This is a genomic window from Actinopolymorpha singaporensis, from assembly GCF_900104745.1.
In the GTDB taxonomy this organism is placed as follows: domain Bacteria; phylum Actinomycetota; class Actinomycetes; order Propionibacteriales; family Actinopolymorphaceae; genus Actinopolymorpha; species Actinopolymorpha singaporensis.
Genome location: NZ_LT629732.1, coordinates 2,853,065 through 3,080,877 on the forward strand (window position 1 = coordinate 2,853,065; position 227,813 = coordinate 3,080,877).

Consider the following 227,813-nt stretch of genomic DNA (forward strand, 5'->3'; position numbering starts at 1 on the left):
GAGCTCGGCGTCCACGTCGTACCGGTCCAGACGGACCTTGTGGTAGCCGGGTTCGGCGACCTCGGTCGTGTCGTGTTCCACATGCGACTGCCAGCCGGTGTCACCCTCGGTCTTCGGCACGCTCGCACCCGAGGTCGGCATCACCTGGACACCGGAGAACTGCCAGTCGTGGATGTGGCTGAAGCCCTTGACCTCGTGCTCGGTGGTTCGGTAGCCGGTGCCGCCGCTGCTGTTCGTGCTGGTGTCCGGGCGCAGCTTCACGAAGCCGAACGGGTTGCTCGCGGACTGGAAGAAGAAGTAGCGGGCGATGTCGGCCTCGACCCACGGGTCGACCAGGCTCACGTAGTCGCGTTGGCCCGGCGCGGTCCGGGCGGCCGCCGCCTCGGTGGCGGGGACGCGGCTGGTCGCGGCGTGCGCGGACGTGGCGCCGGTGGGCGCGAGGTGCGCGGTCGCGGCCGTCGCGGTCGGGACGTGTGCGGCCGCGGAGCCGGCGATGGTGCCGAAGAGGAGGGCGAGCACGGTGCACACGGCGAGCAGGTGCCGACGCGGGGGAGTCGGCGTGAGGATCGAGGCGAGTGAGCGCGGCATGGGCGGGCCCTCTTTGGATGTCGGCCGAGGATGCGGACAGGCATGTCCTGGGCGGCGCCGAACGTACGGCGCGCCGACCCGGACCAGGCGAAGCGTGGTGGCGGCGATGCGGCGATGCGGCGAGATGCGGCGTGGCGGCGGGGCTACTTCGGGAACACGGTGCGAGCAAGACGTGCCGCGTTGGTCGCCGAACGTACAAGAGTGATCGCGGAACGCGTAGTACCCGTGACCATCTCGACCGGGACCGGCCGCGGGGTGCGAGGACGTGGCGACACTCGGATGCGGCCCGGTGGAAGAACCGCAGCCGCCAGGTGGTTGGCTCGATCAGTACGCCACCGACGTGGTGTTTCCCCGAGGGAAGGAGTTGCCGTGCCGAAGCCGCCCGTGCCCGCCGACGTCGAAGAGATCCTGAAGAGGCCCAACCCGGCCGTGATGGCCACGGTGCGCCCGGACGGTACGCCGGTGTCGGTGGCCACCTGGTACATCTGGGAAGACGGACGGGTCCTGCTCAACCTGGACGCGACCCGCAAGCGCCTCGAGCACCTGCGCGCCGACCCGCGGGTCTCGCTGACCGTCCTGGACGGCGACTCGTGGTACCGCCACGTGAGCCTGCAGGGCACGGTGACGCTGGAGCCGGACCCGGAGCTGGCCGTCATCGACCGGCTGTCCAGGCACTACACGGGCAACCAGTATCCCAACCGCGACCACCCTCGCGTGACCGCCTTGATGGACGTCGAGCAGTACCACGTCTGGGGCTTCTGACCGGCATCGACAGCCCTGAACTCGATGCCCTGAAGAACAGAGCCCACACAGCAGAACGCCCGGCGGTCACCTGACCGCCGGGCGTTCTGCGTACGCCGGCCCGGGTAACCGGACTCAGCGCAGTGACAGCGACGTCAGTGCGGTGTCGATCTCGGCCATCTGCTCCGCGGACAGCGGACCGTGGCGGAGCGCACCGGCGTTGTCCTGCGCCTGGGCCACCGTGCGGATACCGGGGATCGGGACGAACGCCTCGCTGCGAGCGAGCAGCCAGCCGAGGGCGCCCTGGGCGAGCGTACGGCCGCCGGAGGTGAGCACGTCGCGGATGTGCTCCAGCGCGTCCAGCGTGCGCCCCTCCTTGCCGGCGAAGTCGAACCGCCGGCGTACGTCGTCGTCGGCGAACTTCGTGTCCCGGTTGAACTTCCCGGTCAGCGCGCCCATCGCCAGCGGCCCGCGGTTGATGCCGGCGAGGTTCTCAGACTCGATCAGCTTCACCATCTCGGGGTTGTCGTCGATGACGTTCGCGTGCAGCTGGATCGCGGCGCAGTGCTCGCTGCGGGCGAACACCGCCGCCCGCCGCGGGTCGTCGGTGCTCCACCCGAACGACCGGATCTTGCCGAGCTGGACCAGCTCCTCCAGTGTGGCCACGACGTCCTCGGCCTGCTCGGGGTCGTAGTCACCGATGTGGAACTGGTAGAGGTCGATCACGTCGGTGTCCAGGCGGGCAAGGCTCTCGTCGCACTGCGCGCGGATCGAGGCGGGGGAGGCGTCCCGGCCGACGGCCTGCTGAGCCCCCTCGTCGATCAGGTTGCCGAACTTCGTGGCGATCACCACGCGGTCCCGCTTGCCGGCCAGCGCCCGGGCGAGGACGCGTTCGCTGTGGCCCGCGCCATAGACGTTCGCGGTGTCGAAGAACGTGATCCCGGCGTCCAGGGCGGCCTCGATCGCCGCCACCGACTCGTTGTCGTCGACCTTCCCCCAGCCGATCGGGTTGCCGTCGCGGAACGCCGGCCCGCCGATCGCCCAGCAGCCGAAGCCGATCGGGCTCACGGAGATGCCGGAGCGTCCGAGGGTACGTGTGGGGATCGTCATGTCGTCTCCATCGGTGCGGTGGTGGTTCGGTGGTGCTTCGGTGGCGCTTCGTGGTACGTCGCCTGCCTACCAGGTCCTTACCAGAACCGGCGCCGGCTCGAACCCGTGACGGCGTCCGTTCCCGGCCGCGGTGCGCCCTCACTGCGCTGACCGGCACCGGCCCGCTGTCCTCATCCGGCCGGACAGTCCGGCGCCCAGGGCTCGCGCCAGTTGGTCGGTCCGGCGCTAGCCTCGCCTACGCCCGGGGGTGGGAATCCGGAGTCCGACGTACCTCGACCAACCCGAGGAGTCGCAGTGGAACCACGACAGGCGCGCGGTGAGCACCAGGACGGTCACCACAACCAGCACCAGAACCAGCGCCGGAACGAGCGCCCGCGCGAGCAGGAGCGCGGCGAGCAGGCCGACGGGGCCGTCAGCCGCCAGCAGTGGACCTGGTCGGTCCTGGCCGGGATGGCGTCCTATCTCGACGCAGGCTCGATCGTTGCCCTCGGCGCCGGGCTCGCGTTGTTCCAGAGTTACCTGCACCTGAGCAGCGGTGCGGTGGGAGCGCTGGCCGCGATCGGTCCGAACGCCATCGGCTGCGCGATCGGCGCCTTCATCGGCGGACGGCTCGGTGACAAGCTCGGCCGCAAACGCATCTACAAGTACGACCTGCTGGTGTACGCCCTCGGCATCCTGTGCATCGCGCTGGCGTTCAACGCACCGATGTTGTTCGTCGGGACCCTGGTGGTCGGCATCGCTGTCGGCGCCGACGTGCCGACCTCGCTCGCCCTGGTGGCGGAGTTCTCCCCGGCGAAGGCCCGCGGGAAGCTGCTCGGCTTCACCCAGGTCGCCTGGGGCGCCGGGCCGCTGATCGTGCTGATCCTCGCTTACCTGCTCGCGCCGCTGGACCTGCTGGGCATCCGGATCGTCTTCCTGCACCTGTTCGTCGTCGCGCTGGTCACCTGGGCGCTGCGCCGGCGGCTCACCGAGTCGCCGCGCTGGCAGTCGGCCTCCGACGGCGGTAAGCAGGTGCCGCCACACCACCGGGTGCGGGCGCTGTTCGGCGGTGCCAACCTGCGGGCGCTGGTGTGGACCGCGACGATCTACGTGTTCTGGAACATCGCCGCCGGCACCGGCGGGATCTTCACTCCGTACATCATCAAGACGTTGCACGCGGGCAGCCAGGCGGCCAGCGTCGCGTTGTCAGCCGTGGGTTTCGCCATCGGGATGATCGCCACGCCGTTGCTGTTCATGAAGTACGCCGACCACTCCCACCGGGTGCGGCGCATCATGTGGGGTGCCGGCGGTGTCATGCAGGTGGTGGCGTACGGCGCATACCTGGTGTTCCCGTTCACCGTGCCGGTGATCATCCTCAACATCGTGCTCTTCGCCGTGGGCGGTGCGTTGGCCGGCGAGGCGTTCTACAAGGTGTTCAGCCAGGAGCTGTTCCCGACCATGTTGCGGGGTACGGCGCAGGGCATCACGTTCGGTGTCGCGCGTACCTGTCTGGGCGTGTGGAGCCTGTTCGTCCCCACGCTCGCGACCGCGGGGATCCGGCCGGTCGCGGCGTTGCTGTCGCTGTTCTTGTTGGTCAGCGCAGTCGTGGGGTACTTCTTCATGCCCAACACGTCCGGTAAGTCGCTGGAGCAGATCGAGTCCGAACGCTCGACCGCGCCGGGCTAGCGGCTGCTCGACCTCTCCGGCTTCGCGTCAAGGCGCGATTGCGCAAGGGCTGCGGTTTTTTACAATCGCCGCGCCGGGCCGGCGGGCGATGATGGAGCCATGACCTACCAGAACCTGTTGCCCAGACTGATCGTTTCCGACGCGAACGCGGCCATCGACTTCTACCGCAAGGCGTTCGGCGCAGAGGAGGTCGCTCGGTTCGCCGACGACGACGGGAAGATCGTGCACGCCGAACTCCGGTTCGGGTCGGTGGCGATCACCCTGAAGGACGAGGATCCCGGCTCTCCCGACATGGGGCCGGCCGGGCTGGAAGGCTCGCCGGTGATCCTCACGCTGTATGTCTCCGACGCCGACACGGCGTCGGCACAACTGGAGGGTGCCGGCGCCACTGTGGTCTTCCCGGTCGGCGACTCGCCCTACGGACGGATGGGCCGCCTGCGGGATCCATTCGGCCACGTGTGGATGCTCCACCAGGACCCACCCGACTTCGCCGGCTGAGAGGGCCCGGGCCCGCTGAACGGTTAGCGGATCGGCCCTCCGGTCCCGCTCACACCCGCGGCGGGCCCGCCAGGATCGCGTCCTCGATCCTGGCGGGGTCGCCGGGCGCCAGCCAGCGTCCCCACCAGGTGGCGCCGGCGTCGGCGAGCGCGGCGATCCCGTCCGGATCGTCGATGCCGCTGACCTTCACGTCGAAGTCTTCGCAGTGCCCGCGTTCGCGGGCGACGAACGCCAGGAGGTCCCGGACGTCGGCGGGAGTGATCGGGCCTTCGCTCGCCTGCGGCGGCCCCTTGTAGGCGCAACACCCGTCCCAGCGGGCGATCCGCCGGCGAACGCCCGGCGCCAGCAGGTCGCCACCGATCCACACCGGGATGCGCGGCCGCTGGACCGGCCTGGCGGCGTAGCGCAGCCCGTCGACGCGGTAGTGCGCTCCCTCGTGGCGAACGGCCCGGCCGGTCCACAACCCCGTGATGATCGCCAGCCCCTCGTCGACCCGCTCGGCTCGCTCGCGCGGGTGCACCGGCTCGCCGACAGCACCGAAGCCGGGTTCGTTCCCGTCGCCGCTGCCGACTCCGAGGATCAGCCGGCCACCGGACAACACGTCCACCGACACCGCCTCACTCGCGAGCTTCCACGGACGGCGACGGGGGAGTGGGGTGACGGTCGTGCCGAGCCGGATCCGGGTCGTGGCCACCGCCATCGCGGCCAGGCAGATCCACGGATCGTAGGTCGGCACGTCCGTTCGCCCCTGGTATACGAGGTAGTCCTCGAGGAAGAACCCGTCCCAGCCTGATCGCTCGGCCTGCGCCGCCAGCCGGGCGAGTCCGGCCGGGTCGAGTCCGGGCCCGGCAGCTCCGGTCGTCACCGAGAATCGCATGCGCGGAAGATAGCGGCCACCATCGACACCGACATCGGCAGCCAGTCCTGCTCGGCCACCTGTTGCCGCCGCCGGTCCAGCTACGGCCAGCACCCTGGACAGGGTGAGAGCAGCCAACGAACAGTGGCACCGTGACAGCTGACCGCATCGTCGACGTCCGTACGTCGTTCGTCCGCGCCGAGAAGTCCGAGTCCGCTCGCCACGACGGTGGTGACCGGGAGCCGGTCCGGCGAGATCACTGGCTGGGCGGCAAGGTCGCCAACCCGATGACGAAGTACGCGGAGTTCCGCGACAACCGCGACGCGGGCATCGGCGCCGCCGACGGTGGCACGGTCGTGGTGGAGGTGGAGTCGGAGTCCGGGGCGGTCGGTGTCTCCACGACGGCGGGGCTGGCGACGGCCGCGGTCATCCAGCAGCATCTCGCCCGGCTGGTCGTCGGCGAACGTGCGAGCGCCCACTCGCGTACCTGGGACCGGATGTTCTCCAGCACCCTGCGCTACGGCCGCAAGGGCCTTGTGCTGCACGCGATCTCGGCCGTCGACCTGGCCATCTGGGACCTGCACGGCAAGGTCGTAGGCGAACCCGTGCACGCATTGCTGGGCGGCCGGATCCGGGGCGCCGTCCAGGTCTACGCGACCGGCCCGCGGCCGGAAACCGCCGCCCGGTTGGGGTTCGCGGGTGCCAAGCTGCCGCTGGTGTGGGGCCCGTCGGAGGGTGAGGCGGGGTTCCGGAACAACGTCGCGCTGGCCCGCGAGGCCCGCGACGCGGTGCCCGCCGACTTCCCGTTGATGTACGACTGCTGGATGGCGCTGGACGTCGACTACGCCGTCCGCCTCGCGCACGCCGTCGAACCGCTGGGCTTCACCTGGATCGAGGAGCCGCTGCCACCCGACGACTACGCGGGCCTGCGCCGGATCCGGGACAGGATGCCGCCGACGATGACGTTGAACACCGGCGAGCACGAGTACACCGCGAACGGGTTCCGGCTGCTCTGCGAGGCAGGGGTGGACGTCATCCAGCCCGACCTCGGCTGGTGCGGCGGGATGACGGAGGTGCTGCGGATCGCCGCGGTCGCCCGCGTGTACGGCGTACGGGTGATCCCGCACACGTGCGGCATGCCCAACTACCACTTCGTGGTGACCCAGCCCGGCGGCGACCTGGCGGAGTTCCCGGTGTTGTCCGCCGACGGTGAGCACCTGGCGCCCCAGCACGCCCCGCTGCTGCTCGGTGAGGACGTTCCTGACAAGGGCTGGTTGACAGTGGGCGAGAAACCCGGCTTCGGGCTGGCGCTCAACCCCGACGTCGAGCTCGTGCCGGCCGTACCCGAGCTGCCGGGATTGGCGCGATGACGAAGCCGCGCGTGGGTGTGGTGGGCACGGGCTGGTGGGCCAGCACGGCACACCTTCCCGCACTGGCCGCCCACCAGGGATCGCAGCTGACCGCGATCTGCGAGCCGAAACCCGAACGGGCACGGGAGGTCGCCGCGCGGTTCGGCGTACGCCATGTCTTCGTCGACCTCGCCGACCTGCTCGCCGCGGATGTCGTCGACGGCCTGGTGATCGCCACCCCGCACACCACCCACCACGCCCTCGCACGCGCCGCGCTGGAGGCAGGCGTACACGTGCTGGTGGAGAAGCCGCTCACCACCAGCGCGGCCGAGGCGTTCGAGCTCGTCGACCTCGCGGAGTCCCGCGGACTGCAGCTGACCGTCGGCTACACCTACCACCACACCCCGGCCGCCGCGTTCGTGCGCGACGCGGTGCGCGAGGAGATCGGCGAGCTCGTCTGTGTCGCCGCCCAGTTCAACTCCGCCACTCAGTCGCTGTTCGGAGGCGGCGAGGACCCCGCTGACGCGGACGTGCCGCACCCGACGACGTACGCCGACCCGGCCAGTTCCGGCGGCGGACAGGGCCACACCCAGGTGACGCACCTGATGGGTGCGGTGATCTGGGCGACCGGCCGGGAGGTCGAGGAGGTGTTCTGCTACCAGGACGACCGCGGGCTGCCCGTCGACCTGGTGGACGTGATGGCGTTCCGGTTCGCCGGCGGCGGCCTCGGCACCGTCACCTCGACGGGGACCGCCGTGGACGGCCAGCCGCCCCGGCACCGCATCCACTACGACGGCACCCGGGGCACGGCGTTCCACGATCTCGCGACCGGGGCGGCCACTCTGGTGCGCGCCGGCGGGCAACGGGTCGAGTGCCCGGCGCCCAGCGAGGGCCCGGCGTACCCGACAGGCGCGCCGGCTCGCGCGTTCGCCGAGCTGCTCGCCGGCCGTGGCGCCAACCGTGCGCCCGGTGACCTCGCGGCCGCCACCGTGGCGTTCCTGGATGCGGCGTACCGTTCGGCGGCGACAGGGCGGGCCGAACGCGTGCCACGCCGAGGTGAGGCCTGCAGGTCTCTCGCGCAGCGCACCGACCGTTGACCGCGCCGTTCACGGCTGCCGGCCTGGCCGGCGCACCCGAGTCCGGGCCGGCGAGGCGCTGCCCGGCGACGGACCTGCCCACCACGTCTGGCGGACCGAGACGTAGGTGAACGCAGGGCCTGATGCTGACTGATGCTGTGCCGAACGGCTGAGGTGGCGGACGTTCACGGGCACTGGGTTCTGCCCTTCGGCCGATCCGGGCACCTGCGCGTGCGGCCACGATCGACCGTATGAGTCCTTTTGCAGAGCAAGTGACGGTTGACGCTCGGCCGTCGCTGTGGGCGCGGTGGCCCGCGTGGGCGGGATGGGCCGCGGCCGGATGGTCGCTGGCGTACGGCTTGCTGGGAGTGTTCTGGGCGCTCGGCGGCGCGGGCTTTCCGTTCGGGGCCGACCCGTACAGCGTGGGCGTCTCGCCGTTGGAGAACGCCAGTGCCGGAAGCCTGGCACCGGTGATCGCCGTCGTCTGCCTGTCCGGTGTGGTCGTCGCCGCGGCGATGGCCCGGACCTGGCCGCGCGGCAGGGCGGGTATCCCGTCGGTCTGGTTCGGCTGGGCGATGGCCGTGCCTCTCGCCGTCGGTGTACCGGACGTGCGCCCGTTGATGGGGGTGGCGAGGTTGCCCCTGCTCGCCGTGGGCGCGCCGTTCGGCTGGCCCAAGGGCGTCAGCGTGTTCGGGCCGGGCATGTTCACCTGGCCGGTGCTGAACCAGCTGCTGCTGATGCTCGGTGGTCTTTGCTGGGCGGCCGCCACGCTCGCGTACCAGCGCCGTCGGCGACACAACTGCGCACACTGCGGCCGTGGCCGGGGCGCGGCCTTCTGGACGACGCCGGCCGCCGCGGCCCGCTGGGGGCGCTGGGCCGTGGGTGCCGCGGTCATCATGCCGCTCTTCTACGCGGTGATCCGATGGTCGTGGTTCCTCGGCATCCCCTTCGGTGTGACAGCGGAGTTCCTGCGGGTGGAGGCCGAGGACACTCCGGACATCTGGCTGGCCGGGGCCATGGAGGGCACGCTGGCGTTCGGTGGAGCGGTGCTCACCCTCGGGCTGGTGCAGCGGTGGGGCGAGGTGTATCCCCGTTGGATTCCGTCCCTGCGGGGCAGGCCCGTCCGCCCGCGCACCGCCGTCATCCCCGCGGCCGTCGTCACCTTGCTGATCACCACCGCGGGACTGGGCAATCTGCGGGCGCTGACCGGCGGGGTGTACCCGGCCGACGTGGGGGAGAACTGGGGGACGATCGCACCCGGGTTGTTGTGGCCGCTGTGGGCGGTCGGTCTGGGCGCCGCCACGCTCGCCTACCACCTGCGCCGGCGAGGCCGCTGCCGATCCTGCGCCGCATGACAGTGCCGTACGGACAGGGCTGGGCGGCGCGCTGGTATGCCAGGCAGGCGGCCGCCGGACGGGCTTCGCGTTACTCCTGTTACGTCGACATCACCACCCCTGCTCGGGTGGACGAATGCGGAGTCCACCTGGTCGACCTGGACCTCGACGTCGTACGTACGTGGGACGGCGACGTGGAGGTCCTCGACGAGGAGGAGTTCGAGGAGCATCGCTTCGCGCTCGGCTACCCCGAGGCCATCGCCAAGGCGGCCTTGCGTTCGGCCAGGAACGTGCGGGAGGCAATGACGGCCGCGACGTGTCCCTTCGACGGGGAGGTCGCCGGCAGGAGAGTTTCGTCATTCACCGCGTACGAAGAAATCCGGCTGGGACACTCGGACGCACCTCTGTCATAACGACCTTGTTGAGGTTGAGATGCCCGGAATGCGGTCGGTCTCCCGGCGGGTGTGGGCGACGTCAATCGCGGCTTGCCTTCCCACGGTGATGGTCGGCGCGGCGGCGATCGCCACGCCGGCCGCGACACCCACACCGGCACTCACACCCGCCAGGGTGGCTGCGCCCAGCGACTTCAACGGCGATGGTTCCGTCGACCTCGCACTCGGCTCGCAGGCGACCGTCGCCGGGTTCCCGTTCGCGGGCATGGTTCCCACCGTCTACGGCACCGGCACCACCCTCAACCCGGCCAAGCGGCAGCGCATCGACGAGTCGCTGCCCTGGGTGCCGGGGACCCCGCAGCAGGACGAGGGTTTCGGATCCACACTCGCCTCGGCCGACTTCAACGCCGACGGTTTCGCCGACCTGGCGGTGTGTGCGCCCACCGAGACCGAGAACGGATTTGGGGGAGTCGGGGCCCTCTACATCCTGTTCGGCACCTCCAAGGGATTGACCCGCGCCTCCCGCGTGGTCTCCAACTGCGACGAGGTGGCGGCCGGAAGGTTCAACGGGGACGGCCTCCCCGACCTCGCGATTCTCGGCGACCAGCCCAAGGTGATGTACGGAAGTGCGACGCTGAGCAATCCCGGTGGCATCGTGCTGAAGAACTTCGGGGCCACCGGCGGAGCCCTGTTCGGGCGCGCCGCGCTCGCGTCCGGTGATCTCAACCACGACGGTTTCTCCGACGTCGTCTACACCGTCTCCCGTACGCGTGGGGTGGTCCTGCAGGTCTACTTCGGCGGCGCCGGCGGCCTCGGCAGCTCGCCGTCGCAGCTGATCGCCACGTCGCTGTCCACCGCTGCCTCTATCGGCGACATCAACGGCGACGGCTTCGGTGATCTGGCGGTGGGCAGCCCCACCGAACCGGTCGGCGGGCATATTCTCGCCGGGCAGGTACGCGTCTGGTACGGCAGCGCGTCCGGGCTCAACCTGACCCGCGGTGTCACGGTGATCAACCAGGACTCACCCGGGGTCCCGGGCGGCCCGGAAGCGGGCGACTACTTCGGCTACAGCGTCGCCCTCGGCGACGCCACCGGCGACCGCCGGGCCGACCTCGCCATCGGGGTGCCGTTCGAGGACATCGGCACGGTCGTCGACGCCGGGTACGCGACCGTGATCCTCGGTGCCGCCGGCGGCCTGAACCTCACCACGGCCAAGCCGTACCAGCAGGGCACCGGGGGCGTGCCGGGCACGGTGCGGGCCGGTAACGAGTTCGGGTGGGCCATGGTTTTCCGGGACTTCAACCGGGACAACCGCGCGGACCTCGTCGTAACGGCCGTGGGTACGAACGCCAACCAGGGCCTTGCCATGGTGCTGACGGGAACGACGACCGGTGTGGTCGGCCCCGGTGTGTTCCCGGTGCTGACGCCGCAGACGCTGGCTTTCCCGGCGCCGGCCCGGGCGTTCTTCGGCGTCTCGCTCTCCAGGTAGTGGAGCTCAGCCGGAGGGATGTGTGCGAAACCTCCTCCGGCGTCACCCGGCGGGCTCGAGGTGACCGACGCAGGTCTGCGGCTGGCCCGACGACCGCGAGCCGTCCGGGCACACCACGTCCGACCACACAGTGCCGGAGAGGTCGGCGTCCTCCAACCGGGCGCCGGTGAGGTCGGAGTCGACCATCCGGGCGCCGGACAGGTCCGCCTCGCGCAGGTCTGCACCCGTCGCATCCGCCCGGGTGAGCGTCACCTGACTCAGGTCCGCGGCGTTCAGCCGCGCCCGGATCAGTCCCACCGCGGACAGGTAGGCGCCGTGCAGGCCGGCCCGGCGCAGGTCCGCGCCGCCCAGGTCGACGCCCCGCAGCGTCGCGGTCTCGAGGACCGCGTCGGTGAGGTCGGCGCCGGAGAGGTCGACGTGGCTGAGCCTCGCCGCGGCCAGGCTCGCCCGGTGCAGGTTTGCCCGGCGCAGGGTGGCCCGGCTCACGTGCTGGCCGTCGAGGGTGGTCCCTTCGAGATTCGCGCAGCGCATCGTCCGGCGGGTGAGCGAGGAGCCGGACAGCGTTCTGTCGGACAGATCGGGGCCCGCCTGAGCCCGGGGACAGTTGCGCCCGTGGCTGCCGGACGCGCAGGCCGCGAGGCCCGCGGTCAGGGCGGCGAGAACGACCAAGGCGGCCACCGCGCGCCTTCCCCCGTACCGCACCTGACCAGTATCGACGCCACGCCCGGACCCGTCACAGCCTCGCCACGAAACCGTCCACCGTCGCCACCACCTCGCGAAGGATGTCGGCCGAATTGACCGGATCGGCCTTGGTTTCCAGACCGTGGTCGGCACCGGGGATCTCCAGCACCTGCGCCTTCGTGGAGCGGGCGAGGTCGCCGTTCCAGGTCGGGTCGCCGGTGCCGCCGACCAGCAGGGTCGGCGCCGTGGTCGCGGTCAGGGCTCCGGTCACGTGCCGCTCCCCGCACAAAGGGGTCAGCCAGATCGCCGGGAGGTTCCGTTCGACCGCGACCGGAGCGGCGAACGTACCGAGCGACTTGCCCACCAGCAGCAGGCGTTCGGCCTTCTCCTGGTCCAGCGCCGCGACCGCCTGGTCGCACACCCAGCCGGACGCCGCCGCGCGGTCGGACAGTGCGCGGGGCTCCCACCACACCTCCTGCACCGTCCACCCCCGGGCGAGCAGCACCGCGCGGGCGAAGTGCAGCAGCGGGCGGGCCGGCGTGTAGTACGCGCCGGGCAGAACGATCGCGACCCGGGCGGGGTCGGCCTCGAACCGGTTCTGATCAGCCATGCCCCATTGTCGCCATCGGCGGTGCGGGTGTGCTCGCCCTCGCACTGGAGAGCGTGGCGTATCCGAGTCCGGCCACTTGGCGGCGATGATCTTGTGGGCACACGCGGACCGCGCCTAGGTTCGCCGGGACTGTCCGAGTCCTGCACACAGGAGGCACTCGTGTCCGAAACACCGTCCCGGTCCTCGCACCTGCTGCCGCGGGTGCTGGCAGCGGCCGGCACGCTCGCGCTCGGGTTCGGTGTCCTGACCGGCACCGCGGCGGCGGCACCGCAGCCGGTCCGCGGCACACCCGCGCACCCGGCGGCGGTGGCGGCCAAGCCCGCCACAGCAGCGAAACCTGCCGAGCCCGCCACCGCGACCCTCGCCGCCCCGGTCTGCGGGACGCTGTGCGACGGTGCTCCGGTGAGCGACGCGCGCGAAGACCGGTTGGCCGACGGAGCGACCATCTACGGACGCTCGATCGAGCTGCACATGTCCGACCTGGACGCGATGGGCTGGGCGAGCATCAACAACGGCGACCCCACCGACGAGGTGTGGCTGGACCGGTCCTACGACGGCGGAAAGACGGTCGCCGACACCAAGCTCGGCGGCGCGACCATCCCCGCGGGCAAGCGCGGCACCACCACCGCGATGTTCAACGTGAACGACCCGGCCAACCAGCGCACCGGCGTACTCCGCGCCTGCGGCAAGGCCGGCAACCGCGACGACGTGCGGTGCACCGCCTGGACCGGCGTGGAACGCCCGAACCTCGAAGGGACACCCACCAAGCGTGCGGTGCAGGCACTGGTCAAGCTGTACAACCGGGACACCGGGCTGTGGAAGACCACCGGCTGGTGGAACTCCGCGAACGCGCTGACCGCCGTCCTCGACTACCAGCTGGCCACCGGCGACCGGTCCTACGACTGGATCATCGCCAACACCTACGACAAGAACCTGCACGCCCAGGGCGGCAACTTCACCAACGACTACGTCGACGACACCGGCTGGTGGGCACTTGCCTGGATCAGGGCGTACGACCTGACCGGACAGGAGCGCTACCTGCAGACGGCGAAGTACGACGTCGACTACATGTGGAGCACCCGCGACGACGTCTGCGGCGGCGGCGTGGTGTGGAACGTCAACCAGCGTTACAAGAACGCCGTCACCAACGAACTGTTCATCAAGGCCGCGGCGAGTCTGCACAACCGCATCCCCGGGGACAGCGAGTACCTCGACCGGGCGCTGAACATCTGGCAGTGGTTCCGGGCCAGCGGGATGATCAACGCGGACAACCTGATCAACGACGGCCTGAACGGTACGACCTGCCAGAACAACGGCCAGACGACCTGGACCTACAACCAGGGCATCGTCCTCGGGGCGCTGACCGAGCTGGCCGCGGCGACGAAGGACAACTCCTACCTCACCCAGGCGCGTGAGCTGGCCGACGCCTCGACCGGCAGCGAGTACCTCAACCCGAACGGCGTGCTGACCGAGCCGTGCGAGCCGAACGGTTGCGGCGCGGACGGGCCGACGTTCAAGGGCGTCTACGTCCGCAACCTCGGCGAGCTGAACGCGGTGCTGCGCGAGCGGCCGTACCAGCGTTACCTGCAACGGCAGGCGACCGTGTCGTACCTGCGTGACCGGAACCGCTTCGACCAGTACGGCGTGCACTGGGCCGGGCCGATCGAGGCGATCAGCGCGGCCACCCAGCAGAGCGCGACGGAGGCGCAGATCGCGCCGCTGTGGGGCCGCGGTCCCAGCCGGGGCTGACGCGGGATCCAGTCGGTCTGCCAGGCCCTCAGCGCCTCAGCCCCTCAGTCGTCGAGGGCCTGGTAGACCGAGGTCCAGAAGTCGAGGTAGATCTCCGACAGTTGCGGGAAGCCCGACCGCTGGGTCATCAGGATCGCGGTGAGGTCCTCGCGCGGGTCGGAGTACCACGACGTGCCGAGGCCGCCGTCCCAGCCGAACTGCCCGGGCACGGCCGACGGTGAGTCGCGGCGGGTCACCACGGCCAGACCGAGTCCCCAGCTCCTGCTGTCGAAGTAGCCCGGGAAGAAGCCCGACTCCTCCTTCACCCGCGGCGTGAGGTGGTCGGTGACCATCGCCTGGACAGTGGTGCGGGACAGGATCCGCTCGTCGCCGTACCGCCCGCCGGCCAGCATCATCTGGCCGAACGCCGCGAAGTCGTCGACGGTGGAGACGAGCCCGCCGCTGCCGGACTGGAACGCCGGCGGGCTCGACCACTGGCCACCGACGGCCGGGTCGTACACCCGCAGCGCGCCGGTCTGCGGATCGGGTTCGTAACTGGTGGCGAACCGGTCCAGCTTGACCGCGGGAACGCTGAAGGCGGTGTCCTTCATGCCGAGGGGCTCGAAGATCCGGCGGCGGCAGAACGTCTCCAGCGACTGACCGGAGGCGCGCTCGATCAGCACGCCGAGGATGTCCGAACCCGTGTTGTACATCCACCGCTCGCCGGGCTGGTGCATCAGCGGCAGGGTGCCGAACCGGCGGATCCACTCGTTCGGCCCGGGCAGCTCGGCCGGCCGCGGAGGTCCGTCACCGATGCCCGCCTCGGCGATCGCGTCCTGGATCGGGAAGGTGCCCGGTGGTGCGAAGAACACCCCGAATCCGAGCTGGAAGGTGAGCAGGTCGCGCACGCTGATCGGCCGGTTGGCCGGCACCGTGTCGGTGACCGACCCGTCCAGCCGCCTCATCACCTGGCGGTCGGCGAGCTCGGGCAGCAACGGGTCGACCGGGTCGTCAAGACGGAGTTGGCACTCCTCGACCAGGATCATCGCCGCCACCGCGGTCACCGGCTTGGTCATGGAGGAGATCCGGAAGATCGTGTCCCGCGCCATCGGGGTGCGGCCGTCCACCTCGGTGAGCCCGATCGCGTCGACGTGGGTCTCGCCGCGCCTGCTGACCAACGTCACCACACCGGGTGCGGCGCCGCGCGCGACGTGGCCGGCCATCGTCTCGTGCATCCGGGCCAGACGCGCCTTGGACAGGTTTCCCGTACTCATGTGCGGCCTCCTCGTGCCATCTGCCGGACCATTGTGGTGCGTACGGCACCGATGTGGCTACCGAGGCGCACCACTCCCTCACCGTGCGGCCGACCCGCTGAACGGCCGGATCCTGCCAGCTCGTCCGGCCGGCCAGGTGCGTGGCCACTGTGATGTGACATGGTACTGCGGTGGCTGATCTTGGACCGCCCGCCGACGTGGTGATCGTCGGTGCCGGCGTGGTGGGCGCTGCCTGTGCCTACTACGCCGCACGGGCGGGACTGTACGTCGCGGTGGTCGAGGCCGGCACGATCGCGGGCGGCACCACCGGGTCGGGGGAGGGCAACCTGCTGGTCTCGGACAAGGAGCCCGGCCCCGAACTCGACCTCGCGCTCGCGTCGTTGCGGTTGTGGGCCGAGCTGGCCGAGGACATCGAGGCCGACGTCGAGTACGAACCCAAGGGTGGGGTCGTCGTGGCCGAGACGCCGGACGGCCTTGCGGCGTTGACGAAACTGGCCGACTCGCAACGGTCGTACGGCGTCCTCGCCGAGCCGGCGGACGGCGCGGACCTGGCCGAGTTGGAGCCGCATCTCGCACCCGGCCTCGCCGGTGGCGTGCACTACCCGCAGGACGCCCAGGTGCAGCCGATGCTGGCGGCGGCGTGGCTGCTGCGCCGGGCACGCGAAGAAGGCGCACAGGTGCACACCGGGGTACGGGTCGTCGGCATCGACCGGGGTGCGGGCGGCCGGGTGATCGGGGTCACCACCTCGGCCGGACGACTGGCCGCCGACGCCGTCGTCAACGCGGCCGGCACGTGGAGCGGCGAGGTGGCCGCCCTCGCCGGTGTCGCGTTGCCGATCCAGCCCCGCCGGGGCTTCATCCTGGTCACCGAGCCGTTGCCGCCGCTGGTTCGCCACAAGGTCTACGACGCCGACTACGTGGCCAACGTCGCCAGCAGTTCGGCCGGTCTGGAGACGTCCACAGTCGTCGAGGGAACGCGCGGCGGCACCATCCTGATCGGAGCCAGCCGCGAGCGCGTCGGGTTCGACCGCACCCTGTCCGTACCGGTGCTGGCCCGGCTCGCCGCCCAGGCGGTGCGGCTTTTCCCTTTCCTGGAGAGGGTTTCCGCCATCCGGGCGTACCGCGGGTTCCGGCCCTACCTGCCCGACCACCTGCCGGTCATCGGCCCGGATCCGCGGGTGGAGGGCCTGTTCCACGCCTGCGGGCACGAGGGCGCGGGCGTGGGCCTGGCGCCGGTCACCGGGTCGCTGGTCGCGGCGGCGCTCACCGGGACCGAACCCGCGGTGGACCTCCGGGCTTTCCGCGCGGACAGGTTCGACGACGACTCGCCGCCGCGCGGCTCACTCTCGTACGAAGAACAGCAGGGGCGGTAGGCCCATGACCAGAGAAGCCGGTACGCCGGGTGCGCCGGTACCCGACGGGCTCTCCGAGCACCTCGTCGTGGACGGGCAGCCGGTGGCGTTCGCTCCCGGGCAGACCATCGCCGCTGCGCTGCTCGCGGCCGACCGGACGTCGTGGCGCACGACCCGCGCAGGCCGCTCGCGCGGGATCTTCTGCGGCATCGGGGTGTGCTTCGACTGCCTGGTCACCTCGAACGGCCGCCGGGTGCGCGCCTGCCTGGAACCCGCCCGCGCCGGGGACGTGGTGACCACCGGGCCGGTGAGCCCCGACGTCGCCGGGGTGTGGCAGGAGACCCCGCACAGGGCCGGGCGCAGGGCCCCGCGCCGGGCCTGGCTCGCAGCGAGCGGCCCACCCGGGCCGGCACGGCTCACGAGGTGCGACGCCGTGGTGGTCGGCGCGGGACCGGCCGGCCTCACCGCCGCGAACGCGATGGCCGAGCACGGGCTGTCTGTCGTCCTGATGGACGCCGGGGAGCGGCCCGGCGGGCAGTACTACCGCCATTCCGTCCGTGGCGGGTCGCCCGAGGCCGCGAGCCACCGCTTCCGTACGCTGCGGGCTGACCTGGACCGGCACGTGGTCGCCGGGCGAATCGACTACCGCCCCCGCCACCAGGTGTGGACGCTGGAACGAACGCCGGCACCGATTCCCGCGACTGCGGCGGTGCGGCCGGCCGACCCGACCTGGACGGTGCATGCACTGGCGGAGGGTCCCGAGCCCACCGCATGCCGGGTGGTCGCGCCCGCCGTGGTGGTGGCGACCGGCGCGTACGACCGCCAGCTTCCATTCCCTGGTTGGGATCTGCCCGGTGTCGTCGCGGCCGGCGGGGCCCAGGCACTGCTCAAGGGAAGCGGCGTCGCGCTCGGCGGGGTCGACGGCCGGGCGGTGGTCGCGGGCAGCGGTCCGTTCCTGTTGCCGGTGGCCACCGGGCTGGCGCGGGCCGGCGTACGAGTCGCCGGGGTGTACGAGGCGAGCCGGGCGCGCGACTACCTGCGTCATGCGCGGACCCTGGCGTGGCAGCCCGGCCGGTTCGCCGAGGCCGCAGGATATGCCCGCAAGCTTGCCTTGCACCGTGTGCCGTACCGCACCGGCCACGCCGTGGTCGCCGCACACGGGGACGAACGGCTCACCGGTGTCACGGTCGCCCGGCTGGACGCGCGGCGCCGCCCGGTCGCCGGCGGCGAACGCCACGTCGCCTGCGACACGCTCGCGGTCGGGTACGGCTTCACCCCGCAGCTCGACCTGCTGGTGGAGGCCGGCTGCGACGTGCGAGCGGACGCGGGCGGCACGCCGGCGGTGCTGGTGGACGACGACCAGCGAACGACGTGCGCGGGGCTGTACTCCGCCGGTGAGACGACCGGTGTCGGCGGCGCTTCCCTGGCACTGGTGGAGGGCGAACTCGCCGGGCTCACGGTGGTGGCTGCGGTCGGCCGGCCGGTCGAGGAGCCGCGCAAGGCCCGGTTGCGGCAGCGCAAGGACAGGTTGCGCGCCTTCGCCGACGTGCTCGACGCCGTACATCCGTTGCCTGCGGACTGGTTGCGCGACGTACCCGACGAGACGGTGCTGTGCCGGTGCGAGGAGGTGCCGGTCGGCGCGGTACGGGAGGCGGTCCGCGACCTCGGGTCCGGCGATCCACGCTCGGCGAAGCTGCTCACCCGAGCCGGGATGGGCTGGTGCCAGGGGCGCACCTGCGCGGCGGCCACCGCGGCATTGGTCGGCCGGCTGACCGGTTCGCCGCCGGACGTCACCGACGTGGCGGCGCTGGCCCGCCGCCCGGTCGCCCAGCCCGTGCCGCTCGGCGTACTCGCCTCCCTCCCCGACTCCGAGCCCACTGACGCCACGCCCGCCGACGAAACCTCGCGAGGAGAAGTCCGATGACGACGCAGATCCAGCCCAGCCCGCCGACCGAGCCCTGGCACGGGGTCCTGGTGGCGACCGCGCTGCCCTACCACGACGACCTGACCGTGGACCACGACCGGTACGCCGAGCACGTGCGCTGGCTGGTCGACAACGGCTGTGCCGGGGTGATCCCGAACGGCTCGCTGGGGGAGTACGCCTCGCTCACCGACGAGGAGCGGTCCGCGGTCCTGCGGACCGCGCTCAGGGCCGTGCCCGACGCGGCGGTCGTCCCCGGGGTGTCCGCCTACAGTGCACAGGCTGCCCGGCGCTGGACCGAGGACGCCGCGGAGGCCGGAGCGCCGGCCGTACTGTGCCTGCCACCGAACGCCTACCGCGCGGACGAGCGGATCGTGCTGGCGCACTTCGCCGAGGTGGCCAAGGTGGGCCTGCCGGTCGTGGCGTACAACAACCCCTACGACACCAGGGTCGACCTCACCCCGGAACTCCTTGCCCGCTTGCACGGTGAGGGCCACATCGTCGCGGTGAAGGAGTTCAGCGGCGACGTGCGGCGGGCCTACCAGATCGCCGAGCTCGCGCCCGACCTGGACCTGATCATCGGCGCCGACGACGTGGCGCTCGAACTCGCGGTAGCCGGCGCGGTCGGCTGGATCGCGGGCTTCCCGAACGCCTTCCCCCGCGAGTGTGTACGGATGTACGACGCCGCACGAGCCGGTGACCTGGGCACCGCTCTGCCGCTCTACCGAACGCTGCATCCCTTGCTGCGCTGGGATTCGAAGACGGAGTTCGTGCAGGCGATCAAGCTGTCCATGGACATCGCCGGCCGTTACGGCGGCCCGTGCCGGCACCCGCGACTGGCGCTGACCTCCGAGCACGAGGCGGTCGTAGGGGCGGCGACCGAGCGGGTGCTCGCCGACTTCGAGGTGGCGTCCGGGCGGGCCGGCCGATGAGGACCCGGCACGTCTTCCACGCCGTCGACTCCCACACCGAGGGGATGCCGACGCGGGTGATCACCGGCGGTGTGGGGGTGATCCCCGGGACGACGATGTTCGAACGCCGGCAGCACTTCGTGGAGCACCTCGACCACCTGCGCACGTTGCTGATGTACGAGCCGCGCGGGCACAGTGCGATGAGCGGGGCGATCCTGCAGCCGTCCACGCGCCCGGACGCCGACTTCGGCGTGCTCTTCATCGAGGTGTCGGGCTGCCTGCCGATGTGCGGGCACGGAAGCATCGGGGTGGCCACCGTCCTGGTGGAGACCGGCATGGTCGCGGTGGTGGAGCCGGTGACGCAGGTTCGGCTTGACACCCCGGCCGGCCTGGTGGTGGCCGAGGTAGCGGTGGCCGACGGGGTGGCCCGCGGCGTGACGTTGCGCAACGTGCCCGCCTTCTCGGCGGGACTGGACCTGTCGGTCAAGGTGCCCGGGCTGGGGGAGGTGTCCTACGACCTGGCGTACGGCGGCAACTTCTACGCCATCGTGGAGACCGAACGCATCGGGCTCACCTTCGACCGCTCGAACAAGCAAGCACTGCTTGACGCCGGGCTCGCGATCATGGCGGCCATCAACGAGGCGGCGCCGCCCCGCCACCCGGAGAACCCCGACATCGCCGGATGCCACCACGTCTACCTCGCCGCGCCCGGCTCGAACGCCAACCGCTCCCGGCACGCGATGGCGATCCACCCGGGCTGGTTCGACCGTTCGCCCTGCGGCACCGGGACGTGTGCCCGGATGGCGCAACTGCACGCCCGCGGGCTGCTCGGGCTGGACCGCGACTTCGTCAACGAGTCCTTCATCGGTACGACGTTCACCGGCCGGCTGCTGGCCGAGACGAGCGTCGGTGGCCTTCTCGCCGTGGTCCCGACGGTGACCGGGCGGGCCTGGCTCACCGGCACCGCGCAGTACTTCCTCGATCCGGAGGATCCGTTCCCGCACGGGTTCTCGTTGTGAACGCGGGGAACGCCGCGAACACCGGAAACGGTGGGAACGCGAACCAGGAGGGCGCCCCGGATCTGCCGTCCCTGCGTGGGTTTCGCAGCCTGCGGGACGAGGTGTCCGCTGCGCTGCGGGCTGCCCTGGTGTCCGGTCAGATGCGCCCGGGCGTGGTGTACTCCGCGCCCGCACTGGCCGCGCGGTTCGGGGTGTCCGCGACGCCGGTACGGGAGGCGATGCTCGACCTGGCCCGGACCGGCCTGGTGGAAGTCGTACGAAACAAGGGGTTTCGGGTCACCGAGGTATCCGAGGCCGAGCTGGACGACATCACCGAACTCCGTCGGCTGATCGAGGTGCCGACCATGAGCGGGCTCGCGGGCGAGGTCCCGCCCGGGGCGTACGCCGAGCTCCGGCCGCTCGCCCGGGCGATCGTGGACGCCGCGCGGGCCGGTGATCTGATCGGCTACGTCGAGGCGGACCGGCGGTTCCACCTCGACCTGTTGCGGCTGGCCGGGAACGCCACCCTGGTGGACACAGTGGCCGACCTACGGGAACGCACCCGACTCTTCGGTCTGGAAAACCTGGCCGAACGCGGTGTGCTGGAGGCCTCGGCCCGCGAACACCTCGCCCTGCTGGATCTACTGGAAGCCGGAGACGGCGAGGCCGTGCGGGTATTGATGCACCGGCACCTCGGCCATGTCCGCGGCACCTGGGCCGGCCGCGCCGAGTAGCGTCGCCACGAAGGTGGGGCGGTCGCCGCGAGACTCGTCGCAACGGCTACTTGCGCGGCGTGGTGGCAGTGCCGTTAACCGCTCGCGCGCGGGCGTCGGCCGCTGTCATCATCGGGGGATGACAGCCGCGCAGGACCAGCCGCACGTCGACACGTTGCACGTCGACACCTTGCACGGGCGAGGCGGCAACCGCCTGGTGTGGGCGGACCTTCCGGACGCGCTTCGCGCCGAGATCGAAAGCCGGCTCGGGAGTTCGGTGGTCGCCGCGGCCAGCAAGGCGGGCGGATTCTCGCCGGGGCTGGCCTCGGTGCTCCGGCTCGCCGACGGGTCGCAGGTCTTCGTCAAGGCGGTCAGTTCCGCACAGAACCCGGTGTCGCCGGGCATGTACCGGCGCGAGGCCGCGATCGCGGCACAGCTGCCCGCGTCCGCCCCCGTCCCGAAGCTGCTGTGGTCACACGACCACGGCGACTGGGCGGTACTGGTGTTCGAGGCGCTGACCGGCGATCCGCCCGTGCTGCCGTGGATCCCGGCCGAGCGCGACCGCGTACTCGCGGCTCTCACCGATCTCGGTTCCGCGATGACCCCGGCGCCGCCCGGGTTGGACGTACCCGCGATCGACCTCCTGGACGAGGAGTTCTCCGGCTGGCGCGGCCTGGCCGAGCGGCCCGATCCGCGGCTGGCCGACGTCGACTCGTGGGCCGCGGAGCGCCTCACCGACCTGGCGGCCTTGGAGACGCACTGGCTGACCGCCGCCCGAGGGGAGACCCTCCTGCACGGAGACATTCGCGCGGACAACGTTCTCCTCACCGACGACCGGGTGTACTTCGTCGACTGGCCGGCCGCGACGGTGGGCGCCGCCTGGGTCGACCTGGTGCTGATGCTGCCGAGCATGGCCATGCAGGGCGCGGGCGAACCCGAGGAGTTGCTGGCTACTCATCCGCTGGCCCGAGCCGCGGACAAGGATGCGGTCACCGCCGTGATCGTGGCGTTGGCGGGCTACTTCGTGTCGAAGTCCCTGCAGCCACCCCCGCCGGGCATCCCGACGGTGCGGGCGTTCCAGCGCGCTCAGGGCATCGCATGTCTGCGCTGGCTGCGTCAGCGCGGGCTGTGATCCTGCGCGCCCAGGAGGCGGACCAGGCTGACCCGCAGCGCGGCGGTGGCGGCCCGCGCTGACATGCGCCCGCTCCGCACCTCCTCCCCGGCCGCGTGGCCCAGCGCGATCACCGCCGTGACCAGCCAGGCCGGGCGCAGACCGCGATCGATCTCACCGGCCCGTTGTCCACGGCGGATCAGGCGCAGCAGTCGGTCGGCGACCGGCTCGTGCCGTTCGTGGTCGGCGCTCGGGTCGAGTTCACCGGGTGCGATCCGCAGGAGCAGGGGATACCGCTCGAAGGTCTGCCAGCTTGCCTCCACCAGGCGCAGCAACGCGTCGACGGCCGGCCCCTCGTCCAGCCCCACCGCGTCGATGGCGGCCAATGCCTCGGCGCTGATCCGGTCGACGACGGCTGCCAGCAGCACTTCCCGCGACGGGTAGTGCGCGTAGACCGTCTGACGCGTCACGCCGGCCGCCGCGGCGATCGCGTCCATGCTGGCGTCCGGTCGCTCGCCGAGAAGCTTCGTGGCGGCGTCCAGGACGGCGGTGCGGCTGCGTTCGGCGTCGGCCCGGCGGCGTCGCCCGGCCGACGCCGGCTCCCCCGGCGAGGATCTGATCTCGGACATCCTTGTCAAGACTAGTGCCTCCGCATATCTTTGACGTCACTGTAAGAGTTGTTCTTGGGTCCGAGAGCAGGCGCAGACCTGGGGATCGTGGAACTCCGACCAGAGAAGGCGGAACGAAGATGACCGTACGTACGAACCGTGGCGAACGCCGGCCGTCGGGACCGCCCGGGCCGCCCGATCCGGCCGTCGGCACCCCCGAGCAGTTCGTCGCCGACTTCTTCGCCTCGTTCACCCGTGACGTCCTCGGCGAGGAGGATGTCGAGACGGTGCACGATCGCTACCACACCGAGGACGTTGTCGAGGTCGTGGACGGAAACCGGCTGGATCGGGACAGACTGGTCGCCCACCTGCGACCGGTGCGCCGCAATCTCGGAGACTTCTCCTTCGACGTGCACGAGGCGGTGCGGTCGGGCAACCGGGTCGCGGCGAGGTTCACGGTCCATGGTGTGGTGCGCGGAAACCCGATCGACACCGAGATCGCCATGTTCGGTGAGTTCACCGAGGACGGCCGGCTACGCCGCTCCCACCAGTTCACGCGGACGCTGACGGCCGCTCAGGACTGACGGCCGAGGAAGGGATCTGTCGTGTACGAGTCGACGTTCACCGTGAGCGGCATGGTGTGCCGCAACTGCGAGGTCATGGTCAGCTCGGCGATCGAGCGGATCGAGGGCGTCACCGGCGTAACCGCGTCGCCGGGGTCCGGACTGGTCGTCGTGACCAGCGAGCGCCCCGTGGATCGTGCGCGCGTTCGCGCCGCGGTGGCCGACGCCGGCTACGAGGTCGCCACCGGTCCGGACTGACGACGACCAGGCGGGACGTTCTTGCCGCGTGCGGCGAGCGCCGTCAACCGTTCGTTGCGCAGTTTGTCGTGCCAGGTGTCGTCCAACGGTTCGAGGGAGTCCCGGCCGGTCGCCCACCGCAGCACCAGGTCGGCGAGCGCCGGGTTGCGGGAGAGCGCCGGTCCGTGGGCGTACGTCCCGATGAAGCCCTTCGTCCAGGCCCCTTCGGTCTGGCCGTCGTTGCCGACCCCGACCGAGACGGTGGCCAGCGGGCGCACGCCCGGCCCGAGGTGGGTGCGGCCGCCGTGGTTCTCGAAGCCGGTGAGGAGCGGCAGCGCCAGCTCTGGGTCGACCGGCCCGGCGAGTTCGCCGACGGCCCGGCTCGGCCCGCGGTCCGAGCTCAGGTCGTACAGATCCAGTCCGGCGTACTGCCGGCCGCGTGCCGCGAACGTCGAACCCACCAGCTGGTAGCCGGCGCACACCGCGAAGACGATCGCGCCGTGCTCGACCGCCCGCCGCAGCCCGCCGTCGGCGAGCATGCGTTCGGCGGCCAGCGTCTGCGGCGCGTCCTCCCCGCCCGCGAGCAGGTAGACGTCGGCGCCGGTCGGGATCGCCTGGTCGGTACGAACTTCCTCGGTCTGCACGGGAACTCCGCGCAGGCGGGCCCGCTGGGCGAGGATCAGCAGGTTGCCCCGGTCACCGTACGTCGACAGCAGATCGGGGTACACCCACACGATGCGCAGTGCACTCTCAGTCGACACGATTCAGCTCCGCTCTGATCTGCTGGAAGGCGGTGTAGTTGGCGATCACCTCCGCCCGCCCGTCCGGCATCGTCGCCAGTGCGTCGGTGAAGGAGCGGACGTGGACGAAGTCGATGTCGTTCACTGCCAGCCGGACGCCCAGGTCGTACGCGCGTTCGCCGCTGATCAGCACCCGGCAGCCGCGCAGGGGCGCGAAGTCCACGTCGAACAGCCAGGACGTGTCCAGGCCGTCGGGGTCGCGGGCGTTGATGCACAGCAGTGTCGGTGCCTGCTCGGCCATGTCGAATGCCTCCAGCCAGCCGGCCGGGTTCTTCGCCAGCAGCAGCCGGATGGCCTTGCCGTCGCGTTCCACCACGGCGTAACGCCCGGCGACCGAGGTGACCTCGGCCAGCCGCGGCAGTGCTTCGTTCGGGCGTACGCCGAACCGCGCCGCGACCGCCAGCGCCATCATCGCGTTGGCCCGGTTGACCCGGCCGGGCAAGCTCAGCTTGACATCGTGGCGGTTCCCGTCCGGATCGATCACGGCCTCGTCGTCAAGTGTCCATTGCGGGTTGGGCCGGGCCAGCGCACAGCCGGTGCACCGCCAGTGGATCGCCGTACCGTTCGCGTGAGGGACGCGTTCGATGGCGCTGCCGCACTCCGGGCAGACCTCGGAGTCGTCGTGCCAGCGTTGACCGGCAGCCACCCAGCTGACCTCCTCGGCCGCGTCCGCCGCCCACACCACCAGCGGGTCGTCGGCGTTGGCCACGACGTGCAGGTGGCGACCGCGCACCGTGTCCCGCCACAGCCTCGCGATCATCGCCACTTCCATGGCCCGGTCCAACTGGTCGCGAGTGAGGTTGAGCATCGCGATCACCCGTGGCCGGGCGGCGTCGCAGGCGTGCGGGAGGTAGTGCTCGTCCACTTCCAGGGCGGCGTACGAGGTGTGAGGGGCCAGCGCCAGCGCGGAGACGTGACCGTTCGGCAGGTTGGCGCCGAACGGATTGCTGGCCACCTGGCCGAGTACGCCGATCGCCGCCGCGGTGAGCCGGGTGGTGGTGGTCTTGCCGTTGGTGCCGGACACCAACGCGACCTGGCGGCCGGCCGCGAGCCGGCGAAGCAGGCGGGGATCGATGCCGAGTCCGACGCGGCCGCCGATCACCGATCCGTCACCGCGCCCGGTCGCCCGGGAGACGGCGGCCACGCCACGGGTGGCCGCGACCGCGAGCCTGGCTCGCACTGGCAACTGTGTGCTCACGACTGGTGACGCTAGTCGCACGCGGATGCACGGGAGGGCGGTTTTCCGTTGCACACAAAGCCCGAACCGCCCGCGAACACGTGTTAGGGATGACGAAACGTGAGCTGCCCGGATGCCTCCTTGTCCGGACTGGTCCGGTGGTGAATCCGGGGTGGAGACCGCGAACCGGACAAGGGGCAGGGCGAGGATTCTCGGCCTAGTCGAGGTCGTCGAACACGCTGGCCTGCCCACCGTCGTAGACGAGCAGGCCGTCGGAACGCACCCGCACGCCCGGGCCGAGCTGGTGCGCAGCAACCGAGCCGTCCGGGAACAGGTGCCGGACCTGCACTCCGCGCACCAGCTGGAGGAAGTCGGCGATCATCCGCCGGTGGCACCGCCACCACAGGCTCTCGCTGCACATGATCGCCGTCCCGCCGGAGCTGTCCTCGGCCACCTCGGCGAGCAGGTCGTCGATGCCGGCCAGGAACTCGGCTGTGCGCATGTGTCCGGCGTACCCCCGGAAGGCGTCGTTGCGCCAGGCCGAGTCCGGTGAGTCGGGTGCCACCTTGCGGAAGCCGCCGAGCCGGCGTTCCCATCGGTATCCGATCCCGTGTTCGGGCAGCCAGCGCTCGAGTTCGGCCCGGGAGAACTGCGGGTGGCGGCGGCTGCCAGGTGCGGTCCGGACGTCCACCACCGCGGTGATCCCGGCGCCCCGCAGCAGCTCGACGGTCGCGTCGGCGGTTGCGGTGCCGTGGCCGAAGGTCGTTGTCCGGGTGGTCGGTGTCATCGGGCTCACCGGGTTCGTGGGGTCGTCGGTGTCGTCGCGGTCATCGTCTCGTGGTCGGCCAAGGGGACTGGCGCGGTGGAGCTGCCCGTGTGTACGGTGTGGTCGCGCGTCGGGGCGCATCCGGTCCGCGGGAAGGGCACAGCCCACCTGAGTTGGTCTCCCAGCCGAGGTTCCTCCTTTTCGGCCTGATCATGCGGACATCGGGCGTGAGAGAAGGAGGCCGCCGTGCCGACTCGTCCGCTCCCCGACAATCCCAGCCTCGAGCATCTCAGGAACCAGGCCAGGTCGCTGCAGCGCAGGGCTCAGGCCGGTGAGGCCGAGGCGCTCGCGGAGTTCGAGGAGTTCGATCCCCGCCGTGACGTCTCCGGCGGATGTTCCCTCAGCGACGCGCAGTTCGTCGTCGCCCGAAGCTACGGATTCCCAAGCTGGCAACGGCTCCGTGCGCATCTCGACGTGGTCGCCGAGTACTCGTACTGGCCGCGGCCGGTGGACGCCGACGAGGCCGACCTCCCCGACGGCCAGGACCTGGCGGCCCTCGCCGACCGGTTCCTCGATCTCGCCTGTCTCAACTACACCCGCGACACCCCGCATCGGCCCGCCCGGGCCCGCGATCTTCTGCGCGCCCATCCGGAGGTTGCGAGGTTCTCCCTGCACACTATGGCGGCCGCAGGTGACGCGGCCGGACTCCGTGAGGCACTGGGACGGGATCGTTCCCAGGTCGACCAGGGCGGCGGCCCGTACGGCTGGCCACCGATCATGTACCTGACGTACGCACGACTCGACGTGGGCTCACCGGTCGAGGCGGCGGAGGCGCTGCTGACCGCGGGCGCCGACCCCAACGCCGGGCGGCTGTGGCAGGGGATGACCTCGGCGTTCACCGCGCTGACCGGGGCGTTCGGCGGGGGTGAGCAGGGGCAGCCGCCGCACCCGCAGGCGACGTCCCTGGCTCGGCTGCTGCTGGGGGCCGGCGCGGACCCGAACGACAACCAGGCCTTGTACAACAGGCAGTTCACCCCCGCGAACGACCACCTGGACGTGCTGTTCGAGTTCGGGCTGGGCCGCGACCACGACAGTCCGTGGCGCCGCCGGCTGAGCCACACCTATCCGTCGACGACCGCGATGGTGGAGGAGCAGCTTCGGTGGGCGGCCGACCACGGGATGACCGCCCGCGTCAGGTTGCTGCTCGACCACGGTGTCGCCCCCGACGGCCGCGGCTACCACCCGAACTACCGTGACCTCACCGCCTTGCAGCTGGCCACGCTGGCGGGCGAGCGCGAGATCGCCCGGATGCTCGTCGACGCCGGCGCCGACCGCGGCCGGGTGGACGCGGTGCAGGAGTTCGTCGGCGCGTGCGTGGCCGGTGACCGGGCCGAGGTGGAGCGACTGACCGCTGTCAACCCCGCCTTGCCCGCCCGCGCCCGGGAGCAGTTTCCGGACGCGGGAGTCCTGGTGGCCCGCACCGGCCGCGTCGAGGCCATGCGGCTCCTGCTGGAGCAGGGGTTCGACGTGAACGCCGGCGCACGCGGGGACGTGCTCGGCCCACCGCTGCGGCGCACAGCGCTGCACGAGGCCGCGCTGGCCGGAAACCTCCCGCTCGCACGGTTCCTGGTGGAGCAGGGCGCGGATCCCAGCCTGCGCGACGCTTCCTTCGACGCGACGCCGCTCGGCTGGGCCGAGCACTCCGGTGAGGCGGAGACCGCGGCGTACCTTCGCGGCCGGAGCTGACCCGCGGCCCACCGCTGACGTACCGATGACGGCTCTCAGGAACGCAAGGGGCGGCCGGGCCATCTCGGCCCGGCCGCCCCTCCCGACTCGCCTCAGCTACGCGGTCAGTCCACCTCGGCCACTGCCTGGGCGAACTGCGCCGCGTACAGCCGGGCGTACGCGCCGTCGGCAGCCAGCAGCTTCTCGTGGTTGCCCTGCTCGACGATCCGGCCGTTCTCCATCACCAGGATCACGTCGGCGTCGCGGATGGTGGACAGCCGGTGGGCGATGACGAAGCTGGTACGCCCGGCCCGCAGCGAGGTCATCGCGTGCTGGATGAGCACCTCGGTGCGGGTGTCCACCGAACTCGTCGCCTCGTCCAGCACCAGGATCGACGGCTCGGTGAGGAACGCGCGCGCAATGGTGATCAGCTGCTTCTCACCGGCGCTGACGTTCGCGCCCTCCTCGTCCATCACGGTGTCGTAGCCGTCCGGCAGGGTCCGGATGAACCGGTCGGCATGGGTTGCCTGCGCCGCCGCCACGATCTTCTCCCGCGGCACGTCGCCGGCGCCGTAGGCGATGTTCTCCGCGATCGTCCCGCCGAACAGCCAGGTGTCCTGCAGGACCATGCCGATCCGGGCGCGCAGGTCGTCCCGCGACATCTCGGTGACGTCCACGCCGTCGAGAGTGATCCGCCCGCCGGTCACCTCGTAGAAGCGCATGAGGAGGTTGACGAGCGTCGTCTTGCCCGCGCCGGTCGGGCCGACGATGGCCACCGTGTGGCCGGGTTCGACCACCAGCGAGAGGTCCTCGATCAGCGGCTTGTCCGGTTCGTACCGGAAGGAGACGTGCTCGAACGCCACCTTTCCGGTCACCTGCTGCGGCCGCCGCGACGGCGACGGGTCGGCCTGCTGCTCCTCGGCGTCGAGCAGGTCGAAGACCCGCTCGGCCGAGGCGACACCCGACTGCAGCAGGTTGGCCATCGAGGCCACCTGCGTGATCGGCTGGCTGAACTGCCGGGAGTACTGGATGAACGCCTGCACGTCGCCCAGCGACAGTGTCCCGGACGCGACCCGCAGCCCGCCGATCACCGCGACCAGGACGTAGTTGAGGTTGCCGATGAACATCATCGCGGGCTGGATGGTGCCGGAGATGAACTGCGCCCGGAAGCTGGAGACGAACAACGCCTCGTTCTGCTCGGCGAAGGTCCGCGCGGCCTCCCGCTGCCGGCCGAACACCTTGACCAGCGCGTGACCGGTGTACATCTCCTCGATGTGGGCGTTGAGCGTTCCCGTGGTCGCCCACTGCTTGATGAACTGCGGCTGGGCGCGCTTGCCGATCACCGCGACGACGAGCACCGACACCGGCACGGTCACCAGCGCGATGACCGCGAGGAGCGGTGAGATCCAGATCATCATCACCAGGACACCGACGATGGTGAGCACGGACGTGACGATCTGGCTCAGCGCCTGTTGCAGCGTCTGGGCGATGTTGTCGATGTCGTTCGTCGTACGCGAGAGCACCTCACCGCGCGGCTGCCGGTCGAAGTAGCCGAGCGGGAGCCTGGCGAGTTTGGTCTCGGCCTGCTCGCGCAGCCGGAACGCCAGCTTCTGTACGACCACCGCTGTCAACCTGCCCTGGACAAGGGCGAACAGCGACGCCACCACGAAGACGCCCAGCGCGGCCATCAGGACCATGGCCACCGCGTGGAAGTCGATGCCCTGTCCGGGTACGACGTCCACCGTGCGGAGCAGGTCGGCGATGTCGCCCTGCCCGCGCGCCCGCAGGCCCTCGATCGCCTGTTCCTTGGTGATCCCCGACGGGAGTTGGCGCCCGACCACTCCGGCGAAGATCAGGTTGGTGGCGTGGCCGAGGATCTTCGGCCCGAGCACCGACAGCCCGACACTGATCGCGCCGAGGACGAGAACGGTGAGGACCACGGGGCGCTCGGGACGCATCATGGCGAGCAGCCGCCTGCTGGAGCCGCGGAAGTTCATCGCCTTCTCGGTGGACATCCCGCCGCCCATCATCGGGCCGTGGCGGCGGTCCGGTCCCAGCCCGCGTTTGGGTGGACTGGCCGGCTTCACCTGCGTGCTCATGCGGCCTCCTGCTCGGTGAGCTGGGAGAGCACGATCTCCCGGTAGGTCTGGTTGGTGTCCATCAGCTCGGTGTGAGTCCCGGTCCCGACGACGCGGCCCTCGTCGAGTACGACGATCCGGTCGGCGTCGCGGATGGTGGACACCCGCTGGGCGACGATGACGATCGTGGCGTCACCGATCTCCCGGTGCAGCGCGGCGCGCAGGGCAGCGTCGGTGGCGTAGTCCAGAGCGGAGAACGAGTCGTCGAAGAGGTAGATCTCCGGGCGGGCCACCAGCAGCCGGGCGATCGCCAGACGCTGCCGCTGCCCGCCGGAGACGTTGCTGCCGCCCTGTCCGATCGGCGCCTCGAGCTGGTCCTCCATCGCCTCCACGAAGTCGCGCGCCTGCGCGATCTCCAGGGCGTTCCACAGCTCCTCGTCGGTCGCGTCGGGGTTTCCGTAGCGGAGGTTGGAGGCGACGGTGCCGGAGAAGAGGTACGGCTTCTGCGGCACCAGGCCGACGGTGCGCGACAGGACCGCCGGGTCGAGCTCGCGGACGTCCACGCCGTCGACGAGTACCTGACCGCCGTCGGCGTCGAACAGGCGCGGGACGAGGTTGAGCAAGGTGGTCTTGCCCGCGCCCGTACTCCCGATGATGGCGGTGGTCTGACCCGGGCGGGCGGTCAGGTCGACGCCGGAGAGCACGAGCGCCTCCGCACCCGGGTAGCGGAAGTCCACACCCCGCAGGTCGAGCTGACCGTGCCCACGAAGCCGGCGTACCGGCGAGGCGGCCGGCCGCACGCTGGTCTCGGTGTCCAGCACCTCGCTGATCCTCTCGGCGCACACCGACGCCCGCGGCACCATGACGAACATGAACGTCGCCATCATCACCGACATGAGGATCTGCATCAGGTAGCTGAGGAACGCGGTCAGCGCGCCGATCTGCATGGAGCCGCTGTCGATCCGGTGCGCGCCGAACCACATGACGGCCACGCTGGAGAGGTTCATCACGACCATGACGACCGGGAACATGCACGCCATCAGCCGGCCGACGCCGAGGGAGACGTCCATCAGGGAGTTGTTGGCGTCTGCGAACCGCGCCTGCTCGTGGGAGTCACGTACGAACGCACGAATCACCCGGATGCCGGTGATCTGCTCGCGCATCACGCGGTTCACGGTGTCAATGCGTTCTTGCATCTGGCGGAACAACGGGTGCATCCGGCGGATGATCGCGCTCACCGCGAGGATCAGCACCGGCACGATCACCAGCAGCAGCGCCGACAGCGGGACGTCCTGGTTCAGGGCCAGCAGCACGCCCCCCACGCACATGATGGGTGCCGACACCATCAGGGTGAGCGTCATCAGGACCAGCATCTGCACCTGCTGGACGTCGTTGGTCGTGCGGGTGATCAGTGACGGTGCCCCGAACTGCCCGACCTCGCGGACGGAGAACTCCTGCACCCGGTCGAAGATCGCGGCCCGCACGTCGCGGCCGAGCGCCATCGCCGTCCGCGCACCGAAGTAGACCGCGGCGGCGGCGCACAGGATCTGCACCAGGGTCACCGCGAGCATGACGCCACCGGTGGACATGATGTAGCCGGTGTCGCCCTTGACCACGCCGTTGTCGATGATGTCGGCGTTCAGGCTTGGGAGGTACAGGGTGGCGAGGGTCTGCACGAGCTGCAGCACCACGACCAGGGCGATCGGCCTGGTGTAGGGGCGCAGGTGAGCGCGCAGGAGAGGGATGAGCACGCGGGCCTTCCTGAGGTCGAGGGCGGGGTCGGGCGGTAGGAGCTCGGTCAGGTTCCGGGCCGGTTCCGGGCCCGGGCGGGATCGGCGGCGGGCGCGACCGGCTACGTTCGGTGTCGCCCACGGCAATCTAGGTGGTACCCGACCGCCCGTCGAGACGATTCCCGAGCGTTGGCACAGCGCGGCCCGCCGCCGTCCACCCCGGCGTCACCGAGGATGGCTCCGGCCGCTGAGAGAGCCCGCACAGATCGCTGTCAGCCCCGGTCAGCTCGGTCCGGTTCGCTGTCCCGGCCCGCGGTGAAGGCGGCCCGCCGGCCGGCCCGGCGCAGGGTCGCCAGCACCGGCCGCCCGGCGACCAGGACGAGCACTCCGCCCAGCAGCGCCCGCGCGGTGTCCCAGCCGAGGGAGGTGGTGGCGTAGAAGACGGCGTAGTGGTGCAGGTTGGTGCCGAGCGATGCGCCCGGGACGTACGCCGCCCCGTCCGGTAGGTACGCCGCGGCCGGCCAGAACCACAGGTTGAGCAGCGCGCCGTAGCCGAAGCCGCTCAGCCCGGCGTACACCGCGAGCAGCCCACGCTCGGCCCAGCCGGAGGCAGCGGGCAGGCAGCCGGCGAGCAGGCCCACCCAGGCCAGCCCGATCATCTGGAACGGCAGCCAGGGGCCCGCCCCGCCGGTGAGCAGGGAGGTGGCGAGCATGGTCACCACGCCGAGCGCGAAGCCGAACCCCGGACCGAACACCCGCCCGGCCATGACCAGCAGGAAGAACGCCGGGTCGAACCCGCCGGTGCCCGGGCTGAGGGTCTGCAGCCCGGCGCCCGCGGCGGCGAGCACACCGAGCATCGCCACCGCCTTGACGTCCATGCCTCCGCTGCCGAGTTCGGCCCAGACCAGGCCGAGCAGCAACGGCAGCAGAGCCACGAACAGGTAGCCAGCGTCCTGCCCGTGGCTCGCGCCGGTTCCTGCGGGCGTCACCACCAGGAACGGCCAGCCGAAGCCGACCAGGCCGACCGCTGAGGCCAGCAGCAGGACCAGGGTGCTCCTGGACCGCAGCCGGACCGGGGCGAAGGAGGTGCTGGCTGACATGTCGGCTCCCGAGTGTGGGCCCAGTGTTGATCGGCATGGCGTACGGCACTGTGGCCGGGGTGACTGTGGTCGGTGGTCCCTGGTCTGTGGTCCCTGATCTCAGCGCAGGAGTACGGCGGCGAGCAGTCCCGCGGCGGCGCCGAGTTCCACGACCGAGCCGAAGACGTCCCCGGTCACCCCGCCGAGCCGGCGGACGACGTGCCGACGCCACGCCACGGCGGTAGCGAGACCGGCGGCCAGCGTGCCCAGGAGCGCTCCGGTGAGCCGGGGCTCGTCCCAGCCGAGCGGGGCGAGGCACCCGGCGACGACGGCCGAGGTCAGCAGGAGGTGGGTGGGCCGGGTCGTCGTACCGGCCACCAGCGCTCCGAACCCACCGGGCCGAGCGGACGGCACTCCCGCGCCGGTGGCCCACACGACGCCCAGGCGCCCCACGCACTCGGCCGCCGCGAGCGCGAGCAGTGCGGCCACCGGTGCGTGGTTCGCCAGTGCCGCCAGGGCTGCCACCTTCACCAGCAGCAGGAGTACGACGGTCACCACCCCGAACGGCCCGATGTCCGGCTGCCGCATGATGGCCAGCGCGCGTTCGGCCGGCGCGGAACTCCCCAGTCCGTCCACGGTGTCGGCCAGGCCGTCCAGGTGCAGGCCCCGGGTGGCGAGCGCCAGCGTGGCGACGGCGAGCGCGGCGCCGAGCAGAGCGCCGGTGCCATCGGGTACGAGGGCGGTGGCGGCGAGCAGGGGGAGTCCGGCGACCGCGCCGAGGACAGCGCCGACGAACGGCAGCCAGCACACCGCCCGGCCCGCGGTGTCGCGGTCCACCGACGCCGCGGCCCAACGGCCCGGCACCGGCACGGCGGTGACCATCGTCACCGCCAGCGCCAGGCCGCGTCCTTTCGCCGCCTTCTCGCCGAGGGCGGCGCTCGTCGGGCCGCTCATCGCAGCCGCTGGGGGATGCCGGCGGTGAGCAGCCACACCTCGTCGGACGCGGCGGCGATCCGGGCGTTGAGTACGCCGAGTTCGTCGCGGAAGAGCCGCCCGGAGGTGGTCGCGGGCACGACCCCGCCGCCGACCTCGTTGCTGACCGCGACGACCGTACGGCTCGTCGACTCCCACGCTGCGACCAGCGCGTCGACCTCGGCCGCCAGCGCGGCGGCCGGGTCCTGTGCCGTGACCGGCTCCTGTGCGGGGGAGTGGTGCTCGGTGCCGAAGCAGCCCGCCTCGTCCATCATCCGGGTGAGCCAGGTGGACAGGCAGTCGATCAGCAACGGCTCCGTGCGTTCGGGCTCGTCGGCCTTCAGGTGGGTCACCAGGTCGGCGGTCTCCACGGTGGTCCAGTCCGGCGGGCGGCGTTCACGGTGCGTGCGTACGCGCTCGGCCCACTCGGGATCGTCGGCGGTGGGCCGCGGTCCCGTGGCGAGGTAGGTGACAGGACCCGTCCCGGCCTCTCCGGCAAGCCGTTCGGCGGTCGTGGACTTGCCCGACCGTGCACCTCCCAGTACCAGGATCCGCCGCGGTCGCCGGGCGCGCCGGCCGTCCGCTCCGCCGGCGGCAACGTCGTCCAGCGTGGCGACGTCGTCCAGCGTGGCGACGTCGTCCAGCGTGGCGACCTCGTCCAGCGTGGCGACCTCGGTCAGGACGGCGGCCGCGGCCCGTATCACCGGCAGCGCGAGGACGGCGCCGGACCCTTCGCCGAGCCGCAGGTCGAGGTCGAGGACGGGACGCAGTCCCAGCGCCGTCAGCGCCAGCCGCGCGGCCGGCTCCGCGGACACGTGCCCGGCGACGAACGCGCCCACCGCCTCGGGTGCGAGCGCCCGGGCCACCAGGGCGGCCGCGCCGGCCGCGATGCCGTCCAGTACCACCGGAATCCGGGCGGCGGCCGCCCCCAGCAGGAAGCCGACGGTCGCGGCGTGTTCGAGGCCGCCGAGCGCGGCGAGGACGCCGAGTGGGTCCGCCGCGTCGGGGCGGTGCAGGTCGAGGGCCCGGCCGACGACGGCGACCTTGCCGGCCCAGGTGGCGTCGTCGATTCCGGTGCCGCGGCCGGTCACCTGCTCCGGCTTACCTCCGGTGAACGCCGCGACCAGGGCCGCCGCGGGAGTGGTGTTGGCGATGCCCATGTCGCCGGTCAGCAGGCACCGGCAGCCGCGGGCCACCAGGTCGTCGGCGACCTCGATGCCGACCTCGACCGCCGCCACCGCCTCGCCCCGGCTCATCGCGGGCCGCTCGCTGAGGTCGTCGGTGCCCGCGCGCACCTTGCGGTCCAGCAGCCCCGGCGCCGGCGGAAGGTCGGCCGCGACCCCGACGTCGACCACCAGCACCCGGGCACCCGCCTGCCGGGCGAGGGCGTTGACGACCGCGCCGCCGGACAGGAAGGTCGACACCATCGCGGCGGTGATCTCCTGCGGCCACGGCGAGACCCCCTGCCGGTGGACGCCGTGGTCACCGGCGAAGACGGCCAGGCCGGCGGGTTCGGGCGCCGGCGGCGGGCAGGTTCCGGCGAGCCCGGCCAGCTGCGCGCCGAGGTCCTCCACGACACCGAGCGCGCCGCGCGGCTTGGCCAGCGCGTCGTGCCGGGCGCGGGCTCTGGCGACAGCTTCGGCGTCCGGCGGACCGACGGCGCGCAGCGTACGGTCCAGCACCGAGCCGGCGGTGTTCCCGGCAGAGTTCACGGCAGCCACGAGTTGTACCTCCACAGGAGTCCGCGCCCTGGATGGTCGTACCGGCGACCGGAGTGTCCTGGCTCCCAGATCGTCGCGTCCGCTCCGGCCTTCCCACCGCGCTCGCGCGGCAGTGGCGGCTACGCGGAGAGCCTCCTGTGCGGATGCTCCTGCGTGGAGAGGTCGCTTCCTGGTGACAGTGGCGGGACCGCCCCGGATTCGCACCGGGTTCCTCCCTGTCGCCGGCGACCAGAATGGCACATGATCACGAGCGGGCCGGTTCGACGGGTCGGCCGGACGGATCAGCCGGGGGAACCGGGACACCGAACGAGCGGACGGTAAGCGAGGCGGCGATGGAGTACACCACTCTCGGCGGGACCGGAGCGAAGGTCAGCCGGATCGGCTTCGGCGGGGCGACTCTCGGCCTGACGAACTACCTCGGGCGGTTCGACCCCGACGACGCGGGCGACCGGGCGGCGATGTTCGCGGCGATCGAGGTGGCGCTGGAGGGCGGCATCAACTACTACGACACCGCGCCGGGCTACGGCGCCGGAGCGAGCGAACGGGTGCTCGGCCAGGCTCTGCGCGGAGTCGAGTCCAGCGGCGGGTGCCCGTTGTTCGTGGCCACCAAGGTGCCGTACGGCGTGGACGTGCGTACGTCGCTGGAGGCCAGCCTGGAACGCCTCGGCCGGCCCCACGTCGACCTGCTGCAGATCCACGGCGACTCGTTCACCACCGAGCAGACCGACGCCATCCTCGCGCCCGGCGGCGTAGCCGAACGGTTACATTCCGTCAAGGCTGAGGGCTTGACCAGGCATGTCGGCTTCACCACCGAGGACAACAACGACTCGGTCTACCGGCTGATCCGCAGCGGTCGGTTCGACACCGTGCAGGTTTGTTACAACCTCCTCTTCCAGCACCCGTACGACCCCACCCGGCCGTTCGGCAGCCTGCTCGAGGCCCGCAGCCACGGGCTCGGCACGCTGACGATGCGCACCACCACGTCGGGGACGTTCCAGCGCTGGCTGGCGATGGTGAACCCGGCCGACACCTTCGACTACTCGAGCGCGCTGGTGCAGTTCGTGCTGTCGAACCCGCACGTCGACGTGGCGTTGGTCGGAATGCGGGACCCGGACGTCGTACGCGCCAACCTCGCCGTCGCCGACGACCTCGCGGGCCGGATCGACCTGGCCGCGCTGCACGAGCGGTACGTGTGATGGAGTGACGCCATGGCCGTCTCTGCGACCCTCGCCATCAACCAGCTCACCGCGGAAAGGCTGGCGGCCGGGCGGCCCGTCCTGCCCCTCGGGTTCGGCGAGGCGGGGCTGCCGGTGCATCCCGACCTCGTGGCGGCGCTGAGGGTGGCCGCGGCGAGCGGGTCCTCCGGTGGATACGGACCGGTCACCGGCCTTCCCGCGTTGCGCGAGGCCGCAGCCGGTTACTGGCGCCGGCGATGCCTGCCGACGACCGCCGGGCAGGTGATCGCGGGCCCGGGCAGCAAGCCGCTGCTGTACGCCGTGCTGCGGGCGAGCGTCGGCGGCGTCGCGCTGCCGCGGCCGAGCTGGGTGACCTACGCCGCACAGGCCCAGCTCCTCGGCCGCGAGGTGCACCATGTGCCCACGCTCGACGGGCAGGGTGGCGTACCCGATCCCGACCTGCTCGACGCGGCCGCCGCCTCCGCGAGCGCCGCCGGCCGTCCGATCGGGCTGGTCGTGCTCACCCTGCCCGACAACCCGACGGGGACGCTGGCGGGCAGCGGCACGATCCGGTCCGTCGCCGACGTGGCCCGCCGGCACGACCTGCTGATCGTGTCCGACGAGATCTACCGGGACCTCGTACACGACCCGGTGCGTGAGTTCCTCAGCCCGGCCGAGCTGGCACCCGAACGCACTGTCGTGACCACCGGCCTGAGCAAGAACCTCGCCCTCGGCGGCTGGCGGATCGGCGTCGCGCGGATGCCGGAGGGGCCGCTCGGCGACCGGCTCGGTGCCGAGGTCGCCGCTGTTGCCAGCGAGGTGTGGTCCAGCCCGGCGAACCCGGTGCAGCAGGCCGCCGCCTGGGCGTTCGAGGAGCCGGAGCAGCTGACCGAACGCATCGCCGCCAGTCGCTCGCTGCACGCGCGGGTGGCAGGCGCGGTCGCCGACCGGTTCGCCGCGGCGGGTGCGTCCGTGCACCCGCCGACCGCGGCGTTCTACCTCTACCCGGACTTCTCCGCGTACGCCGACCTGCTCGCCGAGCGGTGGTCGGTCCGTACCGGGACCGAGCTCGCGAACCTCCTGCTGGACTCCTTCGACGTGGCGACGCTGCCCGGCGCGGCGTTCGGCGACCCGGACGAGCGGCTGAGTCTGCGGATCGCGACGAGCATGCTGTACGGCGAGGGTGAGCAGCGGGAGAAGGCGCTGACCGCTGCCGATCCGGTGGAGCTGCCCTGGGTCGCGGACCGGCTCGACCAGTTGAGCGCCGCGCTGGGACGCCTGTTCGACCGCGGCTGATTCGTCCGGCTGATTCGTCCGGCAGATTCATCTGATGGGTGCCACCTCGGGGGTAGGCTGCGCCGACCGCGCGTGGCACGATGTCTTATGCGCTTCACGTACTCGGTGCGTACTCACGTCGGTCTGGTCCGCGGCAACAACGAGGACTCCGCGTTCGCGGGGCCGCACCTGCTGCTGGTCGCGGACGGGGTTGGTGGGCACGCCGCCGGCGAGGTCGCCTCGGCGAGTGTGGCGCATCTGTTCGGTTCGATGTCGCTGCTGCCCAAGCCGGCACCCGGCGAATCCACGACTCCCGGTGCCGACCTTCCCGACCTCTCCGAGGTCCTCCGCGGATGGATCGACCGCGCCCACCGGCTGCTGGTCGAGGGGGTGGCCGCCGACCCGGCCCGGGAGGGCATGGCCACGACCCTCACCGCGGTCCTGACCGACGGTCACACCTTCGCGATGGCGCATGCCGGCGACTCCCGGGCGTACGTGCTGCGGGACGGCACTATGCGGCAGGTGTCGGTCGACCACACGCTGGTCCAGTCGCTGCTCGACCAGGGAAGAATCACCCCGGCGCAGGCCAGGGTCCATCCGTACCGCTCGGCCGTCACCCGGTTCGTCGACGGGGGCGACCGCCCGGACGCCGACATCGTGCTGCTCGACCTGCAACCGGGTGACCGGCTGCTGCTGTGCAGCGACGGGCTCACCGACTTCGTGGACGAGGACGAGATCCGCTCATGTCTCGTCGATGCGACGCCGGAGGAAGCCACGGACAACCTCGTCCGGGCGGCACTGGTCGCCGGTGGCCGCGACAACGTCACCTGCGTGGTCGGCGACGTCCTCGACGGCGACCTGATGCCGTGGCACCGGCGTCCCTACTTCTGCCGCATGGAGGGCGCGGTCACCGACCTCGCCAACCTCATCGATCCGGCCGGCCACGGCCACGCGGCGTAGGGTTCGCACACACCCTGGGAGGCGGCGATGACGCTGCAGGTGATCGGTGCCGGCTGGGCACGTACGGGCACCACCTCCATGAAGCGTGCGCTGGAGATGCTCGGGCTGCCCTGCCACCACATGCACGAGGTGTTCGACCACCCCGAGCAGGCCGATCTCTTCCTCGAGGCGGCGAAGGCCGGACCGGACTTCGACTGGGAGCGGATCTACGCCGACTATGCGGCGACCGTCGACTGGCCGGGCAGCGTGTTCTGGCGGGAACTCCTCACCGCCTATCCCGACGCGAAAGTCCTGCTCACGGTGCGCGACCCGGAGCGGTGGTTCGCCAGTTACCACGCCACCGTCTACCGCCCGATCGCCCTCGGTTGGGACGACCCGAGGGCCGAGAGGTGGAACGCCATGGCGCAGGAGGTGGTCGTCCGGCGCCTTCTGGACGGCGAGCCGCACGACCGTGCGCGGCTGGTCGCGGCGTTCGAACGCCACAACGCCGAGGTGCGGGCGACGGTCCCGGCGGACCGGCTGCTCGTCCACCACGTCGGCGACGGCTGGGAGCCGTTGTGCGCCTTCCTGGACCGGCCGGTGCCCGCGGAGCCGTACCCGCATCTGAACGAAAGTGCCACCTGGGGGAACCGCCCCGCCGACTGAGGGTTCCTGCGAAGCGGTCTCGCCGGTGCTAGCGTCCGATGGCCGCACCGGCGCGGTCGCAGCTGGCTGTGCCCTGCCGGTGACCGAACGACGCACTCTCCTGCGGGCCGCTCGGCAACGGTGCGTGGGCAGATCGGGCCGAGTGCTCGAACACCGGAGGTCCAGATGGGCACAGGGATCGTCATCGCCGTGATCGTGGTGGTCGCGCTGATCGTCGTCGGCGTGGTGGTCGCGTTGCGACTGCGGGCGAAGAAGCAGGAGGAACGCCGGATCGCGGCGCAGGAAGCCCGCGACCGTGCGGTGGAGATCAGCCGCCAGGCGGCGGTGCACGACCGCGAGGCCGGACAGCTGGGCGACCGCGCGCAGGAGGTGCGCACCGCCGCGGAGCAGCAGCTGGCCGAGGCCAAGCGGCTGGAGGAGGAGGCCCGGGCACGTGGGGAACGCGCGCACTCCACCCGCGCCGAGGCGGAGGAGCACCTGCGCCGGGCCGACGAGCTCGACCCCGACCTGCGCGACAAGGACCGGGCGGACGACCGCGCCGACGGCCGCGAGGACGTAGCCACGGACGGCCGTGAGGACGTAGCCACGGACGGCCGTGAGGACGTAGCCACGGACGGCCGCGAGGACCTACGCGCAGACGACCGGACCCGCAACCTGGCCGACGACGGATCCGACGGTGGGCACCAGCCGCACGGTGAGCACGTGGCCGCGGTGCCGGTCGACGAGGGCGACCAGCACCTGACCGGCGGCGAGCGTCACCGGGGTCCACGGGGTTCCGTCGAGCACATGCGGGGCAGCGACCATCCGGGCGAGGAGCAGGCGTACGAGCAGGGTCGCGACGAGCGGGCCGGCTACGACCAGGCGGGTCAGGAGCAGGCGGGCTACGACGAGCGGGCGTACGACGAGGGCCGCGACGAGCGGGCGTACGACCAGGCAGGCGACGTCGACCCCGACGGCCGCCGTCGGGACCAGCGGGCACTGCACCCCGACCAACCCGCCTGAGGCAGCACGTGTCCTCGCGCCGCTTCGACGCGGCGCGAGGACGCGGCCGGATCGCTCGGTTACGGTGAGTCGTGAGCTGAGGTGATCCGGCCCGGCTCGCCACCCCGCCGGGTGAGGAGACCGGGATGAGCCGACCAGATCCCGATGTTCCGGGCGCCTCCGACGCCGGGAGTTCGGGCCACACCGTGCTGGTGGCCATGGTCGCCGCCCTCGGTGGTTTCCTCTTCGGTTACGACACCGCGGTCATCAACGGCGCGGTCGCGGCGGTTCGGGACACCTTCCACGCCTCGCCCGGAGTGCTCGGGTTCGCGGTCGCCGCCGCGCTGCTCGGATCGGCCCTCGGCGCGTGGTTCGCCGGGCCGCTGGCCGGTCGGATGGGCCGGATCCGGGTGATGGTCGTCGCCGCCGTGTTGTTCCTGGTGAGCGCGCTGGGGTCGGGGTTCTCGTTCTCGATCTGGGATCTCGCGGTCTGGCGGTTCATCGGCGGCATGGGCGTGGGTGCGGCGTCGGTGATCGCACCGGCGTACATCGCGGAGATCTCGCCCGCCCGGATACGCGGCCGGCTCGGTTCGCTGCAGCAGCTGGCGATCGTGACCGGCATCTTCATGGCACTGCTGATCGACTTCGGGCTGGTGGCGGCCGCCGGCGGTGCGACCAGGGAACTGTGGTTCGGGCTGGACGCCTGGCGCTGGATGTTCCTGTCCCTGGGAGTGCCCGCACTGGCGTACGGCATCCTGGCGCTGCAGATCCCGGAGTCGCCGCGCTACCTGGTCGCCCGCAGACGGCTGGTCGAGGCGCGGGACGTCCTGGCGCAGTACGTCGGCGGCGACGTCGACGCGAAGGTCGTGGACATCCAGCGCACTCTCGGCGCGGACCGGCGTTCCCGGTTGGGCGACCTGCGCGGTCCGCGGCTCGGCCTGCTGCCGATCGTGTGGGTCGGCATCCTGCTGTCGGTGTTCCAGCAGTTCGTCGGCATCAACGTGATCTTCTACTACTCGTCGGTGCTGTGGCAGGCCGTCGGCTTCAGCGAGAAGGACTCGCTCATCATCACGGTCATCACCTCGGTGACGAACATCATCACCACCCTGATCGCGATCGCCACCATCGACCGGATCGGCCGCAAGCCGCTGCTGCTGATCGGCTCGGTGGGCATGGTCATCACGCTGGGGACGCTGGCGTACGCGTTCGGGACCGCGCCCCTCGTGCACGGCAAGCCCGCCCTGGAAGGGATCATGTCGCCCCTGGCCCTGATCGCGGCGAACGTCTACGTCGTGTTCTTCGGCCTGAGCTGGGGGCCGGTGGTGTGGGTGCTGCTCGGCGAGATGTTCAACAACCGCATCCGCGCGCAGGCGCTGGCCGTCGCGGCCGCCGCGCAGTGGCTGGCGAACTTCACGGTGTCGACGACCTTCCCGGTACTGCAGCAGATCGGGCTGGGGTTCGCGTACGCGCTCTACACGTTGTTCGCCATCCTGTCGTTCCTGTTCGTCGCCCGCGCCGTGCGGGAGACCAAGGGCAGGGAGCTGGAGTCGATGTGACGTGCCGCCTCAGCTGCCCGCCGGGGTGGCGAGGCCGGCGTCGAAGAGCGCGTTCGCGACCTTCTCCAGCAGCCGCCAGTCCTCCTCGAGGGGGCGCCGCAGCGACGGATTCTCGAGAACGGTGTCCAGTACGACGTACTCCGCGCCGAGGTCCGCAAGATCCGCCACGTCGTCCAGGATCTGCGACATGGTGCCCTCGCCGGTCAGCCGTTCGGCGTCGTCGCGCCGGGTGGCGCCCGGGTTGGCCCTGATCCGTACGGCCAGCATCGGCACGTCACGTCCGGCGGCGTCGGCTTCCGCCCGCAGGCCGGGCATGCCCTTCGTACGCAGCCAGCCCGGGCGCGGGTTGATCGGGTGCCAGGCGTCGCCGTAGGTCACCGCCCGCCGCAGGCCGGCCCGGCTGGAGCCGCCCACCCAGATCGGCGGGTGCGGCCGGCGTACCGGCGGAGGGCCGGTGTACACGTCGCGGAAGGACACGAACTCGCCCTCGTACGTGGCGCGTTCGGATGTCCAGAGCGCCTTGACAGCGGCCAGGTACTCGTCGGTGACGTCGCCCCGGCGCTTGAACGGCGGCGCGTTCAGTGCGGCGAACTCCGGCGCCGACCAGCCCACGCCGACCCCGAGCACGACCCGCCCCCTGCTGAACTGGTCGATCGCGGTCGTCATCCGCGCTGTCAACAGCGGGTTGCGGTAGGGCGCGACGGCCACGGAGGTGCCGAGCTCCAGATGCTCGGTGACCCCGGCCAGCCAGGCCATCGCGGTGAACGGCTCGTAGAACGGCTCGGGGTACAGGTCGGCGACGTCCTGGGTGACCGCCGCGTGGTCGGAGATCATCGCCAGGGAGAAGCCTGCCCGCTCGGCGAACCGTGCCCAGCCGAGCAGGGCGTCCGGGCCCGCGCCCGCGCCGAAGTTGATGACGTTGACGCCGAGCTTCACCGGCCCTCACCTTTCGACGCGACCACTGCCAGGTAGCGCTCGAACGGTTCCCGCGCTCCCGGCGTCGGCTGGTGCTCGACTGTCTCCGGCGCGGCGTCGCGCAGGATTCCCTGCAGGCGGGTGAGGTCCGGGCGCGGCGTACCGTCGAAGTCGGGGACGTACTCCTTCGGTGCGGCGTACACGATCCGGGCCGCGCCGGCCACCAGCGCCGCCGTGTGGCACATCGCGCATGGCTCACAGCTGGACACGACGACCGCTCCGGCGAGGTTGCCGTCGCCGAGCTTTCGGCAGGCGTCGCGCACCGCCTCGACCTCGGCGTGCGCGATCGGGTCGGAGTCGCGGCCGGCGGTGTTGACGCCGGTGCCGAGCACCTGGCCGTCGCGGACCACCACGGCGGCGAACGGCAGTTGACCCGCTTCCGCGTTCGCCGTGGCCAGGTCGAGCGCCTGGCGCAGATAGGGGAGCAGGTCGTCGTCCGTGCCGTGCTGGGGTCGGCCGGGGTCGGGGGACTGGTTCGGGGAGGCCGGTGTCGTCGTCATGAGCCCAGACGCTAAACCGTGACGTCGGCGTGAGGGTCAAGGCTTGATCGGAGCTACGCTCTCCCGCATGCGCATCGGTGAGTTGTCCAGGCGAAGCGGGGTCAGCGTGCGCGCGCTGCGCTACTACGAGGAGCAGGGCCTGCTGGCGTCGCGGCGTTGCCCGAACGGCTACCGGGAGTACGACGAGTCGGCCGTCGCGCGGGTCGGCCAGATCCAGTTGCTGTACTCCGCGGGCCTGTGCAGTTCGAAGATCGTCGAGCTGCTGCCGTGCGTCCGGTCCGACGGTGAACGCGTGATCCCCTCCGCCGGCCTGGTGGGCGACCTGCAGGTGGAACGCGCCCGCATCCTGCGCCAGATAGAGGAGATGGCCGCGTCGCTGCACGTCCTGGACGGCGTGATCGCCGCGGCCGAGCCGAGCGAGTCCCCGGCTGTCCCGGCCTCCTCTGGCTGACTCCTCGGCGTGACACGATGGAAAGAGGCCGGTCGCCTGCCCGTGCCGCCGATCGGGTGATTCGCTCCGGATGCCGGGTCCGCGCCGGACGACGTACGACGACGTACACAGCGCGGCGAGGGGGAGTCATGGGAGCAAGCCACTGGATGTTCGAGCCGGGGCACACCGGTGCGGAGTTCACCGCGAGGCACATGATGGTCACCTATGTGCGGGGACAGTTCAAGGACGTGCACGGCTCGCTCGTCGTCGACCCGGAGCACCTCGACCGTACGCGGATCGAGGCGACGATCGACGCCACCAAGGTCTACACCGGTGAGCCGACGAGGGACGCGCACCTGCGCAGCGCGGACTTCTTCGACGTCGAGCACCACCCGACCTGGACGTTCGTCGGCGGGGAGGTCGAACGCATCGGCGCCTCGGCGTTCGAGGTGACCGGCGACCTCACGATCCGCGGTGTGACCCGGCCGGTCACCTTGCACGTCAGCTACCTCGGCCAGTGGGACACGCCGTGGTGGGAGGAAGGGCGTGACCTCGGACCGCGGCGCAGGGCCGGGTTCGTGGGGCGTACGAGCATCAACCGGCACGACTTCGGCGTCAGCTGGAACGACTCCGTCGACCGGGGCGGTGTGGTGGTGAGTGACCTGGTGGACGTCACCGTGGACGTCGAGGCGGTGCTCCAGCCCGAGCTCGCCGGCGTCTGAGTCCGTGGCGCCGCTCGTCGGCCGCCGGTTGGCGACCGGTTGGCGGCCCGGCGCCGAAACGCCAATGACCGTTGGTGTCCGAACGTCGTGCGACGCCGGCGGCATGCCGGCCTACGTGATCTCCGAGGTCGACATCGTCGACGATGCCGCCGCCGGCTGCCCTTCGTCGAGGGTGTGGAGAGGCCTGTGATCGACTAGCCTGCGGGCCATGCCGACATCGATGCCTTACGTCGTCGCGATCGACGCGGGCGGAACGCAGACCAGGGTCGGCTGTTTCGCCCTCGACGGAGCGCTGCTGGCCCGTCAGGTCGGAGCAGGTGGGTCGCCCTCCCACAACCACACCGCCGCCGCGAACGTCTGCTCGACGATCGCTGCCGCGGTGACCGGTGGCAGGCTCGCGGTCGAGGATGCTGTCGCGATGACGGCGGGCGTGGCCGGCTATCCCATCGACGGCGAGGTGAGCTGGATCGGCACGTTCTTCGAGGATGCCGCCCTGACCTGTCCGCAGCAGGTGGTCAACGACGCGGTGATCGCCCACCGAGGTGCACTCGCCGGAGCGCCGGGGATCATCGTCGTGGCCGGCACCGGTTCGATGATCGCGGCCGTCACCGTGGACGGCACGGTGATCGAGAGTGGGCGGTTCCAGCACTACGCGGGCGGAGCACGGCACCTGGTCTTCGACGTGATGCACCGCGTTCTGCTCGGCGACCACGCCGACGGCGATCGGAAGCTGATCGAGACGGTGCTGGCCTGGTGGGAAGCCTGCGATGTCGCGGACCTGCGGCGGATCGTCCTCGGTCTTGGCGGCCTGGACCACAACGACGTGAAGCGCCGCTACGGCGGTCTGGCGCCGGCGATCACCGCCGCCGCGGACGACTCTCCGCTCGCCGATGCGGCGGTGACGCGTCTGGCCGAGAAGACCGCGTCCGGCGTACGGCTGCTGGCTCCGTTGGTCAGCGATGTCGACGTGCCCTTGGCGTTGGCGGGCGCATTGGCGACCGCCCCCAAGTTCGTCGACCGGATCAGCTGCCTCCTGGCCGCCGGATCCGCGCCGACCGTCAGCATCGCCGGCGCGGCGCTCGATCCGCTCGGCGGTGCTGCACTGATGGCGTTGCAGTCCGTCGGCGTACCGGTCACATCCCAGCTCCTCAGCCGACTCCAGGCCTCGACCGTCCGCTGATCCGGGTGGGCTGTGCCCGACCGGCATGCGTGGGTGTGCCGAGCCGACGGCAGCTTCTCCGGTAGGCGTCACCGGGCCGGGAGTGGCTTCCTCCGAACGGTGTGGCGCCAGCTTTTTGTCCACAGGTGTCGGGCCGGCGTCGCATCGGGATCTCCTTGTGGACAACGATCATGATGGCGGCGCCGGCCGGTAGGCTTCGAACATGCATTCGACAGAGCAGGATCTTCCCGGTGCAGGCGGCGGTGGTGCGGTCGCCCGGTTGAGGGCTGCGTTGGCGGCGAGCGTGTCGGGTTGGACGAGGCCCTGGCGACGCCGACCACGTTCGTGGAGGGGGTGAGTTGGGGGAGCTGATCGGTGAGCTGGCGGTGGAGAAGGCCCGGGTCGATGCGCTCACTCTCTGCTGGGTTCGCCAGGCCGAGGCGCGCGAGGTGGGGAAGGCGACCGGTGCGGCGACCACGGCTGTGTGGCTGCGGACCGCGCAGCGGATGTCGAAGAACGATGCTTCCGCGGCGGTGGTGCTGGCGCGGGACCTGGACCGTACGGTGACGTTGACTGCCGCCGCTCTTGCGCGGGGTGAGGTGTCGTTTCGGCATGCGCAGGTGATCGCCGCCGCGATCAAGGACCTGCCCCGATGGATCGGCCTGGAACAGCGGGTGCAGGGTGAGGAGTACCTGATCGAGGAGTCGCGGCGGCGTAGCCCTGACGATGTGCGGCTGCTGGGGCGGCATCTGCTGCTGGTGCTCGCCCCGGAGGAGTGGGAACGGCGGCTGGGTGAGGAACTCGACGCCGCCGAACGCGCCGCCGAACGCAGACGCTCCCTGAAATACCTGGCGAACGGGATCCCGGGGTCCGAAACCATGATCGTCAAGCTGCCGGTGCTGGAGATGGAAGCTCTCCGCAAGATCATCGAGGCGCTGATCGCGGCCGACAACGGTCCCGAACCGGACGAGCGGCCGCTGGACCAAAAACGGGGGGACGCGTTCGCCGAACTCGTGGCCAGGATGGCCGAGTGGCAGGCGTCGCCGAACCGTGGCCGTGGACGCGACTGCGTGACCGTCACGATCGGCCTGGACCAGCTCCTACAAGGCACCGGGTTCGGCACCATCGACGACACCACCCCCGTCCGTCCATGCCCTGCGGCTGCCAGACCACCGACGCCACACGACAGGCCGAGCGCAGGAAGTGCAGGCCCGGCGAGGGTGCCGCTGGCAGTGGGGGCGGGAAGCCCACAGCGGGGTCCAAGGGGAGGCCCGTCGCGGCCGGGGCGGTCAGGTCCACGGACTCCATGCCCGGCCGGAACACTCAACTGGACAAGGAGAAACGACGAGCCGAGCCACCTGACCCGGCTGGGTTCGCGGAGCGGATACCCGGACCACGAGAACCCCGGCAGCACCCACAACCGAACACCGCAACCGGAACGGGTCCAAGCCCCGACGCCGAACCGGCAGCAGATCCCGAACCCGAAGATTGGGAGCTCGAGCCGGAAGACGACGCCGACACAGACGCTGGACCCGAATCAGAGAAGGGGGCGGCGGGGCCGGACGCTGCCAACGACTCCAACAACCAACTCGATCTCCACGACGGCTGCACCAAGTGCGGCGGCGGAGGGTCGGCCCGGATCCTCCGCCTGCGCGGAGAACCGCTCTCGGTGGCGACGATCCGGCGGATGGCGTGCGACGCGAACATCATCCCCGTCGTCCTCGGCGGCAACGGCGAAATCCTCGACATCGGCATGGCCGACCGGTTCTTCACCGAACCACAACGCCGCGCCCTCGCCATCCGCGACGGGTCCCACTGCCACTTCCCCGGCTGCCACGTCCCCGAACGCCGCTGCATCGCCCACCACATCACCGCCTGGGAAGACTTCGGCCCCACCGACCTCGCCAACGGAGTACTGCTCTGCAAAACCCACCACACCTACGTCCACCACAAAGGCTGGCAAGTGCGCATGGGCAACCACGGCCACCCCGAATACACCCCACCCGAATGGGTGGACCCGCAACAGAAAGTACGCCGACCGTGAGGCCCCGAAGACTGGTTCCAAACTGTCAAGGTTGCCTTGACGGTCGGGGAGCGATATGCCCTGTGGCCCTACGCCGAGCAGCGAGACGCCGTGCGGTCAGCCGCGTACAAGGCGAAGACCGCGTCGTCGTGAACGCCCTCGCGGCCTTCCTGCAGGCCCGGCGAGGTGAACTCGCGGACGAACCGCATGCCGATGCGTTCCATCACTGCGCGCGACCGCTGGTTGTGCCGTTCGGTGAATGCCACCACCTCGTCGGCGCCGAGCTGGTCGAACGCGAACGTCAGCCCGGCCCGGCCGATCTCGCTCGCGTACCCATGCCCCCAGAAACGGTCCCGGAGGTTCCAGCCCAGCTCGAGACACTCCGCGCCGTCGACGACCGCGCGGGACAACCCGCCCCGCCCGATCAGCTCGTCGCGGCGGGCAGGCCCACTGTCGGCCCGCGCGTAGGCGACCCACTTGTGCACTCCGTCGCGTTCCCACGCCGCGCCCCACTCGGCTGCGTTCGCCTGCGCGGTCTCCATGGTCCACCGGCCGGCGTGCCATTCCGCGAGCGCTGCGTCCTGGTGCATCGTCCACAGATCCCCGGCATGCTCGGGGCCGACGGGTTCGAGCCGCAGGCGGTCGGTGAACCTCGTACGAATGGCCTTGGCCACCACGTCGCGCAGCCGCCGGTCGCCGTCGGTGCGGTCGACCATCATGAGATCGAGGTCGGCTGGTCCCACCCAGGCATACGCGTCGTGCTTGCCCTCCTCCAGCCGGGGAGCGGTGAGGTCGCCGTCCACATCGACGAGGTAGTCGAGTTCTCGGCGTACTACACCCTCGTGGGACCACTCCCAGTCGGCGACCACCGCCTCGACACTGCGCAGGCGCCAGCCGGTCTCCTCCTCGACCTCCCGGGCCAGCGCCTCCTCGGGCGTCTCGCCGGCCTCGACGTGGCCGCCCACAACGTCCCAGATCCCGGGCAGCAGCCGGCGGTCGGGGCTCCGGCGCTGGGCGTAGACCCGGTGCTGGGAGTCGCGGATCAGGGCACCGACGCAGGCAGGTTCACGCATCCCGCAAGGCTATCCAGCCATCGGCCGGCGAACGCAAGTCACGACTTCGTCGGCGCGTGTCATCCGGGCGCCTACCGCGTGGGCAGGGGACGCGGCCGCAGCCCGCCGGCACACGACGCGGAGGGCGACTGGTCGCGGCCTACGACGACGGACTGCCCGAGGTCGTTGTAGCCGGTACGCGAGTTCCACACGCCGGTGTTGGCGAGCTGGATCGCGTACGCCGCGTGGTAGCTGGTGTCGGTGCCTGGGAGCAGCGCCTGCGACCGCAGCCGCGCTTCGGGTGCGGGCAGGTCGAGGGACAGGGCGTACCTGCCCGGCGGGAGGCCGGCGCAGACCCGGGCGTTCACCTCGATCGACGTGCCGGGCTCCCAGCGGCGCGGGTCGACCGCCAACGGCACCTCGTACGACCGGTGTTCGCCGGTGAGAATCAGCCGGACCGAGCGCGGGTTGTACGGCGCGGCGAAACCGTCGTTGCGCAAGCCGAGGTTGACAGTGAACGATCGGCCCGGGCGTACGCCGTCGGCGAAGCTGCCCGTGGCGAGCCGCAGCCGATAGCCGAGCCGCTGCCGGGCCTCCTCGAGGTTCGCGCCCCAGCTGCCCAGCACGTTCTTGTTGTAGTCGGAGTTGAGGTAGCTGTAGTGGTAGCGCGCCATCTCCGCCTCGGCGCTCGGCCACTCCGAACGCGGCGGGTCGACGTTGCAGGTCTCACCGCCGACCGGGACGAACCTCGATTCCTGGGCGAGGTACTCCTGGTCCAGCGTGATCGGGTCGGACAGGAAGGTGCCGAAGTCGTCCGGGCTGGCGAGGAAGCAGTCGTTGTGGTGCCCGATGCGCGCGACCGGCGTGCCCGAGTACGCCTCCGCAGGCGGGAGTGCACCCTCCTTGCCGGTGGGCCGATCGACGGTCTTCTGCTTCATCAGCATCGTGCGCACCTGGACGGTGCGGGTGGTCGGCAACGCGCGCAGCAGGGCGAGGAACACCTCGCGCCGGTTGGCCCAGTCCTGCGGCGTGACGTTCTCCGGGTGGAGCGGGTCCGCGACGAAGTGGTCGGTGTAGTAGCCCTCGCCCCACAGTCCGATGAAGCCGGCCTGCACGGTGGCGATCACGTCCGCGTTCGCCCGCAGGACCGGCGTGAGCTGCGCGACGTGGCGCAGGACACGTTCCTTCGGAGCGTCACCGTACGGCGGCTGGTAGGGCCAGTCGTCCTTCGGCTGCGCGTACGCGAACCGCACGATCACCTTCACGCCGGCGGAGCGGGCGGTGGCGAAGTCGGCGCCGACGCGGGACAGGTACGCCTGGTCGATCGTGTCGGTGCCGGCGAACTTCTCCAGGTAGAAGACCCGCAGGATCTGGGTGACGTGCTCGCGTTCCCGCCAGCCGCGCAGAGTGGCCGGGTCCAGCGCCTCGTACCCCGAACCGTCGGCGCGGAAATGCGTCTCGGTGTGGTGGTAGAAGCCGCGCTCGGGGTTCGCGATGTTCTGGGTGCTCGCCGCGTAGGTCCGCTCGGTGCGGTTCCCCTCGGCGGAGGTGGCGGCGCGCGTGGCCGTCGACGACCCTATGGCGGATGACCCGGTGGCGAAGGACCCGGCTGCGGATGACGCGAACGCGGGCAGCGCGGGTAGCAGAGCCAGGCCGCACACGAGCGCGACGGTTGCGGACAGTCTCCTCGGCACGTGTACCTCCTGCGAGGTGCTTGCCGTCGCCGGCAGGTTCCCGGCGGCGGCAACAGCGGGTTGGGTGGGTACGGCCGAAGTCGATCAACTGCGGCTGACTCCGCACGCTACCCACGCGCCTGGGGTGATGACGGCGAGCGCGTGCGCATTGGCCACAACCGGCTCCGCCACGCTTGCTCACCCGTACGAGGGGAAGGCCTTCGCGTCCGCGCTCTTTCCAAGATCACGGGTGGCGCGAGACGATCACGCGAGCGCCGCGGCGGGGGAGTGTGTCTGTCGCCGGTGCTTCGGCGCGGACGTACGTCGCCGGTCACGCGCCGTGCCGGTCGGTCGGCACGGCATGAGGAGGACAGCATGGGGTTCCCACCCGTTCGAACGCGAACGGCGGTGAGCGCGCTCGCGAGCATGGTCGTCGCCGGGTTGGTCGCCGCTGCCGGGCCGGCCACCGCCGCCGTCGCGCCGGCCACCGCGGCTGCGACGACCGGCACGGCGGCCACCGCGCCGGTCGCGTCCACCGAGGTCGCGCACGCGCGCTCTGCCCAGACAACGGCGGAGACCTCCGCGGACACCTCGCGGGGGACGCCGGTCGACCTGGGCGCGCTGTTCGTCGGCGCGCACCCCGACGACGAGGCCGGTGCCCTGTCCACGTTCGGTCAGTGGGGAGAGGACAACGACGTACGCACCGGGGTCATCACGGTCACCCGGGGCGAGGGCGGCGGCAACGCGGTCGGCCCGGAGGAGGGCCCCGCACTCGGGCTGATCCGGGAGGCCGAGGAACGCCGCGCGGTCGGCAAGGCCGGCATCGCCGACGTGTTCAACCTGGACAAGGTCGACTTCTTCTACACAGTGTCGGCGCCGCTGACCGAGCGGTTGTGGGACCAGCAGGACGCGCTGGCGAAGGTCGTCCGGATCGTCCGCCAGACCCGGCCGGAGATCCTGGTCACGATGGACCCCGCGCCCTCGCCCGGTAACCACGGCAACCACCAGGAGGCGGCCCGGCTGGCGATCGCCGCCTACTACGCCGCCGCCGACCCGAAGATGTTTCCCGACCAGATCACGAAGGAGAAGCTGCAGCCGTTCGCGCCGGCGAAGGTGCTGCTGAGCCGGGCGCGCGGCACCGGCCCGACAGGGCCGTCGTGTGTGAACACCTTCACTCCGGTCGACCCGTCCCAGGACATCTACGGCGTCTTCTCCGGCAACGTCTCGCGCGAGCAGGGTCGCACCTGGGCCGCGATCGAGCGCGACGCCCAGCGCGAGTACGCCTCGCAGGGCTGGGCGGGCTTCCCCGACGCCCCCTCCGACCCGGCGCAGCTGGGCTGCGACCGGTTCACCCAGGTGGCCTCGCGGGTTCCGTACCCGAAGATGGGTACGGAACCCGCGGCCGAGCCGGACGCGATCCTCGACGGTGCGCTGACCCGGCCCGACGGCACCGTCCCGCTGGGCACGCAGCTGAGGGTGGACAGCGACTTCGACGTACGCCCGGGCAAGCCCACAACCGTGCAGGTGCACGTGACGGCGCCGCGCGGTGCGGACCTCGGCCGGTCGTCGGTGACGCTGCACGCACCGGACGGCTGGCGGGTCGAGGGCGACGGTGCGCTCGGGCGGGTTCGGCCCGGCGGCTCGGCCACGGCGACCTTCACGGTGACCCCGCCGGCGACCCAGCCCGAGGGTGACCCGGTCAGCGAGCGATCCCGGATCGAGGCGTTCCTCACCACCGGGGCAGGCACCGGGTACTCCGCGACACGGGTCCAGCTGACCCCGGACGTCGCGACGCAGCAGCAGCTCCTGCCGCAGGTCTCCTCGTTCGAGGCGTGGGCCCGGCAGGTCGGCGTACCCCAACTGCGCGGATTCGTCGTCCCGGTCCTCACCATCCCGTCCGGTGGCGAGCGGGCGATCGACTACACGGTCACGAACAACTCCGACACCGCCCGGTCCGGCACCGTCAGGCTGAACCTGCCGGACGGGTTCGCCGCGGACTCGGCCGAGAAGCCGTTCACCGGCCTGGCCGCGGGCGCCACCGCGAAGGTGACGTTCACGGTTCGGAACACCGACGTGTCGCTGCCCACCTCCAACGCGGGCGGCACCAAGGGCGCGGCGCCCGGCGACTACGCCTACACCGTCACCACCAGAACCGACGACGGAGCCACCTCGGTGAGCAGTCCCGCGCTGGAGCTCGTGCCGGCGACCACGGTCGAACCGGCCGCGGCCGCGCCCACCGTGGACGGCAAGGTGAGCGACGGTGAATACCCCGGCGAGGCGCTGGACATCTCCCGGCTGTGGGAGGGCTCGCCGTGTGACTCCGCGGCCGACTGCTCGGGTACGGCGCACGTGACCCGTGCGGGCGACACGATCTACGTGGCTGTGGAAGTACGCGACGACACCGCTGGCACGCCGCTGGCGACCAGCGACTGCAAGCGGCACTGGCGTACCGACAGCGTCGAGATCGCGCTGGACCCCCGCGGCACCAGCGAGAACACCGCGTCGACGTTCAAGCTGGGCGTGCTGCCCTTCACCGCGGAAGGTCCGGCGTGCGCGCTGCGCGATGCCGACAACCATCAGGGCCCGATCGCGCAGACCGCCCCGGGCGTGAGGTTCGCGAGTACGGTCAGCTCGCCGTACACCGGATACACCGTGGAGGCCGCGATCCCGCTGGCCGAGCTCCCCGCCTCGGTCGACCCGGACAAGCTCGGGCTGAACATCCTCGTCTACGACTCCGACACCCAGGACAAGACCGGCCAGACGCGGATCGGCTGGTCCACCTGGGGTGGCGTGCAGGGCGACCCCTACCGCTGGGGCCTCGCCCGGCTGACCGGCTACCAGCCGCCCGCAGACCGGCCGACCGCAGACCCGGTGGTGCCCGACACCGCGCTGCGCAGCGTCGAATCGCCGCAGACGGTCGAGCAGTCGGTCCGGGTCAACGTGCCGCTGTCGGGCGGTACGGCCGCACCACTCGGTGACAGCGGTTGGCTGGTCGGTGCCCGGTGGAGCAGGGGTGTCCTGACCGCCGATCTGGACAGCGCCGGGGCCGGCGAGGCGCACGTGTTCGTCGTGGACGACAAGGGCACGGCCGGCAGCGCGGTCGTCTCCGTCGACGGCGCCGGGCGCACCGCGGTGAAGGTTCCGCTGGACCGGGCGTTGGCCGGGCACCCGCGGGTGCTGGCCGGCTGGGAGGCGACGTCGGGTGCCGGCACGCTCGCGTCGAGGATCCCGCTGCGGAAGTAGCTCGCAACTGATTCCGCCGACGGCGTAGCACGATCGCCGTCGGCGGAATCGGCTGGCGCACCCCCCGGGGGATCGGCCAGGCTTCCCAGATCCGCGGCTGTGCGGACCGGCGCTCGTGCCGGTCCGCCCGAACGACGCGGATCGACGAGGAGGAGGCCCGATGCGGATCCTGGTCCTGGGCGGAACGGTGTTCCTGTCCGCGGCGGTGGCCGCCGAGGCGGTGGCGCGTGGCCACGAGGTGACCTGCGCCGCCCGCGGCAGCAGCGGCGAGCCGCCGGCCGGAACGTCGTTCGTCCGCGTCGACCGCGACGACCCCGACGGGCTGGCCCCGCTGGCCGGCCGGGAGTTCGACGCGGTGGTCGACGTCGCCCGGCTGCCCAGCCAGGTTCGGCAGGCGGTGGCCGCGCTCGGCGGCGGCGTACGCCACTGGACGTTCGTCTCCTCGATCAGCGTCTACAGCGACAACTCCACGCCGGGGCAGAGTCCGCACACCGGGCCGTTGCACGACCCGCTGTCCGCCGACGCCGACGAGCGCGACGTGGAGAACTACGGCTCGGCGAAGGTCTCCTGCGAGCAGGCTGTGCTCGCCGCGCTCGGCGACCGGGCCAACGTGGTGCGTGCCGGGCTGATCGTCGGCCCGGGTGACCAGAGTGACCGGTTCACCTACTGGCCGCTCCGGCTGGCGCGCGGAGGTGAGGTGCTCGCGCCGGGTGCACCCGAGGAGCCGGTGCAGGTGATCGACGTACGCGACCTCGCGGCCTGGATCGTCCGGTCCGCGGAGACCGGTGTGGTGGGCGTCTTCGACGCCACCGGCCCGACGGTGGGGCGCGGCGAGTTCCTGGACCGGGTCGCGGCCGGAGTCGGCGACGCCGACGCGCGGATCGGTGCGGCTGCCGGAGGGGTCGCTGCGGTGGACCCCGCCGAAGCGGGTGCGAAGCCGAACCTGACGTGGGTGGACCAGGAGTTCCTCGCGGCGCAGAAGGTCAACCCGTGGGCGGGTCCGCGGTCGCTGCCGGTCTGGCTGCCGCTTCCGGAGTACGCCGGGATGCTCGACCACGACGTCAGCGCGACGCTGGCCGCCGGGCTGGCGGTGCGCGACCTCGCCCAGACCGCACGCGACACCCTGGTCTGGGCCCGGGAGACCGGCCGCGACCGGGCCGACCCGGCCGACCTGCATGCCGGACTGACCGCGGCGGAGGAGGCCGAGGTTCTCGCTGCCTGGCATCGGCGCTGAGGCAGCCCCACGTACCTGACCAGCCTGGCGTCCTACGCCCACACAACCTAGGCTTTCCCCATGAACTGGCCTCGTTGAGCTTCCAGCCGGTCCCGTCGCCGCGCGGCGGGCCACGCTGACCCGCCGGCCGACCGGGCTCGCAGGGTCGGCCGGTTGTTCGTCGCCTTCTCCGGGCTGGACGACGCGATCTTCCTGTACCCGCTGTACGCACTGCTGTTCGCCGACAGTGGGCTCTCCACCGGCGAGATCTCGGTCCTGCTCAGCCTGTGGGCAGGTGCGGCGTTCGTTCTCGAGGTGCCGTCCGGCGTGCTCGCGGACCGGTTGTCGCGACGCCACCTGCTCGCCGTCGGTGCGGTGCTGCGCGCCGCCGGGTTCGCCCTGTGGATCTGCCTGCCGTCGTTCCCGGCCTTCGCGGTCGGCTTCCTGCTGTGGTCCGCGCAGGGTGCGCTCAAGTCCGGCACCCTGCAGGCGCTGGTGTACGACGAACTCGCCGCGGTCGGCGCCGCGTGCACCTACGACCGGCTGCTCGGCCGGGCCGCGGCCGCGGAGGGCGCCGCCGGACTGGCCGCCACCGCGCTGGCGGCCCCGTTCTTCGCGTTCGGTGGCTACCAGGTGGTGGGGTGGGCCTCGGTGGCGATGGGGCTGGCGCAGGTGCCGGTGGCGCTGGCATTCCCCGGCGTACCCCGCACCGGCGTGGAGTCCGAGCCGACCGGGATACGCGTGTACGTCGCGACGTTGCGGGCGGGGGTGGCCGAGGCGGTCCGCGACAGGGCCGTACGACGGCTCACGTTGCTGACCGGGCTGTTGCCCGGGCTGGTCGCCTTCGACGAGTACCTCCCGCTGCTGGCCCGGGCGGTCGGCGTCCCCGACCTGTACGTGCCGCTGCTGATGGTCGTGCCCGGGCTGGCGATGGTGGCGGCGGCGGCGCTGGTCGCCGCCCGGCGGTGGCGGTACGCCGTCGCTCCGGTCGCGCTGGCCGTGGCCGGCTTCCTCGTCGGTGCCGGGGCGGCCGCCACGTCCACGATCGGAGTGGTCGCGATCGGGGTCGGCATCGGCGCCTTCCACCTGGCGAGGCTGCTGCTCGACGCACGTCTCCAGCACGCCATCAGCGGGCCGGCACGGGCCACTGTGACGTCGCTGTCCGGCGTGCTGTCCGAGGGGGCGGCGCTGGCGGTCTTCGCGGCGTTCGGAGCCGGCTCGGTGTGGCTGCCGATGGGCTGGCTGTTCGCCGCCGACGGTCTGCTGGTGGCGTTGGGTGCGGCGTACGTGACCGCGGATGTCGTACGCCGGAGGCGGGCGCGTGACCCGGCACCGGTCAGGCGGAACCCTCGCCGTACTCGCCCTCGTCGATCCCGCCGTCCCCTTGGCCGACTCCGGCGGCGCGCGGGCGAAGGTCCCACGCGGTGACGTCGACCACCTGATCCGCACGGGTGATCCCGGCGGCCACCAGGTCGGCGTTGCACTGGTCGGAGCCGGTGGCGAACGCCTGCGCCACCGCCGGGGACCTGCCGAACGCCTTGTGCCGGCGGATCAGCCGGTCCATCCGGACGTCGTGCTCGGTGACCACGAACCAGCACGCGTCCAGCAGCGCGCGCACCTGTCGCCACGGCTCGTCGGTGAGCAACAGGTAGTTGCCCTCGGTCACCACCAGCGGGGTGCCCGGATGCACCGGGATCGATCCCGCCACAGGCTCCTCCAGTACCCGGGAGAACGCCGGCGCGTAGACGGTGCCCTCGGCCGTATCCCGCAGCCGCCGGAGCAGGGCGAGGTAACCCGCGGCGTCGAAGGTGTCCGGTGCGCCCTTGCGGCCGGCCCGTCCGAGCCGGTCGAGTTCGGCCTGGGCAAGGTGGAAGCCGTCCATGGGTACGTAGACCGCGGCCGGCGCGAGGTCGGCGACCAGGCGTTCGGCCAGGGTGGACTTACCGGCGCCGGGCGCGCCGACGATGCCGAGGACGCGCCGCCGTCCGGTAGAGGCGAGTGTGCGTGCCTGCGCCAGGAGTTCGGCGTACGTCATCGCACCGACCTGCGCAACCGCCACACTGTGACGCGTCCGTCGACCGGACCGCCGGCACCGGGCGTGACCCGCAGGGTCCACGGTGGCGGCGACTGCGGGTAGAAGCGGAAGGTGAGCGTCTGGTCCGCCGCGAACAGCTCACCCACCGACCCGTCCACGAGAAGGCGGAACCGGACGCTCGCCCGCCCCTGGGCCCCGGTTTCCTCGGCGTCCTCGTCGCCGGCGGCCGCCACCGCGTCCGTGATCGTGAAGGTGCCCCGGTGCGACCTCGGGTCCCGGCTCGCCAGGTCCCGGTCGACGGCCACTGTGCCCGCCCGCCAGTCGACGAGCAGGTCCAGGTGCTCGGGCTCACCGGCGCCGTCGGCGCCGGAGGTCACCAGCCGCACGCGGGTGGCGTCGCGGTCGGTGCCGGACGCGGTGAGCGCGAGGTCCAGCTCGAACTGGGCGGGCACGTCCACCACGTCCACCACGTCCACCGAGGAGCCGTCCTCCAGCGGGCCCTCGACGCAGCCGACAGCGCCGTCGCGAAGCGCGGCCAGTTCGGCCGGCGGATGCCAGCGGGGCTCACCCGCGCCGGTCACGGTGAGGACGCGGGGCAGGGTGAGCATCCCGGACCAGTCGGCCTCCACCGAGGCGACGGTCTCACGCCCCTCGGTGACCCAGCCCCACACCAGCACCCGGCCACTCGGGTCGCGCATCACCGACGGGGCGTAGAAGTTCGGGCCCTGGTCGGCGCGCACCGCGGGCCCCGGGTCGGCGAGCCGGTCGGCCTGGTCGCGACCGCTGATCGCGAGCACGTGGGTGATGCCCTGGTGGCTGTCCCACGCGCCGACGAGGAGTACGCCCCACTCGCCGAGCGCGGCGTACTGCGGGCACTCCCACATCATCCCGGTGTCGTGGTCGGTGCCCTCGCCGGTACGCCGCCGGCTCGCGAACGGCCCGACGTAACTCCATCGCGTCAGATCGCTCGACTCGTACAGCCTGGCCTGCCCGAGTGCGCCGCCGTCGGCATCGTCTCCCGCGAGCCCGGCGCCGACGATCATGCACCAGCGGCCGTGGTGCCACCACACGAACGGATCCCGGAACTGCACCGGCGACTCCGAGGCGTCCGGCGGATCGACCATCGGGACCGATCCGGTGAACTCGAACCCGTCGGCCGACTCCGCCCTCCGCACGGGCTGGAAGGGGTTCGCCGGGTCGAACGCCGAGTAGAACGCGTACAGCCGGTCGTCGGCCGGCACAGTGTTGCCCGACCAGCAACCTCCCTCGTCCGGCGTACCGGGGGAGGGCGTGAGCGCGGGGCGGTGCAGCGTCCAGGTCACGAGGTCGGAGCTGGTCGCGTGGCCCCAGTGCACCGGCCCGGTGCGGGGGGTGTCGAAGACCTGCTGGAAGTAGAGGTGGAAGACGCCGCGGTAGTGGACCGGGCCGTTCGGGTCGTTGACGTAGCCATCCACCGACCGCACGTGGAAGTGCGGCGCGTGGTGGTCGTTGGGTAGTGCGGGCACCGCGCCAACGATGGTGCTGCGGGATCACCGCGGTCAACCGGCCGTCCGGCACGTGAGGTCCTGGCCGGGCTGCAACCGGACACTCCCCTCCCAGCGGGTCAGAGGCTCACGACCCGGCCGGAGGTGACGCTCTCGTGGACCGCGGCCACCACGGCGGTGACCGCAACGCCCTCGGCGACGGTGGGTACGCTCACCGGCTCGCCCCGCAGCAGGCAGGCGAAGTCGCGGGCGATCTCCGCGGCCACGCCGACCAGCCGGCCGTCGCGTTCCACCGTCGTGTGGTGCAGCCACTGCAGGGACGGCCCGGCGAAGTGGACGCCCTCGTCGGATCCGTCCACCCGCACCGCGGCCCGGCTGCCGACGAGTTCGTACCGGAAGTCGAACACGCTGGGATAGGACTCGGGCAGCACCCAGTGCGACTGCAGCGCGAGGGTGGTCCCGTCGTCGAAGGTCACCAGCGCGTGTACGCCGTCGTAGGTGTCGATGCCGTCCCGGGCCAGCTCCCGTCGCAGGCCGGTCGCGAAGACCGAGCGGGGAGTACGCCCGGACAGCCACAGCGCCAGGTCGACCGTGTGCGGCATGAGGAACCACGCCGGGGTGGTCCGTGCGGCCCACGACAGCATCCGTTCCGGCACGAACCTGGTGTCGTTGAGGTGCGCGCACTGGAAGAGCACGTCGCCGACGGCGCCCTCGCTGATCTGCTGCCGTACGGCGACGAAGCGCGGGTTCCAGCGGTTCTCGAACGCCACCATCGCCGGGCCGCCGCCGGCGTCCACCGCGGCCTCGATCTCGCGGGCCTGTCCGACGTCGGTCGCCAGCGGCTTCTCCACCAGCAGGCCGATCCCCGCCCGGGCGACGGCGACCGCCGCGTCCCGGTGGGCGAAGTCCGGGGTGGCCACCACGACGCCGGTGAGGTCGTGTTCGGAAAGCAGGTCCTCGTGGCCCTCATAGGCTGCGGCGCCGAACTCGGCCGCCAGCGCGGCTCCGGCCGGCGTCGGGTCGACGACCCCCACCACGCGCACGTCCTGGAGCTGGCCGAGCGCCCGGGTGAACATCCGGCCTCGAATGCCGGCACCCACCACCCCGATGTCAAGCACCACTTGCCTCCTCCGGTCGGTGCCGTCCTGCCAGCGGAGTCTGTCGGCGCCGTCCGTCAACGCCGCCTTGTCAGACAGGGCGGGACTCGATCAGTTCGCGAGCAGCGTCGTCCGCCCCAGTCGCCGGCCGCAACCCCGGCGACCTGGATCGACCCGCATCGACCCGGTCTTGGCCGCCCCCCTCGCTCACCGAGCCGACACTCACCGAGCCAGGGATCATCGGGCCAGGGATCATCGGGCCAGGGATCATCGGGCCAGGGATCATCGGGCCAGGGATCATCGGGCCAGGGATCATCGGGCCAGGGATCACGGGGTCAGCAACTGGTAGGTGACGGTGAACAGCACCACCGCGAGGACGACACAGAACAGCAGCGTCGGTACGGTCGGCACCTCGCGTGCCGAGCGGGGCCGGGAGTGCGGCTCGCCGGTCAGGAAACGCTCGAGGTCCCGGGCGAACTCCGCCGCGGTGGCCGGACGTTTCGCCGGGTCCCAGCTCAGCGAGCGGGTGAGGAGGCGGTCGAGCGCCGCGGGCTGACCAAGGCGTGCCGCCAGGGGAGGCGGCCTGCTGTCGGCCCCACGGTCCAGTACCGCCGCCGCGGTGCGGTCCGCGAAGGCCGGCTGCCCGTTGAGCAGGTGGTAGGTGACGGCGGCCACGGCATACACGTCGGCTCGGCCGTCGAAGCCGTCGGTCTGGTGGGCCTGCTCGGGAGCCATGTAGCTCGGGGTTCCGGTCGTGACGGTGAAGCCTGAGGCTTCCGCGAGCACCTTCGCGCTGCCCAGATCGGAGACCACGAGCCGAGGTGGCGTGCAGCGGTCGTCGATCAGCAGATTGCTCGGCTTCACGTCGCGGTGGACGATGCCGGCGTCGTGGAGCACCTGGACGGCCCCGGCGGCCGCCACGCCGTACGCCAGTGCCTCCCGGGTGCTCAGCGAACCGATCCTGTCGGCGAGCGTCCCGCCTGGGATGTACTCCATCACGAAGTAGGGGCGCGCTTCCTCGTCGTCGCTCACCCCGACGTCGAAGACCCGCACCAGCCGGGGGTCGTCGACGCGGCGCAGCAGCCGCGCCTCCGCCAGGAAGCGCTCCCGTACGTCCGCGTTGTTCGCCCAGTTCTCGGCGAGCACCTTGATCGCGACGTCCGATTCGAGGGCCGGATCATCGCCCAGCCACACCGTCGCGAACGCGCCGGAGCCGAGCACGCGCCGCATGCGGTATCGCCCGACCTGCCTCATGGGGACAAGATTGTCCTATGAGCTCCTTCGCAGACCCGGTGCCGCTCCCGGAGCTGGTGGCGCGCGCACGTTCGGGCGACCGCGACGCGCTCGAGGAACTGCTCGGCGTCATCCGACCGCTGCTCCTCCGGCGCTGCTCACGATTCCTGCCGTACCTCGACGATGCCGAGGAGGCCGCCCAGGACGCGCTGGTCGCGATCGCACGGAACATCGGCGACTTCACCGGCAGCGGCTCGTTCGAGGGCTGGATCACGGTGATCGCCTCGAACAGCGCCCGGATGACCTACCGGCGCCTGCGCCGACGGGCAGCCGAGAACGGCGTCGCCGAACTCCCCGAGACGGCGGATCCGCGCACCACGAGCGTGATGGCCGGGACCAGGCTCGACGTGATGGAGGCGCTTTCGGAACTGGAGCGGAGCAAGCCTCAGGTCGTGGAGCCCTTCGTGCTGCGCGATCTCGGATCGTTGCCGTACGAGGAGATCGCGGCGATCACCGGCACCTCGCTCGCCACGGTCCGCGACCGGATCCACGTCGCACGGAAGTTCATGCGGTCCGCACTGACGACCAGGCTGTGACCGTACGCGCACGTCTTCCTCACCTCCTTTTCACAACCGGCCACCAACGAACCATGCTGCGCGCGCATCGGAACGAGTGAACGGCGGAAACAGACCGCCCAACTCCTTTCGGGGGAACGACATGAAGCTCACTCATGCGGTTGTAGCCGTGCTCGCCGCTGTGGTCACCGGCGTCGGTGGAGGCGCCGGCGCCGCCCAGATCGCGAACGCCCACGACGAGGCCGGCGTCACGTCGCGGACCTCGACCGCGAAGGCGTCGACGACGCGCAAGCCGACCGCGAAGAAGCCGACCACGACGAAGCCGACCACGACGAAGCCGACCACGAAGGCGGCGCGCGACGCCCTTTCGGAGGAGAACGTCATCCGCGAACGCCTCTACTACGACGTGACCGGACACTCGTTCACCCGGGTCGACCCGGACCCGGCGGAGAAACTGGGGCCGTGCACGGGTGACCAGACGTTCGCCGACGTCCTGCCGAGCCGGGGCGTGACGAGGATCGGCTCGGAGCTGGTCGGAGAAGCCGGCAGCGGCCGGCGCGTCGTCGAGCAGGTGGCCCAGACGCGGACCGCGCGCGAGGCGAGGGCCACGGCGGACGAGATCGTGTCCCTGGTCGACGTGTGTGACGGGATCTCCGGGGGCGACTTCGGGTACGGAGCCGCGGTCACCGTGGAGTCGGACGCGAACGTCACTTACTTCCCCGCGTACGACTCCGACACGGCCGCCGGTGGCTACATCGTCTTCTCCGTGGGCACCCGGGTCGGCGTCGTCGACGTCACCGACCACGTGACCCCGGCCGAGGTCGACCACCTGGCGAAGGAGGCCGCGAACATCGCCAGGGACTAAGGCATTTCCTGGTGCACCAGGGGCACGCGCCTTCCACCCTCCGCCGCCGGACCGGCGTACTCCTCCTCCGGGGGGATGCGCCGGCCGGCCAGGCGGACCATCCTCGGGGAATTCACGAGGAGCAGGAGGAGGGGCCGCCGTGTTCGACTACGTCATCGTCGGTGCCGGGTCCGCGGGCTGCGTACTGGCCAACAGGCTGTCGGCCGACCCGGGCGTGCGGGTGCTGCTGGTCGAGGCGGGTGGGCCCGACCGCCATCCGCTGTTCCGGGTACCGAAGGGGTTCGGGAAGCTGATGGACGACCCTCGCAAGGCCTGGCACTACCAGACCCGGCCCTTCGGCCCGCGGGCGCGACCGGAGGTGTGGCCTCGGGGGAAGGTCCTCGGCGGGTCGAGCTCGATCAACGGCCTGGTCTACAACCGGGGCGGCCGCGACGACTGGGACGACCTCGTCCGGCTCGGCAACCCCGGCTGGGGATGGGACACGATCCTCCCGATCTTCAGAGGGTTCGAGGACAACATCTTCGGCTCCTCGGCCAGCCGGGGCGCGGGCGGCCCGCTCGGCATCTCACCACCACGGACGCCCGACCCGCTCTCGGTGGAGATGGTCGAGACCGGCCGTTCGGTCGGGCTCACGCCGGTGCGGGACGTCAACGACGCCGAGGAGTCCGAGGGTGAACGCATCGGGCACACCATGGCCACCATCCGCGACGGCCGCCGGGTCAGCGCGGCCACCGCGTTCCTTCGTCCCGTACGCCATCGGCCGAACCTCACTGTGCGCACCGGCACGACGGTCACCGGCCTGGTGTTCGGCGGCGACAAGGTGGTCGGGGTACGGGCCCGGGACGCCTCAGGGGCGACGGTCGAGTTCCCGGCCGCGCGCGAGGTGGTGCTGTCCCTGGGCAGCCTGGGTACGCCCAAGCTGCTGCAGCAGTCCGGCATCGGCCCGGCCGAGGTGCTGCGCGCCGCCGGTGTCGACGTACGACTGGACCGGGAGCTGGTCGGAGCGCGGATGCGCGAGCATCGGTGCCTGCCGCTGAAGTTCCGGCTCCGTGAGAACCTCGGCACCAACCGGATGCTGTCGTCACCGGCGCGGCAGGGACTCACCGCGCTGAGATACCTGGTCCGCCGGGACGGCCCGCTCGCCACACCGGCGTACGACGTGCTCGCGTTCATGAAGAGTCGGCCCGAACTCGATCGCCCGGACGCGCAGGTGCTGATGGGGCCGTGGTCGGTGGCGACCTACCAGGCGGGGGAGGCGGTCACCGTCGAGCGGGAGCCCGGGCTGTCCGCCGTGGCGGAGATCCTCCGGCCCACCGCGGAAGGGATCGTCCGGATCACCTCGGCCGACCCGGATGCGCCGCTGGACGTGGAGCCCAACTACCTGGGGTCGGAGCACGACCGCCGGATCGCCGTGGACGTCCTCGCCCGGATGCGGGAGTTCTTCGCGCACGAACCGATCGCGGCGCGGCTGGCGACCGAGACGTTCCCGGGCCCGGGCGTCCGCACCGACGAGGACGTCATCGACACCATGCTGGACTCCGGCTACTGCGGCTACCACGCCATCGGCACCTGCGCGATGGGCCCGGCCGACACGGACGTCGTCGACTCCCGCCTCCGGGTCCGTGGAGTGGACAACCTGCGGGTCATGGACGCCTCGGTGCTGCCGGCCATGGTCTCGGGCAACCTGAACGGCCCGGTGATGGCGATGGCCTGGCACGCGGCGGACCTCATCCTCCAGCGGGCATGAGCAGTCGGGGGCGGCCGATCCGCGGTCCGGCATGGCGCGGCGACAGAGTAGGGCGGCCCGGCCAGTCGGCCGGACCGCCCCGAGGGATCCGTGCGAAGTAGCCTGCGTCAGGCGCTGATCTTCTGGCGCTCGGAGGCGCCGCTGATCTGCACCTTGCGCGGCTTGGCCTGCTCGGCGACGGGCAGCTTCACGGTCAGTACGCCGGCTTCGTAGTCGGCTTCCATCCGATCGGTGTCCAGCGTGTCGCCGAGGAACAGCTGCCTGGTGAAGGTGCCCTGCGGACGCTCGGCCACCAGCATCTCCACCTCGTCGTCTCGCGGGGCGCGCCGCTCGGCACGCACGGTGAGGACGTTGCGTTCCACGGTGAGATCGACATCCTCGACGCGTACGCCGGGAAGATCGAAGTGGACGTAGAAGGTGTCGCCCTTGCGATAGGCGTCGATGGGTACGGCTGTCGGCCGGGCCGCGGAGGACAGCAGCTGCTGGCTGAGACGGTCGAACTCCCGGAACGGGTCGGTGCGCATCAACATCGTGACTCCCGGAAAACGCTCAGAAACCTACGATCCTGATCTTTCTGATCTGTCTCGCTACAACTACCTTGAGCCTGCTCGACTCAACTAGCTCCTTATTTAGCGCGCGCCCAGGGAGTCGTCAAGCACGCCCCGCGGAGACTTCGCTCATTCGAGCTCACCGCGTCCCCACTACACTGCTCGCTGAGTTGGAGGGGAGTACTCCCACGCGGTGGCGTCGTCATCACGGCTCGTCCACGACGGGCCCGGGGCCACCGGTCCGGACATGCCGTGCCCGGGCGGAGGAGACCTCCGGCGTAGACGTCCGTCCATCGCCGGAGGTGTTGCATGCACGTGCCGTTGTGGGTGTGGGTGGTCACGGTCCTCGCGATCACCGCGATCATCGTCGCAGACCTGATCTGGGCCGACCGCCGCCCGCACACGGTGAGCATGCGCGAGGCGACGCTCTGGGTCCTGCTCTACGTCGGTCTCGCCGGCGCGTTCTGCCTGGGCCTGCTGCTCACCGCCGGGTCCCGGCCGGCCGGTGAGTTCCTCGCCGGCTACATCACCGAATACAGCCTCAGCGTGGACAACCTGTTCGTCTTCGTCATCCTGCTGTCGCGGTTCGCCGTACCCGCCGTCAGCCAGCACAAGGTGCTGCTCATCGGCATCGCGATCTCCCTGGTCCTGCGCGCGGCGTTCATCGCCGCCGGCACCGCGGCCGTGCACGCGTTCGAGTGGGTGTTCTACATCTTCGGCGCGCTGCTCATCTACACCGCGATCAAGCTGGTCATGCAGGGCGACGACGAGGAGGAGGAGGACTTCCACAACGGCCGCATCGTCCGGCTGATGCGGCGGGTGGTACCCACGTCGGGGGAGTACGACGGGTCGAGGCTGACCACCCGCGTCGACGGCCGCCGGATGTTCACCCCGATGCTGGTGGTCGTCCTCGCCATCGGCGCCGCGAACGTCGTGTTCGCGCTCGACTCGATCCCCGCCATCTTCGGCCTGACCCAGGCAGGGTTCCTGGTCTTCACCGCCAACGCGTTCGCGCTGATGGGGCTGCGCCAGCTGTACTTCCTGCTCGGCGGCCTGCTCGACCGGCTGATCTACCTCAGTTACGGCCTGGCCGTGGTCCTCGGCTTCATCGGCGTGAAGCTCGTCCTGGAGGCGATGGAGAGCGAGGGGCTGAACGACATCGGCCCGGTCCACCTGCCGCACATCGGGATCGTGGCGTCGCTGGCGTTCATCGCCGCGACACTCACCGTGACCAGCGTCGCCAGCGTGGCCGGCTCCCGGGCGCGGACCCGCGAGCCCGAGCCCGCACGCTGGAACGACTGACCGCCGGCTGAGTTCCTGGTCCCGACCGCGGCGGCCAATCCGCGCCCGCGGCTGCCTCGAACCACCTGTGGCGGGGAAGCCGCCGGGGGCGACCGCGCGGCGCGCGGGCCGGTCGAGGGGTGCGGCCCGCGCGTGCGCGCGAGCGCACGAGCCGGATACTGCGTCCGAGCCGACGTGATCGGATCAGGCTAGGCTCCCTCCAGTGATCGAACGACCGCGTGGGGGCGCTGTGGACGAGGAGCACGGCCTGCGGCAACGACTCGACGCGTTCAGGATGCTGCATCGGGTCAGCCGGGAGCTCAGCTCGGCCCGCGACCTGTCGGCGACCCTGCAGTTCCTGGTGGACAGCGTGGTGAGCAGCCTCGGGTTCGGGGTGGCCGCCATCAACGTCGTCCACGGCGACAGCCTGCGGGTGGCGGCGGTGGCCGGCCCGCCCGACGTCCGCGCCGCGCTGGAGGGTCAGAGCGGCCCGCGCGACGCGTGGGAGGACCTGCTCGCCTCGGCCGTGCCGTGGGGCACCCTGCGGTTCGTCCCGCACGGCGTCGAGGTGCCGTCGGAGGTGCCGGTGTGGGTCTCCGACGAGGGCGGCGCGGCGGAGACGCCCGGTGCGTGGCACCCTGAGGACGCCCTGGTCGCCCCGCTGTACGCCCCGGACGGCGAGCTGGTCGGCGTCCTCAGCGTCGACCTGCCGCTGGACGGCCGGGTACCCGGCGAGCTGCAGCGGGAGCTGCTGGAGATGTTCGCCGCCCAGGCCGCCGTCGCCGTCGACAACGCCCGGCTGCACTCCGAGGTCCTGTCCACGATGGAGCGGCTGGAGCAGGAGCACCGGGCGCTGCAGGCCAGCGAGGAGAGCTTCCGGCAGGTCTTCGAGAGCGCACCGAGCGGGATGGCCGTGGTCAGCCTGGCCGCCGCGGACGAGGGAGAGCTGCGCCGGGTGAACGCCGCGCTGTGCCACATGCTCGACTACTCCGACCAGGAGCTGCGCAGGCGCGGGCTGGCCGAGGTCACCCATCCGAAGGACCGGCACCTGTGGTCGAACGCCCGCCGGACCTACCGCGGCGACCTGCGAATGGTGCGGCGCGACGGCCGGGTGGTGTGGGTGTCCACCAACTGTTCGGTGGTGGTCGACGCCACCGGCGTACCCGACTTCAAGCTCGTCCACCTTGAGGACGTCAGCGAGCGCCACGACCGTGAGGAGCAGCTGGCCCACCTCGCCGCCCACGACCCGCTGACCGGGTTGTCCAACCGTGTCGAGCTGCGGTCCCGGCTGCACCAGCTGGTCGCCGAGCGTCGCGACGTGTGCGTGCTGTTCTGCGACATCGACCGGTTCAAGCACATCAACGACCAGTACGGCCACGAGGTCGGTGACGTGGTGCTGGTCGAGGTGGCGAGGCGGCTGCGGGCACTGGTCCGCAAGCACGACGTGGTGGCGCGGATCGGCGGTGACGAGTTCGTCCTCGCCCTGCGCGACACGACCGAGGAGGAAGCGACCGTTCTCGCCCGCCGGCTGGCCGCCGACGTCCGCCGCCCGGTCCGGTTCGGGCAGCGCGAGGTCCAGGTCGCGGTCAGCATCGGGCTCGGCGCGTCCACAGCCGGGGCGGACAGCGTGGACGAGTTGCTGCGTACGGCCGACCAGGCGATGTACCGCGTGAAGCTGCTGCACACCTATGGCGGCGTGGACGCGCCCGGCACCGACTCCATCCAGGCTGTCGATGGCGACGCTCCGGACGGCGACGCTCCCGACGGCGACGGTCCGGCCGGCCACGAAGGCGCGGCTGTCCACGAGGGCGCGTCCGCCCGCGACGGCTCGGTCGCTCACGAGCCCGGTTCCGTGGTCGTCGGCGAGCACGACACCTCGTTGGTCCAGGCGCCAGCCGCACCAGCCGCACTCGCAGAGACCGCCGTGCCCGCGGACCAGCAGGTACCCGCCGCGGGCAAGGTCGTCGCGTTGGGTGGCCCCATGCACCGAGGCGGTGCGGGCAGCCCGCAGACGGTGGCTCCCGCGGCGGGCCCGGCGGTGGACTCCATGGATGATCTTCGACCTCGACCCAGTGCGGGTGCCTCGCTGCGGCAGTGAGATCGTTTCGGCGGTGATGGGACATACGCACGCCGTCTGTGGGATGGCCGTCGGTGCCGTGGCTCTGCCGCTGGTACCCCACGACCGGATGGCCGGTCAGCTCGCCTGGGTCGCCTGCTGCGGCGGCATGGCACTTCTTCCGGACCTGGACCACCACTCATCGACCGTGACCCGGATGTGGGGTCCGCTGTCCCGCGCCCTGGGTGTCGTCGTCTGCTGGCTCGGCCGCGGACATCGCGGCGGGACCCACGACTTCGTCGTCGCACCGCTGTTCTGGGCGCTGCTGGTCTTCCTGGCCGGGCTGAACCAGTGGACTCTGATGGCCGTACTCGCCCTCGCCGTCGGGTTGGCGCTGCGGGCGTGCCACTTCGTGATTCCCGGCCAGTACGAGAAGTCCTGGCCGATCAACCTGCTGGTCTCCGCCGGTGCCGGCTGGTGGCTGGTCCGCAACGGCGCGGCTGCCGACGCGAGTTGGCTGCCGTTCGCCGCGATGGTGGGTGTGCTGGTGCACATCGGTGCGGACGCGCTCACCGTCGGGTCGATTCCCAAGCCGTTCAGCTGGCTGGACGGGCGGCCCAACCGGATGGGGAGCGGCCCGCTGACCACGGGTCGGTGGTACGAACACGTGCTCGCGCTGGCGATGGTGGTGGTGACGTTCGCCGGGTTGTACGCCCACGTCCCGCGCGTCACCGCGCTCGTGGACCGCATCAGCGGTTCGGTCGCCACAACGATCGGCGCGGCCGGCCCGGTTGGAACTCGGGCGGCCGCGCCGGAAGTTTGGTGAGCCGAACTAAGGGCCCGGCTCGAAGATGATGCTAGCCCCATCGGGGCCTTACGTCGATGGGTAGTCGGCGACTTGCCGACAACCCGCGCGACCGGCGAGAGACCGCCCACCGTCAGGCGACGACGAGCTCGACACCGGCGTCGGTGCACTGCCGGGCGAGGTCGTCGTGGTGCCGGTCGGTGACGATCGCGTCGACCCGGTCCAGGTCGCAGACCTTGCGGAAGTCGTGCGCGCCGACCTTCGTGTGGTCCATCGCCACGATCACCCGGCGGGCCTGGTCCATCACCGCGTTCTTCAGCTCGGCCTCGGCGACGTCGGACACGGTGAACCCGGCCGTGGACAGCCCGGTCACCCCGATGAACGCGGTGTTGACGGTGAACTGCCGTACCGCCTCCAGGGCCAGCGGGCCGACGAAGCAGCCGCCGAGCGTGCGGTACTGCCCGCCGAGCACGGTGTGCCGGACGGTGGGTACGTCGGCCAGCACCTGCGCCACGCCGACGGCGTTGGTGAGCACGTTCACCTGCCGCGGGTGACGGCCCTCAGCGGGCTCGCCCCGACCGCCGGCCGGCCCGGTGAGCGCGAGCCGCAGTTCCTCGGTGAGTGCCAGGATCGTCGTCCCGCTGTCGAGGTAGACGGCGTCGCCGTCGGCGATCCGGGCCAGGCACGCCTTCGCGATGGCCCGCTTGCCCTCGACGTTGTGCCGGGCCCGGGTGGCCAGCTCGGGGTCGTACGTCGGGCGGACAGCGAGCGCACCGCCGTGCGTACGCCGCAGCAGGTGCTGGCGGTCCAGGTCGGCGATGTCCTTGCGGACGGTGGGCTCGGCGACCCCGAGTAGGTCGGCGAGCTCGGCCACCCGCACCCGGCCGCGGGACTCGACCAGCTCGAGGATGTGGGTACGGCGTTCCTCGGTGAACGCCCTGCTGCCGGGCCCGGTCATCGTGCAGGCTCGTGGGCGCGCAGGAAATCACGTACCCGCGGCACGTCGTCCTCGGTGGCGTCCTGAACGATGACCGGCACCCGGCGGGGGAGCGCCGCGTGCAGCGCGAGCACGAGGTCGTAGTCGAGCAGCCCTGTGCCCGCGGCCGCGTAGCCCGAGGTCACCACGTCCTTGGCGTGCAGGCCCACGACCGAGTCGCCGAGCGTGTCGAATGCCGCGGTGAGAATGCGTTTCTGGTGACCTGCGGTGGCCGGGTCCAGGAGGTTCGCCGGGTCGAGGACGATGCCGACGAGGTGGGCGTCGGAGCCGAGCTCGGTCAGCAGCCGCCGGGCCCGGGCGGCGTCGGTGACGACGTTGCCGGGTTCGGGTTCCACGCCGAGCCGGACGCCGGCCCCCTCCGCGGCGGGCAGCAGGACGTCGAGCGTCTCGCGCAGGTCCTGCCAGGCCGCCGGCTCGTCGTTGCCCGGGTGCCGGCGCCAGATGTCGTCCGGGTCGCGGGTGCCCGTGCACAGGGTCACGACCTCGGCGCCGAGCCGGGCGGCGTACGGGATGAACGCGGCCGCGGCGGCCGTCTGGCGCCGCCGGGTGGAGAGGTCGGGATGGATCGTGTTGTACGTCGCGGACACGCCCCAGATCCGTACGCCCGCGGCGGCGAAGTCGGCCGCGACCCGCGCGTAGTCGAGCGGGCCGTCGGGATGGCCTGCGCCGGTCGGCGGGTAGGGGATGGTCGGCCGGCCGAAGGCGGAGAGGTTCAGCTGGGTCGTGGTGAAGCCGTGCGCGGCGACGGCCGCGGCGACCTCGGCCGCGGTCGGCCGGGGGAAGGTACGCGCGAAGATGCCCAGCTCGGCAGGATCGTGTACGGCATCGCGCGCGGGGGTGGTCACGGTGTCACTCACGGGGCGACCTCCTTGCCGTCGGCGGCGGCGCTGTCCCGGACCGCCTCGATCAGCCGCAGGGCGGTCACGCCGTCCGCGCCGGAGGGGTTGGCCGGTTCGTCCGCCGCGATCGCCGCGGCGAACGCCTCCAGCTGCAGCTGGTACGGATCGGCGGCGCCGAACACGGGGCTACGGGTCTCGCCGTCGCGTTCCAGGTGCACCCGCACGGTGCTGGCCTGGCGGAAGAACGGGAACGTCGACCGGATGCTGACCTGGCCGTACTCGCCGTGGATGTCCATGCCTTCGGCGTAGTCCGCGTGGATGTCGGCAGTGATCTCGAACGACGCCAGCCCGCCGCCGGGCAGCCGTCCGGTCCCGTGCCAGCTGCAGTCGCGCCCGTGACCGGCGAACTGCGCCCGCACCGTGGACGGGACCCCGACGAGGTTGGCGAGGGCGTCGAAGACGTGCGCGCCGTGGGTGTTCAGCAGGTAGTGCGCCCGGTCGGCCTTGAACCCCGCCTCGGTCCGGCGAACGTCCTCGTCCACCACCATGGCGGGGAACAGCGCCGCCTCCGTCGGAGGACGCAACCGGGACTGGATGCGGTACCAGCTGCTGACGCTGAGCAGGGTGCCGAGCCGCGGCACGGCCGCGCGCGCGTACGCGATCCCCGGGTCGTGCCGCCGCATCGCACCGACCTGCAGCTTGAGGCCCTTCGCGTCCGCCAGGTCGGCGAGCTCCGCCGCCTGGGTACTCGTGGCCGCCGCGGGCTTCTCCACCAGGACGTGCGCGCCGGCGTTCAGGGCGGCGGTGACCACGGGGTGGTGGAACCGGTCGGGAACGGCGACCAGCACCGCGTCCGGGCGCGTCGCGCGGAGCAGATCCTCGACGGTGGCGAAGGCGGGAACGTCGTACTTCGCCGCCACTCCCTGCGCCAGTCGCGAGCTGGTGTCGCCGACGCCGACCAGCGTGAGCGCTCCGGTCTTTGCGATCGCGGGCAGGTGGACGGCCTGGCTGATCCGGCCGCAGCCGATCACCCCGAGCCGCAAGGCGGGAGCGGGCGTGGCTCCGGATTCGGGCGAAGGCGGCGGCGTGGGTGGAGGCGGCGGAGCGGCGGGACTCGTCATCCGGGTACCCTTCGTTTCGGGTCGCTTCGGTCAGTTTCGGTTTCCGACCTGAACCGAGTCTAAGCGAAAAGTCGTGCAGTCGGCGACCCGGCCGTCCGAGGTGAAACCGAACCTCTTCCCTCACCGAAGGAGACCTCCGTGGAGGCCTACGTATCGCTCTGGTCCGCCGACCTGCTCGACCTCCGGGCCGCCGTCGACGGGCTCGCCGAGGTCGCCGACGGGTTCCACTTGGACGTGTTCGACGGGCACGCCGTGCCGGACCTGCTCTTCGGCCCCGACCTGGTGGCCGCGCTGCGCGCCCGCACCGACGCGCTGCTGGACGTCCACCTGATGGTCGCCCACCCCGACGACTGGATCGACCGGTTCGCCGACGCGGGTGCGGAGCTGATCACCGTGCACGCCGGCGCCTGCCCCGACGTTCGTACGACCCTGCGGACCATCCGGTCCCGCGGCGTGCGGGCCGGGCTCGGCCTGGAGACGCACGAAGCCACCGGTCACGCCGTCGCGCACTTCGACGACGCCGACCGGGTCCTGGTGATGGGGACCGTGGTGGGGGTGAAGGGATGCGAGCAGGACCCGGCGACGGCGGCCCGGGTCGAGGACCTGGTCGCGGCCCGTTCGGACGGCGGCACCCGTTCGGGTTCGATCCCGCGGATCGTGGTGGACGGCGGCATCCGTACTCACACAGCCCCGGCCCTGGCCCGGGCCGGTGCCGACGGGGTGGTGCCCGGCTCCCTGGTGTTCGGCGCCGACGACCCGGTGGCGGCGGTGCGGTGGCTGCACGACCTACCGGCCGGCGATGGTGCCGGGACCGGTGGTCCGTCCGGTGACACGAAATATTCACCCTCGGCGGGGGATGTGCCGTCGATCGGGTAGAGGAACTCTCGGCCGAAGTCCACGGGTGTGCCGTGGTTTCTCGAAGAGAGGTGCACGATGGGGTCCAGGTCCCGGATGAAGGACATGCGCGGCGTTCGCCGTCCGCGTCGCGCCCTGAAGGCGATGGGCATGGTGGCCGGTCTGATCTGCGTTGCTGCCGCCACCGCGGCGATGGCCCGCCGCTCGAAGCACTGAACCCGGCGAGCCGCCGACCCACCGGATCCGCCTCGGCGCGCCGGGCCGAGCGGGTCCGGTGATCGGCCGGCGATCCGGTCGGCCGACGCGCGACTGCGTGAATCGCCGATGGCGGCAGTCGCCGACATGTGAGCATTCGACTGGACGTCGCCGGTGGTGTCGGACAATCTGATCACGAACGATCAGCAGATCGGCGCAATCAAAAGATCGGCAGCGATCACCAGAGACCAGCGGGCCAGGCTCGTCCGGGCCCGCTTCGCCATGTCCGGCCCCCGCGCCCGCCAGGAGGATTCGCTCGATGCGTACGCCCGTTCCTTCCCATGACGACCACTCCGACGCCGGCAGCGAGCACGAGACCCCACCGGTACTCGTCGTCGCCCACCGCGGCGCGTCGGGAGTGGCACCGGAGAACACCGTCGCGGCGATCCGGGCGGCCGCACGGGAGGGCGCGGACTTCGTCGAGGTGGACGTGGTGCTCACCCGGGACGGCGTGCCGGTCCTGTTCCACGACAACACGCTGGTACGCACGACCGACGTCACCACGGTCTTCCCCGACCGGGCGCCGTGGCAGCCCGGCGACTTCACCCTCGCCGAGCTACGCCAACTCGACGCGGGCTCGTGGTTCGCCGACAGCTTCGCCGGTGAACGCATCCCGACCCTCGCCGAGGCGCTCACGGCTCTCGACGAGTACGGCATGGGCCTGTGGGCCGAACTCAAGGGCGCCAACCGGCATCCGGACTTCGTGCCGGCGGTCACCGAGGTGCTCCGCACCACTCCTGGCGGCTGGCTGACCGCACCCGACCGGCACCGGCGGTTCGTCGCCACGTCGTTCTACTTCGACCCGCTGGCGAAGTTCGCCGCCGAGATCGACCACGCGGTTCCGCTGGGCGGCATCGTCGAGTCGGTGCCCGACGACGACACCCTGCGCCAGGTCGGCGGTTGGATGGACTTCTTCATCCCGAACTTCCGGCGGCTGCGTCCCGGTGACCTGGTGCGCATCCGGGCGGCCGGAATGAGGCCGGCGTTCTGGTGCCCGAACCACCCGGCGGCGGTGGCCTCGCTGGCAGCGCAGGGGGCGACCGCGGTGATCCAGAACTACCCCGGGCCGGCCCGGGCGGTGCTCGACGGCCGGCCGGCGTTCCCGGCGCAGACGGTGGTCGTCGAACGCGTGGAGGACGGCCCCGCCGATGGTGCTGGGGACACCGCCGACAGCGGCCGGTACGCCGTCCTGCGCAACCTGACCGGCGAGCCGGTGGATCTCGGTGGATGGTTCGTACGCGACGACCCGGGTGTGCGGCTGCCGATCGCGCCAGGCGTGACGATCCCGGCGCGCGGAATCCTCGAGGTGCACGCCGGGCCCGGCCCCGACAGTGGCCGTGACAGTGAGAGCGACGGTGGCGGTGACGGTGCGCGCGGGGGTCAGCAGGACGGGCGGCCGGGCGGAACTGCCCGCTACTTCGCCGAGCCGTCCGGGGCCGGTTTCGCCCGCGGCCGCAACAGCGTGGCCCTCCACCGACCCGACGGGGTGGTGGTCGACGTCGCGGCCGACGATCCGACCGCGTAAGGTATCCCCGGCTGCCGAGGGAGATCGAAGCCCGGCGGGCCGGTGACCTTTGTTGCCGGTTGCGCTGCGTGCGGTCTGAGCAGGATGTGACCGAGAGGTCGTGTCATGCCCGGATCGGGCGACTCGCACCAAGGACACCGCTTCGGCGGTATCCCGGTGTCGAGGGGGTTCGGGACTCTTGTATTCTCGGTTGTCGCTCGCCCCAATAGCTCAGTCGGTAGAGCGTCTCCATGGTAAGGAGAAGGTCTACGGTTCGATTCCGTATTGGGGCTCTGCGGCCGGAGCCGCCCACTCGGGCGGCCAACCGGTCCGGCGGCGGTGTAGCTCAGACGGTAGAGCAAGCGGCTCATAATCGCTGTGTCGCCGGTTCGAGTCCGGCCACCGCTACGACCGCGGCCAGCCGGTGGGAGACCACCGGCGTGGCCGTTCTCGCATGACTGCGTACCATTGCAGGACCGACTGTCCCGACGGATCACAAGAGGCATCCCGTGGCTAGCAAGAGTTCCGACGTCCGCCCCAAGATCACCTTGGCGTGCACTGAGTGCCGGGAGCGCAACTACATCACGCGCAAGAACCGTCGTAACGACCCCGACCGGCTCGAGATCAAGAAGTTCTGCCCGCGCTGCCGGACCCACCGGGCGCACCGCGAGACTCGATAGGTTCTCGACGCTCCGCGTCGAAGGGGCCGCCCCACCCAACTGGTGGGAGCGGCCCTTTTCGCGTGCCCGGAGTGAATCCGGAGTGTGTCCGGAGTGAACCGGGGGCCGCCGGGACACCCGGCCGGGCGAGCGGGCTCCGGCCGCTCGGCTCCGGTACGGTCGCGTACATGCCCGTCGACTCCACGCTGGTCGGCCGAACCTACGCGACGAAGACGCCGTACGAAGTCGGCCGCGAGAAGATCCGCGAGTTCGCCGATGCCGTCGGTGACCCCAGTCCCGTCTACCGCGACCCGGACGCTGCCCGCGCGCTCGGCCACCCCGACGTGGTGGCCCCACCCACGTTCCCGATCGTGGTGGCGTTCCAGCTGCTGAACGAACTGTTCGCCGACCCGACCACCGGGCTCGCGTTGCACCGGGTCGTGCACGCCGACCAGAAGTTCGCCGCGGACCGGCCCATCCACCCCGGTGACGAACTGGTGGCCACGCTCACGATCGAGAGCGTGCGTCAGGTCGCCGGCACCGACCTGATCCTCACCCGCACCGACATCCAGACCGCCGACGGCACGCCTGTCTGTACCGCGCGAGCGAGCGTGGTCCACCGCGAGGAGGCCGCATGAACGCCGAACGCCCGCAGACCGGCGAACCGCGTGCCCTCGGCGGCGTTCCGGCGTACGACGAGGTGGAGAAGGGCACCGAGCTGCCCTCGGTCACCATCCGGGTGCGCCGTGAGGACCTCGTCCGCTACGCCGGTGCCTCCGGAGACTTCAACCGCATCCACTGGAACGCCCGGGTGGCCCGCGAGGTCGGCCTGCCCGACGTGATCGCGCACGGCATGCTCACCATGGGCGCCGGCGCCCGGGTGCTCACCGAGTGGGCGGTCGACCCGGCCCGGGTGGTGGAGTACTCCGTCCGGTTCACCCGCCCGGTGACGGTTCCCGACGACGACGAGGGAGTGGCGGTGACGTTCGGCGGGAAGGTGGCCGACAAGCTGCCCGACCGCGTGGTGCGGGTCGACCTCACCGCTGTCGCGGGCGGCGAGAAGGTCTTCGGCGCTGCCCGAGCCATGGTCCGGCTGGACTGACCGTGCCCGACCATCTCTCCACTCCCGGCCGTCGGGCAGTGCCCGAACGCACCAACGTCCCGATCGCCGAGCTCACCACGCTTCGTCTCGGCGGCCCGGCCAAGCGGCTGGTCGAGGTCGACGACGAGGCCGCCCTGCTCGACGTGGTGCGCGGCGCCGACGCAGCCGGCGAACCGCTGCTGGTCCTCGGTGGCGGCAGCAACGTCGTGGTCGCCGACGAGGGATTCCCCGGGACTGTCCTGCACGTGTGCACCCGAGGTGTGCGAGTGGAGTCGCAGGACGGCTGCGGCGGTGCCGTCGTACGGGTCGCCGCGGGGGAGAACTGGGATGCCCTGGTCGCCCGCGCCGTCGCCGAGGGCTGGGTGGGTGTCGAGGCACTGTCGGGGATCCCCGGGCTGGTCGGCGCCGCGCCGATCCAGAACGTCGGCGCCTACGGCCAGGAAGTGGCCCAGACCCTCGCGCAGGTGCGGGTGTGGGACCGGGAGGACTCGGCCGTGCGGACGTTCGCCGCGGACGAGTGCGGCTTGGGCTACCGCACCAGCAGGTTCAAGCGCTCACCTCTGCGGTACGTCGTACTCGAGGTGATGTTCCAGTTCCGGCTGGGGGAGCTTGGCGCGACGGTGCAGTACGCCGAACTCGCCCGCACCCTCGGGGTCGAACTCGGCGCGCGGGCACCGTCCGCCGAGGTCCGGGCGGCGGTGCTCCGGCTGCGGGCGGGCAAGGGAATGGTGCTCGACGCCGCCGACCACGACACCTGGAGCGCCGGGTCGTTCTTCACCAACCCGGTGATCCCGGCGGAGGCGGCGGCCGGGCTGCCCGCGAAGGCGCCCCGCTGGCCGGCCGGCGACGGACTGGTCAAGACCAGTGCCGCCTGGCTGATCGAGCACGCCGGGTTCGGCAAGGGATACGGCACCGGACCGGCCCGCCTGTCGAGCAAGCACACGCTCGCGCTCACCAACACCGGCGGCGCCGCCACCGCGGACCTGCTGGCACTGGCCCGGGAGATCCGGGCCGGCGTCCTGGCACGGTTCGGTGTCGACCTCGTGAACGAGCCCGTCCTGGTCGGCTGCGAACTGTAGACCCGCTGACGGCCCCCCGGGTCACAGGCCGAGGGCAGCCCGCAGGTCCGGCCGGCGCAACTGGTCCGCGCACCAGGCGAAGTGGCCGTCGCCGCCCGTCGGGTCGTAGGCGTTCGCACCGACGATCGCGTAGCAGGCGCGGTAGAGGTGCAGCAGCGGCGGCGGGTAGCCGAACCTCGCGACGATCCGCCCGCTCAGCGTCTGGTCGATCTCCCGTGCCTTGGGGCCGTACATGTCGAAGAACCCCGCGGCCAGACTGGCGTCGAACGCCGGGTCGCCGGCCGTGGTCAGGAAGGCCCAGTCCAAGACGGCGGTCACCCGCAGGTCGCAGCCCTCGCTCTCCTGCTCGACCAGGATGTTCGGCGGGCACAGGTCGCCGTGGACGACCGCGGCCTCGCCGTCCGGCAGAGCCCGTAGGCCCGCCCGGACCCGCTCCAGCAGGGCGTCGAACCCCGGCACCGCCGACCGCAGCACGTCGCCGTACGCCTCGGCCCGGCGGTCGACCAGCGCGCGCAGCGCGGTCGGCCAGGACGAGCCCGCGTCGCGGTAGAACGCGTCCTCCTCGGCCATCACCGGCAACGCCCGGGCCGACGGCCCGCCCTTGGTCTCGCGCAGGGCCTCGAGTACGTCGACGAAAGTACGCAGCGCAGCTTCGGTCGGGCCGTTGGCGGAGACGAACTCCGACAGCGGCCGGCCGTGCAGCCGGCGTTCGATCGTGACCGGCGTACCGTCGGCGGCACGGACGGCGTGGATGCACGGCGTGGCGAACGGCAGGCCGGCGGCGTCCAGGTCGGCGTAGAAGTCCCGCAGCCGGTGCAGCGTCGCGGGCGAGTGACGGAACCACACCTTCGCCACCGTGTCGTCGTCCACGGCGTAGACGACCCCGTCCATTCCGGCGCCGAGGGGCTGCCCTACCGGGAGGCCGAGCGCCTCCAACCGGTCCTCCCACCGCTGCGGACCGTTCGCGGCGGACGTGGACGCGCCGCCCGCCCGGATCCGCTCGTGCTCGGGCGGCTGCGCCACCTTCGCCGGCTCTTCCGCCTCTGCCGGCTCGGCCAGCCAGCGGTCGACCCCGTCCAGCAGCCGGTCCCGCACCGACGAAGGCGCCGTGGAGGCACGCACCGACATCCGCGCCAGTTCGGCGAGTTCGGCGTCGGTGAAGCCGAGCCCTCTGGCCAGTTCGTACTGCCCGACCAGCCGTACCCCGAACAACAGCGGGTCGTCGGCGCCCAGCGCGATCCGCGCCCCGGCGTCGAACAGCTTGCGCAACGGCACGACCTCAGGCTCGGGGTAGACGCCCAGCGCGACGTTGGACGCCGGGCAGACCTCCAGCGGCACCCCGGCCTCGGCCACCCGGTCCAGCAGGGCGGGATCCTCCACGGTGCGCACGCCGTGGCCGACCCGGGTCGCGCCGAGCAGGTCCAGGCAGCCGCGCACGCTGTCCGGGCCGCACAGTTCGCCGCCGTGCGGCATCGAGCCGAGCCCTGCCGCGGTCGCGATGGAGAACGCCCGGGCGAACTCCTCCGGCCGCCCCCGGCGCTCGTCGTTGGACAGCCCGAACCCGACCACGCCGTGCCCGGCGTACTGCGTGGCCAGCCGGGCGAGGGTGCGCGCGTCCAGCGGATGCCGGGTCCGGTTGGCGGCGATCACCAGCCCGACGCCCACGCCGGTCCGGTCGGCGGCCTGGCGTACGGCGTCCAGGACGAGCTCGGTGAACGCGGTGATACCGCCGAACCGGCTCGCATAGCCGGAGGGGTCGACCTGGATCTCCAGCCAGCCCGACCCTTCGCGCGCCTCGTCCTCGACGGTCTCCCGCACCAGCCGGCGTACGTCGTCGGCGGTGACCAGCACCGACCGGGCGATGTCGTACAGCCGCTGGAAGCGGAACCAGCCCTTCTCGTCGGTGGCCAGCAGGTGCGGCGGCCACTCGTCCCGCAGGGCCTCGGGCAGGTGGAGGCCGTGCTGCCCGGCCAGCTCGACCAGCGTCTCGTGGCGCATCGACCCGGTGAAGTGCAGGTGCAGATGCGCCTTCGGCAGCGTGTCGAGCGGGCGCACCTCGGGCCGGGCTCCGTTCACCTCAGCTCTGCGCCTCGGACAGCAGCTTCTGGATCCGGGTGACGCCCTCCACCAGGTCGTCGTCGCCGAGGGCGTACGAGAACCGCAGGTAGCCCGGCGTGCCGAACGCCTCGCCCGGGACGGCCGCGACCTCGACCTCCTCCAGGATGAGCTCGGCCAGCTCGGCGGAGGTGGCCGGCCGGCGGCCGCGGATCAGCTTGCCCAGTGCGCCCTTCACCGACGGGTAGGCGTAGAACGCGCCCTTCGGCGTGGGGCAGGTGAATCCGGGCACGTCCGACAGCAGTTCGACGATCGTGCGCCGGCGCCGGTCGAACGCCTCCCGCATCGTCGCGGCCGCGGACAGGTCACCGGAGACTGCGGCCAGCGCGGCCCGCTGGGCGACGTTGCTGACGTTGCCGGTGGCGTGGGACTGCAGGTTGGTGCCGGCCTTCACCACGTCGGTGGGGCCGATCAGCCAGCCGACCCGCCAGCCGGTCATGGCGTACGTCTTGGCGACGCCGTTGACCACGATGCACCGGTCGGCGAGCTCGGGCACCAGCACCGGCAGCGACGCGGACTTCACGCCGTCGTAGGTGAGGTGCTCGTAGATCTCGTCGGTGATCACCCACAGGCCGTTGTCGGCGGCCCACTGGCCGATCTCGCGCAGCCGCTCCACGGGGTAGACCGCCCCGCTGGGGTTGGACGGCGAGCACATCAGCAGGACCTTGGTCCGCGGGGTGCGGGCGGCTTCCAGCTGCTCGACCGTGACGAGGTAGTCCTGGGTCTCGTCGGCGAGCACCGGGACCGTCACGCCGCCGGCCAGCCCGATCGACTCGGGGTACGTCGTCCAGTACGGCGCGGGGAGCAGTACCTCGTCGCCCGGGTCCAGCAGGAGCGCGAACGCCTCGTAGACCGCCTGCTTGCCGCCGTTGGTGACGAGTACCTGGGCCGGCGTCACCTCGTAGCCGGAGTCGCGCTCGGTCTTCGCGGCGATCGCCTTGCGCAGCTCGGGCAGCCCACCGGCCGGGGTGTAGCGGTGGTTGCGCGGGTCGCGGCAGGCCTGCGCGGCCGCGTCGACGATGTAGTCGGGGGTGGGGAAGTCGGGCTCGCCGGCGCCGAAGCCGATCACGGGTCGCCCGGCCGCCTTCAGCGCCTTCGCCTTCCCGTCGACCGCCAACGTGGCCGATTCGGCGATGGCGGCGACCCGGGCGGCGATCCTTGCCCGGTCGCTCGCGGGTGCTGCGAGGGACTCGTCTACGGCCGGCGTGGGCGGGCCGCTCTCAGGGCTGGTCATGACAGTTATCGTGGCACCTCGCGTGCGTGCGAGCGGTGGCGGGGCGAGAGTGTCGGCGAGTCGGCGGCGGTACAAACCGCCCGGGTCGGTTCGACCTTCCGCGCCGTGACCCCGTACACTCTTCCATCGGTGGTCTGAGGACCTCTCCGAAGCGTGCCCGGGCGACTCGGTCCCGAGCGCGCCACGTGGAGGCTTTCCGATCTCCGTAGGGCAGTGGCTCAATTGGTAGAGCACCGGTCTCCAAAACCGGCGGTTGGGGGTTCGAGTCCCTCCTGCCCTGCAGGCCTCGGCCGGCCGGCCGAAGTCGCGCGCGTCGCCCCCGGCGGACGATGCGTGGGTGGTAGCACTAACGGGGACGTTCGTTCGTTCCTCATGTAGTGCGACCTCCCAGCCCGGACGGAGTGTCCGGCCGGGCCAGAGGACCGGTGAGGACGAAAGTGACGGAGACCCGCGGATCCACCGCGACCCCGGAGCGTGCTCGCCCGGACAAGAAGGGCGAAAGCGGCGGGAGTCACGCCGCGCGCGTCGGCCTGTTCTACCGCCAGGTGGTGGCTGAGCTTCGCAAGGTCATCTGGCCCACCCGTGACCAGTTGACGACCTACTGGTCGGTGGTGCTGGTCTTCGTGCTCGTGGTGATCGCGATCGTCTCGCTGCTCGACCTGGGCATCGGCCAGCTGATGTTCAAGATCTTCGGCTGACGGCGCGGACGCCACCCTGGAGCCCCGCAACACCGCCGGACGATCAAGAAATCGCTGAAGAAGACGGAGTACCAAGAGTGTCCGACCTCGACGACGAGATCCGCGACCTGCAGCGCGCGGATTCGGAGCAGGCAGCTGCCGCCGCCGACGCCTCGGCCGGCCAGCCTGCCGACGAGGCCTCCGCCGACTCCGAGCAGCCCAGCCCCGAGACCAGCCCCGGGACCAGCTCAGAGACCAGCTCCGGGATCGGTTCCGAAACCACCCCCGAGGCGGGCGCCGAAGAGTCCGGCGACGCCGCGGCCGAGGAGTCCGACGAGGACGCCGAGCCCACCGCGGAGGACGCCCTGGCGGAGTTCCAGGCGGCCCTGCGGTCCAAGCCCGGCGACTGGTTCGTGATCCACACCTATTCGGGCATGGAGAACCGCGTCAAGACCAACCTCGAGAACCGCATCCAGTCCCTCAACATGGAGGACTACATCTACGAGGTGGTCGTCCCCCAGGAGGAGCGCGCGGAGATCAAGAACGGCCAGCGGCGAATGGTGCGTCGCACCGTGCTCCCCGGCTACGTGCTGGTCCGGATGGACCTCACCGACGAGTCGTGGGCAGCCGTCCGGCACACTCCTTCGGTGACCGGCTTCGTCGGCCACGCTCACCAGCCGGTGCCGCTCGGCCTCGACGAGGTTGAGAAGATGCTGGCCCCGGCGGTCGAGGAGACCAAGGAGCCCGACAAGAAGAAGAAGGCCGAGGTCGTCGACTTCGCCGTGGGCGACTCGGTCATGGTGGTCGACGGACCGTTCGCGACACTGCACGCGACGATCACAGAGCTCAACCCCGACGCACAGAGGGTGAAGGCCCTCGTCGAGATCTTCGGCCGGGAGACCCCGGTGGAGCTGTCCTTCACGCAGATCCAGAAGGTCTGACGGCCCCGGCCGGACTCTCGCCCCTTTCACCACCCAAGAGGACCCGAACACCATGCCTCCGAAGAAGAAGATCGCCTCCGTACTCAAGCTCCAGCTGCAGGCTGGCGCCGCAACCCCCGCCCCGCCGGTGGGTACGGTGCTCGGCCCGACCGGCATCAACATCATGGAGTTCACGAAGGCCTACAACGCCGCGACGGAGTCCCAGCGGGGCAACGTCATCCCCGCCGAGATCACGATCTACGAGGACCGGACGTTCACCTTCGTCACCCGGACCCCTCCGGCCGTGGAGCTGATCAAGAAGGCGATCAGCCTCGACAAGGGTTCCGCGACGCCGCACACCGCGAAGGTCGGCACCATCTCGCGCGCCCAGGTGCGGGAGATCGCCGAGACGAAGATGCCCGACCTGAACTCCAACGACATCGAGGCCGCGATGAAGGTCGTCGAGGGCACCGCGCGGTCGATGGGCGTCACGGTCTCCGAGTAGCCCGTACGCCTCCGTACGCACGTACAACCGGCCGGACTCCGGTCCGGCGTCCTGGTGGGAGGGCCCGCGCTGGCCCGCACCACGACTCCACCATCCGACTCCAGGAGTGTTCATGAAGCGCAGCAAGTCCTACCGCGCGGCGGCCGAGAAGGTCGACCAGGCCGTCCTGCACGACCCGCGCGAGGCGGTGGCCCTGGCCAAGCAGAACGCCGGCAAGAAGTTCGACGAGACCGTGGACGTCGCGATGCGTCTCGGCGTCGACCCCCGCAAGGCCGATCAGATGGTGCGCGGCACCGTCAACCTTCCGCACGGCACCGGCAAGACCGCTCGGGTCCTGGTCTTCGCCACCGGACAGAAGGCTGAGGACGCCACCGCCGCCGGCGCCGACTACGTGGGCTCCGACGACCTGATCGAGCGGATCCAGGGCGGTTGGCTCGACTTCGACGCCGTTGTCGCCACGCCGGACCTGATGGGCAAGGTCGGCCGGCTCGGCCGGGTGCTCGGCCCGCGCGGTCTGATGCCGAACCCGAAGACGGGCACCGTCACCCCCGACGTCACCAAGGCCGTGACCGACATCAAGGGCGGAAAGATCGAGTTCCGCGTCGACCGGCACGCCAACCTGCACTTCATCATCGGCAAGGCGTCCTTCAGCGAGGACCAGCTCGCGGAGAACTACGGCGCCGCCCTCGACGAGGTGCTCCGGCTGAAGCCGTCGGCTTCGAAGGGCCGCTACATCCGCAAGGTCACGCTGTCGACCACGATGGGCCCGGGCGTTCCGGTCGACCCGGCCAAGACCGTCTCGACCGCTGAGGCCTCGGCCTGACGCGATCCCGTCCAGGACGCCCTCGCACCTCTCGGTGCGGGGGCGTTCTGCCTTTTCGGTGGTTCTCCGTACGCCGGATGCCTGGTCGTCCGGCGAGCGGAAGTCGTCGCCGTGCCTGGGCAACGCCCGGTGACATTTGTGCGTCGGGCCATCGTCGACGCTTCCGGGCGCTGATCACTCGCTGTTAGGATATGAGCGCTTTGTCGCGGACGGGTGGCGAGGCGACGGGCACACACGGGGGTACGCGTGCGCTTCACAGCTGGACTGGCCAACAGACGATCGACGACCAGGGCGGTCGCGGTCGTCGCCGGTGTCGTTCTCGGGTTGTCGGCGTCGGCGTGCGGCGGGGACTCTCCGCAGCCGGCGACGATGGACACTCCGACCGCGAAGTCCACCCCCACGAAGTCGGCCACACCGACCCCGACTCCGAGCCCGTCGGCCAGCCCGACCAAGCCCGGCAGGATCGAGACGTTCGGTCCGGCGCCCACCGGACCGGAGGCCGCAGCGGTGAGGGCGTTCGTGACGAGGTACGTCACTACGGTCAACAAGGCGATCGAGAACGGCGATGTCTCCACGCTTCGCCCGATGTACACCAGCGGATGCCTTGACTGCGTACAGCTCGCCGCCAGCATCAGGTCCACCTACAGCGGTGGCGGGAAGTTCAGCGGCGGCCTCTACACGCAGAACCACGTCGAGGTGTTCTCCAAGTCCGGCGGGACCTACATGGTTCGCGTACGGTCACTGTCCACCGCCTGGAAGCAGTACAACTCCGCCGGCACGGTGATCAACCAGGGGCCCGCGGAACGAGTCACCTACACCTACGGCGTGCAGGAGATCAGCGGCAACTGGCAGTTGACAGCCGGGGGGAAGTCGCAATGAGGGCAACGAGGAGAGTCATCGGCATCGCGCTGGGCGGTTTTCTCCTGACGGCCTTCGGGCTGGTGGCGCCAGAGGCGTTCGCCGACATCCCGCGCGGGGACGTCGGCTGGCAGTACAGCGAGTCGGGCAGGGGCTACTACCAGCCGCCCAGGGGAACGCCCGCGCCCTCGCAGCCACCCGGTCCGAACGACTGGGTGCAGGAGGTCCTGATCAACCAGCCGGCGTGGGACTGCCAGGGCGCCGGGATCGGCGACTGCGACCCGCTGGCCATCTGGTGCAACCCTGACCTGTCACCGGATCCGCGTGAGCCGATCTACGTCCGTTCGGTCGTCCGCTATCAGTGGAAGGATCGCGGCGACCGCGCCAAGTGGCACGGGACGGCAGAGTGCTACCCCACGCCGGAGTGGGTCCCGATCGAGCAGCTCAGCTACGACTTCAAGTACGAGATCCAACGGAACCTGCCCAGGCCGAAGATCTCTCTGCACCCGGCTCCCAGGACGTTGGTCAACCTGCCGACGATCGTGTCGGTCGACGACCCGGGAACGCAGACCTTCGACATCACGGTGCCACCGTCGCAGGGACGCCACTTCGAGTTGCACGGGCAGATCACCGCCACTCCGGACTACACCTGGACCTTCTCCGACGCCAACGGAGGCGCCCACACCGTCAAGGGTGCAGGCCGGGAGTTCGACGGCACGCTTCCGGACGGCCACCCGGGCTACTACGTGACGAACACCTTCGGCGCCGCCGGTGAGGGCAAGGTCCACCTGCAGGTGCGTTGGACGGGAACGGTCGTCGTGGACTCCGTCCCACCGCAGCCGATCGTGCCGGTCACCTTCGACGTCGACGCCAACGTGCAGGTGGTCGAGTCCCACCCGGTTCTCAGACGATAACCGGGGGCGATTTGGTGGCTGGGGGAGCCGTCCCGTATTCTGGCGGCTGCCGAAGACCGCTGGTTGCCTCCCTCCGGGGTGGCTGAAGGTCCCGCACGTCGGGCGGCCCGCGCAGGCGTCACGTGGCAACGAAGTCAAGATCGGGTTTCCGGGTCGCGGTCCACCGCGAGCGGAGTCCTGGCCCTCGAGTTCGTGTTCGCCCCGTACGCGTGCGTACGGGGCTTTTCGCATTCTGCGGGTTTCCTCCCGGGCCGCGGTCGCAGGCCACCCCGAGGAAGGAGATCCATGGCGAAGCCGGACAAGGCAACCGCCGTCGCAGAGCTCACGGACCAGTTCCGCGACTCTGCCGGAGCGGTCCTGACCGAGTATCGCGGACTCACCGTGAAGCAGCTGCAGGAACTGCGGCGCTCCATCGGTGACAACGCCAACTACGCCGTGGTGAAGAACACGCTGACCAGGATCGCGGCGAAGGAGGCGGGAGTCGAGATCGCCGACGAGCTTCTCGTCGGCCCCTCGGCCATCGCGTTCATCAGCGGCGACCCGGTCGAGGTCGCCAAGGGTCTGCGTGACTTCGCCAAGGCCAACCCCAATCTCGTCATCAAGGGCGGCGTGCTCGAGGGCCGGTCCCTCGCCGTCGACGAGATCACCAAGCTCGCTGACCTCGAGTCCCGCGAGGTCCTGCTCGCGAAGCTCGCGGGCGCGATGCTGGCGTCGCTTTCGGGCGCCGCCTCGCTGTTCCAGGCCCCGCTGTCGCAGGCCGCCCGGCTCGCCGAGGCGCTGCGTCAGAAGGTCGAGGAGGAGGGCCCGGCCGCTGGCGCTGCCGACACCACCTCCGAGGCCGACGCCGAGGCCGCACCGGAAGCCAGCTCCGACGCGTCGGACGCCGGCGAGTCCAGCGAGTCCTGACCTGACCAGGACTGACCGTCACCACTGCACGACACACGGAAGGTACGCCACTCATGGCTAAGCTCAGCAACGACGAGCTGCTCGACGCGTTCAAGGAGATGACGCTTCTCGAGCTCAGCGAGTTCGTCAAGCAGTTCGAGGACACCTTCGGCGTGACCGCGGCCGCTCCGGTCGCCGTCGCGGCGGGCCCCGCGGCCGGCGGTGCCGCGCCCGAGGCCGAGGAGGAGAAGGACGAGTTCGACGTCATCCTCGAGGCTGCCGGCGACAAGAAGATCCAGGTCATCAAGGAGGTGCGCACGCTCACCAGCCTCGGCCTGAAGGAGGCCAAGGACCTGGTCGAGGGCGCGCCGAAGCCCGTCCTGGAGAAGGCCAACAAGGAGACCGCGGAGAAGGCCAAGGAGTCCCTCGAGGCTGTTGGCGCCAAGGTCACCCTGAAGTAAGGGACGTTCGCACGCGGTCCGCGCGACCGCGGTCGTCTGTCTGTGCAGAGGGCGGTCACCCACCTGGGTGACCGCCCTCTTCCCGTCCGCGGACCGCACATTCTGTCGTCCGCACGGCCGTAACCTCGCCGACTCCGGCTCGTTGAGGAGGCGTGTGTATCGGTCGCCGCCACCGGGGGGTCTGCGGCGGCCGGTACGCACGCAGACCGGCGGTGAGGAGTTCTGGTGGGCGTCGAGATCCGGGTGGACGGGCTCACCAAGTCCTTCGGGGGCGCGCCGGTCTGGCGCGACGTCAGCCTCACTCTTCCGTCCGGTGAGATCAGCGTTCTGCTGGGGCCTTCCGGCACGGGCAAGTCGGTCTTCCTGAAATGCCTGGTCGGCCTGCTCAAACCCGACCGGGGCCACATCCTCATCGAGGGCCACGACATCGCCACCTGCCGGGAGCGGGAGTTGTACCGCGTCCGCAGACTTTTCGGCGTCCTCTTCCAGGACGGCGCGTTGTTCGGCTCGATGAACCTCTACGACAACGTGGCGTTCCCGCTGCGCGAACACACCCGCAGGTCCGAGAACGAGATCCGTTCGATCGTGATGTCGAAGATCGAGATGGTCGGGCTGCTCGGCGCGGAGCGCAAGCTGCCCGGCGAGATCTCCGGCGGGATGCGCAAGCGGGCCGGGCTCGCCAGGGCGCTCGTACTCGACCCCGAGATCATCCTGTTCGACGAGCCGGACTCCGGCCTGGACCCGGTGCGGACGGCGTACCTCAACCAGTTGATCGTCGACCTCAACCAGCAGACCGGCGCGACGTTCCTCATCGTCACCCACGACATCAACACCGCCCGCACGGTGCCCGACAACATCGGCTTGCTCTACCACCGGCACCTCGCGATGTTCGGTCCGCGGGAGATGTGCCTGTGCTCGCAGGAACCCGTCGTACGGCAGTTCCTCAACGCGCAAAGGGTGGGCCCGATCGGCATGTCGGAGGAGAAGGACGCCGACGAGCTCGCGGCCGAGGCGGCGGCCGGGGTGGAGCTGGCGGCGCTCCCGCCGATCCCGCTCCAGCTCGGGCCTTCCAACGGTGAACCTCGGCCCAGCCAGCGCCCGCCCGGGCAGTGGTGTGCCGACAACGACGTGACCCCGCCGCCGGGTTCGTTCGAGCCGGACCCTTCGTCCGCGGCGTCGCCCGTGCCCGCCTCGGCCGGGGCGGCCGCGCCGGCTGGGGCCGGGCCCGGGGTTGCCGGGGGAGACGGACCGTGAGCCGGCATCCGACGGCACCGCTGCAGGCGAGCGGCCGGCTGTTCGCGTTCGGACTGGACGTCGTGCGCGGGCTGCCGCGACGACCTTTCCAGTGGCAGGAGTTCGTCCGCCAGGCGTGGTTCCTGGCCGGGGTCACGATCGTGCCGACGGCGCTGGTGGCGATCCCCTTCGGTGCCGTCATCGCCTTGCAGGTGGGCGGCCTGATCAGGCAGTTTGGTGCCCAGTCGTTCGCCGGGGCGGCGATGGTGCTCGCCGTGGTCCGGGAGGCGTCGCCGATCGCGACGGCGCTGCTGATCGCCGGGGCGGGAGGTTCGGCGATCTGTGCCGACCTCGGTTCGCGCACGATCCGGGAGGAGATCGACGCGATGCGGGTGCTCGGGATCGACCCGCTGCACCGGCTGGTCGTGCCCCGGGTGCTCGCCGCGATGTTCGTCGCCGTCTTCCTCAACGGCCTGGTGAGCGTCGTCGGCGTGATCGGCGGCTACGTCTTCAACGTCGTCCTGCAGGGAGGTACGCCGGGCGCCTACCTCGCGTCGTTCACCGCCCTGGCGCAGCTTCCGGACCTGTGGGCAGGTGAGGTCAAGGCGCTGGTGTTCGGCCTGCTCGCCGCGGTGGTCGCGTCGTACAAGGGCCTTTCCGCCGGCGGCGGGCCGAAGGGCGTCGGCGACGCGGTCAACCAGACCGTGGTGATCACCTTCATGCTGCTGTTCTTCGCGAACTTCGTGATGCAGGCGGTCTACTTCCAGCTCGTCCCGCCGAAGGGTGCCTGAGGTGAGCGCTCCGTTGCGTGCCCTGGACACCCTCGGTGACCAGCTCGCCTTCTACCTCCGGGCGGCCGGCTGGATCCCCGCGACCGTACGCCGCTACCGGCGGGAGGTACTACGCCTGCTGGCCGAGGTGAGCTTCGGCACCGGAGCGCTGGCGGTCGTCGGCGGCACGGTCGGGGTGATCGCGTTCCTGGCGTTCTTCACCGGCACCGAGGTCGGCCTGCAGGGGTACGCCGCGCTCAACCAACTGGGCACCTCCGCCTACGCGGGCTTCGTGTCGGCGTACTTCAACACCCGCGAGATCGCGCCGCTGATCGCCGGCATCGCGCTGGCGGCGACGGTTGGCTGCGGCTTCACCGCCCAGCTCGGCGCGATGCGGGTCAGCGAGGAGGTGGACGCCCTGGAGGTGATGGCCGTCCCGTCGCTGCCGTTCCTCGTCAGCACGCGGATCGTCGCCGGGCTGCTCGCGGTCGTTCCGTTGTACGTCGTCGGGCTGTTCTCGTCGTACTTCGCGACCCGGCTCGTCGTCACCGCGGGCTACGGCCAGAGCGCCGGGACCTACGACCACTACTTCCACCTGTTCCTGCCGCCGCACGACGTGCTCTGGTCGTTCGGAAAGGTGCTGGTATTCGCGGTGCTGATCATCTCGATCCACTGCTACCACGGCTACCACGCCACCGGCGGCCCCGCGGGAGTCGGCGTGGCGGTCGGCCGGGCGGTGCGTACGTCGATCGTGGTCATCAACGTCGTCGACTTGGCGCTGTCGATGGCGATCTGGGGCGCGAGCACGACCGTGCGGCTGGCGGGGTAGGCGATGGCCGGTCGTACACAGTTCGAGAAGGTGACCCGGCGGCCCGGGCGCTCGGGTCGGCCCGGGCAGCCCGGGCAGTCTCGGCAGCCTGGGCAGTCGAGGTGGCCCTGGCAGGCCGCGCGACCCGGGCGGCCGGGTCGGCTCGGGCCGCGGGCGCTGGGGATCGTCTTCCTCGCCCTGCTGGTGGGCTTCGGCGGCCTGACGTACGCGTTCTTCACCCAGGCGTTCACCGACACGGCCGAGGTGACCCTGGAGACCGACCACGTGGGGCTGGAGCTCAACCGGCAGGCGGACGTGAAGGTCCGCGGCCTGATCGTGGGCGAGGTACGCCACGTCGCGTCCGACGGCCGCCGGGCCCGGGTCGACCTCGCGCTGACGCCGGACAGCCTGGCCGCCATCCCGGCCAACGTGACCGCCCGGATCGTGCCGAAGACGTTGTTCGGGGAGAAGTACGTCGAACTCGTCCTGCCGGCCAGGCCGTCTCCGCGCAGGCTCGCGGCCGGCGACGTGATCGGGCCGGACCGGTCGAGTGTGGCGATCGAACTCGCCGCCGTCCTCGAGGACGTCTACCCGCTGCTGCGCACCCTTCGCCCGGCCCAACTGAACGCGACACTGGCCGCGCTCGCCACCGCGCTGGAGGGACGCGGTGACCGGATCGGCGGCAACCTCACCCGGCTGGACGCCTACCTGGGCCGGCTCGACCCGCACCTGCCGCAGCTCAACCACGACGTGTCCGCTCTCGCCGACGTCGCGGACATCTACGCCGACGCGACCCCCGACCTGGTGCGGCTGCTGCGCAACGCCACGAAGACCGGGAGCACCGTCGTGGTCAAGCAACGGGTGCTGGAGGACTTCCTCACCGACCTCGCCGGCACCAGCGCGTCCACCCGGAGGTTCCTGGCCGACAACGAGGCCGGCCTGATCCGGGTCGGCGAGGTGAGCCGGCCCACGCTGGACCTGCTGGCGACGTACTCCCCGGAGTACTCCTGCCTGCTGGAGGGCCTGGCGAACTGGGTGCCCCGCATCGACGACGCGTTCGGCGGCGGCGAGCACTATCCGGGCAGTGCGCCCGCGCTGCACATCACGCTGGAGGTCGTCGACCAGCACCGCGGTTACGGGCGGCAGGACCGGCCGGCGTACGACGACGACCGCGGGCCGGGCTGCCGTTCGCTGCCGGACCCGCCGTACTCCCAGGCCGACCCGGCGCCGGGCAGCGGCGTACGGGAGGGGGTCGGCGGGTCCGGATCGGGGTCAGGTCCCGGGGCCGGCTCCGGAGCGGGGGCGCGGGCTCCGGTGTTCGACCTGTCCAGCGGGTACGCCGGCACCGCCCGGGAACAGCGGGTGGTCGACGCCCTGGTGGCGCCGGTGCTGCGCATCCCGCCGGGCGACGTACCCGACGTGACCACCCTGCTGTACGGCCCGCTGGTCCGTGGGACGCAGGTGAGCGTCGGATGAGCCGTTCGTTCCTGCGTCTCCAGACGATCCGCCCGAGGATCCGCCCGAGGATCTCCGACCGTACGACGGCGGCCGCCGCGGCCAAGCTCGCCGTGTTCGTCGTGGTGACGACGCTGGCCACGGCACTGCTGGCGGTCACCATCGCCAACGTCGGGCTCGGCGCGTCCCGGGAGTACCACGCAGTCTTCACCGACGTGACCGGCGTCGAGAAGGGCGACGACGTACGCATCGCCGGTGTCCGGGTGGGCGAGGTGCGTGCGGTGGACGTGCTGCCCGAACGCGGCGGCGGCGCGCTGGCCCGGCTGACGTTCACCGTCGCCGCGGACCAGGTGCTCGCCCGCAGCGTCCTGGCGACGATCAGGTTCCGCAACCTCGTCGGGCAGCGCTACGTGGCGCTGTCGGAGGGGGCGGGCGGCGCCGCACCGTTGCCGGCCGGCGGCACCATCCCGGTCGCCCAGACCCGCCCGGCGCTCGACCTGACGGTGCTCTTCGACGGCTTCAAGCCGCTGTTCGCCGCGCTGTCGCCGCAGGACGTCAACCAGTTGGCGTACGAGATCATCCAGGTGCTGCAGGGCGAGGGCGGCACGGTGGAGAGCCTGCTCGCGCACACCGCGTCCCTCACCAGCACCCTCGCCGACCGGGACAAGGTGATCGGCGACCTGATCGACCACCTCGACACGGTGCTGGCCACCGTCGCGAAACGCGACCGGAAGCTGTCCGCCCTGGTGGTCCAGCTGCAGCGGTTCGTGTCCGGCCTGGCCGAGGACCGCAAGGCCATCGGCGATTCGCTGGACTCGATCGTCACCCTCAACCGGCAGACCGCGGGCCTTCTCCGTGACGCCCGCCCGGACCTGCGTACCGACGTCACCCAGCTCGGCAGGGTGGCGGGAACCCTGGACGACAACTCCGCCCTGGTGGAGCGGACGCTGCGGCGGATGCCCGGCAAGCTCGACCGGCTCACCAGAACCGCGACCTACGGCTCGTGGTTCAACTTCTACCTCTGCGACTTCGACGGTCGGATCGTGCTGCCCACCGGCAAGGAGCTGCCCCGTGCGGGCCTGCACGTCACCGACGCGAGGTGTCAACGATGAGGTGCCGGGCGAGGAGGGGCCGGACGATGAGGTGCCGACGACGAACGGGTCGGCGATGAGGGGCCGGACGCCGCGCTACTACACCACCGTCGGCGCGGTGGGCCTGGTGGTGCTCGCCGCGCTGGTCTACGGCGCGTTCCACGCTGCCGACCTGCCGCTGATCGGCGGCGGTACGACGTACGCCGCGCGGTTCGGCGAGGCGGGTGGGCTCCGGGCGGACGACGAGGTGCGGGTCGCGGGTGTGAAGGTCGGGCACGTCCGCGCGGTCGAGCTCGCCGGGTCGCACGTGCGGGTGGAGTTCCGGATCACCGACGACCGTGTCCGGCTCGGACGCGACACCGGCGCGGCGATCCGGATCCGCACGCTGCTCGGCCGCAAGTACCTCTCCCTGGTGCCGGCCGGGCCGGGCCGGCTGGACCCGGCCAGGGAGATCCCGCAGTCGCGTACGGTCTCGCCGTACGACGTGGTGGAGGCGTTCAGTGACCTGGCCACCACCACCGGCCGGATCGACACCGCCCAGCTCGCCACCGCGCTGGACACGCTGAGCGCGACGTTCGCGGGTACGCCAGCGGAGGTGCGCGGCTCCCTCGACGGCCTGTCCCGGCTGTCGCGCACCATCGCCTCACGTGACGAGGAACTGCACCGGCTGCTCGCGCACGCCAACCAGGTGTCCCGGGTCCTCGCCGACCGCGACACCGAGCTCGTCGCGCTGGTCCGCGACGGCGACCTGGTCCTGCGTGAGGTGCGCGCCCGGCGGGCGCTCATCCACCAGTTGCTGGTCACCGCGCAGGAGCTGTCGGCGCAGATCAGCGGCCTGGTGGCGGACAACCAGGCCCGGCTGGAACCGGCGTTGAAGCGGCTGGCCTCCGTGGTCGGCATGCTCCGGGCCAACCAGGACAGCCTGGACCGCAGCATCCGGCTGCTGGCGCCGTTCCTGCGGGTGTTCACGAACACCCTCGGCACCGGACCGTGGTTCGACACCTACATCCCGAACCTCGTGCCACTTCCGGCCGCACCCCGAGTCCCCGGAGGCGGCCGATGACCCGGGTGCTCACCAGGCTGCGCGCGAAGCTGCGATCGACGGCGCGTACGGCGCCTACGACGAAAGCGCCGGCGCGCAGCCGGCAGTGGGCTCGTGAGCGCGGGCCGGCCGTCGCCGTCGTGCTCGCCCTGGCCGCCGTGGCCGGGCTCACCTACGCGGTGTGGCCGGAGGCGCCGCGTAGGCACCTGGTCGCGCACTTCCCGCGCACGGTCGGCCTCTACGAAGGCTCCGACGTGCGCATCCTCGGCGTACCGGTGGGCCGGGTGGACCGGGTCCGGCCGGAGGGCACCGCGGTGCGGGTGGACATGTCGTACGACGCGAGGCAGAAGGTGCCCGCGAACGCCCGGGCGGTGGTGATCTCGCCCTCGGTGGTCAGCGACCGGTACGTCCAGCTCACCCCGGTCTACCGCGGCGGGCCCGTGCTCGCCGACGGAGCGGAGATCGCGCTGCCGCGCACCGCCGTACCTGTCGAGCTCGACCGCATCTACCAGAGCCTGGACGACCTGGTGGTGGCGCTCGGCCCGAACGGCGCCAACCGGCAGGGCTCGCTGTCCCGGCTGCTCACCGTGGGCGCGGACAACCTGCAGGGCCAGGGCGGGAAGCTGCACGCCACGATCGGCGACCTCGCCGACGCGACCCAGACGCTGTCCGGCGGCCGGCAGGACCTGTTCGCGACGGTACGCCAGCTGCAGGAGTTCACCGGCGCACTGGCGGACAGCGACGCGCAGGTACGCGCGTTCAACACCGACCTGGCCGGCGTCGCGGACCAGCTCGCGGGGGAGCGGGGCGACCTGCGGGCGGCGCTCGCCCAGCTCGCGGCGGCCCTCACCGACGTGGCGGCGTTCGTCCGGGACAACCGCGCCGAGGTGCGCGCCAACGTGCACGGGCTCACCGAGCTGTCGAAGACGCTCGTACGGCAACAGGCCGCCCTGCGCGAGGTGCTGGACACCGCACCGGTGGCACTGTCCAACCTCGACCACACCTACAACCCGCGGACGGGCACGTTGGACACGCGCAACAACTTCGCCCAGACCGACGACCCGGGCGCCTACCTGTGCGCGCTGCTGCGCCAGTCGGGGCAGCCGAAGTCGGTGTGCGACGACCTGACCAGGGTCCTCGACGACCTGCCGCTGCCGCAGGTGCCGGGCGCCCCGGCGACCGGCGGCACCGCCGGGCAGCCCGCACCCACCAGCGACCGCTCGCTCGGCGGGATCCTCCGATGAGCACCTGGCCGACGAGCGCCTGGCCCGGCCGGACCGGGTTCGCGACCGTACGCCGGACCGCCGTACTCCTCCTCGCCGGCGTTCTGCTCACCGGCTGCGGGTTCACCGTCTACGACCTGCCTCTACCCGGAGGCGGAGGGGCCGGCGGCGACTCCTACCAGGTGACGGTGAGGTTCCGGGACGTGCTCGACCTGGTGCCCCGCTCGGCGGTGAAGGTCGACGACGTCACAGTCGGCGAGGTGGAGAAGATCCACCTGGACGGCTACACCGCCGAGGTCGTCCTCCGGCTCGCCCGGAAGGTGCGGCTGCCCGACAACGCCACTGCGCGGATCCGCCAGACGAGCCTGCTCGGGGAGAAGTTCGTCTCCCTGGCGCCGCCCGCGGACCAGGCCGGCTACGGACGGCTCGGCGACGGCGACGTGATCCCGCTCGCACGAACCGGCCGCGACGTCGAGGTCGAAGAGGTCCTCTCGGCGCTGTCGTTGCTGCTCAACGGCGGTGGCGTCGCGCAGCTGAAGACGATCGAGGTCGAGCTGAACAAGGCGATGTCGGGGCGCGAACCGGACGTACGCCGGCTGCTGGCCAGGCTGGACACCTTCCTCGGACAGCTCGACGCCCACAAGCAGGAGATCACCCGGGCCATCGACAACCTGGACCGGCTGTCCGCGTCGCTCGCCGCGCAGAAGACCACCCTGGCCGCGGCGGTGGACCAGCTGCCGGCCGCTCTGAAGGTCCTCGCCGACCAGCGCCGCGACCTCACCCGGATGCTGGTGGAACTGTCCCGGCTCGGCGACGTGGGCGCCCGGGTCATCGTCTCCTCCCGCGAGGACCTGCTGGCGAATCTGCAGGCGCTGGACCCGATCCTCACCGAGCTGGCCCGCGCGGGGGACAGCCTGCCGAAGTCACTGCAGCTGCTGTTCACCTATCCGTTCTCGGACGCGACGGCGAACGCGGTCGCCGGCGACTACACCAACCTCCAGCTGTCCCTGGACGTCGACCTGCAGGGCCTGCTGTCCGGTCGTACGCCTCCGCCGGTGCCGCCTGCGCCCCCGTTGCCTCGCGTCCCGCTCCCCACGAAGACGCCGACCGCCCTGCCGACCGTTCCGGTCCCGACGGCGCTGCCCACGGTTCCTCTGCCGACCGCGGTGCCGACGTCCCTGCCGACCTCGCTGCCGACGGTGCCGGCGCCGCACCCGAGGAGTCCGGCGCCGGGCTGCCTGCCGCCGCTGACCTGCGCGAACGGCGCCGCGTCCGTCGTACCCGCGTACGACGCCAACCTCGGCCGGCTGCTCGTCGGAGGTGTGCTGTGATCACCCGCACCGTCCGGATCCAGCTGGTGGTGTTCCTGGCGCTGACGCTGGTGGGTACCGCCGTCGCCGGGATCAGGTACGCCGGGCTCGGGCGGGCGCTGGTCGGCGGGACGTACGTCGTGCACGCCGACTTCGCCGACGCCGGCGGGATCTTCACCGGGGCGGAGGTCACCTACCGCGGCGTCGCCGTCGGGCGGGTCGACCGGCTGCGCCCCACCCGGTCCGGCGTCGACGTGGCGCTCACCCTCGACGACGGCACCCGCGTACCCGCCGACACCCTCGCCGTGGTCGCCAACCGTTCGGCGATCGGCGAGCAGTACGTCGACCTGCAGCCCCGGCGACGCGAGGGACCGTATCTGCGCGACGGCACCCGGATCGCCCGCGCCGGCACCCGGACTCCACTGCCCACGACGACGCTGCTGCTCGACCTGGACCGGCTCGCGTCCTCGGTCCCGAAGAAGGACCTGGTGACGGTCCTGGACGAACTCGGGACCGCCTTCGCCGGCACCGGACCGGACCTGTCCCGGCTGGTCGACGCGGGGAACTCCCTGGTCGAGACCGCGGACGCGAACCTCGCCCAGACCGTCGACCTGATCGACCGCGGCGGGACCGTCCTGGACACGCAACGGGACTCGGGCAGCGCGATCAGGAGCTTCGCCGGCGACCTCGCCGACCTGTCCGACACGTTGGTCCGGGCGGACCCGGACGTCCGTGAGGTGCTGGCGTCTGGCGTCCTGACCGCCGAGCAGGTGCAGGGCCTGGTGGACGAGAACGCCGGTGACGTGCCCGTACTCCTGGCCAACCTCGCGAGCACGGGGCAGCTCGTCCGGGTCCGGCTGCGGGGAGTCCAGCAGGCGCTGATCCTCTACCCCTACGTCGTCCGCGGCGGCTACACGGTGGTCGCCCGTGACCCCGGCAGCAGCCACTACACCGCGCACTTCGGGCTCCAGCTCGCGACCTCGCCCGGGGCCTGCCGGAAGGGCTATGAGGGAACGAGGCGGCGGAGCCCGCAGGACCTGGGACGGACACCGCTGAACACCGACGCGCGGTGCACGGACCGGACGACCACCGAGCGCGGTGCCGAGAACGCTCCGGGGGCCGGCGCCGGTGAGCCCCGAACGGGATCGGAGCCTCCGCGGTCCGGGGCTGCGCGGTCGGGGGCTGCGCGGTCAGGTGTGCGGCCGGCGGCGTACGACCCGTCGACCGGAGTGGTCCGGCTTCCAGGGGGAGAACCGGCCCGGATCGGCTCACTCGGGGGAGAGCAACGTGCCTTCGGAAAGGAGTCGTGGAAATGGCTGTTGATCGGACCGATGACGCGATGACGAACGTGCTGGACGGGACGCCGCCCGACGACTCGGCCGACGGCACGATGGACGCCCCCGTCGACGGCCCTGTGGACGGCCCCGTCGACGGCCCGGTGGACGGCCCGGTGGACGCCCCGGCCCGGCCGCGGCCGCTCGGTCCGCTCGTCGCCGCACTCGCGGCTCTGCTCCTCGCCGGACTGGTGGCCGCCGGCTTCCTCGGCTCGCGGGTCCTCGCCGCGCACGAGGAGGACCGCTCACGCGCACAGGCCCTGCACACGGCGCGCCAGCTGGTGGCCGACTTCACCACCGTGGACTACCGGAAGTTCGACCGGCAGTCGGGTGAGGTGCTGGAACTCGCCTCGGGCGACTTCCGCAGCCAGTACTCCCACGCGGCCAGGCGGCTGCGGACCCTGGTCACCCAGAACCGCACCGTGTCTCGCGGCCGGATCCTCGAGGCCGGGATCACCAGCTTCGACCAGGACTCCGCCCGGGTGATGGTCGTTGCCGACGCCGAGGTGACGCACGTCGGCGCCGGCAAACCCCAGCTTCGGACGTACCGGCTCCAGCTCGACCTCAGCCGGGAGAAGACGGGCTGGCGGGTGGTCGAGCTGCAGTTCGTCGGCTGAGTGTGAGGGCCGAGGACCAGAAGAACCGCCGAGAGCGGGCGAGATGGCACGGGACGGGGAGAGCAGGAGTACCGAACGATGAGCGCGACCGACACGAACGCGACGGAGCCGAACGCGACCGACCCGAGCACGGCGACGAGTACGGGGGCGGCGCCCCCGCGGCGCACCTGGCCGGTCGCCGTCCTCGCCGCTGCCGTGGCCGTCGTACTGGCCGCGACCGCGGTCCTCGGCTACCGCGCGAAGGTGGCGGGGGAGGTGGAGTCGGCCCGGACCGGGGCGTCGAGCGCCGCCCGGACCGCGGCGCAGGTCGTGCTCGGCTACGACTACCGTCGGCTCGACTCCGACTTCGGCCGGTCGCGGGCCCTGCTGACCGGTGATTTCCGGAACAAGTACACCCAGACCGTCACGACCCTGGTCAGGCCGACCGCGACCCAGACCCACGCGGTCGTGGTCGCTGAGGTGAGGTCGGTGTCCGTGATGTCCGCGACCCCCGACCAGGTGGTCACGCTGCTCTTCGTCAACCAGACCACCACCAGCAACCGGACGGCCGGGCCCCGGACCGACCTCAACCGCGTCCGAATGACCATGCGCCGGGTGGGCGACCGGTGGCTGGTCAGCGGGATGACGGGCCTGTGATCTGCCGGTTCGTCCCGGGAAAGATCGCCAAACCGGCCGTTGCCTCCTTGACTCGGCCTCGCACTCGGTCCATGCTTCCGGGGAGGCCGTGCGGGGGGCCCGGCCGCGCAAGAGCTCGCCGATGGCGATGGAGCTTCGGTGGCGAATTCTCCGCGTAATCCGAGGTACTAGACAGCAGTGCGCCAGCGGGCTACACTGTCGCTTTGCCCTGCCTTCCGACCGTGCCTGGGTTCACCCTGAGGTCGGTCCGGCATGTGAGAGACGAGTCCGCAAGCCTCGGAAGGACCCCTCTTGGCCGCTTCGCGTTCCACTGCGTCCACCACGTCCGCCCGCCCGTCCACCTCCGATCGCGTCGCCGCGCCACACCGCGTCTCGTTCGCCAAGATCAAGGAACCCGCCGAGGTTCCCGACCTGCTCGCGTTGCAGGTCGAGAGCTTCGACACCCTGGTCGGCAACGAGCGGTGGCAGGCCCGCGCGGAGAAGGCCCTCGAAGAGGGCCGTCACGACGTTCCCGACCGGTCCGGTCTGGAGGAGATCTTCGAGGAGATCTCCCCGATCGAGGACTTCTCGGGGACGATGTCCCTCTCGTTCCGCGATCACCGGTTCGAGCCGCCGAAGAACTCCGTCGACGAGTGCAAGGACCGCGACTTCACCTACGCGGCCCCGTTGTTCGTCACCGCCGAGTTCATGAACAACGAGACCGGCGAGATCAAGTCCCAGACGGTGTTCATGGGCGACTTCCCGCTCATGACCGACAAGGGAACGTTCGTGATCAACGGCACCGAGCGTGTCGTGGTCAGCCAGCTCGTCCGTTCGCCCGGTGTCTACTTCGAGCGCACGCTCGACAAGACGAGCGACAAGGACGTTTTCACAGCCAAGATGATCCCCTCGCGGGGTGCCTGGCTGGAGTTCGAGGTCGACAAGCGGGACACCGTCGGTGTCCGCCTCGACCGTAAGCGCAAGCAGAACGTCACCGTCCTCCTCAAGGCGCTCGGCTGGACCGACGCGCAGATCCTGGAGGAGTTCGGCGACTACGAGTCGATGCGTCTCACGCTGGAGAAGGACCACACCTCCGGCCAGGACGACGCGCTGCTCGACATCTACCGCAAGCTGCGGCCCGGCGAGCCCCCCACGCGGGAGGCGGCGCAGGCGCTGCTGGAGAACTACTACTTCAACCCGAAGCGGTACGACCTCGCCAAGGTCGGCCGGCACAAGATCAACAAGAAGCTCGGGTTGACGCTGCCGCACGACCAGTCGGTGCTCACCATCGACGACATCGTGGCCACGATCCGCTACCTCGTCGCGCTGCACGAGGGCCGGACGGAGCTCGACGCGCCGCAGGGTCAGATCGTCGTCGAGGACGACGACATCGACCACTTCGGCAACCGCCGGGTGCGCACGGTCGGCGAGCTGATCCAGAACCAGCTCCGCACGGGCCTGGCCCGGATGGAGCGGGTGGTCCGCGAGCGGATGACGACCCAGGACGTCGAGGCGATCACGCCGCAGACCCTGATCAACATCCGTCCGGTGGTGGCGGCGCTGAAGGAGTTCTTCGGCACCTCCCAGTCCAGCCAGTTCATGGACCAGACCAACCCGGTCGCCGGGCTGACGCACAAGCGTCGCTTCTCGGCTCTGGGCCCCGGCGGTCTGTCCCGTGACCGGGCCGGCATGGAGGTTCGCGACGTCCACCACTCCCACTACGGCCGGATGTGCCCGGTGGAGACGCCGGAAGGGCCGAACATCGGTCTGATCGGGTCGCTCGCCACCTACGGCCGGGTCAACCCGTTCGGGTTCGTGGAGACGCCCTACCGCAAGGTCGTCGACGGCCGGGTCACCGACGAGGTGGAGTACCTCACCGCCGACGAGGAGGACCGCTACGTCATCGCCCAGGCCAACGCGGTGCTGAACGACGACGGAACCTTCGCCGAGGACCGCGTGCTGGTCCGCAAGCGGCACGGTGAGGTCGACGCGATCGCCCGCGGCGAGGTTCAGTACATGGACGTCTCGCCCCGGCAGATGGTGTCGGTCGCCACGGCGATGATCCCGTTCCTCGAGCACGACGACGCCAACCGTGCGCTGATGGGTTCCAACATGCAGCGCCAGGCGGTGCCGCTGATCCGTTCCGAGGCGCCGCTCGTCGGCACCGGCATGGAGTACCGCGCCGCCGTCGACGCCGGTGACGTCGTGACCGCCGAGAAGGCCGGTGTGGTCCGTGAGGCCTGCGCCGACTTCGTGGAGGTCGCCTGCGACGACGGTACGTACCAGACGTACCGGCTGGCGAAGTTCCGGCGGTCCAACGCGGGCACCAACATCAACCAGCGTCCGCTCGTCTCCGAGGGAGACCGGGTGGAGGTCGGTTCGGTGATCGCCGACGGACCGTGCACCGACAACGCCGAGATGGCGCTCGGTCGCAACCTCCTCGTCGCGTTCATGTCGTGGCAGGGCCACAACTACGAGGACGCGATCATCCTGTCCCAGCGGATCGTCCAGGAGGACGTCCTCACCTCGATCCACATCGATCGGCACGAGGTCGACGCCCGCGACACCAAGCTGGGGCCGGAGGAGATCACCCGGGACATCCCGAACGTCTCCGAGGAGATGCTGGCCGACCTCGACGAGCGGGGCATCATCCGGATCGGTGCCGAGGTCGTCCCCGGCGACATCATCGTCGGCAAGGTCACGCCCAAGGGCGAGACCGAGCTGACGCCGGAGGAGCGGCTGCTCCGGGCGATCTTCGGTGAGAAGGCCCGCGAGGTCCGCGACACGTCGCTGAAGGTTCCGCACGGCGAGAGCGGCACGGTCATCGGTGTCCGCGTCTTCGACCGCGAGGAAGGCGACGAGCTCCCGCCGGGCGTCAACCAGCTGGTCCGGGTCGACGTGGCCCAGAAGCGCAAGGTGCAGGACGGTGACAAGCTCGCCGGCCGGCACGGGAACAAGGGTGTGATCGCCAAGATCCTGCCCGTCGAGGACATGCCGTTCCTCGAGGACGGCACCCCCGTCGACATCATCCTGAACCCGCTCGGCGTGCCGGGCCGGATGAACGTCGGCCAGGTCCTCGAGACCCACCTCGGGTGGGTCGCGAAGGCCGGCTGGCAGGTCGAGGGCGACGACGAGGAGTGGAAGACCCGGCTGGCCGGCATCGGTGCCGGCGAGGCGGAGCCTGGCACCAACGTCGCGACCCCGGTATTCGACGGCGCCCGCGAGGAGGAGATCACCGGCCTGCTCGCCTCGACGTTCCCCAACCGGGACGGCGTCCGCATGGTCGGCTCGGACGGCAAGGCGCGGCTGCTAGACGGCCGCAGCGGCGAGCCGTTCCCGGAGCCGGTGGCGGTCGGCTACATCTACATGCTGAAGCTCAACCACCTGGTCGACGACAAGATCCACTCGCGGTCGACCGGCCCGTACTCCATGATCACCCAGCAGCCACTGGGTGGTAAGGCGCAGTTCGGTGGTCAGCGCTTCGGTGAGATGGAGGTCTGGGCACTGGAGGCCTACGGCGCGGCGTTCGCGCTGCAGGAGCTCCTCACCATCAAGTCCGACGACGTGACAGGCCGGGTCAAGGTCTACGAAGCAGTCGTCAAGGGCGAGAACATCCCTGAACCGGGTATCCCGGAGTCGTTCAAGGTGCTCGTCAAGGAAATGCAGGCGCTCTGCCTCAACGTCGAAGTGCTCTCCAGCGACGGCATGGCCGTGGAGATGCGCGACAGCGAGGAGGACGTCTTCCGCGCCGCGGAGGAACTCGGAATCGACCTGACCCGGCAGGAGCCGAGCAGCGTCGAGGAAGTCTGAGGTGACGTGTGGGTGCGGTCGGTGACCCCGGCCGCACCCGCTCACCCCGAATCTGAGTAGGCCTTCAACAACTAAGGGGTTCGAGAACACAGTGCTCGACGTCAACTTCTTCGACGAGCTTCGAATCGGCCTTGCGACGGTCGACGACATCCGGCAGTGGTCACACGGAGAGGTGAAGAAGCCGGAGACCATCAACTACCGCACGCTCAAGCCCGAGAAGGACGGCCTCTTCTGCGAGAAGATCTTCGGGCCGACCCGCGACTGGGAGTGCTACTGCGGTAAGTACAAGCGTGTCCGCTTCAAGGGCATCATCTGCGAGCGCTGCGGCGTCGAGGTCACCCGCACCAAGGTGCGGCGTGAGCGGATGGGCCACATCGAGCTGGCCGCGCCGGTCACCCACATCTGGTACTTCAAGGGCGTGCCGAGCCGTCTCGGCTACCTGCTCGACCTTGCCCCCAAGGACCTCGAGAAGGTCATCTACTTCGCGGCGTACATGATCACCCGGGTCGACGACGAGGCCCGGTCCCGCGACCTGCCCTCGCTGGAGGCGCGGATCGACGTCGAGCGCAAGCAGATCGAGCAGCGCCGCGACAACGACGTCGAGACGCGGATGAAGAAGCTGGAAGAGGACCTCGCCCAGCTCGAGGCCGAGGGCGCCAAGGCCGACGCGCGCCGCAAGGTCAAGGAGGCCGCCGAGCGCGAGATCCGCCAGACCCGTGACCGTAGCCAGCGTGAGCTGGACCGTCTCGAGGAGGTCTGGACGCGGTTCAAGAACCTCAAGGTCCAAGACCTCGAGGGCGACGAGATCCTCTACCGCGAGATGCGCTCCCGGTTCGGCAAGTACTTCTCCGGCAACATGGGCGCCGCGGCGATCAAGGAGCGGCTGGAGTCGTTCGACCTCCAGGCCGAGGCGATCAACCTGCGGGAGATCATCCGCAGCGGGAAGGGACAGAAGAAGACCCGTGCCCTGAAGCGGCTCAAGGTCGTCTCGGCGTTCCTGACCACCAACAACAACCCGCTGGGCATGGTGCTCGACTGCGTGCCGGTCATCCCGCCGGACCTGCGCCCGATGGTGCAGCTCGACGGTGGCCGGTTCGCGACGAGCGACCTGAACGACCTCTACCGCCGGGTGATCAACCGGAACAACCGCCTCAAGCGACTGCTCGACCTCGGTGCGCCCGAGATCATCGTCAACAACGAGAAGCGGATGCTGCAGGAGGCCGTCGACGCGCTGTTCGACAACGGCCGCCGCGGCCGTCCGGTCACCGGGCCGGGCAACCGTCCGCTGAAGTCGCTGTCCGACATGCTCAAGGGCAAGCAGGGCCGGTTCCGCCAGAACCTCCTCGGTAAGCGCGTCGACTACTCCGGCCGTTCGGTCATCGTGGTCGGCCCGCAGCTGAAGCTGCACCAGTGCGGCCTGCCGAAGGGCATGGCGATCGAGCTCTTCAAGCCGTTCGTGATGAAGCGGCTGGTCGACCTCAACCACGCCCAGAACATCAAGAGCGCCAAGCGGATGGTCGAGCGTGCCCGTCCCGTGGTCTGGGACGTGCTCGAGGAGGTCATCGCCGAGCACCCGGTCCTGCTCAACCGGGCGCCGACGCTGCACCGGCTCGGCATCCAGGCGTTCGAGCCGCAGCTGATCGAGGGCAAGGCGATCCAGATCCACCCGCTCGTGTGTACGGCGTTCAACGCCGACTTCGACGGTGACCAGATGGCGGTGCACCTGCCGCTGTCGGCCGAGGCGCAGGCCGAGGCCCGGATCCTGATGCTCTCGACCAACAACATCCTCAAGCCGGCCGACGGCCGGCCGGTGACGATGCCGACGCAGGACATGATCATCGGCATCTTCTTCCTCACCATGGCCCGGGACAACCTGCCCGGCGAGGGACGCGCGTTCGGTTCGGTGGCCGAGGCGATGATGGCGTTCGAGCGGGGCGAGATCGCGATCCAGAGCCGGATCAAGATCCGGCTCAAGGACATCGTTCCGCCGCCCGGCGCCACCCTGCCCGAGGGCTGGGAGCCCGGTCAGCCGATCATCCTCGACACCACGCTCGGCCTGGCGCTGTTCAACGAGGTGCTGCCCGCCGACTACCCGTACGTCGACTACGAGGTCGGCAAGAAGCAGCTCGGCGTGATCGTCAACGACCTCGCGGAGCGCTACCCCAAGGTCGACGTGGCGGCGTGCCTGGACGGCCTGAAGGACGTCGGGTTCCGCTGGGCGACCCGTTCCGGCGTGACGATCTCCATCGGGGACGTCATCACGCCGGCGCGCAAGCCGGAGATCCTCGCGGGTTACGAGGAGAAGGACGCCCGGGTCCAGAAGCAGTTCGAGCGTGGCCTGATCACCGACGACGAGCGTCGCCAGGAGCTCATCGAGATCTGGACGCAGGCGACCAACGAGGTGCACCGCGAGATGGAGGAGGGGTTCGACAAGATCAACCCCATCTACATGATGGTGCACTCCGGTGCCCGCGGAAACATGATGCAGGTCCGGCAGATCGCGGCGATGCGTGGTCTGGTGGCCAACCCCAAGGGCGAGATCATCCCGCGTCCGATCAAGTCCAACTACCGTGAAGGCCTGTCCGTCGTGGAGTTCTTCATCGCCACGCACGGCGCCCGCAAGGGTCTGGCCGACACGGCGCTGCGGACGGCGGACTCGGGTTACCTCACCCGCCGGCTGGTCGACGTGAGCCAGGACGTGATCGTCCGCGAGGACGACTGCGGCAGCGAGCGCGGCCTGATCAAGCGGATCGCCACCCGCCAGCCCGACGGGACCCTCCGCAAGGAGGAGAACGTCGAGACCTCGGTCTACGCACGCGTGCTGGCCGAGGACGCGATCGGTTCCGACGGCCAGGTGGCGGCTCCGGCCGGCACCGACCTGGGGGACCAGGTGATCGACCAGCTGGTCAAGGCCGGCGTCGAGCAGCTGCGGGTTCGCAGCGTCCTCACCTGCGACTCGCGGGTCGGCGCCTGTGCGGCCTGCTACGGCCGGTCCCTGGCGAGCGGCAAACTCGTCGACATCGGTGAGGCGGTCGGCATCATCGCCGCCCAGTCGATCGGTGAGCCGGGTACCCAGCTGACCATGCGTACGTTCCACACCGGCGGTGTCGCGGGTGAGGACATCACGCACGGTCTGCCCCGGGTGGTCGAGCTGTTCGAGGCGCGCCAGCCCAAGGGGAAGGCGCCCATCGCGGAGGTCTCGGGCCGGGTTCGGATCGAGGACTCCGAGAAGAGCCGCAAGATCGTGGTCATCCCCGACGACGGCAGCGAGGAGAAGGCCTACCCCGTCTCCAAGCGTTCCCGCCTGCTCGTCGAGGAAGGCACCCACGTCGAGGTGGGCCAGCAGCTCACGCACGGTACGCCCGACCCGCAGGACGTGCTCCGCGTCCTGGGTATGCGCGCCGTCCAGCAGCACCTCGTGGACGAGGTCCAGGAGGTCTACCGCTCGCAGGGTGTGGCAATCCACGACAAGCACATCGAGACGATCGTCCGGCAGATGCTGCGACGGGTCACCGTGATCGAGTCGGGCGACTCCGAACTCCTTCCCGGCGAGCTGGCCGAGCGGATCCGGTTCGAGGAGGAGAACCGTCGCGTCGTCGCCGAAGGCGGCACGCCGGCCTCCGGTCGTCCGGTGCTCATGGGTATCACCAAGGCGTCGCTTGCGACCGACTCGTGGCTGTCGGCCGCGTCCTTCCAGGAGACCACCAAGGTCCTCACGGAGGCCGCGATCAACGGCAAGAGCGACTCGCTGCGGGGTCTGAAGGAGAACGTCATCATCGGAAAGCTCATCCCGGCTGGTACCGGCATGGACCGTTACCGCAACATCCGGGTGGAGCCGACCGAGGAGGCGAAGGCAGCGATGTACTCCATGGTGGGCTACGAGGGCTACGACGCCGACTACTCGTTCGGCGCGGGCTCCGGCGAAGCGGTCCGCCTGGAGGACTTCGACTTCGGCGGCTACACCAGCTGACCCGTTCGAGCTGTCCGGCCCGGCCGAGGGCCGGGTCGGACAGCTCGGGTCCGTGTTTCGTCGAGGTCTCGGCCCCGTTTCGGCGGGGTTTGGTCCCAATGCGCAGCAGCAGAATCGCCAGTACGACGCCGCGGGCGGCGTCCGGGCTCTCCTGAAGGGCCGGACGGCCGCCCGCGACGACTGACAGACGCACTGATTGCCGAGTAGCCCGCCCGGTCGACAAGCTGAGCCGCCCGCCCGCCGGTCAGTGCAGGTCCTGCCCCAGTCCGTCCGTCCGGCTGACGAGAAGGGGCCGGTCGGCTCGGCGCGGCGGGCGGCGCGTAGCATTCCCCGGGTGTGTAGGGTGTGCGACGGGGCCGGGAACGATCCGTTTTGACCTTCGAGGGTCATGCGGGTAATGTTCGACGTCGTGCCTGGCTGTAGCTGGGCATTCATGTGTGCCCTTGACGGGCGTGCGTGAGGTCTTCAGATCCCGTCGTTCGAGATGATCTCGGCGACTGGGCTCCGCGGCGACACACCCGACCGCGGGGGTCGCGCGGTGAGCCAGGAGACGTCGCCGCCGCGAAGACAGTCACACCGGAGAACAGTCCACCGAGCAGAAGAGGGAACGACGCGGTGCCCACGATCCAGCAGTTGGTCCGCAAGGGCCGCAAGGACAAGGTGTCCAAGAACAAGACGCCGGCGCTCAAGGGTTCGCCCCAGCGGCGCGGCGTGTGCATGCGCGTCTACACCACCACCCCTCGTAAGCCCAACTCCGCTCTGCGCAAGGTCGCCCGTGTGCGGCTGACCAGCCAGATCGAGGTCACGGCCTACATCCCCGGCGTCGGCCACAACCTCCAGGAGCACTCGATGGTGCTCGTGCGCGGTGGTCGGGTGGCGGACCTCCCCGGTGTGCGTTACAAGATCGTCCGCGGCTCCCTCGACACCCAGGGTGTGAAGGGTCGCAAGCAGGCCCGCAGCCTCTACGGCGCCAAGAAGGAGAAGAGCTAATGCCGCGCAAGGGTCCGGCTCCGAAGCGTCAGCCGATCGTCGACCCGGTCTACGCGTCGCCGCTGGTGAGTCAGCTGATCAACAAGATCCTCCGGAGCGGCAAGAAGCAGCTCGCGCAGCGCATCGTCTACACCGCGCTCGAGGGTTGCCGCGAGAAGACCGGCACCGACCCGGTGATCACCCTCAAGCGCGCGCTTGACAACGTGAAGCCGGCGCTCGAGGTCAAGAGCCGCCGCGTCGGCGGTGCGACCTACCAGGTGCCGATCGAGGTCCGCCCGGGCCGCTCGACGACGCTGGCGCTGCGCTGGCTGGTGAGCTACTCCCAGTCCCGCCGCGAGAAGGCCATGTCCGAGCGGCTGATGAACGAGATCCTGGACGCCTCCAACGGGCTCGGCGCGAGCGTCAAGCGTCGCGAGGACACCCACAAGATGGCGGAGTCCAACAAGGCGTTCGCGCACTACCGCTGGTAGACCAGGCGCCTGCTATGGGCAGGACACGCCGACACCGGCCGCACCTGCTCCCATCTGCCGACTGAACTACCGAGACCCGAGAGAACCGACTGCCTGATGGCGACCAACCTTCGCACCGTTGATCTGGCCAAGGTCCGCAACATCGGAATCATGGCCCACATCGACGCGGGCAAGACCACCACCACCGAACGAATCCTGTTCTACACCGGTATCACGTACAAGATCGGTGAAGTCCACGAGGGCGCTGCCGTCATGGACTGGATGGAGCAGGAGCAGGAGCGCGGCATCACGATCACGTCCGCCGCGACCACCTGCCACTGGAAAGACAACACGATCACGATCATCGACACCCCGGGCCACGTCGACTTCACCGTCGAGGTGGAGCGCAACCTCCGGGTGCTCGACGGTGCGGTCGCGGTGTTCGACGGCGTCGCCGGCGTCGAGCCACAGTCGGAGACGGTGTGGCGGCAGGCCGACCGGTACAAGGTCCCGCGGATCTGCTTCGTCAACAAGCTGGACCGTGTGGGCGCCGAGTTCCACCGCTGCGTCGACATGATCGTCAGCCGGCTCAACGCCACCCCCGCGGTGCTGCAGCTCCCGCTTGGTGCCGAGGCCGACTTCATCGGGGTCATCGACCTCGTGGAGCAGCGTGCCCTCACCTGGCGCGGCGAGACGCAGAAGGGCGAGGACTACGCGGTCGAGGAGATCCCGGCGTCCCACCAGGAGGCCGCGGCAGCCTGGCGTGACCGGCTGATCGAGACCGTCGCCGAGGCCGACGACGAGATCATGGAGCTCTACCTCGAGGGCGAGGAGCCTTCGGTGGAGCAGCTCAAGGCGGCGATCCGGCGAGCCACCATCGCCGACAAGATCACCCCGGTGCTGTGCGGTACGGCGTTCAAGAACAAGGGCGTGCAGCCTCTGCTCGACGCCGTGATCGACTACCTCCCGTCGCCGCTCGACGTCGGCGCCGTCCAGGGCCACTCGCTCCGGGACGAGACCGAGATCATCGAGCGCGAGCCCGACGAGGACGGCCCGCTGGCCGCGCTGGCGTTCAAGATCATGAGCGACCCGCACCTCGGCAAGCTCACCTACCTGCGCATCTACTCCGGCACGCTCACCGCCGGCACCCAGGTGCTGAACAGCACCAAGGACCGCAAAGAGCGGATCGGCAAGATCTACCGCATGCACGCCAACAAGCGTGAGGAGATCGAGAAGGCGTCCGCCGGTCAGATCGTCGCGGTGATGGGGCTGAAGCAGACCACCACCGGTGAGACGCTCTGCGGCCCGGAGGCGCCGGTCATCCTGGAGTCGATGAACTTCCCGGCTCCGGTGATCTCGGTGGCGATCGAGCCGAAGACCAAGAGCGACCAGGAGAAGCTGTCGGGCGCCATCCAGCGGCTGGCCGAGGAGGACCCGACCTTCCAGGTGCGCACCGACCAGGAGACCGGTCAGACGATCATCTCCGGGATGGGCGAGCTGCACCTGGACATCCTGGTCGACCGGATGAAGCGCGAGTTCCGCGTCGAGGCCAACGTCGGCAAGCCGCAGGTGGCCTACCGCGAGACGATCCGCAACAAGGTCGAGAAGGTCGAGTACACCCACAAGAAGCAGACGGGTGGCTCGGGTCAGTTCGGCCGGGTCATCATCGACCTGGAGCCCACGGGCGGCGAGGGCGACGGCGGCTACGAGTTCGTCAACGCCGTCACCGGTGGCCGGATCCCGCGGGAGTACATCCCCGCGGTCGACGAGGGCATCCAGGAGGCCATGGAGTTCGGCGTGCTCGCCGGCTACCCCATGGTCGACATCAAGGTCACCCTGCAGGACGGCGCCTACCACGACGTCGACTCCTCCGAGCTGGCCTTCAAGATCGCAGGCTCGATGGCGTTCAAGGAGGCGGCGCGCCGCGCCAAGCCCACCTTGCTCGAGCCGATCTTCAAGGTCGAGGTCACGACACCGGACGACTACCTCGGTGACGTGATCGGCGACATCAACAGCCGCCGCGGGCACGTCCAGAAGATGGACGAGTTCGCCGGTAACCGGGTCGTCACGGCGCTTGTTCCGCTGTCGGAGACCTTCGGGTACGTTGGCGACCTGCGAAGCAAGACCCAGGGTCGTGCCGTGCCCCACATGGAGTTCCACTCCTACGCCGAGGTTCCCAGGACCGTGGCGGAAGAGATTGTGAAGAAGGTACGGGGCGAGTAAACCCGCCCACGCCATCAGTCCGTATAGTTCCGCGCCTAGTCCGAACGGCGTAGATAGTAAGAAACCAGGAGGAGCCCGAAGTGGCGAAGGCGAAGTTCGAGCGCACTAAGCCGCACGTCAACATCGGCACCATTGGGCACATCGACCACGGCAAGACGACTCTCACCGCGGCGATCACCAAGGTGCTGCACGAGAAGATGCCGGACGTCAATCCCTTCTACGCCTTCGACCAGATCGACAAGGCGCCGGAAGAGAAGCAGCGTGGCATCACGATCACGATTGCCCACGTCGAGTACCAGACGGAGAAGCGGCACTACGCTCACGTCGACTGCCCTGGTCACGCCGACTACATCAAGAACATGATCACCGGTGCGGCGCAGATGGACGGCGCCATCCTGGTGGTCGCGGCGACCGACGGCCCGATGCCGCAGACGCGTGAGCACGTGCTGCTCGCCCGTCAGGTCGGCGTTCCCTACATCGTGGTCGCCCTGAACAAGGCCGACATGGTGGAGGACGAGGAGATCCTGGAGCTCGTCGAGCTCGAGGTCCGTGAGCTCCTCTCGTCGCAGGAGTTCCCCGGCGACGACGCTCCCGTGGTGCGCGTCTCGGCGCTGAAGGCGCTCGAGGGCGACCCGGAGTGGGCCGACAAGATCATGGAGCTCATGGCCGCCGTCGACGAGTCGGTGCCGGAGCCGCAGCGTGAGATCGACCGGCCGTTCCTGATGCCGGTCGAGGACGTCTTCACGATCACCGGTCGCGGTACGGTCGTCACCGGCCGGGTCGAGCGCGGTGTCCTCAAGGTCAACGAGGAGGTCGAGCTCGTCGGTATCCGCCCGGGCAACGCCCCCAAGACCACGGTGACCGCGGTCGAGATGTTCCGCAAGATCCTCGACGAGGCGCGCGCCGGCGAGAACGTCGGTCTGCTCCTCCGCGGTATCAAGCGCGAGGACGTCGAGCGCGGCATGGTCATCACCAAGCCGGGCAGCACCACGCCGCACACGGAGTTCGAGGCTCAGGTCTACGTGCTCTCGAAGGAGGAGGGTGGCCGTCACAAGCCCTTCTTCAACAACTACCGCCCGCAGTTCTACTTCCGGACCACGGACGTCACGGGTGTCGTCCACCTTCCGGAGGGGACCGAGATGGTCATGCCGGGCGACAACACCGAGATGCGGGTCGAGCTGATCCAGCCCATCGCGATGGAGGAGCAGCTGCGCTTCGCCATCCGTGAGGGTGGCCGCACCGTTGGTGCGGGTCAGGTCACCAAGATCATCAAGTAACACCACCAGCATGCGGGGTGGACCGCTCCCCAGCGGCCCACCCCGCTTGCTGTGAGGCCCCGATTGGTCAACAAACCGGGGACTCTGGCATACTGCTGCAGTTGCCTACGGCTGGCCGCCGTGGCGTGTTCTGGCGGGAGTTCTCTCCCCGGACACTGCCGACACGGAGGTCTCGCCCCTCGAGGGTGCGCCTGGCGCCTCGATCGCAGCCCGATCGAGGTGACGTGGAAGTCGCAGAGCAATGTTCGCGCTCGGCAGGCCGGGCCTTCGAGATTCCCCAGCGGGTCGCCTTCATGGGATCCATGCGGGCAAGGTGTGCGACACACCCGACCGCGGGGGTCGGAGGACCGACAGTCGGCGCGGGCCGCGGGGCTCCACCCGGGAGCCTGGCGGTGCAGCATCGGGCCGCGGCCAACCGGAGCGAAGCCGGAAAGGCATCTCGGGGGCGAATCGGCTCCCGGCGTACGAGAGAAGGACGCGAAACAGCCATGGCGGGACAGAAGATCCGCATCAGGCTCAAGGCCTACGACCACCAGGTCATCGACACTTCGGCGCGCAAGATCGTCGACACGGTGACCAGGACTGGCGCGAAGATCGCCGGCCCGGTGCCGCTGCCCACCGAGAAGAACGTCTTCTGCGTCATCCGCTCGCCGCACAAGCACAAGGACAGTCGCGAGCACTTCGAGATGCGGACGCACAAGCGGCTCATCGACATCATCGACCCCACGCCGAAGACGGTCGACTCGCTGATGCGACTCGACCTTCCTGCCGGCGTCGACATCGAGATCAAGCTCTGAGGGACGCACCTATGAGCAGCGTGAACAGTGTGAGCCAAGGCGCGGCCCGAGAGGTACGCGGCCTGTTGGGCGAGAAGGTCGGCATGACGCAGGTCTGGGACGACCAGAACCGCCTCGTGCCGGTGACCGTGGTCAAGGCCGGTCCGTGTGTCGTCACCCAGGTGCGCACGCCGGACCGGGATGGCTACGCGGCAGTCCAGATCGCGTACGGCGCGATCGACCCCCGCAAGGTCAACAAGCCCGAGCAGGGCCACTTCGCCAAGGCCGGCGTGACGCCGCGCCGGCACGTGGTCGAACTCCGTACGGCGAACGCCGCCTCCTTCGACACCGGCCAGGAGATCACGGCCGAGGTGTTCGAGGCGGGCGAGGACGTCGACGTGACCGCCACCAGCAAGGGCAAGGGCTTCGCCGGCGTCATGAAGCGGCACGGCTTCCACGGCCTGCGGGCGAGCCACGGTGTGGAGCGCAAGCACCGCTCCCCGGGCTCGATCGGCGCCTGCGCGACTCCCGGTCGCGTGTTCAAGGGCGTCCGGATGGCCGGCCGGATGGGCGGCGACCGGGTGACCACCCAGAACGTCACCGTCCACGCGGTGGATGCCGAGAAGGGTCTGGTGCTCCTCAAGGGCGCCGTCCCCGGCCCCCGCGGTGGTCTGGTGCTCATCCGCAACGCGGCGAAGGGAGCGGCCAAGTGACGGCGACGAGCATTGATGTCGTCGACCACACCGGCGGCAAGACCGGTTCGGTCTACCTGCCGGCGGAGATCTTCGACGTCCAGGTCAACGTGCCGCTGATCCACCAGGTGGTGGTGGCTCAGCAGGCGGCGGCCCGCCAGGGCACGCACGCCGCGAAGGGACGCTCGCAGGTGTCCGGTGGTGGCGCGAAGCCGTACCGCCAGAAGGGCACCGGCCGGGCCCGGCAGGGCTCGCGGCGCGCGCCGCAGTTCGCCGGCGGTGGTGTGGTCCACGGCCCGCAGCCGCGGTCGTACGACCAGCGCACGCCCAAGAAGATGAAGGCCGCCGCCCTGCGTGGTGCGCTGTCCGACCGGGCCCGTCACGGCCGTGTGCACGTGGTGAGCTCGCTGGTCGAGGGTGACACCCCGTCCACGAAGGCAGCGGTCGCGGCACTGGCGAAGATCACGACCGGAGCACAGCTCCTGGTCGTGGTCGACCGTGAGGACGCGCTCACCTGGCACAGCCTGCGCAACGTGCCGAGCGTGCACCTGATCGTGCCGGACCAGCTCAACACCTACGACGTGCTCACGTCGGACGAGGTGGTCTTCACCAGCGCGGCGTACGCCACCTTCACCGGCGCGAACGCGACAGACACCACGACTGAGGCAGGGGAGGACGCGTGAGCAACCTGCACAAGGACCACCGCGACGTGCTCGTCGCGCCGGTGATCAGTGAGAAGAGCTACGGCCTCCTCGACCAGAACAAGTACACGTTCCTGGTGAGCCCGAGCGCCAACAAGACCGAGATCAAGATCGCGGTCGAGAAGGTGTTCGACGTGAAGGTGACCGAAGTCAACACGCTCAACCGGCACGGCAAGCGCCGCCGTACCCGCTACGGCTGGGGTCAGCGGGCGAGCACCAAGCGAGCGATTGTCACCGTGGCCGACGGCCAGCGGATCGACATCTTCGGCGGACCGGTTTCGTAAGGCGAGGACTGACGAATGGCTATCCGTAAGTACAAGCCGACGACACCCGGTCGTCGTGGCGCGAGCGTCGCGGACTTCGCGGAGATCACGCGCACGACGCCCGAGAAGTCGCTGCTGCGCCCCCTTCCGAAGAAGGGCGGCCGCAACAACACCGGCCGGATCACGACCAGGCACCAGGGCGGCGGTCACAAGCGCGCCTACCGCCTGATCGACTTCCGGCGGTTCGACAAGGACGGCGTGCCGGCGAAGGTCGCGGAGATCGAGTACGACCCCAACCGCACCGCCCGGATCGCGCTGCTCCACTACGTGGACGGCGAGAAGCGCTACATCCTGGCTCCGGCCCGGCTCCAGCAGGGGCAGCGGGTCGAGAGCGGGGTCGGCGCCGACATCAAGCCCGGCAACAACCTTCCGCTGCGCAACATCCCGGTCGGCACCACGGTGCACGCGATCGAGCTGCGGCCCGGCGGGGGAGCCAAGATCGGTCGCTCCGCCGGTGCCAGCGTCCAGCTGGTGGCGCGCGAGGGTGCGATGGCGTCGCTGCGGATGCCCTCCGGTGAGATCCGGATGGTGGACGTGCGCTGCCGCGCCACCGTCGGCGAGGTCGGCAACGCCGAGCAGAGCAACATCTCGCTCGGCAAGGCCGGCCGCAACCGCTGGAAGGGCAAGCGGCCGTCGGTGCGCGGTGTCGTGATGAACCCCGTCGACCACCCGCTCGGTGGTGGCGAGGGCAAGTCCTCCGGTGGCCGGCACCCGGTGTCGCCCTGGGGCAAGCCCGAGGGTCGCACCCGCCGTAACAAGCCAAGTGACCGTTTGATCGTCCGTCGCCGCAAGAGCGGCAAGCGGTAAGAGGGAGCCTGAACGATGCCACGCAGCCTCAAGAAGGGCCCCTTCGTCGACGACCACCTGATCAAGAAGGTGGACGCCCAGAACGACAAGGGGAGCAAGCAGGTCATCAAGACCTGGTCGCGCCGCTCGATGATCGTGCCGGCGATGCTGGGCCACACGATCGCCGTTCACGACGGACGCAAGCACGTGCCGGTCTTCGTGACCGAGGCGATGGTCGGGCACAAGCTCGGCGAGTTCGCCCCGACGCGGACGTTCCGCGGTCACGAGAAGGATGACCGAAGGAGCCGGCGCCGGTGACCGCCACAGTCAGGAGTGACGCCATGGAAGCGGCCGTGGAGGCCAGGGCCGTCGCGCGATTCGTCCGCATCACGCCGAGGAAGGCCCGCCGGGTCGTGGAACTCATCCGCGGCCACCGGGCCGAGGACGCGGTCAACCTGCTGCGCTTCGCGCCGCAGGCAGCCAGCGAGCCGGTACTGAAGGTGCTGGAAAGCGCGATGGCGAACGCCGAGCACAACCTGCAGCTGGGCCGCGGCACTCTGCGGGTCGCTCGCGCATACGTCGACGAGGGCCCGACGATGAAGCGCTGGCGTGCCCGCGCTCAGGGTCGGCCCGGCCCGCTGGAGAAGCGGACCTGTCACATCACCGTGGTCGTGGAGCCGTCGGCAGACCAGCCGGCCGCCGGCCAGCAGAGGAACAGGAGGACCCGCTAGTGGGACAGAAGGTCAACCCGCACGGGTACCGCCTCGGAGTCACCACCGACCACAAGAGCCGGTGGTACGCCGACAAGCTCTACAAGTCCTACATCGCCGAGGACGTGGCGATCCGGCGCCTGCTCACCAAGGGCATGGACCGGGCCGGCATCTCCAAGGTCGAGATCGAGCGCACCCGTGACCGGGTTCGGGTCGACATCTACACCGCCCGTCCGGGCATCGTGATCGGCCGGCGTGGTGTCGAGGCCGACCGCATCCGCGGCGAGCTGGAGAAGCTCACCGGCAAGCAGGTGCAGATGAACGTCCTCGAGGTGAAGAACCCCGAGGTCGACGCGCAGCTGGTCGCCCAGGGCGTGGCCGAGCAGCTGGCCAGCCGGGTGGCGTTCCGCCGGGCCATGCGCAAGGCGCTGCAGAGCGCGAACAAGGCCGGCGCGCTGGGGATCAAGGTCCAGTGCTCGGGTCGCCTCGGTGGCGCCGAGATGTCGCGGTCTGAGTTCTACCGCGAGGGCCGGGTTCCGCTGCACACACTGCGCGCCGACATTGACTACGGCTTCTACGAGGCCCGTACGACGTTCGGCCGGATCGGCGTGAAGGTCTGGATCTACAAGGGCGAGGTTCCGGTGTCCCGGGCCGAGCGTGAGCAGAAGCAGATGGAGGCCCGCAACGCGGCCCAGCGTCGCCCCGGCGGCGAGCGCCCGCCGCGTGGCGGCCGGCGCGGTGGTGGCGAGCGGCGCGGTGAGCGGCGCGACAGCGGGCGGCAGCAGCAGCCCGCCGCGGCGAGCACCGAGGCGAGCGCCCCCGAGTCCGCCGGCGCGGCCTCCGGTACGACAAGCACCGGACAGGAGGGCTGACGATGCTCATCCCGCGGAAGGTCAAGCACCGCAAGCAGCACACCCCGAAGCGGCGCGGCATGGCCAAGGGCGGCACGTCGGTGGCGTTCGGTGAGTACGGCATCCAGGCCCTGGAGAGCCACTTCGTCACCAACCGGCAGATCGAGGCGGCTCGTATCGCCATGACCCGGCACATCAAGCGTGGCGGCAAGGTGTGGATCAACATCTTCCCCGACCGCCCGCTGACCAAGAAGCCGGCCGAGACCCGGATGGGTTCCGGTAAGGGTTCGCCGGAGTGGTGGATCGCCAACATCAAGCCGGGCCGGGTGATGTTCGAGCTGGCCTACCCCAACGAGCAGGTCGCTCGTGAGGCACTGCAGCGGGCGATTCACAAGCTGCCCATGAAGTGCCGCATCGTGAAGCGTGAGGCAGGTGAAGGCTGATGGCCACGACATCGAAGGCCACTGAGCTGCGCAACCTCGGCGCGGACGAGTTGGCGGACAAGCTTCGCGAGGCGAAGGAAGAGCTGTTCAACCTCCGCTTCCAGGGTGCGACCGGCCAGCTGGAAAGCCACGGCCGGCTGCGCACCGTGCGGCGGGAGATCGCGCGGATCTACACGGTGATGCGGGAGCGCGAGCTCGGCATCACCGCCGCGGTCGAGTCCGATTCGACGGCGGAGGGAGCCGCATGAGCACGAACGAAGAGGTGGGATCGGTGTCCGCCGCGCAGACGGGTGCTACCACGACCGAGCAGAAGCGTGGCTTCCGCAAGACCCGTGAGGGCCTGGTCGTCAGCGACAAGATGGACAAGACCGTTGTGGTCGAGGTCGAGGACCGCGTCAAGCACGCCCTGTACGGCAAGGTCATGCGCCGGACCAACCGGCTCAAGGCCCACGACGAGGCGAACGCGTGCGGCGTCGGCGACCGGGTGCTCCTGATGGAGACCAGGCCGCTGTCGGCGACGAAGCGCTGGCGGATCGTCGAGATTCTCGAGAAGGCCAAGTAAGGATTTCGAGCGGCATCATGCCCGCGAAGACCAGAGCCGATCGGCCATGCCGGTCGACGAAGAAGTTGGACAGCCGGCGGGGCCGGTTGGGTCGTCCGACAGGGAGACTGTGGTGATTCAGCAGGAGTCGCGACTGAAGGTCGCCGACAACACGGGAGCCAAGGAAATCTTGTGCATCCGGGTCCTCGGCGGCTCCGGTCGGCGGTACGCCGGGATCGGCGACGTGATCGTCGCCACCGTGAAGGACGCCATCCCCGGTGGCAACGTCAAGAAGGGCGAGGTCGTCAAGGCCGTCGTCGTACGCACCGTGAAGGAGCGTCGGCGTCCGGACGGGTCCTACATCCGCTTCGACGAGAACGCCGCGGTTCTGCTGAGGAACGACGGCGAACCCCGGGGGACTCGTATCTTCGGGCCGGTCGGGCGTGAACTTCGCGAGAAGCGCTACATGCGGATCATCTCGCTCGCTCCGGAGGTGCTCTAGACAATGGCGAATTCGCTGCACATCAAGAAGGGCGACCTCGTACGGGTCACCGTCGGCCGCGACCGTGGGGTCGAGGGCAAGGTGATCGAGGTGGATCCGGCCAAGGGCAGGGTCTTCGTCGAGGGCGCCAACCGCGTGAAGCGGCACACCAAGGTGGTCCAGGGCGGCGGCCGTCAGGGCACGACCGGCGGGATCGTGACGCAGGAGGCCTCCATCCCGGTCTCGAACGTCACCCTCCTGGTCGAGGTCGACGGCAAGAAGGTGCCGACCCGGGTCGGCTACGAGCGGCGTGAGGTGGAGAAGACCCGCGCCGACGGTTCGACGTACAAGGCCTTCCGCAGCGTGCGTATCGCGCGGAAGACCGGCGAGGAGATCTGATGACGGCTGCGACCGAGGAGCGCGTGCAGCCTCGCCTCAAGGCGCGCTACCGCAACGAGATTGCCGGCGCCCTGCGCAAGGAGTTCGGCTTCGCCAACCCCATGCAGGTCCCGACGGTGACCAAGGTCATCGTCAACATGGGTGTGGGTGACGCCGCTCGCGACTCCAAGCTGATCGACGGCGCGGTACGCGACCTGACGAACATCACCGGTCAGAAGCCGGCTGTCACCCGGGCGCGCAAGTCGATCGCGCAGTTCAAGCTGCGCGAGGGCATGCCGATCGGCACCCATGTGACGCTGCGTGGCGACCGGATGTGGGAGTTCCTGGACCGGCTGCTCTCCCTGGCGCTTCCGCGCATCCGCGACTTCCGTGGGCTCTCGCCCAGGCAGTTCGACGGCCGCGGCAACTACACGTTCGGCCTCACCGAGCAGGTGATGTTCCACGAGATCGACCCCGACCAGATCGACCGGTCGCGTGGCATGGACATCACCGTGGTGACGACCGCATCGAACGACGAGGAGGGGCGCGCTCTCCTCCGGCACCTCGGTTTCCCGTTCAAGGAGTCCTGACGTGGCTAAGACAGCCCTGATCAACAAGGCGAAGGCCAAGCCGAAGTTCGGCGTGCGCGCCTACACCCGTTGCCAGCGGTGCGGTCGGCCGCGTGCGGTCTTCCGTAAGTTCGGCCTCTGCCGGATCTGCCTGCGCGAGATGGGACACCGCGGCGAGCTGCCCGGTGTGACCAAGAGCAGCTGGTAAGCCGACCACAGGCATCGCCTTCCCAACTAGTCACCTCAGGTCCGGAGCCCCGGAAACCGTGGTGAGAAAGTGGCCAGACCTATGAGCATGACCGACCCGATCGCAGACATGTTGACCCGTCTGCGGAACGCCAACCGGGCCTATCACGACACGACCTCGATGCCCTACAGCAAGCTCAAGGCGGGCATCGCCGAGATCCTTCAGCAGGAGGGTTACATCGCCGGCTGGCGGGTCGAGGAGCCGGAGGCCGGCGCGGTGGGCAAGACCCTCGTGCTGCAGCTGCGCTTCGGTCCCAGCCGGGAGCGCTCCATCGCGGGCATCCGGCGGATCTCCAAGCCGGGCCTGCGGGTCTACGCGAAGTCGACCGGCCTGCCGAAGGTCCTCGGCGGACTCGGCATCGCGATCATTTCGACGTCGCAGGGGCTGCTGACAGACCGGCAGGCCACCCAGCGTCGCGTGGGCGGCGAAGTCGTCGCCTACGTGTGGTAACGGGAACGGGAAGGAGGAACACCGCATGTCCCGCATCGGCAAGCTCCCCATCCCGGTGCCCTCGGGCGTCGACGTGTCGATCGATGGCCAGACGGTAACCGTGAAGGGGCCCAAGGGAACCCTGGCGCACACCGTCTCGGCACCCATCACGGTCGTCCAGGAGGAAGGGCAGCTCGAGGTCAGGCGCCCTGACGACGACCGCAGGAGCAAGGAGCTCCACGGGCTCAGCCGCACGCTGGTCTCCAACATGATCATCGGTGTGACGCAGGGCTACGAGCGCAAGCTGGAGATCGTCGGCGTCGGCTACCGCGTCGTGCCGAAGGGCCCGACCCAGTTGGAGCTCTCGCTCGGTTACAGCCACTCCATCACGTTCGACGCCCCCGAAGGGGTGTCGTTCGCCGTGGAGACGGCCACCAAGTTCTCGGTCTCCGGGATCAACAAGCAGCAGGTCGGTGAGGTCGCCGCCAACATCCGCAAGCTGCGCAAGCCGGAGCCGTACAAGGGCAAGGGCATTCGTTACGCCGGCGAGCAGATTCGGCGCAAGGTCGGAAAGGCGGGTAAGTAAGCTATGGCCGCCAGTCTCAGCAGCCACAGGACCGCCAACGCCAAGACGCGCGCGCGACTGCGCCGCCAGATGCGGGTGCGGAAGAAGATCTTCGGCACGCCCGAGCGCCCCCGCCTGGTGGTCACCCGGTCCGCTCGCCACATGGTGGCGCAGGTCGTGGACGACACCGCGGGCCACACGCTGGCGTCCGCCTCCACGCTGGAGGCCGACCTGCGTGCCTCGGACGGCGACAAGACCGCGCGGGCCCGTCAGGTCGGTGCTCTGGTCGCCGACCGGGCGAAGTCCGCCGGTGTGACCGCCGTGGTGTTCGACCGCGCCGGCAACCGGTACCAGGGGCGCGTCGCCGCGCTCGCGGACGGGGCCCGCGAAGCCGGGCTCGAGTTCTGACGTTCGACCAGGAGAAGAGAGGTAACCATGGCTGGACCCCAGCAGCGCCGCGGTAGCGGCACTGGTGACCGCCGGGACCGCCGGGACGAACGTCGGGGCGGTTCGGCGGCGGAGAAGACCGCCTACATCGAGCGCGTCGTCTCGATCAACCGCGTCGCCAAGGTCGTGAAGGGTGGCCGGCGCTTCAGCTTCACCGCGCTGGTCGTCGTCGGCGACGGTGACGGCACGGTGGGCGTTGGCTACGGCAAGGCGAAGGAAGTGCCCTCCGCGATCGCCAAGGGCGTAGAGGAGGCCAAGAAGCACTTCTTCAAGGTCCCCCGTATCCAGGGCACCATCCCGCACCCCGTGCAGGGCGAGAAGGCGGCCGGTGTCGTCCTCCTCCGCCCGGCTTCGCCCGGTACCGGTGTGATCGCCGGTGGACCGGTGCGTGCCGTGCTGGAGTGCGCGGGCATCCACGACATCCTGTCCAAGTCCCTCGGCTCCTCCAACGCGATCAACATCGTCCACGCGACGGTGGAGGCGCTGCGGCTGCTCGAGGCGCCGGAGAAGGTCGCGGCGCGCCGCGGCCTGCCGGTCGAGGACGTCGCTCCGGCCGCGTTGCTGCGGGCCCGGGCGGAGGTGAGCGCGTGATGGCGCAGCTCAAGGTCCGCCAGGTCCGATCGACGATCGGCCGCAAGCAGAATCAGCGGGACACCCTCCGGTCGCTCGGGCTCAAGCGCCTGAACGACGTGGTGGTCAAGGAGGACCGTCCCGAGATCCGGGGCATGATCGCGACGGTTTCCCACCTCGTCGCGGTCGAGGAGGTCGACTGACGATGGCTAGCCAGGCCAGGAACAACACCGCGGAGCGGGAGGGCGCGGGCGGCACTCCGCTGCGCGTCCACCACCTGCGGCCGGCGCCGGGCGCCAAGACCGCCCGCACCCGCGTGGGTCGCGGTGAGGGAAGCAAGGGCAAGACGGCCGGGCGCGGCACCAAGGGCAGCAAGGCCCGCGGCAGCGTCCCCGCGATGTTCGAGGGCGGTCAGATGCCCCTGCACATGCGGATGCCGAAGCTGAAGGGCTTCAAGAACCCCTTCCGCACCGAGTACCAAGTGGTCAACCTGGACAAGATCAGCGCGCTCTACCCCGACGGCGGCAACGTCACCGTCGAGGCGCTGATCGCCCACGGAGCGGTCCGGCCGGACCGCCCGGTCAAGGTCCTCGGTGACGGCGAGGCGTCGGCGGCGTTCGAGGTGACCGCGCACAAGTTCTCCCAGAGTGCGCGGGACAAGATCACCGCGGCGGGTGGAACGGTCACCGAGCTGTAGAAGTCGTCGCACGCGCGACAAAGTGGGGCGCCGCCGGCGGTAAGGTTCCATGGGACCCCGCCGGGGCGCCCCGCGCGGCGTCGTCGGCCCCAGCGGGCTGTATTGTCCGAGGGAACGTCAGGGCTCCGGGGCGGCGTCGCGTCGGTTCCCAGTGGTGTCCACCGATCACGAGGATCCGCCGCCAGGCGGTACGCAGGAGGACTGGGTGCTCACCGCGTTCGTCAACGCGTTCAAGACGCCGGACCTGCGCAAGAAGCTGCTTTTCACGCTCTTCATCATCGCGTTGTTCCGGGTCGGTTCGGTGCTACCCACGCCAGGGGTGGACGCCGCGGCCGTACGCCGTTGCCTGAATCCCGCACTTTCGGGTGGCGGCAACAACATCTACGGGATGCTCAACCTCTTCTCCGGCGGCGCGCTGCTGCAGCTGTCGGTCTTCGCGCTCACGATCATGCCGTACATCACGGCGAGCATCATCATCCAGCTGCTCACGGTCGTGATCCCGCGCCTGGAGACCCTCAAGAAGGAGGGGCACTCCGGCACACAGAAGATCACGCAGTACACCCGGTATCTCACCATCGGCCTGGCCATCCTGCAGTCGACCACCATCGTGGCGCTGGCGCGGTCGGGCCGGATGTTCCAGGGCTGCAACGAGACGATCATCCCGAACGACAGCATCCTCACCCTGGTGACGATGGTGCTGACGATGACCGCCGGCACCGGCGTGATCATGTGGTTCGGCGAGCTGATCACCGACCGCGGCGTCGGTAACGGGATGTCGGTGCTGATCTTCGTGTCGATCGCCGCGGGCTTCCCGACCGCGCTGTGGGGCATCCGCCAGCAGAAGGGCTGGGTCACCTTCCTCGCGGTGATCGCGATCGGCCTCGTCATCATGGGGGCGGTCATCTACGTCGAGCAGGCCCAGCGCCGGATTCCGGTGCAGTACGCCAAGCGGATGCTCGGCCGGCGTGCCTACGGCGGCAGTTCGACGTACATCCCGCTCAAGGTCAACCAGGCCGGCGTGATCCCGGTGATCTTCGCCTCCAGCCTGCTCTACGTGCCGGTGCTCGCCGCACAGTTCAATCCGAACGCCCCGTGGGCGCAGTGGATCACCACCAACATCTCCCGGGGCGACCATCCGGTCTACATGCTCGGCTTCTTCTTGTTGATCGTCGCGTTCACGTACTTCTACGTGGGCATCACGTTCAACCCGACGGAAGTCGCCGACAACATGAAGAAGCACGGTGGCTTCATCCCGGGCATCCGCGCCGGCAAGCCCACCGAGGACTACCTGCAGTACGTGCTCTCGCGCATCACCGCACCGGGCTCCCTCTACCTGGGCGTGCTCGCACTGATCCCGCTGATCGCGTTCGCGCTCATCGGGGCCAACCAGAACTTCCCGTTCGGCGGCACGTCCATCCTGATCGTGGTCGGGGTGGGTCTCGACACGGTGAAGCAGATCGAGAGCCAGCTCCAGCAGCGGCACTACGAAGGGTTCCTGCGTTGACGCGCCTGCTCATCATGGGTCCACCCGGAGCGGGCAAGGGCACCCAGGCCAAGAAGATCGCCGAACGACTGAGCATCCCGGCCATCTCGACCGGCGACATCCTCCGGCAGAACGTCGAGGACCGCACGCTCCTCGGCCGGGAGGCGGCTCGCTACCTCGACGCCGGTGAGCTCGTCCCCGACGAGATCATCAACGGCATGGTGCGGGCCCGGCTGGACGAACCGGACACCGACCACGGCTTCCTGCTCGACGGCTACCCGCGCACCCTCGCCCAGGTGGGGACGCTGGACGACATCCTCGCCGACGAGGGCGTGTCCCTGGAGCGCGTGCTGGTGCTCACCGTCGACCCCGACGAGCTGGTCAAGCGGGTGCTCAACCGCGCCCAGGAGAGCGGCCGCAGCGACGACACCGAGGACGTCATCCGGCGCCGGCTGGAGGTCTACTCCGAGCAGACCGAGCCGCTGCTCGACGTGTACGACGGCCGCGGGCTCCTGGTGCCGGTGAACGGCATGGGCGAGGTCAACGAGGTGACCGAACGGGTGCTGTCCGCGCTCGCGAAGTAGGCGGGGCGACAGGAGGCACCGTGTTCTCAGACCGCAGACTGCACCTGAAGAAGCCGGCCGAGATCTCGCTCATGCGGGCCGCCGGGCTGGTGGTCGGGCAGACCCTGGAGGCGTTGCGCGCGGCGGTGGCGCCGGGTGTCACCACCGCCGACCTGGACGCACTGGCCGAGGAGCGGATCCGGGCCAGCGGGGCGGTCCCGTCGTTCCTCGGCTACCACGGCTACCCGGCCTCGATCTGCACCTCGGTCAACGACGAGGTGGTGCACGGGATCCCGGGCGGCCGGACCCTGCGTGAGGGTGACCTCATCTCCATCGACTGCGGCGCGATCGTGGACGGCTGGCACGGCGACGCGGCGATCACCGTCCCCGTGGGAGAGGTCGAGCCGCGGCTGCTCGAACTCGCCCGGGTCTGCGAGGAGGCGCTGTGGCGGGGGCTGGCCGCGGTGCGCACCGGTGGCCGGCTCAGCGACGTCTCCGCCGCGGTGGAGGCTCACGTACGCGGCCAGGGCGACTACGGCATCGTCGAGGACTACGTGGGCCACGGGATCGGCACCCAGATGCACATGCCGCCCAACGTCCCCAACCTCGGCAAGCCCGGCAAGGGCCCGCGGCTGCAGCCGGGGTTGACGATCGCGGTGGAGCCGATGATCACCCTGGGCTCCCAGGACACCGACGTCCTCGAGGACGACTGGACGGTGGTCACCCGCGACGGCGGCACGGCGGCGCACGTGGAGCACACGGTGGCGCTGACCGAGTCCGGGCCGTGGGTGCTCACCGCGCTGGACGGGGGAGCGGCGAAGTTCGCCGAACTCGGCATCTCCGTCGGCGGGCAGGGCCACCAGCCCGTCGGGTAGGGCGCACAGACAGGACGCGGGGACGTACCTGCTCCCTGGGTACGCGACACCACCCCGTTTGGGTACTACCGCCGACCCCGGGTAGGGCGGACCCCACCCCTGTCCAGGAGGTTTCCTCCCGCTTCCCCTCGGGGGTCATCCCGGATGCGGTTCCGGGTGCGGCCGGGGCACACTGTCCACGTGCCATATGGACCGGACATGCGCGCCTCCGACGGCGATCGGGAGAAGATCGCCTCCCGGCTTCGTGACGCGCACGCGGAGGGACGGCTGTCCCTCGGGGAGTTCCAGGATCGCCTGGACGCGCTCTACTCCGCGCAGACCTACGGCGAGCTCGAGCCGCTGGTACGCGATCTGCCGGTGAGCCGCACGCCGCACACGCAGGCGGTCGTCCCGGACCGTCCCGCGCCCGCCCACCCCACCCGCCCCGCCCGCCGGGACAAGGCACTCGCGGTCATGTGGACCATCTGGGCGGCGGCCGTGGCCGTCAACCTGGTCGTCTGGATCCTGGTCAGCATCACCAACGGGCATCTGGAGTACTTCTGGCCGATCTGGGTGGCCGGCCCGTGGGGGGCGATCCTGGCCACGATCACGGCGGGCCGCCGGTACGTCCGGGACTGATCGAGGCTCCTTCGGCCAGGAACCCGCCAGGCTCCGGCTAGGATCGGGGGCAGCCGTCGAGTCCCGGCCGGATCGACCCGGTTCGGGGGCATTTCACAGGATGGCGAGGCCCGACCGAGCGGCGGGTCGGTGCCGGTTTCGCATCCTGCCCACCTGTGACGTAAACTCTGACGTCGGTCTTTCCCTGCCCAGCGGCTGGTCGATCGTGCGTGGGCGGGCACAGATGCGGGTGGGCAGTGACCAAGACGTACGCCCGCGACGTTCACACAAGCCAGGCGAAGTGCGGAGGACATGCCGAAAAAGGAAGGTGTCATCGAGATCGAGGGCACGGTGGTCGAGGCGCTCCCCAACGCGATGTTTCGCGTGGAGCTCCAGAACGGCCACAAGGTCCTCGCGCACATCAGCGGCAAGATGCGGCAGCACTACATCCGGATCCTCCCCGAGGACCGCGTGGTGGTGGAGCTCTCACCCTACGACCTGACTCGTGGGCGGATCGTCTACCGCTACCGCTAGCAACAGCGGGGGTGCCGCCCCCGTGGAGCCGACATTCCCGTACGCGGGGCCAGCCCGCCGAGTGGACTGATGGGAGCAGTGCTCCCGTCCGGAGAAGAAGTCATGAAGGTCCAGCCCAGCGTCAAGAAGATCTGTGACAAGTGCAAGGTGATCCGGCGGCACGGCCGGGTCATGGTGATCTGCGAGAACCCGCGGCACAAGCAGCGCCAGGGCTGAGCCTGGCGCGGTTCGCCAGCGGGTGCGGCTCACCACACCCAACCCAAGCGTGACCGCTCATCGGTGCACCCGCACCGGTGTCACCCCCGGTCGGAGGCCGGGGCCCGGTCGGAACGCCCGAGTCGAAACGGCTCGGCGGTCCAGGGCAGACCGGGACGCGGCACGTGAGCTAGACCTCCGCCAACCGAAAGGAAACCTGCCCCACATGGCACGACTCGTCGGTGTCGACCTTCCGCGCGACAAGCGCATCGAGGTGGCACTCACCTACATCTTCGGCATCGGTCGCACCCGCGCCCTGGAGACGCTGGACGGCACCGGGGTCAACCCCGACCTCCGCGTCCACCAGCTGGGCGACGAGGAGCTCGTGAAGCTCCGCGACTGGATCGAGGCGAACTACCGGACCGAGGGTGACCTCCGTCGTGAGGTCTCCGCCGACATCCGGCGCAAGATCGAGATCGGTTGCTACGAGGGCGTGCGGCACCGCCGCGGTCTCCCCGTACACGGTCAGCGCACGCGCACCAACGCGCGCACCCGTAAGGGCCCCAAGAAGACCGTCGCCGGGAAGAAGAAGCCGGGCCGCAAGTAGGCCGCCGGCTCCACCCAGCCCGCAACGTCAACCGATTCCGGGACTTGATCCCCACCTCGATTTCAGGAGTTTGCCGAGCTCATGCCTCCCAAGAGCAGGACCGCCGGCGCCGCCAAGAAGGTGCGCCGCAAGGAGAAGAAGAACGTCGCCTTCGGGCACGCGCACGTCAAGAGCACGTTCAACAACACGATCGTGACCGTCACCGACCCCAACGGTTCGGTGATCGCCTGGGCCAGCGCCGGCACCGTGGGCTTCAAGGGCTCGCGCAAGTCGACGCCGTTCGCCGCCCAGATGGCCGCCGAGGCGGCCGCCCGCCGGGCGATGGAACACGGCATGAAGAAGGTCGACGTCTACGTCCGCGGGCCGGGTTCGGGCCGCGAGACGGCGATCCGCTCCCTCACGGCCACCGGCCTCGAGGTGGGCACCATTCAGGACGTCACCCCCGTGCCCCACAACGGATGCCGCCCGCCGAAGCGGCGTCGCGTCTGACCCGAGCTGCGCGTACCACGAAGGAGTAGGTCTCAACCATGGCCCGTTACACCGGACCGATGAGCAAGAAGTCGCGCCGACTCGGAACCGACCTCGTCGGCGGCGACAAGGCGTTCGAGCGCCGTCCGTACCCGCCCGGCCAGCACGGCCGCGGGCGCCCCAAGGAGAGCGAGTACCTCCTGCAGCTGCGGGAGAAGCAGAAGGCCCGCTACTCCTACGGCATCCTGGAGAAGCAGTTCAGCCGTTACTACGCGGAGGCCCACCGGCGTCCGGGCAAGACCGGCGACAACCTGCTGCAGCTCCTGGAGTGCCGGCTCGACAACGTGATCTACCGCGCCGGCATCGCCCGCACGCGGCGCCATGCCCGGCAGCTGGTCGTTCACGGCCACTTCCAGGTCAACGGCCAGAAGGTCAACGTGCCGAGCTACCAGGTCAGTGCACACGACGTGATCGACGTACGGCAGAAGTCGCGGGAGTCGACGCCGTTCGTGATCGCCCGCGAAACCCACGGCGAACGACCCGTTCCCGGCTGGCTGGAGGTTCTCCCCGGCAGCCTTCGGGTCCTCGTCCACCAGCTCCCGGTCCGGTCCCAGATCGACATCCCGGTCCAGGAGCAGCTGATCGTCGAGTACTACTCGAAGGTCTGATCCAACCCCCGGGGGCCCACGCGCCCCCGGGGCACCACCATTCGCGACGTCATATGGCGGATGTCGCGGAAAGGAACGAACCATGCTCATCGCACAGCGCCCGTCCCTGACCGAGGAAGTCGTCGACGAACACCGTTCGCGGTTCGTCCTCGAGCCGCTCGAGCCGGGCTTCGGCTACACGCTCGGCAACTCCCTGCGGCGCACGCTGCTGTCGTCGATCCCCGGCGCGGCGGTCACCAGCGTCAAGATCGACGGCGTCCTGCACGAGTTCTCCACCATCCCCGGGGTGAAGGAGGACGTGACCGAGGTCGTCCTCAACCTCAAGGAGCTCGTCGTCTCCAGCGAGCACGACGAGCCGGTGACGATGTACCTCCGCAAGCAGGGCCCCGGTGACGTCACCGCGGCCGACATCGCGCCGCCGGCCGGTGTCGAGGTGCACAACCCGCAGCTGCAGATCGCCACTCTCAACGGCAAGGGCAAGCTGGAGATGGAGCTGGTCGTCGAGCGCGGCCGCGGCTACGTCTCCGCCGTCCAGAACAAGAGGGCGGACGCCGAGATCGGCCGGATCCCGGTCGACTCGATCTACTCGCCGGTCCTCAAGGTCACCTACAAGGTGGAGGCGACCCGCGTCGAGCAGCGCACCGACTTCGACCGGCTGATCGTCGACGTCGAGACCAAGCCGAGCATGCGGCCGCGCGACGCGGTGGCCAGCGCCGGCAAGACCCTGGTCGAGCTGTTCGGTCTGGCCCGGGAGCTGAACGTCGACGCGGAGGGCATCGACATCGGCCCGTCGCCGGTGGACGCCCAGCTCGCCGCCGACCTGGCGCTTCCGGTCGAGGACCTCAACCTCACCGTCCGGTCGTACAACTGCCTCAAGCGCGAGGGCATCCACACCGTCGGTGAGCTGATCTCGCGCAGCGAGCAGGACCTGCTGGACATCCGCAACTTCGGCGCCAAGTCCATCGACGAGGTGAAGCAGAAGCTGGTCGGCATGGGCCTGTCCCTCAAGGACAGCGCGCCCGGGTTCGACCCGACGGCGGCGGTCGACTCCTTCGACGAGGAGGAAGAGAGCTACGCCGAGACCGAGCAGTACTGAGGCTCGAGGGCCCTGGCGTACTGCGCGGTCGCAAGCAGTTTGTGACCCCACCCATCCGCGGGCGGGACCTCCGGGTACTCGCCCGCACTGACACCGGTACCTGATCCGGCCGGTGCAGGAAGGAGAACCTGTTCGATGCCTACTCCCACCAAGGGCGCCCGTCTGGGCGGCAGCCCCGCGCACGAGCGGCTGATGCTGGCCAATCTCGCGACGTCGCTGTTCCGCCACGGCCGCATCACCACGACGGAGACCAAGGCCCGTCGGCTGCGCCCGTTCGCGGAGCGGCTGGTCACCAAGGCCAAGCGAGGTGACCTGCACGCGCGTCGGCAGGTGCACTCGGTGATCCGCGACAAGCAGGTCGTGCACACGCTGTTCGCCGAGATCGGCCCGGGCTTCGAAAGCCGCCCGGGTGGCTACACCCGCATCACCAAGCTCGGCCCCCGCAAGGGCGACAACGCCCCGATGGCGGTGATCGAGCTGGTCGAGAGCGGCCCGATCACCACGTCGACGCCGAGCGGCGGTAACCGGGCCGCCGCAACGCCGGCTCCGGCCGCGGCCCCCACCGAGGAAGAGACCACGACCGAGGCGCAGGCCCCGGCGCAGGACACCTCGGCGGAGACCCCGGCGCAGGACTCGGCCGACTCCAGCGGTGCCGAGCAGGCCGGTGAGGGCGACCAGGACGGTAAGTCCTGACGGCCGACCGTCCACCCGCGCACGACGAGCCCGCTGTGCCTCCTACCCAGGAGGCCGGCGGGCTCGCGTGCCTTCCGGGTGAGCAGGCCGCCGCGGATGTGCAGGGCGAGCAGGGCGAGCAGGACGTACGCCTGCGGCTGGACGTGGCCTACGACGGCACCGACTTCGCCGGCTGGGCCGCGCAGCCGGGGCAGCGGACCGTGCAGGGTGAGCTGGAGGAGGCGCTGGTCCGGGTACTGCGCCTGCCCGGCCCAGCCGCGGTCACCTGCGCGGGGCGCACCGACGCCGGAGTGCACGCCCGCGGCCAGGTGTGCCACGTCGACGTACCTTCCGCGTCGCTCGCGGCCGCGTCGGGGCGCTCCACGCGCAGCCCCGAGGTCGCACTGACCACCCGGCTGCTCGGGGCGCTCCCGCCCGACGTCCGCGTCCGGGACGTGCGGGTGGCACCGCCCGGCTTCGACGCGCGCTTCTCCGCCCTGTGGCGGCGCTACGCCTACCGGGTGTGCGCCGACCCGGCGGCGGAGGACCCCCTGCGCCGGCACGAGGTGCTCCAGCACCATCGCCGGCCGCTGGACCTGGCGCTCATGAACGCCGCCGCCGAACGCCTGCTCGGCGAGCACGACTTCGCGGCGTTCTGCCGGCGACGGGAGGGCGCCACCACGATCCGGCGACTGCTGGAGCTCCGGTGGGACCGCGACCCGTCCGGGCTGCTGGTGTGCCGGGTGGTGGCGGACGCGTTCTGCCACTCGATGGTCCGGGCGCTGGTGGGTGCCCTGCTGCGGGTGGGCGAGGGCGGCCGTCCGGTCGAGTGGCCGGGGCAGGTGCTGGCCGGACGCGTCCGCGACTCCGGCGTGCACGTCGTACCCGCCCGTGGTCTGACGCTGGAGGAGGTCGGCTACCCGCCGGCCGAGGAACTCGCCGCCAGGGCCGAGCAGGCCCGCCGAAGGAGGACACCGGCACCGTGAGCGACCACTACTTCGCCGCCACACCGGAGTCGAAGGCCACGCCCCGGACGGTGACCTTCTCGGCGTACGGACAGGCCTACACGCTGGGGTCCTCGACCGGCGTCTTCTCCGGTGACCGGCTCGACCTCGGCACCTCGGTGTTGATGCGGGAGGTGCCGCTCCCCGCGCGGCCGGGCACGTTCCTCGACCTCGGCTGCGGCTGGGGGCCGATCGCTGCCGTCCTGGCGACCCAGGTGCCCGGCAGCACCGTCTGGGCGGTGGACGTCAACACCCGCGCCCTGGACCTGACCCGCGACAACGCCGCCCGGCTCGGGGTGGCCGAGCGGGTCCGGGTGGCCGCGCCGGACGACGTGCCCGGCGACGTGCGGTTCGACCAGATCTGGTCCAACCCGCCGATCCGGATCGGCAAGCCTGCCCTGCACGCGCTGCTCGAACGCTGGCTGCCCCGGCTCGCCCCTGATGGTGTGGCCTGGCTGGTGGTGGGCCGCAACCTCGGCGCCGACTCGCTGCAGCGGTGGCTGGCCGAGCAGGGTTGGCGGTGTGAGCGGCACGCGAGTGCCAAGGGTTTCCGCGTGCTCGCCGTACGACCGCCCGCCTGACGGCCCGCCCGGCCGCCCGCCTGACCGCCCGCCTGTCGGCTGCCTGACGGACAGCGGGAACGAACCCGGCGAACTCCGGCATCCGCGGCCCTTGCGCGGACCGAGGCGGAAAACGAGTTCGCTCCCGGCGCGCGCGGCCGTCACACTTGGGTCCCGTGGGACATGTGGATGTGGCCGGGATCAGGTACGAGCTCCCCGACGGCAGGGTGCTGCTGGACGACGTGTCGTTCCGCGTCGGCGAGGGCGCCAAGGTCGCCCTGGTCGGTGCGAACGGCTCGGGCAAGACCACCCTGCTCCGCATCGTCGCCGGAGACCTCGCCCCGCACGAGGGTGCGGTGACCCGGGGCGGCGGGCTGGGCGTGATGCGGCAGTTCGTCGGCAGCGTGCGCGACGCCACCACCGTGGCCGAGCTGCTGCTGTCGGTGGCGCCGCCGCGGGTGCGCGAGGCCGCGGCCGCGGTCGACCGGGCCGAGCTGGCGATGATGGAACGCGACGACGAGCGAACCCAGCTGCGCTACGCACAGGTCCTGTCGGACTGGGCGGACGCCGGCGGGTACGACGCGGAGGTGCTGTGGGACGTCTGCTGCACCGAGGCGATCGGCCTGCCGTTCGACCGGGCGCGCTACCGCGAGGTGCGCACGCTGTCCGGCGGTGAACAGAAGCGGCTGGTGCTGGAGGCGTTGCTGCGCGGACCGGACGAAGTGCTACTGCTCGACGAGCCGGACAACTATCTCGACGTACCCGCCAAGCGCTGGCTCGAGGAGCGGCTCAGGGAGAGCCAGAAGACCGTGCTGTACGTCTCCCACGACCGCGAGCTGCTGGCCAACACCGCGACCAGGGTGGTGACGGTCGAGCTGGGTGCGGCCGGCAACACTGCCTGGACCCACCCGCAGGGGTACGCGAGCTACCACCAGGCACGGCGGGACCGGTTCGCCCGGCTGGAGGAGCTGCGCCGTCGCTGGGACGAGGAGCACCAGAAGCTCAAGGATCTCGTGGCGCTGTACAAACTCAAGGCCACACTCAACGACGGCGCGGCCGCGGCGTACAAGGCAGCGCAGACCCGGCTGCGGAAGTTCGAGGAGAAGGGCCCGCCGCAGGCGGTGCCGCGCGAGCAGAACGTCAAGGTCCGCTTGCGTGGCGGGCGCACCGGCAAGCGGGCCGTGGTGTGCACCGACCTGGAGCTGACCGGTCTGATGAAGCCGTTCGACCTGGAGGTGTGGTACGGCGAACGCGTGGCCGTGCTGGGCTCCAACGGCTCGGGCAAGTCGCACTTCCTGCGGCTGCTTGCCGCCGGTGGCACGCTGCCCGAACGCGAGCACCTGCCGGTCGGCGACGCGGTGATCACACCGGTCGCGCACAGCGGGCGCGCGAAGCTGGGCGCGCGGGTGCGGCCGGGCTGGTTCGCGCAGACGCACGAGCACCCCGAACTCGTCGGCCGCACCCTGCTGGAGATCCTGCACCGCGGGGACGAGCACCGCGCGGGGATGCCGCGGGAGGAGGCGGCCCGGGCGCTGGACCGGTACGAACTCGCCGAAGCGAGCGAGCAGACCTTCGACTCGCTGTCGGGCGGCCAGCAGGCGCGGCTGCAGATCCTCTTGCTGGAGCTGTCCGGTGCGACGTTGCTGCTGCTGGACGAGCCGACCGACAACCTCGACGTGGCGTCGGCGGACGCTCTGGAGGAGGGGCTGGCGTCGTACGCGGGCACCGTGCTGGCGGTGACTCACGACCGGTGGTTCGCTCGCGGTTTCGACCGGTTCCTCGTGTTCGGTGCCGACGGGGAGGTCTACGAGTCCGACGAACCGGTGTGGGACGAGGGTCGGGTCCGCCGAGTGCGGTGACTCACGACGCGGGTACGCCGGCCCGGTGCGTGCGCAGGCGCGTGCCGGGCCGACGGCCGCGTGGTGCAGGTCCTAGACCGGTTGGACGCTTTCCACCAGCAGGTCGGAGACGCTGAACCCCTCGGGAGAGAAGTCGTTCGTCCAGCCGTCCCGCAACAGCGTGTCGCGCAGGACGTCCGCCGACGCGCGGTAGTCGACCGCGACGGTCGACGCGAGTGCCACCAGGGTCAGGCGCGGCAGCGCGGTGCGGACGATCTCGTCGAGCCCGTCGGTGACGAACGCGAGTGGGAACAACGCGGAGGCGATCGCGGTGGCCTCGCCGTTGCGGACCACGATCCACTCCTCGTCCGGCGGCTCGTGGGCGGTGAGGCTCAACCCGTACGCGCGGACCAGGGACCGAAAGGCCGGTCCGGCGCTCTCTCGTCCCCAGTTCGGCAGCGGTGTCTGCCAGGGCGTGGTGCCCCGCCAGGGGCGGAGCACGGGGTCAAGGTCGATCATCGCTGGCATTGATTCCCCCGGTCGGGACGGGGAAACGAGCCGACGGACGCTTTCCGTCCGACAGCGACAGGCGGTGCTTCGTACCGATCGCCCGATCCGTCCCCGCCGGTTCCCGGAGTGGCCGTGGCCCGCGGCAGGGAGTCAGCGGACGGTCGGGCTCTGCATGGGACTGGGCATGGGACTGTGCATCGGACTGGGCAGTGGACTGCGCGCCGGACCGCGTGTCGGGCCGGCCGTCGGACCGGGCGTGACGCCGGACCCGCCGGTGGCACCCGGCATCGCGGCCGGGCGCAGCGTGAGCCGGATGATCCGGTCGTCCTCGGCAACCGGCTGGTTGCGTCCGTCCCGGTTGGACGTCGTGAGCCACACGCTGCCGTCCGGTGCCACGACCGCCGCGCGCAGCCGCCCGTACTTCCCGACCAGCGCGGCCAACGGCCGTCCCAGCACGCCGGCGGCCGGTCGCCACCGGATGCTCGCCTCACCCGTGCCCGTGCCGACGATCCGGGTACTGGCAAAGTCGATCGGCCGGCCCAGGTCCACGAGGTAGATCCGCTGTCCGCGCAGGCAGGTGATGATCGCGGCGTGCCCGATGATGGCGATGCCGTCGGTCACGCCGACCTCGGGCCGCCACACGGCGACAGGGTTGGTCATCCCGGCCATCCGGCCCATTCCCTGCACCTTGGGCCAGCCGTAGTTGCGGCCCGGCAGGACGAGGTTGAGCTCGTCCCACATCGCCTCGCCGATCTCCGCGACGTACATCCGGCCGCTCGCGTCCCAGGCCATCCCCTCCGGATTGCGGTGGCCGTACGACCAGACCAGGGAGCCGGGAAACGGGTTGCCGGGCGGGGGCTTGCCGTCGGTGGTCATCCGCAGGATCTTCCCGCCGAGGTTGCGAACGTCCTGGGACGCGCCGGCGCGGGAGGCGTCGCCGGTACTGGCGTACAGATATCCGTCCGGGCCGAACGCGAGCCGGCCGCCGTTGTGCACGCCGGCCAGCGGGATCCCGGTGACGATCGCCTCCGGTCTGGGCCGGGGCCCGACGAGGCGCATCCGGGCGATCCGGTTGTCGACCTTCGTCGTGTAGTAGACGAACACCGTCTTGTCGCGGGCGAAGCGGGGAGACGCCGCGATGCCGAGCAGCCCGCCCTCGTTGTTGGAGTACACGCCCTCGACGGAGGTCAGCGGCGTGACGGTCAGCTCGCCGCTCGCGGTGCGCCGCGGCCCGACCCGCAGGATCCGGCGCTTCGCGCGCTCGGTGACCAGGGCGCTGCCGTCGGGCAGGAACGCCACTCCCCACGGGACGTCCAGATGGGTGACGAGGGTTCGCTGGGAGGCGATCAGGCCGTCACCTCGTACGGCGTTCCGCGGGGCGCGCAGGAACGCGAAGCTTGTCGGCTTCGGGCCGTTGAGCACGACCGGCGTCGGCGACGGGGACGGCCTGTGGGAGGGGGCCGCCACCGGCAGCACCGCGCAGGCGGTGACCAGCCCGGCCAGGAGGACCACGCCGGTCACCGCGGTCACGGCGTGCGGCCAGGTGCCCCTGGTCCTCCTGGCACTCCCGGTTCTCCTGGTCCCCACGGTCCCCGTGGTCGACCCGACGTGGCGGCGTCGAGCGGCGAGCACCCCACCATCCTAGTAGCGCACGGTGGACAGACGGCGACTCTTCGTGTGTGATCGTGTGTCCTCGCGAGCATACGGATCCCGGGGCGAACCGGGGTATCCTGCTCGTCGGAGCCGAGCCCGGACGGTGGCTGGGGTCCGTCCCGGGACTCGTTCGGGGCGGGATCGGCACCCATTTTGACCAGTCCGCCGAGCCCCGAGTATTCTGGGCGGTCGTTGCGCCTGCTGGCTGCTGCCATGCGCGAGCGCACTCTCCGTTCCGGAGAAGTTCCACCAAGACCAGTCGTGTCGCCATGGCACGGCTCACCCCGACGATCAGCGAAGGCCGACGACTGTGCGCACCTACAGCCCCAAGCCCGGCGACGTCCCACGCGAGTGGCACGTCATCGACGCCTCCGACGTCGTCCTCGGTCGGCTCGCGAGCCAGGCGGCGACGCTGTTGCGCGGCAAGCACAAGCCGACCTACGCGCCGCACGTCGACACCGGCGACTTCGTCGTCATCATCAACGCCGAGAAGGTCGCGCTGTCCGGCAACAAGCGCGAGACCAAGTTCGCCTACCGGCACTCCGGTTACCCGGGCGGGCTCTCCGCGGTTCCCTACGGCGAACTGCTGGAGAAGGACCCTCGTAAGGCGATCGAGCGGGCGGTGTGGGGAATGCTTCCCAAGAACCGCCTGAGCCGGAAGCTGCTGAAGAAGCTGAAGGTTTACGCGGGCCCCAACCACCCGCACCAGGCTCAGAAGCCGCAGACCTACGCCATCACCCAGATCTCGCAGTAACCGACTGCGCCGAAGTGAGGAATCCCGTGGCTGAGTCCACCACCACTGTCGAGGCCGAGGGCGCGACCGTCGAGGGCGCCGCCGGCCAGACCGAGGGCGACGCGACCGTCGCCTACAGCTCCGAGAGCGCTCCCGAGGCTGCTTCGGCTGCTCCCCGGCCGGCGGCCATCGGCCCGGCTGCCGCGACCGGTCGTCGCAAGGAAGCCGTGGCGCGGGTGCGGGTCTTCCCCGGCAGTGGCCAGTGGCGGATCAACGGCAAGACGCTGGACCAGTACTTCCCCAACAAGGTCCACCAGCAGCACGTCAACGAGCCGTTCGTCCTGCTCGACCTGGACGGTCGGTACGACGTGATCGCCAACCTCGACGGTGGCGGCGTCACCGGCCAGGCGGGTGCGCTGCGGCTCGGCATTTCACGGGCGCTGAACGAGGTCGACGCCGAGGCCAACCGTCCGCCGCTGAAGCGGGCCGGCATGCTGACGCGTGACCCGCGGGCCAAGGAGCGCCGCAAGGCCGGGCTGAAGAAGGCCCGCAAGGCTCCCCAGTACTCCAAGCGGTAAGTCCTCACCGTGGGCCGGTTGTTCGGCACCGACGGAGTGCGGGGGCTCGCCAACGGCGAGCTCACCGCCGAACTCGCCCTCGACCTGTCCGTCGCCGCGGCGCACGTGCTCGGCGAGGTCGGCGCGTTCGAGGGACACCGGCCGCGGGCAGTGGTCGGTCGTGACCCGCGTGCCTCCGGGGAGTTTCTGGAGGCCGCGGTCGTGGCGGGCCTGGCGGGCGCGGGCATCGACGTCATTCGTCTCGGTGTCATCCCCACGCCCGCGGTCGCGCACCTGACCGACGCCATGGGCGTCGACGTCGGCGTGATGCTGTCCGCATCGCACAACCCCATGCCGGACAACGGCGTGAAGTTCTTCTCCCGGGGCGGGCACAAGCTCGACGACGCCCTCGAGGACCTCATCGAGGCCCGCATCCGGGAGCCGTGGCAGCGGCCCACCGGAGCCGGCGTCGGCCGGGTGACCGACGACCGGGACGGCTTCGACGCCTACGTCGCCCACCTGGTGCGATCGGTGCCCAACCGGTTCGACGGGCTCCGCGTGGTGGTCGACTGTGCCAACGGCGCCGCCTATCGCACCGCTCCGGAGACGCTCGGTCGGCTCGGCGCGACGGTGATCCCCATTCACGCCGAGCCCGACGGCCTCAACATCAACGACGGTTGCGGCTCCACGCATCCGGAGTCGCTGGTCGCGGCGGTCGCCGAGCACGGCGCCGACGTCGGGATCGCCCACGACGGTGACGCCGACCGCTGTCTTGCCGTGGACCGGTTCGGCAACATCGTCGACGGCGACCAGATCCTGGCGATCCTCGCCCTCAGCCTGCGCGAGGCGGGCCGGCTCGCCTCCGACACCGTGGTCGCCACCGTGTTGAGCAACCTCGGTTTCTCGCAGGCGATGCAGCGTGAGGGCATCGCGGTGGAGCAGACCAAGGTCGGCGACCGGTACGTCCTGGAAGCCATGAAGACCGGCAAGTTCAACCTCGGCGGCGAGCAGTCCGGGCACATCGTCCTGCTCGACCACGCCACCACCGGCGACGGTGTGCTGGCCGCCGCGCACCTGCTGGCGCGGATGGCGGCAACCGGCCGGCCGCTGGACGAACTCGCCGCGGTGATGACCAGGCTTCCGCAGGTCATGGTCAACGTGCGTGGCGTCGACCGGACCCGGGCCGACACCGACCCCGACGTGGCCGCCGCCGTGACCGCGGCCGGCGCCGAGCTGGGGGAGACCGGCCGAGTCGTACTCCGGCCTTCGGGCACCGAGCCCGTGGTGAGGGTGATGGTCGAGGCGCCGACGTGCGAACACGCCCAGCAGGTGGCCGACCAGCTCGCCCGAACCGTCCAGCGCGCGCTGGCCCTCTAGACCGCGCTGGCCCTCTAGACCGCCCTGTCCTCGTGGGACGACAACGGGAGGTCGGGCACATGCCGCTCACCCAGCTGGGACATGCCTGCGTACGGCTGACGGACGGCGCGACTCTCGTCGTCGATCCCGGTGCATGGAGCGGGTTCGAATGCCGGCCGCTGGGAGGAACGTTCACCCGGCCGGAGCCGGGCGGCCAGGTCGATCTGTGACTCGCCGGAAAACGTCTTGGCGGGGCGAAAGTAGTCGTGGCAGGCTCCCCGCGTGCGCGAAGACAACGACGTCGGGCTGCAGACGAACCCGGACGCATCGCCGGAGCCGGGCAACGGCGCCGGCGCGCGGAACGCCGCGCCCGTGAACGTCTCCGTCGTCGACCCGGCCGACGAGACCGCGATGCGGCGTTGGCACGCGGTGTTCCACGCGGGCCTGATGGCCGGCCTGCAGGACCCGCCCGCCTGGACGCTCCAGGAGAGCCTGGTCCTCCACCGTGCGGCCGATTCCAGCATGCGCCGGGAGCCGTTCGTCGCCGTCGACGGCAACGGCGACGTGGTTGGTGCGGGTGAGGTTCAGTTTCCGCTGCGGGAGAATCTCCGCCTTGCGATCTTCGAGATCGGCGTCCCGCCGGAGCACCGGCGGCGAGGCGTGGGGAGCGCGTTGTACGGCCACGTGGTCGAGCGGGCACGAGCCGAGGGCCGCATCAGCCTGCTGACCGAGGTGAACGTCCCCGACGGCACGCCGCACGAGGAGTGGCCCGGGGTGGCGTTCGCACGGATTCTCGGCTTCACCCTGCGCAACACGGAGTTGCGCCGGCAGCTCCGGCTGCCGGTCGAGCCGCTGCACCTGCGAACCCTCGCCGGCAAGGCCGCCCAGCGCGCCTCGGACTACCGCCTGGTGTCCTGGTCGGGTCCGTGTCCCGCGGAGTACGCCGAGCAGTACGCCGAGCTGAAGGGCCGGCTCTCGGCCGACGCACCGCTGGGCGACCTCGACTACGAGCAGGAGGTCTGGGACGTCGCCCGGCTGCGGGAGGCCGAGGACCGCACGGCGGCACAGGGACGGACCCTCTTCACCACGGTCGCCGTCGCACCGGACGGAACGCTCGCCGGGCACACCCAGCTCGCGGTACCCCGGCACGAGCCCGGTCGGGCGTACCAGTGGGACACCCTGGTGCACGCCGCGCACCGCGGTCACCGGCTCGGGCTCGCGTTGAAGGTCGCCAACACCCAGGCGCTGTCGGAGGCGCACCCGGAAGTGACCCGCGTCGACACCTGGAACGCCGTCCAGAACGGCCCGATGGTGGCGGTGAACGTCGAGCTCGGTTACCGGATCATGGACGCCTGCCAGGAATGGCAGCGCGAGCTGTGAGCCCGCACTTCGTGGGGCCCGGCGCGACGGCTCAGATCTTGCGGAGCCGTACCCGGGTCACCGAGTGGTCGGCGCCCTTGTGCAGCACCAGCCGGGCCCGGCCCCTGGTGGGCTGGACGTTCTGTTCGAGGTTCGGGCCGTTGATGGTGTCCCACAGCCGGCAGGCGCGTTCGACCGCCTCGGCGTGACTGAGGTCGGCGTACCTGCGAAAGTACGACTCCTCGTCCCGGAACGCCGTCTCACGCAGCGCCAGGAACCGTTTGACGTACCACTCCCGCACGTCGGCCGGCGAGGCGTCGAGATAGATCGAGAAGTCGAAGAAGTCGCTGACCGCGAGGCCGCGCCGGCCGTCCTCGTGCGCCCGCGCAGGCTGCAGGACGTTCAGGCCCTCGATGAGCAGGATGTCCGGTGCGCGCACCTCGAGACGCTTGTCCGGAACGATGTCGTACTTCAGGTGGGAGTAGACCGGTGCGGTGACGACCGGCACGCCGGACTTCACCGCCACCACGAACCGCAGCAGCGCCCGCTGGTCGTAGGACTCCGGGAAGCCCTTGCGCTGCAGTAGGCCCCGGCGTTCCAGTTCGGCGTTCGGGAGCAGGAAGCCGTCCGTGGTGACCAGCGACACCCGGGGGTGGTCCGGCCAGCGGGCGAGGAGTTCGCGCAGCAGCCGGGCCACCGTGCTCTTGCCGACGGCGACCGACCCGGCGATGCCGATGACGAACGGGGTCCGCCCGGCCGTCGGGGCGGCACCGGCGACACCGCCGTTGGTGCCGTTCGCCCCGGTCGCACCCGGTTCGCCCGGGTGCGGCGGCTCGCTGGTGAGGAACGTCTGGGTGGCCTGGTGCAGCGCGCCGGTGGCTCGCACGTAGAGGTTGAGCAGCCTGGTGAGCGGCAGGTAGACCTCGCGGACCTCGGCCAGGTCGATCTCGTCGGCGAGGCCGCGCAGGCGCTCGACCTCCTCGGCGGTGAGGGGGAGTGGGGTGGAGGCGGCCAGCCGCGACCAGGCGGTCCGGTCGAGTTCGACGTACGGCGTGGTCGTGCCGTTCACGAGGCGGGCCTCCCGGATGCGCTGCATGGGCCCGATTCTTCCCTGACGACCGTTCGGCCCGTCACAGGCGGTACTCGGAAGCCCTCCTCTTGCCCGATGGTCGCCCGGCGTTCACCGCTGGTGGCTACCCTGAGCTTCCATGTGCGGAATCGTCGGGTACGTAGGTTCGGGTTCGGCCAAGGGTGTCGACGTCGTGGTCGAGGGCCTGCGCCGGCTGGAGTACCGCGGGTACGACTCGGCCGGGGTCGCGGTCGCCGACCGCGGCGGGGTGCGGGTCCGCAAGCGGGCCGGCAAGCTCGCCAACCTCCAGGCGGCGCTCAGCGAGGACCCCCTGCCGGCCAGCGGTACGGCGATGGGCCACACCCGCTGGGCCACCCACGGGGCGCCGACCGACCCCAACGCCCACCCGCACATCGACTGCGCGGGCCGGCTGGCGGTGGTCCACAACGGCATCATCGAGAACTTCGCGGCGCTGCGTGCCGAACTGGAGGCCCAGGGTCACCAGCTGACCTCCCAGACCGACACCGAGGCGGTGGCCCACCTGCTGGAGGACGCCTGGGAGCCCAGCGGCCGCGACCTCGCCGAGGCGATGCGGCACGTGTGCCGCCGGCTCGAGGGCGCGTTCACGCTGGTCGCGGTGCATGCGGACGCGCCGGACGTCGTGGTCGGCGCCCGCCGCAACTCCCCTCTGGTCGTGGGCCGCGGCGAGGGGGAGAACTTCCTCGCCTCCGACGTGGCGGCGTTCATCGAGCACACCCGCAACGCGGTCGAGCTGGGCCAGGACCAGGTTGTGACGATCACCGCCGACTCGGTGACCGTCACCGACTTCGCCGGGCAGAAGGCACCGACCCGCGACTACCACGTCGACTGGGACATCTCCGCCGCCGAGAAGGGCGGCCACGACTACTTCATGCTGAAGGAGATCGCCGAGCAGCCCAAGGCGGTCGCCGACACCCTGCTCGGACGGCTCACGCCGCAGGGCCGGCTGCGGCTGGACGAGATGCGGCTGTCCCACGACGAACTGCGGGAGATCGACAAGATCGTCATCATCGCCTGCGGTTCGGCGTTCTACGCCGGCCTCACCGCGAAGTACGCCATCGAGCACTGGACCCGAATCCCGTGCGAGGTGGAGCTGTCCAGCGAGTTCCGCTACCGCGACCCGATTCTCAACCGGGCGACGCTGGTGATCGCGATCTCGCAGTCCGGGGAGACGATGGACACCCTGATGGCGCTGCGGCACGCCCGCGAGCAGCGCGCCCGGGTGCTCGCGATCTGCAACACGAACGGCTCGACGATCCCGCGCGAGTCCGACGCGGTGCTCTACACCCACGCGGGCCCCGAGGTCGGGGTGGCGGCGACCAAGACGTTCCTCACCCAGGTGGTGGCCTGCTATCTCATCGGCCTGTATCTCGCGCAGGTCCGCGAGTCGAAGTTCGGGGACGAGGTGGCTGCCGAGGTCGACCAGCTCGACCGGATGCCCGCGGCCGTCCGTGCCGTACTCGGAACGATGGCCGACATCCGGGCGCTGGCCCGGGAGCTCGCCACCGCGAAGTCGGTGCTGTTCATCGGCCGCCACGTCGGTTACCCGGTGGCGCTGGAGGGTGCGCTCAAGCTCAAGGAACTCGCCTACATGCACGCCGAGGCGTTCGCGGCGGGTGAGCTGAAGCACGGGCCGATCGCGCTGATCGAGGAGGGGCTGCCGGTCGTGGTGGTCGTACCCCCGCGCGGTCGCGACGTCCTGCACGACAAGATCGTCAGCAACGTGCAGGAGATCCGGGCCCGCGGCGCCCGCACGATCGTGCTCGCCGAGGAGGGCGACGAGTCGGTCGTCCCGTGGGCGGACACGCTGATCAGGCTGCCGCGGGTGCCCACCCTGCTGCAGCCGCTGGTCGCGACGGTCCCGCTGCAGATCTTCGCCTGTGAACTCGCGATGGCGCGGGGCAACGACGTCGACCAGCCGCGCAACCTGGCGAAGTCGGTGACGGTCGAGTAGACGGTGGCCTGGGCGGGCGGTGGCGTAGCGAGAGCGGCGTCAGACGCCGACGCCGACCAGGTGGCCGACGCCGTAGGTCACCACCATCGCCAGCGCCCCGCCGACGACGGTGCGGATGGCGGCGCGGCGCGGCTTGGCGCCACCGAGGCGGGCGCTCACGGCGCCGGTGACCACCAGGGCGACCACGACGGCGCCGAACGTGATCGGCACCCGCAGGCTGGTGGGCGGGAAGATGATCGCCGCCATCGGCAGCAGGGCACCGATGGTGAACGCGACGAACGACGCGAGGGCGGCGTGCCAGGGGCTGGTGAGGTCGTCGGGGTCGATCCCGAACTCGATCTCGGCGTGCGCCCGCAGAGCGTCCCGCTCGGTGAGCTCCTCGGCGATCTTGCGGGCCAGCTCCGAGGAGATGCCCTTGGCCTCCCACATCCGGGCCAGCTCCTCCAGCTCCTGGTCGGGCATGTGGGCGAGCTCCCAGCGCTCCTTGTCCAGCAGCGCCTTCTCGGTGTCACGCTGAGTGCTCACCGAGACGTACTCACCCGCGGCCATGGAGAAGGCCCCGGCCAGCAGACCGGCGATGCCGGCGACCAGGATCGCCGACACCTCGGCGGTGGCGGCGGCGACACCCACGACGATGCCGGCGACGGAGACGATCCCGTCGTTGGCGCCGAGCACGCCTGCACGCAGCCAGTTCAGCCTGTTCGAGACGCTGCCGATGCCCTGGTCTGCGTCGTTCGCGTGGATCTCCTCGCTGCCGGTTTCGGTCCGCGCGTCGCTCATGGGGGAACGCTAGCCAGTACGGCCGACAGACGGTAGCGAGGACAGCCTCACCGACCTCGCCCCCGGACCGGCCGCGTGGGCGTGCACGGACCGTGACGAGCCCGTCCGTCTGGGGCCTTCGCGGCGGGCAGCGCCGCGCTACGGTTCGCGGGAGAGACGACTCGCGGGAAAGTCGACCGGCCGCCGGCCCGCGGCGGCCCGATCCGGGAACCGGCGGATGAGCGGACCAGCCAGCCAGACCGTCGAGGCGCCGACGCAGGCGCCTCCTCGCAGGCTGGCCGCGATCTTCACCGCCCTGATGCTGGCCATGCTGCTGGCGGCCCTCGACCAGACCATCGTCGCCACCGCACTGCCCACGATCGTGAGCGACCTGGGCGGGCTCACCCACCTGTCCTGGGTGGTCAGCGCCTACCTGCTGGCCTCGACGGTCTCCACGCCGCTGTGGGGCAAGCTCGGCGACCAGTACGGCCGCAAACGCCTCTTCCAGGCCGCGATCCTCGTCTTCCTGGTCGGTTCGATGCTGTGCGGGCAGGCGCGGTCGATGGGAGAGCTGATCGGCTTCCGCGCGCTGCAGGGGGTCGGCGGCGGCGGGCTGATCGTGTTGACGATGGCGCTGGTCGGTGACGTCGTGAGCCCCCGCGAGCGCGGCCGCTACCAGGGCATCTTCGGCGGGGTGTTCGGGATCGCGAGCGTCGCTGGCCCGCTGCTCGGCGGCTTCTTCGTGACCAACCTCGGCTGGCGGTGGGTGTTCTACGTCAACCTGCCCCTGGGTGCGGTGGCGCTGGCCGTGGTCGCGGTGGTGCTCCCGTCCCGGCGTGCCGGCGGCGCGAGGGTGCGGCACCGCATCGACTACCTCGGGGCGCTGACACTGGCCGCAGCCGCGACCTGCCTGGTGCTGGCCACGTCGTGGGGCGGTACGCAGTACGTCTGGACCTCGCCGGTGATCGTCGGGCTGTTCGTGGCCGCCGTCGGCCTCGTCTGCGTGTGGCTCGCGGTCGAACGCCGGGCGGCCGAGCCCGTCCTGAGCCCCCGGCTGCTCGCCCTGCCGGTCTTCCGGATCGGTGCCGCGATCGGCTTCGTGGTGGGGTTCGTGATGTTCGGCGCGCTGGCGTTCCTGCCGTTGTTCCTGCAGGTGGTGCACCAGGTCAGCCCGACGCTGTCGGGGATCTACCTGCTGCCGATGGTGCTGGGGCTGCTGGCCACCTCGGTGGCCAGCGGGCTGGTGGTCAGCCGTACCGGCCACTACCGCGTCTTCCCGCTGGTGGGTACGCCGACGATAGCGGTGGGGTTGTTCCTGTGTTCCCGGCTGGACGAGTACTCCACCACGCAGGCGATCGCCGGCTCGCTGCTCGTGCTCGGCGCCGGGCTGGGCCTGGTGATGCAGGTGCTCCTCACCGCGGTGCAGAACGCCGTCGACTACGAGGACCTCGGCGCGGCCACGTCGGGAGTGACGTTCTTCCGGTCGATCGGCGGCGCGTTCGGTACGGCGGTGTTCGGCGCGATCTTCTCCAACCAACTGCTCGGCAACGTGGCGTCAGCGCTGCACGGGCGGTCACTGCCCGGCGGGTTCGACCCGACCACCATCACCCGCGAACCGGCCCGGATGGCCACGCTCCCACCGCAGGTGCGAGAGGCGCTGCTGCACGCGTACGCGGTGTCGATCCACTCGGTCTTCGTGTGGGCGACACCGGTGGCGCTCGCGGCGTTCGTACTGGCGTGGTTCCTGCGTGAGCTTCCGTTGCGGGCCACCGCCACCACTGCCGACTACGTCGAGGGCATGCCCGGCCGGATGGCCGTGTGTACCTCGCAGGAGGAGATCGAACGCGCGCTCAGCCTGCTGGTGCGCCGCGACGACCGTGCCCGCGGCCTGTACCAGCAGCTCGGCAGGGCGGCCGGCGTGGCGCTACCGGCCGGCTCGCTGTGGGCGCTGTGCCGGCTCGCGCGGGCGGGCCCGGCGCGGGCCGCCGACCTGGCGGCGGTGGCGCGGGTGCCACCCGAACGTGCCGGGCCGCACGTCGACACGCTGCTGGCGGCGGGGTACGTCAGCCGCGACGGCGGGCGCCTCGAGGTCACTCCGTCCGGGCTGGCGGCGGTCGACCAGCTGGTGGCCACCCGCCGGGCAGCGCTGGGACGGCGGCTCGAAGGATGGCGACCGGAGGAGCATCCCGAGCTGTCCGCGTTGTTGCAGCACCTGGCGTCCACGTCGCTGGGCGAGGAGGCCGACCGCGAGGCGTTCGCCCCCGGCCGCTCGCCGATCCGCCGTGACCGGCACCCGTGAGGCTGGGCCCGCCTTACGCATACGACGGGAACGATGCGCAAGGATGGAGGGATGATCGTCGGGCTGGGAATCGACGTGGTCGACGTCGAGCGATTCGAGGCGACGCTGGACCGTACACCCGGACTACGCACTCGGCTGTTCACCGACGACGAGCGGACCCGGCCGATCGCGGGCCTGGCCGCCCGGTTCGCGGCGAAGGAGGCGCTGGCCAAGGCGCTCGGTGCCCCCGTCGGCATGCGCTGGCACGACGCCGAGGTGATCACCGACGGAGACGGCCGGCCCTGGCTGGAGGTCCGGGGCACGGTCGCCCGGCAGACCGAGAAGCTGGGCGTGACCTCCATGCACCTGTCCATGTCGCACGACGCCGGGATCGCGTCGGCGGTCGTCGTACTCGAGAGGGGTTGACGGCAGCCGATGCGGACCGCGCACTCCGTCGTCCAGATCCGGGCCGCCGAGGCCGCGCTGATGGCGACCGTTCCCGACGGCACGTTGATGGACCGTGCCGCCACCGGGCTGGCCACCGCCTGTGTGGACTTCCTGGGCGGCGCCTACGGCGCCGACGTCGTGATCGTGGCGGGATCGGGCGCGAACGGCGGCGACGCGCTGTACGCCGGAGCCCGGCTTGCCCGGCGCGGCGCCCGGGTGGCCGCGATCCTGCTGGACCCCGGCAAGGCGCACGCCGGTGGCCTGGCCGCGCTGCGCTCGGCGGGTGGTCACGTCGTGCCCGAGGACGAACGCGAGGACGCCGTGGCCCGTGCCGACCTGGTGCTCGACGGCATCGTCGGCATCGGGGGCAAGCCCGGCCTGCGACCGGAGGCCGCCGCCGTCATGGAGCTGGTCGAGCGGTACGACGTGCCCGTGGTCGCGGTCGACGTACCGTCCGGCATCGACGTGGACACCGGCGAGACGCCCGAGCCGCACGTCCGCGCCGCGGTGACGGTGACGTTCGGCACCCACAAGGTGGGCCTGCTCGTCGATCCGGGTGCCTCCGCCGCCGGAGTGGTGCACCTGGTCGACATCGGGCTCGGCCCGTACCTCCCGGATCCGGTGGTGGAGTCGCTGCAGGCCTCCGATGTCGCCGCCCTGCTGCCGGCGCCGGACCGGACCTCGCACAAGTACACCCGCGGCGTACTCGGCGTGGTGGCCGGCTCCGACCAGTACACCGGCGCGGCGGTGCTCGCGGTCAGCGGCGCCCTGGGCGGGCCGCTCGGCATGGTCCGCTACGTCGGGCCGGACGAGCCCGCCCGGCTCGTTCGCGCGCGCTGGCCCGAGGTGGTCGCGGGCGAGGGCCGGGTGCAGGCCTGGGTGGTCGGGTCCGGTCTCGGCGACGCGCCCGAACGCGCCGAGGACGTCGCCCGCGCGCTGGCCGACGACGTACCCGTGCTCGTCGACGCCGACGGGCTGCGCCACGTGCTCGCGCGGTGCGAGGGCGAGGTGCTGCTCACTCCCCACGAGGGCGAGCTGGCCCGGATGCTGGAGGTGGAGCGTTCGAACGTCACCGCCCGCCGGCTGCACTACGCGTGCGAGGCCGCCGACCGCTGGAACGCCACCGTGCTGCTCAAGGGCGCGACGACGGTGGTGGCGTCGCCGAACGGCCGCGTCCGGGTCAACTCGGTGGGTACGCCCTGGGTGGCGACCGCCGGGTCCGGCGACGTGCTGTCCGGCATCTGCGGTGCACTGCTGGCCGGCGGGCTTTCGCCGCTGGACGCGGGCAGCGTGGGCTGCTTCCTGCACGAGACGGCCGGCGTCCTCGCCTCGCGCGGCGGGCCGATCGTCGCCGAGGACATCGCCGCCGCACTGCCGGACGCCTACCGCTACGTCCGGGCAGCCGAGGGAACCTAGGGTCTGCTCGGCTGCCGGACGGCGTTCGGCAGGCGCCTTGGCTCGACCCGCCTCAGCGCCCGGGCGGGCGCGCGGACGGATAGCGGTCGAGGTAGCCCGGCAGGTCCACGGCCGGCGTCCGTACGTGCGTCGCGGCGAGGACCGCGTCCACCATCGCCAGCGTCACCGCGTCGGCGGCGGCGGCCTGCACCGCGGCCACGCCACCGATCTCGGCGGCGCCGGGCCAGGACACCGGTGCGGCCGCGACCGCGTCGGTCGTTCCCGTGGCCAGGGCGAAGATCGAGTCCCCGTCGACCAGGGTGTGCACCGGCCGGACCGACCGGGCCAGTCCGTCGTGTGCCGCCGCGGCCATCCGCTGCGTCTGCGGGTGGGTGAGCCGGGCGTTCGTGGCCACGACGGCGAGGGTGGTGTTCAGGACGTCCGGCTGCTCGCCCGAACCCCCTGCCACGGTCGTCGGGCCGGCCTGCACCCGGGCGTGCTCCGTGGGCGACGGAACTCCCGGCCGCAACGCCTCGTCGGTGACGTACTGCGCGGCCAGCAGCGCACCCGTGTCGTCCAGGCACGGCGAACCGTAGGCGTTGGCCACCACCAGCGCACCGACCACGATGCCGCCGGGGAGCCGGACACTTGCCGTACCCACGCCGCCCTTGAGCCGGGGGAGGCTGAACGACGCGCCTGCACCCGCTCCGACGCAGCCGGTGCGGACCGCGCCGTCGGCGGCCTCGGCGGCCGCGGCGTAGCCGAGGTCGGCGTCCGGGCGGTTGTGGAGGTCGCCGCCCTTGCCGAGGTCGAAGACGATCGCGGCCGGCACCACCGGCACCACGGCCTCCGGGCCGATGGCGACGCCGCGCCCCTGCTCCTCGCACCAGCGCTGCACGCCGGTGGCGGCGGCCAGCCCGAACGAACTCCCGCCGGCCAGCGTCACAGCGTCCACGGTGTCGACCAGCGTCCCGGGCGCCAGCGCGTCGGTCTCGTGCGTACCGGGCCCACCGCCGCGTACGTCGACCGCACCGATGGTCCCGTTGGGCGGGATCACCGCCGTGACGCCGGTCAGCCAGCCGCCACCCACGCGCTCGACCTGGCCCACCAGTACGCCCGGCACGTCGGTCAGGGCGCCGTACGGATTGACCGGCCCGCCCGCGTTCTGCTCTTCGTCCACAAGCGTGGAGCTTAGAGGGGTTGGTCCCGGGTGGATCCAACCGTTCCGAACGGCGCGTCCGGCCCCCGGTAGGCGCGGACAAGCGTTGCGGCCCTGCCTGAACGGACCTTGGGAGTGGGGCCTGGAACACTGGAGCCGTCATGAACGCGGTTCGCCGAACCCGCGGAGCAGATCGAACGGGCAGAAGGATGGACACAGGTCGAACGCACTCACGCCGCGTCGCCGCGGGTCGGAAGGGCGCGGACAGCACCGCCGCACGCGCCGCCGTCCCCGAGCACGGCGACCCCTCCACCCGCGCCGAGGCGCGAGTCGACCTTGCCGCCATCCGCGCCAACGTCGAGGCGATCCGCGGCCGGGTCGGCGACGCGGCCGTGCTGGCCGTGGTCAAGGCCGACGGCTACGGCCACGGCCTGGTCCCGGCGGCCCGGGCCGCGGTCGACGGCGGCGCCGGCTGGCTGGGCGTGGCCACGATCGAGGAGGCGCTGGCCCTGAGAGCGGCCGGGCTGACCGCGCCGCGGATCCTGTCCTGGCTGGCCGCACCCGGGGAGCGGTGGCAGCCGGCGCTGGCCGCCGGCGTCGACGTCGCCGCCTACTCCGCCTGGCAGCTGAACGAGATCGCCGAGGCGGCCGAGCACGCCGGCGCCACGGCGCGGGTGCACCTGAAGATCGACAGCGGACTCAACCGGGGCGGCGCCGGGCCGAAGGACTGGCCGGCCCTGATCGACGCGGCGCTCAGCGCGCAGGCGGAGGGCACCGTCCGGGTCGCCGGGATCTGGTCCCACCTGGCCTGCGCCGACGAACTCGGCCACCCCTCGGTCGACCGGCAGCTCGCGGTGTTCCGGGAGGCGGTGGCGTTCGCCGAGCGGGTGGGAGTCCGGCCCGAGGTACGCCACCTCGCCAACTCCGCGGCGACGCTCACCCGGCCCGACACCCACTTCGACCTCGTACGCCCAGGCCTCGCGGTCTACGGCCTGTCCCCGGTGCCCGAGGTGTCCTCGCCGGGCGAGTTGGGCCTGGTCCCCGCGATGTCGGTGCGGGCTCGGCTGGCCCTGGTCAAACGCGTCCCGGCCGGCGAAGGCGTGTCGTACGGCCACCGGTACGTCACCTCCACCGAGACCACGCTCGGTCTGGTGCCGCTGGGGTACGCCGACGGGGTGCCGCGGGCGGCGAGCAACCTCGGGCCGGTCTGGGCCGGCGGGCGGCGGCGTACGATCGCCGGCACCGTGTGCATGGACCAGTTCGTTCTCGATCTCGGCGACGTCGCCACCGTCGCCGGGGACGAGGTGGTGCTCTTCGGCGCGGGGACCTCCGGCGAGCCGACCGCCCAGGACTGGGCCGACGCCACCGGCACGATCTCCTGGGAGATCGTCACCCGCATCGGTGCCCGGGTTCCCAGGCACTACGTCGGGGGAGGGCCGGATGGCAGGTGAGGTGGAGCGGGTCGGCCGCGCTGCCGACCGTGCCCAGGCGGGCAGGGCCGGCCGAGCCACCCGGGTCTCACGGGTCGCCCAGGTCGCGAAGGCCGCCAGGGCCGCCCGGCCCGGGAGAGCCGAGGGGGCGGACCGGATGGTCGAGCTGCTCCGGAGCCGGACCGGCGTCCTCGGTGCCGCCACCGGCATGCTGGCGGCCGGCGCGGCGGCCGGGATCGCGCTCGAACGCTACGTCGTGGGCCGGCGCCGCACGGCCGACCTGCGCGACGACGGCCCGCTCGGCACCCGGCGCGGCGATCCGACGATCGTCAAGACCGCTGACGGCCTGGAGCTGTACGCCGAGATCGACGAGCCCAGCCCCCGGGTGGCGAACCCGCTCACCGTGGTCTTCTGCCACGGGTACGCCCTCAACCTCGACTGCTGGCACTTCCAGCGCGCGGCGTTGGCCGGCGAGGCGCGGCTGGTGTTCTACGACCAGCGGTCGCACGGCCGCTCCGGCCGCTCACCGAGCGACCTGTGCAACGTCGACCAGCTCGGCAAGGACCTCGGCGAGGTCGTCACCGCCCTCGCCCCGGAGGGCCCGCTCGTGCTCGTCGGCCACTCGATGGGCGGCATGTCCGTGCTGGCGCTGGCCGACCAGCACCCCGAGCTGTTCGCCGACCGGGTCGTCGGTGTCGCCCTGCTGGCCAGCAGCGCCGGTGGCCTGGACTCGGTGACGCTCGGCGTACCCGGGCCCGTGGGGCGGCTGGTGCACCGGCTGACGCCGGCCGCGGTCGCCGCGATGTCGCGGGCGCCGGGCCTGATCGAACGCGGCCGCAAGGCCGGCAGCGACGTGGCGTACGTCCTCACCAAGCACTACTCCTTCGGCTCGAAGGTCCCCCGGGCGCGGGTGGAGTTCGTGGCGGAGATGCTCGCGGGTACGCCGATCGAGGTGGTGGCGGACTTCTACCCGGGGTTCGCCCAGCACGACAAGTACCACGCGCTGGAGGCGCTGCACGGCGTGGAGACGCTGGTCATGGGCGGCCGCGACGACCTGATCACCCCGGTGGAGCACAGCCGGGAGATCGCCGAGCGGCATCCCGCCGCCGAGTACATCGAGCTGTCCGACAGCGGGCACATGTTCCTGATCGAGCATCCGGACGTGGTCAACGCCGCACTGGCGGACCTGCTCGGCCGGGCCGCCGTCGCGGCGGGTTCGATGACGGGACGACCAGTGGACGAGACCGGCTGACCGGCCAACGAGGACCGGCCCGACGAAGACCGACTGAACCCGGAACGACCGAACGAGCAGACGAAGCGGAGCGCACACGGTGACCGACCTGCACGTCGTCGAGGCGAAGCCCACGGACGCGGCTGCCCTGGTGGGGGTCATCCACGCGGCGTTCGGCGCCCGGCCGCCACTGGACCCACCAGGCACCGCGCTGCGGGAGACGGTGCAGACGGTGGAGGACGCGGTGCGTTCCCACGGCGGGCTGCTGGCCCGGGTCGACGGCCGCGCCGCCGGGGCCATGCTGCTCGCCGAGAACCACGGGTGGCTCGACCTGCGCCGTGTGTCGGTGCACCCGAGGTTCCAGCACCGCGGCGTGGCCACCGCGATGGTCGGTTGCGCGGAGGAGGTCGCGGCCGAGCGCGGGCTCGCGGGCGTACGTCTGGTCGCCCGCGCCGAGCTTCCGGCCACACTCACGTTCTGGCGCCACCGCGGCTACCTCGAGGCCGGCCGGGACGGCCCGAACATCCACCTGGGCAAGCGACTGCCGGTGGAGGTGACGGCGGGCAGCGTCGAGGACACCCAGGAGGTCGGCCGGCGGCTCGCGAAGATCCTGCGCGCCGGTGACCTGGTGCTTCTGACAGGGGAACTCGGTGCCGGCAAGACCACCCTGACGCAGGGGATCGGCGCCGGCCTGGGCGTCCGCGGCCAGGTCACCTCACCCACGTTCGTCATCGCCCGCGCGCACCCGTCGACGGTCGGCGGTCCGCCCCTGGTGCATGTCGACGCCTACCGGCTGGGCGGCGTGGCCGAACTCGACGACCTCGACCTGGACACCTCCGTGGACGACGCGGTCACGGTGGTCGAGTGGGGCGAGGGACTCGCGGAGGGCCTGGCCGAGGACCGGCTGGAGGTCGTGGTGAGCCGGGCCGTCGGGGAGGAATCCACGGGCGAGGTCGTGGGCGGAAGCACGGGCGAGCGCGAGGGCGAACCCGACGACGAACCCGACGACGAGTTCGGCGACGACGCCGAGGACGAACGAGCGGATGTCCGGCAGGTCCGGGTCGTCCCGGTCGGCCGGCGCTGGCTGGACGTCGCGGTGCGCGACGCGCTCGCCGGAGGGCTCGCGGCCGACGTCAGGTCCGTCCCGAACTGACCTTCGCCGCCGGCCCGGGCTAGCCTGACCAACGTGCTGCTCCTCGCGTTCGACACGGCCACCCCGGCGATCACGGTCGCACTCCACGACGGGACGTCGGCGGTGGCGACGTCCACGGTCGTGGACGCCATGCGTCACGGCGAGCTTCTCGCCCCCGGGATCGCGTCGGTTCTCGACCAGGCCGGTGCCGACCGGACCGACCTGACCGACATCGCCGTGGGCGTCGGCCCCGGCCCGTTCACGGGGCTGCGGGTGGGCCTGATGACGGCCCGGACGTTGGGCCACGTTCTGGACATCCCGGTGCACGGCGTGTGCACGCTCGACGTGCTCGCCGCCGCCGCCGAGGTCGACTCCGGACCGTTCTGCGTGGCGACGGACGCGCGGCGCAAGGAGGTCTACTGGGGGAGGTACGCCGACCGGCACACCCGCGTCGACGGCCCGCTGGTGGACCGGCCGGACGCCTTGGCCACCGCCGACCCCGTGGTGGGGCGGGGCGCGGTGCTGTACCCGGCGGCGTTCCCGACGGCGGCCGGCCCGGTGGACCCCGATGCCGCGGTGCTGGCCGACCTGGTGGCGTCGGGCACGGCGAAGGTCGTACCCGCGACCCCCATGTATCTCCGCCGGCCCGACGCGGTCGAGCCCCGCAGCCGCAAGCGCGTCCTGACCGCACGGGAGGAGCGGGTCCCGTCGTGATCTCCATCCGGCCGGCTCGGACCGCTGATCTCGTGACGTTGCGCGCGCTGGAGACGGCCTGCTTCGGCCGGGACGCCTGGGGTGAGCAGGCACTGGAGGGCGAGCTCGCCGGGGTGCCGGACACCAGGTGCGTACTCGTCGCCGAGGACACCGGCGCCTCCGGCTCTGCCGGCCCATCCGGACCCCCCGGCGAGATCTCTGGGGCCGCAGCGGGCGGGGACACGGCTGTCGCGGGGTACGCATCCCTGCTCGCGGTCGCGGCCACGGCCGACGTCCAGCGCATCGCCGTACGACCGGACCGCCGCCGGGAGGGGATCGGCCGGGCGCTGCTGGACGCGCTGCTCGCGGAGGCCCGGGAGCGTGGTTGCGCCGAAGCGTTGCTGGAGGTTCGCCACGACAACGCCGCCGCGCTGGCGATGTACGAGGCGACCGGCTTCGAGCAGATCGCGCGGCGGCGCGGCTACTACCACGGTGTGGCCGACGCCCTGGTTCTGCGACTCGCCCCGCTGGGGGAGTAGGCCGGGTCGGAGACGCGCAGGTTGCCGGTCCCGGACGATCTTGACCCGATCCCTTGACGGCCCTGGAGCGGACTCTTACGTTCATCCCGGAAATCGATTGCTCGCACGCTTTCGCCGTGCGTTCGACGCCGGCGGCTCTTGGTGAGGCGTACCGCCGGTCGGGAGGGAACCATGAACGACCGACTCGGCCTGAGCCGCCGTGCCCTGCTGCACCTGTCCGCGGTCGCGGCCGGCAGCGTGGTCCTCGCGGGATGTTCGGGTGGCGACAACCAGACCGACGGTGGCGCCGGCCCGAAGGGTGGCGGCAAGCCGACCTCGCGGGCCCGCAAGGGATCGCGCGTCAAGCCGCTCGCGGTGCCGGCGAAGCTGAAGGAGTCGCCGGAGCTCGCCAAGCTCGTGCAGGCCGGCAAGCTGCCCAAGCTCGAGGAACGGCTGCCCAAGAAGCCCTACGTCGTACCCCACAACTGGCTGGAGCCCGGGAAGTACGGCGGTGCGATCAGCACGGTCACCTCCGCCAGCGACTCCGGCACCCATGCGGAGTTCATGTACGGTCACTCGCTGCTGCGCTGGCTCAACGACGGCCAGGACATCGGCCCGGGTCTGGTGGAGTCGTGGGAGTCCAACGCCGACGCCAGCGAGTGGACGCTGCACTTCCGCGAGGGCCTGAAGTGGTCCGACGGCCACCCGTGGTCCACCGACGACATCATGTTCTGGTGGAACGACATGGTCCTCAACACCCAGCACAGCGAGGTCCCCCCGGACGAGGCCCGTTCGGGCAAGGGCACCGTGATGACGATGACGGCGCCGGACGCACTGACCATCTCGATGAAGTTCGACGCGCCCGCTCCGCTGACCGCCGACCGGCTGGCGATGTGGGTCAAGCGCGGGAACGGGCCGGGCTGGATGGAGCCCAAGCACTACCTCAAGCAGTGGCACCCGAAGTACAACAAGTCGGTGGGGAAGGACTGGGCCACCGACAAGGGGTTGTTCGACCAGAAGCGGGCCTGGATCCGCAACCCCGACTGCCCGGTGATGACCGGCTGGAAGTGCAAGTCGTACTCGGAGGGTCGCCGGGTCGTCTTCGACCGCAACCCGTACTACTGGTGCGTCTCGCCCGACGGCGCGCAGCTTCCCTACCTGGACACGCTGAACTTCAACGTCGTCCAGAACCCCGAGGTGCAGAAGCTGCAGGCCGTCGAGGGAAAGATGAACTTCCTCTTCGGTGGGTTCACCTCGCTGTTCCTCAGCGACATCTCCTCGCTCAAGCAGGCGCAGTCGAAGACCAAGCTCGAGGTGCTCCTGTGGGACGCCGGTGACGGCAGCGGCTCGCTGGTGTTCTTCAACCAGGACTACTACGAGCCGAAGATGCGCAAGCTGATCCGGAACGCGAAGTTCCGCCAGGCCCTTTCGCACGCCTACAACCGCGCCGAGGTGCAGAAGGCGGTCTACTACAACACCGGCGAGCTCACCACCGGGACGATGAGCCCGAAGGCGATCGAGTTCCACGTCAACGAGGAGGGCAAGAAGGTCTACAAGTCGTGGCGGGACAGCTACATCAAGTACGACCCCGAGCTGGCCAAGAAGATCCTCGACGAGATCGGCGTGGTGGACAAGGACGGTGACGGCAAGCGGGAGATGCCGGACGGCTCCAAGCTCGTCGTACGGCTGGACTACCAGGCCGACACCGCACCGGAGCACCTGCACAAGAACAACCTGCTGAAGAAGGACTGGGACGCGATCGGGATCGACACCCGGCTCAACCCGGTGCCGCCGGACGGCTTCGGTGACCAGTGGCGGTTCGGCAAGCTGATGACCAACACCACGTGGGAGACCGGTGACGGCCCCAACTGCCTGGTCTACCCGCAGTGGCTGGTGCCGATGGAGTCCTCGCGCTGGGCGCCGTTGCAGGGCGAGTTCTACAACCAGCGTGGTGGGCCGAACGAGAAGAAGCAGCTGGACGTCGACCCGTACAAGCGCACACCGCCGCGGATGGACGCCGAGCCCGGCGGCCCGGTCGCCCGGTTGTGGAAGATCTACGACCAGACCAAGATCGAGCCGGACGAGCTGAAGCGGCACCAACTCGTCTGGGAGATGGTGAAGATCCACATCACCGACGGCCCGTACCTGCTCGGCGTCGTGGCGAACACGCCGTACATCCTGCTCGTGCACGAGGACATGAAGAACGTCCCGGCACGAAACGAGCTGGCCATGGGCGGGTTCGCCGCACCCTGGATCCATCCCACCCCGGCGGTGTACGACCCGGAGACGTGGTTCTGGACCAACCCCGACCAGCACACGATCTGACCGGACGACCACAGCAACGAACGCAGACCGCGAGCTCGGCCCGCCACACCGGCGGGCTAGGCTCGCGGTCGTGCGTTGGGTGAGCCGTGGCGTGAACGACGAGTGGGCCGAGGTGGTCGGGTGAGCGACGAACCACTGGTGCTGGGCATCGAAACGTCGTGCGATGAGACAGGTGTCGGAATCGTCCGGGGCGGCACCCTGCTTGCCGACGCGGTCGCCTCCAGCCTGGAGGAGCACGCGAGGTTCGGCGGCGTGGTGCCCGAGGTCGCCAGCCGTGCGCACCTGGAGGCGATGATCCCGTCGGTCGACCGCGCCTGCGAGACGGCCGGCGTCCGGCTCGCCGACGTGGACGCGATCTCGGTGACCAGCGGGCCCGGACTCGCCGGCGCTCTCCTCGTCGGCGTCGCCGCGGCGAAGGCGCTGGCCCTCGGCCTGGGCAAGCCGCTGTACGGCGTCAACCACCTGGCCGCCCACGTCGCGGTGGACACCCTCGAACACGGCCCGCTGCCCGAGCCGTGCGTGTCCCTGCTGGTGTCCGGCGGGCACTCCTCGCTGCTGCTGGTCGAGGACGTCACCGACACCGTCGACCCGCTCGGCTCCACCGTCGACGACGCGGCCGGCGAGGCGTTCGACAAGGTGGCCAGACTGCTGGGCCTGCCGTTTCCCGGTGGCCCCTACGTCGACCGGGAGGCCAAGGCCGGCGACTCGGCGTACGTCCGGTTCCCGCGCGGGCTGACCAGTCAACGTGACCTTGCGCGGCACCGGTTCGACTTCTCCTTCTCCGGCCTCAAGACGGCCGTCGCGCGCTGGGTGGAGACCCGGGAGCGTGCCGGTGAGCCGGTGCCGGTGGCCGACGTCGCCGCGTCCTTCCAGGAGGCGGTGTGCGACGTGCTCACCCGCAAGGCGGTGGACGCCTGCCGCAGCAGGGGAGTGGAGGACCTGCTGATCGGCGGTGGTGTCGCTGCCAACTCCAGGTTGCGGGCGATGGCGGAGGAACGCTGCGCCGCGGCCGGGATCCGGCTGCGGGTGCCCAGGCCCAAGCTGTGCACGGACAACGGCGCCATGGTGGCGGCGCTGGGCGCACAGATGCTGGCTCGCGGGCGGACCGCGTCCCGGTTGGACCTGGTGGCCGACTCCTCGCTTCCGGTCACGACAGTCGCCGGCTGACGCCGCTGTCGCTGCTGTCGCTGCGGTCGCTGCCGGCCCGCGTTCCCCTTTTCGCACGTTTGCTTACAGGATGGGGCGATGGTTCGGTTCGCCCTGGATTGCCCCGCCGGTCGGCGGCCGCTGTCAAGGTCTGCTTGCGCCTGGCCCCGGCGCCGGATTCCGGTCGAACGGTTGGTGAGGCGGGGGAGCGGATAGGAGGCGGACAGAAGCAGCGTCACAGCTCACCGGAGCCGCCATGACCACTCGCACCGCGACCGGGTCCGGCGTCGCCCCCGAAGACCAGCCCGGGATTCAGCCCGGTGGCCGGCGCCGGAGAAACACCACGGGCCGGCCCAGGAGCCGGGACAGAGCCCGTCCGGGCAGGAGGATGGTCTGGGTGCCCGGCGGCACGTTCGCGATGGGCAGCGACGACTTCTACCCCGAGGAGCGTCCGGTCCGCACGGTCGAGGTGGACGGCTTCTGGATGGACGAGCATCCGGTCACGGTGTCGGAGTACCGCCGGTTCGTCCGGGCCACCGGCTACGTCACCGTCGCCGAACGCGAACTCGGGGCGGGCCGGAGCCCAGGTGCGGAATACAGGCCGGCGACGCCAGGGTCGCTGGTCTTCCATCCCACCCCGGGTCCGGTGGACCTGTCCGACTGCCGGAACTGGTGGTCGTACGTTCCGGGCGCGTGCTGGCTCCGGCCCGAAGGCCCCGGCAGCAGCCCGCACGGCCGCGAACGCCATCCGGTGACGCACGTCGCCTACGAGGACGCCGAGGCGTACGCGACCTGGTCGGGCAAGCAACTTCCGACCGAGAGCGAGTGGGAGTACGCAGCGCGCGGGGGGCTGGACGGCGCGGTCTACGCCTGGGGGAACGACTTCAGCCCGCACGGGCGGCTGATGGCCAACGTCTGGCAGGGCGACTTCCCGTGGCGCCATGCCGGGCTCGGCCCGCTCGAGCGAACGTCGCCGATCGGCAGGTTTCCCGTCAACGGGTACGGCCTGCTGGACATCACCGGCAACGTGTGGGAGTGGACGAGCGACGTCTACCGCGCGCCGGAGCCGGACCGCGCGGCCAGCGCGGTCTGCGTGCCTCTCGCCGTGTCCCTCGCCGGGCCCCTCGACCGGCGGGCGCCGCTGCCCCGGCAGCGCACCGCCGCCGACACCGAGGCTGGCACCGAGACTGGCACCGAGGCTGGCACCGACGCCGAGGCCGCCACCGTCACCGACGCCGAGGACGGAAACCGCGTGGTGCGGGTGATCAAGGGCGGCTCGTACCTGTGTTCGGCGACGTTCTGTCTGCGGTACCGTCCGGCGGCCAGACAGCCCAGCGACTCGGCGACCACGGCCTGCCACGTCGGGTTCCGGTGCGTCGTCCACCCCCGCTGAAGCGGGCGGCGAGCTGAGGGGCCGAGAGAGCTCCGGCCAGCAGCCCCGGCTCAGCCGAACCCGAGCACACACGCGGCGATGAACGCGATGGTGGCGAGGTAGAGCCCGGCGGCCCCCGGCGCCGCTGTGTAGGGCCCCATCATGTCGCGGTCGCGCGAAATGCCGTACATGAACGCCAGCGGGGGCAGCAGCAGGGTTCAGCACCTGCGTCAGCACCAGGATCGGGATCAGCGGCGCGCTCGGCTCCAGCACCACGGCCGCCGCGCCGCCGGTGACCAGCAGGTACGTCAGGTAGAAGAGGGTGGCGTCGCGCATTGCCCGTCTCGCCGGTGAGCGCCACCATGAGCCGAGCGTAGTAGGACAGCTCGGGCCCGGTGAGGACCCACGAACCGCCTCGGCCGGCACGTGCCTCGCTCAGCGGCCGTCCGCCGTCGTACGACCGCGTTGCCACCACGCTCGTCGCCACGGGCGCAGGCGTCGTGCGCGGCCGCGTTCGCCAGGGTCGGCGCCGGTGTGCGTCGGCAGTCCTGCGGCCACCCACGCCTTGGTGCCGCCGCGCAGGGAGACCGCCGGGCGACCGAGGCGGGCCAGCCGCTCCGCACCCTGCCGTGACCGGTTGCCCAGAGAGCACACCGTCAGCACCTGGCCGGGCGGCAGGGTGCCGAGGACGAACGCCAGCCGGTCCAGCGGGACGTTCACCGCGCCTGCGACGTGGCCGGCCGCGTACTCCTGCGGGCTTCGTACGTCGACCACCGGGTCGCCGGCCGCCCACAGCGCCCGCGCCACCGTGAGGTCGACCTCCTCCGCCGCCGGTGGGGTCGCCGTCATCCGGCCATCCTCCCGGCACCGGGTCCGGCCGATGTCGGACCCCGGGCGAACCGTGTGCACGGCCGGGTGCTCACAATCGACGGTGGCCACGAACTCACCTGAGTCCCCAACGCCGGCGGCCGGGCCCGCGGGCCCTACGGAGGTTTGGCACCATGATCGGATGCCGCTACGCCGATGGCGGGCGAGGACGGCCCGAGCCGTCGCGCTCGCGCTCCTGCTGATCATGTCCACCGCCTGCGGGATGTCCGGTGACGATGGCGGCCGGGACCGGGCCGGGAGCGCGAACCAGGGTGCCCGGGGCGACCAGAAGGTGACGCCCAAGGCCGGCCGGGGCCGGCCCACCGCCACGCCGACGCCCACGCCGAGATCGGACTCCAAGTCGCTGGCGTGGGGGCCGACCGAGGCGGAGTGGCACCGCGCCCAGCAGACCGTGGCGGGCATGACGGCCAGCCAGAAGGCCGGCCAGGTGATCGTGGCCGGCTTCCAGGGGACAGCGGCGCCAATCGAGTCGCTGCGCCGCTACCACGTCGGCGGCGTGATCGTGATGGGTTACAACGTCGACTCGGTGGCGCAGGTACAAGCTGTCAACGCTGCCCTGCACGCGGAGGCCCGCAACGAGGGCCGCGACTGGCCGCTGCTGGTCGGCGTGGACCAGGAGGGTGGGCCGGTCGCCAGGGTCACCGAGCCGTTGACGGAGTTTCCGTCCTACATGACGCTCGGCGCCGCCCGCGATCCGTTGCTCGCCCGCCGCGTGGCCCGGGCCAGCGGGGAGGAGCTGCGCAAGCTCGGGTTCACCATGGTCTTCGCGCCGGACGCCGACGTGACGACCGGGCCGGACGACCCGACCATCGCCAGCCGCTCCGCCGGTGACGACCCCGACCTGGTGTCCGCCATCGTCAAGGGCTCCCTGCGCGGGTACGCCGACGCCGGGATCCTCTCCGTTCCCAAGCACTTTCCCGGGCACGGCAGCGTCCCCGCGGACAGCCACGTCAGCCTGCCGGTCCAGCACGCGTCGCTGGCCACGCTCGAGCGCCGTGACCTGGTGCCGTTCGCCGCGGCCGTCAAGGACGGCGTGTCGGCGGTCATGGTCGCCCACATCGACGTACGCGCGGTCGACCCGGGCACCCCGGCGTCGGTGTCGAAGCCGATGATCGACGGGGTTCTGCGCAAGCAGCTCGGCTTCCAGGGCGCGGTGTTCACCGACGCGCTGGAGATGGCCGGGGTGGCCGACAAGTACGGCAGCGCGGAGGCGGGTGTACGCGCCCTGCTCGCCGGTGCCGACGTCCTCCTGCTGCCCGCCAGTGCGGCGAAGACGCACGACGCGATCATGGCGGCGCTGAGCTCGGGCCGGCTACCGCAAGCGCGTCTTGACGAGGCTGCCGCGCGCTCCATCGCGTTGATGCTGCACGCCAGGTCGACGGCTCAGAAGACACCGTCGGAGGTCGAGCTCGGCGGGGCGAAGGACGTCTCCTACGCCGCCTCGCTGAAGGGGCTGACCGTGGTGTCGGGCAGGTGCGAAGGTCGCCTGGTGGGTGAGCGGATCAGCGTGGTCGGTGGCCGGTCCGAGGACCGTGCCCGGCTCACCGAGGCCGCCCGCAAGGCAGGCTTGACAGTAGGTGAGGGCGGTGACGTCGTGCACCTGTTGGGCCGCGGTGAGGCGGGCTCCGGCGCGGTGGTCGTCGCCCTGGACACGCCGTACGGCCTGGCGCGCAGTTCCGCCTCCGAGGCGCGGATCGGGTTGTACGGGCGTACGCCGGAAGCGTTTCACGCCCTGGTCGACGTGCTCACCGGCAGGGCACGCGGCGGCGGCCGGCTTCCGGTGCACGTCGGGGACCTGCCCGCACAGCACTGCAGGTAGCGAACCCCCACCGGAACGAACTCCGGCCCGCGTCTTCGGGTGAGATCGCGGGCCGGAGGTTCGTGCGGGTGGGTGCGGAGGTCAGGACCGCAGCGCGGCCACGACGTCGATCTCCACCAGGATGTTGTTCAGCTGGGACCCCACCGTGGTGCGGACGGGGTAGGGCTCCTCGAGGAACGACTCGTACACGCGGTTGAAGTCCGCGAAGTCGGCCAGGTCGGCCAGGTGCACGGTGGCCTTCACCACGTCGGCGAAGGTGAGTCCGCGCTCGGCGAGCACCGCGGCGACGTTGCGCATCACCTGCGCGGTCTGCTCGGCTACCCCGCCCTCCACGAGCTTGCCGGTCTTCGGGTCGGCCGGGCCGAAGCCCGCCGTGTAGAGGAAACCGTTGGCCACGATGCCCTGGGAGTAGGCACCGGCCGGGTTGGGCGCCTGGTCGGTCTTGATCGCTTCCTTGGCCATGGTGGTCCTTCCGCTCGGTCGGCTGGCAGCCGCTGCGTCCGCCGTCGTGTGCCTTCGTACGCCGTACGAACCTCTGGGGTCGGTGCGTACGGTTACTTCCGAATACTGCCGCTAAGCGACACTAACGGGTGCGTCCGGTGCGCCCGCCGCGGCGTTGGGGGTAGGCCTTCACGCGGGTGGCGGCGAGCTCGACAACGGCGTCACCAGCAGGGCGACGCTGCCGGCGGCGGTTCTGGTCACCACCAGCGTCGCCGCGGCCGAACCCCGCGGAGCGAGGCGCTTGCGGAGCACGTCCGGGTCCACGTCCACGCCCCGCTTCTTCACGGTGAGGGTCCCGACGTCGCGGGCACGCAACGCGCGCTTGAGCGCCTTCACGTCGTACGGCAGCACCTCCTCGACGCGGTACGCGGTGGCGAACGGTGTCGGCACGTGCCGGTCGGAGGTGAGGTAGGCGATCTTCGGGTGCACCAGCGCCCCGTCCACCAGCGGCGCCACCGCGGTCACCAGCCCGGCGCGGATCACCGCACCGTCGGGTTCGTAGAGGTAGGCCCGCGGCTCGCTGACCGGCGCCTCGCCCGGGTCGTCGGCGTCGGTGAGCCCGGCCGCCGCAGGGAGCACGGTCGCGCGCCGGCGTACGGGTTCGCCGGAGCGTTCCGCCCGCGACCGCAGCGCACCCGACCACAGGGCCGCCTCCTTGACCTCGCGGCCCTCGCTGATCCACTCCGCCTCCACCTGGGCGGGGACCAGCGAGTGCGGGATGATCGGTGCGGTCTTGACGCAGGCGGTGCCGGTGAGCAACTCGGTCACGAACGACCAGGGCGGTGAGTAGTCCGCCGGGTCGAAGACCCTGCCCCGGCCCGAGCGCCTGGCCGGGTCGGCCACCACCCCGGCGTACACCGATCGGTCCACGTCGGTGACGTCGGCCACCTCGACCCGGGCGTGCACCCGTCCGGGCAGGCCGGGCGCCGGCGGACCAGGGGAGTCGGGTGGCACGTCGGGGCCGGCCAGGCCGGCCAGGCCGGCCAGGTTCGCGCGGGCGATCTCGGCGGTCAGCGGGTCCCGGTCGAACCCGGTCACGGCCAGCCCGGCCCGCACCAGCGCCAGCAGGTCTCCGCCGATGCCACAGCACAGGTCGGCGACCGGCGCGGCCACGGCCTGATCCGGGTGGACGCCCGCCGAACTTCCCTCGGCGCCGAGCACGGCGGCGATCCGGCCCGCACGGTACGCCGCGACGCCGGCCGTGGTGGCCTGCTCCAGTCCGTCGCGGGTGAAGAACATCCGGTCCGCGTCGGGGCCGAACTTGGTCCGGGCCCGACGGCGCAGAGCGACCTGGGTGAGGGCAGCGGCCACCAGGTCGGCGGGGTGGTCGCGGCGCAGCCGGGTGGCAAGGGCGATCGCGGCCCGTTCGTCGTAGGCCGCCTCCACGTCGGCGAGCAGGCCCTGGCCGGCGGGTCCGCGGAGTGCCCGGAACACCTCGAGGTCCATCGGCTCCTCCGCGGGTCGCGGTTTTCGGGGTCCGGTTCCGACCCGCCTGGCACTCAGGTTGACCGAGTGCTAACAACCGCATAGATTCGGCATTGGCACTCTCGACCTTAGGGTGCCAGCAACAGCCCGCGACGAGGCGGCCGGCACCGCGACGACGGCTCGCCAGCGTCGCTCCACAGGTGAAAACAAACTCACGTACACGTGTTCACCGTGACATCCCGTGAAGGGGGAGGTCAGCAAGTGTCGGTCTCCATCAAGCCGCTCGAGGACCGCATCGTCATCAAGACCCTCGACGCCGAAGAGACAACCGCGTCGGGTCTGGTGATTCCCGACACCGCGAAGGAGAAGCCCCAGGAGGGCGAAGTTGTCGCGGTCGGTCCGGGTCGCATCGACGACAACGGCAACCGGGTCCCGCTCGACGTCGCTGTCGGCAACAAGGTGATCTTCAGCAAGTACGGCGGCACCGAGGTGAAGTACAGCGGCGAGGAGTTCCTCATCCTCTCCGCGCGCGACGTGCTCGCCGTCGTCGAGAAGTAGGCCAACGCCGCCGGCAGGAGGGCGGGCCGCGCGCCCGGGTCCCCCGGCGGGCGCGACCCGCGACCACCTGGTCGCGACCGAGTGGTCGCGTCGCCACCGCCCTCCTGCCGTCGGCTCCTGCCGCCGGCCCGGGTCCCGTCCCTGGCCGCACGCGGCAACAGACGTACACGTTTGACGGACGACTGACGACCGGCACCAGCCGGGGCCCGGCCACCGCCGGACGACCCCGGTGGGGCGTCGTGGAAGGACATTTAGACCCATGCCGAAGATCCTGGAGTTCGACGAGAACGCACGGCGCGCCCTCGAGCGCGGCGTCGACGCCCTCGCGAACACCGTGAAGGTGACGCTGGGCCCGAAGGGCCGCAACGTCGTCATCGACAAGAAGTGGGGCGCTCCCACCATCACCAACGATGGTGTGACGGTCGCCCGCGAGGTGGAGCTCGAGGACCCGTTCGAGAACCTCGGCGCCCAGCTCGTCAAGGAAGTCGCCACCAAGACCAACGACATCGCCGGTGACGGCACCACCACGGCGACGGTGCTCGCCCAGGCGATGGTGCACGTCGGGCTGCGGGCGGTCGCCGCCGGCGCCAACCCGATGGCGCTGAAGAAGGGCATCGACCGCGCGGTCGAGTCCATCAGCACCTTCCTCCTGGACAAGGCCAAGTCGGTCGACACCCGGGAGGAGATGGCCCACGTGGCCACCATCTCCGCGCAGGACGCGCAGATCGGCCAGCTGATCGCCGAGTCGTTCGACAAGGTGGGCAAGGACGGTGTGATCACCGTCGAGGAGTCCAACACCCTGGGCACCGAGCTCGAGCTCACCGAGGGCATGCAGTTCGACAAGGGCTTCATCTCGCCGAACTTCGTGACCGACGCCGAGCGCCAGGAAGCAGTCCTGGACGACCCGTACATCCTGATCCACCAGGGCAAGATCTCCTCGATGGCCGACCTGCTCCCGCTGCTGGAGAAGGTCGTCCAGGCGGGCAAGCCCCTGGTGATCATCGCCGAGGACGTCGAGGGCGAGGCCCTGGCCACCCTCGTGGTCAACAAGATCCGCGGCATCTTCAACTCCGTGGCCGTCAAGGCGCCCGGGTTCGGTGACCGCCGCAAGGCCATGCTCGAGGACCTCGCCGCGCTCACGGGTGGACAGGTCATCGCCCCCGAGGTCGGGCTCAAGCTCGACCAGGTGGGCCTCGAGGTGCTCGGCACCGCCCGTCGCGTCACGGTGACCAAGGACGACACCACGGTCATCGACGGCGGCGGCTCCGCCGACGACGTGGCGGCCCGCGTCGCCCAGATCCGGGCCGAGATCGAGAACACCGACTCCGACTGGGACCGCGAGAAGCTGCAGGAGCGGCTCGCGAAGCTGGCCGGCGGCGTGTGTGTGATCAAGGTCGGCGCGGCCACGGAGGTCGAGCTCAAGGAGAAGAAGCACCGCATCGAGGACGCCGTGTCGGCGACCCGGGCGGCGATCGAGGAGGGCATCGTCACCGGCGGTGGCGCCGCCCTCGTTCACGCCGCGGCGGCGCTGGACAACCTGTCCGAGCTGACCGGCGACGAGAAGGTCGGTGTCGAGCTCGTACGCCAGTCCGTCCGCGAGCCGCTGCGCTGGATCGCCGAGAACGCCGGCGCCCAGGGTTACGTCGTCGTGGAGAAGGTCCGCGAGAACGGCCCCGGCAAGGGCTACAACGCCGCCACCGGCGAGTACGGCGACCTGGTCGGCCAGGGCGTCATCGACCCGGTGAAGGTGACCCGCTCGGCGCTCGCCAACGCGGCGTCCATCGCGGCGATGCTGCTCACCACCGAGACGCTCGTCGTCGACAAGCCGGAGGAGGCCGAGGAGGCCGCCGGTCAGGGCCACGGCCACGGCCACGGTCACTGATTCGCTAGCCGGCTGAGACCGGCCGGCTCCGGCGTACGCCGGACAGCACGCAGAACGGCCGAGGGGCCGGGATTCCTCCGCGGAGGAGTCCCGGCCCCTCGGCCGTTTGTCGCCGGTGAGCCGCGACCCGTTCAGTTGCTCGCCCCGGCCGCGTCCGGGCACGACCCGCGCGAATCGCCCGAACCCGCGAATCGCCCGAACCCGCGAATCGGCCGAAGCCGGAACCGGCGACAATAGGTCTGATGTCCACCCAGGTCACCCTCAGGTCCCTCGGCGTGCGGGTGTACCTGCCGTCCCTCCTCTACGGCGTGGGCCAGGGCGCCATCGCGCCGATCGTGGCGTTGTCCGCCCGTGACCTGGGCGCATCGGTCGGCTCCGCAAGCCTGGTCGTGGCGGCCGCCGGTGTCGGTCAGCTCGTCGGTGACCTGCCTGCTGGAGCCCTGGCCGGGCGCATCGGTGAGCGGCGGGCGATGCTGGCGGCCTCCGCACTCGTGGTCGGTGCACTCGGCGCGTGCATGCTGGCGTCCACCGAGTGGCTGCTCGCGCTGGGCATCTTCTGCACCGGTCTCGCCGGAGCGGTGTGGGGCCTCGCGCGGCAGGCGTACCTCGCCGAGGTGGTGCCGTTCCACCTGCGGGCCCGGGCCATGTCCACTCTCGGCGGGGTGCAGCGGATCGGGATGTTCGCCGGGCCGTTCCTCGGCGCGCTCGCGGTCCGGGTGTGGGGGACCGACGGGGCGTACGGACTGCACGCCGCCACCGCGGTGCTCGCCGGTCTTCTCCTGCTGGCGATGCCCGAACCCGCCCACGAGGGCAGGGCCGTACACGCCGGCGGCCCTGTCCGCACCCTCGACGTCGCCCGCAGCCACGCGAGCGTGCTGCGCACCCTCGGCATGGGTGCCCTGCTGGTGGGTGCGGTCCGGGCTTCGCGTCAGGTGGTCATCCCGCTGTGGGCGGACTCCATCGGGCTGGACGCAGCGTCCACCAGTCTGATCTTCGGGATCGCCGGCTCGGTGGACATGCTGTTGTTCTATCCGGCGGGACGGGTGATGGACCGCAGGGGCAGGGCGTTCGTGGCCGTGCCCTCGATGGTGATCCTGGGACTCGCCCATCTGCTGCTTCCCATGACCCACCACGCGGTGACGCTGGCCGGCGTCGCTTTGCTGATGGGTTTCGGGAACGGCATCGGCAGCGGAATCATCATGACGCTAGGCGCCGACGTGTCCCCGCTCGTCGGGCGGACGGCGTTCCTCGGCGCCTGGCGGCTGTGCGCGGACGCCGGCAACAGCGCGGGCCCACTGGTGATCGGAGCGGTGAGCGCCTCGGTGGCGCTCGGCCCGGCAGTGCTCCTGATGGGCGGGGTGGGCCTGGTCGGGGCGGTCCTGATGGGCCGGTGGATCCCGCGGCACGCGCCGGCGCCCACAGGCCCGTGACCGGGTGGTCGCGGCCGGGGAGCCGGGTACGGCCGAGCGCTGCCGCAGAGCCCGCGACGCCGCGATCCGGGTGGGCCGCTGTCCTGGGGTGACGCCGGACCGAACTGCGGGCGTTCCGGGGAAATGCCACATATGACACACCGGCCCCGCGTCGAGGGCGCACCGGGAACCCTCGCTAGCATGAAGGGACGTTCGCGACCGGAGGAAGCATGAACCTTGATCCCCGGCAGGAAGACGGCGACGTCACCGGCCCCTTCACCACCCTCGGCCTGACCTACGACGACGTCCTGCTGCTGCCAGGCGAGTCCGACGTCATCCCCAACGAGATCGACACCACCAGTCGGATCTCCCGCCGGATCAGTGTGCGGATCCCGTTGCTGTCCAGCCCGATGGACACCGTGACCGAGGCCCGGATGGCGATCGCCATGGCGCGCCAGGGCGGGATCGGCGTACTCCACCGCAACTTCTCCATCGAGGACCAGGCCCAGCAGGTCGACCTGGTCAAGCGCTCCGAGGCCGGCATGGTCGCCCAGCCGATCACCATCGGGCCCGACGCGACGATCGGCGAGGCCGACGCCATCTGCGGCCAGTACCGCATCTCCGGCGTGCCCGTCGTAGGCCCGGACCAGGAGCTTCTCGGCATCGTCACCAACCGCGACATGCGGTTCGAGACCGACCACTCCCGCCTGGTCCGCGACATCATGACGCCGATGCCGCTGGTCACCGGCGTGGTCGGCATCTCCGCCGACGAGGCGATGGGGCTGCTGCACAAGCACAAGATCGAGAAGCTGCCGCTGGTCGACAAGGCCGGCCGGTTGCAGGGGCTGATCACCCTGAAGGACTTCGTCAAGCGCGACCAGTTTCCCTACGCCACCAAGGACGACACCGGCCGGCTGCGGGTGGCCGCGGCGGTCGGCTTCTTCGGCGACGGGTGGAAGCGGGCGATGACGCTGGTCGAGGCCGGCGTCGACCTGCTCGTCGTCGACACCGCGCACGGTCACACCTCCGGCGTACTCGACATGATCCGCCAGCTCAAGGCCGACCCGGCCGCGGCCCACGTGGACGTGATCGGCGGCAACGTCGCCACCCGGGCCGGCGCGCAGGCGGTCGTGGACGCGGGCGCGGACGGGGTGCGGGTGGGTGTCGGGCCCGGCTCGATCTGTACGACCCGGGTGGTGGCCGGGGTCGGCGCGCCGCAGGTCACCGCGATCTACGAGGCCGCACGCGCGGCCAAGCCGGCCGGCGTACCCGTGATCGGCGACGGCGGACTGCAGTACTCCGGCGACATCGCCAAGGCCCTGGTCGCCGGCGCCGACTCGGTGATGCTCGGCTCGCTCCTCGCCGGCTGCGAGGAGAGCCCGGGTGACCTGGTGTTCATCAACGGCAAGCAGTACAAGACCTACCGCGGCATGGGCTCGCTCGCCGCGATGAGTTCACGGGGCAAGAACCGCTCCTACTCCAAGGACCGCTACTTCCAGGGCGACGTACCCTCCGACGACCAGCTCGTACCCGAGGGCATCGAGGGGCAGGTGCCCTACCGCGGGCAGCTCCGCGCGGTCGCGCACCAGCTGATCGGCGGGCTGCGCCAGTCGATGTTCTACGTCGGCGCCCGGACGGTGCCCGAGCTGCAGGAGCGGGGGAAGTTCGTGCGCATCACCCCTGCCGGGCTGAAGGAGAGCCACCCGCACGACATCCGGATGACGGTCGAGGCGCCCAACTACTGGGGCCGCTGAGCGATCCGGGGGGCCTGACCGCGGTCCTCGCGGCGTAGGGGAGAATCAGGGCCGTGACCGAGATCGAGATCGGCCGTGGCAAACGCGGTCGCCGGGCGTACTCCTTCGACGACATCGCGATCGTGCCCAGCCGGCGCACCCGCGACCCCGAGGAGGTGTCGACGGCCTGGCAGATCGACGCCTACCGCTTCGAGATGCCGGTGATCGCCGCGCCGATGGACTCGGTGGCCTCGCCGAGCACGGTGATCGAACTCGGCCGCCGCGGCGGGCTCGGCGTCCTCAACCTCGAGGGGCTGTGGACCCGCTACGACGACCCCGAGCCGCTGCTGGCCGAGATCGCCGAACTCGGTCCTGACGCAGCCACGGCGCGGATGCAGCAGATCTACGACGAGCCGATCAAGCCCGACCTGATCACCGCCCGGCTGGCAGAGATCCGTGCCGCCGGTGTGACCGTGGCCGGCGCGCTGTCACCTCCGCGCACCAAGCAGCTGTGGAAGACGGTGGTCGACGCCGGGGTGGACATCTTCGTGATCCGCGGTACGACCGTCTCCGCCGAGCACGTCTCCTCCCAGATCGAGCCGCTCAACCTCAAGCAGTTCATCTACGAGCTGGATGTGCCCGTCGTGGTCGGCGGGTGCGCGACCTACCAGGCGGCGCTGCACCTGATGCGGACCGGCGCGGCCGGCGTCCTGGTCGGGTTCGGCGGCGGTGCCGCGCACACCACCCGCAGCGTCCTCGGCGTCGCGGTGCCCATGGCTTCCGCGGTGGCCGACGTCGCCGCCGCCCGCCGCGACTACCTCGACGAGTCCGGTGGCCGCTACGTCCACGTGATCGCCGACGGTTCGGTCGGCCGGTCCGGTGACCTCGCCAAGGCGGTCGCCTGCGGGGCCGACGCGGTGATGCTCGGCTCGCCGCTGGCCCGCGCCCAGGAGGCGCCAGGGCACGGGTTCCACTGGGGACTGGAGGCGCATCACGGCGAGCTGCCGCGTGGAGCCCGGGTGGAGGTGGGCACGATCGGCACGCTGGAGGAGATCCTCTTCGGACCGTCCCGGCGTTCCGACGGCACGATGAACCTCGTCGGCGCGCTGCGCCGGGCGATGGCGACCACGGGTTACACCGACCTCAAGGAGTTCCAGCGCATCGAGGTCGTCGTCCAGTAACTGTGCGACGGCCGCGAACCCGACAGCACGAAACCGCCCCCGGCCAGAGCAACGCCGGGGGTGGCTCTGCGTTTGGAAGCCTCGGCAGTCGAAGTGTGGAGACTTACGGGGGCTCTGACCCCCGTAAGTCTCCACACTTCGCCATCTCGCGCTCGCACTGACGGGCCCGGTACCTCTCAGGCTGAGCGACCGAGCGGTGGTAGGTGGGCAGGTCAGTCGTCGGCGGCGGGGGGACGGGTGTCCGGCTCGGAGGGGACCGTACGCACCACGACCTCGACCTGGACCCGGACCGGCTCGCCGGGGCCGACGCCGTCTGCCGACGGGGGACGGTTGGCGTTCACCGTCGTCACCGCGCTGCCCGCCACCGCGCCGGCCGCACCACCCACCGTGGCGGCCGGAGCCGACGAACCGTTCCCGGTCCGGCTGGGCGCCGGAACCCCGTTGAGGTGCGCGTCCGTGTCCTCGCCGTGCTCACCCACGTGCTCATCCGGCCCGGCCACGTGGCTGTGCGCGGCGTGGTGGTGTGCCGCGGCGTGTGTGCTGCGGACGTGCCCACCCGCGTCGGCGTACTCGCCGGCGCGTGCTTGCCCGGCGTGCGCGCCGTTGCGCCGCGGCGTACCGTCCTGTCGCGCCACGTCGCCCTCGCGGGTGTCGCTTCCCCGGCGCCGGCGGCGGCGTTCCTTGAACTCCTCCACCAGCGTGTAGAGCGTCGGCACCAGAACCAGCGTCAGCAGGGTGGAGCTGACCAGGCCGCCGATCACCACGATCGCCAGCGGCTGGGAGATGAACACCCCGCCGCCGGTGAGGCCGAGTGACATCGGCACCAGTGCGCAGATGGTCGCCAGCGCCGTCATCAGGATCGGCCGCAGCCGCCGCCGGCCGCCCTCGATCACCGCCTCGCGCACGCTCATGCCGCGATCGCGGTACTGGTTGATCAGGTCGATCAGCACGATCGCGTTGGTGACCACGATGCCGACCAGCATCAGCATGCCGATCAGGGCGGGTACGCCGAGCGCGGTGTCGGTCGCCAGCAGCAGCGCGAGCGCTCCGGTCGCCGCGAACGGCACGGACACCAGGAGGATGAGCGGCTGCACGATGCTGCGGAACGTCGCCACCATGACCAGGAAGACGATCGCGATCGCGGCGAGCATCGCCACCCCGAGCTGTCCGAAGGCGTCGCTCTGCTCAGAGCTCACGCCGCCCAGCTTGTACGTCGCGCCGCCTGTCAACTTCAGCTTGCTCAGGGCGGCGTCGAGGTCGCTGGAGACCTTGCCGACGTTGGAGGTGTTCGGTGTGGCGGAGATGGTGGCGGTACGCCGCCCGTCGGTCCGGGTGAGCTGCGCGGCCTTGGCGACCTCGGACACCTTGGCCACCGAGTCCAGCCGCACGGTGGTCCCGAGCGGTGTGGGCAGCGGCAGCCGGCGCATGGAGGCGAGGTCCCTGGGCGTGCTGCCGGCGTAGACCATCACGTCGCTCTGCTCGGAGTCGAGGGTGACGGTGCCCGCCTGCTGCCCCTCGAACGCCTGGCGTACGGCCTGACCGATCTGGGCCTCCGACAGCCCGGCCGCGGCCGCCTTCGCCCGGTCGACCTCGACCTGGACGGTCGGCCTTTCCGAGCTGAGGTTGTTGGTCACGTCGGAGGCGCCGTCGACACCGCGAACGGCCTTCTCCACCTGCTCCGCGGCGGTCCGCAGCGCCTCGGTCGTCGGCGCGGAGACCTCGACCTCGAGGTTGCTGGACCCGGGCGGCCCGGACTGGGCGCCCTCGACGGTGAGCGTCCCCACGCCGGTGAGCCGGTCGAGGTCCTTGCGCAGCCGGTCGCGGAAAACCGTCTGGTCGATGTCGTCCTTCGTGGTGAGGGAGAACGTCGCCTGGTTGGTGCGGCCGCCGGTGGAGAAGCTGCCGAACTCCGCCGTGCCCACGGTCGTCTGGTACGACTTCACCCCGTCCAGGCCGGCGATGACCTTCTCCACCTTCTTGGCCGCGGTGTCGGTGGCGGCCAGGGAGGAGGAGACCGGCATTGCCTGGTTGACGGTGACGGTGTTCTGCCCGCTGTCGTCGAGGAAGTTGGTCTTCAGCAGCGGTGCGGCGCCGATCGTCCCGGCGAACACGAGTACGCCGACCAGCAGGGTGATCACCTTGTGCCGCGTGGTCCAGCTGATCACCGGGATGTACGCCCGCTGCAGCGGGTTGCGGCGTTCCTTGGCGACCGCCTCGGCCCGCACCCGCGCCTCGTCGGCGGGGTCGACGCTGGGGCGGCGCAGGAACCAGTACGCGAGGACCGGAATGATCGTCAGCGAGACCAGCAGCGACGCGGCGAGCGCGATGCTCACCGTGACGGCGAACGGCCGGAACAGCTCGCCGACCTGGCCGCCCACGAACGCGATCGGGGCGAAGACGCCGACCGTGGTGACCGTGGACGCGGTGACCGCGCCGGCCACCTCGCGTACGGCGTCCAGGATCGCCCGGAGCTTGTCCTCGCCGTAGCCCAGGTGCCGCTTGATGTTCTCCAGCACGACGATCGAGTCGTCGACCACGCGTCCGATGGCGACGGTGAGTGCGCCCAGCGTGAGGATGTTGAGGGAGTAGCCGCCGGCGTACAGCCCGAGCATCGCGACCAGCAGCGAGAACGGGATGGACACCGCGGTGACCAGCGTCGACCGCAGCGACAACAGGAAGACGAGGATCACCAGAACGGCGAACAGCAGGCCGATCGCGCCCTCGGTGGTGAGCCCGTGGATGGACTCCTCGATGAACGGTGCCTGGTCGAACACCACCGTCAGCTTGGCGTCGCCGCCGATGGAGGTGCGCAGCTCGTCCAGCCGGTCCTGGACCGCGTGGGAGACGGCGACGGTGTTGCCCTCGGCGGTCTTGGTGACCGCGATGCCGAGCGTCGGCCGGCCGTTGGTGCGGGTGATCGAACTCGTCGGCGCCAGGGTCTCCTCGACGGTGGCGACGTCGGACAGCCGTACGGGCGTCGGAGCGGCCGGAGCCGCCTGGCCTGCCCCGCCGGGCGAGCCCGCGGATCCAGTGCGGGACCCAGTGCCGGACCCGGACGCGGACCCGGACGGGGACCCGGACGCGGACCCGGAGGTGGACCCGCCGCCCGCCTGCCCCGCGGAGGACTGGCCGGCGCCACCCGCGCCCGCCGATCCTCCGGTCCCGCTCCCGGTCCCGGCACCGGCCGTGCCGGCTCCCGGCAGGACGGGCAGGTTGCGGAGGTCGGCGACCGAGGTGAACGGCGACCCCACGGACACCGACAGCGAGCGGTCACCCGAGTCGAACTGCCCGCCCGGCACGTTGACGCCGTTGGCCTGCAGCGCGCCGATCACGCCCTGCAGACTGACGCCGCGATCGGCCAGCTTCTTGTCGTCCACGGTCACCGAGACCTGCCGGTCGCGCTCACCGGTCACCATCACCTGGCGTACGTCGGTGAGTTTGTCCAGCTCCGGGACCACCCGGTCGTCGAGGGCGCGGGCGAGGTCCTGCTGGCTCTGGTCGGAGCTGACCGCGAGCAGGACGACGGGCAGGTCGTTGAAGCTGCCGGCCTGCACGGTCGGCTGGACGTCGTCGGGGAGCTGCCCGGAGAGCCGGTTGATCGACTGCTGGATGTTCTGGACGGCGCGGCCGATGTCGGTGCCGTAGGTGAAGTCGGCCTGTACGAGCGAGAAGCCGTCGCTGGAGGTGGAGGTGGTCTTGTCCAGGCCGTCGACGCCGGCGACGGCGGACTCGATCGGCTTGGTGACCTCGCGTTCGACGATCTCGGGCGAGGCGCCCGGGTAGACCGTGCTGATGTAGGCGCCGGGGATCTCGAGGCTGGGGATCAGCTCCTGCTTCAGGGCGCCGGTGGCGACCAGGCCGAAGCCGAGGATGGCGATCGAGACCAGGGCGACGAGGCTCCGGTAGGCGAGACTCAGTCTGGCCAGTCTGGACATGGATTCCCCTCGGACTAGCTGCCCCGGCGCGGGCGCGACGTGCTGGTGCGGCCGACTTTGGCCGTCCCCGACAATACTTCGCCTCGGACGGAATATCGTCATCAGGCGAGCTATTTCAGGGTCTTACCGGAGAAGATCCTCCGGAGGGATGAGATGGGGGTACGCGGCGTGGAGTACAGAGCCGGGCTGATTGCCCGGATCGAGGCGGCTGAGGACGATTTCCGTCAGTCCCTGCTGCGGCTGTGCGGTCCGGATCTGCTCTCAGTGGACCTCACGATGACCCAGCTGCGGGCACTTTTCGTTCTCGGCGCGTCCGGGGCACTGTCGGCGCACGAGCTGGCCGACGCGCTCGGCGTCGGCCCCACCACGCTGACCGGGATCGTCGACCGGTTGCAGGTACGCGGCCTGGTCCACCGCATTCCGGACGGCCACGACCGCCGGGTCCGGCGGGTGGATCTCACCGAAGCCGGGCGGACCCTGCTGGGGGACGTGGACGAGGTGCGCCGGGCGTACCAACGCAGGATGTTCGACCGCCTGGACGATGACGTTCTGTCCGGGCTGGCCACCGCCGTGGAGGCGCTGGCGAGGGTCTGCGCCGAGGAGGTCGCGGCCGAGGGCGGCGCGGCCGGCGGTGACCCCGATCACCCGCTCGCCCACTCCGCCCGTGATCCGCGAGCACGACGCCTAGGCTGAAACCATGACTGAGCGGGAACTCACCTCCGCCCGGGTGGCCGAGCTGACCGGCCGGGTGTTCGCGACGACGGGGGAGACCCTGGACGCCGTCTCGCCGCTGACAGGAAAGCCCCTGGGTCAGGTCCCGGTGTCGAGCACCGGCGACGTGGCCGAGGCGTTCTCCCGGGCCCGGGCGGCCCAGGCGGAGTGGGCCCGGGTGCCGGTGGCCGAGCGCGCCGAACTGCTGCTGCGGGTGCACGACCTGGTGCTCGACCGTCAGCGCGACATCCTGGACCTCGTTCAGTGGGAGTCCGGTAAGGCGCGCAAGCACGCGTTCGAGGAGCTGGCGGACGTCGCGAACACCGCGCGCTACTACGCCCGGGTCGCCCAGCAGCACCTGCTGCCGACCAGGCGGGCAGGCATGTTCCCGTTCCTCACCCGGGCCACCGAGCTGCGGCACCCCAAGGGTGTGGTCGGCGTCATCGCGCCCTGGAACTACCCGTTCACGCTGGCGATCTCCGACGCGCTGCCCGCGCTGGTCGCGGGCAACGCGGTGGTCACCAAGCCGGCCAGCCTCACCGCGCTGTGCGCCCTGGCCGGCGCCGAACTCCTCGCCGACGCCGGCCTGCCGCCCGACCTGTGGCAGGTGGTGGTGGGTCCGGGTTCCTCGATCGGGAACGCCCTGATCGACCACTCCGACTTCGTCTGCTTCACCGGCTCCACGAAGACCGGCCGCTCGGTGGCCGCCCGGTGTGGTGAGCGACTGATCGGCGCCACCATGGAGCTTGGCGGCAAGAACGCCATGCTGGTCCTCGACGACGCCGACCTGGACGTCGCCGCCGAGGGTGCGGTCCGGGGATGCTTCTCCAACGCCGGCCAGCTGTGCATCTCGATCGAACGCCTCTACGTCGCGGCACCCGTGTACGACGGGTTCGTCGAACGCCTCGTGGCCCGGGTGGAGGCGATGCGGATCGGCCCGGCGCTGGACTTCGGCCCCGACATGGGCTCGCTCGTCTCCGCCGAGCAGCTCCGCACGGTCACCGCGCACGTCGAGGACGCCAAGGCCAAGGGCGCGCGCGTGCTCACCGGCGGGGTCGCCCGGCCCGACCTCGGGCCGTACTTCTTCGCGCCCACCGTCCTGGCCGAGGTGACCCCGGACATGACCTGCTTCGCCGAGGAGACGTTCGGCCCCGTCGTGTCGGTCCACCGCGTCGCCGACGAGGGCGAGGCGGTGGCCCTTGCCAACGACACGGCGTTCGGGCTGAACGCCGCGGTCTACGGCCGGGACGTACGCCGGGCCTGCTCGGTCGGCGAACGCCTGCACGTCGGCACGGTCAACGTCAACGAGGCGTACGCCGCGGCGTGGGGGAGCATGGACGCGCCGATGGGTGGTGTCGGGGACTCCGGCATGGGGCGCCGGCACGGTGCCGACGGGTTGCTGAAGTACACCGAGGCGCAGACCATCGCGGTGCAGCGGGTGCCGATGACCCCACCGGCCGGCGCGTCCCACGACACGTTCGCCCGCGGGCTCACCCTCGCGCTGCGCGCGCTGCGGAAGGCGGGCCACAAGTGATCCGCCCACGTCGCGACCCGCGGATGCCGCACTACGACGTCGTGGTGATCGGTTCCGGCTTCGGTGGCAGCGTCGCAGCCCTCCGGCTCACCGAGAAGGGCTACCGGGTAGGTGTGCTGGAGGCCGGGGCGAGGTTCGCCGACGCCAGCACGGCCGACCACGGCATCGAGGCCACCCGTCCCGAAGCCACCCGCAGCGAGGACTCCCGCGCCGGCGACGGCGTGCGGACGCTGCCGCGAACGTCCTGGCAACTCCGCGACTTCCTCTTCGCGCCCCGGCTGGGATGCCTCGGCATCCAGCGAATCACCTTGCTGCGTGACGTTCTGGTGCTGTCCGGGGCAGGCGTCGGCGGCGGCTCCCTGGTCTACGCCAACACGTTGTACGAACCCCTGGCGGAGTTCTACGACGACCCGCAGTGGCGCGGGCTGACCGACTGGCGGGCCGAGCTCGCGCCGCACTACGACCAGGCCAAGCGGATGCTCGGCGTCACCGTCAACCCGACCATGACACCCTCCGACGTGGTGATGCGCAAGATCGCCGAGGAGATGGGCGTCGGCGACACCTTCCGGCAGACGCCGGTCGGGGTGTTCTTCGGCACGCCGGGTACGCCGCCGGGCACCGAGGTCGACGATCCCTACTTCGGCGGTGCGGGGCCACGCCGGCGTTCCTGCATCGAGTGCGGTGAGTGCATGACCGGCTGCCGGCACAACGCCAAGAACACCCTGACCACCAACTACCTGTACCTCGCCGAGGAAGCCGGCGCGCAGGTGCATCCGCTCACCACCGTGACCGCGGTACGCCCGTTGGCCGGCGGCGGGTACGCCGTGGACACCGAGCCGACGCGCGGCGGAGGGCAGCGCCGGCGCGGTCTGCGTCGCGCCCGGACGCGGCGGACGTTCCACGCCGACCAGGTGGTGTTCGCCGCCGGCGCGCTCGGCACCCAGCGGCTCCTGCACCGGATGAAGGCCGAGGGCCGGCTGCCCAACCTCTCCGACCGGCTGGGCGTGCTGACCCGGACCAACTCCGAGTCGATCCTCGGCGCGATCGCCAGGGGGCGCGAGACCGACTACTCGCGCGGCGTCGCGATCTCCTCGTCGTTCCACCCGGACCCGCAGACGCACATCGAACCGGTGCGGTACGGCCGGGGCAGCAATGCGATGGGTTTGCTGCAGACGGTGCTCACCGACGGTGGGGACGGCGGTCGCCGGTGGGTGACCTGGCTGCGCCAGGCCGCCCGCCATCCGGGCGACCTGGCCCGGCTTGCAGACCTCCGGAACTGGTCGGAGCGCACCGTGATCGCGCTGGTCATGCAGTCACTGGACAACTCCCTGACCGTACGGCTGCGGCGCGGTGCCTTCGGCTGGCGGCTCACCTCCCGGCAGGGACACGGCGAGCCCAACCCGACCTGGATTCCGGTGGCCAACCAGGTCGTTCGCCGCCTGGCCGAACTCGTGGGGGGCACGCCGGGCGGCACGGTCGGCGAGGTGTTCGACAGGCCGATCACCGCGCACATCATCGGCGGGTGCGTGATCGGTGCGGACGCCGACCACGGTGTCGTGGACGGGTACCAACGGGTGTACGGACATCCCGGACTGCACGTGCTCGACGGAGCCGCGGTGTCGGCCAACCTCGGTGTCAACCCGTCCTTGACAATCACCGCACAGGCGGAGCGGGCGGTGTCGTACTGGCCCAACCGGGGCGAGACCGACCCGCGACCGGAACTCGGTGGGGAGTACCAGCGGATCGATCCGGTGGCGCCACGGCACCCGGTCGTTCCGGCGAGCGCGCCGGGTGCCCTGCGCCTCACCTCGCCGCGGGCAAGCCGAGGTTGACGACCGCCCGCGGCGCTGGAAAGCCTTACGAGCAGACGGATCCGGACCGCGTCGCGCCGTCGCCGCCCTTGCGCAGGGAGGACGCGGAGCTCATCACGTCGTTCATCAGGTCGAACAGGTCACGGTAGGACTGGTCGGCGCTCTTGACGTCCTCGTAGGAGATCTGCTTCTCACCCACGGTGAGGTAGAGATGGATGGTGTCCGGCGTGGGCGTCCGCAATTTCCTCTTCTTCTTGGTGTCTTCCTCGTGCGCCCTGGGCCGGGGTGCCTTCTCGGCACGGTCGGCGGCCGCGGCGATCCGGGACATCGTCGCCGACTTCACGCTGCAGGTGAAGGGCTCCTTGCCCCGGCTGGTGAGGGTGGCGCTGCCGTCGGCGTCGACCACGAGTTGGTCGTCGAAGCCGGCGACGCCGCCCGTACGGTGCAGGGAGAGCGAGGAGTTCATGGTGGGTCCCGGGGTCGGGTGCGGACTGTTGGTGGGCGTGGACGTTGCCTGTGCCTCCGTGGTCGGCGCTCGCTCGGTCCCGCATGCCGCCATGCCGAGAACGAGAACCCCCATGAGTGCGGCCAGTGGCGCACCGCGTCGAAGTACGGAAAGCATCATGCCGGTTCTGACGTCTCGCTACTGGCACGGGTTCCGTTCGGGCGGTCCCGAACATGCCGCCGAACACGTCGGAGGACCCGGCTCCAGCAGGCGGGGAGCCGGGTCCTCTGGTACGACGGTCCGCGAGGCCGCGAGCGGTGCCCGTCGCACCGACGGTGTTGTCCGGTTGCCCGGATCACGCCGTCTGATCGATGAACGACCGAGTTCGCATCCGGTTACGGCCTGGTTCGTACAGGTTGCAGGCCGTTCCGCCATCGGTCGTTCGAGCCTTCCGTAGTTCGTGCGCTTTGGTCGTTCGAGCCACTGAGGTCCTGTCGGCTCCGGAAAGTCGCCGAAGTGGTCAGTCCGGTCGTGGTGCGGGGTCGGCCGTGACGGCCCGGAGGAACGGCCGGCTCAGCTCGCTGGCACCGACCACGGCGGCGAGGCCACCGAGCACGGTCAGTGCGAGCGTCACCAGCCCCTCCGGTCGCACCGGGTTGGCCAGCGCGAACGGCGCGGCCATCACCAGGCCGGTCACCAGCGCGCCGCCACCCATCACCACCAGCGGGATGAGCGTCTCGCGACGTCGGGCCGCATCCAGCACCCGAAGCGGCGTACCCGCCAACCGCAACAGTGCGAACGTCTGCCGGCGGTCGAGGATCGAGGACACGCCGGTGATGCCGGCGCTGACCGTACCCAGCAGGAACGACGCGATCAGGACGGTTCGCGCACCGGTCTGGATGTCGGTCAGCATTTGCTCGGTGCCCCGGTCGGCGTCCGCGGGGCTGGCGAACGGCCGGCCGGGTACCAGCCCGGCGAGCGACGTGCGTGCCTCGTCCGTTCGCTCCTGACCGCCGGGCACGGTGACGACCACCGAGCGGTACGCGGGTGCGCCGGTCGTGGAGCCGGCCGGCTCGGTGAGCCGCACGTGAGCACCCGGAATCCCGGCCAGCCGCTCCCGGGCGTCCGCGACCACGGCCGTCGCGTGCCGGGCCGGAACCTTGGCCCGCAGCTGGTCGTCGGTGGAGTGGCCGAGCCCGCCCGGCCCGGGGTTCAGCAGCACGGTGAACCCGGCCACGAACCCGGTCAGCGCGATCCCGTTCACCGTCCGCCAGGCCGAGCGCGGGTCGTCCATGAGCCGGCGGCCCGCGAGCAGCCGGGCCGGCCGGCGAGCACCGGCGGCCGCGATCCGGCCGACCAGCCCGACCACCCAGGGCCCGACCAGGTTGAGCGTCCAGAATCCGACGGCGAGCATCACCACGATCACCGTGAAGACGGTGGCGAACGAGCCTCGCATCAGCTTGCTGGCAAAGAGGAAGCCCACCACCGCCGCCACGAACGCGAGGACGCGGACGGCGCGCAGCCCCGGTGGCGTCTGCCGCCGGGCGACCCCCAGCGGACTGACCACGACCCGGCGCAGGCCGGCCACCGCGCTCACCCCGACGAGCACGACCACCGCCGCCACGACGGCGAGGACCAGCGGCACGCCGACCCACAGGTCACCAGCGGCCCACGTCCCGCCGGAGATCGAGATCCTGGTCAGCCCCGGGATCATCGCGACATACAGCAGCGCACCGGCGACCGCGCCGGCGAGCGCCGTCACCATCGACTCGGCGACCGTCATCGTCACCACCTGGCCGGGAGTGGCGCCCACCAGCCGAAGGGCCGCGAGCCGCTGGTCCCGGCGGGCCACGGTGAGGCGGGCGGCAGCGCCGCCGAAGACCAGCAGGGGTACACCGAGCAGCACTGTCGCCAGCCCGGTGAGGACGCGGTAGAAGCCGGCGGCATGGTTGGGCCGCCCGTCGTCGAAGGACGCGATCGGAGTCGGGCTGGTGGCGTCCGCCAGATCGCTGCGGTCTCCGTGCATGGCCGGATCGTCCGCCTGCCGGCCGACCACCGCGACGAGTTCGTCGCCGTGGACCAGCGCGTCGTCGCCGAGCAGGCCGGTCGGCGTACGTTCCGGGAACCGGTCGGCGAACTGGCCGGGCGGCATCGAGGCCGAGAGCCGGGCGAGCGCCGGCGACATCCAGACCTCGCCCGGTGCCGGGAAGCGGGCCATGCCCGGGGGCGCGGGCAGCGCGCCGGGACGGCCGTCCGCCCCGTCGGTGCCGTGCAGGGCGGCCAGGTCGACCACGGTCACCACCTGCCCGCGTACGTAGTCCAGGCTGGTGCCCTCCAGCGCCACGGCTTTCGACGGCGGGGCGGCGTGGTCGGGATGACGCCAGGCGTCCCGGTCGGCCCGGCCGGCGAACGCGACGTTCGCGGCGACGGCGGCGAGCAGCAACGCCGTGCACACCGCGACGGCGCCGGCCGTCAGGCCGACGGCGAGCAGCCCGCGCCGGCCGCCGACCCGCAGCAGGCGCAAGCTGAGGTTGACACTGGTCACCGGTACGCTCCCGTCCCGGCTGCCGGACCGGAGGCCTGCCCGACAGTGGGCAGCAGCCGGCCGTCGCGTACTTCCACGACCCGGTCGCAGGCGGCGGCGACGTTCGGGTCGTGCGTCACCACCACCAGGGCGGCGCCGTTGGCCCGGCTGGTCGACACCAGCAGTCGCATGGTCTCCTCGCCGGTCGCCTGGTCCAGGGCGCCGGTCGGTTCGTCGGCGAAGACGACAGCGGGCTCGATGACCAGTGCGCGGGCGAGGGCCACGCGTTGTGCCTGGCCGCCGGAGAGCTCTCCCGGCCGCCGTTTCTCCAACCCGGCCAGGCCGAGCGGCTCCACCCAGGCGTGCGCCCGGGCGACCGCCGCCCGCCGGGGCGTTCCGCCCAGCATCAGCGGCAGCGCGATGTTCTCCTCGGCAGGCAGCTCGGGCAGCAACTGGGCGAACTGGAAGACGAACCCGAACCGCGTCCGCCGCAGCCGGCTGCGTTCCCGTTCGCTCATGGTGTCCACCCGCCGCCCGCCGGCACTGCCGTCCCTCTCGTTCCCGCCGGTTCTGTCGTTCCCGCCGGTTCTGCCGTTCCCGCCGGTCCTGCCGCCGGCGTCGTGCAGGACGACCTCGCCGGCGTCGGGCCGGATGATCCCGGCGAGGCAGTGCAGCAAGGTGGACTTGCCCGAGCCGCTGGGGCCCATGATCGCCACCGACTCGGCCCGCCCCACCGTGAGGCTCACGTCGGCCAGGGCGACGGTCGTACCGAACCGCTTGCCCAGGCCGCGCCCGGACAGCGCCGGTGCGAACGGCGGACGCGGCAGCTCTGGCCGGCGGGCGAGGTTGCCGGTCCCCGAGGTCTGGTTGGTCTGCATGCCGGAAAGTCTTCCGGCGGGCAGGGGCCGGCCGCGTCGTCGGCAGGGCGCGCTTCGGTGGCCCCGAATGCCCGTACGGTCGCCGGGGTCGTCATACCTGCGGCGTACGGGATCGAGCCGGCCGGCTCCGTCGCCCCGAGGACGGCGATCACCAGGCACCCGTGATCGACCGCACGCCCACTAGACTCGCCGAGGTCAGTGCAGCCACTGCAAGGCCCGTACGGAAGGCCATCGTGACCGATCACGACCTCGTTCTCGTCGTCGACTACGGCGCGCAGTACGCCCAGCTCATCGCCCGCCGGGTGCGCGAGGCCCGGGTCTACTCCGAGATCGTTCCGCACACCACTCCGGTGGCGGACATTCTCGCCCGCAAGCCGAAGGCGATCATCCTGTCCGGCGGCCCGCAGTCGGTCTACGCACCGGGCGCGCCGCAGGTCGACCCGGCGCTGTTCGAGGCCGGGGTGCCGGCGTTCGGCATCTGCTACGGCTTCCAGGCGATGGCCCGCAGCCTCGGCGGGGAGGTGGCCCACACCGGTGCGCGCGAGTACGGCCGTACCCGGGTCGACGTCACCGCGCCCGGCACCCTGCTGGCGGACCTGCCGGCGGAGCACACCGTCTGGATGTCGCACGGCGACTCGGTGACCGCGGCGCCGGAGGGTTTCGACGTGCTGGCCGCTACCGCGACCACGCCGGTGGCGGCGTTCGAGAACGTCGCCCGCGGCCAGGCCGGCGTGCAGTGGCACCCGGAGGTGCTGCACACCGAGCACGGGCAGAAGGTGCTCGAGCACTTCCTGCTGGAGATCGCCGGCTGCCAGCCGACCTGGACGATGCTCAACATCATCGACGAGCAGGTCGAACTCATCCGCAGGCAGGTCGGCGACGGCCGCGCCCTGTGCGCGCTGTCCGGGGGCGTCGACTCCGCGGTCGCCGCCGCGATCGTGGAGCGGGCCATCGGCGACCGCCTCACCTGCGTGTACGTCGACCACGGGATGATGCGGCTGGGCGAGACAGAACAGGTCAAGCGGGACTTCGAGGCGGTGTTCAGCGACCTGGACGTGGTCGACGCCTCCGACCAGTTCCTCGACGCACTGTCCGGGGTCGCCGATCCCGAGCAGAAGCGCAAGATCATCGGCCGGGAGTTCATCCGTACGTTCGAAGCCGCCGAGGTGCGGGTGTTCGGCGACCTGTCCGAGGGTCAGGCCGCGGTGGCCTACCTCGTGCAGGGCACGCTCTACCCCGACGTGGTGGAGTCCGGCGGCGGCGCGGGTGCCTCCAACATCAAGTCCCACCACAACGTCGGCGGCCTTCCCGACGACCTGAGGTTCGAGCTGATCGAGCCGTTGCGCACGCTCTTCAAGGACGAGGTACGCGCGGTCGGCGAGCAGCTCGGCCTTCCTCCGACCATGGTCTGGCGGCAACCGTTCCCCGGCCCGGGCCTCGGCATCCGGATCATCGGCGAGATCACCCGCGAACGCCTGGACATCCTCCGCCGGGCCGACGCGATCGCCCGGGAGGAGCTGACCGCCGCCGGGTTGGACCGCGACATCTGGCAGTTCCCCGTCGTCCTGCTGGCCGACGTGCGGTCGGTGGGGGTGCAGGGCGACCAGCGCACGTACGGCCACCCGATCGTGCTGCGCCCGGTCACCAGCGAGGACGCGATGACCGCCGACTGGGCGCGGCTGCCGTGGGACCTGGTCGAACGCGTCTCGACCCGCATCACCAACGAGGTCCTCGAGGTCAACCGCGTCGTGATCGACGTGACCAGTAAGCCGCCCGGCACCATCGAGTGGGAGTGAGCGGGGACTCCCGGATGCGAGCGGTCTGGTACGACACGTTCGGCGGACCGGTCTCCGTGCGCGAGGTGCCCTCCCCGCGGCCGGCTCCGCACGAGGCGGTGGTGGAGGTCGCCGCGACCGGGGTGTGCCGCAGTGACTGGCACGCCTGGCAGGGGCACGACTCCGACGTGAGCCTCCCGCACGTGGGCGGGCACGAGTTCGCCGGCGTGGTGGTCGAGGTCGGCGGGGAGGTTCGCGGCTTTCGGCCGGGTCAGCGGGTGACCGCGCCGTTCGTCCACGCCTGTGGCCGGTGCGCGCAGTGTGCCCGCGGCGACCACCAGATCTGCGCGCGGCAGACCCAGCCCGGGTTCACCAGGTGGGGGTCGTTCGCCGAGTACGTCGTCGTCGACCACGCCGATGTCAACCTGGTGTTGCTTCCGGACGCTCTGGAGTTCACCACCGCGGCCGGGCTGGGTTGCCGGTTCGGTACGGCCTATCGGGCGGTGCTGCGTCAAGGCAGGGTTGGCGCGGGTGACTGGGTGGCCGTGCACGGGTGCGGTGGCGCCGGGCTGTCCGCGGTCGAGGTGGCCGTGGCGGCGGGCGCGCGCGTGGTCGCGGTGGACGTCTCACCCGCGGCGCTCGACCTCGCCCGCGCGCTGGGTGCGGAGGAGGTGGTGGACGCCTCCGTCGACCCCGAACCCGCCGCGGTCGCCTCGGTGGTGCATGACCTGACCGACGGGGGAGCGCGGGTGTCACTGGACTGTCTGGGCTCCCCGTCCACCTGTGCGGCGTCGGTGCTCGGCCTGGCCCGGGGCGGCCGGCACGTCCAGGTGGGGTTGCTGCCAGGCGGCCCGACCCCGGTGCCGATGGACCGGGTGGTGGCGTACGAACTCGACGTGAGGGGCAGCCACGGACTCCCCGCCCACGAGTACCCCGCCATGCTCGACCTGGTGGCGGCGGGGCGCCTGCGGCCCGACCGGCTGGTCGGCAGGCTGATCGACCTCGCCGACGTACCGGCCGCGCTGGCGGCGATGGGTCCGGGCGGCCCACGCGGCGGAGCCACCGGCGCCGGGATGACGGTGGCCACGCTGCGGTGAGTCCGCAACACTGGAGCAATGCCCGAACACGCCAGCAGCACCCAGAGCCAGAGCGGGACCGCGAGCCAGGGCGGCGCCGCGCAGTTCGGCCGGGAGACCGGAGCGCACGGTGAGTTCGTCCGGCAGGCCAACCGGTTCACCGGGCGGATCACCGCCGACGGGTCGTCCGGCCTGCTCGCGGAGCCCGGCCGCTACCGCCTGGTGTGGTCGCGGGCCTGCCCGTGGGCGCACCGGTCGGTGATCCTCCGCCGGTTGCTCGGCCTCGAGGACGCCATCTCGCTCGCGACCGTCGACCCGATCCGCGACGAACGCGGCTGGAGGTTCACCCTCGACCCGGACGGACGGGACCCGGTGCTCGGCGTCGAGTTCCTCGCCGAGGCCTACCGAGCCACCGACCCTGACTTCCAGGGCCGGGTGACGGTGCCCTGCCTGGTCGACGAGCGAACCGGGCAGGTGGTGACCAACGACTATCCGCAGATCACCCTCGACTTCTCCACGCAGTGGAGGGCCTTCCACCGCCCGGACGCGCCCGACCTCTACCCCGAGGACCTGCGAGGCGAGATCGACGAGGTTGCCGACCTGGTCTTCCACGACGTCAACAACGGCGTCTACAAGTGCGGCTTCGCCACCTCGCAGGAGGCCTACGAGGCGGCGTACGACCGGCTCTTCGCCCGGCTGGACTGGCTGGAGGACCGCCTGCGCGACCAGCGCTACCTGTGCGGTGACCGGCTGACCGAGGCGGACGTACGGCTGTTCACCACGCTGGTGCGCTTCGACGCCGTCTACCACGGCCACTTCAAGTGCAATCGGAACAAGCTCACCGAGATGCCGGTGCTGTGGGCGTACGCGCGCGACCTCTACCAGACCCCGGGCTTCGGGGAGACCGTCGACTTCGACCAGATCAAGCGGCACTACTACGCCACCCACCACAAGATCAACCCTACCGGTGTGGTGCCCAAGGGGCCGGACGCGTCCGGCTGGGCGGTGCCGTCCGGGCGAGGCTGAAGGCACAACCCCGGAACGCCGACGACGCGGGCTTTTCGCCGAAGAGCCCGCGTCGTCGTCGTGGTGCCGGGGAAACGCTGGAGATGGTGGTCACGCCGTCGCCGTGTCCTCCTCGGGGACGATGATCCAGGCCGCGATGTAGAGCACGACGCCCGCACCGCCGAGGAGGATCGAGGCCGCCAGCGCGAGCCGGATGATCACCGGGTCCAGACCGGCGTAGCGCGCGATGCCGCCGCAGACACCGGCGATCATCCGCTCGTCCCTGGTCCGGACCAACTTCTTCTGGGTCGCAATCTCGTTCATGACTCCACCCTCGCGGACCGGAGCGGATGGGACGATCCGGAACGGTCCCGACCGCCCCCTGAGCCGACCCCGAGCGGTCCCCAGCGTGGGTCAACCGCTGCGGTCGGGGCGGCGCAACCGCCGGCTGCGCCGGATGGAGAGGAGTACGCCGAACAAGCCGGCACCGATGAGGATCATCGGCATCAGCCAGCCGAGGTCCCGCAGCCCGATCCCGCCGGCCGAGACCAGCAACCAGCTGAGCGCGATCCCGCAGCACACCAGCCCGGCGACCAGGGAAACGACGTCGGCACTGCGCCGTCGGGGGTCAGCCACGGTCCACCTCCAGGTGTCCCACGCCGAGGTCGACCTTGAGCCACAGGTCGCCGCCGCCGGTACCGTCCCTTCCCACGTCGGTCGTCCGGATGGTGTTGTCCGCACCCGAGCGAGTCTGGTGGAAGACCTTCAGGTCGCCGACTCCCACGTCGGCGTCGACGTGGACGTCGACCCGGGGCGGCACCCTGACCACGAGTTCGCCGGTGCCGAGGTCGACACTCGTCCGCACCTCCTGGCCGTCCCGCAGAGGCAACCGGGTCAGGTCCAGCCGGACCCGGCCGGTGGGGTAGTCGTAGCTGGGCCGGACCTGTTCCAGCGAGGTGGGCCGCACCCTGTGGTCGTGGGCGGCGGCGGTGACGCCGAAGTCCACAGCGGTCACCGGGACCAGCGCGACGGCGAGGATCGTCCCCACGGCGATGAGCCCGCGTGAACGCCCGAACCACGTACCGGCGATCAGCCCGAGGCCGACCACCGCCAGCGCCGCGGCGACGTACCCGCCGGCCGGGATCGTGACGGCGTACTTCCCGCTGGGCAGCCGGCTGTCCTCCTGCAGTCCGGCCAGTGCCGCGCAGACGACGAGTGCGGCCAGCATGGTCACGAGGAACAGCACGAAGCGCCGCCGCCGCGGGGGAGGAGGCGGTGGCACGGGGGCGCCCCCGGCTTCCGGCCGGCTCGCGGGCCCTCCGTCCGCCCCGCCCTCGGCCTCGGCGCCTGCGCCGAGGCCGAGCGGGTCGGGCTGGTCCCAGAATCCCGGAGGCGCGGGCTGTGCGGCCCGCCACGAGCCGACCTGGAGCGGACGGGTGTGCGTGCCGGCGTCGTGCGGGCCCTGCGGGGCCTGTTGGCCCGGTGCCTGCGCCGGCTGACCGGGCGGCGGCGCCGGTGCGGGCGTGGTGGCCAGCGGCTGGGTGACGTGCGAGTCCGGGTCGGCCGCGGCGCCGGTCTCCTCGGCGGTGCCGGGGTGGCCGAGGCCGTCGGCGACCTCCGAGAGCGGTCGGGTCATCGCGGTGGTGGGCGCCTCCGCCGTCGGCACGGTCGCGCCGGTCGGTACGCCGCCACCAGGCGGGGTGCTCCCACTCGGGGGCACTGGCCCGCCGGGTGCGGCGCCCTCCGGTGGGGCCTCGGGAGCCTGGACGCGGTCGGACTGTCGGCGAAGCAGCGCGACCAGCCCCAGGATGCTGAGCACCAGTAGCGCGGGTACGTGCCAGGGGAGTCCCCACCAGGGAATGCTCACCACGACCAGGCCGATCACGACCAGACCGGCCACGAACACCGGGCCGTCCGGCTTGCCGTCCCGGCGCCGGCCGAGTTGCTGCTCCAGGATCGAGCGGTCCTCGCCCACGCGGGGGATCAGCACCCAGCCCGCGGCGTACAGCAGAAGGCCGACACCACCGAACGGCGCCAGCACCGCGAGCACCACGCGAAGCAGCACGGGGTCGACCTGGAGCTCACGCCCGAGGCCGGCACACACCCCGCCGACCACCCGTCCCTCGTCGCTTCGGTGCAGCCGGCGCAGGTCGCGAACCACGCCGTCGGTACGTCGCGCGTCGCGGTCGTCACGCCCGCGTCGGTCGCTCCCGTCGCGCTCCTGACCGCCACCGTCGGCGCTCGCCCGGTTTCCGGCAGGAATGCCGGAGCCGCCCGATGCGCCCGGTGCGCCCGGAGTGCCCGATGCGCCTGGCTCGGCGCGCTCACCGCCCCGCCCGCGTCCACCGCCTCCGGCGGGTACGCCGCCACCGGGCGCGGGGGCGCCGCGTTCCGGGGGCGGAGTCGTGTCAGCCATCCTTAGATCCTTCGCCGTGACCGTCGCAGCCGCATCCGGGATGTCCCTGGGCTTGCCCCCTCGGGCCTCCGGAGCCGACAGGGGGCGTCCCGGTGGCTCCGCGGGCCCTGCTCATGTGACCATCGTCGGGAGACTGCCCGAGGAGGATCCCATCTTCACCGACCCGAGTGCCGGAACCCTCGGTACCCCCACTGCCGCGGCGGGCGCGTTCGACGCGCCCCCGCGCTGTGTACGGCGTACCGACGGAAAGGTCATGGGCGGAGTGGCCGGCGGGCTGGCCGACCATCTGGGGCTGCAGCCCATCCACGTGCGGCTGGGGTTCATCGGACTGGCCATGATGGGCGGCTTCGGCCTCCTCCTGTACGCCGCGCTGTGGGTGGTCCTCCCCCAGGACACCGCCGTACGCACGGCCGCACAACCGGCCGGGGTCGAGGCGGCCACCCGGCAGGGCAAACGCACCGAGGGGCCACGGCGCCGCCGCGTGCAGGATCCCGGGCAGCTGGTGTCGATCGCCGTCCTGGCGATCGGCGTGATCGCACTCTTCCCGCACCTGGGCGGAGTCTCCACGCAGGTGTTCTGGCCCCTGCTGGTCGGCGGGGGCGGGCTGGCGTTGCTGTGGCGGCAGGCCGACGAGTCCCAGCGGGTGCGCTGGACCTCCTCGGCGCCGACGAAGCTGCGCTGGCTCTGGCCGCTGTTCATGACCGGCGGCTGGGTCACCGTCCTGCGCACCGGCGTCGGTCTCCTCCTCGTCGTCGTGGCGCTGACGTGGGGTGTGTCCTCGGCCGCCGGGATGAACGCCGTCAGCGCCGGGCTCCCGGTCCTCCTCGGCGCCGCGATCGGGCTGGTCCTCATCGCCGGTCCCTGGATGTGGCGCCTGGTCGGCGACCTTTCCGAGGAACGGCGGGAGCGGATCCGGTCCCAGGAACGCGCCGACATGGCAGCGCACCTGCACGACTCGGTCCTCCAGACGCTCGCACTGATCCAGAAGCAGGCGCACGACCAGCGGGCGGTGGTCCGGCTCGCGCGGTCCCAGGAACGCGACCTTCGGCAGTGGCTGTACGGCGACCAGGAGGACGCGGACGCCACCCTGCGCAGCGAGTTGCGGCGGGTCGCGGCGGAGGTGGAGGACAAGCACGGCGTACCCGTCGAGGTCGTGATGGTGGGCGACGCGCCCCTCGACCCGGCACTGACCGCGGTCGTCCGCGCTGCCGGGGAGGCGATGGTGAACGCCGCCAAGCACTCCGGCGCGCCTAGGATCGACGTCTACGCCGAGGTGGAGGAGAACCACGTGGAGGTCTACGTCCGGGACCGCGGGGTGGGCTTCGACCCCGACCGCGTGGGCGAGGACCGCCTCGGCGTACGCCGGAGCATCTACGAACGCATGGAACGCCACGGCGGCCGGGCACAGGTGCGCAGCGGCCCGGGCGAGGGCACAGAGGTGCGCCTCGTCGTGGACCGTGACCCCCGAGTACGAGCCGACCAGACCAGATCAGGTCAGAGCGGTCGACGGTGAGAGGAAGAACCGTGAGCACGAACCCCGACAGCAGGCGCCGCATCGTCCTGGTCGACGACCACGCGATGTTCCGGACCGGCGTACGCACCGAGATCGGTGCCGCCGTGGACATCGTGGGGGAGGCCGGTGACGTCGACGAGGCGGTCAAGGTGATCCTCGAGACCAAGCCCGAGGTCGTGCTGCTGGACGTGCACCTTCCCGGTGGTGGCGGCGCCGAGGTGGCCCGCCGGGTGCTGGCCACCGACCCGGACGTGCGCTTCCTCGCGCTGAGCGTGTCCGACGCCCCGGAGGACGTCATCGGGGTGATCCGGGCCGGTGCGCGCGGTTACGTCACCAAGACGATCACCGGTGAGGAGATCGTCGACGGGGTACGCCGGATCGCCGACGGGGACGCGGTGTTCTCCCCGCGGCTGGCGGGCTTCGTGCTGGACGCGTTCGCCGGCGCCGTCGACCCCGGCAGCATCGACGAGGAGCTGGACCGGCTGACGCAGCGGGAGCGTGAGGTGCTCCGGCTGATCGCCCGCGGCTACGCGTACAAGGAGGTGGCGAAGGAGCTCTTCATCTCGGTGAAGACCGTGGAGACCCACGTGTCCTCGGTGCTGCGCAAGCTGCAGTTGTCGAACCGCTACGAGTTGACCCGCTGGGCGACCGACCGCCGCCTGGTGTGACCCGGGCCGGGTCCCGGAAACCAGGGGCCGGGCGGGATCACGGTGCGGTGTCGGGCCGCTAGTACTACCTGCTGTAGTATCGCGCACTCATGTCGCCGCACGCGCAGGGAAGGCAGGCACCGCCACCGTGGAGTTCCTTCGCCATCTGCTCCTTTTCCTCCACTTCGTCGGACTGGCGAGCCTGCTCGGCGGGCTGCTGGTGCAGATGAAGGGTCCCGACCGCAGGATCCTGCCCGCGATCCTGCACGGGGCGCTGACGCAGCTGGTGACGGGCGTACTCCTCGTCGGCGTCATCCAGGGCGGCCTCGGCGAGCACGTCAACAACTCCAAGATCGGTGTGAAGCTGATCGTCGTCCTGATCATCACGGTGCTCGCCTGGGTCAACCGCAGGAAGCCCACGATCGCCACCGGGTGGTTCTTCGGGCTCACCGCGCTCACGCTGCTCAACGTCGCGGTCGCGGTCTTCTGGCGCTGACCCGCGAGGCCCTGGCCGGCCGAGGGGTTCGCCGGCCGTCGGCCGGGCTCCACCGGATGTCAGCCGGTCTCCACCACGAAGTAGCCCTCGGCGAGGTGGCCCTGCGGTAGTCCCGCCGTGGCGGCCACCCGGCCGAACCCCTCGCGCAGCCGCGGCTCGAGCTGGTCCGGCTCGGGGTGCTGGCTCTGGTGGGCGTACAACGCCGCCATCTTCTTGTCGAACGTCTCGGTGACGTCGACGACGTGGTTGGTGGTCGGGTGACCCGACAGCCACACCTCCCGGACCGTCCACGCCGCCAGCCCTTCCTCGGCGAGTTCGGGGAAGGCGTAGGGATTGCGGGCCGCCGGGTAGACCGCGCGCACCGCCGCCTCGCCGGCGGCCAGATGGTCGGGGTGGCTGCGGGCGATGAACGACCAGTCGCGTTCGGGACTTTGGGTGAGTACGCGCTCCGGGCGTACCTCGCGGATGACCCGGGTGAGCGCGCGCACGAGATCGGCGTTCGCCTCGAGCTCGCCGTCGACCAGGCCCAGGAACCGTACGTCGTGCACACCGACGCGTCGTGCCGCCTCGGTCTGCTCGGCTCGCCGGATCTCCGGGATCTTCGAACGCGGCACGTGATCCTCGAATCCGCCGGCCTGGCCGTCGGTGCAGATGCAGTAGACGACCTCCAGGCCGGCGGCGGTGAAGTGGGCGATCGTGCCGGCCGCGCCGAAGTCGACGTCGTCGGGATGTGCCGTGATGACGAGTACGCGGCTGATCTCGGAGTCGGGGTGAACGAGGGTCACCCGCGTGAACCTACCAAGCCCCCACCGGAACGTCCGACCACACCGGGAGTGCTGGACACCGCGCGGTCCGGTGACACCACGTCGAGTTCGTACGTGTGGTCCAGCGACCGGTGACCGGACCTCCAGGGCACCAAAATGGTGGGCAGAACTGATCGGCCGGATCATGCGGTCGAACTATCCGGTCGAAGCAACCGGCCGAATCCGCAGGAATTCCGAAACCGGTATCAAATCGGCCCGTCGAAGCTCGAATTCCGTCGGCCAGAACCGAACAACGTCCGACACTGGTGGGGGCGGCTCCGGGTGACCGGGCCGTCCCAATTCCCTTTCCTGCAAAGGATCTGCCCGGCCGCTGGTCCCCGGCTCACGGGACCCGCCGGGACTGGTGACGCCTCACCCCCTCATTCACGCTGGCAGTGACTCGGGGGAGTGATGGGCGATGGCCGGAACGCGGGCAGCCACGCGCTGGCGTGGACTCGTCGTACGAGTTTCCTCACTCGTACACGGCGATTCCGGAAGGCAGTTGACGGTCGGTCCCCGGGTCGGCCGGGGCGCCACGATCCGGTTGCGTCGAGCGGCGACGGCGGCCGGAGTCATCGTCGTCGGGCTCGCGCTGGTCAGGTGTGCGCCGTCGGACCCTCGGGATCCTTCGGCCGACCCGCACCAGCCGACGGCGAGTTCGGTCGCCCGGGCCACACCGCCGAGCGAGTTGCCCCGTCAGACCGGGTCACCGTCCGGGTCGCCCTCGTCGTCCCCCGGGTCGCCCTCGTCGTCCCCCGGTTCGCCCTCGTCCTCTGGTTCGCCCTCGCCGAGTGCACCGGAGGGTGGCGTCACCTCCCCGGCTCCCACCTCGACCGGACGGCCGACCCTGCCCGGTGACTCCATTTCCGGCACCCCCGACTCCCCGTCGACCCCGGGCCACACCCCGGGGCCGGGAGCGACCACGGGCCCGAAGGTTCTCTACCTCACGTTCGACGACGGCCCGAGCGAGTGGACGCCGAAGATCCTCGAGGTGCTCGCCCGGCACAACGCGAAGGCGACGTTCTTCGAACTGGGTCAGCTGCAGAAGGAGTTCCCGGCTTTCGTCGACCAGGTGCGCAAGGCCGGGCACACCATCGGAAACCACACCTTCGACCACGCGTCGCTGCCGTCGCGGTCGTGGTCGGGGATGCAGCAGGAGATCAAGGGCGGTCCGGCTTCGAAGTGCCTGCGTCCGCCGTACGGCGCGACGAACTCAGACGTCCGCTCGATCGCCGACGAACTGAAGATGCGGGTGGTGCTGTGGGACGTCGACACCCGTGACTGGACGCGGCCCGGCTCGGCCACCATCGAACGGCGGGCCGTGGAAGGTGCGCGCCCGGGCGCGATCGTGCTGATGCACGACGGCGGGGGCGATCGGCAACAGACCGTCGACGCGCTGGAGATTGTCCTGACCAGGTTGGGCAAGCAGGGATACGTGTTCCGCTCCCTCGACTGCTGAGCCGGACCGCTGAGCCGGACCGCTGACCCGGACCGCTGACCCGGACCGCTGACCCGGACCGCTGGCCCTGCAGTTGCCCGAAGGGCGGTCGTGATCGCGGACCGCCTTGCCCGCTTGGGTTTTGAGTTCACGACCTGAACAGATCGGCGTCCGATCCCGGCCGTGACCGATCCTGGTCGCCCATGGGCTGGCGACTTTCTGCCATCCGGGCTCGACGCTGTCCATGATGGGCCTTCCGGACCTGGCAGGGGCGAAGGCGTGTCCGCGCCCGCCGCTCGAGCCAGGTCGCTGAGCCGTGCCGAAGCGGAGCGCGGCTTCGTTCGCAAGGAAGGTGTGACGGATGGTGTATGGCAACGGCGTCAGCAGGCGCGGTTTTCTGTACGGCTCGGCGGTGGCCGCCGGGTCGCTCATGTTGGCCGCGTGCTCGGGCAACGACTCCACCGGCGGGAACGGCGGGTCGGGCAAGAAGGCCGCGGGCGGCGGTGCGGGGCCCGGGCAAACGCCCAAGGGGTCGGCGAAAAAGCCGCTCGCCCCACCGAAGAAGTTCTCCGAGGCGCCGTCCCTCAGCGAGCAGGTCAAGGCGGGCAAGCTTCCTGCGCTGGAGAAGCGGCTGCCCTCCACGCCGTACGTCATTCCCCACCACTGGGCCGAACCGGGCAACTACGGCGGCCAGCTCCAGATGGTGATCGACGCCAGCAACTCCGGCGCCATCAAGGAGTACTCCTACGGTCACTCGTTGCTGCGGTTCCTCAACGACGGTCTGGACATCGGGCCCGGCCTGGTCGAGAGCTGGGAGTCCAACGCCGACGCCTCGGACTGGACGTTCCACTTCCGCAAGGGCCTGAAGTGGTCCGACGGCCAGCCGTGGACGACCGCCGACATCATGTACTGGTGGAACGACATGGTGCTCAACACCGAGCACCCGGAGGTCCCGCCGGACGACGTGCGCTCCGGCCGCGACACCGTGGCGACGCTCACCGCGCCCGACGACTACACGCTGCGGATGAAGTTCGACGCGCCCGCGCCGATCACGCCGGAGCGCCTCGCGGCCTGGGTCAACCGCGGCATCGGCCCGCAGTGGATGGCACCCAAGCATGTGCTGATGAAGTACCACCCCACGTACAACAAGAAGATCAAGGGCAAGGACTGGTACGTCAAGCACGACTTGCACCTGGACTGGCAGCTCAACCCGGGCTCGCCGGTGATGACCGGCTGGTACGTCAAGAGCTACGAAGAGGGCCGCAGTGTGGTCCTCGAACGCAACCCCTACTACTGGGTGGTCGACAAGGACGGCAAGCAGCTGCCCTACATCGACGAGGTCCGGTTCAACGTGGTGAAGGACCCGCAGGTCCAGAAGCTGCAGATGAGCAACGGCCGGTACGACTACGTGCACGGTGGCCACACCAGCCTGGTCCTGGGTGACATCTCCGGGCTCAAGCAGGCCGAGAAGCGCACCGGAGTCCAGGTCAGCTTCTGGGACAGTGGATCCGGCACGGGTTCCATCTGCTTCCTCAACTACGACTACCCCGACGACAAGATGCGCGAGGTGATCCGCAAGCCGGAGTTCCGGCAGGCGCTCTCACACGCCATCAACCGGCCGGACGCGCGTAAGGCGATCTACTTCGACACCGGCGAGGTGACCACCGGAACGCTCAGCCCCAAGGGGCAGATGTTCACCATCAACGACGAGGCGAAGCAGAAGTACACGCAATGGCGGGACGCGTACGTGAAGTACGACCCGGCCAAGGCCAAGTCGATGCTGGACAAGCTGGGCCTGGTCGACAAGAACGGCGACGGCAAGCGCGAGTTGCCTGACGGCTCCAAGCTGCAGATCTCCCTGGACTACCCGGCCGACGCCAGCGCAGAGCACGTCCAGAAGAACAACCACCTCAAGCGTGACTGGGAGGCTGTCGGCATCAAGACGGTCATCAACCCGGTTCCGCCGGAGGCGTTCGGCGACCGGTGGGGCCGCGGTGAACTGATGACCACCACCGCCTGGGAGGTGGGCGACTGCTCGCCGCTGATCTACCCCGGTTGGGTGATTCCGGTCGAGACCGGTCACTGGGCCCCGCTGCACGGACAGGCGTTCACCATGCAGACCGGTGACCCGAAGAAGCTGAAGTCGCAGGCCAACCTGTCGCCGTGGAAGCGGACGCCGCCGTGGATGCTGCCCGAGAAGGGCGACCCGATCGACCGGCTGTGGAAGCTGTACGCCCAGGCCCGGGTCGAGCCGGACAACATGAAGCGGATCCAGATCATGTGGGAGATCGAGAAGATCCACATCGACGACGGCCCGTTCTTCTTCGGCATCGTCGCCAACTACCCGCGCATCGTGCTGACCCGCAAGGGCCTGCACAACGTTCCGAAGAAGGAGAACCTCGCGCTCGGCGGCTGGGTGAACCCCTGGATCCTGCCGTCCCCGGCGGTGTACGACCCGGAGCTGTACTTCTGGGACAAGCCTGAGGAGCACAAGGTCTGAGCAGTCGTGAAAGGCCCGCCACCCCGGACCCGGGCGTGGCGGGCTTTTCCCTGTCGGCGACCTGTCCGACGATGGCGTCATGCTGATCCGTCACCGGGGTGCCGAGCCGACCGTCCACGAGTCGGCCTACGTCGCCCCCAACGCAACCCTGGTCGGCCGGATCGTGGTCGGACCTCGGGCCAGGATCATGTACGGCGCCGTCCTGGACGCCGAGGGTTCCTCGGTCGAGGTGGGCGAGTCGTGCGTCGTCGCCGAGCACGCCGTCCTGCGGGCCAGTGCGATCGGAGACGAGGAGCGTCCCGTCCGGCTTGCCGACCACGTGTTCGTCGGACCGCACGCGACCGTGCTGGGCTGCACCGTGGAACGCTGCTGTTACCTCGCCGCCAACGTCACCGTGCTGCACGGTGCCCGCCTCGGGCCGGGCGCGAGCATCGCGGTCGGCGCACTGGTGCACGCCCGAACGTTCGTACCCGACGGGTTCTTCGTGCCGCCTCACACGCTCGCGGCCGGCGACCCGGCCCGGGTGGTCACGCCCGACCAGCGGGAGGATGCCGCGGCGGCCGTACGCGACGCCGGCTTCGCGGCCGCGGCGTTCGGGGTGAGCGCCGACTGGGAGGACCGGCCGCGACGCTACGAAGCTGCCACCGAGGCCCGCTCGGCGGAGTTCGCCGCCCACCGCGACGACGAGCCGCTGACCCCGGGCGCGCCGTAGGGCAGGCGGTCGGCGGCGGCCGCTTGGGCGGATGGACGGTCCGGAGCGACCGGCGCCGTCCGGACATGTCCGGCCTGTCGGGTGGCGGTGTCGGCGGGCACTCGTAGGCTGGGCCACACGATGAGCGCCCTGTCTTCGCACACCCACCCGATGACCGAATCCGACGCGACGTCCGACGCGAAGCCCACCGACGAGCGGTCCACCGCCGAGCCCGGCCGAGCCGGACCCGGTCAGGCCGGACCCGGCGACGACGCGTCGGCGCGGCGTCCCCGGCACGACCCGGAGACCCTGCTGGAGGGACTCAACCCCTCCCAGCGGGCGGCGGTCGTGCACGAGGGACACCCGCTCCTCGTGGTGGCCGGTGCGGGGTCGGGCAAGACCCGGGTGCTCACCCGCCGGATCGGATGGCTGCTGGCCGAGCGGGGCGCTCGGCCGAGCTCGGTGCTGGCGATCACCTTCACCAACAAGGCCGCGGGGGAGATGCGCGAACGCGTCGCAGAGCTGGTGGGGCCGCGTGCGGCGGGTGCGATGTGGGTCTCCACGTTCCATGCCTCCTGCGTGCGCATCCTGCGGCGGGAGATCAAGCGGTTCGGGATGTCCTCGTCGTTTTCGATCTACGACGACGCCGACTCCCGCCGGCTGATGACGCTGGTGTGCCGCGACCTCGACCTCGACTCCAAGCGCTACAACCCGCGCTCGGTGCTCAACTGGGTGTCCAACCTCAAGAACGAGCTGATCGACCACGAGGAGGCGGCCCGCCGCGCCGACAACCACCTCGAGCGCACCTTCGCCGAGTGCTACGGGCTCTACCAACAGCGACTGCGCGAGTCCAGCGCCCTCGACTTCGACGACATCATCATGACCACGGTGCACCTGCTGCAGGCGTTCCCCGAGGTCCGCGAGCACTACCGCCGCCGGTTCGCGCACGTCCTGGTCGACGAGTACCAGGACACCAACCACGCGCAGTACGTCCTGGTCCGCGAGCTGACCAGCGCCGAGGGCGACGGACCGCACGGCGAGCTGATGGTGGTGGGTGACGCCGACCAGTCGATCTACGGCTTCCGCGGCGCGACGATCCGTAACATCCTGCAGTTCGAGGAGGACTTCCCCGACGCCCGGGTGATCCTGCTCGAGCAGAACTACCGCTCCACCCAGACGATCCTGTCCGCAGCCAACGCGGTGATCAGCCGCAACGCCGGCCGCAAGGCGAAGAACCTCTGGTCCGACGCCGGCTCCGGTGAGTCCGTGGTGGGCTACGTCGCCGAGGACGAGCACGACGAGGCGCAGTTCGTCGCCGAGGAGATCGACCGGCTGGGCGACCTGGGCGCTGCCCAGCCCAAGGACGTCGCGGTCTTCTACCGCACCAACGCCCAGAGCCGGGTGTTCGAGGAGATCTTCATCCGCGTCGGCCTGCCCTACAAGGTCGTCGGCGGGGTCCGTTTCTACGAGCGCCGTGAGGTGCGGGACGCGCTCGCCTACCTCCGGCTGCTCGCCAACCCCGAGGACACCGTGTCGCTGCGCCGGATCCTCAACGTCCCGAAGCGGGGGATCGGCGACCGCGCCGAGGCCTGCGTGGAGGCGTTCGCCCAGCGCGAGCGGACGACGTTCTGGCAGGCACTGCGCCGCACCGACGAGGTGCCCGGCCTGGCCACCCGTTCGGCCAACGCAATCCGCGGGTTCGTGACCATGATCGACGAGTTGGTGGCCGCGGTGGCCGAGGGGATGCCGCCCGCCGACCTGCTGGAACAGGTGCTCCACCGCAGTGGCTACCTGAAGGAGCTGGAGAACTCTCCCGACCCCCAGGACGAGACCCGGGTGGAAAACCTCTCCGAGCTGGTGGCGGTGGCCCGGGAGTTCACCGAAGGGGCGGTGGCGGAGGGCGTGCCGGCCACCCTCGCGGACTTCCTCGAGCGCGTCGCCCTGGTGGCCGACTCCGACCAGATTCCCGACGGCGAGGAGAACGGCGGGGTGGTCACGCTGATGACCCTGCACACCGCGAAGGGGCTGGAGTTCCCGGTCGTCTTCCTCACCGGCCTGGAGGACGGCGTCTTCCCGCACCAGCGGTCGCAAAGCGACGCCAAGGAACTGGAGGAGGAACGCCGGCTCGCCTACGTCGGCATCACCCGTGCGCGCAAGCGCCTCTACGTCTCCCGGGCCGTGGTCCGCAGCGCGTGGGGAGCGCCGCAGCACAACCCCGCGTCCCGCTTCCTCGACGAGATTCCGGCCGAGCTGGTGGACTGGCGGCGTACGGAGGCCGACCAGATCTCGTGGGGTTCGCAGTCGGTCAGCAGCCGGCGTACCGACCGGCGGGCCGCCCGGCCGGGCCAGCGGCCGATCGTCGCGCTGTCGGCCGGCGACCGGGTGGTGCACGACACCTTCGGCATGGGCTCGGTGGTCGCCACGGCGGGCCAGGGAGACAACGCCGAGGCGACGGTCGACTTCGGGTCGGAAGGCGTCAAGCGGTTCCTGCTCCGCTACGCCCCGCTGCAGAAGCTCTGACCCCAGGGCAGGTCAGGACAGGACGCCCTCACCTCGGGTCAGGTCAGGAGGCTCCGACGCGAGGTCAGAGCAGGCCCTTGGCGCGCAACCAGGGCAGCGGGTCGATCGCCGTACCCCCGCCGGGGTGCACCTCGAAGTGCAGGTGTGGTCCGCTGGAGTTACCGGTGCTCCCGACGTAGCCGATCAGCGTGCCGGCGCGCACCGGGCCGCTCCGGCGGGCGTACCGGGACAGGTGGCAGTACCACGTCACGGTGCCGTCCTCGTGCCGAACCTGGATCCGGTTGCCGAACGCGCTGTACGCGCTCTCCCAGCCTGCGCCGATGATCTCTCCGTTGCCGACAGAGTAGACGGGCGTGCCGAGAGGCGACGCGAAGTCCAGCCCGGTGTGCAGGTGGCTCCACATCGAGCCGGCCCGGCCGTATCCCGCGGACAGACGGAACTTGCTTACGGGCAGCGTCCACTTGATGGAACGTTCCATCGTCTGCTGCTCGCCGGCCCCGGCCGCGGTGCGTTCGATCGAGCGGATCTCCTGGCTGTGCTGCGCGGCCCAGGCCGCCCGCTCCCGATCCGCGGCTGCCCGGGCGCGGCGCGCGGCGGCCAGGTCGGCCGCGTCGGCGGTGGGCTTGGAGGGACGCTTCGAGCGGTCGGCCCGCTTGGCCGCGTCCTCGCGGGCCTGCTGGGCCTGGCTCACACTGCGCGCGATGCTCGCGGGCAGCGCGCGTTCGACGGTGGTCTCGCCCTGCGCCAACGTGCCCGAGCCGACGACGACGGCGCCGGAGGCGACGGCGAAGGTCGCGACACCGGCGAGGACCGGACCGGTGGGGAAGTTCCGCCTGGTCTCGGCCCTGCGGTGCCCGCCCGGCTGGGGCTTTGCCGAGGGAAGCCGGAGGGTCGACGGGGTCTGGAGGAAAGGAGCGGCGCCACCTGACTTCGCCGGGGTCCCCGGACGGTTGGCCCGGGAAGCCGACGTGTCACGCGACGGTCGAGTGCGACCCGCCGATCGGTCACGGCGATGCTTCGCGGTCTCGGCCACTGGTGAGGAACCTTCCTGAAGCGGGTCCTGCCGATCTCGGTTCTCGGCGTTTTCGGCAGCAAACGCGGCAGACGATAACGGATTGGTGTCAACAGGCCAAACAACTCGGACCGGCCAGGCCGAAAGCGGACCAGCAGAGGCTACAAGTCGGGCATTCCGGGCATCCCCGCGACACGCGGGGTGACCAGCTCGGCGCGGCAGGACACCGTGCGTCGCGCACCTGGCGTACGGGAAGACACTGCGCGTCACCGGAACGCGTGTTCGATGCCATGGGTTCGGGGCAGTCGCCGAACCGGTTCGACGACCTCGCCTCGGCCTTTCCGCGAGAACTCCGCGAGAATTCCGGTGAGAATGTCGGCGCGGGTCCGGTCTTCAGTCGAGAGGTGCGTGGGTGACGTGCAGGCAGAACGAGGGCGTTCGCCGATCCGGGTGGTCGTCGCCAAGCCCGGCCTGGACGGCCACGACCGAGGAGCGAAGGTCGTCGCCCGTGCGTTGCGCGACGCCGGCATGGAGGTCATCTACACCGGCCTGCACCAGACGCCGGAGCAGATCGTGGAGACCGCCATCCAGGAGGACGCCGACGGGATCGGCCTGTCCGTTCTGTCCGGCGCGCACCTGACCCTGTTCCAGCGGCTGACGGATCTGCTGCGCGAGCGGGAAGCCGACGACATCGTCGTGTTCGGCGGAGGGATCATTCCCGAGGCCGACATCGCCGCGCTGGCCCGGATGGGAGTGGCCCGCGTGTTCACCCCCGGCGCGTCGACCCAGGAGATCGTGGGCTGGGTCAGCGCCCACCTCGGCGAGCAGGCCGAAGGTGCCGACTCGTCGGTCGCGCAGACCGCGCAGACCGCACGAGCCGCGCAGACCGGGGAGAGTGCGGGCACCGGGGAGAGCGTGGAAGGCACGGAGGCGTCACCGGCCTGAACGTCCCTTCTGGTACGGGTCCGGTTCGCAGGTCGGTACCCATGGCACGGGCGATCGGTCACCGCTCGTGCACCGTGCGCCCCGCTCGCAGCACGCCGACCCGGCGGCGTTAGGCTCGCCGCCGGGCCTTCGTACGGCCCGCCAGCCAAGGCGTATGCGAACCGACCAGGAAGAGCGCGCTCGTGGACCTGATGGAATACCAGGCGAAGGAACTCTTCGCCAAGCATGGCGTACCCGTCACACTCGGGCGGGTCGTCGAGACACCCGGCGACGCCCGGCAGGCTGCCGAGGAACTCGGTGGGCGGGTCGTCGTCAAGGCCCAGGTGAAGACCGGGGGCCGGGGCAAGGCCGGCGGGGTCAAACTCGCCGCCGACCCCGACGACGCGGTGACCCAGGCCGAGGCGATCCTCGGGATGGACATCAAGGGCCACGTGGTCCGCCGCGTCCTGGTGGCGCCGGCGGCTGCGATCGCCGACGAGTACTACTTCTCGTTCCTCGTCGACCGTTCCAACCGTTCCTACCTCTGCATCGCCAGCGCCGAGGGTGGGGTGGAGATCGAGGAGGTCGCCCACACCAACCCCGACGCCGTGGCCAAGGTCGCGATCGACCCGGTTTCCGGAGTCGACGAGGCGAAGGCCCGTGAGATCGTCGCCGCGGCCAAGTTCCCCGCGGACGTCGCCGAGGCCGCCGTCCCCGCGATCCTCGCGTTGTGGAAGGCCTTCGTCGCCGAGGACGCCACGCTCGTCGAGGTCAACCCGCTGGTGAAGCTGGCCGACGGCACCATCGAGGCGCTCGACGGCAAGGTCACCCTGGACGCCAACGCCGCGTTCCGGCACGAGGACCACGCCGCGTTCGAGGACAAGGCGGCCACCGACCCGCTGGAGCAGCGGGCCAAGGAAAAGCACCTCAACTACGTGAAGCTCCAGGGCCAGGTCGGCATCATCGGCAACGGCGCGGGCCTGGTGATGAGCACCCTCGACGTGGTCGCCTACGCCGGTGAGGAGTTCGGCGGCGTCCGGCCGGCCAACTTCCTCGACATCGGCGGCGGCGCCTCCGCGGAGGTGATGGCCAACGGGCTGGAGATCGTGCTGTCCGACCCCGACGTCAACGCCGTCTTCGTCAACGTCTTCGGCGGGATCACCGCCTGCGACGCGGTGGCCAACGGCATCGTCGCGGCGTTCAAGTTGCTCGCGGAGCGGCATGAGACGGTCTCCAAGCCGCTCGTCGTCCGTCTCGACGGCAACAACGCCGAGCTCGGCCGGCAGATCCTCGCCGACGCCGGGCTGGAGGGTGTCGAACAGGTCGACACGATGGATGGCGCCGCGCGTCGCGCGGCCGAACTGGCCGCGGCGCGGTAAGGAGACTTCACACCATGGCGATCTTCCTCACCGAGAACAGCAAGGTCATCGTTCAGGGGATGACCGGCTCCGAGGGCAGCATCCACACCCGCAAGATGGTGCGGGCCGGTACCAACATCGTCGGGGGCACCAACCCCCGCAAGGCCGGCCAGAAGGTCGAGGTCGAGGGGCGTTCGCTTCCGATCTTCGCCACCGTCGGGGAGGCGATGGAGCAGACCGGCGCCGACGTCAGCGTGGCGTTCGTCCCGCCGGCGTTCACCAAGGCGGCGGTCAACGAGGCCATCGACGCCGAGATCCCGCTGGTCGTGGTGATCACCGAGGGCGTGCCCGTCCACGACACCGCGGACTTCTTCACCCGGGCACAGGCGAAGGGCGGACGCACCCGCATCGTCGGCCCCAACTGCCCGGGCGTCGCCTCGCCGGGCAAGTCCTACGCTGGCATCATCCCCGCCGACATCACCGGCCCGGGCAGGATCGGGCTGGTCTCCAAGTCGGGCACGCTGACGTACCAGATGATGTACGAGCTGCGCGACATCGGCTTCTCCACCGCGGTCGGCATCGGCGGTGACCCGATCATCGGGACGACCCACATCGACGCCCTGGCGGCGTTCGAGGCGGACCCGGAGACCGAGGTCATCGTGATGATCGGCGAGATCGGTGGGGACGCCGAGGAGCGGGCCGCGGAGTTCATCAAGGCCAACGTCACCAAGCCGGTCGTCGGCTACGTGGCCGGCTTCACCGCGCCCGAGGGCAAGACGATGGGTCACGCCGGTGCGATCGTGTCCGGCTCGTCCGGCACCGCGCAGGCCAAGCAGGAGGCGCTCGAGGCCTGCGGGGTGCGGGTCGGCCGCACTCCCAGCGAGACCGCCCGGCTGGTCCGCGAGGTCGTCGAGGGCCGCGGATAGCAAGGCCGCGCCACGGTGCCGGCCCCAGGTAGGCCACTCGGGGCGCGAGCCACGGACGACGAACGACGAGGCGGGTCCCGGTCAGGGGCCCGCCTCGTCGGCTGTCGGTCGGTGTTCGGCTCGTCGGTTCTCAGCTGCCGCCGCTGGTCGCCAGCCGGTCCGCGGTCGCCATCAGCGTCGCGGCCATCGGGTCGCTGCCGTAGTTGAAGTCCAGGCCGTCCTCGTCCCAGACCACCACCGACAGCTGGGCGCCGGAGCGGACCAGCCCGACCGCCTCGATCCGACCCGTGCCGTCACCGTCGTCGTGACCGAACCACCACCAGGCGGCCTGGTCACCGGCGTCGGAGGCGGTCGGGCCGTGCAGCTGTCCCCAGCCGCAGTCGGTGAGCCAGCCGCGGAACGTGTCGTAGGCGGAGCCCGCACTCGCGTCGGTCGCGAAGCGGCCGACCACGTTGGTGCCGGTGACGGTCCCGTCCGCGCCCCAGGTGAAGTCGCGGCGCAGGCTCTGCACGGCGCCGAGCCCGGCGAGGCCGCCGGCCTGGCAGTGCGCCGCCGCCGATCCCTCGGCCTCACTGGTGCCGGCGTCCGCCCAGGTGGATCCGGAGTCGTTCACCTTCGGCATCTCCGCCGCGCTCAGCAGCGCGTCGGCGGTCAGTGGCGGGGCAGACGGAGCCGGCGGGGCGGGTGTCGGAGTGGGCTCGGGACTCGCCGGCGGGGCGGCCGTACCGGTGGAGGAGGACGTGGGGACGGACGGAGGAGGCGTCGACGACCTGGTGGCGGGTACGGGCTGCCCGCGCCCGGGCGGGGTGTGGGTGGGCTTCGGCCGGGCGTAACGGGACGCCGCACCGCTGGCACGGAGCCGGGCCGGCGGGGGTTCGGGGTCGATGCGCAGGGCGGTGCCGAGGATGCCCGTGGGTGTCGGTCGTGGCATCCCGGGCAGCGTGGCAGGTGGGTCGCTGACCGGGGTCAGGTGCTCGCTGGGTATGCCGGCGATCACGCTGTAGCCGAGCAGGCCGACGCCCGCGACGACCGCGATGCCGGTGCTCGCGGCGCGCTGGACGTGCCGCCGAACACCGCGCCGGCGCAACTGGCCGGCGTCCACCCACTCGACGACGTCGATGTCGGCGCGCAACCGGGACAGCTGGTCGTCGACCCGGTGGTCTGCGTCAGCGGGCATGCTCGGTCTCCTCAGTCGCACTCTCGGCTCGGGGATCGCTCTCGCGCAGGAGCGCGGCGAGTGCGGCGCGGCCTCGGGACAGCCTGGCCTTGACGGTGCCGCTCGGAACGCTCATCTCCCGCGCGACCTCCTCGACAGACATCCCGACCAGGTGGTGGAGCACGATCGTGCGTCGCTGGGCCTCGGGGATCTCCTTGAGGGCGGCGACGAGCGCGACGTTGTCCGGGCTGGGTTCAGGTGCGTGCGACGGCGGCCCGTGCCGGGCCATGGCGGCGACGCCGTTCTTGATCTTGCGCCATCTGCTGGCGGCGATCCGCCAGGCGACGGTGCGCAGCCAGGCCTCGGGGTTGGCGTGGCCGGCCACATCCGTCCAGTGCTGCCAGGCTCGGGCGTAGGCCTCTTGGACACAGTCTTGAGCATCGGCGAGGTTTCCGGTCATCGCGTACATCTGGTGGAGGAGTCGTTGCCGAGTGGCGTGGTAGAAGGCGTCGAAGTCGTCGGCTTCCGCCATGAGCCCTCCGCCACTCCCGCCGACTCTCTCCAGATGACACCGCACCCCGGCCGGTGGTTGCAGCGTTTGTGCCCTCGGGTGGGGGAAACTTCTGCCGCGAACCACGGGTGTCAGGACGAACATAGTCAAACCGGGCCGGGTACGGCTTCTCGTACCGGCCGATCGAGAAACTTCTGTGACTTTTCCGTCCGAATCCTCCCAGGTCGTTGTGGATCTTTCCGTGGCGGTGTGGCCCTGCGGCGTGTCCGGGGCGGCACGAACCACTCTCGGCTGAAACCATGTCTGCGATGACCGACCTGCTGGCGCGTTCCGTCGCGCGCGTACCAGGACGCCCACCCGGTGGTGGGCACCCCAGGCCGGCGCCCGTCGGGGCGCTCCTTGCGGCCGGCTGGGCGGTGCTGGCGGGGGCGCTGCCGTGTGGGGCGATCGCCGTCGTGGGCTGGTTCGCCACGAGCGGGGGTACGGCATCGTGGGCCTTCCGGGTCGGTGTGGACGCCTGGCTGTCGGCCCACTGGGTGCCGATCGCCCTGTCCGACGGCCGGTACAACCTCGCGCCCTTGGGTCTGACCGCGTTGCCCGTCCTCCTGCTGTGGCGGGCCGGCGGCTGGGTCGCCCGTACGGCCGAACTGCAAGGCGCGCGTGACACCTGCCTGGCGGTGGCTTCCCTGGCGGTCGCCTACGGCGCACTGGTGACGCTCGTGGCCCTGGCCACCCGCGCCGACGAGGCGGCTCCCGACCTCGTTCGGGCGTTCGGCTACGCCACCCTGCTCGCGGCGGTGGTGGGGGGCGCCGGGACGGCCCGGGAGACCGGGCACGCGAGGTCGTTCTGGGGGGGCCTGCCCGAGCGGGTGCGCGCCGTGCTCTACGGCGGGACCGCCGGCCTGGTCGCCCTGTTGACCTCCGGCACCCTGCTGGTCGCGGTCTCCCTGGTGCTGCACGCCGGCCGGGTCGCCGACCTCACCAGGTCGCTGGCCCCGGGCCCGGTCGGTCTGGTGCTGTTGCTCGTGGCATGCCTGGCATACCTCCCGAACGCCGCGGCGTTCGGTGCGGCGTACGCCCTCGGCCCTGGATTCGCGGTCGGCACCGGCACGGTCGTCGCGCCGTCGGGCGTCCTGCTCGGCTCGCTGCCGGCGTTCCCGCTGCTCGGCGCGCTGCCGGTGACCACGACCCCGCCCGGCTGGCTGGCGGCGGTCCTCGTGCTGCCCATCGCGGCGGGAGCGGTGGCCGGGCTGGCCGCCGTACGGCGGTATCCGGAGTACGGCGTGGAGACCGCGGCCGCCCGGGCCGGGCTGGCCGGAGTGGCCGGCGGGGTTCTCTACACGCTGGTCGCCCTGCTGGCCGGCGGCGGGGCCGGCCCCGGGCGGCTGGCCGACGTCGGGGTGCCCGCGGCCCAGACGGCGCTGATCGCGGTCAGCACGCTCGGAATCGCCGGGGCGGTGGCGGCGCCGGCGGCCAGGGCGCTGACCCGGTGGAACCTCCTCGACCGGCTGCCCGGCCGGCGCAACGCCGGTGCCGCCTCGCAGGCAGAGCAGCGCGCCGACCAGGACTGAGCGGCGGAGACGGGCTCAGGGCCGCGACGGCGGTGAGAGCCGGTCGAAGATGCTCTTCTCGAACGTCGTCTGGCAGTTCTGCCGGGCGGTCTGGGTGTTGGCGCCGGACACGCACTCCTGGTAGTCCACGATCTCGTTCCAGAAGACGGCCCACACCACCGACAGCACGAGGCCGATAGCCACCGCGACCACGCCGAGGACCAGGCCCGGTCCGGCGCCGGGGACCGCCCGGCCGGCGCGCCGTCCCCTGCGCCGTCCGGCCACTCCCAGCCAGACCGCGATGCCACCGGCGAAGATGCCGAGCGGAGGAACGAAGATGCTCGCCAGCAGGCCGAAGATGCCGAGCATCAGGGCGAAGCGACCGTAGGCGTTCACCTGCCGGCGCTGGTCCTCGGACTCGGCAGGTCCGTGCGCCCCGCCCGGCTGCCCGCCGGGACCACCAAGGCCGCCAGGCCCACCGGGTCGGCCAGGGCCACCGGGTCCACCGGTGCCACCGCTCCAGCCACCGGTCGGCACGCCCCAACCGCCGCCGGGCCGGGAGCCGCCCTGCGGAGTGCCGCCTGGCCGGGCGCCCTCCGGGCCGTTCCCGCCCTCGCCGGCGCCTCCGCCGCCCGAGCTGTCGGCGGTGGGCATGATCCGCGAGTACGGCGAACCGGTGCGCGGCCGGCCGAACACCCGCTCGGCGTCCGGGGGAGCGACGGTGCCCTCCGGCGGGATTGGGGCAAGTCCGGCGTCGCCGGACTCCTCCGCTCCGGTGGTCGTATCCGTCCTGGCGCCCGAGCCTCCGCTTTCGCCCGTGGCCGTACCCGCCGCCCGCACCCCCTCCAGGGGCGTACCGGTCGGCTCGTCCTCGCGACGGCCCTCGGGGGGATTGTCGGTACTGCTCACAGGGGCTTCTCCCGTCGTTTGCGCGCCTACCGCTATCGTGACGGAACGTCGGACTCGAAGCGAACGTGCCCCGGGTAGGTCGCCGGCGCCGTCCAGTTCGTGCGTCCGCGGCCGACCGTCCAGCGAGGAGTTCATCCTGTCCGCCCGCCTCGTCGTCCTGCTCTCCGGTTCGGGCACCCTGTTGCAGGCCCTGCTCGACGCCACCCGCGATCCGGCGTACGGCGCCACGATCGTCGCCGTCGGCGCCGACCGTGACGGGATCGAGGGCCTGGCCCGCGCCGAGCGTGCGGGCATTCCGACGTTCGTGCTGCGGGTCCGCGACCATCCCTCCCGCGCCGACTGGGATGCCGCACTCACCGCGAAGGTGGCCGCCTTCGAACCGGACCTGGTGGTGTCGGCCGGTTTCCTCAAGCTGGTCGGCGCGTCGTTCCTGTCGGAGTTCGGCGGAAAGTACGTCAACAGCCACAACTCGCTGCTGCCGGCGTTCCCCGGGATGCACGGGCCGCGCGACGCGCTCGCCTACGGCGTCCGCCTGGCCGGCGCCACGTTGTTCGTCGTCGACGAGGGTGTCGACGCCGGTCCGATCATCGCCCAGGTCGCCGTGCCCGTGCGCGACGACGACACCGAGGAGACGTTGACCGAACGCATCAAGGTCGCCGAGCGCCGTCAGCTGGTCGACGTCGTCGGCTCGATGGTGCGTGAGGGCTACACCGTTTCGGGCAGAAAGGTCACCATCCCGTGAACGCCACCACGAGCACCACCGCCGGATCGGCCGCCGACGAGGGCCGGCGTCCCATCCGCCGCGCACTGGTCAGCGTCTATGACAAGTCCGGGTTGACAGAGCTGGCTCGCGGGCTGGCCGACGCCGGGGTGTCGATCGTCTCCACCGGCTCCACCGCCGCGACCATCGAGGCGGCCGGGATCGCGGTGACCCGGGTGGAGGAGCTGACCGGGTTCCCGGAGTGCCTGGACGGCCGGGTCAAGACGCTGCACCCGCGGGTGCACGCCGGCCTGCTGGCCGACACACGCAACCCCGACCACGTTCGCCAGCTCGCCGACCTGAACGTCGAGGCGTTCGACCTGTTGGTTTCGAACCTCTATCCGTTCGCGGCGACGGTCGCCTCCGGTGCCGGGCCGGACGAGGTGATCGAGCAGATCGACATCGGTGGCCCGGCGATGACCCGCGCGGCCGCCAAGAACCACGCCAGCGTCGCGGTGGTCACCTCGCCGCAGCGGTACGCGGACGTGCTGGCCGCGGTGGCCGCCGGGGGCTTCACCCTGGAGCAGCGGCAGCGGCTCGCCGCAGAGGCGTTCGTGCACACCGCGACCTACGACGTGCAGGTCGCGTCCTGGCTCGGCAACGTCGTGGCGCCCACCGACGAGGGCACCGGCTTCCCCGCCTGGTTCGGCGCCACCTGGAACCGCAAGGCGGTGTTGCGGTACGGCGAGAACCCCCACCAGCGCGCCGCGCTCTACTCCTCCGGCTCGACCGCGCCCGGCCTGGCCCAGGCCGAGCAGTTGCACGGCAAGGAGATGTCGTACAACAACTACGTCGACGCCGACGCGGCCAGGCGCGCGGCGTACGACTTCGCGGCCCCCGCGGTGGCCATCATCAAGCACGCCAACCCGTGCGGCATCGCCGTGGCCGCGGACCTGGCCGAGGCGCACTCGAAGGCGCACGCGTGTGACCCGGTGTCGGCGTTCGGCGGGGTGATCGCGACCAACCGCCCGGTGACCGAGGCGATGGCCCGGCAGGTCGCGGAGGTGTTCACCGAGGTCGTGGTGGCGCCCGAGTTCGAGCCGGCGGCCCTGGAGATCCTCACCCGCAAGAAGAACATCCGGCTGCTGCGCTGCCCGGCGCCCGCGGGTGCCGGCGTGGAGCTCCGCCAGGTGTCCGGTGGTGCGCTGGTGCAGACCGTGGACGCGGTGGACGCGCCCGGCGACGACCTGCTCGGCTGGCGTCTGGCGGCCGGTGATCCGGTCGACGACTCGGTGCTGGCCGACCTGGTGTTCGCGTGGCGGGCGGTGCGTGCGGTCAAGTCCAACGCCATCCTGCTCGCCAGTGGCGAGGCGACCGTGGGCGTCGGCATGGGCCAGGTCAACCGGGTCGACTCCGCCCGGCTCGCGGTGGCGCGGGCGGGGGAGCGGGCGGCCGGGTCGGTGGCTGCCTCGGACGCGTTCTTCCCCTTCGCCGACGGGTTGCAGGTGCTGCTTGACGCCGGTGTGCGCGCCGTGGTGGAGCCGGGTGGCTCGGTCCGCGACGACGAGGTCATCGCCGCTGCCCAGGCGGCCGGGGTGCCGTTGTACTTCACCGGGACGCGCCACTTCTTCCACTGAGCCGGTCTCCGTGCGGCGACGGGCGGCTTGATGGCCTTCTCCCTCCCGGGAGGGAGCGGGCTCGCCGTCGCGGGGGACAGGATCACCCCCGCCACGCACCTAACGTCGCTGCCATGACGACATCGGTGGTTCCGGGACGTACGCCGAAGCTGATGGTGGCCCGCAAGGTCGCGGCGTACTTCGCCGCGCTGACGATGCTGCCGTACTTCCTGCTCAAGGTCTTCTGGGTGGGCGATGGGTTGCACGGCGGCGGGCTGCACACGGGCGTGTGGAAGACCCTGGACTGGGTGGCGGTCAACGCTGTGACCGTCGCCATGTCCGGGAGCGCGATCATGCTCGGCCTCGCGCTCGGACAGCGGTGGGGGCTACGGCTCCCTGCGTGGTCGCTGCTGCTTCCCGCGTGGGTGGGGATGGGGTTCCTCTGCTCGATGCTCCCGCTCATCCCGGTCTTCGCCGTCCTCCCGGACGCCGGGGCCGACCCGGGTGGGCCGAAGCTGCCGATGGCGACGTGGGAGGTCGGGATGATCTCGGTGTCCTTCGCCGGGTTCGGGCTCGGGCTGGCCGTCGCGGTGCCGCTCTACGTGCGTGAACGCTGGCCGGCGTTGTTCGCGCGGCGGTACGCCGGGCAGGCCGGCCGGTCCGCGGACACCGCCCGTGCCGGTGGACCCGACCACGCCCGGCACCTGCGACTGTCGCTGGCGAGGGCGGCGACGGCGGTCTGTGCGCTGCTCGCCGTAGCCCAGGCGTACTGGGCGTTCGGTGGAACGCTCGGACTCGACCCGCACGCGCTCGCCGGGCGTGACCTGCGCTGGCACCTGCTCACCGGCAGCAGCGGCTGCTGGGCGCTGGTCGCCGCCTGGGGCGCGAGGAGTCTCGGGCGTCACCGCGGTGGGCCGCCCTCCCGGGTCGCGCTGCTGCTCACCTGGGTGGCCTCGGGTGCGTTGTTCGCGTGGAGTTCGTGGCGGGCGGCGTTCGTGTTCGCGGTGCCGTCGGCGTACTCCGCGCCCGAGTATCCCGCCGTACAGGCGCTCGGGAACCACCTGGGAGCGCTCGCCGGGCTGACGATCCTGATCCTCCTGCTGCTCCGCGTCATCGAACCTGTACGCGCCGCCGGGCACGGATCCGGCGGCTCCGCCGAGGTCCCCGATCCCGCGTAGTCGGACCCGGCTCGCACGGCCCAGGTCGCCGGCACAGTTCGCACAGTTCACCCATCCCGGGCATCCGGCGCATCACCGCCGCGGCGTTGCCCCGGCGCGGCGAGGTCGGCAGAGTGGGGAACGTGACGACACTGCTGCTGGTTCATGGCGGCCTCTGGGACGACATGAACGCCGAGCGGTTCTGGCACGAGCCCGGGATCGTCGCCGGCCTGGAGGAGCGGGGCTTCACCCTGCTCGCGCCGGACCGCCTGCCGCGGGCCCGCTCCTGGCTGGCCGAGGTCGAGCACCTGGTGCCGCTGCTGCCGCCGGGTCCGGTCTGCGTGGTGGCCGGGTCGAACGGCTGCTCGGTGGCCGTCCGGTTGGCGCTGACCTGTCCGGACCGCGTGGACCGGCTGGTGCTCGCCTGGCCCGCGACGGTCGGTGAGCCGGTGGTGGACGTACGCACCCGCCGGGAGCTGACCGAACTCGGCGCGTCGCCGCGGATCGCCAAGGACCTTCTCTCCGGCGAGGTCCTGCGCGGGGTCACCGAGGGTGAGCTCACCGGGATGAAGCTCCCGGTCGGAGTGCTCCCGTCCACGCCGGAGAACCCCGTCCACCGACGCCGTACGTCCGTGGCGTTGTGCTCCCTCCTGCCGCACCCGTCGGAGCTGCCCGGTACGCCGGAGCCGGTACGCCGGGACTTCCGGCCGTACCTCGGCTCGTTCCTCACCAGCGTCACGTCCTTCGTCTCCGAGGTGCCCTGAGAAGGTGCCCTGAGAAGGTGCCCTGAGAAGGCCCCTGGGGCCCATGCGGGCGGTTGCGGGCCGCCGCCGCACCCGGGGCGGGTAGCCTGCCGTTCTGCGAGGAATCCCACCGGAGTCCCAGGAGGGCGGTCATGGTCGACCAGCCAGGCGAGGATGCGGCCCGGCCGGCAGCCCAGGTGCCCCCGGTCCCGGCTCGCGGGGGAACGCCCGCCGACAGGCAGGCGTTCTGGAAACGTTGGGGTCGTCCACGGGGCCGCCCACTTCCGCCGATTCGTCCCTGGCCGCGCCGGCAGTGGCCGCTGCTCGTGGTCCTCGCCGGAGTGGTCGCCTCCCTGGTGGTCGTGGTGGTGGTCGATTTCCGGCCCGGTACGGCACTGTTCGCCTGCTCGGTCCTGTTGGCGGCGGTGTTCCGGTTGGTGCTGACCACCAGGCGGGCCGGCCTGCTGGTGCTGCGGAGCCGGATGACCGACGTGGTGACGCTCGCGATCATGGGAGGTGCGGCTTTGGTGCTGGCGCTGGCCGTGCCGGACATCCGATGACTTCCGAACGACGTCCGAGCAACTCCCGAATGACCCCGACGGCCGCTGGGACGGCTGCTCGGTTAGGCTTCGAGAAGTATCTCGACGCCAAGACAACTCCCGAGAACGCTGAGTCCGAGCGCCGCACATCCGGGCGGCATTTCCAGGAGGCGAGCACACATGGCGCGTAACGGCAAGGTCGCTGTCGTCGGTGCGGGTTTCTACGGGTCGACGACCGCGCAGCGACTCGCCGAGTACGACATCTTCGACGAGGTCGTCCTCACCGACATCCTCGAAGGCCGGCCCGAGGGGCTGGCGCTCGACATCAACCAGTCCCGCCCGGTCGAGGGCTTCGAGACCAAGGTGACCGGCCAGACGACGGGCCGCAACGGCGAGGGCTACGAGGCGATCGCCGGCTCCGACATCGTGATCATCACCGCCGGGCTGCCGCGCAAGCCCGGCATGAGCCGGATGGACCTGATCGAGACCAACGCCAAGATCGTCCGGCAGGTCGCCGAGAACGTCTCCAAGCACGCGCCCAACGCGGTGGTCATCGTGGTGTCCAACCCGCTGGACGAGATGACCGCGCTGGCCCAGCTGGCCACGCAGTTCCCACGCAACCGCGTGCTCGGCCAGGCCGGCATGCTCGACACGGCGCGGTTCACCAACAGCGTGGCGGAGAAGCTCGGCGTCCCCGTGGGCGCTGTCACCACGCTGACCCTCGGCTCGCACGGCGACACCATGGTGCCGGTCCCGAGCAAGTGCACCGTCGAGGTCGACGGCTCCACCAGGCCGCTGACCGAGTTGCTGTCCGCCGAGGACATCGAGGCGCTCGTGGAGCGCACCCGCAACGGCGGGGCGGAGGTCGTCGCCCTGCTCAAGACCGGCTCGGCGTACTTCGCGCCCTCGGCCGCGGCGGCCCGGATGGCCAAGGCGATCGCGGAGGACTCCGGCGCTGTCATGCCCGTGTGCGCATGGGTCGACGGTGAGTACGGCATCGACGGTGTCTACCTCGGCGTCCTCGCCGAGCTCGGCCGGACCGGCGTACGCAAGGTCGTCGAGACCGACCTCACCGACAGCGAGCTGGCCGCGCTGAAGGAGGCGGCGGAAGCCGTCCGCAGCAAGCAGTCCGACGTCCAGAACCTCTAACCCCACCCTCGACGTGGATGGCCGGCGGGGTTGCCCCCACCCCGATCCACGCCTGCCGGAGGAGCCCCCTTGTCAAAGATCAGCGTGAAGAACCCGATCGTCGAGCTTGACGGCGACGAGATGACCCGGGTCATCTGGAAGGACATCAAGGAGCAGCTGCTGCTGCCCTATGTCGACCTCCAGCTCGACTACTACGACCTCGGCATCGAGCACCGCGACGCCACCGACGACCAGGTGACGATCGACGCCGCGAACGCGATCAAGCAGCACGGCGTGGGCGTGAAGTGCGCCACCATCACCCCGGACGAGGCGCGGGTCGAGGAGTTCGGGCTGAAGAAGATGTGGCGTTCGCCGAACGGCACGATCCGCAACATCCTCGGTGGCGTGGTCTTCCGCGAGCCGATCATCATCGACAACGTTCCCCGTCTGGTGCCGGGCTGGACCAAGCCGATCATCATCGGCCGGCACGCCCACGGCGACCAGTACAAGGCCACCGACTTCGTGGTGCCGGGCCCGGGCAAGCTCACCGTGACCTACACCCCGACCGACGGCAGCCAGCCGATGGAGTTCGAGGTCGCGGAGTACCCCGGCGGCGGCGTCGCGATGGCGATGTACAACTTCGACGACTCCATCCGCGACTTCGCCCGGGCCTCGCTGAACTACGGCCTGCAGCGCGGCTACCCGGTCTACCTCTCCACGAAGAACACCATCCTCAAGGCCTACGACGGCCGCTTCAAGGACCTGTTCGCCGAGGTCTTCGAGACCGAGTTCAAGGGCAAGTTCGAAGAGGCCGGCATCACCTACGAGCACCGGCTCATCGACGACATGGTGGCGCAGGCCCTGAAGTGGGAGGGCGGCTTCGTCTGGGCGGCCAAGAACTACGACGGGGACGTGCAGTCCGACACCGTCGCTCAGGGCTTCGGTTCGCTCGGCCTGATGACCAGCGTGCTGATGACCCCGGACGGCCGCACGGTCGAGGCGGAGGCGGCACACGGCACCGTGACGCGGCACTTCCGGCAGTGGCAGAAGGGCCAGAAGACGTCGACGAACCCGATCGCGTCGATCTTCGCCTGGACGCGGGGTCTGGCACACCGCGGCAAGCTGGACGGCACGCCGGAGGTGACGGCGTTCGCGCAGACGCTGGAGCAGGCCTGCGTGGAGACCGTCGAGGCCGGCAAGATGACCAAGGACCTCGCGCTGCTGGTCGGTGGCGACACCGAGTGGCTGAGCACCGACGACTTCCTGGCCGCCCTTGCCGAGACGCTGAAGGCGAAGGTGGCCAAGCAGTAGGGCTCACCTTCGGCAGGTCCGTACGCACGTTCGTCGCCCACCCGGGCCGGCTCCGGCCGGCCGGGTGGGCGACGTCGTCCCGGCAGCCGTCGCCCCGGTCGGCGTCGGCCCGGTCGGTCTGGCGTCGGTGATCCGAGGCTTCCGGCCGCGTTTCGTGATCGGCTCGCGCGGAAGGATGAATTCGTGGCTACCAGACTCAACAAGAGCGCGTTCGAGCACGCCAAGCGACTGGTCGGAGACGGCAAGTACACCGCCGACGATCGGGACGCCTGGAGCGAGCACCAGCCGTCGGCGGCGGACGAGAACGCCTACCTCGACAAGCACGGCTACGAGGAGTACGGCAAGTGGTACCTCGGCGTCGACGACGAGCAGAACCCGGAAACCAAGTCCCACTACAAGTTCCCGTACGGCGACTTCAAGAAGGTCCACCGCTGCGGGGTGATCAGCGCGGAGTCCCGGGCCGGCCAGAACGACTACGACGACATCGAGTCCGCCGCCTTACAGCTGCGTGAGCTGATCGACAAGCAGTGAGCCCGGTGCCGGCCCTCACCGGTCGGGCCGGCTGAGCGGCTCCGGCAGCACGGTCATGGGCGGACACCCGGGCACCAGCAAGCCGTCCTTGACATAGCCCTCCGGTCGTCCGGCGAGCTCGCGGACCAGCGTCTCCCGCCAACGGTGCAGGTCGGTCCCATGTGCCGGGTCCGGCGCCAGGTTGTGGCATTCGCGGGGATCGTCGACGAGGTCGAACAACTGCTCCGCACCTGTGCCGGACATCCAGACGTACTTCTGCCGGCCGTCGGTCAGCCACTGCAGCGACTGGCCGAGCAGCGCGTGCTCGCCGTGCAGGTAGGGCCGCCAGTTCGGGACGGGCTCGCCGCGGGCCAGGCCCAGCACGCTGCGGCCCTCGACCCCCGCGGGGATGTCCAGCCCGGCGCAGTCCAGCAACGTCGGCATGACGTCGCGTAGCTCGACCACCTCCTCCCGGCGTACGCCACGACCGGTGCCCGACCCCGCCAGCAGGAACGGGATCCGGGCCGAACCCTCGTAGGGGAAGCCCTTTCGGTAGAGGTTGTGGTCGCCGAGCATGTCGCCGTGGTCGGCGACGAAACACACGTAGGTGTCGTCGCCGAGCTCGAACTCCGTCAGCGCCTCGACGATCCGGTTGAGCTGCAGGTCGATGTGGGCCATGTGGCCGTAGTACCCGGCCCGCGCCCGCCGGGCGGCCTCGGGCGGGAAACGCGCCACGAACCCCTCGAGGTTGCGGTCGTCGCGGTGCTCGGCGTACTCCTCCCACCAGTCGCCCACCGGCGGCTCGGCGTCGACCTGGTGGAGGTACTGCTCGAACGCCCACGCCGGCGGGTCGAACGGCGGGTGCGGCCGGTGGAAGGACAGGTACAGGAAGAACGGCACGGTGGGGTCGCGGCGGTAGAGCCAGGAGATCGTCTCGGTGGCGATCCAGTTCGTCGGGTGCAGCGACTCCGCCTTGTCCCAGGGGCGGGCGACGTAGGAGTTGCAGTTGAGGCCGTTGTCGACGTAGTCGCTCACCGCGCTCTGCCCGGCCTGTTCCCGTAGCCAGGGAAGGTAGTCGTCGAAGGTCTCCACCGCGCGCGCCCGGCGCCGGCTGTGGTGCAGGTAGCCGTCGTGCAGGCGTACGTCGTCGAAACCCAGCCGGGCCCTGGTCGGCGCGTAGTGCATCTTGCCGATGGCCTGTGTCTGGTAGCCGTTGCGGCGGAACTCACCCGGCAGGGTGGTTTCCACGTCGAAGGGCACGCCATCCTGGTATCCGACGCGGCGGTGACTCGTCTGCGACAGCCCGGTCAGCAACGCCATCCGGGCGGGTACGCAGGTGGGCGTGGCGGAGTAGGCCCGCGGAAACCGCGCGCCACGTGCAGCCAGCCGGTCCAGGTGGGGTGTGTGGACGACCGGATGATCCTCGACGGACAGGCAGTCGCCGCGCCACTGGTCGACACAGACGAGGATGACGTTCGGCCGCTCGCTCATATTCCGGTGACCCTATCGGCTCGACACTTCACGGTGGGCGTCACGGAGGAACTCCGGCGTGATCTCCACACCCCAGCCGGGGGAAGACGACACCTTGACGCCGCCGTTCTCCAACCGGAGTTCGGGTTCGTAGACGCCACGCGTCCAGGGCGTGTCCTCGATGCCCCACTCGTGGAACTGGTGACAAGCCGGCATTGACGCGGCGAGATGAAGGGTGAACACCTGCAACATCGAGGTGTTCGAGCAGTGCGGCGTACACGGAATCCCCGCGTCCTCGGCCATCCGCGCCACCCGGCGAGCCCGGGCGACGCCGCCGATGTAGCCGATGTCGGGCTGCACGATGTCCACCGCATGCGACTCGATCATCCGCCGGAACTGCACCAGTGAGTTGTCCTGCTCACCGCCGGCCACCGGGATGTCGAGTGCCGCCGCGACCTGTGCGGTGTTCTCCAGCAGGGGATACGGGCAGGGCTCCTCGAAGTGGCCGTAGCCGTTGTCCTCCAGGATCCGGCCCACCCGGATCGCGCGGGACACCGAGAACCCGCTGTTGGCGTCGGCGTGGATGGTGAAGTCGTCGCCCATGGCAGCACGGATGTGAGGGATCAGCGCCTCGGTGCGGCCGGGCGAGGCGTCCCGGTCCGCGCCCATCACGTCGCCGATCCGGACCTTGGCGGCGGCGAAGCCGTACTCCTCGCGCAGCCCGGCCAGCCGCTCGGCCTCCGCCTCCGGGGTGATCGACCGGCTCATGCTGGACGCGTACATGGGTACGAAGTCGCGCACCTCGCCGCCGAGCAGCTTGTACACCGGCTGCCCGGTCACCTTGCCGAGCAGGTCCCACAGCGCGGTGTCGATGCCGCAGAGTGCGCGGTAGAGGAAGGTGGAGGGGAACTTGTACTCCTTGCGCAGGCAGCGCTCCACCAGCGCCTCGAGATCCCACGGGTCCTGACCGAGGAAGTGCGGCGCTGCCATCTGGTGCAGGAGGCGTACCGACAGACCCGGGCGGAACGGCGACGTCTGCCCGATGCCCTCCGCCCCGTCGTCGGTACGGATGCGCACGATCGCGATCTGGTCGGCCAGGAACGTCTCGATGGTCTCGATCCTCATCGGTCCATTCGAGCCGACGAGGGTGGCCGCGCGGAAGGCACCCGTCCCGGTCCGGACGGCCGACCGCGGCGTGGCGGTGCGCCGACCCGTCCGCGTCGATTCTTTCCGCGGAGTTCTTCCGCGGAGGAATCGATGACCTGACGTCGCGCCGCGTACTCAGGCCGGTTGGACGTCGACGTAGAACGGCCGGCCGGTGAGTCCCCACGCCGGATCGAGGTCGATGCCCAGCGCGGTCAGGACATGCGGGTGGATGTCGGCATGGCAGACGCCCTCCGGCGGTGCGGCCGGCACCGTGGGACCGGACGCGGCGATCCACGCCGTCCGCTCCTCGGCCGAGTCGCCACCGTGGCCTCCCTCGTCGCGGTGCCCGTGGTCGGTCACGACGACGACCGTCCACTCCTCGGTGGCAGCCGTGGCCCGTGCCCGGATCGCGGCGAGGATCCGGCCCATCCTGGCGTCGGTGGCCTCGATCGCGTGGACGTACTCCGGGCCGACGCCGAGTTCGTGCGCGACCGCGTCCGGCCCGACGAAGTAGACGAACGCGGCGTGCACGTTCTGGCTGCCCAGCACCTCGACCGCGTCCTCGGTGAGTTGGTCCTCGCACTGCTCCCAGGTCGCCAGGCCGTGGTGTTCGGTGCCGCCGGGCGGGATCAGGCGCCCGCCGGGGAAGACCGGGCCGCCGTGGTCCGTGCTCACCAGCGGCGGCCAGTCGGCCAGCGCGAACGTGCGCGCCCCGGGCCGGGCCTGTTCGACCCGGGTCAGGAAGTCCGGGTGTGCGGCCAGGTGGTTGCCGTGCAGGTTGTTGTCGAAGATCCGGTGCACCGGCGGGAGCACTCCGGTCGCGACCGTCGCCCAGACGGGACCGGAGATGGTCGGCCCGCTGGGATCCACCTGGATCGGGGCGAGGAAACCGTCGGCCGCGATGGCGTCCAGGTGCGGCGTGTGGGCACGCCGCAGGACGTCGAAGCGTACGCCGTCCATTCCGAAGACGACGGCGCGGCGAGCGGGAGAGGTGACGGAAGGACTCGGCGTGTCCGCCATGGTCGGCTCCTTGCGTGTCTCGACGAGAGGCCGGGGAGCGGGAGCGGTGCCCGTTTCGGGGCTCAGGGTAGATCCGCCGCGCAGCGGAAACCGAGATTGCCGCTGGAGCTGTCCGGGGTGTTGCTGGTACGGGCGGCGACACGGTAGCGGTTGCAGTAGGACGCGTGGCACAGGTAGCTGCCGCCGCGCATCACCCGGGTGTCTCCCTCCGGCGGCCCGGCCGGGTCGATCCGCGTCTCCGGCCGCTCCTGGGCGTGCCAGCTGGTGCTCCACCAGTCCGCGCACCATTCCCAGACGTTGCCGGCCACCTCGTACAGTCCGAAACCGTTCGGGGCGTAGGACTTCACCGGCGCGGTCCCGGTGTGCCCGTCCTCGGCGGTGTCCACCCGGGGGAAGCGGCCCTGCCAGATGTTGCACCTCCAGCGGCCCCGCGGAGTGAGCTCGTCCCCCCAGGCGTAGCGAGCGCGGGCCAGCCCGCCGCGGGCGGCGTACTCCCACTCGGCCTCGGTCGGCAGCCGCTTGCCGGCCCAGCGGGCGTAGGCGCCGGCGTCCCGCCAGGACACGTGTACCACCGGATGCTGTGGGCGGGTCCGGACGTCGCTGCCGGGGCCTTCGGGTGTACGCCAGGTCGCGCCCTCGACCGCGAGCCACCACGGGGCACCCGGCACCCTTGCGTCCTTGACGTGGGCGCGCCGGCCCGGCCCGACGAACAGGTGGAAGACGAACGACCAGCCGAAGCGTTCGGCCTCGGTGACGTAACCGGTGGCCTTGACGAACGCGCCGAACTGGCGGTTGGTGACCGCGGTCTCGTCCAGCCGGAACGCCGACACCCGCACCTGGCGGACCGGGCCCTCGCCGTCGTCGGGAAAGGCGTCCTCGTCGGCTCCACCCATCGCGAACTCACCCGCCGGTAGCGAGACCATCCCGCGGGCCACCTCGCGCGGGTCGCGCCTGGGCACCTCGAAAGGCACCTCGAAGGGCGTGCCGGCGGAAGGACTGTGACCCGAGGAGTGACCCGGGGAGGGATTGTGACCCGACGAGGGGCCGTGACCGGCGGAAGGGCTGCAGCAGCTCGACATCGGCGCTCCGCTCAGCGGATCCGGCGGGCACCCTGGCCGGCCTGGGCCACGAACGACGACGGGGCGCCGAACCCCGCGGCCGCGAACGCCCCCGCCACCCGCTCCGCGACCGTGTCCGCGGCGTCGGCCTCGACCAGCGCGATCACACAGCCGCCGAACCCGCCGCCGGTCATCCGCGCTCCCAGTGCCCCGGCGTCCAGGGCCGCCTCGACGGCCTTGTCCAGCTCGGGCACGGTCACCTCGTAGTCGTCGCGCAGCGACTCGTGCGAGGCGGTGAGCAGCGGGCCGATGTCGCGGGGGCTTCCGGTGCGCAGGCGCTCCACCGTGGCCAGGACGCGGGCGTTCTCGGTGACGACGTGGCGTACCCGCCGCGCCATGACGGTGTCGCCCAGCTGGTCCATCGCGGCCTGCAGGCCCTCGACGTCGCGCAGGGCGCGGACGCCGAGCTTCGCCGCGGCCTCCTCGCAGGTACGCCGGCGGGCGGCGTACTCCCCGTCGACCAGACGGTGCGGCGCGTGGGTGTCGACGACCAGCAGCGCCAGCCCGTGCGCACCGAGGTCGAAGGGCACCTGCTCGGTGGCGGACGTGCGGGTGTCCAGGAACAGCAGGTGCTCACGGGTGCACAGCAGCGACGCGGACTGGTCCATGATCCCGCAGGGCATGCCCACGAAGTCGTTCTCCGCGCGCTGGGCCAGCCCGGCCAGGGCGGTCCGGTCGACCTTCAGGCCGAACAGCTCGGTCACCGCGAGGGCGGTCGCGCACTCCAGCGCGGCGGAGGAGGACAGACCCGCGCCGAGGGGCACGTCGCCGTCGACCAGGATGTCCAGCCCGCCGACCTCGTGCCCGGCCTCGCGCAGCGACCACACCACGCCGGCGACGTAGGCGGCCCAGCCGTCCACCGCGCCCGGCTTCAGCGCGTCCAGCCGGACCTCCACCCGGCCGTCGGCCTGCCGGGACGCCATCCGCACCAGGTCGTCGGAGCGGGTCGCGGCGGCGGCCGCCACGCCTTGGGGCAGCGCCAGCGGAAGGACGTACCCGTCGTTGTAGTCGGTGTGCTCCCCGATCAGGTTGACCCGCCCGGGTGCTGCCCAGATACCGGCCGCCGAGCCGTCGAACGCCGACTCGAACGCGCCGTCCAGCGCGGTGCGCGCACTCATCGCGTACTCCCTCCGTGTGTTCCGGGTGCTCCGGGTGCTCCGGGTGTGCCGGGTGCTCCGGGTGTTCCGGGTCCTTCGCTGCCGTTGCCCGCGTGGCGCCGGCGGTAGCTCCAGGCGTCGGCGACCATCGCGGTGAGGTCGCGGCGGGGCTTCCAGCCGAGTTCGGCGGTGGCCCGGTCGTGCGAGGCGACCAGGGTCGGCGGGTCACCCGTGCGGCGCGGCGACTCCTCGACCGGCACCTCGTGCCCGGTCACCTCCCGGACCGCGGTCAGCACCTCCCGCACCGTCGAGCCGGTGCCGGTACCGAGGTTGCAGATCAGGTGCCGCCCGGGGGTGGCCGCGGTCAGCGCGCGCAGGTGCGCGTCGGCCAGGTCGACCACGTGGAGGTAGTCGCGGACGGCGGTGCCGTCGCGGGTGGGATAGTCGGTGCCGAACACCTGCGCGGCCGGGCGCTCGCCCGCGGCCACCGCGAGCAGGTTGGGGATCAGGTGGGTCTCCGGGTCGTGCCGCTCGCCGTGGTCGCCGTACGCGCCGGCGACGTTGAAGTAACGCAGGCTGACCGCCGCCAGGTCGTACGCCTGCGCCTCGCTGGTGAGCATGGCGTCCACGGCCAGCTTGGATGCACCGTACGGGTTCGTCGGCACCGGCGGGACGTCCTCGGTGATCGGCGTCGTGTCCGGCGCGCCGTAGGTGGCGGCGGTGGAGGAGAAGACGATCCGGCGGACCTCGGCCGCTCGCATCGCCTCCAGCAGGGCCAGGGTGCCGCAGACGTTCGTACGCCAGTACAGCTCGGGCCGGCGCACCGACTCCGACACCAGCGACTTGGCGGCGAAGTGCAGCACAGCGTCGAAGGACGGGTCGAGTACGTCGGCGGCGTCGGTGATCGCGCCCTGGTGGAACGCCGCGCCCGCGGGCACGCCGTCGCGGTGCCCGGTGGACAGGTCGTCCAGCACCGTCACGTCGTGCCCGGCTTCCAGCAGCAGCGTCGCGACGATCCCGCCGATGTAGCCGGCGCCGCCGGTGACCAGCAGCTTCATCCCCGTCCTCCTTCGTCGGCGAGGGCGCGCAGCCGGGCCGCGACGTCCTCGGGGCGTCCGTCGTTGATCCACACGCCCATCCCGGACTCCGAGCCCGCGAGGTACTTCAGCTTGTTGGCGGCCCGGCGGATCGAAAAGACCTGCAGGTGCAGGGCGGCCAGGTCGCGGTCGGTGTGCACCGGCGCCTGGTGCCACGCGGCGATGTACGGCAGTGGCAGGTCGGGCCCGCCCTCGGGGGCGAAGTAGCGGTCCAGCGCCCGCAGCACCCGGAGGTAGAGTGGCCCGAACTCGGCGCGTTCGGCGTCGTTCAGTGCCGCCAGGTCGGGCACCCGGCGGTGCGGGTGGAGGTGCACCTCGACCGGCCAGCGCGCGGCCGCGGGTACGAAGGCGGTCCAGTGCCGCGTCTGCGCGACCACCCGGACCTGGGCGGCGCGTTCGGCGGCCAGCACGTCGGCGAACAGGTTGCCGCCGGTGCGTTCGGCGTAGGCGCGGGCCGAAGCGAGCATCTGCCGGGTGCGCGGGGGTACGAACGGGTAGCCGTAGATCTGCCCGTGCGGGTGGTGCAGCGTGACGCCGATCTCCTCGCCGCGGTTCTCGAAGCAGAAGACCTGCTCCACGCCGGGCAGCGAAGAAAGGTCGGCGGTCCGGTCGGCCCACGCCTCGACGACCGTGCGCACCCGGGAGGGCGACAGCGACCCGAACGCACCACCGTGCTCGGAGGTGAAGCACACCACCTCACAGCGCCCCACGCCCTGCCGGCGGGCGAACAGGTCGGCCTCGCCCGTCAGGCCGCCGACGCCGGCGGACCCGGCCACCTCGGGGCCGCCGGCGAACGACGGGAAGCGGTTTTCGAACACCACCACGTCGTAGCTCTCGGCCGGAATCTCCGAGGGACGCCCCGGCCGGGACGGACAGAGCGGGCACTGGTCGGCGGGTGGCAGGAAGGTGCGGCCCTGCCGGTGCGCGGCGATCGCCACCCACTCGTCGACCAGCGGGTCGTAGCGCAGCTCCGACGCCGGCGGGCGCGGCGGCAGATCACGCTGGTCCACGGCGTCGCGGACGGCGCTGTCGGACTCGTCGAAGTAGATCAGCTCTCGCCCGTCGGCCAACCGGGTCGCGGTTTTCTTCATGTCACGTCCGTCTCCGGGCCGAGCCGTCTCCGCGCGGCCGTCGCCGACCGGCGTCTCGACCACAGCGCCCGCGGTGAGTTTCGTCCGGCGTACTCGCAACCGATCAGGCCGCGCGTACGTCAGAGGAACCCTAGCGGGAACTCCGGTGCCGTGATCGACCGAGCCGGGCGGGCCGGCGCCATGCCCGGGTGCCCGGAGCGGACGGCGAATGTCTCGGAAGGAAGTCGATACTCTTGGGCGCATGGCGACAACCAGCGGTCCGGCTGGCCATAAAGCGCATAGCAGGCAAACCAGGCGACATCCGGCAGCCGGGCCCCTCCTGACCCCCCGGTGACGCTTCCATGAACGCCGTTCTGGCCAACATCGGGCTGGCCCTGATCTTCGTCCTCATCGGCGGCGTCTTCGCCGCGGCCGAGATGGCGCTGGTGTCGCTGCGCGAGGGACAGGTCAAGTCCCTCGCCCAGCGCGGCCGGCGCGGCGAGGTGATCGCCCGGCTCACCGCCGACCCCAACCAGTTCCTGTCCGCCGTGCAGATCGGTGTGACCCTCTCCGGCTTCCTGGCCTCGGCGTTCGCCGGCGCCAACCTGTCCAAGTACCTCGCCCCGGTGCTGGTGAACCTCGGGGTGCCGCGGCGCGCGTCCGAGCCGGTCGCCCTGGTGCTGATCACGATCGCCGTGTCGTACGTCTCGATCGTGCTGGGCGAGCTGGCGGCCAAACGGCTCGCGCTGCAGCGGGCCGAGGGGATCGCGTCGGCGCTGGCACCGATGATCGCCTCGATCGCGACCCTCGCCCGGCCGGTCATCTGGTTCCTGTCCAAGTCGACCAACGTGGTGGTCCGCCTCCTTGGCGGCGACCCCGACGTCGGCCGGGAGCAGATGACCGACGAGGAGCTGCGCGAGCTGGTGTCGGGACACCAGACCCTGGGCGAGGAGGAGCGGGCCATCGTCGACGAGGTGTTCGACGCGGGCACCCGGCAGCTGCGCGAGGTCATGCTGCCGCGCACGGAAACCGACTTCCTTGACGCGTCCACGCCGGTCTACAAGACGGTGAAGGAGGTCACCGCGAGCCCCCACTCGCGTTACCCCGTGGTGCGCGGGTCCACAGACGACGTGGTGGGCTTCGTCCACGTCCGCGACCTGCTCAACCCCGAGGTGGCCAACCGCTCGGTCCGGGTCGGCGACCTGGCCCGGGACGTCCTCTTCCTGCCCGGCACCAAGCGGGTCCTGCCGGCCCTGTCGGAGATGCGGTCGACCAGCCACCACCTGGCGATCGTGCTGGACGAGTACGGCGGCACCGCCGGAATCGTCACCCTCGAGGACCTGGTCGAGGAGCTCGTCGGCGACATCCGGGACGAGTACGACACCGCGGCCGAGGCCGCCTCCCGCCGGCTGGTGTCCGGGGAGGTCGAGCTGGACGGCCGGATCGGCCTGGACGACGTGGCCGACGAGACCGGCCTGACCGTGCCGGACGGGCCGTACGAGACGGTGGCCGGCTTCGTGGTGTCGCTGCTCGGCCACGTGCCGTCCGAGGGCGAGTCGGTGGAGTTCGAGGGGCACGGGTTCACGGTGATCGAGATGGACGGGCGGCGGGTGGCGCGGCTGCGGTTCACGCCTCGCCCGCCGGAGCGCTCCGCACCGGAGAGCGCCGACCACCAGCCGTCCTCCGCCAACCACGACGGGCCCGGGGGCTCCGACAGGTCCGCTGGGCCCGCTGGGTCCGGTGGCGCCAACAGCTCCGGCGACAGGTCCGCTGCCGAGCCCAGCCGGCCGGCCGAGCGGGCCTGACCGGGCGGTGACGAAGGGGACGAACAGGCGTACGCGCCGTTCGCGGTGATCATCCAGTATGCCGCACGCTCGCTCGGGTCCAGGTGTGGACGGCGGGTCGGGGCCCGGCGGCGGTGCTGGCACAATTCAGAGCATGTCGCGACCGCGCGTGTTCTCGGGCATCCAGCCCACCGCCGACTCCTTCCACCTGGGCAACTACCTCGGGGCGGTCCGGCAGTGGGTCGGCATGCAGGACGAGCACGACGCCTTCTACTGCGTCGTCGACCTGCACGCGATCACGATGGGCCACGACCCGGCCAAGCTGAGGGAGCGGACCCTGCGCTCCGCGGCCCAGTTGCTGGCGGCGGGCCTGGACCCCGAGCGCTGCACGTTGTTCGTGCAGAGCCACGTCGCCGAGCACACCCAGCTGGCCTGGATCCTCGGCTGCCTGACGGGGTTCGGCGAGGCGAGCCGGATGACGCAGTTCAAGGACAAGACGCAGAAGCAGGGCGTCGAGAGCGCCACGGTGGGGTTGTTCACCTACCCCGTGCTGATGGCCGCCGACATCCTGCTCTACCAGACCGACGCCGTCCCGGTCGGTGAGGACCAGCGCCAGCACCTCGAGCTGAGCCGGGACCTCGCGCAGCGCTTCAACAGCAGGTTCGGCAAGACGTTCCGGGTGCCCGAGCCGTTCATCCTGGCCGACACCGCCAAGATCTACGACCTGCAGGACCCTACTGCCAAGATGAGCAAGTCGTCCTCGTCGCCGACCGGCATCATCGACCTGCTCGACGAACCGAAGACCTCCGCCAAGCGGATCCGCAGCGCGGTCACCGACTCCGGCCGGGAGATCATCTTCGACCGGGAGAACAAGCCCGGCGTGTCCAACCTGCTCACCATCTTGTCCGCGCTCACCGAACGCCCCGTCCCCGAGCTGGTGGACGCCTACGCCGGCAGGGGCTACGGCGACCTCAAGCGGGACGTCGCCGACGCCGTGGTGGAGTTCGCGGCGCCCTACCGCGAGCGCACGCTGGCCCTGCTGGAGGACCCCGAGAGCCTGGACAACATCCTGGCCCGCGGAGCCGAGCGCGCCCGGACCGTGGCCGCGGAGACGCTGCGCGAGGTCGAGGACCGGCTCGGTTTCGTCATGGCGAAACGATAGGCGGCGACTTCCGTGCGCACGATCGGTGTCGCGGTCGCGATCCCCGAACCCTACGGCGGCGAGCTGCAACGCTGGCGGGCCGCGTTCGGCGACCCGCTCGCCGACGCCATTCCCACCCACGTGACGTTGCTGCCGCCGACCCAGGTCGACGACGACGCCATGGACGCGATCGAACGCCACCTGCTCGCGGTGGCGGAGTCCGCGCAGCCGTACACGATGCGGCTGCGGGGGACCGCGACGTTCCGCCCGGTGTCGCCGGTGGTGTTCGTGGCGGTCGCGGAGGGCATCTCGTCCTGCGAGTTGCTGGCCGACGGCGTTCGCAGCGGGCCGCTGCGGCGCGAGCTCCCCTTCCCGTACCACCCGCACGTCACCATCGCCCACGACCTGCCCGACCATGTGCTCGACAAGGCGTACGAGGCGCTGGACAGCTACACCTGTGCCTTCACCGTGCAGACGTTCAGCCTGTTCGAGCACGGGACCGACCTGGTGTGGCGGCCGCAGCGGGACTTCGCGCTGGGTGGCCCACTGCCCGGGCCGGTGCCGCCGGACGAGCCCGCCGGCGAGCCCGGATAGCCCGAGCAGCCCGGAGGTGGCACCACTTCGCGCGTGAGCGATCCGGCGCGGCGTGGGCGAAGGTCCCGTCCGATCGTCCCCGGCGAGGCACACTGATCTTGCTGTCGCGGGCACGGCCGTTTCTCGGCGCCCGGTCAGGTCCCGGGTCAGCTTCCGGGGCCGGCTCGCGGGCCGGGCCGCTGGCAGGTCCCGGTCAGCTCGCTCGCGGTGCTGGCAGGCCGCACGGGGAAGGGACGTTGACATGGACGTTTCGCGGCTGCGGCGACGGCTGGACTACAAGGTGGCTCGGGCGCGGGTGCGTTCGAGGCTGGTCGACCACCTGGCCCGGGCGCTGGCGCACTACAACAAGGTGCAGGGGAGCCAGCTCGCCGCGTCTGCGACGTACTTCGCCTTCCTGTCCTTCTTCCCCCTTGTCGCGCTGGTGTTCGCCGCCGTCGGCTACGTGGTGGAGTACGTGCCGGGAGCGAGGGATGCGGTCACCTCGGCGATGTCGTCGGTGCTGCCCGGGATGATCGGCACCGGGAAGAACCAGATCGACGTCCAGGGCATCGCGCGCAACAAGGCGGGAGTGGGCATCGTCGGCCTGGCGGTGCTGCTCTACTCCGGGCTGAACTGGATCTCCGCGCTGCGCACCTCGCTGCAGGCGGTGTTCGCGGCGGTCGCGGAGGAGGGCCGCAACTTCGTGCTCAACAAGGTGTTCGACCTGGTCGTGCTGGTCGCGGTCGGCGCCGTCCTGCTGGTGTCGGTCGGGGTGAGTACGGCCGTCACGACGTTCGCCGACTTCATCTTCACCATCGCCCACCTGACGAAGGTTCCCGGCGTCGGCGTCCTGCTGTGGGCGGTGGCGGCCGCGGTGGGGGTGGCCGCGAGCTCGGTGCTGTTCTTCACGCTCTACCGTCTGCTGCCCCGCCACGACGTACCGGCGAAGAAACTGTGGCGTGGCGCGCTGGTGGCCGCCCTCGGGTTCGAGGTTCTCAAGCAGCTCGCAGGTCTGGTGCTCGGCACGGTGACCGGCAACCCGCTCTACGGCGCGTTCGCGATCCTGGTCGCGCTGCTGGTGTGGATCAACTACTTCGACCGGCTGACCGTGCTGGGCGCGGCGTGGGCGGTCACCAGCGTGCCGGTGGAGAAGATGACCCACCCGGAGAAGGCCGGGGGGGTGCGGCGGGTGCCACAGCGAGGCGATCAGCAGGGTGGTGCCGGTGGCGCGGGGTCCGCCCCGGCCGGGGGCCGGGCGCGACGGATCGGCCGGGGACTGTCGGCGGCGTTCGGCGCCTTCGTGGGCGGACTCACCGTGGGCTGGTTGGCCACCCGGCGGGAGCGCCGGAAGGCCGAACGTCAACTGCGGAAGGCCGAACGCCGGCGCCGGGAAGCCGAACGTCAGCGCCGGGAGCGCACGTAGCTGTAGACCCGCATGCCCGAGAGCGCGAGAAACACCAGCAGCATCAGCCACAGCCAGACCGGCAGCCGCGGCCAGGCCGACTCCGGCGTGGAGATGGCGAGGCCCGGGGCGTTCGGGCCGGCCGCGCCGGGAGCCAGGGTGGGTGTCTTGCTGGGACTGGCCGCCGGGCCGGCCGGCTTGGTGGACCCCGGCTTCGGGGCCGCCGCGCCGGGCGCCCGGGCGGCCGCGGCCCTGGCCACGTCGTCACCGGTGACCAGGGTGCCGACGGGTTTCGCCTTGGCACCTGCGGTGAATCCCCAGTCCAGCAAGGCGGCCGCACGCGTCCAGTACGGCGCCTTGGAGCGCATGAGCACCACGACCAGCCGGCGGCCGTCCTGCTCGGCCGCGCCGACCAGCGTGCTGTGCGCCATGGTCGTGTAGCCGTTCTTCACCCCGATCGCGCCGGGGTAGTGGCCGAGCAGTTTGTTGAGATTCTGGATCTGGAACGTCTTCCTGTCCCTGCCCGGGAAGTTGTAGCGCAGGGTGGCGACGTAGCGGCGGAAGTCGGAGCGGCTCATGCCCTCCCGCGCGACCAGCGCCAGGTCGTAGGCGGACGACACCTGACCGGGCGCGTCCAGCCCGCTGGTGTTGACCACGTGGGTGTCGAACGCGCCGAGCCGCCGAGCCTCCGTGTTCATCATCTCCACGGCGGTGCGGCTCCCCCCGGCGGCGTTGCCCAGCGCGGTGGCGGCGTCGTTGCCGGACGGCAGGAACAAGCCGTAGAACAACTGGTCGATGGTGTACGCGCGGCCGGTCTCGATCCCGACCCGGCTGCCCTCGACCCGCGTGTCGGCGGGCGTGGCTGTGTAGCGGGCCCGTTTGTCCAGCCGGGGCAGCAGGGTGACGGCGGTGAGGGCCTTGAGCGTGCTCGCCGGGGGAAGGCGGAGGTGGGCGTTCTTTGCGGCGAGGACCTCGCCGGAGTCGAGGTCGGCCACGACGTAGGACGCGACGTCGACCTTCGGTGGGGCGGGTGTGGCCTGCTGGTCCACCACCACGCCGCGGTCCCCGA

At 71.2% G+C, this 227,813-nt stretch carries 214 protein-coding genes, 3 tRNA genes, 1 pseudogene and 1 riboswitch (2 of these 219 running past the window's edge); of the genes and pseudogenes, 160 read left to right on the forward strand and 58 right to left on the reverse strand.

Annotation, left to right across the window (positions count from 1 at the left end; genetic code table 11):
- Positions 1-588, reverse strand: the beginning of a protein-coding gene (locus BLU27_RS29880; protein ID WP_241827942.1) for a glycoside hydrolase domain-containing protein. The gene continues 5,955 nt to the left of window position 1, outside the view; only the first 588 of its 6,543 coding nucleotides appear in the window; it begins with the start codon at positions 586-588; its stop codon lies off the left edge, out of view.
- Positions 589-957: 369 nt separating this feature from the next.
- Between BLU27_RS29880 and BLU27_RS12970 the strand changes: the two genes are divergently transcribed.
- Positions 958-1,350, forward strand: a complete 393-nt coding sequence (locus BLU27_RS12970; protein ID WP_092653627.1) for a PPOX class F420-dependent oxidoreductase — start codon at positions 958-960, stop codon at positions 1,348-1,350.
- Positions 1,351-1,464: 114 nt separating this feature from the next.
- On the opposite strand, the gene BLU27_RS12975 is transcribed toward BLU27_RS12970, so the two are convergent.
- Positions 1,465-2,439 (reverse strand): aldo/keto reductase, encoded by a 975-nt coding sequence (locus BLU27_RS12975; RefSeq protein WP_092653629.1) that lies wholly within the window; start codon positions 2,437-2,439, stop codon positions 1,465-1,467.
- Between the two features lie 294 nt (positions 2,440-2,733).
- On the opposite strand from BLU27_RS12975, the gene BLU27_RS12980 reads away from it, so the two are divergent.
- The gene (locus tag BLU27_RS12980) at positions 2,734-4,104 is read left to right on the forward strand and encodes an MFS transporter (protein WP_197681826.1); all 1,371 of its coding nucleotides are present in this window, start codon (positions 2,734-2,736) and stop codon (positions 4,102-4,104) included.
- Positions 4,105-4,203: 99 nt separating this feature from the next.
- Positions 4,204-4,602, forward strand: coding sequence for a VOC family protein (locus BLU27_RS12985; RefSeq protein ID WP_092653631.1), 399 nt, complete (start codon positions 4,204-4,206; stop codon positions 4,600-4,602).
- A gap of 49 nt (positions 4,603-4,651) precedes the next feature.
- Here the strand turns inward: BLU27_RS12985 and BLU27_RS12990 are convergent, their stop codons facing one another.
- The gene (locus tag BLU27_RS12990) at positions 4,652-5,479 is read right to left on the reverse strand and encodes an LLM class flavin-dependent oxidoreductase (protein WP_092653633.1); all 828 of its coding nucleotides are present in this window, start codon (positions 5,477-5,479) and stop codon (positions 4,652-4,654) included.
- Positions 5,480-5,610: 131 nt separating this feature from the next.
- Here BLU27_RS12990 and rhmD point away from each other — a divergent pair, with 131 nt between their 5' ends.
- From rhmD to BLU27_RS13015, 5 genes are all read left to right on the forward strand, one after another.
- A complete protein-coding gene (gene rhmD, locus BLU27_RS12995; RefSeq protein ID WP_092653635.1) occupies positions 5,611-6,828 on the forward strand; it encodes an L-rhamnonate dehydratase in 1,218 nt (405 codons plus the stop codon).
- On the forward strand, positions 6,825-7,904 hold the full coding sequence (locus BLU27_RS13000; RefSeq protein WP_092653637.1) for a Gfo/Idh/MocA family protein: 1,080 nt from the start codon (positions 6,825-6,827) through the stop codon (positions 7,902-7,904). The genes rhmD and BLU27_RS13000 overlap by 4 nt, the downstream gene beginning before the upstream one ends.
- Before the next feature lie 230 nt (positions 7,905-8,134).
- The gene (locus BLU27_RS13005) at positions 8,135-9,238 is read left to right on the forward strand and encodes a hypothetical protein (protein ID WP_157728510.1); all 1,104 of its coding nucleotides are present in this window, start codon (positions 8,135-8,137) and stop codon (positions 9,236-9,238) included.
- Positions 9,235-9,630: a DUF402 domain-containing protein gene (locus BLU27_RS13010; protein WP_092653641.1), complete on the forward strand. Its 396-nt coding sequence runs from the start codon at positions 9,235-9,237 to the stop codon at positions 9,628-9,630. The genes BLU27_RS13005 and BLU27_RS13010 overlap by 4 nt, the downstream gene beginning before the upstream one ends.
- Before the next feature lie 19 nt (positions 9,631-9,649).
- On the forward strand, positions 9,650-11,098 hold the full coding sequence (locus tag BLU27_RS13015; protein ID WP_092653643.1) for an FG-GAP-like repeat-containing protein: 1,449 nt from the start codon (positions 9,650-9,652) through the stop codon (positions 11,096-11,098).
- Positions 11,099-11,140: 42 nt separating this feature from the next.
- Here the strand turns inward: BLU27_RS13015 and BLU27_RS30385 are convergent, their stop codons facing one another.
- Together BLU27_RS30385 and BLU27_RS13025 are read right to left on the reverse strand one after the other, a co-directional pair.
- Positions 11,141-11,776, reverse strand: a complete 636-nt coding sequence (locus BLU27_RS30385) for a pentapeptide repeat-containing protein (RefSeq protein ID WP_092653645.1) — start codon at positions 11,774-11,776, stop codon at positions 11,141-11,143.
- Between the two features lie 55 nt (positions 11,777-11,831).
- On the reverse strand, positions 11,832-12,389 hold the full coding sequence (locus BLU27_RS13025) for an alpha/beta fold hydrolase (protein WP_092653647.1): 558 nt from the start codon (positions 12,387-12,389) through the stop codon (positions 11,832-11,834).
- Between the two features lie 159 nt (positions 12,390-12,548).
- Between BLU27_RS13025 and BLU27_RS13030 the strand changes: the two genes are divergently transcribed.
- On the forward strand, positions 12,549-14,138 hold the full coding sequence (locus tag BLU27_RS13030) for a glycoside hydrolase family 76 protein (RefSeq protein ID WP_241827943.1): 1,590 nt from the start codon (positions 12,549-12,551) through the stop codon (positions 14,136-14,138).
- A 44-nt stretch (positions 14,139-14,182) separates the two neighbouring features.
- Here BLU27_RS13030 and BLU27_RS13035 read toward each other — a convergent pair whose 3' ends face one another.
- On the reverse strand, positions 14,183-15,391 hold the full coding sequence (locus BLU27_RS13035; RefSeq protein ID WP_092653649.1) for a serine hydrolase domain-containing protein: 1,209 nt from the start codon (positions 15,389-15,391) through the stop codon (positions 14,183-14,185).
- A gap of 170 nt (positions 15,392-15,561) precedes the next feature.
- Between BLU27_RS13035 and BLU27_RS13040 the strand changes: the two genes are divergently transcribed.
- From BLU27_RS13040 to BLU27_RS13065, 6 genes are all read left to right on the forward strand, one after another.
- The gene (locus BLU27_RS13040; protein ID WP_092653651.1) at positions 15,562-16,764 is read left to right on the forward strand and encodes an NAD(P)/FAD-dependent oxidoreductase; all 1,203 of its coding nucleotides are present in this window, start codon (positions 15,562-15,564) and stop codon (positions 16,762-16,764) included.
- 4 nt (positions 16,765-16,768) lie between these two features.
- Positions 16,769-18,667, forward strand: coding sequence for an FAD-dependent oxidoreductase (locus BLU27_RS13045; RefSeq protein WP_092653654.1), 1,899 nt, complete (start codon positions 16,769-16,771; stop codon positions 18,665-18,667).
- Positions 18,664-19,596, forward strand: coding sequence for a dihydrodipicolinate synthase family protein (locus BLU27_RS13050; RefSeq protein WP_092653656.1), 933 nt, complete (start codon positions 18,664-18,666; stop codon positions 19,594-19,596). Before BLU27_RS13045 ends, BLU27_RS13050 begins: the two co-directional genes overlap by 4 nt.
- The gene (locus BLU27_RS13055; RefSeq protein WP_092653658.1) at positions 19,593-20,594 is read left to right on the forward strand and encodes a proline racemase family protein; all 1,002 of its coding nucleotides are present in this window, start codon (positions 19,593-19,595) and stop codon (positions 20,592-20,594) included. Before BLU27_RS13050 ends, BLU27_RS13055 begins: the two co-directional genes overlap by 4 nt.
- Positions 20,591-21,307, forward strand: coding sequence for a GntR family transcriptional regulator (locus BLU27_RS13060; protein ID WP_241827944.1), 717 nt, complete (start codon positions 20,591-20,593; stop codon positions 21,305-21,307). Before BLU27_RS13055 ends, BLU27_RS13060 begins: the two co-directional genes overlap by 4 nt.
- Positions 21,308-21,425: 118 nt before the next feature.
- Positions 21,426-22,418, forward strand: coding sequence for a phosphotransferase family protein (locus BLU27_RS13065; RefSeq protein WP_092653660.1), 993 nt, complete (start codon positions 21,426-21,428; stop codon positions 22,416-22,418).
- Here BLU27_RS13065 and BLU27_RS13070 read toward each other — a convergent pair.
- Positions 22,403-23,026: a TetR/AcrR family transcriptional regulator gene (locus BLU27_RS13070; protein ID WP_092653662.1), complete on the reverse strand. Its 624-nt coding sequence runs from the start codon at positions 23,024-23,026 to the stop codon at positions 22,403-22,405. The two genes, BLU27_RS13065 and BLU27_RS13070, sit on opposite strands and share 16 nt — an antisense overlap.
- A 119-nt stretch (positions 23,027-23,145) precedes the next feature.
- Between BLU27_RS13070 and BLU27_RS13075 the strand changes: the two genes are divergently transcribed.
- Positions 23,146-23,589, forward strand: a complete 444-nt coding sequence (locus BLU27_RS13075) for a nuclear transport factor 2 family protein (protein ID WP_092653664.1) — start codon at positions 23,146-23,148, stop codon at positions 23,587-23,589.
- A gap of 21 nt (positions 23,590-23,610) precedes the next feature.
- Positions 23,611-23,826, forward strand: a complete 216-nt coding sequence (locus tag BLU27_RS13080; protein WP_092653666.1) for a heavy-metal-associated domain-containing protein — start codon at positions 23,611-23,613, stop codon at positions 23,824-23,826.
- Here the strand turns inward: BLU27_RS13080 and BLU27_RS13085 are convergent.
- The 3 genes from BLU27_RS13085 to BLU27_RS13095 all read right to left on the reverse strand — a co-directional run bounded on the left by BLU27_RS13085 (position 23,799) and on the right by BLU27_RS13095 (position 26,569).
- Positions 23,799-24,566 (reverse strand): type 1 glutamine amidotransferase, encoded by a 768-nt coding sequence (locus BLU27_RS13085; protein ID WP_092653668.1) that lies wholly within the window; start codon positions 24,564-24,566, stop codon positions 23,799-23,801. The two genes, BLU27_RS13080 and BLU27_RS13085, sit on opposite strands and share 28 nt — an antisense overlap.
- Positions 24,556-25,803 carry a Mur ligase family protein gene (locus BLU27_RS13090; protein ID WP_197681827.1) on the reverse strand — a complete coding sequence of 416 codons (1,248 nt, stop codon included), beginning with the start codon at positions 25,801-25,803 and terminating at the stop codon, positions 24,556-24,558. Before BLU27_RS13090 ends, BLU27_RS13085 begins: the two co-directional genes overlap by 11 nt.
- A 196-nt stretch (positions 25,804-25,999) precedes the next feature.
- Positions 26,000-26,569, reverse strand: a complete 570-nt coding sequence (locus tag BLU27_RS13095; RefSeq protein ID WP_092653670.1) for a DUF488 domain-containing protein — start codon at positions 26,567-26,569, stop codon at positions 26,000-26,002.
- A gap of 225 nt (positions 26,570-26,794) precedes the next feature.
- On the opposite strand from BLU27_RS13095, the gene BLU27_RS13100 reads away from it, so the two are divergent.
- Entirely contained in the window at positions 26,795-28,294 is a 1,500-nt protein-coding gene (locus BLU27_RS13100; RefSeq protein WP_092653672.1) for an ankyrin repeat domain-containing protein, read from the forward strand.
- A gap of 104 nt (positions 28,295-28,398) precedes the next feature.
- Here the strand turns inward: BLU27_RS13100 and BLU27_RS13105 are convergent, their stop codons facing one another.
- The 5 genes from BLU27_RS13105 to cobT form a co-directional block, all read right to left on the reverse strand.
- On the reverse strand, positions 28,399-30,372 hold the full coding sequence (locus BLU27_RS13105; protein WP_092653674.1) for an ABC transporter ATP-binding protein: 1,974 nt from the start codon (positions 30,370-30,372) through the stop codon (positions 28,399-28,401).
- Positions 30,369-32,102 (reverse strand): ABC transporter ATP-binding protein, encoded by a 1,734-nt coding sequence (locus BLU27_RS13110; RefSeq protein ID WP_092653676.1) that lies wholly within the window; start codon positions 32,100-32,102, stop codon positions 30,369-30,371. The genes BLU27_RS13105 and BLU27_RS13110 overlap by 4 nt, the downstream gene beginning before the upstream one ends.
- Before the next feature lie 251 nt (positions 32,103-32,353).
- Complete coding sequence (locus BLU27_RS13115) at positions 32,354-33,181, reverse strand: ECF transporter S component (RefSeq protein WP_092653678.1); 828 nt, start codon at positions 33,179-33,181, stop codon at positions 32,354-32,356.
- Between the two features lie 99 nt (positions 33,182-33,280).
- Entirely contained in the window at positions 33,281-34,114 is an 834-nt protein-coding gene (locus BLU27_RS13120; RefSeq protein WP_092653680.1) for an adenosylcobinamide-GDP ribazoletransferase, read from the reverse strand.
- Positions 34,111-35,853 (reverse strand): nicotinate-nucleotide--dimethylbenzimidazole phosphoribosyltransferase, encoded by a 1,743-nt coding sequence (gene cobT, locus BLU27_RS29890; RefSeq protein ID WP_241827945.1) that lies wholly within the window; start codon positions 35,851-35,853, stop codon positions 34,111-34,113. The genes BLU27_RS13120 and cobT overlap by 4 nt, the downstream gene beginning before the upstream one ends.
- Before the next feature lie 51 nt (positions 35,854-35,904).
- A riboswitch (cobalamin riboswitch) is annotated at positions 35,905-36,067 on the reverse strand.
- Between the two features lie 118 nt (positions 36,068-36,185).
- Here cobT and BLU27_RS13130 point away from each other — a divergent pair.
- The 6 genes from BLU27_RS13130 to BLU27_RS13155 all read left to right on the forward strand — a co-directional run bounded on the left by BLU27_RS13130 (position 36,186) and on the right by BLU27_RS13155 (position 42,445).
- Positions 36,186-37,049: an aldo/keto reductase gene (locus BLU27_RS13130; RefSeq protein ID WP_157728512.1), complete on the forward strand. Its 864-nt coding sequence runs from the start codon at positions 36,186-36,188 to the stop codon at positions 37,047-37,049.
- 12 nt (positions 37,050-37,061) lie between these two features.
- On the forward strand, positions 37,062-38,324 hold the full coding sequence (locus BLU27_RS13135; protein WP_092653686.1) for a pyridoxal phosphate-dependent aminotransferase: 1,263 nt from the start codon (positions 37,062-37,064) through the stop codon (positions 38,322-38,324).
- An 87-nt stretch (positions 38,325-38,411) separates the two neighbouring features.
- The gene (locus BLU27_RS13140; RefSeq protein WP_092653688.1) at positions 38,412-39,263 is read left to right on the forward strand and encodes a PP2C family protein-serine/threonine phosphatase; all 852 of its coding nucleotides are present in this window, start codon (positions 38,412-38,414) and stop codon (positions 39,261-39,263) included.
- A 27-nt stretch (positions 39,264-39,290) separates the two neighbouring features.
- Positions 39,291-39,908: a sulfotransferase family protein gene (locus tag BLU27_RS13145; RefSeq protein WP_092653690.1), complete on the forward strand. Its 618-nt coding sequence runs from the start codon at positions 39,291-39,293 to the stop codon at positions 39,906-39,908.
- A 165-nt stretch (positions 39,909-40,073) separates the two neighbouring features.
- A complete protein-coding gene (locus BLU27_RS13150; RefSeq protein WP_092653692.1) occupies positions 40,074-40,910 on the forward strand; it encodes a hypothetical protein in 837 nt (278 codons plus the stop codon).
- Between the two features lie 125 nt (positions 40,911-41,035).
- Positions 41,036-42,445: a sugar porter family MFS transporter gene (locus BLU27_RS13155; RefSeq protein WP_092653694.1), complete on the forward strand. Its 1,410-nt coding sequence runs from the start codon at positions 41,036-41,038 to the stop codon at positions 42,443-42,445.
- A gap of 9 nt (positions 42,446-42,454) precedes the next feature.
- Here the strand turns inward: BLU27_RS13155 and BLU27_RS13160 are convergent, their stop codons facing one another.
- Positions 42,455-43,381 carry a TIGR03619 family F420-dependent LLM class oxidoreductase gene (locus tag BLU27_RS13160; protein ID WP_092653696.1) on the reverse strand — a complete coding sequence of 309 codons (927 nt, stop codon included), beginning with the start codon at positions 43,379-43,381 and terminating at the stop codon, positions 42,455-42,457.
- Positions 43,378-43,920 (reverse strand): nucleoside deaminase, encoded by a 543-nt coding sequence (locus BLU27_RS13165; protein WP_092653698.1) that lies wholly within the window; start codon positions 43,918-43,920, stop codon positions 43,378-43,380. Before BLU27_RS13165 ends, BLU27_RS13160 begins: the two co-directional genes overlap by 4 nt.
- A 67-nt stretch (positions 43,921-43,987) precedes the next feature.
- Between BLU27_RS13165 and BLU27_RS13170 the strand changes: the two genes are divergently transcribed.
- From BLU27_RS13170 to BLU27_RS29025, 5 genes and pseudogenes are all read left to right on the forward strand, one after another.
- Positions 43,988-44,371 carry a MerR family transcriptional regulator gene (locus BLU27_RS13170; RefSeq protein ID WP_092653700.1) on the forward strand — a complete coding sequence of 128 codons (384 nt, stop codon included), beginning with the start codon at positions 43,988-43,990 and terminating at the stop codon, positions 44,369-44,371.
- Positions 44,372-44,499: 128 nt separating this feature from the next.
- Positions 44,500-45,072: a YceI family protein gene (locus BLU27_RS13175; protein WP_092653702.1), complete on the forward strand. Its 573-nt coding sequence runs from the start codon at positions 44,500-44,502 to the stop codon at positions 45,070-45,072.
- A gap of 208 nt (positions 45,073-45,280) precedes the next feature.
- Positions 45,281-46,252 (forward strand): hypothetical protein, encoded by a 972-nt coding sequence (locus BLU27_RS13180; RefSeq protein WP_092653704.1) that lies wholly within the window; start codon positions 45,281-45,283, stop codon positions 46,250-46,252.
- A 365-nt stretch (positions 46,253-46,617) separates the two neighbouring features.
- Positions 46,618-47,319 (forward strand): annotated as a pseudogene (locus tag BLU27_RS31240) (DUF222 domain-containing protein); the annotation flags it as partial.
- A 599-nt stretch (positions 47,320-47,918) separates the two neighbouring features.
- The gene (locus BLU27_RS29025) at positions 47,919-48,275 is read left to right on the forward strand and encodes an HNH endonuclease (RefSeq protein WP_157728513.1); all 357 of its coding nucleotides are present in this window, start codon (positions 47,919-47,921) and stop codon (positions 48,273-48,275) included.
- A gap of 68 nt (positions 48,276-48,343) precedes the next feature.
- Here the strand turns inward: BLU27_RS29025 and BLU27_RS13190 are convergent, their stop codons facing one another.
- Both BLU27_RS13190 and BLU27_RS13195 read right to left on the reverse strand, forming a co-directional pair.
- On the reverse strand, positions 48,344-49,327 hold the full coding sequence (locus BLU27_RS13190) for a GNAT family N-acetyltransferase (RefSeq protein ID WP_092653708.1): 984 nt from the start codon (positions 49,325-49,327) through the stop codon (positions 48,344-48,346).
- 71 nt (positions 49,328-49,398) lie between these two features.
- Positions 49,399-51,000, reverse strand: coding sequence for a DUF4832 domain-containing protein (locus BLU27_RS13195; RefSeq protein ID WP_241827946.1), 1,602 nt, complete (start codon positions 50,998-51,000; stop codon positions 49,399-49,401).
- Between the two features lie 354 nt (positions 51,001-51,354).
- On the opposite strand from BLU27_RS13195, the gene BLU27_RS13200 reads away from it, so the two are divergent.
- From BLU27_RS13200 to BLU27_RS13210, 3 genes are all read left to right on the forward strand, one after another.
- Complete coding sequence (locus BLU27_RS13200) at positions 51,355-54,222, forward strand: sugar-binding protein (protein WP_241827947.1); 2,868 nt, start codon at positions 51,355-51,357, stop codon at positions 54,220-54,222.
- A 160-nt stretch (positions 54,223-54,382) separates the two neighbouring features.
- Entirely contained in the window at positions 54,383-55,456 is a 1,074-nt protein-coding gene (locus tag BLU27_RS13205) for an NAD-dependent epimerase/dehydratase family protein (RefSeq protein WP_092653712.1), read from the forward strand.
- Positions 55,457-55,609: 153 nt separating this feature from the next.
- The gene (locus tag BLU27_RS13210; RefSeq protein WP_092653714.1) at positions 55,610-56,863 is read left to right on the forward strand and encodes an MFS transporter; all 1,254 of its coding nucleotides are present in this window, start codon (positions 55,610-55,612) and stop codon (positions 56,861-56,863) included.
- On the opposite strand, the gene BLU27_RS13215 is transcribed toward BLU27_RS13210, so the two are convergent.
- The 4 genes from BLU27_RS13215 to BLU27_RS13230 form a co-directional block, all read right to left on the reverse strand.
- A complete protein-coding gene (locus BLU27_RS13215) occupies positions 56,772-57,494 on the reverse strand; it encodes a nucleoside/nucleotide kinase family protein (RefSeq protein WP_241827948.1) in 723 nt (240 codons plus the stop codon). The genes BLU27_RS13210 and BLU27_RS13215 overlap by 92 nt on opposite strands.
- Positions 57,467-58,975: a glycoside hydrolase family 32 protein gene (locus BLU27_RS13220; RefSeq protein ID WP_157728514.1), complete on the reverse strand. Its 1,509-nt coding sequence runs from the start codon at positions 58,973-58,975 to the stop codon at positions 57,467-57,469. The genes BLU27_RS13215 and BLU27_RS13220 overlap by 28 nt, the downstream gene beginning before the upstream one ends.
- Positions 58,976-59,073: 98 nt before the next feature.
- Positions 59,074-60,072, reverse strand: a complete 999-nt coding sequence (locus BLU27_RS13225) for a Gfo/Idh/MocA family protein (protein WP_157728515.1) — start codon at positions 60,070-60,072, stop codon at positions 59,074-59,076.
- A 306-nt stretch (positions 60,073-60,378) separates the two neighbouring features.
- On the reverse strand, positions 60,379-61,305 hold the full coding sequence (locus BLU27_RS13230) for a serine/threonine-protein kinase (RefSeq protein ID WP_092653720.1): 927 nt from the start codon (positions 61,303-61,305) through the stop codon (positions 60,379-60,381).
- Between the two features lie 17 nt (positions 61,306-61,322).
- Between BLU27_RS13230 and BLU27_RS13235 the strand changes: the two genes are divergently transcribed.
- From BLU27_RS13235 to BLU27_RS13245, 3 genes are all read left to right on the forward strand, one after another.
- On the forward strand, positions 61,323-61,880 hold the full coding sequence (locus BLU27_RS13235) for an RNA polymerase sigma factor (protein ID WP_092653722.1): 558 nt from the start codon (positions 61,323-61,325) through the stop codon (positions 61,878-61,880).
- A gap of 121 nt (positions 61,881-62,001) precedes the next feature.
- The gene (locus BLU27_RS13240; RefSeq protein WP_092653724.1) at positions 62,002-62,724 is read left to right on the forward strand and encodes a hypothetical protein; all 723 of its coding nucleotides are present in this window, start codon (positions 62,002-62,004) and stop codon (positions 62,722-62,724) included.
- A gap of 139 nt (positions 62,725-62,863) precedes the next feature.
- Complete coding sequence (locus tag BLU27_RS13245; RefSeq protein WP_092653726.1) at positions 62,864-64,471, forward strand: GMC family oxidoreductase; 1,608 nt, start codon at positions 62,864-62,866, stop codon at positions 64,469-64,471.
- 107 nt (positions 64,472-64,578) lie between these two features.
- Here the strand turns inward: BLU27_RS13245 and BLU27_RS13250 are convergent, their stop codons facing one another.
- Positions 64,579-65,001, reverse strand: a complete 423-nt coding sequence (locus BLU27_RS13250; RefSeq protein ID WP_092653728.1) for an Hsp20/alpha crystallin family protein — start codon at positions 64,999-65,001, stop codon at positions 64,579-64,581.
- 327 nt (positions 65,002-65,328) lie between these two features.
- On the opposite strand from BLU27_RS13250, the gene BLU27_RS13255 reads away from it, so the two are divergent.
- From BLU27_RS13255 to BLU27_RS29030, 3 genes are all read left to right on the forward strand, one after another.
- Positions 65,329-66,321: a TerC/Alx family metal homeostasis membrane protein gene (locus BLU27_RS13255; protein ID WP_092653730.1), complete on the forward strand. Its 993-nt coding sequence runs from the start codon at positions 65,329-65,331 to the stop codon at positions 66,319-66,321.
- 202 nt (positions 66,322-66,523) lie between these two features.
- Complete coding sequence (locus BLU27_RS13260) at positions 66,524-68,398, forward strand: diguanylate cyclase domain-containing protein (protein ID WP_157728516.1); 1,875 nt, start codon at positions 66,524-66,526, stop codon at positions 68,396-68,398.
- A gap of 16 nt (positions 68,399-68,414) precedes the next feature.
- Positions 68,415-69,182 carry a metal-dependent hydrolase gene (locus BLU27_RS29030; RefSeq protein WP_277869295.1) on the forward strand — a complete coding sequence of 256 codons (768 nt, stop codon included), beginning with the start codon at positions 68,415-68,417 and terminating at the stop codon, positions 69,180-69,182.
- 112 nt (positions 69,183-69,294) lie between these two features.
- Here BLU27_RS29030 and BLU27_RS13270 read toward each other — a convergent pair whose 3' ends face one another.
- From BLU27_RS13270 to BLU27_RS13280, 3 genes are read right to left on the reverse strand one after another with little or no spacing between them, the layout of a single operon-like run.
- A complete protein-coding gene (locus BLU27_RS13270) occupies positions 69,295-70,119 on the reverse strand; it encodes a DeoR/GlpR family DNA-binding transcription regulator (protein ID WP_092653736.1) in 825 nt (274 codons plus the stop codon).
- Entirely contained in the window at positions 70,116-71,015 is a 900-nt protein-coding gene (locus tag BLU27_RS13275; RefSeq protein ID WP_092653738.1) for a sugar phosphate isomerase/epimerase family protein, read from the reverse strand. The genes BLU27_RS13270 and BLU27_RS13275 overlap by 4 nt, the downstream gene beginning before the upstream one ends.
- Complete coding sequence (locus BLU27_RS13280; protein WP_092653740.1) at positions 71,012-72,118, reverse strand: Gfo/Idh/MocA family protein; 1,107 nt, start codon at positions 72,116-72,118, stop codon at positions 71,012-71,014. The genes BLU27_RS13275 and BLU27_RS13280 overlap by 4 nt, the downstream gene beginning before the upstream one ends.
- Before the next feature lie 138 nt (positions 72,119-72,256).
- Here BLU27_RS13280 and BLU27_RS13285 point away from each other — a divergent pair, with 138 nt between their 5' ends.
- The 9 genes from BLU27_RS13285 (at position 72,257) to BLU27_RS13320 (ending at position 77,572) form a co-directional block, all read left to right on the forward strand.
- Positions 72,257-72,994, forward strand: a complete 738-nt coding sequence (locus tag BLU27_RS13285) for a ribulose-phosphate 3-epimerase (RefSeq protein ID WP_092653742.1) — start codon at positions 72,257-72,259, stop codon at positions 72,992-72,994.
- A gap of 57 nt (positions 72,995-73,051) precedes the next feature.
- Positions 73,052-73,189, forward strand: coding sequence for a hypothetical protein (locus BLU27_RS29035; RefSeq protein WP_157728518.1), 138 nt, complete (start codon positions 73,052-73,054; stop codon positions 73,187-73,189).
- A gap of 298 nt (positions 73,190-73,487) precedes the next feature.
- Positions 73,488-74,753, forward strand: coding sequence for a glycerophosphodiester phosphodiesterase family protein (locus tag BLU27_RS13290; RefSeq protein WP_092653744.1), 1,266 nt, complete (start codon positions 73,488-73,490; stop codon positions 74,751-74,753).
- A gap of 199 nt (positions 74,754-74,952) precedes the next feature.
- A tRNA-Thr gene (locus BLU27_RS13295) sits at positions 74,953-75,025 on the forward strand.
- A 42-nt stretch (positions 75,026-75,067) separates the two neighbouring features.
- Positions 75,068-75,140, forward strand: a tRNA-Met gene (locus BLU27_RS13300).
- 101 nt (positions 75,141-75,241) lie between these two features.
- Positions 75,242-75,412: a 50S ribosomal protein L33 gene (gene rpmG / locus BLU27_RS13305; RefSeq protein ID WP_092653746.1), complete on the forward strand. Its 171-nt coding sequence runs from the start codon at positions 75,242-75,244 to the stop codon at positions 75,410-75,412.
- A gap of 167 nt (positions 75,413-75,579) precedes the next feature.
- Complete coding sequence (locus BLU27_RS13310) at positions 75,580-76,029, forward strand: FAS1-like dehydratase domain-containing protein (RefSeq protein ID WP_092657646.1); 450 nt, start codon at positions 75,580-75,582, stop codon at positions 76,027-76,029.
- Complete coding sequence (locus BLU27_RS13315; protein WP_092653748.1) at positions 76,026-76,493, forward strand: MaoC family dehydratase; 468 nt, start codon at positions 76,026-76,028, stop codon at positions 76,491-76,493. The genes BLU27_RS13310 and BLU27_RS13315 overlap by 4 nt, the downstream gene beginning before the upstream one ends.
- Before the next feature lie 2 nt (positions 76,494-76,495).
- Positions 76,496-77,572 carry a UDP-N-acetylmuramate dehydrogenase gene (locus BLU27_RS13320; RefSeq protein ID WP_241827949.1) on the forward strand — a complete coding sequence of 359 codons (1,077 nt, stop codon included), beginning with the start codon at positions 76,496-76,498 and terminating at the stop codon, positions 77,570-77,572.
- Between the two features lie 21 nt (positions 77,573-77,593).
- On the opposite strand, the gene BLU27_RS13325 is transcribed toward BLU27_RS13320, so the two are convergent.
- Positions 77,594-79,648: an adenosine deaminase gene (locus tag BLU27_RS13325; RefSeq protein WP_092653752.1), complete on the reverse strand. Its 2,055-nt coding sequence runs from the start codon at positions 79,646-79,648 to the stop codon at positions 77,594-77,596.
- A 1-nt stretch (position 79,649) separates the two neighbouring features.
- Positions 79,650-80,921 carry a pyridoxal phosphate-dependent aminotransferase gene (locus BLU27_RS13330; protein WP_092653754.1) on the reverse strand — a complete coding sequence of 424 codons (1,272 nt, stop codon included), beginning with the start codon at positions 80,919-80,921 and terminating at the stop codon, positions 79,650-79,652.
- A gap of 207 nt (positions 80,922-81,128) precedes the next feature.
- On the opposite strand from BLU27_RS13330, the gene BLU27_RS13335 reads away from it, so the two are divergent.
- From BLU27_RS13335 to BLU27_RS13635, 61 genes are all read left to right on the forward strand, one after another.
- Positions 81,129-81,201, forward strand: a tRNA-Trp gene (locus BLU27_RS13335).
- A gap of 157 nt (positions 81,202-81,358) precedes the next feature.
- Positions 81,359-81,619: a preprotein translocase subunit SecE gene (gene secE, locus BLU27_RS13340; RefSeq protein WP_092653756.1), complete on the forward strand. Its 261-nt coding sequence runs from the start codon at positions 81,359-81,361 to the stop codon at positions 81,617-81,619.
- Positions 81,620-81,696: 77 nt separating this feature from the next.
- Positions 81,697-82,539 (forward strand): transcription termination/antitermination protein NusG, encoded by an 843-nt coding sequence (gene nusG / locus BLU27_RS13345; protein WP_092653758.1) that lies wholly within the window; start codon positions 81,697-81,699, stop codon positions 82,537-82,539.
- Between the two features lie 52 nt (positions 82,540-82,591).
- Positions 82,592-83,023 carry a 50S ribosomal protein L11 gene (gene rplK, locus BLU27_RS13350; protein WP_092653760.1) on the forward strand — a complete coding sequence of 144 codons (432 nt, stop codon included), beginning with the start codon at positions 82,592-82,594 and terminating at the stop codon, positions 83,021-83,023.
- 112 nt (positions 83,024-83,135) lie between these two features.
- The gene (gene rplA, locus BLU27_RS13355; protein ID WP_092653762.1) at positions 83,136-83,846 is read left to right on the forward strand and encodes a 50S ribosomal protein L1; all 711 of its coding nucleotides are present in this window, start codon (positions 83,136-83,138) and stop codon (positions 83,844-83,846) included.
- Between the two features lie 246 nt (positions 83,847-84,092).
- The gene (locus tag BLU27_RS13360) at positions 84,093-84,725 is read left to right on the forward strand and encodes a hypothetical protein (protein WP_092653764.1); all 633 of its coding nucleotides are present in this window, start codon (positions 84,093-84,095) and stop codon (positions 84,723-84,725) included.
- Positions 84,722-85,618: a hypothetical protein gene (locus tag BLU27_RS13365; RefSeq protein WP_092653766.1), complete on the forward strand. Its 897-nt coding sequence runs from the start codon at positions 84,722-84,724 to the stop codon at positions 85,616-85,618. The genes BLU27_RS13360 and BLU27_RS13365 overlap by 4 nt, the downstream gene beginning before the upstream one ends.
- A gap of 285 nt (positions 85,619-85,903) precedes the next feature.
- Positions 85,904-86,524 carry a 50S ribosomal protein L10 gene (gene rplJ / locus BLU27_RS13370; RefSeq protein WP_092653768.1) on the forward strand — a complete coding sequence of 207 codons (621 nt, stop codon included), beginning with the start codon at positions 85,904-85,906 and terminating at the stop codon, positions 86,522-86,524.
- Between the two features lie 53 nt (positions 86,525-86,577).
- On the forward strand, positions 86,578-86,964 hold the full coding sequence (gene rplL / locus BLU27_RS13375) for a 50S ribosomal protein L7/L12 (RefSeq protein WP_092653770.1): 387 nt from the start codon (positions 86,578-86,580) through the stop codon (positions 86,962-86,964).
- 225 nt (positions 86,965-87,189) lie between these two features.
- A complete protein-coding gene (locus BLU27_RS13380; protein WP_092653772.1) occupies positions 87,190-88,218 on the forward strand; it encodes an ABC transporter ATP-binding protein in 1,029 nt (342 codons plus the stop codon).
- Positions 88,215-88,988, forward strand: coding sequence for an MlaE family ABC transporter permease (locus BLU27_RS13385; protein WP_092653774.1), 774 nt, complete (start codon positions 88,215-88,217; stop codon positions 88,986-88,988). Before BLU27_RS13380 ends, BLU27_RS13385 begins: the two co-directional genes overlap by 4 nt.
- A gap of 1 nt (position 88,989) precedes the next feature.
- Positions 88,990-89,796: an MlaE family ABC transporter permease gene (locus BLU27_RS13390; protein WP_241827950.1), complete on the forward strand. Its 807-nt coding sequence runs from the start codon at positions 88,990-88,992 to the stop codon at positions 89,794-89,796.
- Positions 89,797-89,799: 3 nt separating this feature from the next.
- Entirely contained in the window at positions 89,800-91,251 is a 1,452-nt protein-coding gene (locus BLU27_RS13395) for an MCE family protein (RefSeq protein WP_092653778.1), read from the forward strand.
- Entirely contained in the window at positions 91,248-92,342 is a 1,095-nt protein-coding gene (locus BLU27_RS13400; RefSeq protein WP_092653780.1) for an MCE family protein, read from the forward strand. The genes BLU27_RS13395 and BLU27_RS13400 overlap by 4 nt, the downstream gene beginning before the upstream one ends.
- Positions 92,302-93,384, forward strand: a complete 1,083-nt coding sequence (locus tag BLU27_RS13405) for an MCE family protein (protein WP_241827951.1) — start codon at positions 92,302-92,304, stop codon at positions 93,382-93,384. The genes BLU27_RS13400 and BLU27_RS13405 overlap by 41 nt, the downstream gene beginning before the upstream one ends.
- Positions 93,381-94,607, forward strand: coding sequence for an MCE family protein (locus tag BLU27_RS13410; RefSeq protein ID WP_092653782.1), 1,227 nt, complete (start codon positions 93,381-93,383; stop codon positions 94,605-94,607). Before BLU27_RS13405 ends, BLU27_RS13410 begins: the two co-directional genes overlap by 4 nt.
- Positions 94,604-95,917 carry an MCE family protein gene (locus tag BLU27_RS13415; RefSeq protein WP_092653784.1) on the forward strand — a complete coding sequence of 438 codons (1,314 nt, stop codon included), beginning with the start codon at positions 94,604-94,606 and terminating at the stop codon, positions 95,915-95,917. The genes BLU27_RS13410 and BLU27_RS13415 overlap by 4 nt, the downstream gene beginning before the upstream one ends.
- On the forward strand, positions 95,914-97,239 hold the full coding sequence (locus BLU27_RS13420) for an MCE family protein (protein ID WP_092653785.1): 1,326 nt from the start codon (positions 95,914-95,916) through the stop codon (positions 97,237-97,239). Before BLU27_RS13415 ends, BLU27_RS13420 begins: the two co-directional genes overlap by 4 nt.
- Entirely contained in the window at positions 97,209-97,847 is a 639-nt protein-coding gene (locus BLU27_RS13425) for a hypothetical protein (protein WP_157728519.1), read from the forward strand. Before BLU27_RS13420 ends, BLU27_RS13425 begins: the two co-directional genes overlap by 31 nt.
- A gap of 78 nt (positions 97,848-97,925) precedes the next feature.
- A complete protein-coding gene (locus BLU27_RS13430) occupies positions 97,926-98,483 on the forward strand; it encodes a hypothetical protein (protein WP_092653789.1) in 558 nt (185 codons plus the stop codon).
- Between the two features lie 384 nt (positions 98,484-98,867).
- Entirely contained in the window at positions 98,868-102,272 is a 3,405-nt protein-coding gene (gene rpoB / locus BLU27_RS13435; RefSeq protein WP_422386102.1) for a DNA-directed RNA polymerase subunit beta, read from the forward strand.
- A gap of 91 nt (positions 102,273-102,363) precedes the next feature.
- Positions 102,364-106,242, forward strand: a complete 3,879-nt coding sequence (locus BLU27_RS13440) for a DNA-directed RNA polymerase subunit beta' (protein WP_092653793.1) — start codon at positions 102,364-102,366, stop codon at positions 106,240-106,242.
- A 615-nt stretch (positions 106,243-106,857) separates the two neighbouring features.
- Positions 106,858-107,232 (forward strand): 30S ribosomal protein S12, encoded by a 375-nt coding sequence (rpsL, locus tag BLU27_RS13445; protein WP_092653795.1) that lies wholly within the window; start codon positions 106,858-106,860, stop codon positions 107,230-107,232.
- A complete protein-coding gene (gene rpsG / locus BLU27_RS13450) occupies positions 107,232-107,702 on the forward strand; it encodes a 30S ribosomal protein S7 (protein ID WP_092653797.1) in 471 nt (156 codons plus the stop codon). Before rpsL ends, rpsG begins: the two co-directional genes overlap by 1 nt.
- 96 nt (positions 107,703-107,798) lie before the next feature.
- Positions 107,799-109,904 (forward strand): elongation factor G, encoded by a 2,106-nt coding sequence (gene fusA / locus BLU27_RS13455; RefSeq protein ID WP_092653799.1) that lies wholly within the window; start codon positions 107,799-107,801, stop codon positions 109,902-109,904.
- Positions 109,905-109,984: 80 nt separating this feature from the next.
- Entirely contained in the window at positions 109,985-111,181 is a 1,197-nt protein-coding gene (gene tuf, locus BLU27_RS13460; RefSeq protein WP_092653801.1) for an elongation factor Tu, read from the forward strand.
- Between the two features lie 488 nt (positions 111,182-111,669).
- The gene (gene rpsJ, locus BLU27_RS13465) at positions 111,670-111,978 is read left to right on the forward strand and encodes a 30S ribosomal protein S10 (protein WP_020575534.1); all 309 of its coding nucleotides are present in this window, start codon (positions 111,670-111,672) and stop codon (positions 111,976-111,978) included.
- An 11-nt stretch (positions 111,979-111,989) separates the two neighbouring features.
- A complete protein-coding gene (gene rplC / locus BLU27_RS13470) occupies positions 111,990-112,670 on the forward strand; it encodes a 50S ribosomal protein L3 (RefSeq protein WP_092653803.1) in 681 nt (226 codons plus the stop codon).
- A complete protein-coding gene (rplD, locus tag BLU27_RS13475; RefSeq protein WP_092653805.1) occupies positions 112,667-113,332 on the forward strand; it encodes a 50S ribosomal protein L4 in 666 nt (221 codons plus the stop codon). The genes rplC and rplD overlap by 4 nt, the downstream gene beginning before the upstream one ends.
- Positions 113,329-113,634, forward strand: coding sequence for a 50S ribosomal protein L23 (rplW, locus tag BLU27_RS13480; protein ID WP_092653807.1), 306 nt, complete (start codon positions 113,329-113,331; stop codon positions 113,632-113,634). Before rplD ends, rplW begins: the two co-directional genes overlap by 4 nt.
- A 15-nt stretch (positions 113,635-113,649) precedes the next feature.
- Positions 113,650-114,480 carry a 50S ribosomal protein L2 gene (gene rplB / locus BLU27_RS13485; protein ID WP_092653809.1) on the forward strand — a complete coding sequence of 277 codons (831 nt, stop codon included), beginning with the start codon at positions 113,650-113,652 and terminating at the stop codon, positions 114,478-114,480.
- 15 nt (positions 114,481-114,495) lie between these two features.
- Positions 114,496-114,777 carry a 30S ribosomal protein S19 gene (gene rpsS / locus BLU27_RS13490; RefSeq protein ID WP_092653811.1) on the forward strand — a complete coding sequence of 94 codons (282 nt, stop codon included), beginning with the start codon at positions 114,496-114,498 and terminating at the stop codon, positions 114,775-114,777.
- Positions 114,774-115,190 carry a 50S ribosomal protein L22 gene (gene rplV / locus BLU27_RS13495; RefSeq protein WP_449711641.1) on the forward strand — a complete coding sequence of 139 codons (417 nt, stop codon included), beginning with the start codon at positions 114,774-114,776 and terminating at the stop codon, positions 115,188-115,190. Before rpsS ends, rplV begins: the two co-directional genes overlap by 4 nt.
- Complete coding sequence (gene rpsC / locus BLU27_RS13500) at positions 115,190-116,041, forward strand: 30S ribosomal protein S3 (RefSeq protein ID WP_092653813.1); 852 nt, start codon at positions 115,190-115,192, stop codon at positions 116,039-116,041. The genes rplV and rpsC overlap by 1 nt, the downstream gene beginning before the upstream one ends.
- A 2-nt stretch (positions 116,042-116,043) precedes the next feature.
- Positions 116,044-116,463 (forward strand): 50S ribosomal protein L16, encoded by a 420-nt coding sequence (rplP, locus tag BLU27_RS13505; RefSeq protein WP_092653815.1) that lies wholly within the window; start codon positions 116,044-116,046, stop codon positions 116,461-116,463.
- Positions 116,463-116,711: a 50S ribosomal protein L29 gene (rpmC, locus tag BLU27_RS13510; protein WP_092653817.1), complete on the forward strand. Its 249-nt coding sequence runs from the start codon at positions 116,463-116,465 to the stop codon at positions 116,709-116,711. The genes rplP and rpmC overlap by 1 nt, the downstream gene beginning before the upstream one ends.
- On the forward strand, positions 116,708-117,025 hold the full coding sequence (gene rpsQ / locus BLU27_RS13515; RefSeq protein WP_202884540.1) for a 30S ribosomal protein S17: 318 nt from the start codon (positions 116,708-116,710) through the stop codon (positions 117,023-117,025). Before rpmC ends, rpsQ begins: the two co-directional genes overlap by 4 nt.
- 112 nt (positions 117,026-117,137) lie before the next feature.
- Positions 117,138-117,506 (forward strand): 50S ribosomal protein L14, encoded by a 369-nt coding sequence (rplN, locus tag BLU27_RS13520; protein ID WP_092653819.1) that lies wholly within the window; start codon positions 117,138-117,140, stop codon positions 117,504-117,506.
- 3 nt (positions 117,507-117,509) lie between these two features.
- Positions 117,510-117,884: a 50S ribosomal protein L24 gene (gene rplX / locus BLU27_RS13525; protein ID WP_092653821.1), complete on the forward strand. Its 375-nt coding sequence runs from the start codon at positions 117,510-117,512 to the stop codon at positions 117,882-117,884.
- Entirely contained in the window at positions 117,884-118,453 is a 570-nt protein-coding gene (rplE, locus tag BLU27_RS13530; RefSeq protein WP_092653823.1) for a 50S ribosomal protein L5, read from the forward strand. Before rplX ends, rplE begins: the two co-directional genes overlap by 1 nt.
- Before the next feature lies 1 nt (position 118,454).
- Positions 118,455-118,640, forward strand: a complete 186-nt coding sequence (locus tag BLU27_RS13535) for a type Z 30S ribosomal protein S14 (RefSeq protein ID WP_092653825.1) — start codon at positions 118,455-118,457, stop codon at positions 118,638-118,640.
- A gap of 81 nt (positions 118,641-118,721) precedes the next feature.
- Positions 118,722-119,129: a 30S ribosomal protein S8 gene (rpsH, locus tag BLU27_RS13540; protein WP_092653827.1), complete on the forward strand. Its 408-nt coding sequence runs from the start codon at positions 118,722-118,724 to the stop codon at positions 119,127-119,129.
- A gap of 25 nt (positions 119,130-119,154) precedes the next feature.
- On the forward strand, positions 119,155-119,694 hold the full coding sequence (gene rplF, locus BLU27_RS13545; RefSeq protein ID WP_092653829.1) for a 50S ribosomal protein L6: 540 nt from the start codon (positions 119,155-119,157) through the stop codon (positions 119,692-119,694).
- A gap of 3 nt (positions 119,695-119,697) precedes the next feature.
- Entirely contained in the window at positions 119,698-120,081 is a 384-nt protein-coding gene (gene rplR / locus BLU27_RS13550; RefSeq protein WP_092653831.1) for a 50S ribosomal protein L18, read from the forward strand.
- A 27-nt stretch (positions 120,082-120,108) separates the two neighbouring features.
- Positions 120,109-120,711 carry a 30S ribosomal protein S5 gene (gene rpsE, locus BLU27_RS13555; protein WP_092653833.1) on the forward strand — a complete coding sequence of 201 codons (603 nt, stop codon included), beginning with the start codon at positions 120,109-120,111 and terminating at the stop codon, positions 120,709-120,711.
- Positions 120,711-120,893: a 50S ribosomal protein L30 gene (rpmD, locus tag BLU27_RS13560; protein WP_092653835.1), complete on the forward strand. Its 183-nt coding sequence runs from the start codon at positions 120,711-120,713 to the stop codon at positions 120,891-120,893. The genes rpsE and rpmD overlap by 1 nt, the downstream gene beginning before the upstream one ends.
- 2 nt (positions 120,894-120,895) lie before the next feature.
- Positions 120,896-121,387, forward strand: coding sequence for a 50S ribosomal protein L15 (gene rplO / locus BLU27_RS13565; protein ID WP_092653837.1), 492 nt, complete (start codon positions 120,896-120,898; stop codon positions 121,385-121,387).
- Positions 121,388-121,592: 205 nt separating this feature from the next.
- Positions 121,593-122,891 (forward strand): preprotein translocase subunit SecY, encoded by a 1,299-nt coding sequence (gene secY, locus BLU27_RS13570; RefSeq protein ID WP_092657654.1) that lies wholly within the window; start codon positions 121,593-121,595, stop codon positions 122,889-122,891.
- Positions 122,888-123,454, forward strand: coding sequence for an adenylate kinase (locus BLU27_RS13575; protein WP_092653838.1), 567 nt, complete (start codon positions 122,888-122,890; stop codon positions 123,452-123,454). Before secY ends, BLU27_RS13575 begins: the two co-directional genes overlap by 4 nt.
- A gap of 20 nt (positions 123,455-123,474) precedes the next feature.
- Positions 123,475-124,308, forward strand: a complete 834-nt coding sequence (map, locus tag BLU27_RS13580) for a type I methionyl aminopeptidase (RefSeq protein WP_092653840.1) — start codon at positions 123,475-123,477, stop codon at positions 124,306-124,308.
- A 180-nt stretch (positions 124,309-124,488) separates the two neighbouring features.
- A complete protein-coding gene (locus BLU27_RS13585; RefSeq protein ID WP_241827952.1) occupies positions 124,489-124,926 on the forward strand; it encodes a DUF1707 SHOCT-like domain-containing protein in 438 nt (145 codons plus the stop codon).
- 291 nt (positions 124,927-125,217) lie between these two features.
- A complete protein-coding gene (infA, locus tag BLU27_RS13590) occupies positions 125,218-125,439 on the forward strand; it encodes a translation initiation factor IF-1 (protein ID WP_092653844.1) in 222 nt (73 codons plus the stop codon).
- 102 nt (positions 125,440-125,541) lie between these two features.
- Positions 125,542-125,655: a 50S ribosomal protein L36 gene (gene rpmJ, locus BLU27_RS13595; RefSeq protein ID WP_020575560.1), complete on the forward strand. Its 114-nt coding sequence runs from the start codon at positions 125,542-125,544 to the stop codon at positions 125,653-125,655.
- A gap of 205 nt (positions 125,656-125,860) precedes the next feature.
- A complete protein-coding gene (gene rpsM, locus BLU27_RS13600; RefSeq protein WP_092653846.1) occupies positions 125,861-126,241 on the forward strand; it encodes a 30S ribosomal protein S13 in 381 nt (126 codons plus the stop codon).
- A gap of 81 nt (positions 126,242-126,322) precedes the next feature.
- On the forward strand, positions 126,323-126,730 hold the full coding sequence (rpsK, locus tag BLU27_RS13605; RefSeq protein WP_092653848.1) for a 30S ribosomal protein S11: 408 nt from the start codon (positions 126,323-126,325) through the stop codon (positions 126,728-126,730).
- A gap of 38 nt (positions 126,731-126,768) precedes the next feature.
- Positions 126,769-127,377 carry a 30S ribosomal protein S4 gene (gene rpsD / locus BLU27_RS13610; RefSeq protein WP_092653850.1) on the forward strand — a complete coding sequence of 203 codons (609 nt, stop codon included), beginning with the start codon at positions 126,769-126,771 and terminating at the stop codon, positions 127,375-127,377.
- A gap of 82 nt (positions 127,378-127,459) precedes the next feature.
- On the forward strand, positions 127,460-128,473 hold the full coding sequence (locus BLU27_RS13615; protein ID WP_092653852.1) for a DNA-directed RNA polymerase subunit alpha: 1,014 nt from the start codon (positions 127,460-127,462) through the stop codon (positions 128,471-128,473).
- Between the two features lie 135 nt (positions 128,474-128,608).
- Positions 128,609-129,166 (forward strand): 50S ribosomal protein L17, encoded by a 558-nt coding sequence (gene rplQ / locus BLU27_RS13620; protein WP_092653854.1) that lies wholly within the window; start codon positions 128,609-128,611, stop codon positions 129,164-129,166.
- 98 nt (positions 129,167-129,264) lie between these two features.
- Entirely contained in the window at positions 129,265-130,131 is an 867-nt protein-coding gene (gene truA / locus BLU27_RS13625) for a tRNA pseudouridine(38-40) synthase TruA (RefSeq protein ID WP_092657656.1), read from the forward strand.
- The gene (locus BLU27_RS13630; protein WP_092653856.1) at positions 130,128-130,730 is read left to right on the forward strand and encodes a class I SAM-dependent methyltransferase; all 603 of its coding nucleotides are present in this window, start codon (positions 130,128-130,130) and stop codon (positions 130,728-130,730) included. The genes truA and BLU27_RS13630 overlap by 4 nt, the downstream gene beginning before the upstream one ends.
- A gap of 155 nt (positions 130,731-130,885) precedes the next feature.
- Entirely contained in the window at positions 130,886-132,568 is a 1,683-nt protein-coding gene (locus BLU27_RS13635; RefSeq protein ID WP_092657658.1) for an ABC-F family ATP-binding cassette domain-containing protein, read from the forward strand.
- A gap of 72 nt (positions 132,569-132,640) precedes the next feature.
- Here BLU27_RS13635 and BLU27_RS13640 read toward each other — a convergent pair whose 3' ends face one another.
- On the reverse strand, positions 132,641-133,066 hold the full coding sequence (locus BLU27_RS13640) for a hypothetical protein (protein WP_092653858.1): 426 nt from the start codon (positions 133,064-133,066) through the stop codon (positions 132,641-132,643).
- A 141-nt stretch (positions 133,067-133,207) separates the two neighbouring features.
- The gene (locus tag BLU27_RS13645) at positions 133,208-134,689 is read right to left on the reverse strand and encodes a PQQ-dependent sugar dehydrogenase (protein ID WP_241827953.1); all 1,482 of its coding nucleotides are present in this window, start codon (positions 134,687-134,689) and stop codon (positions 133,208-133,210) included.
- 331 nt (positions 134,690-135,020) lie between these two features.
- Between BLU27_RS13645 and rplM the strand changes: the two genes are divergently transcribed.
- The 5 genes from rplM to BLU27_RS13665 are packed head-to-tail and all read left to right on the forward strand — an operon-like array spanning position 135,021 to position 138,736.
- Positions 135,021-135,464 carry a 50S ribosomal protein L13 gene (gene rplM / locus BLU27_RS13650; protein WP_092653860.1) on the forward strand — a complete coding sequence of 148 codons (444 nt, stop codon included), beginning with the start codon at positions 135,021-135,023 and terminating at the stop codon, positions 135,462-135,464.
- A gap of 26 nt (positions 135,465-135,490) precedes the next feature.
- The gene (gene rpsI / locus BLU27_RS13655; protein WP_092653862.1) at positions 135,491-136,021 is read left to right on the forward strand and encodes a 30S ribosomal protein S9; all 531 of its coding nucleotides are present in this window, start codon (positions 135,491-135,493) and stop codon (positions 136,019-136,021) included.
- Between the two features lie 9 nt (positions 136,022-136,030).
- Entirely contained in the window at positions 136,031-137,377 is a 1,347-nt protein-coding gene (gene glmM, locus BLU27_RS13660; protein ID WP_092653864.1) for a phosphoglucosamine mutase, read from the forward strand.
- Positions 137,378-137,436: 59 nt separating this feature from the next.
- Complete coding sequence (locus BLU27_RS29040) at positions 137,437-137,586, forward strand: hypothetical protein (protein WP_157728520.1); 150 nt, start codon at positions 137,437-137,439, stop codon at positions 137,584-137,586.
- Between the two features lie 52 nt (positions 137,587-137,638).
- Entirely contained in the window at positions 137,639-138,736 is a 1,098-nt protein-coding gene (locus BLU27_RS13665) for a GNAT family N-acetyltransferase (protein WP_241827954.1), read from the forward strand.
- 31 nt (positions 138,737-138,767) lie between these two features.
- On the opposite strand, the gene coaA is transcribed toward BLU27_RS13665, so the two are convergent.
- Positions 138,768-139,811, reverse strand: a complete 1,044-nt coding sequence (gene coaA / locus BLU27_RS13670) for a type I pantothenate kinase (protein WP_092653866.1) — start codon at positions 139,809-139,811, stop codon at positions 138,768-138,770.
- 112 nt (positions 139,812-139,923) lie between these two features.
- Between coaA and glmS the strand changes: the two genes are divergently transcribed.
- On the forward strand, positions 139,924-141,777 hold the full coding sequence (gene glmS / locus BLU27_RS13675; protein WP_092653868.1) for a glutamine--fructose-6-phosphate transaminase (isomerizing): 1,854 nt from the start codon (positions 139,924-139,926) through the stop codon (positions 141,775-141,777).
- Positions 141,778-141,816: 39 nt separating this feature from the next.
- On the opposite strand, the gene BLU27_RS13680 is transcribed toward glmS, so the two are convergent.
- Positions 141,817-142,557 carry a VIT1/CCC1 transporter family protein gene (locus tag BLU27_RS13680; protein ID WP_092653870.1) on the reverse strand — a complete coding sequence of 247 codons (741 nt, stop codon included), beginning with the start codon at positions 142,555-142,557 and terminating at the stop codon, positions 141,817-141,819.
- A 217-nt stretch (positions 142,558-142,774) separates the two neighbouring features.
- Here BLU27_RS13680 and BLU27_RS13685 point away from each other — a divergent pair, with 217 nt between their 5' ends.
- From BLU27_RS13685 to BLU27_RS13695, 3 genes are read left to right on the forward strand one after another with little or no spacing between them, the layout of a single operon-like run.
- Positions 142,775-144,835: an MDR family MFS transporter gene (locus tag BLU27_RS13685; RefSeq protein WP_092653872.1), complete on the forward strand. Its 2,061-nt coding sequence runs from the start codon at positions 142,775-142,777 to the stop codon at positions 144,833-144,835.
- Between the two features lie 51 nt (positions 144,836-144,886).
- Complete coding sequence (locus BLU27_RS13690) at positions 144,887-145,240, forward strand: holo-ACP synthase (protein WP_092653874.1); 354 nt, start codon at positions 144,887-144,889, stop codon at positions 145,238-145,240.
- Positions 145,241-145,249: 9 nt separating this feature from the next.
- Positions 145,250-146,677, forward strand: coding sequence for an NAD(P)H-hydrate dehydratase (locus tag BLU27_RS13695; RefSeq protein ID WP_092653876.1), 1,428 nt, complete (start codon positions 145,250-145,252; stop codon positions 146,675-146,677).
- A 52-nt stretch (positions 146,678-146,729) separates the two neighbouring features.
- On the opposite strand, the gene BLU27_RS13700 is transcribed toward BLU27_RS13695, so the two are convergent.
- Positions 146,730-147,836: a P1 family peptidase gene (locus BLU27_RS13700; protein ID WP_092653878.1), complete on the reverse strand. Its 1,107-nt coding sequence runs from the start codon at positions 147,834-147,836 to the stop codon at positions 146,730-146,732.
- 188 nt (positions 147,837-148,024) lie between these two features.
- On the opposite strand from BLU27_RS13700, the gene alr reads away from it, so the two are divergent.
- The 8 genes from alr to BLU27_RS13740 all read left to right on the forward strand — a co-directional run bounded on the left by alr (position 148,025) and on the right by BLU27_RS13740 (position 157,683).
- Positions 148,025-149,266, forward strand: a complete 1,242-nt coding sequence (gene alr, locus BLU27_RS13705; RefSeq protein WP_092653880.1) for an alanine racemase — start codon at positions 148,025-148,027, stop codon at positions 149,264-149,266.
- Positions 149,256-150,497, forward strand: coding sequence for an alpha/beta fold hydrolase (locus BLU27_RS13710; RefSeq protein WP_241827955.1), 1,242 nt, complete (start codon positions 149,256-149,258; stop codon positions 150,495-150,497). Before alr ends, BLU27_RS13710 begins: the two co-directional genes overlap by 11 nt.
- Positions 150,498-150,576: 79 nt before the next feature.
- The gene (gene tsaE / locus BLU27_RS30875; protein WP_092653882.1) at positions 150,577-151,629 is read left to right on the forward strand and encodes a tRNA (adenosine(37)-N6)-threonylcarbamoyltransferase complex ATPase subunit type 1 TsaE; all 1,053 of its coding nucleotides are present in this window, start codon (positions 150,577-150,579) and stop codon (positions 151,627-151,629) included.
- 33 nt (positions 151,630-151,662) lie between these two features.
- Complete coding sequence (gene tsaB, locus BLU27_RS13720) at positions 151,663-152,322, forward strand: tRNA (adenosine(37)-N6)-threonylcarbamoyltransferase complex dimerization subunit type 1 TsaB (protein WP_092653884.1); 660 nt, start codon at positions 151,663-151,665, stop codon at positions 152,320-152,322.
- The gene (gene rimI / locus BLU27_RS13725; RefSeq protein WP_092653886.1) at positions 152,319-152,840 is read left to right on the forward strand and encodes a ribosomal protein S18-alanine N-acetyltransferase; all 522 of its coding nucleotides are present in this window, start codon (positions 152,319-152,321) and stop codon (positions 152,838-152,840) included. Before tsaB ends, rimI begins: the two co-directional genes overlap by 4 nt.
- Before the next feature lie 171 nt (positions 152,841-153,011).
- The gene (locus BLU27_RS13730; protein WP_092653888.1) at positions 153,012-155,144 is read left to right on the forward strand and encodes an ABC transporter substrate-binding protein; all 2,133 of its coding nucleotides are present in this window, start codon (positions 153,012-153,014) and stop codon (positions 155,142-155,144) included.
- A 120-nt stretch (positions 155,145-155,264) separates the two neighbouring features.
- A complete protein-coding gene (gene tsaD / locus BLU27_RS13735) occupies positions 155,265-156,311 on the forward strand; it encodes a tRNA (adenosine(37)-N6)-threonylcarbamoyltransferase complex transferase subunit TsaD (protein ID WP_092653890.1) in 1,047 nt (348 codons plus the stop codon).
- 367 nt (positions 156,312-156,678) lie between these two features.
- The gene (locus BLU27_RS13740; protein WP_092653892.1) at positions 156,679-157,683 is read left to right on the forward strand and encodes a formylglycine-generating enzyme family protein; all 1,005 of its coding nucleotides are present in this window, start codon (positions 156,679-156,681) and stop codon (positions 157,681-157,683) included.
- A gap of 414 nt (positions 157,684-158,097) precedes the next feature.
- Here BLU27_RS13740 and BLU27_RS13745 read toward each other — a convergent pair whose 3' ends face one another.
- Positions 158,098-158,511, reverse strand: a complete 414-nt coding sequence (locus tag BLU27_RS13745; protein ID WP_092653894.1) for a rhodanese-like domain-containing protein — start codon at positions 158,509-158,511, stop codon at positions 158,098-158,100.
- 160 nt (positions 158,512-158,671) lie between these two features.
- On the opposite strand from BLU27_RS13745, the gene BLU27_RS13750 reads away from it, so the two are divergent.
- Entirely contained in the window at positions 158,672-160,369 is a 1,698-nt protein-coding gene (locus tag BLU27_RS13750; RefSeq protein ID WP_157728521.1) for a glycoside hydrolase family 3 protein, read from the forward strand.
- Between the two features lie 81 nt (positions 160,370-160,450).
- On the opposite strand, the gene BLU27_RS13755 is transcribed toward BLU27_RS13750, so the two are convergent.
- Both BLU27_RS13755 and BLU27_RS13760 read right to left on the reverse strand, forming a co-directional pair.
- Complete coding sequence (locus BLU27_RS13755) at positions 160,451-160,831, reverse strand: Rid family detoxifying hydrolase (protein ID WP_092653898.1); 381 nt, start codon at positions 160,829-160,831, stop codon at positions 160,451-160,453.
- 168 nt (positions 160,832-160,999) lie between these two features.
- Complete coding sequence (locus tag BLU27_RS13760) at positions 161,000-162,316, reverse strand: class I SAM-dependent methyltransferase (RefSeq protein ID WP_092653900.1); 1,317 nt, start codon at positions 162,314-162,316, stop codon at positions 161,000-161,002.
- Positions 162,317-162,556: 240 nt separating this feature from the next.
- Between BLU27_RS13760 and groES the strand changes: the two genes are divergently transcribed.
- The 5 genes from groES to BLU27_RS13785 all read left to right on the forward strand — a co-directional run bounded on the left by groES (position 162,557) and on the right by BLU27_RS13785 (position 169,058).
- Positions 162,557-162,853, forward strand: coding sequence for a co-chaperone GroES (groES, locus tag BLU27_RS13765; protein WP_092653901.1), 297 nt, complete (start codon positions 162,557-162,559; stop codon positions 162,851-162,853).
- A gap of 259 nt (positions 162,854-163,112) precedes the next feature.
- On the forward strand, positions 163,113-164,735 hold the full coding sequence (gene groL / locus BLU27_RS13770; RefSeq protein ID WP_092653903.1) for a chaperonin GroEL: 1,623 nt from the start codon (positions 163,113-163,115) through the stop codon (positions 164,733-164,735).
- Between the two features lie 242 nt (positions 164,736-164,977).
- On the forward strand, positions 164,978-166,165 hold the full coding sequence (locus BLU27_RS13775; RefSeq protein ID WP_092653905.1) for an MFS transporter: 1,188 nt from the start codon (positions 164,978-164,980) through the stop codon (positions 166,163-166,165).
- A 209-nt stretch (positions 166,166-166,374) separates the two neighbouring features.
- Positions 166,375-167,898: an IMP dehydrogenase gene (gene guaB, locus BLU27_RS13780; RefSeq protein ID WP_092653907.1), complete on the forward strand. Its 1,524-nt coding sequence runs from the start codon at positions 166,375-166,377 to the stop codon at positions 167,896-167,898.
- 53 nt (positions 167,899-167,951) lie between these two features.
- Positions 167,952-169,058 (forward strand): GuaB3 family IMP dehydrogenase-related protein, encoded by a 1,107-nt coding sequence (locus BLU27_RS13785; protein ID WP_092653909.1) that lies wholly within the window; start codon positions 167,952-167,954, stop codon positions 169,056-169,058.
- Between the two features lie 212 nt (positions 169,059-169,270).
- On the opposite strand, the gene BLU27_RS13790 is transcribed toward BLU27_RS13785, so the two are convergent.
- Positions 169,271-172,993, reverse strand: coding sequence for an efflux RND transporter permease subunit (locus BLU27_RS13790; protein ID WP_092653911.1), 3,723 nt, complete (start codon positions 172,991-172,993; stop codon positions 169,271-169,273).
- 168 nt (positions 172,994-173,161) lie between these two features.
- Here BLU27_RS13790 and BLU27_RS13795 point away from each other — a divergent pair, with 168 nt between their 5' ends.
- From BLU27_RS13795 to BLU27_RS13805, 3 genes are read left to right on the forward strand one after another with little or no spacing between them, the layout of a single operon-like run.
- A complete protein-coding gene (locus tag BLU27_RS13795) occupies positions 173,162-173,686 on the forward strand; it encodes a MarR family winged helix-turn-helix transcriptional regulator (RefSeq protein ID WP_172804948.1) in 525 nt (174 codons plus the stop codon).
- A 4-nt stretch (positions 173,687-173,690) separates the two neighbouring features.
- A complete protein-coding gene (locus tag BLU27_RS13800) occupies positions 173,691-175,238 on the forward strand; it encodes a succinic semialdehyde dehydrogenase (protein WP_092653915.1) in 1,548 nt (515 codons plus the stop codon).
- Between the two features lie 23 nt (positions 175,239-175,261).
- Entirely contained in the window at positions 175,262-177,070 is a 1,809-nt protein-coding gene (locus tag BLU27_RS13805; RefSeq protein ID WP_092653917.1) for an FAD-dependent oxidoreductase, read from the forward strand.
- 25 nt (positions 177,071-177,095) lie between these two features.
- Here the strand turns inward: BLU27_RS13805 and BLU27_RS13810 are convergent, their stop codons facing one another.
- The 3 genes from BLU27_RS13810 to BLU27_RS13820 all read right to left on the reverse strand — a co-directional run bounded on the left by BLU27_RS13810 (position 177,096) and on the right by BLU27_RS13820 (position 180,896).
- Positions 177,096-177,515 carry a hypothetical protein gene (locus BLU27_RS13810; protein ID WP_092653919.1) on the reverse strand — a complete coding sequence of 140 codons (420 nt, stop codon included), beginning with the start codon at positions 177,513-177,515 and terminating at the stop codon, positions 177,096-177,098.
- Between the two features lie 499 nt (positions 177,516-178,014).
- Positions 178,015-180,039 (reverse strand): FtsX-like permease family protein, encoded by a 2,025-nt coding sequence (locus BLU27_RS13815; protein ID WP_092653921.1) that lies wholly within the window; start codon positions 180,037-180,039, stop codon positions 178,015-178,017.
- The gene (locus tag BLU27_RS13820; protein WP_092653923.1) at positions 180,036-180,896 is read right to left on the reverse strand and encodes an ABC transporter ATP-binding protein; all 861 of its coding nucleotides are present in this window, start codon (positions 180,894-180,896) and stop codon (positions 180,036-180,038) included. The genes BLU27_RS13815 and BLU27_RS13820 overlap by 4 nt, the downstream gene beginning before the upstream one ends.
- A gap of 230 nt (positions 180,897-181,126) precedes the next feature.
- On the opposite strand from BLU27_RS13820, the gene guaA reads away from it, so the two are divergent.
- Genes guaA through BLU27_RS13835 form a run of 3 tightly spaced genes read left to right on the forward strand, consistent with a single transcriptional unit; the run spans position 181,127 to position 184,773 of the window.
- Positions 181,127-182,692, forward strand: coding sequence for a glutamine-hydrolyzing GMP synthase (gene guaA, locus BLU27_RS13825; protein WP_092657666.1), 1,566 nt, complete (start codon positions 181,127-181,129; stop codon positions 182,690-182,692).
- Between the two features lie 14 nt (positions 182,693-182,706).
- Entirely contained in the window at positions 182,707-183,768 is a 1,062-nt protein-coding gene (locus BLU27_RS13830; protein WP_092657668.1) for an alcohol dehydrogenase catalytic domain-containing protein, read from the forward strand.
- 18 nt (positions 183,769-183,786) lie between these two features.
- On the forward strand, positions 183,787-184,773 hold the full coding sequence (locus tag BLU27_RS13835) for a glutathione S-transferase family protein (protein ID WP_092653925.1): 987 nt from the start codon (positions 183,787-183,789) through the stop codon (positions 184,771-184,773).
- A gap of 90 nt (positions 184,774-184,863) precedes the next feature.
- Here BLU27_RS13835 and BLU27_RS29550 read toward each other — a convergent pair whose 3' ends face one another.
- The 3 genes from BLU27_RS29550 to BLU27_RS30880 all read right to left on the reverse strand — a co-directional run bounded on the left by BLU27_RS29550 (position 184,864) and on the right by BLU27_RS30880 (position 187,168).
- On the reverse strand, positions 184,864-185,076 hold the full coding sequence (locus BLU27_RS29550; RefSeq protein WP_172804949.1) for a PspC domain-containing protein: 213 nt from the start codon (positions 185,074-185,076) through the stop codon (positions 184,864-184,866).
- A 90-nt stretch (positions 185,077-185,166) separates the two neighbouring features.
- On the reverse strand, positions 185,167-185,388 hold the full coding sequence (locus tag BLU27_RS13845; RefSeq protein ID WP_092653927.1) for a hypothetical protein: 222 nt from the start codon (positions 185,386-185,388) through the stop codon (positions 185,167-185,169).
- The gene (locus tag BLU27_RS30880; protein ID WP_092653929.1) at positions 185,381-187,168 is read right to left on the reverse strand and encodes a PspC domain-containing protein; all 1,788 of its coding nucleotides are present in this window, start codon (positions 187,166-187,168) and stop codon (positions 185,381-185,383) included. The genes BLU27_RS13845 and BLU27_RS30880 overlap by 8 nt, the downstream gene beginning before the upstream one ends.
- Before the next feature lie 115 nt (positions 187,169-187,283).
- Here BLU27_RS30880 and BLU27_RS13855 point away from each other — a divergent pair, with 115 nt between their 5' ends.
- The 3 genes from BLU27_RS13855 to BLU27_RS13865 all read left to right on the forward strand — a co-directional run bounded on the left by BLU27_RS13855 (position 187,284) and on the right by BLU27_RS13865 (position 189,824).
- The gene (locus BLU27_RS13855) at positions 187,284-188,681 is read left to right on the forward strand and encodes an ATP-binding protein (RefSeq protein WP_241827957.1); all 1,398 of its coding nucleotides are present in this window, start codon (positions 187,284-187,286) and stop codon (positions 188,679-188,681) included.
- 11 nt (positions 188,682-188,692) lie between these two features.
- Positions 188,693-189,349, forward strand: coding sequence for a LuxR C-terminal-related transcriptional regulator (locus BLU27_RS13860; RefSeq protein WP_277869296.1), 657 nt, complete (start codon positions 188,693-188,695; stop codon positions 189,347-189,349).
- A gap of 127 nt (positions 189,350-189,476) precedes the next feature.
- A complete protein-coding gene (locus tag BLU27_RS13865; RefSeq protein ID WP_092653933.1) occupies positions 189,477-189,824 on the forward strand; it encodes a hypothetical protein in 348 nt (115 codons plus the stop codon).
- Between the two features lie 59 nt (positions 189,825-189,883).
- Here BLU27_RS13865 and BLU27_RS13870 read toward each other — a convergent pair whose 3' ends face one another.
- Both BLU27_RS13870 and BLU27_RS30420 read right to left on the reverse strand, forming a co-directional pair.
- Complete coding sequence (locus tag BLU27_RS13870) at positions 189,884-190,609, reverse strand: PIG-L deacetylase family protein (protein ID WP_197681828.1); 726 nt, start codon at positions 190,607-190,609, stop codon at positions 189,884-189,886.
- A 714-nt stretch (positions 190,610-191,323) separates the two neighbouring features.
- Complete coding sequence (locus tag BLU27_RS30420; protein WP_172804831.1) at positions 191,324-191,500, reverse strand: hypothetical protein; 177 nt, start codon at positions 191,498-191,500, stop codon at positions 191,324-191,326.
- Between BLU27_RS30420 and BLU27_RS30425 the strand changes: the two genes are divergently transcribed.
- The 4 genes from BLU27_RS30425 (at position 191,490) to pcrA (ending at position 197,776) form a co-directional block, all read left to right on the forward strand.
- Positions 191,490-192,086, forward strand: coding sequence for a polysaccharide deacetylase family protein (locus BLU27_RS30425; protein WP_172805102.1), 597 nt, complete (start codon positions 191,490-191,492; stop codon positions 192,084-192,086). The two genes, BLU27_RS30420 and BLU27_RS30425, sit on opposite strands and share 11 nt — an antisense overlap.
- Positions 192,087-192,426: 340 nt before the next feature.
- Entirely contained in the window at positions 192,427-194,565 is a 2,139-nt protein-coding gene (locus tag BLU27_RS13880; protein WP_092653939.1) for an ABC transporter substrate-binding protein, read from the forward strand.
- 79 nt (positions 194,566-194,644) lie between these two features.
- Positions 194,645-195,277, forward strand: coding sequence for a gamma carbonic anhydrase family protein (locus tag BLU27_RS13885; protein WP_092653941.1), 633 nt, complete (start codon positions 194,645-194,647; stop codon positions 195,275-195,277).
- A gap of 150 nt (positions 195,278-195,427) precedes the next feature.
- Positions 195,428-197,776 carry a DNA helicase PcrA gene (pcrA, locus tag BLU27_RS13890; protein WP_197681829.1) on the forward strand — a complete coding sequence of 783 codons (2,349 nt, stop codon included), beginning with the start codon at positions 195,428-195,430 and terminating at the stop codon, positions 197,774-197,776.
- A gap of 64 nt (positions 197,777-197,840) precedes the next feature.
- Here pcrA and BLU27_RS13895 read toward each other — a convergent pair whose 3' ends face one another.
- Positions 197,841-198,809: a M23 family metallopeptidase gene (locus tag BLU27_RS13895; RefSeq protein ID WP_092653945.1), complete on the reverse strand. Its 969-nt coding sequence runs from the start codon at positions 198,807-198,809 to the stop codon at positions 197,841-197,843.
- 396 nt (positions 198,810-199,205) lie between these two features.
- Here BLU27_RS13895 and BLU27_RS13900 point away from each other — a divergent pair, with 396 nt between their 5' ends.
- From BLU27_RS13900 to sucD, 3 genes are all read left to right on the forward strand, one after another.
- The gene (locus BLU27_RS13900) at positions 199,206-199,733 is read left to right on the forward strand and encodes a cobalamin B12-binding domain-containing protein (RefSeq protein WP_241827958.1); all 528 of its coding nucleotides are present in this window, start codon (positions 199,206-199,208) and stop codon (positions 199,731-199,733) included.
- 182 nt (positions 199,734-199,915) lie between these two features.
- Complete coding sequence (gene sucC / locus BLU27_RS13905) at positions 199,916-201,091, forward strand: ADP-forming succinate--CoA ligase subunit beta (RefSeq protein ID WP_092653949.1); 1,176 nt, start codon at positions 199,916-199,918, stop codon at positions 201,089-201,091.
- Positions 201,092-201,105: 14 nt separating this feature from the next.
- Positions 201,106-201,996, forward strand: a complete 891-nt coding sequence (sucD, locus tag BLU27_RS13910; protein ID WP_092653951.1) for a succinate--CoA ligase subunit alpha — start codon at positions 201,106-201,108, stop codon at positions 201,994-201,996.
- 130 nt (positions 201,997-202,126) lie between these two features.
- On the opposite strand, the gene BLU27_RS13915 is transcribed toward sucD, so the two are convergent.
- Both BLU27_RS13915 and BLU27_RS13920 read right to left on the reverse strand, forming a co-directional pair.
- On the reverse strand, positions 202,127-203,173 hold the full coding sequence (locus BLU27_RS13915) for a hypothetical protein (RefSeq protein ID WP_092653953.1): 1,047 nt from the start codon (positions 203,171-203,173) through the stop codon (positions 202,127-202,129).
- Complete coding sequence (locus BLU27_RS13920) at positions 203,163-203,684, reverse strand: SigE family RNA polymerase sigma factor (RefSeq protein ID WP_092653955.1); 522 nt, start codon at positions 203,682-203,684, stop codon at positions 203,163-203,165. The genes BLU27_RS13915 and BLU27_RS13920 overlap by 11 nt, the downstream gene beginning before the upstream one ends.
- Before the next feature lie 278 nt (positions 203,685-203,962).
- Between BLU27_RS13920 and BLU27_RS13925 the strand changes: the two genes are divergently transcribed.
- Entirely contained in the window at positions 203,963-205,234 is a 1,272-nt protein-coding gene (locus BLU27_RS13925) for a cell division protein PerM (RefSeq protein WP_157728523.1), read from the forward strand.
- A gap of 15 nt (positions 205,235-205,249) precedes the next feature.
- Here the strand turns inward: BLU27_RS13925 and BLU27_RS29050 are convergent, their stop codons facing one another.
- Complete coding sequence (locus tag BLU27_RS29050) at positions 205,250-206,122, reverse strand: hypothetical protein (protein WP_157728524.1); 873 nt, start codon at positions 206,120-206,122, stop codon at positions 205,250-205,252.
- 136 nt (positions 206,123-206,258) lie between these two features.
- Here BLU27_RS29050 and purN point away from each other — a divergent pair, with 136 nt between their 5' ends.
- The 8 genes from purN (at position 206,259) to BLU27_RS13970 (ending at position 213,847) form a co-directional block, all read left to right on the forward strand.
- On the forward strand, positions 206,259-206,864 hold the full coding sequence (gene purN, locus BLU27_RS29055) for a phosphoribosylglycinamide formyltransferase (RefSeq protein WP_197681918.1): 606 nt from the start codon (positions 206,259-206,261) through the stop codon (positions 206,862-206,864).
- Positions 206,861-208,459, forward strand: a complete 1,599-nt coding sequence (gene purH, locus BLU27_RS13940; RefSeq protein WP_092653963.1) for a bifunctional phosphoribosylaminoimidazolecarboxamide formyltransferase/IMP cyclohydrolase — start codon at positions 206,861-206,863, stop codon at positions 208,457-208,459. The genes purN and purH overlap by 4 nt, the downstream gene beginning before the upstream one ends.
- Positions 208,460-208,572: 113 nt before the next feature.
- Positions 208,573-209,616, forward strand: coding sequence for a hypothetical protein (locus BLU27_RS13945; protein WP_092653965.1), 1,044 nt, complete (start codon positions 208,573-208,575; stop codon positions 209,614-209,616).
- Between the two features lie 122 nt (positions 209,617-209,738).
- The gene (locus BLU27_RS13950) at positions 209,739-210,359 is read left to right on the forward strand and encodes an alpha/beta hydrolase (protein ID WP_197681830.1); all 621 of its coding nucleotides are present in this window, start codon (positions 209,739-209,741) and stop codon (positions 210,357-210,359) included.
- A gap of 131 nt (positions 210,360-210,490) precedes the next feature.
- On the forward strand, positions 210,491-210,898 hold the full coding sequence (locus BLU27_RS13955) for a DUF3017 domain-containing protein (protein ID WP_092653967.1): 408 nt from the start codon (positions 210,491-210,493) through the stop codon (positions 210,896-210,898).
- A gap of 159 nt (positions 210,899-211,057) precedes the next feature.
- On the forward strand, positions 211,058-212,026 hold the full coding sequence (locus BLU27_RS13960) for a malate dehydrogenase (RefSeq protein WP_092653969.1): 969 nt from the start codon (positions 211,058-211,060) through the stop codon (positions 212,024-212,026).
- Between the two features lie 69 nt (positions 212,027-212,095).
- Positions 212,096-213,316, forward strand: coding sequence for an NADP-dependent isocitrate dehydrogenase (locus BLU27_RS13965; protein ID WP_092653971.1), 1,221 nt, complete (start codon positions 212,096-212,098; stop codon positions 213,314-213,316).
- Positions 213,317-213,499: 183 nt separating this feature from the next.
- Positions 213,500-213,847, forward strand: a complete 348-nt coding sequence (locus BLU27_RS13970) for a hypothetical protein (RefSeq protein ID WP_092653973.1) — start codon at positions 213,500-213,502, stop codon at positions 213,845-213,847.
- 15 nt (positions 213,848-213,862) lie between these two features.
- Here the strand turns inward: BLU27_RS13970 and BLU27_RS13975 are convergent, their stop codons facing one another.
- The 7 genes from BLU27_RS13975 to galT all read right to left on the reverse strand — a co-directional run bounded on the left by BLU27_RS13975 (position 213,863) and on the right by galT (position 221,865).
- Complete coding sequence (locus tag BLU27_RS13975; protein WP_092653975.1) at positions 213,863-215,317, reverse strand: arylsulfatase; 1,455 nt, start codon at positions 215,315-215,317, stop codon at positions 213,863-213,865.
- Between the two features lie 12 nt (positions 215,318-215,329).
- On the reverse strand, positions 215,330-216,421 hold the full coding sequence (locus BLU27_RS13980) for a mandelate racemase/muconate lactonizing enzyme family protein (RefSeq protein ID WP_092653977.1): 1,092 nt from the start codon (positions 216,419-216,421) through the stop codon (positions 215,330-215,332).
- Between the two features lie 156 nt (positions 216,422-216,577).
- Entirely contained in the window at positions 216,578-217,462 is an 885-nt protein-coding gene (locus BLU27_RS13985; RefSeq protein WP_092653979.1) for an alkaline phosphatase family protein, read from the reverse strand.
- Positions 217,463-217,524: 62 nt separating this feature from the next.
- Positions 217,525-218,541, reverse strand: coding sequence for a formylglycine-generating enzyme family protein (locus BLU27_RS13990; RefSeq protein ID WP_479683695.1), 1,017 nt, complete (start codon positions 218,539-218,541; stop codon positions 217,525-217,527).
- Positions 218,542-218,552: 11 nt separating this feature from the next.
- Positions 218,553-219,698, reverse strand: a complete 1,146-nt coding sequence (galK, locus tag BLU27_RS13995; RefSeq protein WP_092653983.1) for a galactokinase — start codon at positions 219,696-219,698, stop codon at positions 218,553-218,555.
- Positions 219,695-220,735 (reverse strand): UDP-glucose 4-epimerase GalE, encoded by a 1,041-nt coding sequence (gene galE, locus BLU27_RS14000; RefSeq protein ID WP_092653985.1) that lies wholly within the window; start codon positions 220,733-220,735, stop codon positions 219,695-219,697. The genes galK and galE overlap by 4 nt, the downstream gene beginning before the upstream one ends.
- On the reverse strand, positions 220,732-221,865 hold the full coding sequence (galT, locus tag BLU27_RS14005) for a galactose-1-phosphate uridylyltransferase (protein WP_092657674.1): 1,134 nt from the start codon (positions 221,863-221,865) through the stop codon (positions 220,732-220,734). The genes galE and galT overlap by 4 nt, the downstream gene beginning before the upstream one ends.
- 341 nt (positions 221,866-222,206) lie before the next feature.
- Here galT and BLU27_RS14010 point away from each other — a divergent pair, with 341 nt between their 5' ends.
- The 4 genes from BLU27_RS14010 (at position 222,207) to BLU27_RS14025 (ending at position 226,765) form a co-directional block, all read left to right on the forward strand.
- On the forward strand, positions 222,207-223,649 hold the full coding sequence (locus BLU27_RS14010; protein WP_197681831.1) for a hemolysin family protein: 1,443 nt from the start codon (positions 222,207-222,209) through the stop codon (positions 223,647-223,649).
- A 133-nt stretch (positions 223,650-223,782) separates the two neighbouring features.
- A complete protein-coding gene (trpS, locus tag BLU27_RS14015) occupies positions 223,783-224,790 on the forward strand; it encodes a tryptophan--tRNA ligase (protein WP_092653987.1) in 1,008 nt (335 codons plus the stop codon).
- Positions 224,791-224,802: 12 nt separating this feature from the next.
- The gene (locus tag BLU27_RS14020; protein ID WP_092653989.1) at positions 224,803-225,363 is read left to right on the forward strand and encodes a 2'-5' RNA ligase family protein; all 561 of its coding nucleotides are present in this window, start codon (positions 224,803-224,805) and stop codon (positions 225,361-225,363) included.
- A gap of 241 nt (positions 225,364-225,604) precedes the next feature.
- Positions 225,605-226,765 carry a YihY/virulence factor BrkB family protein gene (locus BLU27_RS14025; RefSeq protein ID WP_092653991.1) on the forward strand — a complete coding sequence of 387 codons (1,161 nt, stop codon included), beginning with the start codon at positions 225,605-225,607 and terminating at the stop codon, positions 226,763-226,765.
- Here BLU27_RS14025 and BLU27_RS14030 read toward each other — a convergent pair.
- Positions 226,744-227,813, reverse strand: the 3' portion of a protein-coding gene (locus BLU27_RS14030; RefSeq protein WP_092653993.1) for a D-alanyl-D-alanine carboxypeptidase family protein. The gene runs 331 nt beyond the window's last position; only the last 1,070 of its 1,401 coding nucleotides appear in the window; its start codon lies beyond the right edge, outside the window — the gene reads right to left on this strand; its stop codon occupies positions 226,744-226,746. The two genes, BLU27_RS14025 and BLU27_RS14030, sit on opposite strands and share 22 nt — an antisense overlap.

What these genes read in the sequence shown, in the direction of transcription:
- rplE (WP_092653823.1), top strand. Translation starts at nt 117,884, where the DNA reads ATGACGGCTGCGACCGAGGAGCGCGTGCAGCCTCGCCTCAAGGCGCGC.
- rpsG (WP_092653797.1), top strand. Translation starts at nt 107,232, where the DNA reads ATGCCGCGCAAGGGTCCGGCTCCGAAGCGTCAGCCGATCGTCGACCCG.
- BLU27_RS13235 (WP_092653722.1), top strand. Translation starts at nt 61,323, where the DNA reads ATGAGCTCCTTCGCAGACCCGGTGCCGCTCCCGGAGCTGGTGGCGCGC.
- rpsK (WP_092653848.1), top strand. Translation starts at nt 126,323, where the DNA reads ATGCCTCCCAAGAGCAGGACCGCCGGCGCCGCCAAGAAGGTGCGCCGC.
- BLU27_RS13415 (WP_092653784.1), top strand. Translation starts at nt 94,604, where the DNA reads ATGAGCACCTGGCCGACGAGCGCCTGGCCCGGCCGGACCGGGTTCGCG.
- rpmD (WP_092653835.1), top strand. Translation starts at nt 120,711, where the DNA reads ATGGCGCAGCTCAAGGTCCGCCAGGTCCGATCGACGATCGGCCGCAAG.
- BLU27_RS13250 (WP_092653728.1), bottom strand. Translation starts at nt 65,001, where the DNA reads ATGTTGATGCGCACCGACCCGTTCCGGGAGTTCGACCGTCTCAGCCAG.
- BLU27_RS13120 (WP_092653680.1), bottom strand. Translation starts at nt 34,114, where the DNA reads ATGAGCGGCCCGACGAGCGCCGCCCTCGGCGAGAAGGCGGCGAAAGGA.
- BLU27_RS12985 (WP_092653631.1), top strand. Translation starts at nt 4,204, where the DNA reads ATGACCTACCAGAACCTGTTGCCCAGACTGATCGTTTCCGACGCGAAC.
- BLU27_RS13835 (WP_092653925.1), top strand. Translation starts at nt 183,787, where the DNA reads ATGCCCGAACACGCCAGCAGCACCCAGAGCCAGAGCGGGACCGCGAGC.
- rplQ (WP_092653854.1), top strand. Translation starts at nt 128,609, where the DNA reads ATGCCTACTCCCACCAAGGGCGCCCGTCTGGGCGGCAGCCCCGCGCAC.
- BLU27_RS13095 (WP_092653670.1), bottom strand. Translation starts at nt 26,569, where the DNA reads ATGACACCGACCACCCGGACAACGACCTTCGGCCACGGCACCGCAACC.
- rpmC (WP_092653817.1), top strand. Translation starts at nt 116,463, where the DNA reads ATGGCCACGACATCGAAGGCCACTGAGCTGCGCAACCTCGGCGCGGAC.
- BLU27_RS13255 (WP_092653730.1), top strand. Translation starts at nt 65,329, where the DNA reads ATGCACGTGCCGTTGTGGGTGTGGGTGGTCACGGTCCTCGCGATCACC.
- BLU27_RS13945 (WP_092653965.1), top strand. Translation starts at nt 208,573, where the DNA reads ATGACGACATCGGTGGTTCCGGGACGTACGCCGAAGCTGATGGTGGCC.
- BLU27_RS29040 (WP_157728520.1), top strand. Translation starts at nt 137,437, where the DNA reads ATGCCGCTCACCCAGCTGGGACATGCCTGCGTACGGCTGACGGACGGC.
- BLU27_RS13270 (WP_092653736.1), bottom strand. Translation starts at nt 70,119, where the DNA reads ATGACCGGGCCCGGCAGCAGGGCGTTCACCGAGGAACGCCGTACCCAC.
- rpsJ (WP_020575534.1), top strand. Translation starts at nt 111,670, where the DNA reads ATGGCGGGACAGAAGATCCGCATCAGGCTCAAGGCCTACGACCACCAG.
- BLU27_RS13310 (WP_092657646.1), top strand. Translation starts at nt 75,580, where the DNA reads ATGCCCGTCGACTCCACGCTGGTCGGCCGAACCTACGCGACGAAGACG.
- BLU27_RS13800 (WP_092653915.1), top strand. Translation starts at nt 173,691, where the DNA reads ATGACTGAGCGGGAACTCACCTCCGCCCGGGTGGCCGAGCTGACCGGC.
- BLU27_RS13000 (WP_092653637.1), top strand. Translation starts at nt 6,825, where the DNA reads ATGACGAAGCCGCGCGTGGGTGTGGTGGGCACGGGCTGGTGGGCCAGC.
- BLU27_RS13170 (WP_092653700.1), top strand. Translation starts at nt 43,988, where the DNA reads ATGCGCATCGGTGAGTTGTCCAGGCGAAGCGGGGTCAGCGTGCGCGCG.
- rpsE (WP_092653833.1), top strand. Translation starts at nt 120,109, where the DNA reads ATGGCTGGACCCCAGCAGCGCCGCGGTAGCGGCACTGGTGACCGCCGG.
- trpS (WP_092653987.1), top strand. Translation starts at nt 223,783, where the DNA reads ATGTCGCGACCGCGCGTGTTCTCGGGCATCCAGCCCACCGCCGACTCC.
- rplK (WP_092653760.1), top strand. Translation starts at nt 82,592, where the DNA reads ATGCCTCCGAAGAAGAAGATCGCCTCCGTACTCAAGCTCCAGCTGCAG.
- BLU27_RS29030 (WP_277869295.1), top strand. Translation starts at nt 68,415, where the DNA reads ATGGGACATACGCACGCCGTCTGTGGGATGGCCGTCGGTGCCGTGGCT.
- rplX (WP_092653821.1), top strand. Translation starts at nt 117,510, where the DNA reads ATGGCGAATTCGCTGCACATCAAGAAGGGCGACCTCGTACGGGTCACC.
- BLU27_RS13180 (WP_092653704.1), top strand. Translation starts at nt 45,281, where the DNA reads ATGCCGACATCGATGCCTTACGTCGTCGCGATCGACGCGGGCGGAACG.
- BLU27_RS13055 (WP_092653658.1), top strand. Translation starts at nt 19,593, where the DNA reads ATGAGGACCCGGCACGTCTTCCACGCCGTCGACTCCCACACCGAGGGG.
- rplJ (WP_092653768.1), top strand. Translation starts at nt 85,904, where the DNA reads ATGGCGAAGCCGGACAAGGCAACCGCCGTCGCAGAGCTCACGGACCAG.
- BLU27_RS13240 (WP_092653724.1), top strand. Translation starts at nt 62,002, where the DNA reads ATGAAGCTCACTCATGCGGTTGTAGCCGTGCTCGCCGCTGTGGTCACC.
- BLU27_RS13640 (WP_092653858.1), bottom strand. Translation starts at nt 133,066, where the DNA reads ATGATCGACCTTGACCCCGTGCTCCGCCCCTGGCGGGGCACCACGCCC.
- BLU27_RS13680 (WP_092653870.1), bottom strand. Translation starts at nt 142,557, where the DNA reads ATGAGCGACGCGCGGACCGAAACCGGCAGCGAGGAGATCCACGCGAAC.
- rpsM (WP_092653846.1), top strand. Translation starts at nt 125,861, where the DNA reads ATGGCACGACTCGTCGGTGTCGACCTTCCGCGCGACAAGCGCATCGAG.
- rplC (WP_092653803.1), top strand. Translation starts at nt 111,990, where the DNA reads ATGAGCAGCGTGAACAGTGTGAGCCAAGGCGCGGCCCGAGAGGTACGC.
- sucD (WP_092653951.1), top strand. Translation starts at nt 201,106, where the DNA reads ATGGCGATCTTCCTCACCGAGAACAGCAAGGTCATCGTTCAGGGGATG.
- groL (WP_092653903.1), top strand. Translation starts at nt 163,113, where the DNA reads ATGCCGAAGATCCTGGAGTTCGACGAGAACGCACGGCGCGCCCTCGAG.
- BLU27_RS13205 (WP_092653712.1), top strand. Translation starts at nt 54,383, where the DNA reads ATGCGGATCCTGGTCCTGGGCGGAACGGTGTTCCTGTCCGCGGCGGTG.
- rpsD (WP_092653850.1), top strand. Translation starts at nt 126,769, where the DNA reads ATGGCCCGTTACACCGGACCGATGAGCAAGAAGTCGCGCCGACTCGGA.
- rplP (WP_092653815.1), top strand. Translation starts at nt 116,044, where the DNA reads ATGCTCATCCCGCGGAAGGTCAAGCACCGCAAGCAGCACACCCCGAAG.
- BLU27_RS13010 (WP_092653641.1), top strand. Translation starts at nt 9,235, where the DNA reads ATGACAGTGCCGTACGGACAGGGCTGGGCGGCGCGCTGGTATGCCAGG.
- BLU27_RS13985 (WP_092653979.1), bottom strand. Translation starts at nt 217,462, where the DNA reads ATGGCGGACACGCCGAGTCCTTCCGTCACCTCTCCCGCTCGCCGCGCC.
- rpsQ (WP_202884540.1), top strand. Translation starts at nt 116,708, where the DNA reads ATGAGCACGAACGAAGAGGTGGGATCGGTGTCCGCCGCGCAGACGGGT.
- BLU27_RS13690 (WP_092653874.1), top strand. Translation starts at nt 144,887, where the DNA reads ATGATCGTCGGGCTGGGAATCGACGTGGTCGACGTCGAGCGATTCGAG.
- BLU27_RS13880 (WP_092653939.1), top strand. Translation starts at nt 192,427, where the DNA reads ATGGTGTATGGCAACGGCGTCAGCAGGCGCGGTTTTCTGTACGGCTCG.
- BLU27_RS13365 (WP_092653766.1), top strand. Translation starts at nt 84,722, where the DNA reads ATGAGGGCAACGAGGAGAGTCATCGGCATCGCGCTGGGCGGTTTTCTC.
- rplR (WP_092653831.1), top strand. Translation starts at nt 119,698, where the DNA reads ATGGCCGCCAGTCTCAGCAGCCACAGGACCGCCAACGCCAAGACGCGC.
- BLU27_RS13005 (WP_157728510.1), top strand. Translation starts at nt 8,135, where the DNA reads ATGAGTCCTTTTGCAGAGCAAGTGACGGTTGACGCTCGGCCGTCGCTG.
- rplB (WP_092653809.1), top strand. Translation starts at nt 113,650, where the DNA reads ATGGCTATCCGTAAGTACAAGCCGACGACACCCGGTCGTCGTGGCGCG.
- BLU27_RS13150 (WP_092653692.1), top strand. Translation starts at nt 40,074, where the DNA reads ATGGGCACAGGGATCGTCATCGCCGTGATCGTGGTGGTCGCGCTGATC.
- BLU27_RS13615 (WP_092653852.1), top strand. Translation starts at nt 127,460, where the DNA reads ATGCTCATCGCACAGCGCCCGTCCCTGACCGAGGAAGTCGTCGACGAA.
- BLU27_RS13685 (WP_092653872.1), top strand. Translation starts at nt 142,775, where the DNA reads ATGAGCGGACCAGCCAGCCAGACCGTCGAGGCGCCGACGCAGGCGCCT.
- rplO (WP_092653837.1), top strand. Translation starts at nt 120,896, where the DNA reads ATGGCTAGCCAGGCCAGGAACAACACCGCGGAGCGGGAGGGCGCGGGC.
- BLU27_RS13885 (WP_092653941.1), top strand. Translation starts at nt 194,645, where the DNA reads ATGCTGATCCGTCACCGGGGTGCCGAGCCGACCGTCCACGAGTCGGCC.
- infA (WP_092653844.1), top strand. Translation starts at nt 125,218, where the DNA reads ATGCCGAAAAAGGAAGGTGTCATCGAGATCGAGGGCACGGTGGTCGAG.
- BLU27_RS13920 (WP_092653955.1), bottom strand. Translation starts at nt 203,684, where the DNA reads ATGGCGGAAGCCGACGACTTCGACGCCTTCTACCACGCCACTCGGCAA.
- rplF (WP_092653829.1), top strand. Translation starts at nt 119,155, where the DNA reads ATGTCCCGCATCGGCAAGCTCCCCATCCCGGTGCCCTCGGGCGTCGAC.
- BLU27_RS13410 (WP_092653782.1), top strand. Translation starts at nt 93,381, where the DNA reads ATGACCCGGGTGCTCACCAGGCTGCGCGCGAAGCTGCGATCGACGGCG.
- BLU27_RS13070 (WP_092653662.1), bottom strand. Translation starts at nt 23,026, where the DNA reads ATGTCCGAGATCAGATCCTCGCCGGGGGAGCCGGCGTCGGCCGGGCGA.
- BLU27_RS13050 (WP_092653656.1), top strand. Translation starts at nt 18,664, where the DNA reads ATGACGACGCAGATCCAGCCCAGCCCGCCGACCGAGCCCTGGCACGGG.
- BLU27_RS13710 (WP_241827955.1), top strand. Translation starts at nt 149,256, where the DNA reads ATGGCAGGTGAGGTGGAGCGGGTCGGCCGCGCTGCCGACCGTGCCCAG.
- galE (WP_092653985.1), bottom strand. Translation starts at nt 220,735, where the DNA reads ATGAAGCTGCTGGTCACCGGCGGCGCCGGCTACATCGGCGGGATCGTC.
- rpsS (WP_092653811.1), top strand. Translation starts at nt 114,496, where the DNA reads ATGCCACGCAGCCTCAAGAAGGGCCCCTTCGTCGACGACCACCTGATC.
- rplA (WP_092653762.1), top strand. Translation starts at nt 83,136, where the DNA reads ATGAAGCGCAGCAAGTCCTACCGCGCGGCGGCCGAGAAGGTCGACCAG.
- BLU27_RS13135 (WP_092653686.1), top strand. Translation starts at nt 37,062, where the DNA reads ATGGCCGTCTCTGCGACCCTCGCCATCAACCAGCTCACCGCGGAAAGG.
- galT (WP_092657674.1), bottom strand. Translation starts at nt 221,865, where the DNA reads ATGAAGAAAACCGCGACCCGGTTGGCCGACGGGCGAGAGCTGATCTAC.
- BLU27_RS13830 (WP_092657668.1), top strand. Translation starts at nt 182,707, where the DNA reads ATGCGAGCGGTCTGGTACGACACGTTCGGCGGACCGGTCTCCGTGCGC.
- BLU27_RS13730 (WP_092653888.1), top strand. Translation starts at nt 153,012, where the DNA reads ATGAACGACCGACTCGGCCTGAGCCGCCGTGCCCTGCTGCACCTGTCC.
- BLU27_RS13025 (WP_092653647.1), bottom strand. Translation starts at nt 12,389, where the DNA reads ATGGCTGATCAGAACCGGTTCGAGGCCGACCCCGCCCGGGTCGCGATC.
- BLU27_RS13955 (WP_092653967.1), top strand. Translation starts at nt 210,491, where the DNA reads ATGGTCGACCAGCCAGGCGAGGATGCGGCCCGGCCGGCAGCCCAGGTG.
- galK (WP_092653983.1), bottom strand. Translation starts at nt 219,698, where the DNA reads ATGAGTGCGCGCACCGCGCTGGACGGCGCGTTCGAGTCGGCGTTCGAC.
- BLU27_RS29025 (WP_157728513.1), top strand. Translation starts at nt 47,919, where the DNA reads ATGGCGTGCGACGCGAACATCATCCCCGTCGTCCTCGGCGGCAACGGC.
- BLU27_RS13810 (WP_092653919.1), bottom strand. Translation starts at nt 177,515, where the DNA reads ATGAACTCCTCGCTCTCCCTGCACCGTACGGGCGGCGTCGCCGGCTTC.
- BLU27_RS13925 (WP_157728523.1), top strand. Translation starts at nt 203,963, where the DNA reads ATGTCTGCGATGACCGACCTGCTGGCGCGTTCCGTCGCGCGCGTACCA.
- BLU27_RS14010 (WP_197681831.1), top strand. Translation starts at nt 222,207, where the DNA reads ATGAACGCCGTTCTGGCCAACATCGGGCTGGCCCTGATCTTCGTCCTC.
- BLU27_RS12990 (WP_092653633.1), bottom strand. Translation starts at nt 5,479, where the DNA reads ATGCGATTCTCGGTGACGACCGGAGCTGCCGGGCCCGGACTCGACCCG.
- BLU27_RS13790 (WP_092653911.1), bottom strand. Translation starts at nt 172,993, where the DNA reads ATGTCCAGACTGGCCAGACTGAGTCTCGCCTACCGGAGCCTCGTCGCC.
- BLU27_RS13035 (WP_092653649.1), bottom strand. Translation starts at nt 15,391, where the DNA reads ATGAGTACGGGAAACCTGTCCAAGGCGCGTCTGGCCCGGATGCACGAG.
- BLU27_RS13175 (WP_092653702.1), top strand. Translation starts at nt 44,500, where the DNA reads ATGGGAGCAAGCCACTGGATGTTCGAGCCGGGGCACACCGGTGCGGAG.
- BLU27_RS13755 (WP_092653898.1), bottom strand. Translation starts at nt 160,831, where the DNA reads ATGGCCAAGGAAGCGATCAAGACCGACCAGGCGCCCAACCCGGCCGGT.
- guaB (WP_092653907.1), top strand. Translation starts at nt 166,375, where the DNA reads ATGAACCTTGATCCCCGGCAGGAAGACGGCGACGTCACCGGCCCCTTC.
- BLU27_RS13230 (WP_092653720.1), bottom strand. Translation starts at nt 61,305, where the DNA reads ATGAGGCAGGTCGGGCGATACCGCATGCGGCGCGTGCTCGGCTCCGGC.
- BLU27_RS29035 (WP_157728518.1), top strand. Translation starts at nt 73,052, where the DNA reads ATGGGGTCCAGGTCCCGGATGAAGGACATGCGCGGCGTTCGCCGTCCG.
- BLU27_RS13140 (WP_092653688.1), top strand. Translation starts at nt 38,412, where the DNA reads ATGCGCTTCACGTACTCGGTGCGTACTCACGTCGGTCTGGTCCGCGGC.
- BLU27_RS13280 (WP_092653740.1), bottom strand. Translation starts at nt 72,118, where the DNA reads ATGACGAGTCCCGCCGCTCCGCCGCCTCCACCCACGCCGCCGCCTTCG.
- rpsH (WP_092653827.1), top strand. Translation starts at nt 118,722, where the DNA reads ATGAGCATGACCGACCCGATCGCAGACATGTTGACCCGTCTGCGGAAC.
- BLU27_RS13130 (WP_157728512.1), top strand. Translation starts at nt 36,186, where the DNA reads ATGGAGTACACCACTCTCGGCGGGACCGGAGCGAAGGTCAGCCGGATC.
- BLU27_RS13315 (WP_092653748.1), top strand. Translation starts at nt 76,026, where the DNA reads ATGAACGCCGAACGCCCGCAGACCGGCGAACCGCGTGCCCTCGGCGGC.
- BLU27_RS29550 (WP_172804949.1), bottom strand. Translation starts at nt 185,076, where the DNA reads ATGAACGAGATTGCGACCCAGAAGAAGTTGGTCCGGACCAGGGACGAG.
- BLU27_RS13960 (WP_092653969.1), top strand. Translation starts at nt 211,058, where the DNA reads ATGGCGCGTAACGGCAAGGTCGCTGTCGTCGGTGCGGGTTTCTACGGG.
- BLU27_RS13990 (WP_479683695.1), bottom strand. Translation starts at nt 218,541, where the DNA reads ATGTCGAGCTGCTGCAGCCCTTCCGCCGGTCACGGCCCCTCGTCGGGT.
- BLU27_RS13015 (WP_092653643.1), top strand. Translation starts at nt 9,650, where the DNA reads ATGCCCGGAATGCGGTCGGTCTCCCGGCGGGTGTGGGCGACGTCAATC.
- BLU27_RS13065 (WP_092653660.1), top strand. Translation starts at nt 21,426, where the DNA reads ATGACAGCCGCGCAGGACCAGCCGCACGTCGACACGTTGCACGTCGAC.
- BLU27_RS13975 (WP_092653975.1), bottom strand. Translation starts at nt 215,317, where the DNA reads ATGAGCGAGCGGCCGAACGTCATCCTCGTCTGTGTCGACCAGTGGCGC.
- BLU27_RS13745 (WP_092653894.1), bottom strand. Translation starts at nt 158,511, where the DNA reads ATGACGGCGACCCCACCGGCGGCGGAGGAGGTCGACCTCACGGTGGCG.
- BLU27_RS13750 (WP_157728521.1), top strand. Translation starts at nt 158,672, where the DNA reads ATGCCGCTACGCCGATGGCGGGCGAGGACGGCCCGAGCCGTCGCGCTC.
- BLU27_RS13145 (WP_092653690.1), top strand. Translation starts at nt 39,291, where the DNA reads ATGACGCTGCAGGTGATCGGTGCCGGCTGGGCACGTACGGGCACCACC.
- BLU27_RS13425 (WP_157728519.1), top strand. Translation starts at nt 97,209, where the DNA reads ATGGCTGTTGATCGGACCGATGACGCGATGACGAACGTGCTGGACGGG.
- glmS (WP_092653868.1), top strand. Translation starts at nt 139,924, where the DNA reads ATGTGCGGAATCGTCGGGTACGTAGGTTCGGGTTCGGCCAAGGGTGTC.
- BLU27_RS13980 (WP_092653977.1), bottom strand. Translation starts at nt 216,421, where the DNA reads ATGAGGATCGAGACCATCGAGACGTTCCTGGCCGACCAGATCGCGATC.
- BLU27_RS13105 (WP_092653674.1), bottom strand. Translation starts at nt 30,372, where the DNA reads ATGAGCACGCAGGTGAAGCCGGCCAGTCCACCCAAACGCGGGCTGGGA.
- BLU27_RS13290 (WP_092653744.1), top strand. Translation starts at nt 73,488, where the DNA reads ATGCGTACGCCCGTTCCTTCCCATGACGACCACTCCGACGCCGGCAGC.
- pcrA (WP_197681829.1), top strand. Translation starts at nt 195,428, where the DNA reads ATGACCGAATCCGACGCGACGTCCGACGCGAAGCCCACCGACGAGCGG.
- BLU27_RS13430 (WP_092653789.1), top strand. Translation starts at nt 97,926, where the DNA reads ATGAGCGCGACCGACACGAACGCGACGGAGCCGAACGCGACCGACCCG.
- BLU27_RS13760 (WP_092653900.1), bottom strand. Translation starts at nt 162,316, where the DNA reads ATGGACCTCGAGGTGTTCCGGGCACTCCGCGGACCCGCCGGCCAGGGC.
- BLU27_RS13330 (WP_092653754.1), bottom strand. Translation starts at nt 80,921, where the DNA reads ATGACCAGCCCTGAGAGCGGCCCGCCCACGCCGGCCGTAGACGAGTCC.
- BLU27_RS13400 (WP_092653780.1), top strand. Translation starts at nt 91,248, where the DNA reads ATGAGCCGTTCGTTCCTGCGTCTCCAGACGATCCGCCCGAGGATCCGC.
- coaA (WP_092653866.1), bottom strand. Translation starts at nt 139,811, where the DNA reads ATGCAGCGCATCCGGGAGGCCCGCCTCGTGAACGGCACGACCACGCCG.
- BLU27_RS13820 (WP_092653923.1), bottom strand. Translation starts at nt 180,896, where the DNA reads ATGCAGACCAACCAGACCTCGGGGACCGGCAACCTCGCCCGCCGGCCA.
- BLU27_RS13190 (WP_092653708.1), bottom strand. Translation starts at nt 49,327, where the DNA reads ATGCGTGAACCTGCCTGCGTCGGTGCCCTGATCCGCGACTCCCAGCAC.
- BLU27_RS14025 (WP_092653991.1), top strand. Translation starts at nt 225,605, where the DNA reads ATGGACGTTTCGCGGCTGCGGCGACGGCTGGACTACAAGGTGGCTCGG.
- BLU27_RS12975 (WP_092653629.1), bottom strand. Translation starts at nt 2,439, where the DNA reads ATGACGATCCCCACACGTACCCTCGGACGCTCCGGCATCTCCGTGAGC.
- alr (WP_092653880.1), top strand. Translation starts at nt 148,025, where the DNA reads ATGGACACAGGTCGAACGCACTCACGCCGCGTCGCCGCGGGTCGGAAG.
- BLU27_RS13775 (WP_092653905.1), top strand. Translation starts at nt 164,978, where the DNA reads ATGTCCACCCAGGTCACCCTCAGGTCCCTCGGCGTGCGGGTGTACCTG.
- rpmJ (WP_020575560.1), top strand. Translation starts at nt 125,542, where the DNA reads ATGAAGGTCCAGCCCAGCGTCAAGAAGATCTGTGACAAGTGCAAGGTG.
- BLU27_RS13045 (WP_092653654.1), top strand. Translation starts at nt 16,769, where the DNA reads ATGACCAGAGAAGCCGGTACGCCGGGTGCGCCGGTACCCGACGGGCTC.
- BLU27_RS13115 (WP_092653678.1), bottom strand. Translation starts at nt 33,181, where the DNA reads ATGTCAGCCAGCACCTCCTTCGCCCCGGTCCGGCTGCGGTCCAGGAGC.
- BLU27_RS13695 (WP_092653876.1), top strand. Translation starts at nt 145,250, where the DNA reads ATGCGGACCGCGCACTCCGTCGTCCAGATCCGGGCCGCCGAGGCCGCG.
- BLU27_RS13740 (WP_092653892.1), top strand. Translation starts at nt 156,679, where the DNA reads ATGGTCTGGGTGCCCGGCGGCACGTTCGCGATGGGCAGCGACGACTTC.
- rplL (WP_092653770.1), top strand. Translation starts at nt 86,578, where the DNA reads ATGGCTAAGCTCAGCAACGACGAGCTGCTCGACGCGTTCAAGGAGATG.
- BLU27_RS13155 (WP_092653694.1), top strand. Translation starts at nt 41,036, where the DNA reads ATGAGCCGACCAGATCCCGATGTTCCGGGCGCCTCCGACGCCGGGAGT.
- BLU27_RS30880 (WP_092653929.1), bottom strand. Translation starts at nt 187,168, where the DNA reads ATGGCTGACACGACTCCGCCCCCGGAACGCGGCGCCCCCGCGCCCGGT.
- BLU27_RS13200 (WP_241827947.1), top strand. Translation starts at nt 51,355, where the DNA reads ATGGGGTTCCCACCCGTTCGAACGCGAACGGCGGTGAGCGCGCTCGCG.
- BLU27_RS13915 (WP_092653953.1), bottom strand. Translation starts at nt 203,173, where the DNA reads ATGCCCGCTGACGCAGACCACCGGGTCGACGACCAGCTGTCCCGGTTG.
- BLU27_RS13805 (WP_092653917.1), top strand. Translation starts at nt 175,262, where the DNA reads ATGCCGCACTACGACGTCGTGGTGATCGGTTCCGGCTTCGGTGGCAGC.
- fusA (WP_092653799.1), top strand. Translation starts at nt 107,799, where the DNA reads ATGGCGACCAACCTTCGCACCGTTGATCTGGCCAAGGTCCGCAACATC.
- BLU27_RS13395 (WP_092653778.1), top strand. Translation starts at nt 89,800, where the DNA reads ATGGCCGGTCGTACACAGTTCGAGAAGGTGACCCGGCGGCCCGGGCGC.
- BLU27_RS13165 (WP_092653698.1), bottom strand. Translation starts at nt 43,920, where the DNA reads ATGACGACGACACCGGCCTCCCCGAACCAGTCCCCCGACCCCGGCCGA.
- BLU27_RS13075 (WP_092653664.1), top strand. Translation starts at nt 23,146, where the DNA reads ATGACCGTACGTACGAACCGTGGCGAACGCCGGCCGTCGGGACCGCCC.